Below are 230,686 nucleotides of genomic sequence, written 5' to 3'. Positions count from 1 at the left end.
ACCCTCCGCTTCGCGCGGATCGACATCCGGCCGGGAGGAGGCTTCCACTCGTGCATCCACAACCCGCAGTTCGGCGACTGCTGGACCATCGGTGTCTATCGCGAGGTCGTGCGGCCGGAGCGGATCGCGTTCACCATGCGCATCGCTGACGCGAACGGGAATCCCGCCTCGTCCGAGAGCCAGGGCCACGATCGGGACTGGCCGGAGGAGACGCTCGTGTCGATCACCTTCACCGAGCGAAACGGGCGGACGCTCGTGAGGCTCGAGCAGAACGTGAGCGAGGCGCTCGCTCGCCGGACCGGCGCGCACCCGAGCTGGCTCCAGATGCTGGACGCGCTCGGCGAAGAGCTGGCGAGGGGCGCGAAGAGACCCGGCCAGAACACCGTTCAGGTTGATCTTGCGGCAATTTCGGGCGCTCCGACGGAAGGCTCGACGGTGTCGCCGGATCATGATTGCTAGCAGACACGAACCGCTTGAAGACACGCGAAGCAGCGAGGCCGCCATGACGACGCCGATCCTCTACGCCCACCCCTTCTCATCCTACTCCCAGAAGGCCTTCATCGCCTTCTACGAAAAGGACGTCCCTTTCGAGCTGCGTGTGCTGGAGCCTTCCAATCCGCAGGCCGGCGCGGAGCTGGCGGCGATCTGGCCGCTCGGCAAGTTCCCCGTGCTCAGGGTCGGCGACCTCAGCCTGTGGGAGGCGACCATCGTGGTCGAGTGGCTCGACCAGGCTCATCCGGACCCTGCCCGCCTGATCCCGCCCGATCCGACCGCCGCGCTCCAGGTGCGGAAATTCGACCGCATCTTCGACAACTACGTCATGAATACGATGCAGGTGATCGTGAACAACCGCATCCGCGAGATGCAGTCCAACCCGCGCGACGAGTACGGGGAGGTTCTGGCCCGCGCCACCCTGGACAAGGTCTACGCCTGGCTCGACGGTGAGCTCGCCGGCCGCACCTGGGCGACAGGCGAGGCCTTCACCCTCGCCGACTGCGCCGCCGCCCCGTCGCTGTTCTACGCCGACTGGGTCCACCCCTTCGACGGCCACCCGAACCTCCGCGCCTACTACCGCCGCCTGCGTGAGCGCCCGTCCGTCGATCGCGCTGTGGAGGGCGGCCGACCCTACCGCCACTACTTCCCGGGCGGCGCGCCGACCGATCGCGACTAGAATACCTATCACGTTGCTCAGGCGAGAAATGAACCGCCAAGGCGCCACAAGACGCCATAAGAACAACAAAATACCTTGGCGTCTCATGGCGCCTTGGCGTTCAAAATTCTGCGCTTTTCAGGCAGTTTCACCCCGTTTGTCCCTCTAGACGGCGCCTGGCGCTTCAGCCCGCGGAAGGGTCGTCGAGGTTCTCGACCACCCTTCGCAACGTCGCCATCAGCGCGGCGCGCTCCCGCTCGCTCACGCCCGACATCGCGCGCTCGACCACCCGCTGCATCGCGCTCATCACCGCGGGAAGGCGGGCCTTGGCCTTGGCCGTGAGCGACACCCGACGTGCGCGGCCGTCGACAGGGTCGGGCGCGCGCACGATCAGCCCGTCGCGCTCCATCCGGCCGAGGAGCGCCGCCATCGTCGGCTGCTCGACGTGGGCGCGCTCGAGGAGATCCCTTTGCAGGAGAGGACCGTTCTCCTCGAGGGCGATGATCACCGGGAGGTAGGCCATCCCGAACCCGAGAGGGCGGAGCTGCTCCTCGAAATGGCGCATGATCAACCGCGAGGCGTGGTTGACCCAGAAGGTGGGCACGGACTCGGGCGCCCACGCGGGGCCTCCCTTGACTTTCATAGCATGCGATATACATGGGTGATGTTCCGAAGGCAACAGCAACCCGAACCCCGGAAGACCGCATGTCATCCACGACCAGCGCCTACTTCGACCGCGCCTATCGCCGCCCCCTCACCCTGTGGGGAGATATTCGGATCCCTCCTGAGATCGCCGCGCTCGTGCGCCGAGGAGCGCCGAACGGCGTGCTCGATCTCGGGTGCGGCGTCGGCCGCTTCTCGCGCTACGTCGCCCAGCAGGGGCTCCGCGTCACCGGCGTCGATTTCTCCCCGGTCGCCATCGCCAAGGCGCGCGCCCGCGTGGCCGCGGACGAGGTCCGGCCGGACTTCCTCGTCGGCGACGTGACGAAGCTGGACGCGCTCACCGGCCCCTTCGATCTGTCGTTCGACGTCGGCTGCTTCCATTGCCTCGACGCGACCCAGCAGGGCCTCTATGTATCGGAGATCTCCCGCCTCCTCGCGCCGGGCGGCACCCACCTGATCTGGGCGCTGGACGCGGCGCCGGCCGGCATCCCGCTCGACGCCGCCGCCGTGGAGACGACGTTCGCTCCTCGCTTCGAGCTGCGCGACGCCAGGGCGAGCCGCCGGCGCGTGATCAGATCGCACTGGTACTGGCTGGTCCGTTCGGCGGAGTAGCTCGCGTCGCCCGGATACATAGCACGCTATTGATGGAAAGACTCCCGGGATCACCGTCATCACCAGCGTCCAGCGACGTTCACGCGAGGGCGGGCGCAGCGACGCTTGACAGCCCAGGACGACCGTCCTACGAGATCGACTCTCCGCGGCTGCGACAGCGGCCATCCGGCGAGGCGACGCTGTGAGCAACCCGACGACGCGCGCTCAGATCGTTCGAGTCGACGAGCGGCTCGGGTTCCTGCGAGGCGACGCGCCATGAGCGCCGCGACGATCGTGGGGCCCGACGGCCGAGCGCGTTGCCGCTGGTCCGGCGCAGCGCCGGAGTTCATCGACTATCACGATCAGGAGTGGGGGTTTCCTGTCGGCGACGATCGCCGCCTGTTCGAGAAGCTGAGCCTCGAGGGCTTCCAGTCCGGGTTGAGCTGGCGCACCATCCTCGCCAAGCGTGAGAGCTTCCGCGCGGTGTTCCACGGCTTCGACTTCGACAAGGTCGCTCGCTTCACCGGGCGGGACGTCGAGCGGCTCCTCGGAGACGCGCGGATCATCCGCCACCGCGGCAAGATCGAGGCCGTCATCCACAACGCGCGATGCGCCAGAGAGCTCGTCGAGCGAGAGGGCTCGCTGGCGGCGTTCCTCTGGCGCTACGAGCCCCGAGCGGAGCGGCTCGCGCCCCCGCAGACCGTATCGACCTCGCCGGAGTCGGTCGCCCTCTCGAAGGACCTGAAGAAGCTCGGCTGGAAGTTCGTCGGCCCCACGACGGTGTACGCGTTCATGCAGGCGATGGGGCTGGTGAACGATCACGTCGAGGGCTGCGTCATCCGAGGAGAAGTCGAGCGCTCGCGCGAGAGATTCAAGCGTCCCCGACGCTGACGGCTCGAGCAGCGGCTAGCCCGCGCGCGTAGTGACTCGGAGGCTGGCCCACGTGTCGGCTGAACGCCGTGCTGAAGGTGCTCGCCGAGCCGTAGCCGACGCGCTCGGCGACCTCGGCGATCCCGAGGTCGTGGCGGCGGAGCAGATCCCTCGCGACGGCCATGCGCAGAGCGAGCAGGTATTCCATCGGCGGCAGGCCGACGGTGCGGGTGAAGCGCTCGAAGAACGTCGAGCGCGAGAGCGCCGCCGTCTTCGCGAGCTCGGCCATCGTCCACGAGCGCGAGAGCTGGCCGTGCATGTGTCGTATCGCCGGCGCGAGCCGCGCATCGGCCAGCCCGCGCAGGAGCCCGGGAGGCGCGTCGTCACCTGAGGTCGACCGCAGCGCCTCGATGAGCATCACCTCCACGAGCCGCGTGAGCACGAGGTCGCGACCCGCCTTCTGCTCGTTCGACTCCTCGCCGACGAGCCGCACAAGCACCGAGAGCCGCTCGACGCCGCGCACGTGCACGAGCGCCGGCAGCAGCGACACCATGAGGGCCGCGTCCGGCGTGTCGAAGACGAAATAGCCGCCGAGCAGCCGCGCGTCGGGGCGTCCGCCGCGCGTGCCGTGGCGGACTTCGCCCGTCGGCGCGGGCGCGATCTTGGGGTCGATGCGCTCTGGCTTCACCGGATCGAAGCCCGACAGCGTGAAGCCCGGCGTCGCCGGCAGGAGCACGAAATCACCTGCCTCCAGCGTGACGGCGCGCTGACCGTCGACAGCGAGACGGCAGCTGCCCTCGAGCACGGCAGAGAAGCTCGGTTGGCCGAAATCCGAGTAGCGAACACCCCAGCGGCCGGCTCCGCTGATGACCTTCGAGAACACGGCGCGCGGCTGGAGCAGCGCGATGATTTCGGAGAAAGGGTCGCTCACGTCCGGACTCTAGCAAACGAAATACGGACTGTACATCATAGATCGTCCGACGTGCCGCGACTACTTTACCCTCATCAACGCCGCGCGCGCCGCGGCAGAGGGGTCGATATGAAGGCGACGGTTGGATTTCATGGCGAGTCTCGCGGGGAGGTGATGCGATGAAGACGGTGCTCATCACGGGTTGTTCTTCTGGCTATGGCCTCGAGACGGCGCGCCATTTCCACGCGCAGGGGTGGAACGTGGTCGCGACCATGCGCACGCCGCGCGAGGGCGTCCTGAGCCGCTCGGACCGGCTGCGCGTGGTCGCGCTCGATGTGACGAAGCCCGAGAGCATCGCGGCCGCGCTCGAGGCGAGCGGGCCCATCGACGTGCTCGTCAACAACGCGGGTATCGGGCTCATGGGCGCCTTCGAGGTCACGCCGATGACCACGGTGCGCGACGTGTTCGAGACCAACACCTTCGGCGTGATGGCGATGACGCAGGCCGTGCTGCCCCAGCTCCGCGCGCGCAGGTCGGGGGTGATCGTGAACGTGACCTCGAGCGCGACGCTGGCGCCCATGCCGCTGGTGGCCGTGTACACGGCGAGCAAGGTGGCCATCGAAGGGTTCACCGCGTCGCTCGCGTTCGAGCTCGAGGAGTTCAATGTGCGCGTGAAGCTCGTCGAGCCGGGCTATGGCCCGAGCACGAGCTTCACGAGCAACGGGGGGGCCCGCATGCAGGGGCTGATCCCCGAGGCGTACGCGCCCTTCGCACAGCGCATCTTCGCCTCTCTCGGGCAGCCGTCCGCGGTGACGAGGGAGTCCGACGTGGCCGAGGTCGTGTGGCGCGCCGCGAACGACGCGACGGGGAAGCTCCGTTTTCCGGCCGGCCCCGACGCGCTGGCGCTGGCTCGATCGACATAGGCACCGTCGACGGGACGCGGGGGATCGTCGCGCGCCGCGACCGGAGCGCCCTCGTCGCGCGCTCCTGCTCGCCCGCGGCGCTCTCTGCTCGAGCGCTGTTCATGTGCCCATCCCCCCACCGTCATGGCCGCGGTGCGAGCCAGCGCGCAGCGTGCTGACGGTCCCGGCGCCCAGCGTCAGCAGGGCGCCGATACCGAGGCCGATGCGCGGCGCGGCGTCGAGCGGCGTGAGCGTGAAGAGCAAGGTCATGACGACAGCGCCCGCCGTCTGGCCGGCCAGCCGCGCGGTGCCCTGCATGCCGCCCGCGGCGGCGCTCCGCGCGCGCGGCGCCGCGAGGAACATGTTGCGGTTGTTCGGCACCTGGAACAGGCCAAAGCCGGCGCCGCAGAGCGCCACGAACGGCACCAGCGCCAGCGCGCTGCCGTGCGCCGGCATCAGCGCGAGCGCAGCGAGCCCCAGCGCGAGACACACCGCGCCCGTCGCGCACAGCCAGGCCGTGGAGATGCGGTTGGCGAGCCGGCCCGCGACGGGCGCCACGATGGCCACGCTCAGCGGCCAGGGCGTGATCAGCAGTCCGGTGGTCAGGGCCTCTTGGCCGAAGCCGTGCCGCAGATAGAAGGGCAGCGCGACAAGCGCCGAGGCCTGTCCCGCGAAGCACGCGACCGACGCGATCACGGAGATGCGAAACGAACGGCTGCGCAGCAGGTCGAGCGGCACCAGGGGCGCCTCCTTCGGCAGCTCGCGGCGGAGCAACAGCGCCGCGCTCAGGACGGACGCGGCAAGCAAGCCGGCCCCGAGCGCTGGCTTTACCGGCAGCTGCTCCGCGCCCGCGATCAGCGCGCCGAAGGCGCCCGCGTTCAGCGCCATGCTTGTCGCGTCCAGCGCTCGCGCCGCGCCGGGGACGTCGGGGAGGCCGCGCGTGGCGAGAAGCACCGCCACGCCGAGCGGAAGATTGACGGCGAACAGCCAGGGCCAGCTCGCGCTGGAGAGCAGCACGGCGCCGACCGTGGGCGCTGCGGCAGAGGACAGCGCCACGGCGAGCGCGTTCCAGCCGATGGCGGCTGCCAGCTGCGCCTGCGGAACCACGAAGCGCAGCAGCGCCACCCCGAGCGCCATCACGGCGGCGCCCCCGAGCCCCTGCAAAAAGCGCGCAGCGACCAGCCAGTGGAGCGATGGTGCCAGCGCACACAGCAACGACGCGCCCGTGAACAGCCCGACGCCCGCCGTGAACACGGCGCGATAGCCCAGGCGCTCGCCCAGCGCGGCGCACGGCAACAGCGCCATCACCAGCCCGAGCTGGTAGGCGCTGACGACGCGCACCGACACGGCGGGCGTCACCTGGAACGCGTGCGCCAGCACGGGCAGCGCCACGTTGGCGATGCCTGCGGAGAGCACAACGAGCACCATGGCCGCGAGCACGCACGCAATCGCCTCCGCGCGCGCCGGGCCGCGCACACTGGAAGCCGCCTGATCGGGCGCCTCGCTCGGCAGGGGCGCACCCGCGATCGAGGTGCGCAGCGCCATCATGTTCCCACCGTCCAGACGCCGTGGCGCTCGACAAAGCGGGTCACGCGCCGCGCGACCTGATCTTCCTGTTTGAGATCGCGCTCGGTGAAACGGAACAGCAGCGCCGGGCCGGCAACGCTGCGCGTGTCGTGAATGTCCCCCGGCAAGAACAGCTGCGCCTGCCCGGCGCGCAACAGCGTCTCGTCACGCTTGACCAGCTGGACGCCGGCTCCGGTCTCGACGCGAGCGTAGGTCGACATCGCGATCTCTCCGCGCTGAAGGGCGTAGATCACCCAGCTGCGACCGTGGTCGTGCGGCGGGCGGTAGAGCCCGGCCTGCTCGGTGTGGGCCTGAAGCACGAAGCCGTCCTTCGCATCCCGGTAGAGCTCCCTGGACGCGGGCGCCTCCTCGTGCAGCGCCGCGAGCCAGGGCTCGGAGGCGTGCGCCTTCGCCAGCTGTTCCAGGTGATGGCGACAGCTGGCGACCAGCTCACTGCTGAGCGGTCCCCAGCTGGCGCGGGTGCGATGGATGAACAGTTCAAGGGCGTTCTCGGTCATGGGTGGCCTCCGGCTCGGCTCGAATCGACGTGATCCGCGCTTCGACGTCCAAGCTAGGACGCCGCCACGGATTGCGGAACGCGCAACGGATGCAATATACCTTTGCGTTTGACGCGATGGTTCACCCAGACCTCTGCTAGCCTGGTGGCATGGCGCTGCCCGACCTGAACCTGCTCGTGACGCTCGACGTGCTGCTCACGGAAGGCAGCGTCACCGGCGCGGCCCGACGCCTGCGCCTGAGCCCCTCGGCGATGAGCCGTGCGCTCGCGCGCCTGCGGGAGACCCTGGGCGACCCGCTGCTGGTGCGCGCTGGGCGCGGCCTGGTGCCGACTCCGCGCGCGCTGGAGCTGCGCGAGCGCGTGAGCCACCTTGTGCAGGGCGTCGAGGCCGTCCTGCGCCCTGCCGAGAAGCTCGACCTGAAGCGCCTGGCGCGCACCTTCACGCTGCGCACCAGCGAGGGCTTCGTCGAGAGCTTCGGTCCAGCCTTGATCGAGCGCACCGGCGCCCAGGCGCCAGGCGTCCGGCTGCGCTTCGTGGCCAAGCCCGACAAGGACAGCGGGCCGCTGCGCTCTGGTGCGGTCGACCTGGAGACGGGCGTCGTCGACGAAGACACAAGCCCCGAGCTGCGCACCCAGGCGCTGTTCCGCGACCGCTTCATCGGCGTCGTGCGCAGCGACCACCCCATCAGCCGGGCGAAGATCACGCCCGCGAGCTACGCCGCCGGACGCCACGTCGTGTTCTCACGGCGCGGCGTAGCCAAGGGGCGCATCGACGAGAACCTGGCCGCGCTCGGTCTGGCGCGCGAGGTGGTGACCATCGTCGGCGGGTTCGCGACTGCGATCGCCCTGGCGCGCGCGACCGATCTGATCGCCACCGTTCCGGAGCACCACACAAGGAGCCTGCGAGACGGCCTGTTCAGCTTCGCGCTGCCCTTCGCTGCGCCGGAGATCACCGTCTCGTTGCTGTGGCACCCCAGGCTGGACGCAGACCCCGCTCACCGCTGGTTGCGCGACAGCGTGCGGGAGGTCGTGGCAGGCGGGGAAGAGGCGGTGGCGCGGAACGGGCGTGATGGGCAGCGCCGCGAGCCACGGAAGAGGCGAAGGGGCTAATGCCGCCCCTCAGTCTCGACGATCCGTTTCGCCCGGCTCGTGCGTCAGGCCGGGCGTGAGCGAAGAACGAACGCAGCCGAGGCCCGGGTTCGGGGGGCTCCAGCTCAGCCAGGGCCTCCCTGCCGAGTCCGCGCTGGTCAGCGTTCGATCCGGTACCGAAGCCACACCACGCCGCCTTCGAACACCTGGCTGTGCGTCAACTCGATACCTCGCACCGGCGCGCGCTGTCCGTCTTCCTCGCGAGCCGCATCGAACAGGCACGGAGCGCCGGGTGCCCCGTCGACGGAAGGACACACGAGGAGGCTCACCTCATCGACGACGCCGGCTCGAAGGAGGATGCCATTGGTGACCCCGCCCCCCTCGAGCAGCAGTCGCTTCACGCCGAGCTCGCGGTTCAGCGCTTCGAGCGCGAGGTGGATGTCCAGCTCGGTCTCGCCAGCGAAGAGGTAAGACACGCCGTCGGCGCGCAGCCCCGCGAGGTGCGCGTCGGAGACTTGCTCGGTGAGGATGACCACGATGGGATCTCCGCCGATGTCAGAGCGCCCCCACGCGATCTTCCCGCGGGCGTCGATCACGACGGCGAAGGCCTTCGCGTCGCGCCGCGCAAGCCAGGGCTCACGCGGAAACGTCTCGTTCGTGTGTGCCGCGTAGGCGTCTTTCTTGGCGAACTCCTGTCCCGTGATCCGTCCGACGATCCACGCGTCGCCGCCGAGCTCTTCGTGCAGGCGGTCGTAGAACGGCGCCGGATTCTGACGTTCCGGGCGCCATCGGCTGGGCAGCGTTCGACCATCGATGCTCGTGGACATATGAACGATGACGTAGGGCTTCACTGAGCGTCCTCCCTCGCGACGAAGTTGTCCGCACCGCTGGACAGTCGGCCTTACCGCTGTGGCGCGGCGGCCAAGCTGGCGGTGTCGATGACGAAGCGATACTTGACGTCGCCCTTGAGCATGCGCTCGTACGCCTGCTCGATCCGCTGGATCGGAATCACCTCGATGTCGGAGACGATCCCCTTCTCCGCGCAGAAATCGAGCATCTCCTGCGTCTCGGCGATGCCGCCGATCGTCGACCCGGCGATCGTCCTGCGCTTGAGCACGAGGTTGAAGACGTTGGGCGACGGGTGGGCGTCCTTCGGCACGCCCACGAGCACCAGGGCGCCGTCCCGCCTGAGCAGCCTCGTGAAGGCGTCGAGGTCATGGCTCACCGCGACCGTGTTCAAGATCATGTCGAAGCTGTCGGCGTGGCGGTCCATCTCGTTCGCGTTGCGCGACACAACGACCTCGTCCGCGCCGAGGGCCTTGGCGTCTTGCCGCTTCGACTCTGACGTCGTGAACGCGACGGTATGCGCGCCCATCGCGTGGGCGAGCTTGACGCCCATGTGGCCGAGCCCGCCGATGCCCACCACGCCGATCTTCTTGCCGGGCCCGGCGTTCCAGTGCCGAAGCGGCGAATAGGTGGTGATGCCGGCGCAGAGCAGCGGGGCCACGGCCGCCAGCTGATCCTCGCGATGGGTGATCTTCACCACGTGCTTGTCGTTGACGACGATCCGCTGGGAGTAGCCGCCCAGCGTGTGCCCGGGGGCGTCCGGGGTCGGAGAGTTGTAGGTGAGCGTCATGCCCCTCTCGCAGTACTGCTCGAGGTGTTCGGCGCAGGACGCGCAGCGACCGCAGCTGTCGACGATGCAACCGACGCCGACCAGCTCGCCCTTCTTGAAGCGAGATACCTGGGCCCCCACGGCGGACACCCGCCCCACGATCTCGTGCCCAGGAACGCACGGATAAAGCGTGCCCGCCCATTCACCTCGGACGGTGTGCAAGTCGGAGTGGCAGACGCCGCAGTAGGCGATGTCGATCTGCACATCGTGGTCGCCTGGGGCGCGACGAAAGATGTCGAGCGCCTCGAGCGGCTTGTCGGCGGCATGGGCACCAAAGGCTTTCACGGTCATCTTGGACTCCTGGAAGAGCTTGAGCTCACGGAAGAGGTAGGAGCGGCCCTGCTCGCTCGTTGGCTGCCGGGCCACGTGCGGCACTATAATGCGCTCGGCGTCGAGGGTGAACCAGTGCACCGAACGGGCTGAAGTCACAATAAATTCGCCAATTTATGAGCCGGCGTGCACAGCAGCAGCGTGCCTGTCCATCGACGCACCGGGGGTGTACGATCGCGCCCCGACGTGCGAAGCGCGCCGCAAGAGCTCGTGGTTCGTGGCGCCGAGCACGAGGCTGTCGGACGTTGCCGCGATCCCGCGAGCGCTTCCGTCGTACGGGAGGGGTGTCCTATTCGCCCTCGTGGCGCGATGCCATCGTGGGAGCGATGACCTCGCCATCGAGGTGCTCGGGGATCAGGTGGGAGAAGTCGTCGTCCGTGGTGAGCAGCGTCGCGCCGGCAGCCTTGGCGCAGGCCGCGATCCACAGATCGTTCTTTCCCATGTTGCGGGCGCCGTCCGGATGGCGCTGCGAGACCAGGTCGAGCTGCACGTACGCCTCGAGGACGGCTGGATGATTGATGTCCACGACTACCAGGCTGCCGAGCGCATTCGAGAGCGCCTGGAGCTTGGCGTCGCCCCAGGCGTTGCGCAGCGCGAGCGCGCGCACCTCGCCGAGGCTGACCACGGACACGAGCGGACGTTGCGCAGCGGACCGCAGACCGAAGCGCTCGTCGATGTACCGACCCAGCGCGTTACCGCGCACCAGCGGGAGAATCACGCTCGTGTCGAGCAGGTAGATCCGCTGGCTCACCGGATCGCCTCGAGCGCGCCGAGCAGCTCCTCGTCGGTCTCGTCCCCCGGCCATGTGCCGAAGAACGCCGACACGCCAGTGGCCTCGTCCTGCGGCACCCAGGAGGCCACGGGCTTCCTGGCTGTGGCTTTTGGCGCGCTCTCGAACACGGCGTCACCAGCGCGCGCGGGGCCGAGATACTCGACGTCGATGACCAGGAGCTTGCCGGACGGACGGAACTGGGCCATGCCCGAAACCACCACCCGCGAGCCGAACAGGGTCTTGAGCTGCTCGTTGTCGCGGGCGTCGAGCCGGGCAGCCACGGCAGTGCCATCAGCCAGCGTGAGCATGACGTCCGACTTCGTCGCGGAGATCGTGTCCAGCGTGCCGGTCACACGCACGGCCTTGGGATCCGGGGTCTCGTCGCGAAGGAGCTCGATCTTGCCCACGTCGTCGCGTCGCACGACGAGGGGCGCGTCGAGCCCAGCGACGCCTTCGAGCTGTACGCCATGAAAGCCGTCACGCGCAGCCCGAGCGAACCGGACGCAGGTGTCGAGCAGCGCGCGGTCGGCGAGCACGCGATCTCGGTCGCCCTTCACGACGCTCGCGAGCACCCCCGCGAAGATGTCCACGGCCGAGCTGCTCGTCTCGATCAGCCGCTGCGCCTCGACGAACAGCGAGACTCGATGCGCGCCTCCAAAGCGCTCGGGCGCCACGTCGGCCAGCGTCGGAGCCTCGAGCGCCACGACGGCGGAACCAGCGGTCAGCCCCGTGATTTCCACGCGACAAGCCACATCGAGCCACACGGGTCGCGGCCCCTTGCGCGTGCTCTCGCCCTCGACGACGAAGCGCGTCGCCTGGCGGGCACCCTCGAGCAGCGCGCCGACCGTCTCGAGAAGCACGTCTGCCGGAACGCGAAGCTCGCCGCGCGTCCCTCCCAGCAGCGTCATGGTGTGCTTCTTCATCGCGGCCTCCCTCTCTATCTTCCGGTGTGCGGGCGCGACCGGCAAGGAGAGGAGGAGGAGCTGTGAACCCCAGAGCGCGGAGCCGTTCACCGTGAACTCAAGAGCACCGCTCGGTCTCGGCTCTCCGTGGGCCGAACCTTGTGGCTCGTCACGCGCCCCGTCTTGCTCTGAGCGCTCTCCTGGGTTCCGCGTGCGCGCTGCGTGATCTGCGGAAAAAACAAAGAGGCCTTGCCAGGTTTTCTGGCAAGGCCCCTTGTCGGCCTGGCGCCCAGACCGGGTCGCCTCGGCGAAATAGCTCCAGCTGCTGGACTCGAACCAGCGACCCGGCGGTTAACAGCCGCCTGCTCTACCAACTGAGCTAAGCTGGAATGCGTTGGAGACGGGCGCGAGGATAGTCGGCGAGGCCTTCCCGTCAAGCGAATCCGCACCGCCGCTGAAGTTTACGTGACGCCCCGGTGTGGTCGCCCGCTCCGCGCGAGATTGCCCGCCCGGCGTGCTTCTGCGACAACGCCGCCGTGCAGCGCGCCGCCGTGCCCTTCCCGCCGCCGCCGGACGCTCCGGCGCCCTCGGATCCCCCGCACTCCGCCCCGGATCCCTCGCGAACCGCCGCGGACCCTACGCAGGCCGCCCCGGCGCCTGCCGCTTCCTCTCCCTCCCCTTCCGCCCCGACCGCCCCCTCCCCCTCCGCCGCCCGCTCCGCCGGCCGCGGCGGCCTCGCCATCGCCGGCGCCAAGGTCTCCTTCATCCTGTTCGGCTTCGTCCAGCAGCTCATCCTCCCCCGCCTGCTCGGCACCGACGGCTACGGCGCGGTCTCCGTCGTCCTCGCGGGCGTCGGCGTCGTCAACAACGTCATCGTCGCGACGGGCATCCAGGGCGTCTCGCGCGCCGTCTCCAGCGTCGCGGAAGAGGACGTCGCCGCCGCCTTCCGCCGCACGCTCGCCCTGCACGCCGTCCTCGCCGTCGTCGTCTCCGCCGGCTTCGCGCTCCTCGCCGGCGCCATCGCCGACTTCTCCGAGGCCCCGCACGTCGCCGGCCCGCTGCGCCTCGCCGCCGCCGTCGTGCTCCTCTACGGCCTCTACGCCCCGCTCGTCGGCGCGCTCAACGGCCAGCGGCGCTTCCTCACGCAGGCCGCCTTCGACGTCGGCTACGGCGCGCTCCGCACCGCGAGCATCGCCGGCTTTGCCTTCCTCTTCCTCCGCGCCGGCCAGAGCGGCGTCCTCGGCGCGATCACCGGCTTCGTCGCCGCCGCCACCGTCATCGTCCCCCTCGCGCTCACCAGGACCGGCCTCGGCCGCCGCGGCAGCGCCGGCCCCTCGATCCGCCAGCACGCCGCCTTCCTCCTGCCGCTCGCCGTCTCGCAGACGTTCCTGAACCTCCTGCTCCAGACCGACTTCTTCCTCCTCCGCCGCTTCCTCGGGCAGGCAACGAGCGGGCTCGCGCTCGGCGCCAACGCCGCGGACGACCTCATCGGCGTCTACCGCGGCGCGCAGCTCTTCGCGTTCCTGCCGTACCAGCTGCTCCTCTCGGTCACGTTCATCCTCTTCCCGATGCTCGCCCGCGCGCACGCCGAGAACGACCGCGCCGCCGTCCGCCGCTACGCCATGACCGGCGTCCGCCTCTCGTTCCTGCTCACCGGGCTCCTCTGCGCCCCGATCTCGGGCCTCGCCCCGCACGTCCTGCGCTTCGCCTTCCCTGTCGAGATCTGGAGCCGCGGCGGCGACACGCTCCGCGTCCTCTCCCTCGGCATGGGCGCGTTCGCCGTCCTGGGCGTCGCCTCGGCCGCGCTCACCAGCCTGCACCGGGAGCGCGCGGCCGCCGCCCTCACCGCCGCCACCGTCCTCCTCGTCGCCACCGGCTGCTCGATCGCCGTCCCGCGCGCCGCGTTCGGCCCCGACATGCTCGTGCGCTCCGCCGTCGCCACGTCGCTCGCGCTCGCTACCGCCGCGGTCGCCGGCGGCGTCCTGCTCCACCGCGCCGCCGGCGGCTTCGTCCCCGCCCGCACGGCGCTCCGCGTCGGCGCCGCGCTGCTCGCCGCGATCGCCGTGGGCACGCAGCTCCCGTGGCTCGGCAAGATCGCCGTGCTCGGCGAGGCGATCCTCGTCGCCCTCGTGTACGTCGCCGTGCTCGTCGCCACGCGCGAGGTCGGCCGCGAGGATCTCGCCGCCCTCAAGCAGGCGTTCGGGCGCGGCGCACGGCGCGCCTAGAGCGACAAACGGGCTGAAACCACGAGAAAAAGCGGGAATTTCACAGGGAGGCGAGGAGGCGGGGAGCGAGAGACAGCAAGCGGGAGAAATTCATTTTTTCTTCCTCCCCGCCTCCTCGCCTCCCTGTGAAAATTCTCCGGGTTTCAACATGATTGGTGCTCTAGCTCCGCCCGCCCGCGTCCGTCCCGACGCGCGCCCTGCGCGCCCGCCTACAGCCGCCTCGACGCCCTCTTGACCGTCAGCCGGCGATCTCGCATACGGCCTCTCCCCCCAGCCCGGCCAGCGCCGCGCCCGCTCGAAGGCCGAGCGGAGCCCCACGGCGCGCCGGGCACGCACAGGCAGGCGAAGACGTGGCCCCTCAATTCATCTTCACGATGCAGGATGTCCGGAAGGTGCACCCCCCGAACAAGGAGGTGCTGAAGGGCCTGTGGCTCTCCTTCTACCCGGGCGCGAAGATCGGCGTCCTCGGCTCGAACGGCGCCGGCAAGAGCACCCTGCTGCGCATCATGGCGGGCGTCGACAAGGAGTACCTCGGCGAAGCGAAGCCCGCCGACGGCATCCGCATCGGCTACCTCGCCCAGGAGCCGCAGCTCGAGGCCGGCAAGACCGTGCAGGAGCACGTCGAGATGGCGGTCCACGACGTCCGCTCCCTCGTCCAGCGCTTCGAGGAGATCGGCGCGAAGCTCGGCGAGTCGCCCCCCGACATGGAGGCGCTCCTCGAGGAGTACGCCGCCCTCCAGGACAAGATCGAGGCCGCGAACGGCTGGGAGATCGACCGCGTCGTCGAGCGCGCCATGGACGCCCTCCGGCTGCCGCCGCCCGACGCCGACGTCACCAAGCTCTCCGGCGGCGAGCGCCGGCGCGTCGCCCTCTGCCGGCTCCTCCTCGAGAAGCCGGACATCCTGCTGCTCGACGAGCCGACCAACCACCTCGACGCCGAGAGCGTCGCCTGGCTCGAGCGCTTCCTCCACGACTACCCCGGCACCGTCGTCGCGGTCACCCACGACCGGTACTTCCTCGACAACGTCGCCGGCTGGATCCTCGAGCTCGACCGCGGCGCCGGCATCCCGTACGAGGGCAACTACACCGGCTGGCTCGAGCAGAAGAAGAAGCGCCTCGAGCTCGAGCAGAAGCAGGAGAGCGCGCGCAAGCGCACCCTGGAGCGCGAGCTCGAGTGGGTCCGCCTGGCCCCGCGCGCCCGCCAGGCCAAGAGCAAGGCCCGCCTCGCCGCCTACGAGACGCTGCTCGCCGAGGACAAGTCGAAGAAGGTCGAGGAGAACGAGATCCACATCCCCGCCGGCCAGCGGCTCGGGAACGTGGTCGTCGAGGCCGAGCACCTCCGCAAGGGCTTCGGCGATCGCGTCCTCATCGACGACCTCAGCTTCTCGCTCCCGCGCGGCGGCATCGTCGGCATCATCGGGCCGAACGGCGCCGGCAAGACCACGCTCTTCCGCATGATCATGGGCCTCGAGAAGCCCGACGGCGGCGCGCTCAAGCTCGGCGAGACCGTGGAGCTCGCGTACGTCGACCAGTCGCGCGACGCGCTCAACCCGAACAACAACGTCTGGCAGGAGATCTCCGGCGGCGAGGATCGCCTCCTCGTCGGCAAGCGCGAGGTCAACTCGCGCGCGTACGTCGCGAGCTTCAACTTCGCCGGCAGCGACCAGCAGAAGAAGGTCCGCGATCTCTCCGGCGGCGAGCGCAACCGCCTCCACCTCGCCAAGCTGCTCCGCCGCGGCGGCAACGTCCTCCTGCTCGACGAGCCCACCAACGACCTCGACGTCGACACGCTCCGCTCGCTCGAGGAGGCGCTGCTCAACTTCGCCGGCTGCGCCGTGGTCATCAGCCACGATCGCTGGTTCCTCGACCGGATCGCGACCCACATCCTCGCCTTCGAGGGCGACAGCAAGGTCGTCTGGTTCGAGGGCAACTACGCCGACTACGAGGCCGACCTGAAGCGCCGCCTCGGCGCCGACGCGGCCGAGCCCCGCAAGCTCCGCTACCGCAAGCTCACCGCGGGCTGACCCGGCCTGCCTCGCACGCCGCCCTGCACGGCGCCCCCGCGGCGTTCCACCCTGGAGCACGATTCCGGTCGGGTGCGACGCGCACGCACCGGTATTTTCCTCGCACAGGATCACCCCACCCACGTAAGCGTCCGACCGCTCTTCAGCTAAGCTGCGCCCGATGCACGGCACGAGGAGAAAGGGCTCCCCGCCGAGCGCCCGCAGGGACTGGGGGCGCCTCGCCGTGCGCTTTTTGTGCGTCGTGTTCGCGGTGATCGGCGCGATCCCGCTCGCGCTCGGCCTCCTCGTGCGCACCGAGACGGTGCGGGCCTGGGCGGCGCGCGAGACGGCCGCGCTGCTCGAGCGCGAGCTCGGCATCACGGCCCGCTACGACGTGCGCGTCCAGGCCTGGCCCCTCATGGTCGGCCTGAACCGGCTCGTCGTCGACTCCTCGGACGGCGGCGCGCCGTTCCTCGAGCTCGAGCGCGTGGCCATCCGCCCGCGCCTGTTCTCGCTGCTCGCGGGGCACATCGACGCCGGGGACGTCGAGATCATCGGCCCCCGCGTCCGCGCGGTGGTGAAGGACGGGGAGCTCCGGAACCTCACCCTCCCGAGCACCGGCGGGGGCGGCGGGGGGGGCCTCGGCCGCGCGCCGCTCTCCTCGGTGGCCATCACCGACGCGCGGCTCGACCTGACGATCGACAACGTTCGCGTCCAGGCCACCGAGGTCGACGTCGACGTCTCCGCCGAGCCGTCGGACGCGTTCGAGATCGCGATGCGCTCCGGCCTCGTCTCGGTCGTCCGCACGCACCCCGCGCCCGGCCGCGAGGCCGAGGAGGACAGCGTCGACGAGGACGTCGTCTGCCGCTTCGACACGCGCGTCCGCGTCGAGCCGGGCCGCGCGCTCGTCCGCCGGCTGATCCTGGAGGGCGCCGCCGACTTCGACCCGGATCCCGGCACCGCGCCGTCCTGCGCGCTCCAGGACGGCGACTGGCGCCGGGTGGAGCTCGAGCTCGGCGCCCTCCGCGCCGTCGGCCTCGGCGACGGCATGCCCCACCGGATCGAGGGCCGCGTGCGGGCGCGCCTCCCCGTGCCGATCGTGCACCGCTTCCTGAGCCTGCCGCCCGCGTCCGGCTCGGTCTCGCTCGACGTCGACGCGGAGTACGACGCGGCGTCCGCGCCGCTCGGCCTGGCGCTCCCCCGCGTCAAGGGCACGCTCCTGCTCGACCGGCCGGGCCTCGACGGCAGGGTCTTCGTCACGCGCCTCGCGGGCAGGGTCTCGACGACCCCGGACGCCGTGCAGCTCTCCGACGCCGACGTCGCCTGGGCCGACGGCACCCTGAAGATCTCGAGCGCGGAGATCAAGCCGTTCGAGAAGGGCGTGCCGCTCCAGGCCGGGCCGATCGACCTCGCCAACATCGAGCTGCCCGGCCTGCTCCGCGACCTCGCGGTCCACCCGCAGGCGCACGTCGCGTGGACGCTGCGCGAGGGGAGGTTCGATCGCTTCGGCGGCACGCTGTCCCCGCTCTCCCTCGAGGGCCCGCTCGCCGTGCAGACGCACGGCTTCGAGATCTTCGATCACCCGACGAAGGACCCTGCCCGCAAGCGCCTGATGGGCGTCAAGGAGGGCACGGTCCGCGGCTCCTTCCAGGTGCGGCCGAACGCCGTCGTGCTCTCGGGCTTCTCGGTCGACACGCCGAGCTCGCACCTCAGGGCCACCGTCTCGCTCGGCTTCAACGACCAGCTCGGGGTCGAGGTCCACCCGGGCTCGCGCGTGGACCTCGCCGAGGTCTCCCCGCTCGCGGCGCTCGAGCTCGCCGGCGTCGCCACGCTGAAGGCCGCGATGCACGGCTCGTACGCGCGCCCGTTGCTCACAGGCGAGGTCGGCATCGAGAAGTTCGTGTTCGGCGGCTTCCCCATCGGCGACCTCGAGCCCTCGCCGGTCGCGTTCGAGCCGCTCGCCCTGACGCTCGAGAACGCGCGGGTCCGGCACGGGGCGAGCCGCGTCCGGATCCCGTCGATCAAGGTCGATTTCGATCCGGCCGGCAACCTGCCCAAGGGCCGTCCGCTCGACAGCTCGTCGGGGATCGTCGTCGTGGACGCGACCGTCGACACGCGCGAGGCGCCGCACCTCGCCGCGCGCGACCTCCTCGAGGTGCTCCGCCTCGACAAGGATCCGCGGTTCGCCGCCTACAAGGCGACCGCCAGCGGGACGGCCCGCGCCCGCTTCGCGCTCGGCGGCCCCGAGGACCGCTGCGGCGGCGGCTACCTCGCCGTGAACGCGGGCATGCGGCTCACCGGCATCGAGCTGCTCGACGAGCGCTTCGACGAGGGCGAGGTCGACCTCGACATGATCTGGGACGACCAGGCCGCCGGCGCCGACGGCATGCGGCTCGACGTCCGCTCGGCGTCGCTGCGCAAGGGCACGGGCTCCGTGCTGGCGAGCGCCTCCGTGGCGCACGGCGGCGCGCTGAAGGGGAGCGTCATCGCGAGCGGCCTCCCGCTCTCGCGGATCGACGGGCTCGGGGCGGCGGCCTCGCAGTTCGACGGCTCGGTGTCGGTCGTCGCCAGCCTGGGCGGCACCGTGAGCAGGCTCTCCGGCTTCGCGGACGTCCACGTCTCGCGCGTGGGCATCCGCCGCACGCACGCGAGCCTGCCGCCCTCGCGGGTCGAGCTCACGATCGTGCCGAACGACAAGGCGCCGAAGATCCTCGGCAGGACGCCGATCTGCGGCAACCCCCAGGGCGCGCCGTTCGACCCGGCGGAGTACGACCGCGACCTCCCCGACGGATCCATCGTCGCGAACGGCGCGCTGTTCGGCGGGCAGGTCGCGCTGAAGGGGCTCCGCGTCACGCGCCAGCGGCGCAAGATCGTGGACGGGGACGTGCGCATGGACGCGCTCGACCTGGGCACGCTCGCGAACGTGATCCCGGGCGCCGCGCTCGCGGTAGCGCCGAAGGGCACGATGACCGGGTCGCTCGACATCGAGCGGCTCCCCCTGGCCGATTTCCGGCAGGCGGCGCTCACGCTCACGGTCGACGCGCTCAAGCTCGAGCGGGAGGGCCAGGGGGTCCACCTCACGAGCCCGAGCGGCCCGATCCGCCTCGCGGGCAACACGCTGAAGGTGCCGGAGCTCCACCTCGAGGCGCACACCGCCTCGCGCCTGTCCGCCGCGTTCACGGCGTCCGGCGAGGTCAAGCGGGTGTTCACGGCGCCGGACCTCGACGTGGCGATCCGGGTCAGCCCGACCAACCTGTCGCGGCTCAGCGCCGACATCCCGCAGATCCGGCGCGCGCGGGGCACGGTGCAGGCCGAGGTCCATGTGGCCGGGCCGCTCCAGGGGCTGAGCTACACGGGCTCGGCGACGCTCAAGGAGGGAGAGCTCGACGTGGTCGGCCTGCCGGTGTCGCTCGACGACATCGACGTGGAGATCGCGATCGGCGGCGACCAGGTGCGCCTCACCCGGGCCAGCGCGCGGGTCGGCACGGGCACGGTGAGCGCGGTGGGGCACATGCCGGTGCGCGGCCTGACCCTCGGCACGGCGCAGGCCTCCATCGTGGCGACCGGCGTGAAGCTGCCGGTCGCGGAGGGGGTGAACCTCACCGCGAACGCCAACCTGACGGCGAGCTTCCGGCCCGGCGTCGAGGACGACGCGTCGGGGGAGAAGAACCTGCCGCGGGTCGAGGGGAAGATCACGCTCACGTCCTTCAGCTACACGCGCCCCATCCTGATGAGCATGGACCTCGGCGATCTCACGGGGCGCCAGCGGACGGCGGTGCAGACCTACGACCCCGCCGACGACGTTGTCCGGTTCGACGTCACCGTCGCCTCGCCCAACCCGCTCCGCTTCTCGAACGATCTGGCCGACATGCGGCTCGAGGTCTCGCAGCCCGGGCTCGCGCTCTCGGGCACGAACCAGCGCTTCGGCGCGCGCGGCACGCTGCGCATCCTGCCCGACTCGAAGCTCATGCTGCGGAGCACCGAGTTCGAGGTTCGGGACGGCTACGTCCGCTTCGACGATCCGTTCCGCATCGCGCCCAAGGTCGACGTGCGCGCCGAGAGCGAGTACCGCCGCTACACGTCGACGAGCACCGCCGCGGCGGACGCGACGTCGGGCGCGGAGCCCGCGGCGCCGACGGCCGCGGCCGCGGGCAGCAGCGCGAACTCCAGCGGGCTCTGGCGCATCAAGCTGCACGCCCAGGGCGACGCCGACAACCTCCAGCTCAACCTGACGAGCGATCCGCCGCTCAGCCAGGAGGACATCGTCCTGCTGCTGACGCTCGGCATGACGCGCGCCGAGCTCAACCAGGGCGCCGTGTCGTCGCTCGGCGAGACCATGGGCCTCGAGGCGCTCTCGTCGCTGACGGGCGCCGACAAGGCGGTGAAGACGATGGTCCCCCTCATCGACGAGTTCCGCTTCGGCACCGGCTACTCGTCCAAGAACGGCGCCCCGGAGCCGACGGTGACGATCGGCAAGCGCATCACGGACGCGGTGCGCGCCAACGTGACGACGGGGCTCTCGCAGGGCAGCCAGGTGCGCGCGGGCGTCGAGGTGAAGCTCAGCGACCGGATGAGCCTCCAGGGGTCGTACGACAACTCGAGCGACGCCTCGAGCTCGCCGCTCGGCAACGTGGGCGCCGACCTGAGGTGGCGGCTCGAGTTCGAGTGACGCTCGAGCCGCGGATCGAGCTCGAACGACGCTCGCGCGGCGCTCGCTCCGCGGCCGTCAGGTGGCCGCGGCGAGCGCCGCGTCGAGGGCGCCGTACCGGTCGTCGCGGCCGGAGACCCACTGCTTGTGGCCCATGAGCTCGAAGATGCGCCGGTGCTTCGGGTTCTTCCAGGTCATGCCGAGCAGCGCGCGCTGGAACGCCTCGGCCTTCGCCTCGGGCAGCGCCGGCAGCGCGTCGAACATCGCGAAATCGTAGGCCGGCGTGGTCCAGAGGACGTCGACCCGGCGGAGGTCGATGTGGCCGTTCGCCTGCTCGGCGAGCCACACCGCGTCCCCGACCGCCGCCGCCTGCGCCTTGCCCTCGTGCAGCGCCGCGAGCGCCTGGACCTCGCTCGTCGCGGTGTCGCCGTGCTTGCCGACGTCCACCTCGAACGGCATGAGCTGGATCTTCTCCACAGCCACCCCCGCCTGCCGGAGGAAGTGGAGCGGCAGGATGCGCGCGTGCGCCGAGTCGACGCTCCCGACCGCGAGCGCCTTGCCCTCCAGGTCGCTGAGCGCCCCGACGGCGGCGTCGCGGCGGACGAGCAGCTTGCTGTGGAAGTCGCGATCGATCTCGCGCATCGCCAGCGAGCGGGACCGCCCCTCGGTCTGCCGCTTCACCCGCACGTGCGCGACGGCGCTGTTCCAGGCCACGTCGATGTGCCCGCGGATCAGCGACTCGACCTGGCGCTCGTAGGTAGAGAACAGCGCGAAATCAATCAGGATTCCATGTTCGCGGAAGTGCTCGCGCAGGCTCTCCCACAGCGTCACCACCTTGGCGTCATGCGCCACGGCGCCGACGAGCATCGCCAGGTCCTTCATCCGGTGCCTCGCACGGGCGGCGACGCTAGCACGAGCTTCGCCCGCCGGGAGCCCCGCGTCTCGCACATCGCCGCCTCGCGGGCGGCCTCTTGCCCATCCAGCGCCCAACCGGGCTACGCTGCGTCCGTCGTGCACGCCGGCGCGGGTTCATTTCAGTTTCGTCCCCCGGCGCTCCGCGCCTGATGGCTCGCTTCCGTTCCACCCTCATTCCCCTTCTGCTCGGCCTTTTGCCGCTCGGCGCGCTCGCCGTCCCGGCGCACGCCGCCCCGACGTCCGCACGTCCGGCTCAGGCCAACCTCAACCCCGGTCAGCCCAACCTCAACCCCGGTCAGCCCAACCTCAACCCCGGTCAGGCCAGCGTCGCCCCTGTCGACGCTGTCAACCCTTCGGCACGGGCCGTGCCCTCGGGCGAGGCCGGCACGCAGGCCACCGACGTGCCGTCGCTCGGCCAGCCGCTGGCCCTCGGAGAGCTCGTCGGCAAGCCGATCGTCCGCATCGATGTCACGGCGCAGGGCGATCGATGGCAGATCGTCTCGCCGGTCACGAGCGTCGACCTCGGCGAGCCGCTCAGCCCCGACGCCGCGCGCCGCGCCATGCGCGAGCTGCTCGCCTCCGGCAACTTCGCCCGCGCGTCGGCCGAGGCGTACCTCGTGCCGGACGGCGCCGCGCTCCGGATCGTCGTCGTCCCCCGCAGGAGCATCGCCACCATCCAGATCACCGGCGGCGCGCTCGACCGGCAGGACACCCTCGAGGCCGCCGGCATCGCCGAGGGCGGCGAGATCACCGCGGCCACGCTGGCCGAGATCAGCCCCCGCATCCGCGCGTTCTACGCGCTTCACGGCTACCCCGCGACCGCCGTCACGATCCGCGCCGTCGACACCGACGAGCCCTCCCAGGTCGTCCTCGCCCTCGACATCGAGGCCGGCGCTCCGCGCGTGGTCTCCGAGCGCGTCTTCGTCGTGGCGCCGCGCGCGGACCGGGAGCTCGGCTCGCTCAAGCAGAGCTACGGCCTCGGCGTCGGCGCCCGCGTCGACGAGCCCGCCCTCGCCGTGGCCGACCGCGAGATGGCCGAGCTGCTCCGCCGGAGCGGCTTTCACGAGGCCGAGGTCTCCCACCGCGTGCTCGCGGTCGGCCCGCACAACTACCTCTACGTCTACCTCGAGCCCGGCGCGCGCATCGTCCCGGTCTTCGACGGCAACCGCGCCTTCGACGACGACGCCCTTGAGGCCGCGCTCCATCTCGGCGAGACGACCGAGACGAAGACGAACGATCTCACCGATCGGCTCCGCGCGTTCTACGTCGCGCGCGGCTTCCTCGACGCCGAGGTCACCCCCTCGCTGGGCGGCAAGCCCGACGATGCGGTCCGTTACCTGACCTTCACCGTCCGCGAGCACGACCAGGTGCGGGTCACGAAGCGCGTCTTCCCTTGCCTCACGGGCGACCTCGGCCCGGACGACCTCGGCCGCGAGATCGAGAGCTTCCTCGAGGAGGACCTGCCCGGCGCCGACGCCTTCTCGATGCCCGACCCGCGAGGCATCTCGGACCTCTTCGGCCCGACCCGCGGCGCCGGCGGCCGGGCTCGGCCCGTCGAGCTCATCCCCTCGATGACGTACGCGCAGGAGACCTACGAGCGCGCCCTCAAGCACCTCCGCGATCTCTACTTCAGCAAGGGCTACCTGAACGCGGTCGTCGGCCCTGTCTCCGTGCTCCGCGCCACCTGCTCGCGCCGCTCCCCGCCGGGCGCCTGCGTCCCCGAGCCGGTCGCCGAGCGCGTCACGGCCCAGTGCCTCACCGACGCGCAAGGGCTCCCCCTCCCCGAGCCGCCCGTCCCCGCCGCCCTCACGTGCCGCCCCGACGCCGCCCGGCACATCGCGTGCGCCCCCGAGGTGACGCTCCGCATTCCGGTCCATCCCGGCCCGCAGACCCAGCTCTACGATCTCGCCTTCGAGGGGAACAAGGGCTTCTGCGGCCAGACCGGCCTGAGCGAGCGCGACCGCGCCCTCTGCGCCGAGGCGCGGCCGTTCAGCGAGCGCTGGCTCAGCGACCTCGCCGATCTGAAGGTCGGACAGCCCCTCTCGACGCTGGCCCTCGACGCCGCGCGGCTGCGCATCATGGATGCTTACCGCGACCTGGGCTACGCGTTCGCCGAGGTCCGCACGGCCATCGAGCCCTCGCCCGACCGCACGCGCGCCCGCGCGCGCTTCATCGTCTCGGAGCGAGATCGGGTGTTCGTCACCGGCATCGTCGTCAAGGGCGCCGTCCGGACCGACGAGCAGCTGATCCTCCGCCGCGTGCTGCTCCGCGAGGGCGCGCCGTTCCGCCAGTCGCAGGCCCGCCTGAGCGAGGAGCGCATCGCCACGCTCGGCCCCTTCTCCAGCGTGTCGATCTCGCTCGAGGATCCCGAAGTCCCGCAGAAGAACAAGCGGGTCGTCATCCACGTGGTCGAGCAGCTGCCGCAGTACCTCAACCCGCAGATCGGGTTCTCGACCGGCGAGGGCGCGCGCCTCGCCTTCGAGTACGGACACCGCAACATCGGCGGCCTCGCCATCGGCCTCACGATGGGCGTCCAGCTCAGCTACCTGTTCGAGTTCATGATCGTGGACAAGGCGGCGAGCCGCCACTACGAGGAGCTCCAGGTCGACGACCAGCTGGAGCGCCGCATCGCGGTCTCGGTCGCGCTCCCGGACATCGGCCTCGGTCCGCTCGTCAGCATGTCGCTCGCGGGCATCCACGTGCGCGACAACCAGCTGGATTTCGGCGTCACGAAGACGGCGATCATCCCCGCGATCACCTACCGCCCGCGGCGCGCCGTGACGACGCAGCTCGCCCTGTCGACCGAGCTGAACAAAGTCGGATTCTTCCCGGGCGCGGTCGGCGCCGACAAGCGGGATATCCTCGATCAGCTGCGCATGCCCGAGGGCGACACGATCGCCCTGGCGCAGCGGCTCGACGCGTCCTGGGACACGCGGGATACCCCCTTCGCCGCGACCCGGGGCTTCCTCCTCTCCGGCGGCGTCGAGCACGTCGACGCCTTCAACGCCTTCGCCTCGGTCCGGACCCAATCGAGCTTCCCCGAGAGCCACTTTCTGCGATTCACGGGCCGTGTGTCGGGGTATATCCCCCTCGCGCCGCGGTCGCGGCTCACCCTCGCCCTGAGCCTGTCCGGAGGGTATATTCAGCCGCTCGTGGCCCAGAGCGGGACGTACCCGGATCGCCTGTTCTTCCTCGGCGGCGTCGACTCGCTCCGTTCCCATCTGGCCGAGTCGCTCTATCCTGAGGACGGGCTCGAGGAGGCGAAAAAGGCGCTGGGCGGGGACGCGAAGGTCTCGACCGACGATATCCCGCGCGGCGGGACGGTGATGGTGAACCCCCGCGCCGAGCTGCGCATTCCGCTGACCGACCTGCTCCAGCTCGGGCTCTTCCTCGACGCGGGCAACCTCTGGATCAGGGCGAAGAACGTCAACCTCGATCCGCGGCTCTTGCGTTACGGGATCGGCGCCGGCCTGCGGGTGAACACGCCCATCGGTCCCCTCGCCTTCGACTACGGCTTCAACCTGGATCCGCGCGACGAGCTGGACGAGATCGACGGTGCACTCCACTTCTCCGTAGGGCTCTTTTGACAGGCCGCGTCGCGCGCGAGGCGGCTCCCAACCGCATGATGATAACGAGGCTCCCCTGATGAACCGTTCACTCCGGATATGTGCTCTGCTCGCCCTGACATCGACCCTCACGATCGCCGGCTGCGGCGACGACGAGAGCGCCGCGCCGAGCAGCGCGGCGAGCACGTCCGGCTCCGGCGGGTCCGGCGGGCAAGGCGGGCACGGTGCGGCCGGCGGATCGGCGGGCAGCGGCGGAGAGGGCGGGCAAGGCGGCTCGGCTGGCGGCGATGCCACTGGCGGCGGCGGAGCGGGCGGGCAAGGCGGCGCGACGAGCAGCGCCTCGGCTGGCGGCGATGCCGCAGGCGGCGGCGGAGCGGACGGGCAAGGCGGCGCGACGAGCAGCGCCTCGACGGGCGGCGGCGATGCCGGCGGCGGCGGCGCCTCGACGAGCAGCGCCTCGACGAGCAGCGCTTCGACGAGCAGCGCCTCGACGAGCAGCGCTTCGACGGGCGGCGGCGATGCCGGCGGCGGCGGCTCGACGAGCAGCGCCTCGACGAGCAGCGCCTCGACGGGCGGCGGCGATGCCGCAGGCGGCGGCTCGGTGAGCAGCGCCTCGACGGGCGGCGGCGACGCCGCAGGCGGCGGCTCGGTGAGCAGCGCGTCGACGGGCGGCGGCGGCGCCGCAGGCGGCGGTGGAGAGGGCGGGGCGGCGGAGTGCGGCGACCTGCGGTGTGACGCCAGCGAGACGTGCGATTCGTGCGCCACCGACTGCGGCGTGTGCCCTCCGATCCCGCCGGTCTGCGGTGACGGCGTGTGCGAGCCCGGCAGGGAGAACTGTCAGGCGTGCGCCACCGACTGCGGCGCGTGCCCGCCGGCCGAGTGCAGCCACGACCTCTGCGAGGAAGGCGCTCCCCTGCTCATGGGCTGCGACCCGTGCGTGACCGAGCTGTGCGCGGAGGACCCGGCGTGCTGCATGAGCAACTGGGACACCCACTGCGTCGCCGGCCTCACCGCCGCCTGCGGGCGGGCCTGCGGGTGCGCCCACGACCTCTGCGAGATGGGCGAGCCGCTCGACCCGTCCTGCAACAGCTGCGTCGAGACCGTATGCGGGGAGGACGGAGACAGCTTCTGCTGCACGATCGGGTGGGACGAGAGCTGCATCGCGCTCTCGGAGATACTCTGCGACGCCACGTGCCTGTGAGCTCGGCTCGCCGCCCGAAAGGCGAGCCACGCATGGCGCTGTAGCGACGGCGCTCCGCCGTGAACCCGACCGGCTCGACGGGTGGAACGACATCGTCCCATGCCGCCGGGCCGCGCGCCGACGCCGCACGATCGGCGTCGGCGCCCCTGGCGAGCCCCCGGTTGCCCTCTCGGACGGCGGCCGGTCGACTCGCGGCCTCGGACCGCCGCCGGCCCCGCGCTCAGCGCGCCGTCGCCGCCTTCATCTCGCGCACGAAGCTCGCGACGGCGCGCGCGGCGGCCTCGGGATCACCGACGTTCGCCGAGACCCGCTGGACGACCGCGGACCCGCTGACCACGCCGAACGCCCCGGCGGCGAGGGCGTCGCGCACGTGCTCGGGCTTCGAGATGCCGAACCCCAGGATCGCGGGCGGCGCACCGAACCGGCGCAGCGTCTCGAAGAGCGCCCCGTGGCCGAGGCGCAGCTGCTCGTCCGCCCCCGTCACGCCCTTGCGCGTGACGCAGTAGGTGTACGCGTCGCACCGCTCCGCGAGCCGCTGCAGCGTGGCCTCCGAGGCGTTGAGCGGCGCGATCAGCACCGGCGCCACCCCCACGGCGCGCGCCGCCGCCACGTACGGATCCGACTCCTTCACCGGCACGTCGGCGACGAGCACGCTGTCGACCCCGGCCGCGGCCACCGACGCGTAGAAGCCCGCCAGATCGCGGTGCTTCACGAGGTTCGCGTACGTCAGGATGCCGATCGGCACCTCCGGCGCCTCCGCCCGGAAGCGCGCCAGGAGCTCGATGCAGTCGGACGGCCTCACGCCGGCCTCGAGCGCCCGCACGGCGGCGGCCTGGACCGTCGGGCCGTCCGCGATCGGATCCGAGAACGGGATCCCGACCTCGATCGCGTCTGCGCCGCCCTCCACCGCCGCGCGCAGCAGCCGCGCGCTCGTGGCGAGGTCGGGATCCCCCAGCATCAGGAAGGGGATGAACGCCCCCTCGCCCCGCTGCCGCAGCCGCTCGAATGCGCGATCGTAGCGCGTCGTCACCGTCTCCCGACTCATGTCGACCTCCCGGGATCGAGCAGCCTCTGCGCCTGCTCCATGTCCTTGTCTCCGCGGCCCGACAGGTTCACGACGAGCACCGCCTCGCGCCCTGCCTGCGCCGCCTCCGCCACCATCTTCAGCGCGTGCGCGATCGCGTGCGCCGACTCGAACGCCGGGATGATCCCCTCGCTCCGCGAGAGCCGCTGGAACGCGTCGAGCGCCTCGTCGTCCGTCGCCGCGACGTACGTCGCTCGGCCCGACGTCATGAGGTGCGCGTGCTCCGGCCCGACGCCGGGGTAGTCGAGCCCCGCCGAGACCGAATGCGTCTCGGCGACCTGCCCCTGCTCGTCCTGGAGGATGTAGGTCTCCGACCCGTGCAGCACCCCCGGGCGGCCCTTGAGGAGCGTCGCCCCGTGCTTGTCGGTCGACAGGCCGTGGCCGGCGGGCTCGACGCCGACGAGCGCCACGTCCTTGTCCGGGATGAACTCGGAGAAGATCCCCATGGCGTTGCTGCCGCCGCCCACGCACGCGACCACCGCGTCGGGCAAGCGCCCCTCGGCCTGCAGGATCTGGGCACGCGCCTCGCGGCCGATCACCCACTGGAAATCGCGCACGATCGTGGGGAACGGGTGAGGCCCGGCGACCGTCCCGATCAGGTAATGCGTGTCCTCGTAGCTCTCGGTCCAGTAGCGCAGCGCCTCGTTGAGGGCGTCCTTCAGCGTCTGCGAGCCCGAGGTCACGGGCACCACCTCGGCCCCCATGAGGCGCATCCGGAAGACGTTGAGCCGCTGCCGCTCGACGTCCTTCGCGCCCATGTAGATGCGCGTCGGCATGCCGAGCAGGGCCCCGATCATGGCGGTCGCGACGCCGTGCTGGCCGGCCCCCGTCTCGGCGATGAGCCGCCGCTTGCCCATGCGCCGCGCGAGCAGCCCCTGGCCGAGCGCCTGGTTCGTCTTGTGCGCGCCGCCGTGGAGCAGGTCCTCGCGCTTGAGGTACAGCTTCACGCGCGGGTCGCCGGTCAGGTTCCGGCACAGGGTGAGCGGCGTCGGGCGCCCCGCGTAGGTCGTCAGCAGCCCGTCGAACTCCGCCGCGAACGACGGATCGCCGCGCGCCTCCAGGTACGCGCGCTCGAGCTGCTCGAGCGCGGGCACGAGGATCTCCGGGACATAGGCGCCGCCAAAGGCGCCGAAGCGGCCGCTTTGCTGCATGGTGATTGCCTCGATCGTCGGTTGTGCGTTGTGGGTCGTGAGAGGTGCCGTCAGGGGGAGGCGCGGTCCGCCGGGGCCGCGGGGTCAATGTCGTGGCGCGACGGGCCGCGCGCGCTGTCGAACAGGCGCACGAGCAGGTCGGCGCACTTCTCGCCGGGCGCGCGCTCGACGCCCGACGCGACGTCGAGCCCCCACGTCCCCACCCGGCGCGCCGCGGCGATGTTGTCCGGGTTCAGCCCGCCCGCGAGCAGGCTCCGGGCGCGCGCCGGGTGGCCGTCGATCGCGCTCCAGGCGAACGTCCGCCCCGTGCCTCCCCGCGCCTCCGCCGTGCGCGTGTCGAAGACCAGCCGATCGGCGCTGCGCTCGACCTCCGCGCCAGCGCCCACCTCGCCGGCCGCGCTGGCTGCCTCCCCGGACGGCGCCATCGGGACCGCCTTCCAGACCTCGCACCCCTCGGGGAGCGCGCGCCGCAGCGCCTCGATGAACGCCGCGTCCTCGTCGCCGTGGAGCTGCACGGCGCGCAGCCCGATCGCCCGCGCCGTATCGGCGACGAAATCCACGGATTGATTGAGGAAAACACCGACGAAGGGCAGCCCCGCGGCTGTGGCGACCACGATCTCGGCCTGCTCGCGCGTCACCCGCCGCGGCGAGGTCTCGGCGAAGACGAGGCCGCCGAAGCGGGCCCCGAGCCGCTCCGCCTCGCGCGCGTCCCCGGGCCGGGTCAGGCCGCAGATCTTCACCCTGCCGGTCACCAGCGCGCGCGCGGCGTCCGCGATGTCGGGGCTGCGCATGAGCGACGTGCCGACGAGGAACCCGTCCACCGAGGGCGCGAGCCGCTCCACGTGGGCGCGCGACTCGACGCCCGACTCGGCGATGACGATCCGATCGCGCGGCACGCGCGGGGCGAGCCGCTCCGAGACGGCGAGATCGACCTTGAGCGACTTGAGATCGCGGTTGTTGATGCCGATCACGGGCGCGGGCAGCGCGAGCGCGCGCTCGAGCTCCGCCTCGTCGTGAACCTCGACGAGGCAGTCCATGCCGAGCGCCTCGGCGGCGCCCAGGCACAGGAGCGCGGTCGCGTCGTCCAGCACCGACAGCATGAGCAGGATCGCGTCCGCGCCGTGCGCCCGCGCCTCGATCACCTGGTAGGGCGTCACGACGAAGTCCTTGCAGAGGATCGGGACGTCCACGACCGCGCGCACGGCCTGGAGGATCTCGAAGCTGCCCTGGAAGAAGGGCTCGTCGGTCAGCACGCTCACCGCGTCGGCGACGCCGTAGTATGCGGCGGCGACGGCGTGCGGGTCGAAATCCGGCCGGATGAGGCCCTCGGACGGGGAGGCCTTCTTGCACTCCAGAACGAACCGCGCGCCCGGCGCGGAGAGCGCGCGCCGGAGGCTCCGCGAGGTGGGCGGCGCGCTCGCCCGAAGGCTGGCGAGCGGGGTCCGCCGCTCGCGCTCCGCCACGTCCGCCCGCTTCCGCGCCACGATGCGCGCGAGCACATTGCCCTGCTCAGCCATGTTTCGCCTCCTTCCGCGCTTCCTGGGCCCCGTCCCGGCTCAGCGCCACGAAGCGCGTGAGCCGCTCCGCCGCGCGCCCGGAGCCCAGCACGTCGAGCGCCAGGGCCGTCCCTTCCCGCAGCCCCTCCGCGCGCCCGGCGATCCAGAGCAGCGCGCCGGCGTTGATCGCGACGGCGTCGCGGTGCGCGGGCGCCCCGCGCCCGGCGAGCAGGTCGCGGAGCCACGCCGCGTTCGCCGCCGGGCCGGCGCCCCGGAGCGCGTCGATCGGCGCCGGCGCGACCCCCGCGTCGGCCGGGTCGATCGTGAGCTCCTCGACGACCCCATCGCGGAGCCGGGCCGCGCGCGTCGGGGCGTGCAGGGCGACCTCGTCGAGCCCCCCGCCGTGGACGACGAGCGCGGCCTGGCACCCGAGCATGCCGAGCGTGCGCGCGGCGTGGGTGACGAGCTCCGGATCGTAGATGCCCATCACCTGGATCGGCGGCGCGCTCGGGTTCACGAGGGGGCCGAGCAGGTTCATGATCGTGCGCACCTTGAGGGCGCGGCGCACGGGCATCGCGTGGCGGAGCCCGGCGTGGTACTGCGGCGCGAAGAGGAAGCAGAAGCCGACCTCGTCGAGGGCGCGGCGCGAGACCTCGGCCGGCGGGTCGAGCCGGGCGCCCAGCGCCTCGAGCGCGTCGGCCGACCCGCACTGGGAGGAGACCGAGCGGTTGCCGTGCTTGGCGACCGGCAGGCCTGCTTCGGCCGCGACGAAGGCGACGGCCGTCGACACGTTGACGGTGGACTGCCCGTCTCCGCCGGTGCCGCAGCAGTCGGCATAGGCATAGGTCGGCCGCGCGAACGGCACCGACATCCCCCGGAGCGCGCGCGCCGCGCCCGCGATCTCGGCGGGGGTCTCGCCCTTCGCCTTGAGCGCGACGAACAGCGCGGAGAGCTCGATCTCCGTCAGCGCACCGGCGATCAGGTCGCGGAACAGCGCCTCGGTCTGCTCCGTGGAGAGGTCCACGCCGGCGCAGAGCGCATCGATGACTGCATGCATCATGGTTCTCTCCTCATGTTCACGGCTGTTCTGGCAGACACTGATCCTCGGGACTCGGGCGTCGCGCCGCGGCGCACTGCATAGCGGACAAAAGCGAAAAGGCCCACCGTTGTTCCGGCGGGCCCTCTTTCTTCTTTCCTTCAGGTCGTCCTCCCCGCAGGGAGGCGCTTTACCCGGGATAAGGGCCCGCCGTGGTACAGCACCAGCGCCACCAGCGCAGCCCTGCCACGCACGAACCCACCTCGACGGCCGAGCACGACGCGCCGCCGAGGACGAAGGCCTCGGAACAGCAGCGAGCGCAGGACGCGGGGAGCGCGCGGGACATGCGGGGAACATAGCTTGCGGGTGCGACGAGCGTCAAGCGGGTTCCGCGCGCCTTGAGCCGCCGCTTCAGCCGCCATGGCCCGAGCTTCCTCGGATCAGCGAACCTCCGAGGCCTCCGCGCTCTCCACCGCCATCCGCGGGCGGCGCCTCCGCTGGAGGGTCCTCGTGCCCTCGCTGGCGGCCAGCGCCGGCATCGCGACGGTGAACAGCGGCCCGAAGGCCGGCGCGGGATACCGGCTCTCGCCGGCGCCTCGGTAGAACCTGAAGGATAGAGAGCACGTTGTCGACGATCTCTGCGCGCTCGGGCCGGCGCCGCATCACGTCCGTCATGTGGCAGACGAGATAAGAGACGTGGAATATTTGTTGGTGCTTGGAAGACCCCTCTGGCGGCAGCTTGCGTCGCGCAAGGAGCGTCGGTCGTCGGTCAGCTGAGGGTCATTTGAGGGTCAACCGAGCACGCGTGACGATTCGCCGTTGACACCAGCACATCGTCTGGCGTCCCCTTACCCTCCATGAGCGCGATGGAGTTCGAGGCGGCGCTGGACGGCGCGCAGCTGCGCCCGATCGGCGTGATCCGGTCCTTGCTCAAAGAGCGCAGCGAGGCGCCCAGACAAGGATCGGAGGGAGCGCCGGATGCCTGGCTCGAGGTGTACCCGTGGGCGGCGGAAGGGCTGCTGGGCCTCGCCGTCGGCGACGAGATCATCGTCATCACGTGGTTTCACCAGGCGCGCCGCGACGTCCTCCGAGTCCACCCGCGGTCCGACGCGCGCAATCCGCTCACGGGCGTCTTCGCGACGCGATCTCCGGACAGGCCGAACCCTCTCGGCCTTCATCCCGCCTTCGTCCGTGCCATCGACGGCGACCGCCTGCGCATCGGGCCCATCGAAGCCGTCGACGGCACACCGGTCGTCGACATCAAGCCGGTCCTGACGTGAGGAACAGGGGTGCGATGATCGCTACCTGGAGATCACGATCCAGGTGAGCTCGTCGATCCCGGAGAGCGGCGCCGTCTTGACGACCGCGCCGTCGGCCACTCCTGCGGCCGGCGCCGAGAGCTTGCCGTCGTACTCGCTCATGGTCCGGAACTTCACGGGTGTTCCAGGCGCCAGGTCCGAGGGGGCCTGGACGCCGACGGGCGAGTCGCTGGTCGTCGCGAACGGGTAGAGCGCGTAGACCGCCACGATCTCCTCCCCGCCGAGATCGGGGAGCGGCGGCACGCGCTCCGGCGGGATCCTCCGGGCCGCGATGTCGTGGAGGGCCTCGCCGAGCGGCGCGGCGAGCGCGGCGCGGCTCACGGTGAGCTGAAGGCCATCGCCGACCTCCAGGACCTGCGGATCGTCGCTGCTCGGACCAAGGACGGCGCCCGCGGGCAGGTGCGGCACGAAGAGCGATCCCGCGTCGACGGTGACCGCGCCGGTGAAGCGCAGCGGGAACATGGTCGTCCCCCGGCGCGGCGTCGTCCCCGCGTCCTCCATCGACTTCACCACGAAGTCGACCGGCGGCTCCGCGTCGCAGACGAAGGTGAAGCGACCATCCGCCCTCGATCGGTCCGAGTAGCAGACCGAGGTATTGCAAAACAGCACGGTGGCTCCGCCGATGGGCTGTCCCGCCTCGTCCGCGAGCACGCCGGTCACGCCTGGACCCGCTGGCGCGCCGCCTGCGCCGGAGCCGCCGCCGCCCGTCGCTGCGCCGCCGGCGTCGCCACCACCGCTGGTCGCTGCGCCGCCGCCTCCGGCGCCGCCGCCCGTCGCTGCGCCGCCTCCGGCGCCGCCGCCCGTCGCTGCGCCGCCGCCGGCGTCCCCCGCCCCGCTGGTCGAGCCGCCGCCTCCGCCGCAAGCGGACGCAATCAGCGCGACGACCAGGAGCAGGGCGCGCCTCATCATTCGGCCAGCGCCTGCTCGATGACCGCCGTCATCGCATCAGGATCATACTCGTGCGTGACATACCGGACGATGCCGTCCTTGCCGACGATCACGTCGACCGGAAACGGGTTGGGGCCGGGGAAATTGGACGTCACGGCGCCGTACGTGCTCGCGGTCTCCTCGAGCCCGACCGGGAAGCTGACCTTGATGTTGTCGCAGTACGCCTGCACCTGGCCGATCTGATCGACCGGCTCCCTCGGGTTGAGGGCCACGACCTGCAGCCCCCGGTCCTTGTATTTGCGCCAGAAGCGCTCCTCGGTGTCCGGCAGGTGGTTGGCGCAGACCGGACAGAAGGTGGCAAAGTAGGTGAGCAGAAGCACGCCCCCTGCCGACTCCTCCGAGGTCCATGTCGTGCCGTCCAGCATCGTGCCCCTGGTCGCGGGCAGGGGCGCGCCGACGCTCACGCCGGGCGCGTTACCGACGAGGTAGGTCTTCCGCACCGGGGCCGCAGGGTCGTCCGAGGCGATGTGGAGATAGCCGATCTCCTGGTCCGCCTCCGAGGCGAGGTACGTCACGTTGAGCTCGATCTTCTCGCCGGGCGCGATCCGCGCCTGGCGCGGCTCGACGCTGAACGCGGAGCCGCTGACCCAGCTGTCCACCAGCGTGAGCGGCGCCGTCCCCTGGTTCGTGACCTCGAGCGGGAGCGTCTTCGTGTCCCCGACCGCGACCGGGCCGAAATCGATCCGCGCAGCGGATTCCGGGAGACGGATGTTGGGGGCGAGGCGGTCCGGCTCGAGGCGGTAAGAATAGGGGTTCTCCCAGGTGCCGATGAACACGTCCTGACCCCGGGCGGCGACGCCGAAGGTGCGCATCGTGGGGAGCTCGCGCTCCGGATCCTCGTACTCGAACGCCCTCGGGATGCGCACTGCCGCGATGAAGGTCGGGGCGGCGGGCGTGGACACGTCGTACACGCGCACGTCGTTCCACGCGGCGACGAAGAGGCGGCGCTCGGAGTAGGCCAGTCGGAGCGGGGTCCCGGGCATCTCGGCGCGACCGACGACGACCGGGCTCGCGAGGTCGGAGATGTCGACGACGGCGACGCCCGCAGAGCCCGCCGCCACATAAGCGAAGTCGCCGTCCACGACGACGCCCTTCGCCTGGCCCCCGGTGGCCACGCGCCCGAGCTCGACCGGCGCCGTCGGGTCCGTCGCGTCGACCGTGACGAGCCCGTCCACGCCGTCGGCGACGAAGACATGGTTGTCGCGCGCCGCGACCCCCCATGCATTGGTGAATCCACCCAGGCTGCCGACCCGCGTGAACCCGACCGCGCTGTCGTAGCGGTAGACGCCGAGGCCATCTCCGTGCAGCCCCACGAAGACGTTGTGGTTCGCGACGTCGACGCCCTCGTAGCTGATCCCCTCCTCCTGCAGGACGGGGAGCTGCACCGGGGCCTCGGGATCGCTGATGTCCCAGCCGCTGAGGAACGCCGGGTTCCGGATGTTGCCGAGGTGCGTGGTGAAGACGAGATCGTCGTCCCACGCCAGGTGCTTGCAGCCGGGCGTGCGGGAATCGCCGGGGATGGTGTGCTTGAGCCCCCCCGCGAGCACCTCCATGTCGGCGGGGTCCTCCGCCTGGATGACGTTGAACGTGTAGCTGCAATTGAGGAGCAAGCTATCGTCGCGGACGCGGACCTCATCCGTGTGGCTCCCCACGTCATGCAAGCTCTGGAGCTGCACCAGCGGGCTCAGGAAATGCCCGGGCTGGAGCGCGGTTGGGACGCATTCTCCGCCGACGTCCTCGGTGCCCTCGCCGCAGACGACACCGGGGCTCGTCGCCGTAGGCACGCACGCGCCGTCGACATCCTCGGTGCCCTCGCCGCAGACGACACCGGGGCTCGGCGCCGAAGGCACGCACACGCCGCCGGCCGCCTTCGTGCCTGGACCGCACGACAGCCCGGTCTCGCTCACCGCATCGTCGCCTCCGCAGGCGGACAAGGCGAGCAAGATCAGCGCGGAGACGGAAGCGCTACGTCGCAGCAGCGTCATGAAGAGCTCCTTGGATGGGATGAAGGACAGGGCGGCTGATGAAGCAAGGGCAGCGTCCGGGCGAGGATACAAGTCGCCGGGGGGGCCTGGGCAAGGAGAACCGGTGTCGCGGCGGCGCCGGCGCACGTCTCCGACGGTGTCCGCCGTTGCGCCGTCCGGACCAGGCGGGGTCGAGGTCGGGGGGCGGCGGCTCGGATGGGAGCCGCCTCCACGAGCCGAGGGCCTGGGCGACCGAGCACGACGCGTCACCGAGGACGAAGGCCTCGGTGACGCGTGCAGCGCGCCGGACACGTGGTAGGGAATCCCGGCAACGTCGTTGGAAGGGTCGTGGTCGCAGGTAGGCCGCGAGAGAGCACGGAAAGGTTCATGTTGAGGATAGCCATTCTTGGAGGCGGGATCGCCGGGCTGGGCGCGGCGATCTCCCTCGCCGGACGGGGGTTCGACGTGGAGGTTTTCGAGAGGCACGCTGCGCCGACGGACATCGGCGCGGGGATCGTCTGCTGGCCAAACGCCTCGTTCGTGCTCCAGGAGCTCGGGCTCCTGGACTCCGTAGCCGGGCTGGCCGGGCGCCCGACCCGGATGCGGAGGGTCTCGTGGACCGGCGAGGAGCTCGGCGCGCTGGACATCCGGAAGCTGGACGAGCTCATGGGGTCGCCGAGCCTCTCGGTGCTGAGGAGAGAGCTCCAGGCGGCGCTGCTGTCCCGCGCCGACGGGCTGGGTGTCCGCGTGCGGTACGGGCACGCCGCCGATCGCATCGAGCCCTCGGCCGCCGGCCCGGCGAGCGTTCACTTCGCGAACGGAGCGACCGTCACGGCGGACGTGATCCTCGGAGCAGACGGGCGGATGAGATCGGTCGCGAGGGCGTTCGTGCACGGCGACAATCGCCCGAGATACCAGGGCTTCGTCAACTGGCTTGGCACATTCGAGAGCGATCGCGCGGTGTTCTCGGAATCGCAGATCGAGGTGATGGACTGCTGGGGTGTCGGCGTGCGCTTCGGCGTCGTGCCCGTATCTCGGTCGAAGGCGTACTGGGCCGGCGCCGCGGCCTGCCCTGAGGCTCGGGGCAAGGAGCCAGCAGATTACCGGGCCGAGCTCCGCGCCCTCTTCCGCGGGTGGCCGAGCCCGATACCGGAATTGATAGAGGAGACGCCCTCCGAGCGCATGAACAAGGTCTACGTCCACGATCACGATCCCATCGACACGTGGCATCGAGACAACGTCTTGCTGATCGGCGACGCCGCGCACGCGGCGCTGCCCACGTCGGGCCAAGGCGCCAGTCAGGCCCTCGAAGACGCGTGGCACCTGGCCGACTGTCTGAGCAGCGCGGCCTCCCTCGAGGAGGCGTTCACCGCCTTCACGAAGCGCCGCCACGCCAAGAACGCCGCGATCAACGCGGGCGCCCGCGACCTCGCGCGCTCGCTGTTCGCGACCGATCCTGCGCTCTGCGAGGCGAGGGATCGCAGGAGCAAGGCGACCGACTACGGGGCCATGGTCCAGGGCATGGCGAGGGGCTGGTCCAGCGGACTGCCGATGAGCGGGCGTCCGGGCGCCGCGTCGGCTCGGCCCCAGGCCTGACGAGCCCGGGAGGGGCGCGGCGCCGGCACGTTCAAATTCCGGCTGCCGGCGCCCCGGGCTCGTCCGCTCCCGCAGGATACTTTGCGGCCCGGTACACCGATGGTAGGCCCCGTTCTCCAGGGCGCACGACCTCGCAGCCAGGCGCGACCGGCCCTCGCGAGGCGCCCGCGCGGCCCTCCCCCCTGCGTGCCCATGATCACCGCCGAACCAGGTCCCCCGCCGCCGCCGAGCGCCGCCGGCTCTCATGACAGCGTCCCGCCGCGATCGCAGAGCGGTCCGCCCGCCCGGCAGAGCGCGCCGCCGGGGCGGTCCCTCCCCCCGCCGGGGCGGTCGGCCCCTCCGCCGCCGCGCCGCAGCGCCTGGACCACCCGCCTCGGTGAGGCCTGCGTGCTCGGCCTCGGCGTCGCCTCGCTCTCCGCCGTGCCGACCGCGCTGCGCACCGCCCGCGCCGGCGCCTCCTTCCTCGACGGGCTCCTCGTCGGCACCGCCGTCCTGCTCCCGCTCGTCACGCTCGCGCTCATCCTCTCGCGCGCCGCCGGCCGCGGCTTCCGCGGCATCGTCGGCGCGGGCGGCGAGCGGCTCGCCGTCCTCCGCGTCGCGCTCTGGATCGGCGTCGCCTTCCCGGTGCTCGCCGCGCTCGCCGCCCTCCTCAAGGCGACGACCCACCACCGAGGCCTCGCCGGCGCGACCTTCGGCGTCCTCGGCCTCGCCGGCGTCGCGGCGGCGGCGCTCGTCACCCAGCGCCTCGTCGCGCTCGGCGATCGCCTCGCCGCCCGCGGCGTGAAGCCGTGGCTGCTCGCCGTCGCCGGCACGGCCATCGGCGTCGTCCCCCTCGTCGCCGCCTTGGCTCCGCTCGCCGCCCACGCGGGCAACACGAGCGGCGACGCCGGGGCCGCCGTGCGCGCCGCCATCGTTGACGGCGCCATCGCGCTCGTGGCGACCGCGCTCGTCTCGAGCGTCGACCTCAGCGCGGCCGTCGGCCGCCTCGCCGGCATCGCGGGCGTCCCGCTCGCCGCCCTGGTCCTCATGACCGCGACCGCCCGGATCGAGTCGTTCCCCCCGCTCGGCCAGGCCGTGCGCGCCGGCGGCGGCCTCGCGGCCACCCTCTTCAGCGCGCTCGAGCAGTGGACCGACCGCGACGGCGACGGGATGGGCTCGCACTTCGGCGGCCTCGACTGCGACGAGGGCGACCCCACCCGGTATCACGGCGCGCGGGAAACGCCGGGCGACGGCATCGATCAGGACTGCAGCGACGGAGCCCACGAGGGCGCCGCCCCCCTGCCCGCCAGGGCCGTCGCGGGCTCGCCTGCCGGCGCCCTCACGACCGCGGCTGCCGGCGCCAAGCCTGCCGCCGCTTCCAGCGCCGCGTCGACCGCTCCTGCCGGCGCCCCGCCGGCCGCTCCCGCCGGCGCCACGACGGCCGCGCACGTGCGCGCCGCGTCGGCGCCTGCCGCGCGCGACGAGGGCGGCGCGGTCATCCCGGCCGTCCTGACGAAGACCATCTCCCCCGCCGGGGCCACGCCTGCCTCCCCCGCGCCCGCCGCCGCGCCGATGCGCCCCGACGTCCTCCTCATCACGCTCGACACGGTCCGCGCCGACCACACGTCGGCCTACGGCTACGGCCGCGACACCAGCCCGCGGCTCGCCGAGCTCGCGGCCCGCGGCGTGCTGTTCGAGCGCGCCTACGCCGCCTCGAGCGAGACGCAGCGGGCCATCTCGCCGCTCGTCACCGGCCGCCGCCTCAACCGGGCGGCGCGCGACCGCCGCGAGTGGCCGACGCTGCTGCCCGAGAACGACACCCTCGCGGAGCGCATGAAGCGCGCCGGCTACCTCACCGCCGCGGTCAGCTCGTTCACGTGGATCAGCCAGGAGCGCGGCTTCGATCAAGGGTTCGACCGCTTCGAGACCGTCTACGGCGACGCCCACCCGGAGCGCGAGGCGACAGGCCACCTCGCGGTCGAGAAGGCCATCGAGCTCCTCGAGGGGTATGCCCAGCGCACCCAGCCGATCTTCCTCTGGCTCCACCTCTTCGACGCCCACGAGCGCTACGTCGCCCACCCCGGCATCCGCTTCGGCTCCGGCAGGACCGCCGCCTACGACGGCGAGATCGCCTACGTCGACCGGCAGCTCGGCGCCCTGCTCGACGCCGTGGCGAGGGGCCCCCGCGCCGGCCGCACGGCGGTCATCGTCCACGGCTCGCAGGGAGAGGGGCTCGGCGAGCACGGCCCCGTCGGGCACGGCGTCGAGCTCTACGAGGAGGCGATCCGCGTCCCCCTCGTCATCGCCCTCCCCGGCGCCGCGCCGGGCCGTTATCCGCATCCCGTGAGCACGGTCGACATCGCGCCCACCGTCCTCGACATCGGCGGCGCGGAGGCCACGGCCGTCGAAGGCGCCTCCCTGACCGCCATCGCCACGGGCGCCGAGCGCGCGCCCCGGGGACCGGTGTTCGCTCGCACGGCCCGCCGCGCCGCGGTCGTCGACGGGCAGCTCAAGCTCCTCGTGATCGAGCGAAAGAAGCGGGCGAAACAAGACCGCCTGCTCCTGTTCGATCTCGGGAGCGATCCCCGCGAGACCCGCGACCTGTCCGCCGAGCGGCGCTTCGAGGCCGACCTCGGGCGGCTCCGCGAAAAGTTGTCTGCCTTCGAGTCTCCCTCGCAGTAGAGTTTACTGCGAGGGATCATGCACAGGTTCGCCCCTTCGACGCGGAAGCCCGCGCCCCCGCGCGCGAGGGCGCTGCGCGCCGCCGTCGCCGTCGGCTTCGCGGTGGCCCTCGCGTCGCTCGCGCTGCTCGTGGTGCGGCTCGCGGATGCGCCGTCCGTGCCGCTGACGCTCGGCGCGGGCGCCATCACGGGCTCGCTGCCGCGGCGCCTCCGGTTCGAGTGGCGCCTCGTGCGCGATCGCCACTGGCAGATCGCCTCGTCGCCTGCCGAGTCGCGCGAGGCCACCGACCAGATCGAGGGCACCCGCGGCGCCTGCCCGACGGGCATGGTCGAGGTCTCCGGCCTCATGAAGCTCGACCCGGCGCCGAAGGCCCAGGGCGACCTGCGCTCCATCGACGAGATGCAGCGGACCACCTGCAAGCACTGGATCAGCAGGGACTACCCCGAGCGGTGCGCGGAGTTCGATCGCGAGAAGTGGCTCTCGATGTCGAAGGACCTCGACACGAAGCCGATGCACTTCTGCATGGATCGCTACGAGTACCCCAACCAGAAGGGCGTCTATCCTTTCATCCTCGTCTCGTTCTACGAGGCGAACGAGCTCTGCGCCGAGGAGGGCAAGCGCCTCTGCGACGAGGCCGAGTGGACCTTCGCCTGCGAGGGCGAGGAGGCGCGCCCCTACCCCTACGGTTACATCCGCGAGCCTGAGGCGTGCGTCGTCGATCAGGCATGGCGCCCGTACATCGAGACCGCGCTGCGCCCGCGGGGCGGCCCCGCGGCCATGGCCGAGATGGACCGGCTCTGGCAGGGCATGGCGTCGGGCGTCCAGCCCCGCTGCCGGAGCCCCTTCGGCGTCTACGACATGACCGGCAACATCGATGAGTGGACCCGTTCCGTCCGCGAGGGCGAGCGCCCCTCCATCCTGAAGGGCGGCTACTGGGGCCCTGTCCGCACGCGCTGCCGCCCCTCGACCCGCTCGCACGACGAGAACCACATGTTCTACCAGCAGGGCTTCCGCTGCTGCGCGGACCACGGCGCCACGATCGGCGTCCCCGCGGAGCGCGCCGTCACCGGCGACCCTGCCGCCGCCCCGCTGCCGCGCGAGCTCCGCTGACGCGCTCGCCGCCGCGCACACGAGCGCGCGGCCGCTCGCGCTCGCCGCGCAGTCGACCGCGCTCGCCGCAGCGCGTATCCTCTGCGCTGATGGACCACCCCCCCGCCGGACAGGGTGCCTCGCCTGGCCCCCGCGACGTGCGCGCCGAGCACGCCGGCACACGCCTCGCTGCCCGGGCGGAGCCGCCGGGCGCCGCGCCGGCCCCGCCGCGCGCGCGCCAGCTCGATCGGCTGACCGGGCTCGTGCTCCTCGCCGCCGCCGCCGTCGTGCTGCTCCCGATGGCGCCTGTCGTGTTTCGGGCGGTCGCCGGCGATCGCTCGCCGGTGCAGAGCGCTGGCCGGTTCGCGCACGTCCTCGACGGGCGTCCCTCGGCGGATCGGGGCGCGCAGATCCACCCTCGCTTCCCGTTCGACGAGGATCCAGGCTCCGACGAGCGGCCATCACCTCACGACGACGGCCCTGCCCTCGATGACGAGGAGGACCCGGGCGCGCCTGGGCGCCTCCAGGCGGGCATCGCCTCGCGCGGCATCACGCTGCTCGACGAGCCGCGGGCGGACGGCGCCCGGGTCGGCTCCATCGCCGCCGGCGAGATCGTGATGATCGTGCGCGAGGCGGGCGCGTGGGCCCTCGTCATGAAGAACGGCGGGGGCGACCTGCTCATGGGCTGGGCCCGCCGGAGCGAGATCGCCATCCGATGAGCGCGCGCTCGCCGGAGTCGCCGCGCGCCTACCGCGGTCGCCTGCTCACCCCGATCCCCGCGTCGCCGGACGGCGCTCAGGTCCGGACCATCGACGACGCGCTGCTCGTGGTCGGCAGCGACGGTCGGATCGCCCAGGCAGCGCCGTTCGCCCCGGGCGCGTTCCGCGGGCCGGTGCTGGACCTGCGGCCTGCGGTGTTGATGCCTGGCTTCATCGACGCGCACGTCCATTTCCCGCAGACGCGCGTCATCGGCAGCGCCAGCGGCCCGCTGCTCGACTGGCTGGAGCGGTCGGTCTTCCCCGAGGAGGCCCGCTTCCGCGACGAGGCCTATGCCACGCGCGTCGCCGGCGAGTTCACGGGTCGGCTGCTCGCGTCGGGCACGACCACCTGCGTCGTCTTCTCCAGCTCGTGCGCCGGCGCGACCGACCGGCTGTTCCGCGCCCTCTTGGCCGCCGGCTTGCGCGGCATCGCCGGCCTCACGCTCATGGACCAGAGCTGCCCGGAGGCGCTCCGCGTCCCTCGCGACGAGGCCATCCCCGCCGCCCGGGATCTCGTGCAGCGCTGGCACGGCGAGGGCGGCGGCCTCCTCGAGTTCGCGATCACCCCCCGCTTTGCCCCGAGCTGCTCCCGTCCCTTGATGGAGGCGGCCGCGCGGCTCGCCCGCGATCACGGCCTCCTCGTGCAGACGCACGTCGCCGAGAACCCGGCCGAGGGCGAGGCCACGTTGCGCGCGCACCCCTGGGCGCGCGACTACGTCGACGTCTACGACCGCGTCGGCCTGCTCACCGGGCGCGCCCTGCTCGCGCATGCCATTCACCTCTCGCCGCGCGAGTGGGACCGCCTCGCGGAGACGGGCTCGTCGGTCGTCCACTGCCCCGACTCGAACTTCTTTTTGGGCAGCGGCCGCATGCGCCTCTCCGACCCGCGCGCGCGCGGGGTCCCTGTCGGGCTGGGCAGCGACGTCGGCGCCGGCCGCAGCTTCGACATGCGCCGCAGCATGTCGAGCGCGTTCGACAACGCCCTCTGCCTCGGCGACCGCCTGACCCCCGCCGATCTCTTCGTCATGGCCACGCAGGGCACCGCCGACGCCGTCGGCCTGGGCCGCGTCGTCGGCAGCCTCGACGTCGGCAAGGAGGCGGACTTCATCGCCGTCCGTTTCCCCGAGCACGTGATCGGCGAGGCCGAGACGCTGAACCACCTCGTCTTCGCGTCCGACGCGACCGTCCAGCGCGCCTTCGTGCGCGGCCGGCCTGTCTACCCCTGACCGGTCCCCCTCTCCTCCTCGGCGGCCTCGTAGACCTCGAGCTCCCAGACGAGGATCTCGAAATCCCGCCGCAGGATGTACCGTGCGCCGTCGTCCCCGCGCACCTTGAAGTAGAGGTGATCGCCCCCGGGCCACCGGTCGAGGATCTCCGTCACCCGCACGCGGCGCTCCCCCAGGGTGACCGTCTCGGGCTCTTCGCTCCCGCCGTGGCCGGCACGGCACGCCACATCGACCCGCATCTGCCTTTCGCGCAGGGTAGCAGGTGCGGGCGCCCGGCTCCCGCGATCCCTCCACGGAGAGGGCTCGCTCGGCCGGACGCCCCGAGGTGGCGGCGCTCCCGGGGCGTCGCGCCCGGGAGCGCCTCCTCGCTCAGTTCGGGTTGACCGAACAGCCGTAGAGCAGCTCCATGCCCGCTGTGTTGTCCTGCGCCGCCATGGCGCACGTGTCCTCGCACAGCTTGATGATCCCCTCCTCGATATAGAAGGACGAGGACGTCCCCGCGCACTCCTCGAGGTTCTTCACCTGCGAGAAGGTCTTCTTCTGCCCGCCGTTGCTCGGCGTGAACTCGATCTGCACCGTCTTCAGGTCGATCGAGTGCCCATCCGGCGCCTTGGGCACCTCGATTTCACACGACAGCTTGGCGCCCGAGATCACGCTGTCTGCGATGGCCTGGAACACCGCATCGTAGGTGGCGTGCTGCTGGATCGGGTATCTCAGCCCGCCGGTCATGACGCTGAGGACCTGATAGGTCGTCCCGGGATCGACCGAGTCTGGCCGGCACTGCTCCCAGGTGGCGGGCGCCTCCGGCGGCCAGGGGGCCGTCGGCGGGGTGTTCTCCTTGATGCCCACGAAGCTGAAGAACTTGTAGTTGCGCGCGTCCTTCGAGCCGAAAAGTTCCGGCGCGATCGCCGTCAGGGCCGCGTCGAAGGCCTCTGCCGATTTGGTGCCGCCGGCGACGTTCTTGTTCGCGGGCTCGTCATCGTCGACGTCGAAGAGCGTGATGTCAGCCCCCTCCTCGAAGAGCGCCTTGTCCGCGCCGAGCGACTTCGTCGTGCAGTTGACGCCGTCATCGGTGATCTCGACGAACACCTTCAGCGAGTCCGTCCGCAGCCACTGCGACCACCCGGGCGACGTGGCCTCTCCCTTGGGCGGGATCGCCCCATTCAGCGTGTCGATCGCCAGACAGAGCGAGTCGAGGCTGCCGATCTCCAGGCTGTACTGGTAGAAGTGCGGCGGGTTGCTGTTCGGGTTCTGCGGGACCGGCGAGCAGCTCCCGCTGCCGAGCGGCGCCTCGATGCAGACCGACTGCTCGACGTCCGAGCTGCCGTGCTTCGAGAGCATGATGACGCGGTAATCGATCTTGCTCGCCGCGATGATCGAGGCGAAGTTCTGGTTGATGTTCCGTTGGACGCTGTTGATCTCGTCCGTCATGCTCCCCGAGTTGTCGATGATGAAGATGATGTCGGCCGGGCGCTGCTGGTAATCGGCCTGCAATCGGGTCGCGATGCACGCCGTGTCCTCGTTGAGCCCCGCGTCCTTGTCCCCGGTCCCTGAGCCGACATCGAACTCACCGCCGTTCCCGAACCCGCTCCCGGACGTCTCGCCGCTGCCGCCGCTGCCGCCGCTGCCGCTGCCGCTCCCAGAGCCGCTGTTGCCGGGGCTCGCCTCACCACCCCCGCCGGAGCACCCGCCGATGGCCGCCGCGGCCGCAAGCAAACCCAGACCAACCAGCCCAACAAGCGTCTTCGTCGAGAGCTTCAAATTGACCTCCAAATCGGGGAACGCGACAATGCGCAGCGACGGATGTTACCAGACTCACGTCCCGATGGACGCGATCGACATGAAATAATCTAGCCCGACAGGAGGTAGACAACCGACCACCGTTGTCGGTCCAGGGACCTTGTCCACGACCATTCGACTCGCCCTCTGGGACAGGCTCACCAAAGGAGCGAGGAGATGGCCGAGGGCGGGTGAATGGGAGCGACGCCCGACGAGGCGGCCCGGGGCAGCCCGGCGAGACCACCCTCGGGCACACGCGGCGAGCGCGGCGCACAGCGATCCTGGCGGCTCCCCTCGTCCGCTCCGCGGCGGGACTCGCACCTTTGCGACGGCGGGGGGCGCTAGACTGCGCTCTTCGAGGCGACGAGTTCGCGCGCCGCCGCGAGCAGGCGCTCGGGCGTGTTCGCCTCGGGCTCTTCGGTGACGAGCTCGACGAGGCGCTCCAGGAGCTCGCCGACGAGCCGGCTCGGCGGAATGCCGAGCTCCTTCATCAATCGATTGCCGTTCACGGCGAGATCCTTGGCGGAGAGCGCCGCGCCGGCCGCGAGCAGCGCGTCCACGCGCTCCCGGAGCCGCCCTATCGTGGCGATGTCCTCGGTCGCCTCGCGCCCCTTGCCGAGCGCGTCGGCGAAGCCGATCTCGTAGAGATCCGGCGCCAGGGCCGGGGTCACCCGGCGGAGCCAGCGGCGCACCGCTGCGTCCGTCCAGGTGTCGTCGTAGCAGATCAGGTGGTGTCGAATGAGCGCCACGATCCGCGCGCGCTCGTCGTTCGAGAAGCGGAGCCGCGTGAGGATCGGGTCGGCCATCTCGGCCCCGACCCGCTCGTGCTCATAGAACGTATAGTCCTTCGTCTTCTCGGAGAACTCGCGCGTCCTCGGCTTCCCGATGTCGTGCATCAGCGCCGCCACGCGGAGGATCGGCTCGGGCTTGCACGCGTCGAGGCAGGCCATCGCGTGCCCCCACACGTCGTAGGCGTGCCATCGGTTCTGCTCGCACCCGACCGACTCGATCATCTCCGGGCAGGTGATCGCCAGCAGCTCCGTCCGGCGCATGATCTCGAACGCCACGCTCGGGCGGCGCGCGCGCATCGCCTTCAGCCACTCGTCGCGCACCCGCTCCGCGCTCACGCAGCGGAACGTCTGGTGCGACCGCGCGGTGCCCATGGCGCGCTCGGTCTCGGGGTCCAGCGTGCCCTCCAGCGTCGCGGCGAAGCGCGCCGCGCGCAGCACCCGCAGCCCGTCCTCGGCGAACCGCGCGCCCGGATCCCCGACCGCGCGGATGATCTTCGCCTCGAGATCGCTCCGCCCGCCGAACGGATCGATGAGGTGCCCGTCCACCGGATCGATCGCGATGGCGTTCATGGTGAAGTCCCGCCGCGCGAGATCGGCGGTGATGTCGTCCACGAACTCGACCCGATCCGGCCGCCTGCCGTCGCTGTAGGTCCCGTCGCCGCGCAGGGTCGTGACCTCGTACGGCACGCCGCGCACGAGGACGGTCACCGTCCCGTGCTGGATCCCGGTCGGGATCACCTTCCGGAACGCGGCCACGACCTCTTCCGGCCGCGCGTCGGTCGCGACGTCCCAGTCCTTGGCGTCCTGCCCGCGGAGCAGGTCGCGCACGCAGCCGCCCACGATCCAGCCGCGCTTGCCGCGCTCGCGGAGGCGGCGACAGATGCCGAGCACGTCCTCGGGGACGGCGTCGATGAGGTGATCGATCGGGGTCACGCCTGCGGCTTATCACGGGCCACGGCGAGCAGGGCCCCCGCCGAGCGCGCGCTCACCTCTTCGGGTGAGCCCAGGGGTCCCGGACATCCGGGTTCTTGGGGGTCCGGGTCGCCGGCACCGCCGGCGGCCGGCCCGCCCCGGGCCTCGCCTTCGGACCGCTCTTCTCGTCGGCCTCGAGCTTCACGAGCTTGCTCGGCTCGGTGCCGTCGAGCACCACCGTGCTCGTCTGGTACCCCTCGGCCCGGATGTCGATCGTGACCGTCTGCCCCTGCTCCACGTCGATGCTCGCCGGCAGCTTCAGCTCCACGCCGTTGCGGTAGCCGACCGCCGTCTCCGGCACCGCGGCCAGCGCGACCGCCATCTTCTGCACCGGCGGCGGCTCGGGGGGCGCCGGCTTGGCGGGCGCCTCGACCGGCGGCTTCTGCGCCTTCTGGGCGTTGTCCCTGGCAGACCCGCTCGCGCCGATGACGAAGATCGCCGTCACGATCCCCACCGCGGCCGCCGCCCCGGCCACCCACACGTAGCGGGGCCAGTGCGAGCGCGGGGGCGACGGCGGCGTCGCGGGGACGATCACCTTCGAGGTCTTGAAGTAATCGTGCGGCACGTTGAAGCCGCCCGAGCGCGCCATCATCTCGGCGACCGCGCCAGGCACGCCCCCGCACTTCACCTGCTCGAGGTCGGCGTGGAGATCGCCCATGGTCTGGTAGCGCGACTCCGGCTTCTTGGAGAGGCACTTCAGGATCACCGCCTCGAGCCCGGGCGGGCAGTCGGGGCCGCCGACGAGCGCGCGGATGGGGACCGGCGCCTTGTACATGTGCTGCGTCAGGATCCCCATGAAGTTGTCGGCGTTGAACGGGAGCTGGCGGCTCACGAGCTCATAGAGCATCACGCCGAGCGAATAGATGTCGGTCCGGTGATCGATGGGCGCCCCCGCGGCCTGCTCCGGGGACATGTAGTGCGGCGTCCCGAACACCGCGCCGGCGCGCGTCAGCTTGGTCGTCGTGCTCGTCGACACCTTCGCGATCCCGAAGTCGAGGATCTTCACGAAGTTCGGATCGCTGCCGCGGGCGACCACGAAGACGTTGTCCGGCTTGAGATCGCGGTGGATGATGCCGGCGTCGTGCGCGGCGGCGAGCCCCGCGGACAGCTGCAGCGCGATGTGGCAGATGCGCTCCATCGGCAGGTCGTTCGGCGAGTCGATGAGCTGCGCCAGGCTCACGCCTTCCAGGTACTCCATGACGAAGTACGTGGAGCCGTCCGGCAGGTCGCCGAAATCGGAGATGTCCACGATGTGCGGGTTGCCGATGCTCGACGCGGAGCGGGCCTCCTGCACGAAGCGCTCGAAGATCTCGCGGTCCCGCGCGAGCTCCGCGCGGAGCACCTTCACCGCGACGCGCTTGTCGATGACCTTGTGGCGGGCGAGGTAGACGAACCCCATCCCGCCCTCGCCGAGCAGCCGCTCGATCTTGTACCGGTGATCGAAGGTCGTCCCGATGTAAGGGTCCTTGGCGCCCGGCGGCCGCCGCTCGCGCGGCTCGACCTCGTCCGGCGGCGGGATCTCCAGGGAAGGCTCCCCTTCGCTGATCGGCACCGGGCTCGTTCGCCCGCTGATCTCGTCGGCGTCCGGCTCGCTCTGCCGCCCGAGCCGCGGGGCCATCTGGCGCAGCGGCGGCGGCGCCCGGAAGCTCGGCGGAGCCCGGAAGCTCGGCGGCACCTCGCTCGCGGGCCCCTCGACCCACCCCGCCCTGGAGGGCCTCGACGAGGGGCGGAGCTCGACCTCCACCGGCACGTCGTCATCGGCGCCGCTCGGCTCCATGGAGGACGGCGCGAACGCGGCCGCGACACCGGACGAGCGAGCCCCGCCAGCCGCGCTCGTGGGGCGCGACGGCGGTGCCTCCTCGAGCGCGCCTTCCTCGGCGTTGAAGACCCTGCTGCGCGCGGTGTGGTGCTCGTTTTTGGTGGCGCTCATGAAAGGCTCGCGGGCAGAAGTGCACGCCACATGCCGGCAGCTGCGACAGGATTGGATTCTAGCAGGCGTTCGGTCCGGGAAGCGAGATCATGCGGACCCCGCGCGCGAAAGGCCGCGGTGAGTGCGCGTCGACCGCGGGTCGGCCCGTCGCCGACCATGGCGGCCCAGCGTGCCGCGCGCGCCGCGTTCTGCTAGGAGGGCACCGCGATGAGCTACCCTATCGAGGTCGCGCTGCGATATCTCGGCTCCAAGAAGCGGGCGTTCATCTCGGTCGGCACCACGTTCGCGATCCTCGGGGTCGCGCTCGGGGTCGCGGCGCTCGCGACCGTGATGAGCGTGACCGGGGGCTTTCAGGCGGAGTTCCGCGAGAAGGTCCTGGGCGTCAACGCGCACGTCCTGGTGATCAAGTACTCGACGGACTTCCGTGAGTACCGCACGATCATGGAGCAGGTCTCCAAGGTCCCCGGCGTCATCGGCGTCGCGCCGTTCAGCATCAACCCCATGATGCTGACGCACGGCGACGCGACGGCGACCGGCGTCCTGGTCAAGGGGGTCGACCCGGCCAGGAGCCTCGGCGTGGGGGCCGAGGGCGCCTCCACGGCCGTGCTCGACCTGCCCCGTCACATCCTCCCGGGCGGCGATCTCGCCGGGCTGCGTCGCCCTGGCTCGAAGCCCGCCGAGCGCGCCGTGCCGTCGTTGCCCGACGTCCCCGTCCTGGAGCCGGACGCGGGGGCGCGGGGCGCGCTCGCGCCGGACGCGCCCGCGCCGGACGCGGGCGCCGAGATCGATCTGCTGAAGGCCTACGAGGCGCGGATCCGCGAGGACGAGCGCGCCGCGGCCGCGCGCGACGCCGCGCTCGCGCCCCCGACGTCGCCCGCGGCCGAGGCCGACGGCGCGCCGGACGCCAGGGACGAGGAGGCCGAGGTCGCGATCGCCGAGGGGGCCCCGCGGGGCGCGATCGAGCCGCAGGGCGGCTATGGGAGCGTCCTCCCCGATGACGACGAGCTGCCGCCCGAGGTCGATCCGGACCCCTGCGCCGACAAGGAGCAGATCGCCAGGATGCCGGGCATCGTGATCGGCGCCGCGCTGGCCAAGAATCTGTCGCTCGAGCTCGGCCAGTGCGTCACGGTCACCTCGCCCACGATCGGCTTCTCGTTCGCGAACGGCGCCATCAAGCCGCCTGTCGCCAAGCGATTCCGGGTCATCGCGATCTTCGAGGCCGGCTTCGAGCAGTACGACACCAAGCTGGCGTACGCCGATCTCTACGAGACGCAGGCGTTCTACGACCAGGGCGACACGGTGACCGGCGTCGAGATGAAGGTCGACGACATCGACAACGCGAGCGGCATCGCGCGCGAGATCAGCAAGCTCCTCGGCAGCGGGCTCTATTACACGATGGACTGGGAGGAGCTGAACCACGGGCTCTTCACGGCGCTGCGCATCCAGCAGATCGGCATGAGCGCGGTGCTGGCGCTCATCATCGTGGTCGCCGCGTTCACGGTGATCGCGACCCTCATCATGGTGGTCCTCGACAAGAAGAAGGAGATCGCGGTCCTCAAGGCGATGGGGGCCACGGACGCCGCCGTCCTGCGCATCTTCCTCTACCAGGGCGGGATCATCGGCGTCGCGGGCACCACGCTGGGCCTCCTGCTCGGCGTGGCCGTGTGCAAGGGGCTCCTTGTGTACGGCTTCCCGCTCGACCCGAAGGTCTATTTCATCTCCCACCTGCCCGTCCAGGCGCGCCCGCAGGAGTTCATCATCACGGGCTGCATCGCCATCCTCATCTGCCTCGCCGCCACGATCGTGCCCAGCCTCTACGCCGCGCGCCTCCGCCCTGCCGAGGGCTTCCGCGCGCAGTGAGCCCCCGCCTCCCCGCGCCCCGGTAGGCCCACCTCGGGCCGGGCGACGCTGAAGGCCTCCCACCCTCGATCCCGACGCGTCGCGCCGGCTACCGCCGAGAGGCGGAGTAGAGCTTCTGCTGCCCGTCCTTGTTGGACGCCAGGTAGAGCGTGCACTCGTCCGGAGAGAGCGACGGGGTCATGACGGCGACGGTCGGGGCCAGGTTCGGCAGCAGCATCCTCGCCGGCTGAGCGTCCACGGGCAGCCCGTCGTCCCCGAGCGCCACATAGAAGCTCCGCAGCACCGACGCCGCCTCGCACTCGCCGCGCGCGCTGTAGGGCGCCTGGAAGAAGAGCAGGCTGCCGTCGGGCGTCACCCACGGGGCGAGGTCGTCTCCCTGCGCCGGGCAGTCGCCTGGCAGGTGGATGTCGAGCGCCTGCACCTCCGCGTCCTCTGCGCGCTTCGTGACGAGCCGGCTCGTGGTCCCGCCGCCCTCCTGGTGCCTGCTCATGAACCAGTACCGGTAGGAGGGCCGAAGCCCGTGGGCGACCGCCACGGAGCGGCTCCCCCCGTCCGGGTTGAGCGCAGGGAGCGCGTTCGCCTGCGTCGCCTCGATCCCATCCGCGACGAGCAGCTGCGGGAGGCTGCCCGGCTCGGTGGGGAGGCGATCGAAGAGCAGCGAGCCCGCAGGGAAGCCTTCGACCGGCGAGGGCGCGTCCAGGGGCAGGAGGAGCGGACCCGACTCCTGGCCCGCATCGTCGACCACGAAGCTCGAGACGGCCTCGCCAGCCGTCCAGGGCCGCCCGGTGGCCGTGGCGATCTTCGTGTCGTCCGATCCGAACTTGGCCGTGTAGACGAGCCGGAGCGTCGCCTCGCCCTCTCCGGCCTCGGCGCGCACGCGCGGGAACGCGGGCATCGCCCCCGCCACCTCGACCTCCGAGAGCGCGCCGAACGACAGCACGCCGCCGCGGGCCGCGCAGGAGACGCACGTCTCGCTGGCCGTGCAGAACTCCCCGTCCTTGCACGCGCCGCACCCGCCCGCGCCGCCCCCGCCCGACGCGGCGGACGACGAAGCCGGGCCCCCGCCTCCCCCGCTGCCCCCGCCCCCATCGCCGCCGGCGCCGCCGGCGCCGCCGGCGCCGCCCTCGCCGCCGCTCGACGACGTGGACGTGGCGTCCGCGCCGGCCGCCGTGAACGGCTCGCCGCAGCCGGCGAGCGCGCACAGCGCGGCGAGCGAGAAGGTTCCGTAGAAGCGAAGCGTGCGCACCCGAGCTGCCTCCTGTCGTGGTCCCGCCGCGCGGAGCCGGCGTGCGCGGTCAAGACGCCTTGTTGTAGTCCGTGTCCTCGAGAAGGATGACGTTCGTCTTCGAGCGGGTCTCGCCGACGCTGGTCACGTAGACCGCGGGCTTGTCCTGAACCGGACAGACCTTCTCGCACGCGCCGCAGCCGATGCACAGCGACGGATCGACGTGCGGACGCTGCACGTGGACCATCTTCATCGGCGGCTCCTTGCCGCTCTCGGCCGCCACCGGCTCGCGCTTCGGGATGTCGACCTCCTCGACCCAGATCGCCTTGGGCGACGTCGGGCAGAACTCCTCGCAGACGATGCACGGCACGCTCATCGACCACGGCAGGCAGCGCCCCTGATCGTAGAACGCGGTGCCGATCGAGATCGGCTTCTGGCCGATGCCCATCTTCTGCTCCTCGGTGATCTTCTGGATCGCTCCGGTCGGGCAGACGTCGCCGCAGAGGACGCAGGAGTGCTCGCAGTACCCGATGCGCGGGATGACGATCGGCGTCCAGAGCCCCTCGATGCCCGCCTCGAAGAACGCGGGGTGGATCGCGTTGTTGGGGCAGACCTTCATGCACTCGGCGCACCGGATGCACCGCTCCAGGAACTCGCGCTCCTCGACCGAGCCCGGCGGCCGGATCACGCGGTGGTCATAGTTCGCGTCGAGCACGTCGGCGATGCGCGCCGTCGGGATGATCACCGCGCCGGCCGCGGCGGTCGCGAGGGCGGTGCGGCGGCCCGTGTCGGGCGTCACGAGGGCGCTCTTCCGGTTCGGCAGGAAGCGGAACTTGATGACGTCCTCGGGGCAGGCGCTCTCGCAGTTGAGGCACATGTGGCACTCGTCCTGCCGCCACTTCACCCCGCCCTGGGGCGAGTCGGCGCCCTGGCAGTGCACGAGGCACAGGTTGCAGTCGGTGCACTTCGCGTGATCCTTCTGCATCCCGAAGAGCGCGAAGCGCGCGAACACGCCGAGGAACGCGCCGAGCGGGCAGAGCACGCGGCACCAGAACCGCGGGATGAACCGGTTCATGAAGAGGATCGCGACGAACAGGATCCCGACGAACCACGTCTGGTGGAAGTAGAACTGCTTCGTCTGCCACACGCTCGCCGCGAGGAAGTCCTGCGTGTGGTCCGCGGCGAGCTGCACCGATCGGCTCCCGGTCCCGGCCGCGGAGCCGGTCACCACGCTGGCGACGTACTGCGCGGCCGGGATGACGGCGAGCCCGATCGCCCGGACCGCCACGCAGATCGGATCGAACAGCCCCCCGATCGCGCTGCCGGCCACGCTCGCCGCGAGGAAGGCGTACATCAGGTAGTACTTCACCCGCTGCCGCGTGTACGTCTTGTTCGCCTCGACGCGCTTGCCGCCCTTGCCGTAGCGCGACGGGAAGATCCACCCGAAGAAATGGTGGAGGGTGCCGAAGGGGCAGATCCAGCCGCAGAACACGCGCCCGAAGACGAGCGTCAGCGCGAGGATCCCGAGCGACCAGAGCAGGCCGCGGTAGACGGTGTGCGTCGAGAGCAGGGTCATCGCGCCGACGAACGGGTCGGCGAGGAGGAAGCCCTCGACGGGGAGCGGCAGGCGCACGCGCGCCTCGGCGGAGGCGAACGAGCCGCGGAAGCCCGTCTGGAACAGGAAGTAGAGGAACAGCCCGAGGCAGCCCGCCTGCACGGCGCGGCGCACCCAGACGAGCACCTGGATCACCTTGCGCGCCGGCAGCCCCGAGCCGGGCCGGCGCTTCGGGGCGGGCCGGACGATCGAGCCGACCTTGCGCGCCATGCGCAACAGCGCGCCCCAGCGGGCCTCCTTCGCGGACGCGGCGGGCGGCGCCGCGCTCGCCTTCGCGGGCGCCGCGCCCGCTCCTGCCGCCGGTTCACGGTGCGCCGGCGCAGCCGGCGTCGGATCGAGGTTTGCCATGAGTACTACACCTCGGCGAGCCGCAGGTTCTGCCAGTGCATCGTGCCCAGGCCCCGCTCGTGGCCCATCTTCAGGTACGGGATCTCCTCCGGCTTGCGGCCGATGAGCTGGCAGCCGTACGCGTCGGCGGCGACCTGGTCGGTCGTCGCGATCACTGTGTGCATGTCCTTCGCGTCGGCGACGTTCCCGCCCTGCGGCCCGTTGCGCATGAGGACGCGGACGGCGTCCACGATGGTGAGCGTCGGCTGGATGAACGTCGCGAGATCGGCGATCGACACGTCGATGTTCTGGTGGAGGCGGTTGCGCCGGCCGCCGAGCGCCCCGTACCAGTTCTTCATCGCCGCGGTGTACCTGGACAGGTTGTGGTGCTTCGCGATCGGGACGTTGATGACCTTGTCCGCGTTGACGAGCGGCGTGTAGACGGGCCAGTCGTCGAGCACCTCGCCCTTCAGGCGCATGCCGCGGAAGCGGTGCGCCGCGGGGATGACGACCTCCGCGCCGACGTCGTAGGCGGCCTTCCAGATGCCGGAGCGCTGGAAGCAGCGGTTCGGCTCGTTGCACGAGGCGTCCGTCACGATGACGGTCTTGGCGCCGGCGTCGTAGGCGAGGCGCACCACCTCGGCCACGACCTTGGGGTTCGTGTTGGCCGCGTGGATCGGCGTGCGATCCCAGCCGATGTTCGGCTTCACGACCACGACGTCCCCGCGCGAGATGAAGCGCCGCATCCCGCCGAGGGCGTCGACCGCCTTCCGGACCAGGGCGGCCGGGTCCGGGGCGCCCCCGGCGAGCAGCTCGGCGCCGGCGCGGGCGACGACGAGCTGCGGCAGGTCGGCAGGAGCGTCGCGGAGCCGGTAGTCCCGCGTCTGCTGGCGCTCGGCTGCGGCGGCGGCGCTGCCGCCGCGGTCCCACCGGGCCGCCGCGAGCCCGCCCGCGCCCCCGAGGACGAGGCCCGCCGCGCTCAACCGACGCAGCATTTCACGTCGAGAAATGTCACCCATGGCCCTCGCCTTCCCTGGACCTACGGATAGCCTCCCCGGGCGATCGCCACAAGCAGAGGTGGCCTGGCGGCAGCGACGTGCGCCGCCTCCCGGCGCTTCCAGCGACGGCGCTCAAGGAGGAGCCGCGGTGGACGTCGCTGGGGCCGCCGGGGTTGCTGGGGCCGCCGGCGCCGGAGCGCCGGGGGCGGGGGAAGCGCCCGTGTTCGCCGGCTGCGGCGCTTGCGGCGCCTGCGGCGGCGCGCCGCTCGCGGCGGGCGACGCGTGCGCAGGCGGCGGGGCGGCGGGCTCGTCCGGCTCGTACGGGTCGGCCTTCAGGCGATCGCGCTCCGCAAAACAGCTGGCGCGCTCCGCGTCGCACGCGGCCCGCAGCTGCGCCGCGTTGGCGAGGTCCGCCGAGCGCTGGTCGGCGAGCGCCCTGGCCTCGTCGCGCTCGGCGGTGACGGCGGCGCGCGCCTTCTCGACCTCGGCGAGCCGCTCGTGTTCGGCCATGGCCGCCTTCTGCGCGGCCGCCGCGCTGTCCTCGCACGTCTTGAGGCGCGCCGCCTGGGTCGCGTGCAGCGCCTGGATCTCGCGGGCGTGCTCCGCCTCCGACGTGGAGCCGCTCTTCTGGAGGGTGGCCAGCGTCGCGTTGAAATCCGCGCGATCCTGCTCGCGGGCGCCGCGGCACGCGATCGCCTCGGACTGGGCGATCTGGTGGCTGGCAACGCAGGTATCGAGCTTGTCGAACGACTCGGCGCCCCGCTGGCGGGCCTGCTCGAGCTCGTTCGCGAGCCGCAGGGTCTCGCGCTTCGAGAAGCCGAGCAGCACGACCGCGCAGCCCACGAGGGTCATCGCGCCGGCCGCGATCCGCGCGCGCAGGTAGGACGTCTTCTGCTTGATCCGCAGCCGCTCCGCGTCGCGCTCCGCCTCGCGCTCCGGCTCGAGCAGCACGTCGAGCTCCTCGGCGAGCTGGGTCATCGACGGCCGCTCGTTCGGATCGATCGCGAGCCATCGCCTGAGCGCGGCCTGGAACATCTCGCGCGGACGCCCGGTGAGGTCTGGCAGCGCGTTGTCGGCGAGCGGCTTGTCGGCGCGGACGTCGTGCGCCTCGGCGAGCTCGGTGCGGCTCTGCGCGGACTCGCCCGGGAAGTCCCTGGGGTTCACGAGCGAGTAGAGCAGGGTCGTGGCGAGCCCGTACGTGTCCATCTTCTCCGAGAGCGGCACGGCGCCGGGGAAGCCGTTCAGCGCCCGGAGCTGCTCGGGCGAGGCGTAGAGCGCGGTGCCGGCACAGAAGGAGGCCTCCCGCTCCGCGGCCACGCCCAGGTCGAGCAGGATGGGGTGGACGCGGCCTGCGAACCTGGCGAGGAAGATGTTGTCGGGCTTGACGTCCTGGTGCCGGAGCCCGGCGGCGTGGAGCGCCTCGAGCCCGCGCGCGACGGCGAGGAAGATGTCGTGCGCCTCGCGCAGGCCGAGGGGGCTGCGCTCGAGCCGCTGGGCGAGGGTCTCGCCCTCGTAGACCGGCATGGTGAGCCACACGTAGTCGGCGTTCATGCCGTGGTCCTTCAGCTGGACGACGTGCGGGTGCCCGACGGTCGCGAGCATGACGAGCTCTCGCTCGACGTTCCGCATCGCGTACAGCGAGCGGGGCATGAGCTTGAGGGCGACCTGGTGCTCGGGGACGTCGATCCGCTGGGCGACGTAGACCTTGCCGAACATGCCCTGCCCAAGGAGGCGCCCGAGGCGGTAGAGCCCGCCGACGATCTGGCCGACCTCGGGGAGGATCGACGGGCCGCGGCTGCTGCTCCTCGCGGGGTCGTCGGTCCCGCCGCGCGACGTGGTGCGCACCAGGCTGGACGGATCCGCCACCGTGACGGCGAACGCGTGGACGATCGTGGTGCGGAGGTTGGGGTCGACGGGCGGCACAGCGATTGCCAGAGTAGCGGAAGCTGCGAGCGCTGAGAAAGAAGCCGGCGGACGGAAGACGGCCGGCGCGGGGCGTTTATTCGCGGAGGCTGGCAGAGGCGCCTGCGGGCTCACGTCCTCTCGCTCGGAGCGTCGCGTCGACGCGGAGGTGCGCCACCGTGGCTATCCCGGCGCTACGGCTCCGGGAGAAAACGGACGTCGAGCGTCGCGCCTACGTGCACGAGTCCACCCGGCTTCCGCTCACTCCAGCGAGAGCTGCGGCGGCCGCCCGCGCAGGGCGCTCCAGACGGCCAGCACAAGGACCTCTCCGCTCTCGCGGTCGACGACGTAGTGGACCAGGTAACGCGATGTCGGGAGTGGAGCGCGGCGAACGCCTTTGATCCGCCGGTGCGCGTGCGGTGCTCCGGCCTCGGGCGCTGTCCTGAGCAGGCTGAGCAGGGCCGCGAGCTCCTCGCGGAACAGGGAAGGAGCGGCAGGTCGGTTCTCGATCCACCATGCGGCCGCTTCCCTCGCCTGGCGGACGGCTTCTCTGGTGAGCCGGATGCGGGCTCGCTTCATTCGCGCGCCGGCTCGAGGCGCGCGATCTCCGCCAGAAACTCGTCCGCATCGACCGTGCCTTCGCGCGCGCTCGCCAGCGACACCTCGAGCACCTCGTCGAGGCGAGCCCGCTCTTCTCCGTCCAGGTCGTCGTTGTCGGCCACCACGAGCTCGATCACGGTCCCCTCGGCAAAGCTCGTCGGCTCGTCGAGGATCAGCCGGCCGCCGTGCACTTTGGCTCGCAGCGCGCTCATGACCGCAGCGTACCATCCGGGGTCCGCCCAGGGAAGCTCAGCGCTTCCGCTGAGCTTCCCTGCGGGCACCGTCGCTCGACGCCTGTGTCTCGGGCTGCGATCGCGCTCTGGATCGCTTGCCGCGGCGAGGCGAGCCCCCTCGCCTGTCGCTCAGCCCTCCAGGGGCATCGCTGGCGCCGCTGGCGAAGGCGTCGCCGGCGCGGGTGCTGCGGGCGAGGGTGCTGCCGTCGCCTTGGCCCGCCGGGCCGCTGCGCGCTTGCGGCGCTCGTACGCGCTCGTCACATCGCGCACGATCTCCGGCTGGCCACGGAACACGAAGCGCGCCGCGTTCCGCACGAGGCCCATGCGCTCGACCAGCAGCGTCGCCAGCTTGTTGCGGAGCAGCAGCGCCTCCTGTGCCTGCCTGGAGATCGCCTCCGCCTGCGCCGGCCGGCTCCGCAGCTCGGCCGCCACGGCGCGCGCCTCGTCGAGGTGAGCCGGCTCGAAGCCGCCGAGCCCGTCGAGCGCGTCGCGGTGCTTCTCCCCGAGCAGCGCGTAGTCGTCCAGCGCGCTCGCCAGGGCGTCGGCCGTGTCGGGATCCTCCGCGTGCGCCGCGTCGATGCGGGCCAGCATCTCGTCCTTCGCGTCGTCCACGCCGTCGTCGAAATAGAAGGTCAGCGTCGCCGAGATCTCCCCCAGCAAGAACTTCCCGCGCTCGCGAGGGCTCTTGTTCTTCTCGACGGTCAGGAGATACCGCGTCTGCGCCTCCTGCGTGGCGCGCTGCAGCGAGAGGATCTCTTCTGCCGTCCTCGGCCCGAGGCGCGCGGCGTCCCCCTTCTTGCCGTCCTTCGGGACCGCCGACTCGAGGCCCAGGCGGGTCACCCGCTTCTGGGCATCGACCTGTGTCTTCCAGTACTTGTCGCAGAACTTCGCCACGTCGACCGCCTCCCCGAGGAGCACGTGCAAGGGCACCGTGATCGCCGGGAGATTGCCGGCGCTCATCTGCTGGACGACGTCCGACCACTGCTCGATATCGCTCTTCTTCTTCGCCATCTCGACCTCCCCTGGGTTGCGGCGCCGGACCCCCTGTCCGGAGCGGCAATCCCGGGCATCCATTCCGGAGAGCCGTGAACCGGGCTCCCCTTCACAAGGACCTCGACGCGTCACTCCCGAGCTCGTGCGCCCCGAGAGGCGCAGGGCCCTTATCGAAGCGCGCGAGGCTCGGGAGCTTCGCGACACGGCCACAGGGATACACGTGGCGTGCCTGGACAGAACGGCTCCAGGGACAGAGGACGATGCGCCGGGGTGTCCCTGGCGCGTCGCCCCCTGTCCCTCGCGGCACGCATGTGGGTCCCTGACGCTTCACCGCACGTCCCTGATACGCAGCCTCCCTGTCCCTTGCAGGAGCACCTCGGCCCGCGCCCGGCGCTTGCCCATGTCCCTGGTTGCGATCTCTGTGTCCCTGGCCGCCGTCTGCCTGTCCCTGGAGGCTTCCCTCGGTCATCGGATCGGTGGGATGGTCGAGGCCGGGAGTTCACTCTCCTGACAACTTGCCGCAAGCGCTGTTGCACGCGACCGGGGTATCGCGCGGCGCGAGGGGCGCGTGCCGTCGGAGGCGCCGTAAGGCGATGCGGGATCACGCAATCCTTTGCGCGAGCGCCGGAAACGGCACGAGGGCCGCGGCATGCATTCGGGCCACGGAGCGGAACGCCCCCGCTGGAGCGAGAAGCTCGCGCGCAGGGGAGCGCGCTGGCCTGGTCGATGCACAAAGGCGCCCGAGATGCGCCACGGTGCACAACGGTGCCACCTGGCGCTGTGAGATCGGGAATCCACGCAAATGTTCGCCAAAGCCGCGCTCGTGCTCGCCGCCCTGGAGCTCGCCGGATGTGCCGTCCTTCGATCGCCGGCGGCGCCGCCCGAGCTCTCCCACGCGCTCTCGGCGATCCGCGCGGCGGAGCGGGAGGGCGCGGGCGCGGACCGGCGCTCGGCGATGCACCTCGCGCTGGCGAAGAGCGAGCTCGCCCAGGCGAGGCGGCGGCTGTCGGTGGGCGACAAGGAAGGAGCCCGCTGGCTGCTGCGGAGGGCCGAGGTCGACGCGGAGCTCTCGACGCTCATGGTGAGGGAGGCGGGGCTCCGCGACGCCGCGGGCCGCACGCTGGACGAGGCGAGCACGCTCGCGGGGCGGGCCGAGTGACGGGCCGCGCGCGCGCCGTGGTCCCGCTCGCGCTGGCGCTCTCGCTCGCCGGCTGCGCTCGGAGCGCGGCCGGGCCGCCTCCCGAGCTCGTCACGGCGCGCGCCGCCGTCGTGCAGGCGCGGGACAACCCGCTCTCCCCGCTCGCGATCGCCGAGCTGAAGCAGGCCGAGCAGGCGCTCGCGATCGCCGAGCGCGAGGAGCGGAGGAGCCCGCGCTCGCCCTCCGCGCGCGACGCCGCCTACGTGGCGCGGCGGAGGGCGCAGTGCTCGCTGCTGTCCTCGCTCGTGCGCGCGAACCAGAGCGCCCTCGAGCGCGCGCGGCAGAGCCAGCGCGCCGCGGAGCAGCGGCGCGCGCGCGCCGGCGACGAGCCTGCCCCCGCGGCGCCCGCCCCTGCCGACGAGGTCGATCTCGACATCGCGCTCGATCGCGCGCGCATGCGGCCCCAGCAGTCCGCCAGGTGATCGCGGCCGCGCTCCTGCGCTGCCGTGCTCGCCGCGGCGCACCCGCGTGACGCCTGATTTGCCGCTGGAATCCGGGCGGATCGGCCCGAGCGCCCCAGCGCGCTGCATACCGCCCAGGGCGTCAGCGCGGCCTCGGCGGAACGATTTCTCCTGGGAGTGGTCAATTTTTGGATCCAAGATGCGCGCGACGCGCCTCCGCCAGCGGCGAAAGCGTCCCGGAGGTCAGCGACGGTCGAAGTTCGATGGGACACCCGTCCCGCGTGCGAGGAGAGCGCGATGAAGGAAGGCGCGAACGTGATACTGGTGCCCGTCGACTTCGAGGCGGCCTCGATGAAGGCCATCGAGCTCGCGAGGGATCTGGGCGCGAGGCTCGGGCACCGGGTCGTGCTGCTGCACGTCTATCAGCTCCCGGTCTACACGTACCCCGGGCTCGAGCCGGCGCTGATGCCCGGGTTCCACGCCGAGGTGAGCGCCGCCGCGTCGCGCGCGGTCCAGCAGCTGTCGGCGCAGACAGGGGGGCTCTCGACGGCGCTGCGCGAGGGCGACCCTGCGACCGAGATCCTCGCCGCCGCCGAGGAGCAGGGGGCGGCGATGATCGTCATGGGCACGCACGGCCGCCGGGGGATCACGCACCTCTTCCTCGGGAGCGTCGCCGAGCAGGTGATCCGGAAGAGCAACATCCCCGTGCTCACGGTGCGCGTGGCCAGCTGATCCTCGGCGGCGCCTCGCGGTAAGCGGACCGGCGCGGCTGCCGGCCGGGGCGCGGCGGGCAGGGCCGCGCTCGACTGGGTTAAGGCGGGCTCGACCGCGCTCGACGCGGGTCAGGGCCCCGGCTTCTGCGTCGCATGCGGCGCGTGGAGTTCCTCGCATGTCGCCCCTGTCTCCGCGCGATCTCGCGCTTCCGCCGAACCTCCTGAGCTTGGCCCGGCTGCCGCTGGCGGCGCTGTTCCCGATCGTGGCCACGCAGCCTGCGCTCGCCCTCACCGTCCTCTGCTGCGCAGGCCTGACGGACGTGCTCGACGGCTGGCTGGCCCGCCGCTCCGGTCAGGTGACGCCCACCGGGGCGATCGTCGACCCGATCGCGGACAAGGTGTTCGCGCTCGCGGTGGTGGGCACGCTCCTCGAGAGCGGCGCGCTCCCTCTCTGGGGCATCCCGGCGCTGCTCGCCCGCGAGCTCCTCGAGCTACCGCTCGCGCTCTGGATCGCGGTGAGCCGCCGCTTCCAGGGCGCGCGCCTGTCGGCGGCGAGCGCCAACATCCCTGGCAAGCTCGCCACGGCGGTGCAGTTCGCGGCGGTCTTCGCCGCGATCGCGCTCCCCTCGGCGCTGACCGCGATGCTCGCCGCGTCGGCGATCGCGGGCGCGGCCGCGGGCGTCTCGTACTGGGCGCGCCAGCTCCGCCGCGTGCCCGGGGCGGCGTAGGCGACGCCCGGAGGCGCTCCTGGTGTAAGGTCGGCCGAAGCGGCGCGTTGAGCGCCTGCCACCGGCTCCATGCTCCGAGGAACCATGCGAAGAACGCTGCCCGTCTGGGCTCTCCTTGCCTCGCTCGCCGGCCCCGCCGCCTGCAGCTCCGCCCCTTCGGCGGCGCGCGACGCCTCCAGCTCGCCGTCGTACGGAGCGGCGCCGGCCCCGGTGGCAGGGATGCCTCCTGGCGTCATGCAGACGACCGGCGCGTCGACGCGCTCGGGGTCGGTGCGCGAGGAGTCGTACGACGCCGAGGTGTCGGCGGCGGGGGATTTCGCCAAGGCTGCGCCGCCGCCGGCGCCCGGCGGCGGCGCTCAGCCCCCGGCGGCGAGGCCGGCGCCGACCGCCGCTACGCCGCAGCCGGCGCCGACCTCGTCCGGCGCCGCACCGCAGGGCGCGCCCCAGGCCGCCGGCGAGGTGAGCGCGGCGCGCGCGCCCCTCCTCGTCTACACGGCGGACATCGCGATGGCGGTGTTCGAGGTGGGCGCGTCGCTCGGCAAGGTCGAGGCGCTCGCGCGGGATCTCGGCGGCTTCCTCGCCCGCCGCGACGATCGAACGATCACGATCCGCATCCCCGCCGCCCGGTTCGACGAGGCGCTGAAGCGCCTGGAGGGGCTCGGCGACATCCTCCAGCGCAACGTGGTCGCCGAGGACGTGACCGAGGAGTTCCTCGATCTCGGCATCCGCATCCGGAACGCGCGTGCCGTGCGCGATCGCCTGGAGAAGCTCCTCGAGAAGGCCGCCAAGGTCGAGGAGTCGATCCAGCTGGAGCGCGAGCTCGCGCGCGTGTCCAGCGAGCTCGAGCGCCTCGAGGGGCGGCTCAAGTTCCTGCGCGATCGGGTCGCGTTCTCGACCCTCACCGTGACCTTCCAGCCGCGCTCGACGGAGACCCTCGCCCCGTCGGGACCGCGGCTCCCCATCGACTGGCTCAACGAGCTCGGCCTCTCGCGGCTCCTCAACCTGTGAACCGGGCCCCTCCGATGAACCACTCCCTCCGCCACGCCTTCGTCCTCCTCGCCTCGCTCGCCGGAGCGGCGGCGCTGATCGGCTGCGGCCGGCCCTTCGTCCCGGCGACCCCGCCGGGGTTCGTCGACCTCGGCGATCGCTACGGCGACGACGAGTACCGCGCGACCACCGCCGAAGGGCTGGTGATCGGGATCCGCGCGTTCGAGAACGATCCGAAGGGCGACCTCGCCTTCTGGTCCCGCGTGATCGAGAAGCGGCTGCGCGAGGGCGGCGGCTACGCGCTGCTCGGCAAGACCGACGTGAAGGCCCGGAACGGCCAGCCGGGCGTCCAGCTGCGCTTCGGGCACGACGAGGGGAAGGAAGCGCACCTTTATTACCTCACCGTCTTCGTCAACGACGATCGCGTCTTCCTCCACGAGGCGGGCGGCGCGAAGGCGCTGGTCGAGCGGCATCAGCAGCAGATCGACTGGGCCATCCGCAACTTCCTTCCGGAGTGACGCGAGCTGCCCGCGTCGGCCACGCGCGCGTCACTGCAGCCCCTGCGCCGCTGCGCTTGCTCGCGGAAGCCCTGTTTGCTACCTGGCGGACGTGCGTTCCCGCCCCATGCCCTGTGACGCGCGGCAGCGCCGGTCGAGCCAGGCGCTGCTCCTCGCCCTCGCGGCCACGCTCGGCAGCGCCGACGCCCTGGCGCACGGCGGAGGAGAGAAGCCGCTCGCCGCCGTGCCCGCGCCGCCCCCCGGCGACGGCGCCAAGGCGGCGCAGATCCTCCGCGAGATCGAGGGCCGCGTCGCGCCCCCGCCCGCAGCCGTCGCCGGCGAGAAGGCCGCCGACGGCGAGAAGGGCGCTGTCGGGGCGCCGCCCGTCGAGCCGATCGCAGCGAGCGGGCCTTCGCCGAGCGCCGCGAGGGTCGTGGCCGAGCCGGTGGCGCAGGCGAAGCGCGCGCTCCAGCGCGCCCAGGGCGCGCGCGCTGCGGGCGACGCGGCGCACGCGCGGCAGCTCGACGCGGTGGCCCTCGAGTGGGCGGAGACGGCGAGGACGCTGCTGCGCGCCGCTGCGGCGGAGGCGACGGCCGTGGAGGCCGCGAAGCGCGCGCGCGAGGTCGAGACGAAGCTCGAGCGGGCGCGCGCGCTGCTCGAAGAGACGCAGGCGCGGCGAGGCCGCGCCGCGGCGGAGCTCGATCGGATCGAGGCCGAGGCGCGCGAGGCGACAAGGACGGCGGCGGACGTCGAAGCGCAGCGGATCGAGGCCGGCAAGAGAGGCGCGACGCCCAAGGAGGCGAGGCCGGCGACGCGGGAGGCCGAGCGGGCCGCCGCCGCGGCGCCAGGCGCCGGGCCCAAGGGCGGCGCCGCCAAGGCGACGGCTCCCGCGGGCCAGGAGGGCAGGCCTTGAGCGCGCGTCGCCTCGCAGGGGTCGCCATCGCGGGGATGCTCCTCGGCGCGTGCGCGCCGATCCCGCGGCCAGCGGTGCTCGATGAGCTCGATCATGTCCGCGCGGGGGCGGTCGCCGCCGAGTCGAAGCGGTACGCGCCGGGCGCGTTCGCGCGGGCGGAGAAGCTCCGCGGCGACGCGCTCGCCGCGCTCGAGAGCGAGGATCGATCCGGGGCGCAGATCCTGGGCGAGCAGGCCATCGCGGCGCACGCGCACGCGCAAGCGCTCTCGCGGGTGGCTCGGGCCGAGGCGGCCGAGACCGAGGCGAAGGCGCAGCGCTCCGCCGGCGAGGCGTCGCTCGCGGGCCTCGAGGCCGAGCAGTCGCGCGTCGCGGCCGAGGTCGACGCGCTCGACATGCGGACCAAGGTCGCCCGTGACGCGCAGCCCGTGGTCCCGTCGGGCAAGGCCGACGCGGATCGCGAGAAGGCGCGCCTCGCCGCAGCGCGCTCGCTCGCGCTCCAGGCCCGCCTGCTGTGCGGCGCGGCGCGCCTCCTGATCGCGCCGGCGCCGCCGGACAGCGCGCAGCCCGCAAGCGCCGGCCCAGCTGGCGCCCAGCCCGCTGCCGCGAGCCCCGCTGGCGCTCAGCCCGTTGCCGCGAGCCCCGCTGGCACCCAGCCCGCGACCGTGAGCCCCGCTGGCGCCCAGCCCGGCAGCGCCGAGCTCGCGGCGCAGCTCGAGGGAGCGACCGCCGCGATCAAGAAGCTCGACGCGGAGCTCGCGGAGGCGAGCGGCTCCACCCGCGCGATCCCGGCGCCGATCGACCAGGCTTCCCGCGCCCGTGCGGGCTGCCTCGCCGCGCTGACGGCCGCGCGCCGCGCCGCCACGCCGGTGACCCGCGCGCCTGGCGCTGGTGATGCGCTCCTCGCAGAGCTGTCGGCCGCAGGCACCTGGTCGCCCGTCCGCGACGATCGCGGCATCGTCGTCACGCTTCGCGGGCTGTTCGCCGGCAACGCCCTCACGAAGGCCGGCGAGGCGCGCCTCCACGACCTTGCGCTGGTCGCCACGGCGCACCCCTCCTTTCCCGTGGCCGTCGTCGTGCACACGGACCGGGAGCTCAGCGCCAGGGAAGAGCCTGCATGGTCGGCGCGGGCCGATGCCGTCGTCCGCGCCCTGGGCCCGGCGCGAGGAACGGCCGCCGCGGGGGCGCCCGCGAGCCCGTCCATCGCGCCGTTCCTCGCGGGATCCGCGTCCCCGGTCGTCGATCCGGGGGGCAGCGAGCGCGCCCGCAACGCCCGGGTCGAGATCATCTTTGTAACCCCGGAAACCCTGTGAGGCGCGATGGTCCCGGCCGCCGGAACTCCGCTCGCCTCGGAGAGTCGTTCTCGATGATGCGCTCTTCCACCTTCGCCCGAAGCGAAAGCAAGCCCGCCGTGCTCGCCTGTGCGCTGGCCGCCGCCCTCGGGAGCGCGTGTCAGGAGGACGGCAAGACGTCCCAGAAGCACGCCGCGGAGCTCTGCGCCAAGCTCGCGCCGCTGGTCGCGGAGGACGTCGGCCAGGTGCGGACCGGCCTCCCCGCGGGCTCGCAGAAGCTCGCTGCGCTGGTGGACACCGACCCGGGCGCGAACCTGCTCGGGCTCCAGAAGGCGATCGCGGGGGCGCGCGCCTCGGTGAAGGAGCTCGAGTTCGCCAAGAGCACCTTCTTCTCTTTCGCCGATCCGAGCGGCACGGTGCTGCGCAGCGAGGCCGATCCGGACATGCTCGCGAACAGGTCCGTCCTGGCCTCGTTCCCCGAGCTCAGGAAGGTGCTGGCGCCGGGCAGCGGCGTCGTCGAGGCGTTCGGGGAGATGCAGGAGATGCGCGGGGTCAGGAACGGCCCCGATCTCCAGTGGGTCGCCGTGCACCCGGTCACGCGGACCGGCGGCGAGCTCCAGGGCCTCTTCGTCACGGGCTGGTCGTTCCGCGCCTACGCGTACCGGCTGCAGGAGGCGGCCAAGCGCGACATCGCCGAGCTCGCCAAGCGCGACGGGTTGAAGTCGACGCCGCTGCTCTACGTCTTCGCGTGGAAGGGCGCGAAGGCGTACGGCGGACCGGTGACGCCCGACGTCAACACCGAGGCGCTCGAGAAGCTGGACCTGCCGGCGAAGACCGCCTCGGGCCCCTGGAGCGGTACGGTGGAGATCGCCGGCCGCACCTTCGGCGCTGCGGCGCAGCGCGCTCCGGAGCTCGCCGCGGACGCCGGCGTCGCCGCGCTCGTCTCGACGCTCTGAGCGCGAGCTCCAGGGCGGCCCCCCGGCCTGCGGCCCGGGTGCTGTGACGGCCGGCGGCGGGCCTGGGGGAGATCTCCTTATCGAGCGCTACCGTGCTAGGCTGCCGAGCTCACCCCCATGCCGGCTTCCATCGATCAGCTTCTCAAGGTTTGCCGCGAGGTGATCGCGCCGCTCGTCCGAGCCGACGGCGGTGAGCTCTACATCGTGGCCGTCGAGCCCGATCACCTGACGCTCCACCTGGCCGGCGCGTGCTCGGGCTGCCCCGGGGCCATGCTCACCGCGCGCGCGGTGATCGAGCCAGCGGTTCTCGCGGTCGCGCCGTCCGCACGGGTCGTCGTGACCAACGGCATGCGTGTCCCCGACGGCGCCTCCCTCGCTTGAGGCGGGCACCCGCTGCGGAGACGGGCCCATCTCGACGTTTTCGGTGCTCAGCGCACTGGAGTGCGCTTGCGCGCCGAAAACGCCGATCTGGGCCCGTCTCCTGTGCGGGTGACCGCCTCAGCTGGACTACCGGGACCGGGAGGGAGAGCTACTTCTTTTTGCCGGGCTTGTCGGCGGAGGGGGGCGGGCCGGGAGGGGGCTCTTCCTTGCGGACGGCGGAGGCGACGGCCGGGTCGATGGCGTTCGTGTCGGCCGGCTTGTTGGGGCGAAGCGACTCGAGGCTGCCAAGCGTCACGAGGTCCTCGTAGGCGAACGCGATCTCGGAGTCGCTCCGCTCGATCGCGCGGAAGCGCGTGGCGGCGTCCTTCCAGTCGACCTCGTTGACGTAGCGGCCCTTGTCCGGAGCAGGCGGCGTCACGCGGCCAGGCACCCCGAACGCCGTCGCGAGCTTGACCACGGCGGACGCATAGTCCTTCCCGCGGGCGGCCTTCTCGCCCAGCGGGTGCTCGTCGATGATCTTCCAGAGCTTGTCCTGGATGAAGAAGAAGTACCGCTTCCCGCTGTCGCGGGTCAGCGTCATCATCGATTCCTTGTTGAGGTAGGTGTACTCGCCCTTGAGCGGCGTCCCGTCGATGCCGGTCGGCAAACTGCCAAAGTCGATGCGGCTGCGGCGGAACGCGCTCTTCTCCTCGGCGAGCTCCGCGTCGAGCGCCCGCATCTTCACGCCGGGCGAGATCGCCTTGTAACGCGGCACGTACGCCTCATCGAGCATCTTGTCGATGACCGCCGCCACCTGCTTGGTGGTCATGCCCCAGGCGATGCCCGGAGGCGTCAGCGCGATCGTCTTCTTCGTCACCGGCGTATCGGCCGGCTTGGCAGGAGCGGCGGCGGGCGCCCCGCTCTTCCCCGGCTTCTGCTGGGCAGCCGCCACGGTCGCACTCGTGATCGCCGTAAGGCCCAGCCCCAGAGCCAGCGCCGCTCCCAGGAGCCTCTTCGCTTTCATGTTCCTCCTCCAGCCGGCGCAGGCCCTGTCCCTGCGCTCTGTGCAATCGCAAAAGCCAGGAAACCCAGCCCGGCAAGCCGGAGAACGCTAGCACCTGCGGTAGGACAGGAGAATAGGTTCTCCGCACCGAGCGGGGTCGACCGCCGTTGGACGATCGCTCGGCCGGATCGATGGAGAGCGAGCGCAAGGCGGATCGCGAATCGGATCGCGACGAGGGCAAAACAGCCTCGGCAGCGCGTGTGGCCGGTGTGTGCCGGGTCCTGACAGGGAACGGCCGACGTGCTACGAGCTCTGGCCCCAAGGATGATCCCTGCCGCCGGTGCTGCACCTTTGCGCCTTGCGCTCGCCGCGCTGGCGGCCCTTGGCCCCGCCGGCGGCTGCGTCGCCGATCACGAGCGCCCCGCGGCGTCCGTCGATCCAGAGGCCGGCCTGCCCGCATGGGAGGGGCGCGCGCGCGAGGTCTTCGACGACAACATCGAGCCTGCCGCCGTGGGCTTCTCGCTGGACGGCCCCTCGCCCAGATCGGACCCGTTCCTCCGCGAGAGGGCGCAGACGGCAGACGTTGTCGCGCGGGTCCGCGTCAACACGGTGACCGTCGACTCGATCGGCGAGCAGAGCACCTACCACCTCGGGATCCAGGTCGGCTACCCTCCGCTGACCACACCCCGGGCGCCGGACCGGACGTTCGAGCTCCACATCCGGCCGCAGAGCCGCGCGTTCGGCGTCGCGAAGGCGATCGACGCGCGGCTCCGCGGGCTCACCTTCATCGCCTTCATCCGGCGCTTCGCCGGCGAGGCTGGCGAGCCGGAGATCCACTGGCACCTTTCACCTGATACAGCGGAGGTCGCCGCGGCCGTCAAGGAGGCCGTCGTCCTCGGGGAGCTGTCTGCGCCGTGAGCAACGTGAGCATCAAGACGGTCAAGGAAGTCGACGCCCTCCGCACAGCCTCGCAGATGGCTGCGGAGACGCTCCTCGGCGTCGGCGAAATGATCCGCGCCGGCATCACCACCGAGGACATCAACACCTTCGTCCACGAGGACACGATCCGCCGCGGCGGCTACCCCGCGCCGCTCAACTACCACGGGTTCCCGAAGAGCGTCTGCACCTCGATCAACGAGGTGGTCTGCCACGGCATCCCGTGCGACCGCGTCCTCGTTCCGGGAGACATCATCAACGTGGACGTCACCACGATCTACAACGGCTTTTACGGTGACACGTCCGCGACCTTCTACATCGGCAAGCCATCGGCCGAGGCGAAGCACGTGACCGAGGTGTCCCGGCGCAGCCTGCAGCTCGGCATCGCCCAGGTCCGGGACGGCGCGCGCCTCGGCGACATCGGGGCCGCCATCCAGGAATTCGCCGAGGGCGAGGGCTGCTCGGTGGTGCGGGCCTTCGTCGGGCACGGCATCGGGCGGCGCTTCCACGAGGCGCCGCAGGTCTCGCACGTGGGCAAGTACGGCAGCGGCGCCCGCCTCCGCGCCGGCATGTGCTTCACGATCGAGCCGATGATCAACCTCGGCACCTACGAGGTCGAGATCCAGGAAGACAAGTGGACCGCGCTGACGGCCGATCGCTCGCTGTCGGCGCAGTTCGAGCACACCATCGTCGTGACGAGGAACGGCTGCGAGGTGCTGACCCGTCGCAGCCGGCCGCTCGCGAACAGCGAGATCTTCGCCGATCCGTTCGCCGTCTCCGCGGCGCGAGCGCTCTGACGCAGAGCGCGCTCGACGCGCTCGACGCGCTCGACGCGCTCGACGTCAATTGCGCGCCGCGCCCGGACCACGCGCGCCGGCCAGCCCCGGCCACGAGGGCCGACGCGGCGGTGAGCTGACGTGGGCCGGATCTGTCGATCAGGACCGAGTTTTGTCGACCGTCCGGCCGGCGATTGGGAGTAGAAGCAGGGGCATGGCCTTGGACGAAGCGTCGCGTGCCCGCATCGCGCCGTATGTGTCGAGCCCGACGGCCGACGTCTTCTCGCTGTCGGGTCTGCCGGAAGAAGTCATCGCCGTCCTGTTCGCGTACTACTCGCGCAGCCGGGACGATCTGCGCACCAACCTGGCGCGCCTGCTCGGCGACGAGGAGCTCGACGTCGCCCCGGAGGCCGACGGCCGGCCGCGCCGGGGCCTCGCGTTCGCGTCGGACAAGGCGCGGAGCTTCCACGAGAAATGGGTCGTGGGCTACGGCCACGCGTCGGTCGCCGAGCACGCCGTCGTGCACCTCGCGATCGAGAACGTCAGCATCGTCGCCTCCAAGGTGATCGAGGACCTGCGGCTCGGCTCGTACACGGAGAAGAGCACGCGCTACGTGGTCTTCGATCAGCACTCGTTCATCGATCTGCCGGAGCTCGACGCCGAGCACGCCGCGAAATACAAGGCGTCCAGCGAGCGGCTCTTCGCGACCTACCTCGACCTCGTCCCCAGGGTGACCGAGCGGCTCGGCGCGCGCTCGCCGAAGCCCGAGAAGATGTCGGACGCGGCCTACAAGGGGGCGCTGCGCGCGCAGGCGTGCGATCTCCTGCGCGGCCTCCTGCCGGCGGGGACGCGGACGAACATCGGCCTCACCGCGAACGCGAGGGCCCTCGAGATCCTGCTCACGAAGATGCTGTCGCACCCGCTCGAGGAGGTGCGCAGGGTCGCCCGCGACATGCACACGGCGGCGCTGGCCGTGACACCGACGCTCGTGAAGTACGCCGCGCCGAACGAGCTCCGGCAGACGCTGCAGGCCACGGTCGCCGCGGCGATGAAGCGGGTCTACACGCCGCCGGAGGAGGGCGTGAGCGCGACGATGGTGATCAACCAGCCCGTCCGGCTGGTGCGCTACGACAAGGACGCGCTGGAGCGCGTCGCGCTCGCGCTCGCGTACGACGGCAGCGATCCGGGCGTGCACGCCTACAACCTGAGCGACGCGCTCCGCCGCGCGACATTGCCGGAGCTCATCGGGATCGCGAAGGCCGCGTGCGAGAAGCGCGGCCCGTACGACGCGCCGCCGCGCGCGTTCGAGGCGTCGAGCATGACCTTCGAGCTGATGCTCGACTACGGCGCGTACCGCGACCTGCAGCGCCACCGGATGCTGACGCCCGCGACGCAGCGGCTCACCTGCAGGCTCGGCTTCGAGACGCCGCAGGCCCTCTCGGAGCTCGGCCACGCCGAGGCGTATCAGGACGCGATGCTCGCCGCGCGCGACGCGTGGAACGCGATGGAGGAGCGCTACCCCCTCGAGTCGCAGTACGCGGTGCCGCTCGGCTTCCGCGTGAGGACCCTCTGGACGCTGAACCTGCGCGAGCTCTTCCACGTCATCGAGCTCCGCTCGGCGAAGCAGGGGCACACGAGCTACCGGCGCATGGCCCAGGGGCTCTACCGCACCGCGATCACGGTGCACCCCTGGCTCAAGGACCTGATCCGCGTCGATCTGAACGACTACGCGCTCGCGCGTAGCTGATCCGCGCCACGCGACCCGCCTCGGGTAGGCCGCCGCAGAGCGGCGGTCCCCCGCCTCGGGTAGGCCGTCGCAGAGCGGCGGTCACCCGCACAGGAGACGGGTCCAGATCGGCGTTTTCGGCGCGCAAGCGCACGAAAGGGAGCTGAGCACCGAAAACGTCGAGATGGACCCGTATCCGAAGCGGGTGACCGCCGCTCAGAGGCGCGCGGCTTCGATGAGCTCCGTCGCGGCCCGGATGGACGCGCCGGTGACCTTCGCCCCCGACAGCATCCGCGCCACCTCGGCGATGCGGTCCTTCTTGTCGACGCGCGTGACCGAGCTCTTGGCGATGCCGCCCGCGTTCTCCTTGGCGACGACGAAGTGAGCGCCGGCGAACGCCGCGATGGGCGCGAGGTGGGTGATGCAGAGCACCTGGTGGTGGCGCGCCACGTCGCCGATCGCGCGCCCGATCTTGTCGGCGACGGCGCCGCCGACGCCGCTGTCGACCTCGTCGAAGACGTAGAGGCCGGCGGGCCCGCACTCCGCGAGCACCCGCTTCAGGGCGAGCAGGGCGCGCGAGAGCTCGCCGCCCGAGGCGATGCGGCGCAGGGGGCGAGGCTCGATCCCCTTGTTGGGCGAGATGAGGAACTCGACGCGGTCGATGCCGTCCTGGCCGAGGCGGGCGCCGTCGACGACCAGCTCGGCGCGGTCGCCGCCGTGCGGCTCGATGTCCACGACGACCCGCGCCCCGCCCATGCCGAGATCGGCGAGCTCCGTGGAGATCGCGGCGCCGAGCTTCTCGCCGGCCTTCCGCCGCTTCGCCGAGAGCTTGCGGGCGCGCTCGGCGGCGACGGCGAGCAAGGCGTCGCGCCGCCGCTCGAGCTCCGCGACGTGGCTCTCGACCCCCGTGAGGCGCTCCAGCTCGGCCGAGAGGCGCGCCCGCGCGGCGAGCACGTCGTCGAGCGTGGGGCCGTGCTGCCGGAGCAGGCCCTCGAGGCGGTACATGCGATCCTCGATCTCGGAGAGGCGATCCGGGTCGGCCTCCGCGCGCTCGGCGTAACGGGCGATCTGGCGGGCCGCCTCGCTGAGCTCCGTCCAGCAGCCGTCGACCGCGCGGGCGACATCGTCGAGCGCAGGATCGATCTCCGCCGCGGCCCGGAGCTCCGAGGCGAGGCGCGCGAGGTCGTCGCACATCGCGTCGTCCCCTTGATCGAGGCGGGACGCTGCGCGCCGCGTGATGTCGTGCAGGCGGCCCGCGTGGCGGAGCCGGTTGCGCTCGGCCGCGAGATCGGCGAGCTCGCCGGGGCGCGGCGACAGCGCGTCGATGGCCTGGAGCTGGAAGGAGAGGAACGCCTCGCGCTCGCCGCGGCCGCGCTCGAGCTCGCGGGCGGCCCTGAGCTCGGCGGTGAGCGCCTCGAGCGCGCTGACGTCCGCCGCGAGCTCGCTGCGCGCAGGCACGAGGCGGCCGAAGCGATCGAGGTAGCCGAGGTGCGTCGACGGATCGGTCAGCGCCACGCTCTCGTGCTGCGAGGCGACGTCGGCGAGCTCCGGGGCGAGCGCCTGGAGCTCGCCCGCGGTGCAGAGGCGGCCGTTCAGGTAGGCGCGCGAGCGGCCGGTCGCCTGGACCACGCGGCGGACCACGAGCTCGCCCTCGCTCGCGATGCCTGCGGCGTCGAGCATCGCCATCGCGCGATCGGAGCCGCGCACGTCGAAGAGCGCCTCGATCTCGGCCTCGTCCGCGCCGGGGCGGACCTGCTCGGCGCTCGCGCGGCCGCCGAGGACCAGCGAGAGCGCGCCCACGACGATGGACTTGCCCGCGCCCGTCTCGCCGGTGAGCACGTTGAACCCAGGTTCGAGCCGGAGCTCGAGGGCGTCCATCAGGATGAAGTTCTTGACCCGAAGCGCGACCAGCACAGCGGCGGGAGGATAGAAAGCTTTCGACCCGTCGTCAGCGGATCTTCACCTGCTTCATGACGGTGACCGGAATTCCTTCGAAAGGCGGCACCGCGACGTCGCGGAATGCAGCGGCGATGCACCCGGCGGTGGCGGTCCCGACCAGGTCGCCCCCCTCCACGCGCGCCGACATGGCCTTCCCCGTGGGCGCGAAGGTGACGGCCACGCGAGCCGTGCCGGTGAGGCCCTCGCCGGTGCAGCCGGCGGCGGCCGCCGCCGCGGACGCGAGGACGCTGGACGCCGCGCTCTGATCGAAGCGCGCTGGCTCGTCCTTCGCGGGAAGGAGCGGCGCGCCCGGCGGCGGCTGCTTGCCCGTCGGCTTGGCGCGCTCGGGCTCGCTCGGCGCCGTGGCCCGGGCAGGGCGCTCGGAACCATCACGCTTCTCGCTGGCTCGCGGCGCGGAGGTCGCCGCCGGCGCAGCGGTGGCCGCTGGCGCGGCGCTCGCCGCCGGCGCGGCGGTCGCCGCCGGCGCGGTGGTCGCCGCTGGTGCGGCGGCGGTCGCTGCTGGCGCGGCGGTGGGCTCGGGTGCCGCCCCAGGAGCAGCCCCTGCCTGCACGGGCTGCGGGGGTGCAGCTGGCTCGCCGGCCGGACCGGCGGAGGCGGCCAGCGCCTGCTCCGCAGGGCCGGGAGCGGCGGACGGCGGATCCGCGGCCGGCTCGTCATCCAGAGACGGCTCCCGGTCGGCGGTCTGGCCAGCGGGAGCCGTCGCGGCCATCGACGGATGCGGCGCCGCTTCGAGCGCGCCACTGCTGCCTGCGGGGGCGTTCTGGGTCGCCACGGCGCTGGACGAGCGGCCGTGAGCCTGCGCGAGGTAGAGCGCAGCGCCGAACACGATGAAGACGACGGTCACCCAGCCGGCGAGCGCCAGGTTCTGGCGCGATGCCGGCGTCGAGAGGGCGCGCAGCTTCTCGGACACGAGGGAGCCGGCCGTGATCGAGGTGCGCACCGGCGTCTCTTCCCCGGACGACGTGTGTCCCTCGACGGCAGGGAGCTCGGGCTCGACGGGCTGCGAGGGGAACGAGGGGTCCAAGCTCCGCCCAGCGGCGGCGTCGTCGAACAGCCCGCCGTTGATGCTCAGGATCTCGTCATCGGCCCGGTCGTCGTTGCGGCGCGCTTCGCCCTCCGCGCCGGGCGGCGGCGCCATGCTGCGCAGATCGATCAGGCCCGAGGTCTCCTTGCGCTCGGCGCGCCCGCGAGGCTCGGCCTGGCTGTGCCAGTCGCCCGCCGCGTGGGCGGTCGACCGCGGAGAGAGGTTCGTGAGCGCGAGGGGCTCGTGCGACGGCCGCTCGTCGCTCCCCTGATCCCGCTGCCCTCCCGCGGCGCCCTGCGCCTCGGCCGCCTTGGACCTGGCGCGGTCTCGCCGCTGCTCCTCGGCGGCGCGCGGCGAGCTCGCGGCCGGCGACGGGGCGAGCGAACCCAGCAAGGCGAGGTCCGCTGGAGAGGCGTCGGCGGGCTGCGCGGCGCTCGGGCCGGACCGGGCGCGCCGCGCGGACGGCATGGGCTGCGGGGCGAGCGCCGCCATGGCCTGCACGTCCTGGAGCCGGAGCTCGGGCGACGAGCGGTGCGACGACGGCCGGCCCTCGTCGATGGACAGCGGCGCCGACGGTATCTCGGAGAGCGGCGCCGGCGGCATCTCCGACGGCGGCGCGATGGGCCGCGAGGAGCCGCCAGCGCGCGGGACAGCGGCGGTCCGCGGACGCGCGAGCGCCGCCGTGACGCGCTGCTCGCGCCGCGCAGGCGGTCGCGCCGGGACCGGCGTGCGCGGGGTCGCGCGGGGTGCGGCGGCGGGCTCGAGCGGAGGCGCGGGCTGGCTCGCGCGCTCCTCCTCGATGGCGTGCGAGCCGAACGAGAGCGAGGGCGGCTCGATCCCCGGGGAGAGCATCTGCGCGAGGTCCTGGATCGAGACGGGATCCGAGTCCGCGGGAGGGAGCGCGGACGGGCTCCGGCCGGCCGGCGCCGCCACGGCGCGGGGCGCGTCGTCCCAGGAGAGGCCGGCGAACGTGCGATGCCGCGCCGGGACCTCGCGCCGGCCCAGCCCGCCGTCCGGCGTCACGACGGCGTGCTCGAGCGAGGCCTCGGCCGCCGCGTCGAACGCATCCAGCGGGTGCGCCCTCGGGCTGGACTCGGGCGCGGCGTCCAGCTCCTGCTGGGCGATCCGCTCCGCGAGCGTGAGCCCTCGCCTGCGCGCGGCCGGCGCCGGCGCTGCGCGCCGCTCCGTGTCGCCCGCGGTCTCCAGCCGGCGCTGGATGTCAGCGCCCGGGAGCGTCGTCTCGGCGTCCAGCACATCGCTCGACAGCCCGGCCCCCGTCTCCGAGCGGCGCCCGGAGGAAGGCTTCACGCGCTCGGGCTCGCTCGATGGCTCCCGCCGGTCGCGTCCGTTCGCGGAGCTCGGAACGCCCGAGGGGGAAGACCGTGGCTCACCCCTTTCGGACGCGGACTGCTTGCTCTTCGCGCGACACGTCTTGCAGACAAACGGCAAGGACGGACGCATCTCGCGTCCTACACCGATCTCCACGTAGGTCCTGCAGAGAGAGCAGGCGAGTTGCACCTTGAGAAGAGAATCGCGCAGCTCGCCAGCACGCGCAATCTTCTTCACAGGTGACCAGGGCGGTCGTCCTCGGGCCCGCCCGCTCCGCCCGGCTCGGGGGCCGCGGGATTCCGCCGGATCCCGCTGGATTTGCCTAGGCGGAGGGCTCGCCGGCGAGCGCGGGCAGGGGCGCGGGCGGGCGCACCCAGCGTTGCTCCAACCACTCCAGCGAGACCGGCGCGCTCCGCAGCGCCGCGTCGACGGCCCGCGCGACCGGATCGGGGGCGGGGGCGGACCCGGAGGCGCGGGTCGACAGGATCCAGTTCGACAGCTCGTAGTGGTGGAGGAGCGGCGCGAACCGGTGGGCGTCGAAGCCGGCGAGGATCTCCGCGGCGCGGCTCAGGCGATCGCAGCGCACGAGCGCCGTGGTGACGTCGAACAGCAGGGCGCGGAGGTCCTCGAAGGCGCGCTCCGGGTCCGCGGACACGCCCTCCAGGAGCGCCTCGAACCCGGCGTCGGAGAGGCCGGCCGCCTCGGCCGCCTCGGCCATCGCGGGCACCTGCGTGGCCAGGAAGTCGGAGCTGGGAGCGTGCCCAAGGAGGCGCCCGACGAGGTACAGATCGAACGCGCTGGCGATGGCCTCGGCGAGCAGGAGCGACTCCGCGCTGGGCGGAGCGCCGCCGCCCGCGGCCGTGAGCGCGCGGTGGGCGAGGTGGTGCCACGCGACGTGCGCGACGACGTCGGCGGCGAGGTGATCGCCGGCGATCAGGTCGCCTTGCTCGCTCTGGCTCCAGAACGTCAGGTTCAAGAAGACGACGCGATCCCAGCTCGCATCGCCCTCGGGCACGCGAAAGCGGTACCCGTCGCGCCGGAGTGCCTGCTTCAGATCGTCGTAGAGCGCGACGTGGCGGAAGGAGCGCTCGTCGTCGATGGTCAGCTCGTCCAGGGTCAAGGTTCGCAGCTTCACGCGGCGGACATTAGACCCGGAACGTTTCGTCAGCCACAGCGGAGGCCCGGCGAGGACGGCCCCGGCGGAGGCCCGGAAGAACCGGGCGGCGTCGCGTGTTTTGGGCCGAGGGCGGGGTTTTCCCGACCAGGGCCGCAAGTTCTCGCCCCTGGCCGGGTGTTGCAAGCGCCGCCGGCTTAGGCATGATGCGCCCGTTCCTGCGCCAGCCGAGGAGGCACACCGAATGATTTCCGTCAGGTCTCTCTGTTCTATCGCGCTCGTGCTCGTCGCCAGCGGTGCTGCCGGCTGCAAGGAGGACCCGCCTCCTCCCCAGCCGGAGCCGGCAAGCTCCGCGGCGGCGAACGCGAACAAGGGAAAGGCGAGCCTGCGGACGCCCGTGTCGCCGATGGCGAAGGTCGACCCGCAGTCGATGAAGGAGTACCGCGTCGACGTCTGCTACTTCGGGACGCTCTCGCTGAAGCAGGCCCGCGACGCGTACCTCGCGAGCCTCGGCAAGGACGAGCCCAGCGAGAAGAAGATCCCGAGCTTCGGCAACGACGATCAGGCGAAGGCCGGAGACGCCGCGAAGGGCCCGCTCCCCGCGAAGGCGCCCGGCGCCGCCGCCGCGCCGAAGACGACAGGCCTGCCCGGCACCGCCGCGGCGCCGGGAGGCACCGGCGCCCCCGTCGCCAAGGGCCCGACGGCGCCGCCCGGCAAGGTGGATGAGCGCCGGCCGATCAACTTCAGCGCGCGCGCGCCGCACGAGCGCAACGCGCGCGCCTGCACCGTCGCCCTCAGCCTCAAGGAGCCGGCCATGGCGGACGTCGACGCCGCGCTCGCGGAGTACGCGCCGTTCGCGACGGAGCTGGCGAAGAACATCGCCGCGGCGGCCAACTACTACCAGCGCGAGGAGTACAAGAAGGACAGCTTCGCGAAGGGCAAGGAGCTCCACGCGAAGCTCGTCGCCGACTTCCAGAAGCTCGACGCGCACTCCGACAAGCTCGGCCTCGCGGTGTCCGCGTGGCACTCGTCCCACCTGCCCGACCTCGCGAAGGCGGAGGAGGGACAGAAGGAGGCGATCACGGCGCTCGAGGACGCGCGCGCGCTCATGCTGATCCTCGCCAGCAAGAACGTCGATCCCGCGGCGGAGAAGACCGCGCTCCAGAAGCTGGAGGCGTCCGCGGCCGCGCTCAAGGAGTACGGCTCGACCCACCAGACCGACCCGTGGGCCAAGATCATGGAGCCCGCGGTCGCCGGCTTCATCCGCGACGTGAAGGCGGCGGAGCCCAAGCTGACGGACAAGGGGATCACCTCCCCTGCCCTGTTCCTGCCGGTCGTCACGAGCTTCGTGTCGGTGATCGAGGGGAAGCACCGCGCGCTCTCCCGCTCGCTCATGGCGAAGAGCCAGGCGGCGACGCGCGAGGCCACCGGGGCCGTGCAGCCTGCCGCGCCGGCCGCGCCGGCCGCGCCGGCCGCCCCTGAGCCCGAGAAGGAGTGACGCGCCCGGGCGCGCTCCCCGCGAGGGGGGCGCGCTCCTCCCACGAGGGAGGCACGGGCCGATCGCGCAGCGCCTCCGCCGGAGGCGCGGGCGCGATCAGAACGGGCGGCCTGTGCGGCGGGCGATCGCGAGGCGGTAGAGGGCCTCGTACTGCCGCGCGGCTTGCGCCCAGCCGAAGTTCTTCTTCATCGCCCGCAGCTGCATCGACCGGAAGTAGGCCGGGTCGGCGCGGTAGAGGTGCACCGCCCACGCGACGGTGTTCCCGAGCGCGCTCGACGACATCTCCTCGAACTTGAAGCCGGTGACGTTGTTCTCGACCGTGTCGTCGAGGCCGCCGACCGCGCGCACGACCGGCAGCGTCCCGTAGCGCTGGCTGTACATCTGGTTCAGCCCGCAGGGCTCGTAGCGCGACGGCATCAGGAAGAGGTCGGCGCCCGCCTCGATGCGGTGGGCGAGCCCCTCGTTCATGCCGACGTAGACGCGGAAGCGGTCGCTCGCGCCGGAGATCCGCGAGAAGAGGTCCTCCGCCCAGCGCTCGCCGGAGCCCAGGACGATGAGCTGGACGTCGAGCGAGAGGATGTGATCGAGCGCGCCCGCGAGGATGTCGATCCCCTTCTGGGTCGCCAGGCGGCTGATGAGCCCGAGGAGCGGGACGTCGGGGCGCTCCTCGAGCCCCATCTCTCGCTGGAGCGCCGCCTTGCAGAGGCGCTTGTTGCCGAGATCCTCGGCGGAGAACGGCGCCGCGATGTGGGGATCGGTCGCGGGGTTCCAGATGGAATCGTCGATGCCGTTGAGGATCCCGATCACGTCGGTGCCGCGATCCCGCAGCACGCCGTCGAGCCCCTCCCCGCCCTCCCACGTCTGGATCTCCTGCGCGTACCTGGGGGAGACCGTGGAGACGAGCGTGGCGTTGTAGATGCCGCCCTTGAGCAGGTTGATGCTGTCGTACGCCTCCAGGCAGAACCTGTGGAACTGATCCCACCCGAGCCCGGTCGTGGGGAGCTGTCCCTTGTTGAACCAGCCCTGGTAGCCGAGGTTGTGGATGGTCAGCACGGACGCGGCGCGCGCGAGCGGCGACCGGTGCTCGAGGACGTTGAGGTAGAGCGGGACGAGCGCCGACTGCCAGTCGTGGACGTGGACGATGTCCGGCCAGAACTCGAGCGCGTGGCAGAGCTGCAGCGCGCCGCGCGACAGGAGCGCGTAGCGGGCGAGGTTGTCGCCGAACTCGCCGTGCGGGTCGCCGTAGATGCCGTCGCGATCGTAGAGCACGTCGTGCTCGAGCAGGTACACGCGGGGCGCAGGCGCGCCGGGCGTCCCGGGATCGAGGCGCGTCTCCCAGACGGCGGTCCACGCCTCGCCGCCGCCGAGGGGCACGCCGAGCGAGAGCGGTAGCCGGTGCGGCACGAAGCGCTCCGCCGGAGGCTCGCCGTCTCCGCCTCGGGCCGCGTCGGCCACCGGAGCGGCGTCGGCCGCCGGGACGGCGTCGGCCGCCGGGACGGCATCGGCCGCCGGGGCGGCGCCGGCCGATGGAACCGCGTCAGCCGCTGAGGCGGCGAGCCCGTTACCGGCGGCCGCAGCGGCGACGGCCGGCGCCGCGACGGCCTCGCTGCCCGCGGGCCGCTGCTCGGCGAGCGCGATCTGGCGGGCGAGGTAGCGCTTGGCGACACGGTACGCCGGCATCACGACGCGCACGTCGTGACCGGCCGCGGCGAGCGCGATCGGCAGCGCGCCCGCCACGTCGGCTAGACCACCTGTCTTGCTGAAGGGAACGCACTCGGACACCACGAAGAGAATTTTGAGGCGCGGCATGGACATGGGGAGGAGGGGGAGCGCGCCCCCGACTCAAGGCGAGCGCGTCGCGTTCCTTCTACCAGCTTCGCGCGCGATCTTGACCACGCGATCGACAGAGCGCGCGAGACCGAGCGCCGACGTGTCCACCGCGAAGTCGGCCTGCTCATAGAGCGCGCGCCGCGCCTGGAAGAGCGCCCGGAGCTCCTTCATGGCGTCGGCCCGGTTGGCCATGGGGCGCGCGTCCCCCTGCTCGACCACGCGGCGCCAGTGGTCCTCGGGTGTCGCCCGGAGCCACACCGTCACCGCACAGCGCCTCAGCCGCTCGAAGGTCGCCGGATCGGTCACCAGGCCGCCGCCCGTGGCCACGATCCCGTGGGCGCGCGTGCCTTCGAGCCGCGCGAGCTCCTCGCGCTCCAGCCGCCGGTAGTAGGCGTTTCCGTGGATCTCGAACAGGGCGGCGAGGCTCATCCCCGCGCGCGAGGCCACGAGGCCGTCGAGCTCGAGGAAGGGCACGCCGAGCCGCGCCGCGGCGCGGCCGCCGATCGTGGTCTTGCCGGCCCCGCGCAGGCCGAGCAGCGCGACGAGGGGCGCGCCCGCCCCTCCCCCCGCCTCGCCGGCCGACCGGCCGCGCGGCGGCGCCTCCTCGCCGAGCTCGCCGGCCGAGAGCAGCGCGGCGGCCGAGGTGCCCAGCGCGCGGCCGATGTCCTCGAGCCGCACCACGGAAACGTTCGCCCGCCCGCTCTCGAGCAGCACCAGGAAGCGCTCGCTCACGCCGGCGAGCCCGGCGAGCTCACGCAAGGTGAGCGCGAGCTCCGTCCGCCGCAGCCGGAGCCGACCGCCGAGGCGCGCGAGGATCGGCGGCGCGCCGTCCGCGCCGTCCGCGGCGCCCGCCGCGCCGGCCTCCGGCCCCTGACCTGCCCGCGCCCTGCGCGATGTCTGACGGGACGCCATCTCGTCGATGCACTATATTTCATGAAAGCCGGACCAACAAGAACTATACTGCTTGACTGAACCCCGGCGCGGTGGTGGGCTCGTCGGGTATGGAAGCGACCACCTCTCCTCCTTCCGCGGCGCCGGCGCCGCAGACCAGGGCCCGGGAAGACGGCTCGTCCGGCGAGGACGCGCCCCTCCGCTTCGAGACGGAGCCAGGTCGTTACAGGCACTGGAAGCTCTCGTTCGAGGGGGCGATCGCGCGCGTGGCGATGGACGTCGACGAGGACGCGGCGGCGCGGCCCGGCTACCAGCTGAAGCTCAACAGCTACGACATCGCGGTCGACATCGAGCTCGCCGACATCGTGCAGCGGCTGCGCTTCGAGCACCCCGAGGTGAAGGCGGTCGTCGTGACGAGCGCGCAGCCGCGGATCTTCTGCGCGGGCGCGAACATCTACATGCTCGGGTCGTCGACGCACGCGTTCAAGGTCAACTTCTGCAAGTTCACGAACGAGACGCGCCTCGCGCTCGAGGAGGCGTGCTCCGAGAGCGGGCAGCGCTACCTCGCGGCGCTGAACGGCGTCGCCTCGGGCGGCGGCTACGAGCTCGCGCTGGCGTGCGAGGAGATCTTCCTCTCCGACGACGGGAGCAGCGCCGTCTCGTTCCCGGAGACGCCGCTGCTCGCCGTGCTCCCGGGGACCGGGGGGCTCACGCGGCTCGTGGACAAGCGCAAGGTGCGGCGCGACCTCGCGGACGTGTTCTCGACGCTGGCCGAGGGGGTGCGCGGCAAGCGCGCGGAGCAGTGGGGCCTCGTCGATCGCTCGATCCCGAAGAGCCGCTTCGAGCAGGCGGTGGCCCAGCGCGCCGCCGAGCTCGCGGCGGCGACGCCGGACAGGGCGGGGCCCGGGGTGAGGCTCCCGCCGCTCGAGGCGCGGCGCGCCACGGCGGGCGACGTGTCCACCTGCGACTACCGCCACGTGTCGATGAGGGTCGACCGCGCCGCGAGGACCGCGGAGATCCGCGTGCTCGGGCCGGACGGCGAAGGGCGCGAGGTGTCGACGGACGCCGCGGGGATGCGCCGGGCGGGCGCGGACCTGTGGGCGCTCCGCGCATTCCGCGAGCTCGACGACGCGCTGCTCGACCTCCGCTTCAACCACCCGACGGTGGGCCTCGTGCTCCTGCGGACGTCCGGCTCTCCCGCCGCGGTGCGGGCCGCGGACGAGGCGCTGTGGGCGAGCCGCGACGACTGGTTCGTGAAGGAGGTGCTGCTCCACATGCGGCGCGTGCTCAAGCGGCTCGACCTCACGGCGCGCAGCGTGTTCGCGCTGATCGAGCCAGGCTCCTGCTTCGCGGGGAGCTTATTCGAGCTCGCCCTCGCGGCGGACCGCTCCTACATGCTGGACGGCGGAGGAGACGCGGGGCAGGCAGGGGCGCCCGCGTCGCCCGCGTCAATTGCGCTGAGCTCGCTGAACTTCGGGCCGCTCGTCATGTCGAACGGCCTGACGCGGCTCGCGTCGCGCTTCCTCGGCGCGCCGGAGCGCGTGGCAGCGCTGAAGGAGAGGACGGGCCTCCTGTCCGCCGAGGAGGCGCTGGAGGAGGGCCTCTGCACCTTCGCTCCGGACGCGATGGACTGGGACGACGAGGTGCGGCTCGCGATCGAGGAGCGGGTGAGCCTGTCGCCCGACGCGCTCACCGGGATGGAGGCGAGCCTGCGCTTCTGCGGGCCGGAGACGATGGAGACGAAGATCTTCTCGCGGCTGTCGGCCTGGCAGAACTGGATCTTCCAGCGCCCCAACGCGGTGGGCCAGCGGGGCGCGCTGACGGTGTACGGGCGGCCAGAGCGCCCCGAATTCGACTGGAGGCGTACATGAGCGCGGTGGTCAACTCGGAGAGGATCCCGAACAACGTCGACCTCGGGTCGGACAGGAAGCTGCAGCGCGCGCTCGAGGCGTGGCAGCCGAAGTTCCTGGACTGGTGGCGGGAGACGGGGCCCGAGGGCTTTCAGGCAGACGACATCTACCTGCGCACGGCGATCAGCGTCGACCACGAGGGGTGGGCGCATTTCGACTACGTGAAGATGCCGGAGTACCGCTGGGGCATCTTCCTCGCGGATCGGGTGGCGGACCGGACGATCGGCTTCGGCGACCACCTGGGCGAGCCGGCGTGGCAAGAGGTGCCGGGGGAGCTCCGGAACATGCTGCGGCGGCTGGTGGTGACGCAGGGAGACACGGAGCCCGCGAGCGTGGAGCAGCAGCGGCTGCTCGGCCAGAGCTGCCCGAGCGTCTACGACCTGCGGAACCTGTTCCAGGTGAACGTCGAGGAGGGGCGGCACCTCTGGGCGATGGTGTACCTCCTGCACAGCCACTTCGGCCGCGACGGCCGGGAGGAGGCGGAGGCGCTCCTGGAGCGGCGCAGCGGCGACCCGGACAAGCCGAGGATCCTGGGCGCCTTCAACGAGCCGTGCACGAACTGGCTCTCGTTCTTCATGTTCACCTACTTCACGGATCGCGACGGCAAGTACCAGCTGCTCGCGCTCGCGGAGAGCGGCTTCGATCCGCTGTCGCGCACGACGCGCTTCATGCTGACCGAGGAGGCGCACCACATGTTCGTCGGCGAGACGGGCCTGCTCCGCATCGTCGAGCGCACCTGCGAGCTGATGAAGCGCAACAGGAACGAGGATGCGCGCGCCGAGGGCGGCATCGATCTGCCGACGATGCAGAAGTACCTGAACCTCTGGTACTCGCTGTCGCTGGACCTCTTCGGCGGGGAGATCTCGTCGAACGCGGCGTCGTTCTTCGCCTCGAGCGTGAAGGGCCGCGCGAAGGAGGCGTCGTACGACGACCACCGGGCGCTCGACGGCGTGTACGTGATCGACGTGCCGCAGGCGCCCGCCGCCGGGGGCGGCGCGGTGACCGGCTGGCGGCGTGAGGAGGTGCCGCTGAGGAACGCGATGAACGAGGTGCTGCGCGACGAGTACGTGGCCGACTCGCAGCGCGGGATCGACAAGATGAACCGGGTGATCGAGGCGTCGGGCGTGTCGTTCAGGCTGAGCCTGCCGAGCCGGCGCTTCCATCGGAGCTCGGGGATCTACGCGGGGCTCCACTTCGACGTCGACGGCAACCCGCTCTCGAAGGAGGAGTGGGAGCGCCGGCGCGACGCGTGGGTGCCGACCGCGAGCGACGAGGCCTACGTGAAGAGCCTGATGGAGAAGCCGGTGTTCGATCCGAAGCAGATGGCGAACTGGATCGCGGCGCCGGCGAAGGGGCTCAAGGGCAAGCCCGTCGACTTCGAGTACGTGCGGCGCGGCTAGGGCGCGCCCGCGTCAGGGGGAGGGGCGCCCGCGTCAGGGGGAGGGGCGCCCCCGCCTGCGGGCGCCTTCTTCGGCGGGTCGCCGTGCTCGGTGGCGAGCTTCTTCACGAGCCCGTCGAGGAGCACCTGCTCGTGGTACTGCGGCATCGCCGGGAGCTGCACGGCGACGTGCACCCCGGCGCGGCCGTCCACGACCTCGATCGCCCCCTGCGTCGCCCTGCCGCCGCTCTCCGGGCTCCGGTACTCGAAGAGCAGGTAACCATTGGAGACGTCCTTCTCGACGATCTTGAAGCCGAGATCGACGCGCACGAGGCGCAGCGCCGTGCCGAAGGTCTGCTCGAAGGTGTAAGGCGACTCATAGGCGACGCTGGCGCTGGCGTGCCGCTCGCCGAGGCCGCTCGCCACGGGGACGGCGAGCGCGATGAGGACGACGAGCGCGATCGACGGGAGGCGGCGCATGACCGCGGCGTAGAGGGGCTGGCGAGGGCGGGCCAAGTTCCTTGCTGCCGAGCGAGCGGCTATGCTGGCGTCTACCTCGATGGACCGACCCTACGTCGAGCAGCTCCGCATCCAGGGCTACGGCTGCGTCCAGGACGCGACGCTGGAGCTGACGCCGCTGCATGCGCTCATCGGGCCCAACGACAGCGGCAAGAGCACGGTGCTGCGGGCGCTCCGCACGCTCTCCTCCGTCCTCGAGCGGGCGCTCGGTGCGCCGTCGCCGGACACGCTCGGGCGCGCCGGCCCCACGAGCAAGGCCTCGGGCGGCGCCGTGTTCGAGGTGTCGGCGGCGAGCACGACGTGGCGCGTGGAGCTCGACGCCGGGGGGCGGGTCCGGTCGATGTCGTTCCCCAGGGACCTCGAGCCCCCCTCCCTGCTCGACGACGCAGACGGGGACGACGACGCGGGCGGCGGGCCCAGCCCCGAGCGCCCTGCCATGGACATCGTCCAGGCGCTGCGCGGGGCCCAGATGCTCCGCCTCGATCCCGACGCGTTGCGGGCCCCGCACCCGCTCATCCCCGACGGGCACCCGCTCTGCTTCGCCGACGAGCGCGGCACCGGCCTGCCGGCCGTCTACGACGCCGTCATCAGCCGCGACCTGTCGGCGTACGTCGATCTGAACGAGGAGCTCACCCGCCTGTTCCCCAGCGTGAAGAGCCTCCACCTCGCCAACCCGAGCTCCACGTCGAAGGCCATCGGCGTGAAGCTCGAGGGCGGCGCCGTCGTGCCGGCGTCGCTGATGAGCGAGGGCATGCTGTACTACCTCGCCTTCGCGGCGCTGCCGCACCTCGATCCGACGCCCCTGCTCCTCGTCGAGGAGCCCGAGCACGGGCTGCACCCCGCGCGCATCGCCGACGTGATGCGCGCGCTGCGCCTCGTCTCCGAGAAGACCCAGGTCCTCCTCGCGACGCACAGCCCGCTCGTCGTGAACGAGCTGCAGCCGGAGGAGGTCACGGTCGTCACCCGCGCGGGCGAGCACGGAATGAGGGCCACGCGCATCCTTGAGACGCCGGGCTTCGAGGATCGGGCGAGGGTGTACGCGCTGGGGGAGCTCTGGCTGAGCTACGCCAACGGCGGTGACGAGGCGCCGCTCCTCGGAGGAGGGCCGCGGCCGTGATGAAGGCGCCCGAGCGGATCCGGGTCTTCCTTGTCGGCGAGGGCGAGAGCGAGCTGGGCAGCCGCGCCGGGGCGCCCGCCTACCAGTCGGACAAGCACCCCGGCGTGCTCTTCACGCTGCTCTCGCGCGTCCAGCCGAGCGGATGGGTCGTCGGCGGCGCCCGCGAGTGGAAGAGCATCCGGAAGTACCAGGCGCGCGGCGCGGCCCACGAGGACACGCACCACGTGCTGGGCGCGGCGCTCGACGCGCAGGAGGCGGGGTGCGAGATCCTCGCGTTCGCCCGCGACATCGACCGCGATCCGGCGCGCCGCGAGGCGATCGCGGAGGGCATCCGGCGCGTCTCGTCGGCCCTGTCCTCGCCGCCCGACGTGATCGGCGGCGTGGCCGCGCCGGCGCTCGGAGGCTGGATCCTCGCGCTGCTCGGCGAGAAGGCGACCGAGGAGATGTCGCCCCTCAGGGCGCAGGCGATGCTCGCGGCGAAGGGCATGATGCCGGGCGACGGCGCCGCCATGGTGCGCGTGACGGAGGACGCCGACCTCGACGCGGTCCCCCCGGACGCCACGTCGCTCGGCGAGTGGCTCGCGCGCGCGCGCGCCGTGCTGCCGCGGCGGGCAGGCCGCGGCGTGAGGTGAGCGCTAGCGCTCTCTCGATGGAACAGCCGTGGTCGGAAGGGGCTACCCCAGAAGTCGAGGCGCGCGAGCTGCTTCGGCAGCGACCTTGCCTAGCGCGCGACCGGCGCGCGCGGAGGCCGGCCTGCCGCGTCAGCGGCGGCGGCATTGCGGCGGCGCGGAGAGCGCGGCCCTCGCCGCCTCGCGCAGGCCGTGCGGCGTGTCCTTGTCGAGGAGCGGCTTGAGGCGCGCGGGCAGATCCGCAGGGTGCACCGACCCGAGCGCCGCGAGCGCCGCCGAGCCGAGCCGCTGATCGTGCTCGCCGATCGGCGACTTCGCGCGGTGCGCGAGCCGCGTCCACAGGTCGACCGAGCTCGCGTCGCACATCGCTCCGAGCGCGAGGATCGCCCGCGCGCGCACCTCGACGTCCTCCTCCTTGTCCTCCGCCCGGTCGCGCACGGCCTCGATGTGCGCGGTCGCGCGGTGCGCGCCGAGGCCGTCGAGCGCGTGCCGGCGCACCTCGGGCGAGCTGTCGGCGAGCGCCCCGACGAGCGCCCGGTCGCCCGCCGTCGTCGCCGGCATCGCGCCGATCGCGAGCGCAGCGCCGCCCCGGATGAACGTCCACGGGTCCGAGGTGAGCCGCGCCGCGAGCGCCTCGCCCGCGCCAGCAGGCAGCTTCGCGCCGGCAGAGGCCGCGCGCGCGAGCGCCACGATCGCCGCCTCGCGCACGCGCGCGTCCGGATCGGAGGCCGCCGCGAGCAGGTCCGGCGCGAGCGCCGGCACGTCCGCCGCGACCTCGGCCGCGCGGAGGCGCACGTGCGCGTCCGCGTCCTTCCGGAGCGACGCTCGGAGGTACGCCTCCGCCGGCGCCTCGCCCACGCGCGCGAGCGCCGCGGCCGGCGCTTGCAGCAGGTAGCGCCGATTGAAGGGAGCGCCGCCCGCCGAAGCGAGCGCCTGGAACGCCGCGCCGCCGCCCTTCACCCGCCCGAGCGCGGGCCCGAGCGCGCGCAACAGATCGAGCTGCGCGTCCTCCGGCCGGGCGCGGAGCCGCTCGAGCTGCACCTCCTCCTCGACCACGGAAGCGGCCCGCTCGCTCCGCGCCGCGAGCGCGAGCGCGGCGCGGAGCTCCCTCCGCGCCGCGCCGCGCGCCCCGGCGAGGGCGTCGAGCAGCGCCGGGATCGCCTCGGCCGGCGCAACGAGCGCGAGCTCCCGGGCCGCCGCCACCCTGGCCGCGGGCGCGCCCGCCTTCACGATCTCCGCGAGCGCCGGCGCGGCCGCGCGCCCGCAACGGCGGATGCGATCGCGCGCGTGGTGGAGCTCCGGATCCGGCTCTGGCGGCGCGGCGCGAGGGGCGCGCCCCGGCGCCGATGCCAACCCGGACGCGCGCCCCGCGGATGCCGCGCCGGGTGCGAGCTGCGCCGCCGACGCCGCGCCGGACGCCAGCCGCGCGGTGAGGAACGGGATCTGCACCGCGCATGGCGCCGTGTCGATCACGCCCCGGGCGAGCTGCCTGCCCGCGGGGTCGAGCCTGTCATAGCCGGCGATCGCCGCCTCGACCGCCTCCGGTCCTCCGCGCGCGAGCAGCGCCGCCGCCGCCCTGGATCGCTCGCCGCCGCCCGCGAGCGCGCCCACGAGCGCCGCCGGGTTCTGCCCGTCGAACGCCGTGCGCGCCGTGACCTCGGCGATCGTGACCCGCACCTCCGGAGCGGAGGGCGCGCCGCGGCCCCCGGCCCCCGCCGGCGCGTACGCGTCGTCGAGCACGACGGCGATGCACGAGGCCTTGATCTCCTCGGGGAGCTTCACCTCGTAGCCGGCGGACTCCTTGAGCCACGCGTCCTCGGGCAGGCTCACCTGGAAGAGCCTATCGGGCGTCGCCACGAAGAGCGTGCGCGGCGCGGCGCCGCCCTCGACGCCGTCGGACGGCTTGATACGCAGGCCGAGGCCCGTGATCCCGACCTCGTCCGCCGACGAGAACGACACGAACTCGCCCCGGCCCGCGCCCACCTTGCCCTCGGACCACGCGGTCTTCGGGTCGCCGTCGGCGATCTCCGCGAAGCGCTTGCCGACCGCGCTCGACGCGGCGGTCGGGCGCAGCAGCCGGAAGGTAGCCGCCGGCGCGTCGGCGTCGCGGCGCTCGGCGACCACCTTGCCCGCGGCGCGCCGCTCCTCCGCCGGGAGGTTCTGGAAGCTGGCCCCCTTCAGGAGCATCATCGTCCGGGGATCGACCTCGCTCGCGCCGACAAGCGCCGGCCGCCCGCAGAGGGTCACGTCGTCTCGCAGCTGCCCGACGAGCACGCGGTTGCCGCTGCCGAGCGGCTCCACGACCACGGCGTCGCTCCGCCCCTCGCCGTGCTCCCCGGTCGCGACGCCGGTCCAGCCGCTCCAGAGCACCAGCGGCTCCGTCCCCTTCCCCGCGAGCGGCGCCGCGAGCAGCATCACCCAGCTGCCGCCCGCGCCTTCCGGCGCGCCGGCGCCCGCCGGCTTTCCTGCGGCCGGCACCTCGATCTTGGCGAGGTGCTTGCCGTCGGCCAGGGTGACCGGCACGACGCGCGCGCCGCCGAGCAGCGGCGCCACCTCGGAAGGCACGGCGAGGACCTTGCCGCCGTCGGGCGCGCACGCCGCCGCGGCTGGACAGGCGCGGGCAGTGACCCCGCCCGCATCGATGCGGACAGCGAGCGCCTGCTGGCCCGCCGCGTGAGGGAGCACCACGGGCGCGACCTGCGCGGCGGCGCTGCCACCGACGGCGGCGGAGGCTGCGATCAGCCCGGCCGCGGCGCCAAGGCGAGGCCGCCGGAAACGAAACGGCGATCTGGACATGCGCGCCATCCTAATCGCCCGGCGCGGCGAGACCCCTCGAGAGTTGACGCCTCGAGCACAGCGCCGCGCACGCCCGGACCGGCGCTGCGGCGCGTCGTCCGGGCGTGCCCGCCCCGCCCAGCGGGCCCGCGCGCCCTCGCTACTTCGGCGTCTCCGAGGCGGGGATCCAGAAGCCGCCCTCGTCCGGCGGCGTCATCCCGAGCGCCTTCGGGAGCACGTTGGTCCAGCCTGCCACCGTCTCGAGCAGGTAGATCTCCGCGCCGGCCTCGATCTCGCCGATCGGCCTCTCCTTCTCGTCGCGCCGCGCGCGCACCGGGATGGCCCTCGTCGCCTTCACGATCGGCGGCGCCTTGTCGAGCGCGAGCTGCGCGCCGGCCACCGCGGTCGTCGGCGGGATGTACTGGTCCATCATCTCGCCCTTCTTCAGCGGCTCGAGATCCTTGAGGCGCGCCCAGGCGTCGATCGTGAGGTCGCCCCGCGACATGATGTGGACGAAGCCGGGCTTCGCCTCGGTGCTCCAGAAGAGCTGGGCCGCCCCCTCCAGCATCTTCAGCGTGAAGATCACGTCGCCGCCAGCGCGATCGAAGAGCTCGATCGTCGACGTCTTCATCAGGTAGCCGCGCGCGCTGCCGGGGATCTCCATCTTCATGGAGGCGCCGCGCTGCAGCGCGAAGGCGTCGCAGGGCGCCGAGGCCTTCGCCGTCTGCCCCTCGGACCCGGAGATCAAGAGCTCCGCGCGCAGCGAATCACCCGTGGCCGCGACGAGCTTCACCTTCTGCGCGCTCGAGATCCACACGTGCCCGGCGATCACCGGGATGTCGCGCGTCGTGAACACCGCGACGTCCGAGGGCGGGATATAACCGTCGATCCGCAGCGCAGGCGAGCTGTCCGACGTGCTCAGCCGCGCGCGGCCCGCCGCCGGATCCGCCGGGATCGCGCTCAGCGTCATCGGGACCAGCGCGCCGGTGAAGCTCGCGACCGCCCGCCCGCCGCTCGGCGCGTCATGCAGCCGGGCGCCCTTGGCCACCGGCGCCGTCCCCTTCAGCTTGCACGCCGGCCCCGACACCGCCTGCCCGACCGTCGCGGTCGCCTGTGCGGCCGCCCCCGTCACCTGCGCGGCCGAGACCACCACCTGGGCGGGCTCTGCCCTCGCCTCGGAGACGGCCGGCGCGCCCGGGAGCCCCGCGCAGAGCACCCCCCCAAGAGCCAGAAGACCGAGTCCCAGAACGTTGCTTCTCATCCACTTCCTCCGACACAGGCCGGCAGCCCGGCTCGCGCGGCGAGCCCGAGCGCGGTCTCCACCTGTCGAGTCTCCCTGGAACCGCCGGCCTGCTCTGCGCGGCGGCGCACTGCAGGGCCGCCCGGCACGCCGAGCCGCCCCTGCCGTTGGTCGGATCATCCTAGCGGATCATTCAGGCCTCGCCCGAGAAAGGTCCTCCACCGCAGCGCTTCGAGCGTTTCGGGTGTATGGAGCAGGGCGCCCGACGCGGCACGCGCCGGGTCGCCCGGCTGGACGGTACCTGCCTCCCCGGGAAGCCACGCCATGCACGGATTCGATCTCGCCTTCGCCTCCCCCCGCAAGCTCCCCCGCGCCCGCGATCTGCGCGGCAACGTCGCCGTCCTCGATATCGCCTTCGCCTCGGAGGCGGGGGGCAAGAGCTTCGAGACGGTCACTCTCCCCCTCATCCAGGACCTCGGGCCGCGGCTCGCCGCGTGGGTCGATCACCACGACAGCGCCCACCACGCGCGCTTCGCCGGCGATCCCCGCTTCGTCCTGTCGACCAAGGCCGAGCACGGCGCCTGCCCCGAGATGATCACGCCGGAGCTCGTCGCCCGCGCCGGGCGCGTCGACACCCTCGTCTGCCACGTCGACTTCGACGGCCTCGCCAGCGGCGCGAAGTGGATGCGCGGCGGCGTCGAGCCCTACCCCGGCTGCGACGACGACGCCCGCGCCATCGACACCCGCATCGGCGTCCCGGGCCCGGCCGCCACCCGCATGGACCGCGCGCTCCGCGCCCGCCCCCGCGATCAGGCCCTCTTCGGCCTCATCGTCAGGCACCTCGCGTCAGGCCTCTCCGACCCGTCGCTCTGGACCCCCATCGACCAGGCCGGCGCCGAGCTCGCCACCATGGAAGCCGAGACCCGCCGGATCGCGCTCCGCTACGAGCGCGTCGAGCCGGGCCTCGTCCTCGTCGACGCCTCCCAGCGGGGCGGGGCCTACGACAAGACCCTGCTCCTCCTCATCGGACAGGAGCGCGCGCCCATCTCCGTCGTCGTCGACAACGACAGCATCACCTTCGCCGCCCGGTTCGACAGCGGGGTGAACTTCCTCGAGACCTTCAAGATCTCCGGAGGGATGCCGACCCGCATCTCCCTCCAGCGCTCCCGGCTCCAGGAGGCGCTCGTGGCCCTCGGGGTCAAGCCGACCGACGCAAGCCGGCTCGCCGCGACCCCCTGACCCCCTCCTCACCGCGATCCCGCCGACATCGTTGACGCTGTCGGCCTCGGCTGCTACGGGGCATTGCAGATCTGCAATTTGCAATTCTGCAATGAACGTCTGAGCCGAGGCGTCACGTCTGCGCCGAGCGCGAGGGGGTATGGCAGCGACAAACTTGTCTTCGACGGCGAGCAGCGGTGTCGACGAGCTCCTGTTCCGGAACGACTCCGTCTCGCTCTGTCTCCTGGTCAATCGACGGCACCGGACGCTCCGCATCGTCGACTTCCGCGCGGGGCCTACGCCGTCCAAGCGGAGCTTCGTCCTGTCGACCGCCAAGCGCGAGGGGGTCGAGAAGATCTTCACGCTGGTCGAGCGCGACGAGGTGCCGACGTGGATCCGCCTCGGGTTCACGCGGGAGGGGTCGATCCCCGGCTTCTACAAGCGCAGCGACGCCTGGATCCTCGGGGCGGTCGTGTCCGAGATGACGTCGCGGCTGCGCGCGAGCGGCGACGGCGAGGAGGGCGGCGAGGGCGACGACGTCGCGGCCTCGCCGGCGGTCCTGCTCGCGGAGCGCACGATCGCCCGCGCGCGGCGGCTGCTCCGGGAGGCCGAGGCGCGGCCGCTGCCCGCGATCAAGATCGCGCCCGCGAGCGGCGCCGAGCTGCGGCGCGCGGCCTCGGCCGCGCAGCGGGCAGGGCGGGCGCTGACGGGCTTCGAGCCGTTCGGGCGCGACGCGGTGCGGACGGGCTACGTGCTGTCCGCGCGGGGCGGCTTCACGCTGCACGCCGCGTGGGAGATGCAGTCGTGCTTCGGCAACTCGTTCCTGGAGCTCCTGAGCTCGCCGCGCCACGAGTCGGAGCGGCTCGCCACGACAGCCGCCATCGGCGCGCTCTGCGACCGCCTCGTCGAGGAGAAGGCCGTGAGCACGTTCACCTTCGCCCCTGCGGACGACCAGGAGCTGTGCGCCGCCCTCCTCGCGAACGGCTTCCGCCGCTCGGCCGTGCTGGCGCGGCACCTCGTCGTCGGCCGCGCCCGCAAGGACGCCATCCTCTGGGCGAAGAAGCTCGTCGCGCCCGAGGCCTGAGCCGCCGGCCCCGCGGGGCCAGAGCTACGGCGCGATCGTGACCTCGTAAGCCTCGATGACGGTGTTGGCGAGCATCTCGTCCGCCATCTTCTTCAGCCGCTGCTCGAGGTCGGGCGCGCTGCCGAGCGAGGCCCCAGGTTGCGCGGGATGCGCACCGCCGGGTCCTCGAGGTCGGGGACGAACGCCGCCCCGGTGATCCGCTCGAACGCCTCGATGTAGCGGCGGGACGCCTCGATCCGGATCTCGTCCGGGATCGAGGGGATCGGCCCGTCGCCCTGGAAGCCGCGCGCGGCGAGCCAGCGGCGCACGTACTCCTTGTCGAAGGACTCCGGGTCCTCGCCGGCCGAGAAGCGCTCGCCGTAGGACGAGGCGAACCAGAAGCGGGACGAGTCGGGGGTGTGGATCTCGTCGATGACGACGATGTTCCCGTCCCGGTCCTTGCCGAACTCGTACTTGGTGTCGACGAGGATGAGCCCCTGCTCCGCGCACGCGCGGGCGCCGTGATCGAAGAGCGCGAGGGCCATCTCGGCGGCGGCGTCGAAGTCGCGCGGCGCGATGGTGCCGAGGGCGAGGATCTCCTCGCGCGAGGCGGAGAGATCGTGCCCGCCCTTCGGCGCCTTGGTGCTCGGCGTCAGGATGGGCTGTGGCAGGCGCTCGTTCTTCCGCAGGCCGTCGGGGAGCCGGTGGCCGCAGAAGACGCGCTCGCCGCGCGCGTAGTGCGTCCAGATGCTTGTCGAGGTCACGCCCGTCACGTAGGCGCGCACCACCATCTCGACCGGCAGGGGCACACACTCGATCGCCTCGAGGACGTTCGGGTCGGGCTGGGAGATCATGTGGTTCGGCGCGACGCTCCGCGTGCGCTCGAACCAGAAGGCGGACAGCCGGTTCAGCACCTGGCCCTTCAGCGGCAGCGTGCCGAGCACGCGATCGAAGGCGCTGATGCGGTCGGTGACGACGAGCAGGCGGCGGCCGTCCGGCGTCGTGTAGCAGTCCCGCACCTTGCCCTCGTAGCGGGCGAAGGGGCCCGCGAGCGAGGTGCGCTCGAGCACCCTGCCGAGCGCGGTGCGCAGATCGTCCTCGGTGACCATGGGGCGCGGCTTACCCGGGCTCGCGGGCCGAGTCGACAGGTTTCGCAGGCGCCGGCCGAGTTCCCTCCCCCGCGCCCGCCCTGGAGCCCCGTTGGTCTCCGGCCGGGGGGGTGGTAATAGGGCCGCCCATGGCAAACCGAAGAAAGATCGCCCTTATCGGCGCCGGCAACATCGGCGGGGAGCTCGCGGCCCTCATCGCGCGCAAGGAGCTCGGGGACGTCGTGCTGTTCGACATCCCCCAGAAGACGGACTTCGCGAAAGGCAAGGCGCTCGACCTCGAGCAGAACGGCGCCGTCCTGGGCTACGACGCCTCGATCAAGGGCACCTCGAGCTGGGCGGACTGTGCAGGGGCCGACGTCCTCATCGTCACCGCCGGCATCCCGCGCAAGCCGGGCCAGAGCCGTGACGACCTGGTCGCGACGAACCTGCCGATCATCCGCAGCGTGGCCGACGGCGCGAAGGAGCACTGCCCGAACGCGCTGGTGATCGTCATCTCGAACCCGATCGACGCGATGGTCTACGAGTTCAAGCGCCGCACCGGCTTCCCGCGCGAGCGCGTGCTCGGCATGGCGGGCGTGCTCGACAGCGCGCGCTTCCAGCTGTTCCTGGCGCGCGAGGCGAACGTCTCCGTGAAGGACGTGCGCGCGATGGTCCTCGGCGGCCACGGCGACGACATGGTGCCCATCCCGTCGGCGTGCACGATCAACGGCGTGCGCGCGACCGAGCTCATCAGCAAGGAGAAGCTCGACGCCCTCATCGCGAGGACCCGCAAGGGCGGCGGCGAGATCGTCCAGCTCATGGGGACGAGCGCCTACTACGCGCCCGCCTCGAGCGCCGTCGCGATGGCGGAGAGCTACCTGCTCGACCAGAAGCGGCTGCTCCCCGTCGCGGCCTACCTGGACGGCGAGTACGGGTACAAGGACATCTTCATGGGCGTGCCGGTCATCCTCGGCGGCAAGGGCATCGAGAAGATCGTCGAGCTGCCGCTGACCGCAGAAGAGAAGGAGATGCTCGCGAAGAGCGCGAAGAGCGTGCAGGGCATCACCGACGTGGTGAAGGCCTCGAGCTAGCGCCGGACGCGCGGCGCGCCGCGCGCCACGAAGAGCACGCGCGCCAGCAGCGGAACGCGCGCCAGCAGCGAGAGGGAGAGGAGAGAGCGAAGGGCTCTCCCTCTCCCTCGGCGTTTCAGCGGTTCACATCACACCGCCGTAGAGGCCATCCAGCACGGCCGTCAGCTCGCGCCGAGGATCGCGGGCGAGCTCGCCGGGGCTCGCGCCGCCCGCCGGCATCTCGGTGGCCGCGTCGCCGTCCCCCGCAGCGATGTCGCTGATGCGCTGGCAGATCAGGTTCATCATCTGCCAGCCCTCGGTGAGCGCGCCCCGCAGCGGGCCGAGGTCGAGGCCGGGGAAGCCCTTCAGAAGGCTGTGCCCGAGCTTGAAGTGCTCGGCGTCCACCTCGGCGTGCGTCGCGAAGTAGTCCGAGTCGGGGAAGATCTGCTGGGCCGCCGTGAGCAGCACGTCGGCGCAGCGCTCGATGACGAAGTGGACGAGGACCGTCCGCTCCTCGGTGGACGCCGAGCCCATCCGCTCGATGAACCAGGACGACGCCGCGGCGATACCGCGGTCCCAGGACGGCGAGCTCCGCGGATCGTGCATCCGGGAGAGCCTCCGGTTGTGCCCGACCTCGTCGGCGAGGTGGCGCTCGGCGATCGCGATGGCCCCAGGGTGCGACTCGAAGACGACCCTGGCGCACAGGACCTTCTGGAACGCGTTCGACCAGATCTGGAGCGCGCCGAGCATCCGCCGCTTCACGTCGTCCCGGAGGGCGCGCTCGGACCGGATGAGCTGCATCAAGGGGCTGCCCGCGAACTCCCGCGCGTGGACCTCGTTCTCCTCGACGAGGAGATCCACCGGGGACACGGCGCGATCCGGGGCCCCCTCCTCCGCGCTGTCCTCCCGTCCGAGCGCCGCGCACAGACACCGCGTGTCCCAGCGAGCCTCGCTTTCATCGAACTCCTCGAAATGGACGGATAGAGCGGAGAGCCCGTCCGGCGCGCCGCCCACGAGCCCCTGCAGCCCGCCGGGAGGGACCATCACGACGTCTCCCGCCCGAACGCCCCGGCGCGAGTCCCCGATGACCTCGCCTGCGCCTTCTGTGATGACGAGCATGCCTTTGCCGGGAAGCGAACGAGGCTTGAGCGGCTGACCTTCGAGGAGGCGGATCCATCTCAAGGAGAGGCGGCAAGCTTCCGGCAGGTAAGCCGAGAGCTCCGAGTGTTTCCGGATATCCTTGAATAGCCCCAGCAGGGTGCGCTCATCCGCCTTGAGAGGCTCGATCGCGAGGATGTCGGCTGTGTTGACTACGCGCATCTACACGGTCCTCCGGGTCGACATGATGGTGTGTCGACTCTGCACGGCTTGATCGCTTGTGTCTAGATCACACTCGGGCATGAAGGCGAATCCTACGGGCCTGAAAAGGAAGAACTCCTGCAGTTCTTTTCATTCACATTTCCCGCTCCCCGCGCCGCTGCTTCTCAGCATCTCTGCTTTCCTGATCGTCTGTTTCTCTGCGCCTCTGCTTCCCTGCCTCTTTGCGTCCATGATTCCATGATTCCGTGCTTCCGCGCTTCCGTGCTTCTCTGATTCCCTTGCTTCCCCGCTTACGTGTTCGCACGCAGCGGAGGCGCCTGCGCGCCTGTGGTCGGCGGGGGGCGCGGCCAGCGCGAGCGGACGACGCACGAAGCCCGGGACGGCCATGCGTTGTGGCAGGATGCGTGCATGAGCCAGCCGCAGCTCGTACCCGTCGTCCGCCGCGCCACCGAGGCGGACCTGCCCGTGATCGTCCATCTCTTCTCGATCCCGGACGAGGGCAACGCGAAGACGGACCACCCCGGCCCGCCGCTCGATCCGCGCTACGGCGAGGCGCTCGCCGCCATCGCGGAAGATCCGAACAACGCGCTGCTGGTCGCGGAGGTCGAGGGGCGCGTCGCCGGCGCGTTCCACCTGACCATCATCCAGTACGTGGCGAACCGCGGAGCACGCGTGGCGCAGATCGAGAACGTCATCGTGGACCCGGGCCTGCGGGGCCGCGGGATCGGCGAGGCGATGATGCGATGGGCCATCGACGAGGCGCGGCGGCGGGGGTGCTTCCGGGTGCAGCTCACCTCGAACAAGGCGCGGCTGCGCGCGCACCGCTTCTACGAGCGGCTCGGCTTCGTGGCGAGCCACGAGGGGATGAAGCTGAAGCTGTAGGCACGAGCCGCCGCGCGGCGGGCAGGATCGCCATGGCCCGAGAGGCGCCGCCTCAGCGGCCGCTCACGAGGAGCGGCTCCCCCTCGGCCCCGAGCAGCGACAGCGGGAAGACCTGCGCTCCGGCCAGCACGTCGCCGCAATAGAGCTCCACGTCGGGGCCGCGCAGCGGCAAGGCCGCGATCTCCTCCAGCGTGACCCAGCGCGCCTCGAGCGAGTGCTCGTCCGGCTGGCTCTTCGGGGGCGTGGCGTCCCGAGGGCGCGCGAGGAAGATCACCCGGAAGCGCGCCTGCAGGGGGCCCGGGCTGTGCTCGATGCGCAGGATGCCCTCCAGCTCCACCGGCACGCCGGTTTCCTCCAGCGCCTCGCGCCGCGCCGCCTCCGCGAACGTCTCCCCCGGCTCGACGCGGCCCGCCGGCAGATACCAGCGCTGGTCGTGCTTGCGCTCGTGCACGAGGAGGAACCGGCTCCGGTGCCTCACCAGCACCACAGCGATGCACCAGGTCGGGATGGCCGTGCGCGACATGATCGAACCTGCGACAGCTTATCCGGGGGCGCCGTTCGCCAGAAGGGGGGACGCGCGGACCGCCCCGGCGCCGCGCCAGCCGGAGCTGCAGGCCCGGGGGGCTCGCTCGGCACCGCGAACGCGGCGATGGTGAGCGCCGCCATGAGGGCGCCGAACACGAGGAGCCCCATGAACAAGGCGATCCCGGCGTGCAGCGCCACGGTGGCGACGACCCAGGGCAGCCGCGTGCGGCGCGGCCAGATCAGGAAGCCATAGCCGATCTCCACGAGCAGCACCGTCCACCCGGCGACCGCCGCGAGCCAGGGGGCGTGGGCGAGCCACGAGAGGTCGAACTGCCGGTATTCCGGCAACATGACCGAACGCCAGATCGCCTCGCCGTCCCACCACGGCTCGCCCGCGGCCTTTCCCAGCCCGCTGACCAGGTAAGCGAACGAGAGATGCAGCTGCACCACGCGCAGCCCAAGCCGGGCCGCCGGCGTGGGCCCTCCCTGCACGCGCCCGAGCCGGCGATCCATCGAGAAGGCGGCCTCCGAGGGCACCCAGAGGAGATAGAAGAGAAAGATGCTGGCGAAGCTGTCCACGCCATAGACGGTGGAGCTCGCCGTCGTCACCAGCATCAGGTGGGTGAGCCACGCCAGGAAGGCCGCGGCCCTTGTGCACCAACCGACCAGGAGCGCGGCAAGGGCAACGACGTAGATCACCCCCGTGCCCAGGATGACCGGATCCTCCCCGATCCCGAGCGGGGCGAGCAGCTCCACCGCCCAGCCGATGCGAGGCAGCTCGGTCCTCGCGAACACGTCGCGCAGAGGCCCCTGGAGGATCCCGGACCGCCCGTAGAGCTCGAAGAGCGCGGGCGCGACGAGCGCCGCTTGAAGCAAGAGCACGGCCGCGAGCCCGATGCGGAGGGCCGCGAGCGGCGCCGCCGAGGCCGGCGCCAGCGCGAAGCGCTCGATCGAGCGGAGGACGCGCGCAGGCTCGCTGCCTTCGGCCGGCTCGCGGACGCAGCTCGAAGGGTCCTTCACCGCGCACCCCCGCTCGCCTCTCGAGAGGTCCGGAGCCTCGAGCGGATCATGAACTTCGCCTCGTACTGCAGGTTCCAGCTGGACCTCTTCCCCTCCCGGTACTCCCGCATCGACGGCAGATCGTACGTCTCGAGTCGGACGAGGACGCTCTCGGCCGCGGGGTGTCTCGCCAGCACCTTGCCCGCCCACGAGGCGGCGATCGAGCGCTGGATCGTCGGGTCCTCCACGTTCAAGAAAGGCGTGATGAGGTTCAGGATCCGGATCTCCGTCTCGCGGCTGGCGCCCGACTCGAGGGCGTCGGTGATGGTCGCGCCGCCGGCGTCCGAGACGTGAAAGCTGGCCCTCGGCAGCGGGGTGATGCTGTCAGCAAAGAAGGCATAGCCGCTCTCGGCCCCGGAGAGCGCGCCGTAATACGCGAGCGCCCGCGCCAGCCAACCGTCTCCCTCGGGATAGATCTGGAGAGCCCCCGTGACGACGAGGCCTAGATGGCCCACGACGGCGACCAGGGCCGCGGCGTGGCTCCGGCTGTTCCGTTTTCCCTCCATGCAGCTCCCTCCGGTAGCGCCCGCTCGCGATCCTGACCGACGAGAGCGAGGCGGGATGGGGGCCGCTCGTCCCGCGCTCTCCTGCCTCGCGGCGCCGCCATGCCAGCGCCCCCAGCGCTTCGTCCTGCCCCCGTCAGGCGTCCGCCGGCCGAGGGTGCGAGGCCCCCATCGGACCGCCACAGGCCATGTCACCGTCAGTACCCGTACCAGAGACCATGCCAATGACCGTGCCAAGGACGATGCCAGTACCCGTGCCAATGACCATGCCAGTACCCGTGCCAATGACCATGCCAGTACCCGTGCCAATGACCATGCCAGTACCCGTGCCAATGGCCATGCCAGTGCCCGTGCCAGGGCCTGTACCAGTGACCATACCAGGGCCACTGGCGTGCAGGACGAGCGTCGGGTGCATCCGCTGCTACGGGAGCTCGTGTTTCCGCGACGAGGACGAGCTCCTCGACGGGCGTCGTGGTTGCGGCCGAGGCGAGCTGCGCTACCCCGAGGCATGCGAGCATCGCGGCCAGCATGCCGATGATGTTGATGCGCTTCATGTTCATCCCCCCGTGCGACGGCTGCTCATGATGAGCGCCGAACATGGCCGTGCGTCCCCGACGTCCATGCAAGCCGCACGCCCCGGCCGCATCCAGCGGACGGCTGTCGCTTCCCCTCTCGCGGGGTGACAATCACGATAAAGGTCCCCATCGGCCGAGTATCCCGTCGGCGCACTACGCGAGGTGTGACGAGAGAGGGAGAGAGCGGATCATGCAAGACAACCGGATCTCTCACGGTGCAAGCGCGCAATGAGGGCACACAGCGTCCTGCCCCGAACCACGCAGAGCTGATCGAGCAGAGGCCGCGACCTGCCGCTCGAGGGTCACCGCCACGCGGCGCTCTCGGAGCACCCAGAGCACCCGGGCGCTCCGGCCCGTCGCGACGCCGATCGTGAGCGCACGCGCCTTGCCCGGCGCGTGCGCCGCTCGAGCCCCCGAGGGCGCGCGGCCCGACGCCGGCCGGAGACGACAGATCCTGCGCTGTTCCTGCGCTATTCCTGCGCTATTCCTGCGCTATTCCTGCGCTATTCCTGCCAAAGAACGCCGAGCTCGATCTCCACGGCGTCGAACGGCGCCGCGCGCACGGTGACGTCACCCTCCCACGCCCCCACGCGCACGAACCGCCCACCGTCGATGCGGTAGACCTCCAGGAGCCGGAGCCGCGGGTCGATCAGCCAGTAGTGCGCCACGAGCTCGCGCGCATAGATCTCCATCTTGTCGCGGCGATCGAGCGCCTCGGTGGACGGCGAGATCACCTCGCACACCCAGTCGGGCGCGAGGAAGATCGCCGCGTTCCGCATCGGGATCTGCGGCATCCGGTCGCGGCGCCACGCGGCGATGTCGGGGATCACGATGTCCGGATCGGTGCCGAGGTGCAGCTCGGGCTCGACAAGCAGCGCCCACCGGCCAGGCCCCTTGATGCCGCGGCGAAATGGCAGGTAAAGCTCCCCCGCGAGCACCGACGTCACGTTGCGGGAGAACACGGAAGGGCGCGGCGTCGCGTGGAGGACGCCGTTCAGGACCTCCGCCACCTGGTTCGGCGGCGTGTCAAGCACATCCTGGTACGTGGCGCGACGGGCGCAGTCGGACATGGTCGGATGTTAGCATGCACGCCGCGCGCGGCGGCTCGCCCGGCGAAATTCCGTGAGCAGCCCCCCTCCGATCGCCGCGGGTTCGTTGTAGATTCCGCCGCCATGAGCGAAGCAGCCCCCTCCCCCACGCAACGCCCCCGTCCGCTCGTCCTCTGCATCCTCGATGGATTCGGCGAGCGCGAAGAAAAGGACCAGAACGCGATCGCCCTCGCGGCGATGCCGAACCTCGAGGCGATCAAGCGCGACTCCGAGAAGACGCTGATCGGGACGAGCGGCCCGGACGTCGGGCTCCCGGTGGGGCAGATGGGCAACAGCGAGGTCGGCCACCTGAACTTCGGCGCGGGGAGGATCGCGCTGATGGACATCTCGCGCATCGACGTCGCGATCGCCGAGAACAAGCTCGGCTCGAACGAGATCATCGACCGGACGTTCCGCGTCGCGCAGGACCGCAAGTGCCGGGTGCACCTCTTCGGGCTCGTCTCCGACGGCGGCGTCCACTCGTCGCTCGACCACTTCCTCGCGCTGATCAAGCTCGCGAAGTTCCACGAGGTGCCCCTCGTCCTGCACGCGTTCCTCGACGGCCGCGACACGCCGCCGAAGAGCGCGTGGGGCTACGTCGAGAAGATCGAGGAGGCGCTCCAGGGCATCGGCGTCATCGGCACCATCTCGGGCCGGTACTACGCCATGGACCGCGACAAGCGCTGGGACCGCGTCATGAAGGCCTACACCGCGATCGTGCGCGGCGAGGCGCCGCGGGCCGACACGGCGTTCGACGCGATCCAGCAGTCGTACGCGGCCGGGAAGACGGACGAGTTCGTCGAGCCCGTCCGCATCGGCGACTACAGCGGCATCAAGGGCGACTTCGTGGCCGACTTCGCCTCGCAGGAGCCCCGCTGGGAGTGGCAGGGAGAGGAGGTCGGCCTCTCCGTCAACTTCAGGCCCGACCGCATGCGCGAGATCTCGGCGATGCTCACGCGGCGGAACCTGCCGGCCGAGGTGCTGGAGCTCCTCTCGGACCGGGGCAAGCCGGTCTTCGCCTTCCAGGAGCACTGTTACAGCGGCATGACCGAGTACGACGCGGCGCTGAAGCTGCCGGTCGCGTTCCCGAAGGACGAGGTGACCGAGTCGTTCCCCGAGATGATCGCCCGCGCCGGGCTCACGCAGCTCCGGTGCGCGGAGACCGAGAAGTATGCGCACGTCACGTACTTCTTCAACGGCGGCCGCGAGGAGACGTTCCCGGGCGAGGACAGGAAGCTCGTGCCCTCGCCGCGCGACGTCGCCACCTACGACAAGAAGCCGGAGATGAGCGCGGCGGGCGTCGCGAGCGAGGTCGTGGCCGCGATCAAGAGCGGCAAGTACGACTTCATCCTCGTGAACTTCGCGAACCCGGACATGGTCGGGCACACCGGCATCCTCGAGGCCGCCATCCACGCCAACGAGGCGGTCGACAAGGGGCTCGGCGCCATCGGGGACGCCGTGCGCGAGGCCGGCGGCGCGCTGATCATCACCGCGGACCACGGCAACTGCGAGCAGATGAAGGACGAGCACGGCAACCCGCACACCGCCCACACGCTCAACCCGGTGCCGCTCTACTACCTGAACAAGAACGACCCCGGCGTCGTGCTCCGGTCCGGCGGCCGCATCTGCGACGTGGCGCCGACGATGCTCGAGATCCTCGGCCTCCCGCAGCCCGCGGCGATGACGGGGCGCACGCTCCGCGTCCGACAGCGGTAAGTGGGCGCCGACCAGAGGCAGCTCGGCCCGTACATCCTGCGCGAGGCCGTCTCGTCGCGGGCGCTCACCGTGACGTACCGGGCCGAGCACGCGGGGCTCGGCCGGGCGGCGCTGATCAAGACGCTCAAGCCCACGGTGTCGGCCGCGAGCGCGTTCGCGGCCGGCCTCGAGCGCGAGGCGAAGATCCTCGCGCGCATCCGGCACCCGAACATCATCGACATCCACGACTTCCAGCGCGACGAGGACCGGATATGGCTCGTGCTGGAGCCGCTCTCGGGGCCGACCCTCGCGGCCCTGTGCGCGCGTGCCGGCCGCCTCGACGAGGGCGCCGCAGCGGCCATCGCGCTGGAGATCGCGCGCGGCCTCGGGCACGCGCACGAGCGGGGCGTCGTGCACCGCGAGCTGCGCCCCGAGCGCGTCATCGTCACGCCCGCGGGCGGCGTGAAGATCCTCGAGTTCGCGGCGGCGTCCGACGGCCGGCAACCCTCGCTGCCGGAGCCGTTCGAGGGCAGCGACACGTTCGCGCGGCCCGACTACATGGCGCCCGAGCAGATCCTCGGGGCGGAGCCCGGGTCTCAGGCGGACGTGTTCGCGCTGGGCGTGGTGCTGTTCGAGATGCTCACCGGGGTGCGCCCGTTCGACGAGCCGAAGGGGGGGCCGGAGGAAGCAAGCCGTGCTTCAAATCACGCGTCGAACCGCGCATCGGCCGCGCCCGGCGCGCCGCGCGAGCGCGAGGAGGACCGGTGGGCCGAGGGCAGGGCCGTCGCGCACCGGATCCGCAACGCGCCGCCGCAGCCGCTGCGGGGGCTCGTGCCCGACGTGTCGCGCGGCCTGGAGCGCGTGGTGCTCCGGTGCCTCGAGAAAGAGCCGGAGCAGCGCTACGACAACGGCCGCGCCGTCGCGGACGCCCTGGCCGAGGAGCTCGCGGAGCGCGGTCATCCGCAGCCGCGCGCGCTCATCGCGAGCGCCCTCGCGGCGGCCAAGCTCGGCGGCGACGAGCTGCCGCCCGCGCAGGCGCCTTCCGCGCGCGCCGCCGCAGCGCAGCGCAGCGCGCCGTCGCTCGCGCCCGACGTGGGCCGGCTCGTCGGCATCTTCGCGCTGGTCGTCGCGGGCGGCGCGCTCATCGAGCTCAGCCTCCGCCAGCACGACGCCGCGGAGCCGCCCAGCGCCGAGGTCCGGCAGCCCGGCGAGCGCTCGGAGGAGCGCGGCTACCTGAAGGTCCTCGCCAGGCCGTGGGCGGAGGTCGTCATCGACGGGGAGCTCATCGACGTGACGCCGATGGCGCGGGCGATCCCGCTCCAGGCCGGACGGCACTACGTCACGTTCCGGCACCCGAACGCGCCCGAGGAGAAGCGCACGATCACCGTCTCCGAGGGGCAGACGGTCACGCTCGACGTGAGCATGCGGATCGATCGCAGCGCGATCGACGCGGGCGCGCCGCCGGTGGAGGACAGGGACGCGTCGCCCTGACCGCGGCGCCGGCCACGCCTACACGGCGCCGCCGGCTGTCCCCGCGCCGTTCGTGCCGCAGGCGCCCGCCGCGTCTCCCTCGCCGCTCGCGCCGCCCGCGGAGACCGCAACGCCGTCGCCGCCCTCGCCGCCCGCGCGGCGGCGGAGCGCCTCGAGCGCGAGAAGCGGCCGCTCCCGCTTCTCGTTCAGCTCGCCGAGGCACTGGCCGCTGCCGCGCTCGAGCGCGCGGCAGCAGTCGGGCCGCACCTCGTAGATCGAGCACAGGAAGCGGCCGCGCTCCGCGTCCAGCGTGAGCGCGGCGCAGCGGCCGTCCTCGATGCGCATGTAGCAGCGGTTGCCGATGAAGCGCGTGAGCCCTCGCGCGCGATCGTCCATGCGATCGTGGTCGCAGCCGAAGACCCGGACGTACTCCGGCAGGGTCGAGAAGCAGCAGGTGCCGCACGCGGTGCACTCGGGGACGGCCGCGTCTCCCTCGCCGCTCGCGCCGCCCGCGCGCGCCCCGCCCGTCGCGGCCCGCGCGCCCTTGCGCGTCAGAGCCGGACCTCGACGTGCGTCCCGCGCTTCAGATCGTCGAGCCACTTCTGCTTGGCCTTCGTCATGATCTCCGCCTGCAGCCGCTGGAAGACCTCCGGGCGAGCCGCCTCGAGCGTCGTGAAGCGGGACGGCTGGCGGCTCAGGAGCTTCATGACCACGAACGCGTCGCCCGCGCGCATCGGCGCGGTCACGCCGCCCGGCTCGATCGCCATCAGCGCGGCCTCGAGCTCCGGGGCCATCACCTCGCGCTGGCCGGTCGCCGCGGCCTGCGTCCCCTGCGGCGCGCGGACCCCGAGGTCGCCGCCCTCCTCGCGGGTCGCTGTGTCGTCCGAGAACTGCCGCGCGAGCGCCGCGAAATCCTCGCCGCCGCGCGCGCGCTCCGCGAGCGCCGCGGCGAGCGCGCGGCGCTCCTCGACCGCCTCGGCGCTCGAGCCGGGCAGGACGCGCAGGACGATCCACGCCGGGTGGTAGTCGCGCCGCCGGCGCTCCTCGCGCACCAGCCGATCGAAGGCGGACCGCACGTCCTGCTCGGTGATGCGCACCCGGCCCTTCACCCGGAGCTGCAGCATCTTCCCCTCGAGGATCTGCCGGCGGATCTCGTCGCGGTACTCCTGATCGGTGAGCCCCGAGCTCGCCCGCGCCATCCGGAACAGCTCCTCGACCGTCACTTGCTCCGCCGCCGCGATGTTCCGGAAGGCGTTCTCGATCTCCTCGGAGGTCACGCGGATATTGGCCTTCTCGGCGGCCTGCCCCTCGAGCTCCTCGTCCACCATCTTCTGGAGGAGATCGCGGAAGACCTGCGACTCGGCCGCCGCCTGCTGCGCGCCCGGCGGGACCCGGGCCTGGATCTGCAGCAGGAAGGGGCGAGCCCGCTGCCGCAGATCCGAGAGCAGGATGGCGCGATCGCCGATGACGGCGACGATCCGCTCGCTCACGACCGCGTGGGCGAGCGGCGAGGCGAAGGCGGCGGCGGCGACGAGCCCGGCGAGCGCGAGGCGGAGCGGAACACGCATCGCGCGCCTCTACCACTGGGCCCCAGGCGGTTCCACGCGTTTCCGGCCCCGCGCGCCCCGGACTCAGCCGGAGCCGGGGTACACCGTCCGACGGGACGCGCGCTCGCGGACGGCCTCGCGCGCGAGCGCGTCGGCGCGCTCGTTGAGCAGCACGCCCGCGTGCCCCGGCACATACACGAGGCGCGCGCGCGGCCGCGCGGCGAGCGCCTCGCGCAGCGAGGCGATGAGCTCGGCGTTCGCCTTCGCCTTCCACCCCTTCTGGAGCACGCCGATCGAGTACTGGCTGTCCGTGTGGATGACGATGGGCCGCCCCGGCTCCTCCACCTCCTCGAGCGAGCGGAGGATCGCCGTCAGCTCGGCGATGTTGTTGGTCGCGGTGCCGAGGAACTCGCTGCGCTCGATCCGCCGGCCGCCGTCGATAATCACCACGCCGAGCCCCGCGGGCCCCGGGTTCCCCGAGCACGCCCCGTCCGCGTAGACGATGACGGCCCCTTCCGGGACGGGCGCCGCGCCGGACTCCCCCCGCGCCGGCGCCTTGCGCTGCGCGCGCCCGGCCGGCGCCGGGGCGGCCGCGCCCCCCTCGGGCTGCTCGCCGGCGCGCGCCTTCACGACCGCTTCCGCAGGCCCACAGGTCTCGTCGGGCAAGACCTTCGGGTCGACCACGGTCAGGTTCTCGGCGCGCGCCTTGTATCTGCGGCCGTCGTGCGGCTTGTAGCGGATCTCGACGCCACCGCCCTCCTCCGCGACAAAGGCGCCGGCGGCGTCGGCGCGAGCATAGACCGTTTGACCTCGAAGCGATGCGCGGACCCAGGGCACGGGCGCACCCTCGCATGGATCGAAGGCCGCCGGTACGGGAGACCACGCCAGGCGAGCGCGGCCGATCGGGCCGGCCGGGCGCGGCCGCGCCTGCCCTCGTCGCAGCCCTCGCGGCGCGCTCGGCGGGCGGCCCGCGCGCGGCGGCGCCGCCCTGCGATCACGGCTCGATGCAGAGCGCGAGGGACCACGCGGTCAGCGTGCCGGAGTCGGACCCGGCGTCGTCCCCGACCCGGAGCGTCCACGTGCCGTTCGCCGGCCCCGAGAGGAAGGCCGCGAACGACGCCTCCGGGCGGAAGCAGCCGCGGAACGGCGCCATCGCTCCCGTGACCGCGGTCGCGCAGCCCATGTCGAAGACGGTCTTCCGGTAGTTGTCGCCGGAGCCGCCATTGTCGCTCGACACATCGACCGTCGTACCCGACGGAGAGGTGAGCGAGATATCGAGATCTCCGTCGAACGAATGGGCGATATCGAGCTCGAGCGTCACGCGCCGGATCGTGCCCCTCGAGACGATCGGGAGGACGCTGGCAGCGACAGCGCGATCCGTGACGGTCTTGGGTATGTCCATGGACGACTGCACCCACAGCACCTGCCCGGGCGAGCACGCGCCGACGGCATTGTCGCATCCGAGCGCGCAGTCCGGGTCGGCGCAGTCCGTCTCGCGATCGAGGTCGTCGTCCTCCGCGTCGCCGCAGTTGCGCTCCTTCGAGTACGAGCACACGCTCGGCGTGCCCCGGCAGGTGTACCTGGCTTCCACGACGCAGCCCGCGCTGCAGCCGTCACCGCTCGACGTGTTGGCGTCGTCGCAGCCCTCGACGCCGTCCCGCACGAAGCCGTCGCCGCACCTCGCGGCGCGACAGGTGATGGGGCAGGCGTCGGTGCTGCTCGTGTTTCCGTCGTCGCACTCCTCGCCGGCCTGGATCGCGCCGTCGCCGCAGCCCTCGAGGAGGCACCCTGGGCTGCACCCGTCGCCCGCGTTCCGGTTCCCGTCGTCACACGCCTCGACGCCGGCGCGGACGAACCCGTCGCCGCACACGGCGCGCGCGCAGCTCGTGGGGCAGGCGTCGGTGCTGTTCGCGTTGCCGTCATCGCACGCCTCGACGCCCGCGCGGACGAACCCGTCCCCGCACGAGGCGGCGACGCACGTGGTGAGGCACGCGTCCGTGTTGCTCGTATTGCCGTCATCACACGCCTCGGCGGCGGTGTTGACCACGCCGTCGCCGCAGACCGGCGCGGCGCAGGTGCCTGCCGAGCTGCACACGTGGCTCAGGCAGTCGCGCCCGAGGGCGCAGCGCATGCCGGCGGCGCACCCGACGCACGCGGGGCCGCCGCAGTCGATGTCGGTCTCCGCGCCGTTCCGGGCGACGTCGGTGCACGACGGGAGGCACGTCGTCCCTGAACAGCGGCCGCCCAGGCAGTCGCCGTCCGCGGCGCACGCCTTGCCGGTGGCGCAAGGCGAGCACGCCGGTCCGCCGCAGTCGACGTCGGTCTCCGCCCCGTTCGTCGCGCCATCGGTGCACGACGACGCGCGGCACCTGCCGTCCTCGCAGATCCCGCTCCGGCAGTCCGCGCCGGTGAGGCAGGCCTCGAGATCCGCGCACGGCACGCAATCCGAGCCGCCGCAGTCGACGCCGGTCTCGGCGCCGTTCGTCGCGCCATCGCCGCAATCGGGCGCGACACAGCGGTTCTCGACGCAGACGTTGCTCAGGCAATCGCCGGCGACGAGGCACTCGACACAGGCGCCGTTCCCATCGCAATAGCGCGCTCCGGTCGCGTCGGGTCCGCTGCACTCCGTCGTCGCCGGCGCCGGAAGGTTCTTCGGCGCCCCGGCGACGCAGACGTCGGCCGAGCACGGGTCTCCGTCGGAGAAGGCGTCTTGGTCGTCATCGAGCTCGATCACGGCGCCATGCCCATCGCAAACGCGCGCCTTGCAGTCGCCCAGGACCTGCTCGCCCACGGGCTTTCCCCGCGGCGCGGCGTCGAGGCCGCACCGGCCTCCTTCGCAGGTGCGCCGCTGACACGCGCCGTCGACGCCGGGACAGTCCGCGGCCGTGGCGCAAGGCGCTCCGTCCCCCCCGGCCCCGCCCGCGCCGTCCTCGCCGCCTCCGCCGCTCCCACCGCGCCCGCCGTCGCCGGCCTCCGGCCCCGGCGCCTGCCGGGGACGATCGCAGTCGACCGCGGTCAACGCAGCAGCGATGACGAGCGGCGACAGGGCCTTCGTGAACGGAGCGCTTCTGAAGGGGTCCGCTCGCACTGACACCTCGATTCCTCCGCTTCCGGCGGGAACGGCGACGTCCCTTCAAGGCTCGATTCGAGCCCGACGGACGCGCAGGCGGTCGATCATCGTCGCTCTAGACTGATATGGAATCGAGAGGACGCCAGCAGCCAAACGGATCGGGAGAGCCCCTATTTCGACGCGCGGCGCTCGAAGCGCGCCGGGTCCTCGGCCACGCCCATGACGGCGGACAGCTCGCCGTCAGGTATGCGGCCCAGCCGCCGCATGAGCTTTAGCGTCGACCAGGAGACGAGGCGCCCGCGAGCACGACCGGGCGCGGGCGCACTGCACGCCACATGCCGGTGTGAGGCGGCCCTCTCACTGCCGGGCATCGCGCCCGGCAGATGCTTGACATCTCCAGGCCGTTCTGGATTTCATTCCTTCTTCTGCATCCGTTCGGGATACCACCTTGCTCCTCCGAGCCGCGCTGGATTTGACTCTCCCTCGAGCTGTCACCGCTGGCGGAACCCATGTGCGCTCTCCTGCCCACCACCGGCCTCGATCCACGCAGGCGTAGGCGATGCAACCACTGCTGAGCACCTCGCTCCGCCCTGTATGGAGCAATCTACGCGCGACCCGAGCCTCGGTACGCAAAGCCCTCGCGAAGTACCCGAGCGCGCTCGTGGACGCGGCAGAGATGGTGGCCTGCGAGCTGCTGGAGAACGCCATCAAGTACGGCGAGGAAGTCCCCGCAGCGCGCGCCATTCGCTTCACGCTCAGCATGACCGAGGACAGGATCGAACTCGTCACGACCAACGGCTGCACCGATCGCGGCTCGGTCAATCGACTGCTCTGCCGGATAGAGTCCCTGCGCAGCGCCCCGGACAAGACGGAGCTCTACATCGAGCAGCTCCACGAGCTGCTCGCCAGCCCGCGCGACGGCGCCAACGTAGGCATCTACAGGATCGCGATGGAAGGCGGCTTTGCGCTCGACGCGACGTACGCAGACGAGACGGTCACCGTGACAGCCACCAGGAGAATCCATGACCGAGTCGACATTTGAGCGCGACGGGCTGAAAGTACGCATCTCGGTGGCCGCGGACTCGTCGCGAATCGAGTGGTCGGGCGTCAGCGACATCCGCAGCCCCGCCATGTTCCTCAATCCTCTCTTCGAGGACTGGACCGGGAAGACCAAGAACACGGTCGTCACGGTGGATCTGACCAGGCTCGAGTACATGAACTCGGCCACGGTGAAGCCCCTGGTGGATCTGATAAAACTGCTGGATCAGACCAGCCTCGGCGTGGTCGTCGTCTTCCGCGACAACGACTGGCAGCGAGCGCACCGCAACTGCATGTCGGCGCTGGCGCGCACCCTGAAGAAGACAAAGGTGCAATGATCTGGGGTGACCAGACCATCAGCGCGCGCAGCCCAGCTCCTGGAACGAGACCGATCCCCATGAATCCACCATGAGCACCTTGCCCGACCGGTACACCCTGAACGCGAAGGTGCGCGAGACCCAGAGCTCCGAGGTTTACCGCGGCTACCGCACGATCGACGGGGCATCGGTGCTGGTCAAGCTGCTCAGGAGCGAGCGGCCGACGGCGCTCGAGCTGGCGCGCCTCCGCCATGAATATGACGTGTTGACGTGGCTCGACACGCCCGAGGTCGTCAAGGCCATCGGGCTGGAGCGGCACGGGCACGGCCTCGCCCTGGTCATGGAGGACGCGGGCGACGCGTCCGTCGACAAGCTGATCCGATCGGGCCGCCTGGATCTGCCGCGCTCGCTCGAGCTGGCGCTGGCCATGGCGCGAACGCTCGCGGCGGTCCACCGCAGGCACGTCATTCACAAGGACATCAAGCCTCATCACTTCTTCGTCACGGACGGCCCGAGCTCGCTCGTGCTCGTCGACTTCGGGATCGCGACGCGCCTCTCCCAGAAGGTCGACGCGCTCTCGGGGGTCACGCAGCTGGAAGGCACGCTGGCATACATCGCGCCCGAGCAGACGGGGCGGATGAACCGGAGCGTGGACTTTCGAGCCGATCTGTATTCGCTCGGGGTCACCCTGTACGAGCTCTTCACCGGCGCGCTGCCCTTCGACGCCAGCGATCCGCTGGAGCTGGTGCACAGCCACATCGCTCGCAGCCCCCGGGCGCCCGTGGCATCCAGGCCGGACCTGCCGCCGGTCCTGTCGGACGTGATCCTCAAGCTGCTCAGCAATACCGTGGAGCAGCGCTACCAGACCGCAGCTGGATTGCAGCACGATCTGCAGCGCATTCTGGATCAGGTGAAGCGGGCTGGCGCGGCGGAGGTCTTCGGTCTGGGCCAGCGCGACAGATCCGATGAGCTCTCGATCCCCGAGAAGCTCTATGGCCGGGAGCGCGACCTCGATGCGCTTTTGGAGGGCTTCGGCCGCGCCAAGCAGGGCAGGAGCGAGCTCGTCCTCCTGTCCGGACAGGCGGGCGTCGGGAAATCCGCGCTCGTCGAGGAGCTGCACCAGCACATCCTCGGCCGGGCGTACTTCGGCGCAGGAAAGTTCGACTCCCTGGCGCGGAGCGTCCCCTACGGCCCGATCGCCCACGCTTGCCGTGCTCTCGTCCGGTCCGTGCTCGCGGAGCCCCCGGGCGTGCTCGAGCAGCGGCGGCGTGAAATCCTCGAGGCGGTCGGCCCGAACGCGGGTCTCCTCACCGATCTGATCCCCGAGCTGAAGCACGTCGTCGGCGAGCACCCCCCCGTGCCAGCGCTGGGGCCGACCGAGTCGCAGCGCCGCTTCGAACATGTCTTCTTGAGCTTTCTAGGTGCGCTGGCGGCTGAAGAGCACCCGCTGGTGCTCTTCCTGGATGACCTGCAGTGGGCGGACGCCAGCTCGACCCGCCTCTTGCAGCACGTGCTGACGGCCGCCGGCGCGCGCCACGTGCTCGTGATCGGAGCTTACCGGGAGCTCGAGATCGACGCCGCGCACCCGCTGTCTCTGTTGCTCCAGGAGCTGCGCCAGGCCGGCGTCCGGAGGCGTGAGATCACGCTCGGCCCGCTCGGCCAGCCGCACATCGCGCACCTCCTCAGCGACACGCTCGGGTGCGGCTTCGAGGCGGTGAGCGGGCTCAGCGCTGCCTTGTTCGAGAAGACCCGCGGAAACCCCTTCTTCCTCGCGCAGTTCTTGACCGCGCTGCACCGAGACGGCCTGCTGCGCTTCGACCACGCGGACCTCGCCTGGAGGTGGGACACGGCGCGGGTGTGGGAACGGCTGGCGACGGACAACGTGATCGATTTCATGGTGTCCGAGCTGCGGCGATTGCCGCAGTCGAGCCAGGACGTGCTGCGCTTCGCCGCGTGCGTGGGGCATAACTTCGACATGGCCACGCTGGCCGTCGTGTCTCAGCGCTCCCACAGCGACGTGGCGGACCACCTCTGGGAGGCGCTGCGCCAAGGGTTCATCGCCTCGCTGGACGGCAAATACCGCTACAGGGCCGAGGCTCATCACGACGCGACCGGGAGGGGCGACGGCGCGCTCGACGCCGCGTTCCGCTTCTCGCACGATCGCGTCCAGCAGGCGGCCTACTCGCTGTTCGGCCCGGAGGAGCGGGACGCCATCCACCTGCGCGTCGGTCGGCTGCTGCGGGAGCGCGGCGGCGCAGATCCGGGCGATCGTGAGCTGTTCGCGATCGTGGATCACTTGAACCGCGGCGCGCGCCTGATCGTCGAGCCGGCCGAGCGGCGCGGGCTCGCGCGCTTGAATTTGAACGCCGGCCGCAAGGCGCGCGCTCGCGCGGCGCCCGACGCGGCGGCGCACTACCTGAGGGCGGCGCTCGACGTGCTCGGGGAGACGGGGTGGATTGAAGAGTACGAGGTCGTCTGCGCCGCTCACCTGACCATGGCGGAGTGCGAGTACCTGACCGGGAACCTCGACTCCGCGTTCGGGCTGCTCCAGGTCGTGGAGCGGAACGCGCGGTCGGTGGTGGATCGGGTCATGGGGCGCAACCTCGAGGTGCTCCTGCTCACCAACACGGGCAGGCTCGACGTCGCGTGCACGAAGGGCATCGACGCGCTGAGGCTCCTGGATCTGGAGTTGCCTCCTCTAGAAGACAAGGCGGCTCTCGGCGCGGCGATCGGCGCCGAGTTCGGAGCGTATCAATCTGCGATAGCGGAGTCGGAGATCGAGTCTCTGGAGACGGTGTCGGTGATGAGCGACGCCCGCGAGCTCGCGGTGCTCCACACCCTGGCCACCAGCATTCCGGCAGCGTTCCAGGCCGTTCCAGAGCTTCATTTCCTGCTCGTGCTCAAGGGAGTCCAGCTGCTCCGTCGGGGCACGGCGCCGCTCGCGGGCTTCTTCTATGCGCAGTACGCGATCGTCCACCTCGCCATCACGGGCAGCCGGGAGCACGCGTTTCGCTTCGGCCGGCTGGGCCTGGAGCTAGCGACCCGCGGCGGCAGTCCGGCCAGCAAGGGCCAGGTTCATTTCCTGTTCGGGGTCTTCATCGCCCACTGGCGTCAACACATATCGCACAGCCTGGAGGTGTTGCGGTCAGGGCTGAGGATCAGCCTCGAGATGGGCGACCAGATCTACGCGTCTTACTGCGCTGCGTTCATCCTGTACTATCGCATGTATGCCGGCGAGAGCTTGCACGACCTGGAGGACAGCCTCTCGACCGCCCGCGACCTCGCGGACAGGACGGGTGACGTCGTCAACCAGGGCATCTGCAAGGTCGCCCAACAGGCCATCCGGGCGCTGACTGGCCAGACTCGACACCCCGCAACCCTGGAGAGCGCGGATTTCGACGAGAGCGCCTTCATGGCCTCTGCGCCGCTGCCGACGCTGGCGATTTACGGGGTCGCGAAGACGACCGCCCAGTATCTCGCTGGCCGCTTCCGGGATGCCCTGGCCACCAGCGACAGCTGCAAGCTGGTCCCTGGCTTCTTCTATCACGCCGAGCACGTCTTCTATCGGGCGCTGATCCTGGCCGAGCTGACCCGCACGGCGGCTCCGGAAGAGCGCGCCGGACTCCTGGATCGCCTGCGTGCCGACGCTGCCACGCTCGAAGCCTGGGCGCTGTCCTCGCCCGCCAACTTCGCGCACCGCGCCGCGCTGGCGCAGGCGGAGCTCTCGCGGATCGAGCGGCGCACCGAAGGCGCGCTGGATCTGTACGATCGCGCGATAGCCCTCGCCCAGGAGCACGGCTTCGCGCACGCCGAGGCCATTGGCAACGAGCTGGCTGGCCGATTTCACCTGGACGAGCGCAGGAGCAAGGTAGCGGGCGCCTACCTGGCCGAAGCGATCTACGTGTACCAGCGCTGGGGTGGGACGTGCAAGGTCGAGGAGCTGAAGTCGAAATACGCTCACGTGCTCCGGAGCAGCGCGGCGCGCGCATCCCCCCTCAATCCAGCAGACGAAACGGCAGCGAGCCTGCCAAGGACGACAAGCCAGACGACCGGCCAGACCTCCAGCACGCTTCGTCCAGGCGAGAGCCTCGACCTCACGGCGGCCATCCGCGCGACCGAGGCGATCTCCACGGAGCTCGTCATCGATCGGCTGCTCGAGCGGCTGATGCGGACGCTGCTCGAGAACGCCGGAGCCCAGCGGGGGTGCTTGATCCTCGATCGCGCCGGGGTGCTCACCCTGGAGGCGAGCATGACCATCGATCCCGATACGATAAAGCTCGACGCCCGTGCGCTGCGGGGCGGCTCGGAGGTCCCGGAGTCGCTCGTGCGCTACGTGGCGCGCACGGGCGAGCTGACCGTCCTCACGGACGCGCACCGTGACATGCGCTTCGCCTCTGACCGGTACTTCACGCAGGCTCGGCCCAAGTCGGTGATGTGCGCTCCGATGCTCCAGGGCGGAAAGGTCACCGGCGTCCTGTACCTGGAGAACCGCATCACCGCGGAGGCGTTCAGCCCTGCGCGGTGCGGGCTCTTGCAATTTCTCGCGACGCAAGCCGCCGTGTCCCTCGAGAACGCGATGCTCTACGGGCGGCTGGAGGCCGCATCGCAGGAGCTCCGGCGGGCGAACGAGAACCTCGAAGCGCTCGTCGCCGAGCGCACCGCCGAGCTCAGGCGCCTGGTCGCGGAGCTGTGGAGCGAGATGGATCTCGCGCGCAAGATACAGACAGTGCTCCTTCCGCAGCAAAGTCGTCTGAAGGACTACGACATGGCCGCCCTGATGACGCCGGCCGAGAGCGTCGGCGGCGACTACTACGACGTGGTCCAGACGGCCGGGAGCAGCTGGGTCCTCATCGGCGATGTATCCGGCCATGGGATCACCGCCGGCCTGACGATGATGATGGTCCAGACCGCCGTACGGACCATCCTGACGACGTCACCGCGCGACGGCGAGCCTCTCACCCCTGCAGTCGTGCTGAGCCGGGCGAACCGCGCGGTCCGGGAGAACCTGCTCCGCGTGAGCCCCGATCAGTACATGACGATCGTCGCGCTGGAGCTCGGCCGCGGCGCGGTCCGCTACGCAGGCCTCCACCTGGACATCTTGATCCACAGGGCGCTCTCCAACACGGTGGAGCTCGTCGAGACCAGCGGGATGTGGATCGGGATCGAGGACGACATCACCGCGCTGCTCCGGGACGACGTGATAGAGATCGGCGCCGGAGACACGATGCTGCTGTACACCGATGGGCTCACGGAGTCTGTCACCCCCGCAGGCGGAATGCTGGAGACCCAGGGGCTGGCAGAGCGGTTCCACGCGCTCGCGGCGCAAGGGTTGTCGCCGAGCACCATCGTGAAGGGCCTCGTGGGCCCCATGGCGGGGCAGCGGCTTCGTGATGACGTCACCGTGATGGTGCTCCGCTACTCTCCGGCCGAACGGCCGGCGGCTGCGAACTAGGGCTCAGAAGCCCGCTGCGAGCTGCGCATACAGCGCCGCGTACTCCGCCATGATCGTCCCGCTCGCATAGCGGTGCACGGCGCGCCGGCGCGCCGCCTCGCCGAGCTGCGCCCGCAGGGAAGGGTCGTCGCGCAGGGAGCGGAGCGCACCCCGCAGCGCCTCCTCGTCTCTCGGCGCCACCAGGAGGGCCACCCGACCGCCCTCGCCCTGGATCACCTCCGGCACTGCGCCGACCGGCGTGACGACGCAGGGCAGGCCGCTGGCCATCGCCTCCAGCAACGCGTTGGGCAGGCCCTCGCCATGGCTCGGTAGACAGAAGACGTCCGCGCCGCGGTAGACCGCGGGCATCGCGTCTTCGGGCATCTCGCCGAGCAGGCTCAGGCGGCCCTGCCGCTCGAGCTCCGCGAGCACCTCGTCGAGGCGGCGGGACGGGCCGGCAGCGCCGCCTGCGTCGCGAGGCCCCACCAGCGCGAGGGTCAGGCCCTCGACCGCCAGCACGGCCCGCGCGAGCTCGAGGACCCCCTTCTGCGGCGTGACGAGCCCCGCGAAGAGCACCCGCAGCGGCTGGCCGGGCGAGCGCGGCGCGGCTGCGGGGTGGAAGCCGTCGGTATCGACCGGGTTGGCGATCCGGACGACATGGCTCCCTGGAACCAAGGCCTGCACGTAACACCGCAGCTCCTCCGAGAGCGTGATGACGGCTGCAGCGCGGCCCAGCACGGCGCGCACGGCCTGCCGAGCCGGCCACGGCAGGGCCCGATGCCAGGCGATGATCTGCGGTGACAAGCGCAGGTGGAGCACGGCGGGCACACCCGCGCGACGACACAGCTCCACCGCGAGGCCGTCGCGCGCGGTCGCCCAGAACAGGGTGGTGCACAGATGGACGACATCCGGCCGGCGTCGCGCGAGCAGCCGGTGAAGCGCAGCCAGCGCTTCGCCCGCGCGGACCACGCGCGCGGGGCGAAGCCTGCTCGTCGGATCGATCGAGGCGCCTCGTGGCGAGGTGTCGATGACGTCCGCCTCGATGCCCGCCGCTGCCGCCGCGTCGAGGTAATTGCGCATCCACCGCGTGATTCCGCCGGCGGGCGGCGGGAGGGGGCCCCAGAGCGCGACGCGCATGTCCCTAGAAGCGCGCCTCGGCCTCGATCTGGTCCCAGCGCTCGCGGAACCACGCCACGGTGCGCGCGAGCCCCTCGCGCAGGCCCGTGCGCGCCTCGAAGCCCAGGACGCGACGGGCCTTGTCGGTGGACGCGACCCGACGGCGCTGCGTATCCCACGCTCGGCGCGCGACGAACCGGACGCCGGCGCGGTTGCCCGTCATTTCATTGATGGCTTTCGCGACGTCGATGATGGCGATCTCCTCGCCAGACGCCAGGTTGAACGCCTCGCCCGAGGCGGCCGGCGCGGCGCCCGCCCGGAGAAACCCATCGACGATGTCGCCCACGTAGGTGAACGAGCGGGTCTCCTCTCCCGTCCCGGTGATCGGCAGCGGCTCGCCGCGCAGGGCCCAGTAGACGAAGTTGGGGATCACATTGCGGTATCGGCCAGGGACCTCGCCCGGACCATACGAGTTGAAGGGGCGCACCCGCACGGTGCTCAGCCCTTCGTGGCCGGCCGAATGATCGCAAAAGTAATTGCAATAGAGCTCGCCGAGCAGCTTGGTCGCCTGGTAAGGCGTGTGGACATCGAGCGCGAGGTGCTCCTCGTGGACGGGCCGCGGCGGGTCGCTGCCGTAGGGCGCGCACCCGGACGAGGCGAAGACGACGCGCTGGGCCCCGCTGCGCTGCGCGTGCTGCAGCACCCGCAAGGTGCCGAGGCCGTTGACCTCGAGATCGCGCTCCGGGTTGTCCACCGAGTTCTGGTTCGCGAACAGCGCGGCGAGGTGGAAGACATGCGAGGGCTGCTCCCGGAACACCGCCGCGAGCAAGCCGTCATCGACGACGCTCCCCTCCACGAAGCGCACGTTGCGCCGCGCCGGGATGCCCCAGCGGGATGAGGAAGAGAGGTCGTCCACCACGATCACCTCCGCGCCCGCGTCGGCCAGGGCCGCCGTGAGCGAGCCGCCGATCGCGCCCGCCCCTCCGGTCACGATGATCCTCCGGTCCTTGTAACCTTGCATGGTGCCCACCGTTGTGTCTGTCGCCTCGCCCATGAGACGTTGCTCACCGCAATGCGCCGGTGCATTGCGTGCTTCGATATCCCCAGCCCTGCGCCGGTGCCCGAGGGCGCCGGCGTCTCCATGACGACGCTTCACCGCGCTGCGCGCGCGAAGATCTCCTCATAACGACGCACGAGCGGCTCGCGCGTGAACCAGCGAAGGAAATAGAGCCGGCCGGCCTCCCCCATCGCGCGCCGCGCCTCCGGCGTCATGCCGTGCAACCGCCGCACGGCGTCCGCAAGCGCCGCCGGGTTCTCGGGCTCGCAGGCAAGCCCCGCCCCGCTGCTGCGCACCAGATCCGCCGGATCCCCGCCCGCCGCGACGAGCACCGGCCTGGCGGCGGCCATGTAGGCCGGGATCTTCGAGGGGATCGTGATCTCGAAGCGCGGATCGCGCCGGAGGTGCGAGAGCGCCACGTCGGCCAGCGCGAAGAAATGCGGCATGCGCTCGTGGGGTTGCTGGCCGATGAAGACGACGTTCGAGAGGGCCCGCGCCGCAGCCTCGCGCCGCAGCCTGGGCGCGTCGTTCCCGTCCCCGACCATCACGAACCGCACGTCGGTGAGGTCGCGCAGCCGATCGGCGGCGTCGAGCACGCTGGAGAGGGCCTGGGCAGGGCCCATGTTGCCGGCGAAGAGGACGACGAACCGCCCTGACAACCCGTGCTCCGCCGCGAGCTGCGGGTCGGGCTCCACCGGCCTGTATATCCGATCGTCGGCCCAGTTCGGGATCAGGTGCACCTTGTCTGTCGAGACGCCTCTGTGGGAGAGCTCGCGCTCGAGCCCCGGGCTGATGACGGTGATCGCCGCGGCGCGCCGGAAGAGGGCGCGGTTCACGCGATCGATGCCAGCGAACACGAGCCTGTTATCGAGCATGCCCGAGGCTGCAGCGGTCTCGGGCCAAAGATCCTGGACCTCATAGACCCACGGTATCCGGCGGAGCGCGGCGAGCCAGGAGGCGGCGATGGCGTGGCTCGGTGGGGGATTGTGGACCCAGGCGACGTCCGCCGGCCCGGAGAGGGCGGCCCCGAGCAGCGCTGTCGAGGCGGCGAAGCTCGCGTAGTTGAGCGTCCGCCGGACGCGCGATCGGCTGTGATCCGGGTAGCTCGGGAGGCGTATCACCCTGGCGCCGCTCGCGTGCTCCACGTCCCAGAGGCGCTGTCGGTAGCCCGGGTAGGTGCGGCCATGCGGGTAGTTCGGGAACGCGGTCACCACCGTCACCTGGTGCCCGCGCTCGGCCAGCGCCTCTGCGAGCAGATGGGGGCGCGCGACCGGCTCGGGGTGATACCACTGCGACAGGAGGAGAATCTTCACTACCCGCGCTTCGATGCACCGGACGTCGCGGGCATTCATGGAATTCACGGAGGCGGCGCCGAAACGTCGCGCCGGGGTACGACGGGCGGCGCTCGCCTCGATGGGATGGGCGGCCATCACGCCTCGACAGCATCGCGGGGGCCCGACGATCCTGGACCGCTGGCCGTCCCCCACGGCGACGCGAGCCCGCGCCCGGCGCGGATGCCCGATCCGCAGCCTACTTGCGACCGCACGGCGGCGCGTCCGGACGGCCGCCACCTTCGGTCGGACGGAAGGGCAAGCGTGCGCTCAGGCCCTGCCCGACGCCGCCTCTGGAGGGGCTTGAACCTGGCGATGATTCCAACGTTCGCCACAACGCTGGGGCCGGTCGTCCTCGAGCGCAGTGAGCCACACGATTGACGCCCGGTTCCCTGTCAGTTATTTCCGTGCGCGCTGGTCCGAAATACGCTCTCGGAGGGGTTGATCATGTCGAAGAACATCCTGGCGAAAGCCGGCGCGTTGCTCCTCGTCGCCGCCTCCGGCACGCTGATGGTCCCGGCCTGCACCATCCACCTCAGGCAAGGAGGCGAGGGCGGAGCCGAGGACACCGAGCCCGCACCCGACGACCCGCTGCCCACGCCCGACGACCCGCTGCCCGCACCCGACGACCCGCTGCCCACGCCCGCGGGCGGCGGCGCAGGGGGGAGCGGCGGATTCACGCCCGAGGAGCAAGAAGCGATCGAGGCCGCGCGAAGGGCGGACCCGGTAGAGCTCGCGCTCACCCAAGCGAAAACCGGGTACGCGGCGTACGCCCTCAGCGGGCTGACGGAATCCCAGATCGTCGATCCTGAAGCCATCGACGAAGAAACGCTGCTGCGCCTCATCGAGGAGAACGCGCCGCTCGCCTGGGAGCTGGCGGAGCAATGGATTGCCTCGCTGGATCCGACGACGCTCTCGTACGGGTACCCGGTCAACGTCGCATGCATGGACCCGCCGTTCTTGTGCAACTCCAACGTCGCATGCGACTTCGCAAAGGTCTGCATCCTCGACGCCTGCGGAGACGGCAAGTGCAAGCCATGCCCGGATACGTGGGGTCTCGGAAACCTCATCACCAGCGGATGGTGCACCTACACCTGCTACGTAGGGAACGACGGCGATATCGTCGGCGCGGCGATCACGTTTCGCCCCAGGATCGGCAGCCACCTCGTCCCATGGGTCAAGCTCTGCAGGGCGAACTAGGAAGGTGGAAGGTCTGGCCATGGATGAGTCGACCGGAGCGCAGGCGCAGTCCAAAGAATGGGCTCAGTGCATGGTGCAGATGGTGAACTGCGCGGGCGCGCTCGCCGCGCCGCGGGTGGCGCAAAGCCTCGGTGCCTCGCCGAGCCGGGAGGAGTTCCTCGGGCTCCTCGATCGGTTCATCGCGCTGAACGGTGAGGAATCGCGGGTGACGATCGGGGACGGGAAGCCGATCCATGAGGTCACGGCGCACGTGCGGACGCTCCGCGCCCTGTGCGAGACGTGGACGCCGTCGCCCGAGGTCCCGGCCGCGATCCGGCAAGCCGCGCGGAGCCTACTCGCCGCGTTCGGCTTCCCCGAGCCGCCCGAGGGCTGGGACGAGCTGGAAGCCCCGCCGGAGGTGCTGCCCGAGCCCGAGAACCCGGACTCACGCCCGCCGCCTACCGAAGCGGAGCTGGCGGCGCGACCGCACCCGTTTGCGTTCGGCGTGGCCATCGGGTGGTGCCAGTATCTCGGGTCACCCAGGATGGTGGCGAAGATCCCGCCCGCGGATCTCCGGTTCCCCGCGGTCGGTCACCTCGACAACATGCTGGCTTTGTTCCGGACCGCCCGCAGCAAGAACGCCGAAGGGCGCGCCTATTTTGCCACGCTGATTCAACGTCTTGAGACCTTGCGCGCGCTCTGCGAGGCGTGGGACGGCGCCGAGGCGCCGCCCGCGCGCGCGCAAGAGGTGGCGCGCGCGGTACACATGCAGCTCCAGCACAAGAGCGATCCACGCGAGTACGACGAGTTCGAGGAAGACGTCGACCCGGTCTACTTGACGATCCCCAAGGTGCGGAGCGAGTAGGTACCGGAGGATACCCGGCGAGCCCAGGAGAGCGGCGCCCGTCGAGCAAATCTCCGCCGCGTCGAACGGATTGCCTCCGGCACCGACCTCCACGTAGTTTACCCGGCTGGGTCGCGCGCCGGTCGACGGCGCGCGACCTTGTCAAGGAGGTCGGTTCATGCCCAAGCAACCTGTGCAAGACCCCACGGACGTCGATCAGCTCTCGGCCGCCCAGATCGAGGAGCGCGTCGAGAAGACGCTCCAGCACATCGAGGCCATCCAGGCGCTCTGGCCTGGTCTGGAGCGGCTCGAGGAGGGCCGGCGCACGCGTAGCGTCGGCCGCAGCCTCGGCGTGCTGGGGCCTCCGCTCGCCAAGCTGTTCGCGCTCTTGCGCCCCAAGGACGGCAAGGACAGCCCGCTCGCGAGATCGTTCCACGTGCTCGGTGACCAGGACGACGGCGATGACCCCGAGCGGTTCGAGGTGGAGCTGCTCGAGCGGCGCCTGAAGCGCGCCCTGGCCCAGCAGAAGGTCGCCGACGCGCTCGAGGACCTGGCACGCCACCTCGACGACGACGTCCTCGCCACCGCCGAGACCGTCATCGGCCCCGGCCTCGCCGCGCTCGACCTGGCGCGCACGATCGCCCGCCAGAACGCGACCTTCCGCGCCATCCTGGCGCCGGTCCTCGACGACTTCCGCGCCATGACCAAGCAGGCGCGCAAGGGGAAGAAGCCCGAGGCGTCGAAGGCTGAGCCTGAGCCACCCAAGGCCGAGGCGCCCAGGCCCGAGCCGTTCTGAGGGCGCCGCGGGCTTGCCCGGGCGGGCCCCCACCGCCGTCGGGCCAGGTGTCTGCCGCGGCTCCGGCGGGGGCCATCCCCCGCGACGCTGCCAGCGCATCAACCGTCGTAGCGCGCCGATGTGAATGGAAGACCGCCCGACTGAAGCGTCCTGCTGCGCGCCTGAACCCAGCTATTCAGCAGAACGAAGCGTCCCTACGGCAATGGCGTCCTCGCCAGACGTCGTGCTGCCATCGTGGTTCCAGCTGATGCCGCCCTTGCCCGGCGGACCGAGCTCGTAGGTGACGCCCTCGAGCGTGAGCCGGTCCTCGTCGACGTAGGCGTCGCCGCCGCGCCCGGGGCCGCCGTAGCCGCCCTCGCCTCCGTAGCCGCCGTCGCCCCCCCGGGGAGGACCAACCCAATCTTTGGGAAGAACTTCGTCAGGACCTCTCGCGTCTGCTGGGTAGTCCAGAATTCGAACTCGGCGACGATCTGGAGCGCGTCGCGGAGGCCGCCGAGTACCGCTGTAGCGTCGGCAGCTTCTTGGGCATCCTGGTACTGCCGCAGGGTCCGTTGCGCCGCTTCCAGCTCAGCGTTGAGCTTGGCGGTCGTGGGGGACGTTCGAGTTCAAGCGCAAGCCCTCGTGCAGCTCAACGATCCGTCGGTTCCCGCCGATCGCCGCGAGCTCGCCAACTTCTCGGAGGTCAAAGGCCATGAGCAGGCGGCGAGACATCGAGGCGCGCGTCCATCCAGCGCGAGCAAACGTCGACCTCAGTCATGCCCACCGTTGGCAAGGCGGCTGACGGTGCTGACCCCGACGAACTCGTCGCCCCTCCTGCTCGACACCCGTGACCCGATCGCACGCGAGATGACGGCGGCGATCCCTGGAGCGCTCGTCCGACCTCAACCTCGACATCGAGGAAGCCCGCGTTTTCGCACGCGGGCAGATCCCGACGGGGTTCGCTGTTCTCTCGGTACGTGCCGTCGAGGCTCTCCTCCGTGACACGCATCCGATGGTCGCCAGCGCCGTCGCGCGCCCCCCCACGGCGAGGAGCCGTCCACGTCATCGTCGTCGTGGGCTCGAACGGCGTCAGGCTGCTCCACCAGCCCGCCATGCCCGTAGCGTCGGGCGGATCCGCCTAGCGGATCGAGTCCAGGAGCGGCTGCGCGGTGATTTCTTCGCAAGCTCCGCGCCACATGGGGTACCTTCGGCGGCCGAATGTCCCGGAACTTGTCGCGCAACCCGTTGCATCGGCGCGCCCTTCTCGGGCAGGAGCCGCAGGTCGCTCGGCGGCGGGGGGAGGCGCTCGGGTGAAGCTGGAGCAGCTCCAGAAGGGGGCACGGGTCTGGGGGCTCGCCGTCGACGGCATCGCCACGGTGAGGTCGATCGAGTTCCACGGCTCGAACACGGCCGAGCTCATCTTCGCCGATGCGCGCGGGGCTCTTCACACGCGCATCGTCTCCCGCGACGACGAACCGTCGCTCGAACTTGTCGAAGGCACACGGCCTTGGTCCTTCGACGCTGATGGCAACCTGTTCCGGCTCGTCTCCGAGGCGCGGAGGATCGAGCTGGCGTGGCTCTTCGACCCGTACGTCGCGATCACCTCGTCGACGATCGAACCACTGCCCCATCAGATCAGCGCCGTGTACGAGGAGATGCTGCCGCGACAGCCGATGCGCTTCCTCCTCGCCGACGATCCGGGCGCCGGCAAGACCATCATGGCCGGGCTCCTCATCAAGGAACTGATGATCCGGGGGGACCTCGAACGCTGCCTCATCATCTCGCCCGGAAGCCTGACGGAGCAGTGGCAGGACGAGCTGGCGGAGAAGTTCAGTCTGGAGTTCGAGATACTCACGCGTGACATGATCGCCGCCGCACGGACGGCGAATCCGTTCGAGTCGAAGAACCTCCTCATCGCGCGGCTCGATCAACTTAGCCGCAATGTCGACGTTAAGGAGCGGCTCAAGGTCGCCCCCGAGTGGGACCTCGTCGTCTGCGACGAGGCCCACCGGATGAGCGGGCACGTCTTCGGCGACGAGATCAAGTACACGAAGCGCTACCAGCTCGGCGAGGTCGTCGGCCAGCACACGCGGAACCTCCTGCTGATGACGGCGACGCCGCACAATGGGAACGACGAGGACTTCCACATCTTCCTTGCCCTCCTCGACGGCGACCGGTTCGCGGGCAGGTTCCGGGAAGGAGAGCACACGGGCGATCCGTCCGACTTGATGCGGCGCCTCGTGAAGGAGGACCTCCTGCGCTTCGACGGCTCGAAGCTCTTCCCCGAGCGCAAGTCGTACACCGCGCAGTACGAGCTGTCGTCCGAGGAGGCCCACCTCTACGCCGAGGTCACCGAGTACGTCCGGACGGAGATGAACCGCGCCGAGCGTTTCGGTGACAAGGAGGCATCCCGAAAGGTCAACATCGGCTTCGCCCTCATGACCCTCCAGCGGCGGCTCGCCTCATCGCCGGAGGCGATCTTCAGGTCGATCCAACGACGCCGTGAGCGGCTTGAAGCTCGGCTCCGCGACGAGAAGCTCGTGCTCCGGGGGAAGAAGGCAGGCGGTTTGCTCTCGGGCGACGGAGGCCCGCAGCTCAACGAGGAGGACATCGACGAGCTTTACGACGAAGCGCCGCAGGACGAGCGCGAGGACGTCGAGCAGAAGGTCATCGACCACGCGACGGCCGCGCGCACGGTCGAGGAGCTACAGGCGGAGATCGTCCGGCTCAAGGACCTCGAACAGCTCGCTAAGAACGCCCATTCGTCGGGCGAGGACACGAAATGGCAGGAGTTGAGCCGCATCCTCGATGACCCGCTGATGCTCGACGAGCAGGGGCACCGGCGGAAGCTCGTCGTCTTCACCGAATTCAAGGACACGTTGATGTACCTCGCGCGGCGGATCCGCACGCGGCTCGGCCGGCCCGAGGCCGTGGTCGAGATCCACGGCGGGGTCACCCGTGATGATCGACGTCGCGTCGTCGAGGCGTTCATGAACGATCCGACGGTGCTCGTCCTCGTCGCCAACGACGCGGCGGGCGAAGGCGTGAACCTCCAGCGCGCCCACCTGATGGTGAACTACGACCTCCCGTGGAACCCGAACCGCCTCGAACAGCGCTTCGGCCGCATCCACCGCATCGGCCAGCGCGAGGTCTGCCACCTTTGGAACCTCGTCGCGAAGGAGACGCGCGAGGGCGACGTGTACATTCGCCTCTTGACCAAGCTGGAGGCCGAACGCGACGCCCTCGGGGGGAAGGTCTTCGACGTCCTCGGGCAGCTCTTCGACAAGAAGCCGCTTCGAGAGCTGCTTATGGAGGCGATCCGCTACGGTGCCGACCCGGCGCGGAAGGCCGAGCTGCTCCGCCAGACCGACGGCGCCGTCGACCACCAGCACATTCTCACGGTCATGGAGCGCCGCGCCCTCGTTCTCAACGAGATGGACATCTCGAAGGTGATGTCGATCCGCGAGGACATGGAGCGGGCGTACGCCCGTCGCCTGCAGCCGCACTTCATCCAGAGCCTCTTCGCGGAGGCGTTTCGCAGGTTGGGTGGGACGATGCACCGCCGCGAAGAGGGGCGCTTCGAGATCACCCACGTGCCCGTGAAGATCCGGGAGCGGGATCGACTCGTTGGCACGGGCGCTCCCGTGCAGGCTCGGTACGAGCGCGTGACATTCGACAAGAAGCACGTCGACGAGCAGCCGCGTGCGCACCTGATATGTCCCGGCAGTCCGCTCCTTGAGGCCACGATCTCCTGCACGCTCGACGAGCACGTCGACGTCCTCAAGCGAGGGACGGTCCTTGTCGACGACGCAGATGGAGGCGTCGTGCCCCGTCTCCTGTTCACGTTGGAGCACGCGGTCCAAGACGGGCGCAAGGGGCGGCATGGCACATACAACGTTGTCTCGCAGAGGTTGGAGTTCGTCGAAGCGATGCCAGACGGCATCTTCCGTCATGCCGGCGCCGCGCCGTACCTCGACTACCGGGGCGCGTCGGAGGCCGAGCGAACGGCGCTCGCCAGCGAGATCGAGACGGCTTGGCTCAAGCAGGACTGGGAAGCGCTGGTCATGAGCTTCGCCATCCAGAACATCGCGCCCCGGCACCTCGAAGACGTGAAGCGCCACCGGCTACCACTCATCGCGAAGGTCGAGGCGGAGGTGAAGTCTCGTCTGATGAAGGAGATCCGGTTCTGGGATGCGCGATCCGAGGAACTGCGAGTGAAGGAACGCGCGGGGAAGAAGACCAAGTTGCCCGCGCAGGTCGCCGAAGAGCGCGCGAATCGCCTTGGTGATCGGTTGAAGACCCGGATGGCGCAGCTCCAAGCGGAGCGCGCGTTCATGGTACAGCCCCCGCTCTTGAAGGGTGGGGCTCTCGTCGTGCCGCGAGGTCTTCTGGCCAAGCTCGGGATCGGAGGGGGACCGGCCAAGCCGATCGAGACCGACGCTGATCGCGAGCTGACGGAGCGCCTCGCCATGGAGGCGGTCATGGCCGCCGAACGTGCGCTCGGACGCGAGCCCCGCGACGTGCACCTCGAACCCGGCCTCGGCTACGACATCGAGTCGAAGGACCTCCGGACAGGAAACCTGTTCTTCATCGAGGTCAAGGGACGCCTCGCTGGTAGCGAAGACGTCTGCCTTCAGCGCAGTCAGATCCTCTGCGCGCTTAACGCGCCGGACCGCTTCCGGCTCGCCGTCGTCCTCATCGAGAACGGCGTCGCTCGATCACCTCTCTACGTGACCCACTTCGACTTCGGGCAGCCCGGCTTCGCCCAGACGAACGCCACTTACGCGCTGTCTCAGATCCTCGCCGCCGGAGGCCCCCCGCGATGAGAACGACGTACAGGAAGAAGCTCATCGAGGTCGCGCTGCCGCTAGAGGCGATCAACGCTGCCTCGGCTCGCGAGAAGTCGATCCGACACGGGCATCCCTCGACCCTCCACCTGTGGTGGGCTCGTCGTCCGCTGGCAGCTGCACGAGCCGTGCTGTTCGCGCAGCTCGTCGATGACCCGTCGTCGTGGCCAGAGCTGTTCCCCACCGAGGAAACTCAGAACCACGAGCGGCAGCGCCTCTTCCGGCTGATCGAAGACCTCGTCCAGTGGGAGAATTCGAGCGACGAGGAGATCATCAACGCGGCACGCCTCGAAATCGCTCGGAGCCATGCGCGCTCGTCGAACTCGCCGAAGGCCAAGGCTGTCTTGAAGGAGGGCGTGAAGCCGAGCGTCGTGAACGAGTATCTCGCGACCGAGCTGCCGCCCGTTCATGACCCGTTCGCTGGCGGAGGCTCGATACCGCTCGAAGCGCAGCGCCTTGGGCTCCGTGCCATTGCCAGTGACCTCAATCCCGTCGCCGTGATGATCAACAAGGCGCTAATCGAGATCCCACCGAAGTTCGCAGGCATTGCACCGGTGAATCCCGAAGCTCGGGCGAATGGCAAGCTCCGCACATGGCGGGGAGCCGAAGGACTCGCAGAAGACGTCCGTTACTACGGAGCTTGGATGCGCGAGCAGGCCAAGAAGCAGATTGGCCACTTGTATCCCGACGCGCAGCTTCCAAAGGAGCATGGCGGTGGTAAGGCGAAGGTGATCGCATGGATCTGGGCGCGAACCGTGGCCTGTCCCAACCCAGCGTGCGGCGTTCACGCGCCTCTGCTCAAGTCCTTTAGGCTCTCGGGCAAGGGCGACGGTGTCGTCGCGACTCTGAGTCGCTCCCCGCGACGCATCATGTTCCGGATTGACGGCAAGTCGTCCCCTGAAGGCGGAACCGTTGACCGCCGAGGCGCGAAGTGCATTGCCTGCGGCGCGACCATCCCGCTCGATCACGTGCGTGCCGAGGCGAGTGCTGGACGGATGGGCGCTCAGCTTGTCGCTCAGGTGGTCGAGGGGGCCAAGAAGCGGGTGTATCTCGCGCCAGACGAGCGCGCCGAGCAGGCGGCGCTGTGCGCTAAGGAAACGTATTGGGAGCCCAATGCGGACCTTCCGCACGAGGCCCTCGGCTTCCGAGTCCAGCGCTATGGGATGCGGAGCTACGGCGCCCTCTTCTCTAAGCGCCAACTCGTGGCGCTCTCGTGCTTCTCACGCCTAACCGGAGAGGTCGCCCGTGAGGCACGGGCCGCAGGCGCATCCGAGGAGTATGCACGGGCCCTTGCCACGTATCTCGCTTTCGCGGTGGATAAGGCTGCGAACTACTGGTCGACACTCTGCTCGTGGTACGTGAACAAGGAGATCATGGTGAGCACGTTCGGCTTGCCGACGCTCTCAATGGTCTGGGACTACGCGGAGGCGAATCCGTTCAGCGACTCGTCAGGCAATTGGCTCGTCGGAGTCGCTCAGGCAGCCGAAGCGCTGGAGGGGCTCGTCCTCAGCGTGACCCCCGGCGTGGCTCGCCAAGCAGACGTCAGCCAAGCGTTCGCAGCCGGCGATGTCGCGATCGTTCAGAGTGATCCGCCATACTACGACAACATCGGCTACGCCAACCTTTCGGACTTCTTCTACGTGTGGCTCAGGCGCTCCCTCTCCTCATTCTGGGGCGACGTGTTCCATACAGTGCTTACGCCGAAGACCGACGAGCTGATCGCTGAACCGGGGCGATTCAACGGCGACAGGGAGGCTGCCACGAGGTTCTTCGAGAACGGGCTGCAGCGGGCGTTCACGGTGCTTCGCCAGCACGCGACGAGCGACTGCCCTATCGCGATCTACTACGCCTTCAAGCAGCAGGAAGTGGAGAGCGATGATACCTCCTCAACCGGTGCGGCAGTCGCGTCTTCCGGCTGGGACAAGATGCTGTCCGCTCTGCTGGGAGCTGGGTTTCAGGTTGATGGCACGTGGCCGGTCCGTACCGAGCAGCCGGGTGGACTTCGCGAGGCCCGGCGCAATGCGCTCGCGTCCTCAATCGTCCTTGTTTGCCGGTCGCGTCCCCAAGAAGGAGCTTCGACGACGCGAGGCGAGTTCCGTCGGATGCTCCGCAAGGAGCTTCCGGATGCTCTGAAGAAGCTTCAGCAGGGCAATATCGCTCCCGTCGACGTCGCGCAGGCGTCGATCGGTCCGGGCATGGCGATCTTCTCACGGCACAAAGCGGTACTCGAAGCCGATGGTTCTCCGATGACCGTCCGGGCGGCGCTCCAGCTCATCAACGAGGTCCTCGACGAGTACCTCGCGTCCGGTGAAGGTGACTTCGACGCCGACACGCGCTTTGCGATCACCTGGTACGAGCAGCACGGGTGGGCAGCCGGTTCGTTCGGCGAAGCCGAGACGCTCGCGAAGGCGAGGAACGTCTCGGTCAGCGGCGTCGTCGAAGCGGGTATCTGTCACAGCGCTGCGGGCAAGGTGCGGATACTCAAGCGGCCGGAGATGCGCCCGCTCGACTACGACCCCACGAAGGACGAGCGCCCAACCATCTGGGAGTTCACCCAGCACATGATCCGGGTCCTCGAAGACGAGGGCGAGGAGGCGGCAGCGCGGCTGCTGAAGAAGCTTGGGTCGGCGGCGGATGCGACGCGCGAGCTCGCGTACCGCCTCTACAACACGTGCGAGCGCAAGAAATGGTCGGAGGACGCGCGCGCATACAACGGTCTGATCCTCGCATGGCCGGAGCTGGAGAAGCTCTCGGCCACCCTGGGCGACGGGCCGCTCCCCGCTGCGCCGAGCGAGGGCGGGAAGAAGGCGGCAAAGACCAAGAAGGCACCCAAGGCGCAAACTCGCCTCTTCCAAGGAGATGACGACGCATGATGTCGACTCGCGATCGTGTGCGGAAGGCGCTCGACCACGTGCGGGAGGGCCTTAGGCCCTTTGTCGAACGCGAGATGCGCTCGAAGCTCGGGACGAAGTGGCAGGACGAGGCGCGATACCGTCTGAGCTTGCAGACGGGCCGGGACGGTTCGCCGAACTGGGATACGCAGGCGCTCCTCAAAGCGATCGGCCACGAGTTCTGGAACGACGTCTTCAAGTCGTCACTACAGCAGGTGGACAGGAACTATGCCATTGAATTGAAGGACGTTCGCAACAAGCACGCGCATGACGAGGCGTTCACGAACGACGACGCCTACCGCTCGATCGACACGGCGCAGCGGCTCCTCGAAGCGATCCACGCGAGCGCGCAGGCGGAGGAGTGCGGCAAGTTGAAGCGCGAGCTACAACAGGTCGTCCTCGCGGAGCATAAGTCGATCGAGGCAACGAGCCCGCTCGCGATCGAGATGGCGACGAAAGCCGGGCTCAAACCCTGGCGCGAGATCGTCACGCCCCATCGCGACGTGGCCTCCGGCCGGTACATGCAGGCGGAGTTCGCAGCCGATCTTGCGCAGGTCCATCGCGGCGAGGGGAGTGAGGAGTACCGCGAGCCTGTTGAGTTCTTCCGCCGAACCTACCTGACGGCCGGCCTTAAGGACCTCCTGGTCGGCGCTCTTCAGAGAATCGCGGGGACGGGCGGAGATCCCGTCGTCGAGCTTCAGACGAACTTCGGCGGCGGCAAGACCCACTCGATGCTGGCGCTCTTCCACCTCTTCGGTGCTCCAAAGGGGAAGCTCCCCGGCGTCGATGAGGTCCTCGCCGAGGCGAAGCTTAAAGATTTGCCGAGAGCCCGTCGCGCCGTTCTCGTCGGCACGGCGCTCTCTCCGAGCGAGGAGAGCAAGAAGCCGGACGGGGTCGTCGTCAGGACAATTTGGGGCGAGCTTGCCTGGCAGCTCGGTAACGCGGCCGGCGGGAAGGGCAAAGAGGCGTACAAGCTCGTCGCCGAGTCGGACGCGAAGGCGACGAGCCCCGGCTCGAAGGTGCTCGTCGACTTGTTCCGCAAGTACGGCCCCGCCCTCGTCCTCATCGACGAATGGGTCGCCTACGCGCGGCAGGTCGTCGGAAAGCGGGATCTTCCGTCGGGTGACTTCGAGGCGCAGACGTCGTTCGCCCAGGCGCTCACCGAGGCGGCGAAGGCAGCCGAGAAGACGCTGGTAGTGGCGTCCATCCCGGCATCGAAGATCGAGATCGGCGGCGAGAACGGGGAGCTTGCGTTGGAGACGCTGAAGAACGTCTTCACGCGCGTCGGCAAGCCCTGGCGACCTGCAAGCGCCGACGAGGGTTTCGAGATCGTTCGGCGCCGCCTCTTCGAGCCCATCGAGGGGAAGGAGAACATCACGGCTCGCGAGGCCGTCGTCCGGGCGTTCGTGAAGATGTACAAGGACTCGGCGGACGACTTCCCGCTCGGCTGCGGGGAGAAGGCGTACGAGCGGGACCTCACGAACGCCTACCCGATCCACCCGGAGCTGTTCCGGCGCCTTTACGACGACTGGTCGACGCTGGACAAATTCCAGCGGACCCGTGGCGTCCTGCGTCTGCTCGCCAAGGTGGTGCATCGCCTCTGGGAGAGCCAGGACGCGAGCCTGATGATCATGCCGTCGAGCGTTCCGATCTACGACGGCGCCGTTCGCTCCGAACTGACCCGCTACCTCCCCGACGTCTGGGAGCCGATCATCTCGCAGGACGTCGACGGCGAGCACTCGCTGCCACTCGAACTCGATCGCGCGTCCCCGAACCTCGGGAAGGTCTCGGCCTGCCGTCGGGTCGCGCGCACCCTCTACATGGGAACCGCGCCCGGCGCCGACCACAAGAACCCCGGCATCGACGATCGGCGCGTGCGACTCGGCTGTGTACAGCCAGGCGAAGCCATCGCGACGTTCGGCGACGCCCTTCGCCGGATCAGCGACCGCGCGAAGTACATACACCAGGACGGCAACCGCTACTGGATCTCGACGAAGGCAAACCTGAACCGGCTCGCCGAGGACCGGGCGAGCACAAACCTTCGCGATCCGGAGACGCTCTATGCCGAGATCGTCTCCCGCATCCAGCGTGACGCGAAGAAGCGCGGCCTCTTCGCCGCCGTCCACACATGCCCGGAAACGAGCGCCGACGTTGCCGACGAGTCGTCGGCCCGTTTGGTGATCCTCTCGCCGAAGCAGCCCCATAAAAAGGGCCAGACCGGCAAGGACGATGCGAGTGCGGCCGTCGCGACCGCCAGGTCTATCTTGGAGAGCAAGGGCACCGGGCCGAGGCTCGAACGGAACTGCCTCCTCTTCCTCGCTCCCGACTTGAAGGACCTCGACGGCGTCCTCAACGCCGCCGCCCACTACCTCGCGTGGAAGTCGATCCAGAACGAAGCGACGCCCCTCAACCTCGACAAGTTCCAGGAGAACCAGGTCGCGACCAAGGTGAAGGAGTTCGACAGCACGATCGACGTTCGTCTCCAGGCCACCTACGCATGGGGGCTCGCTCCGCGGCAGGCGGACCCGACGTCCGAGATCGAGTGGGAGGACTTCAAGGTCCGCGAGGGCGGCTCGCTCGCCGAGCGCGCAAGCGCCTGCTTCGAGAAAGAGTGGGTGCTCCGCACCAAGTTGAACGGAGTCGAGCTACGCGGTCTGCTCGACAAGCACCTGTGGGCCGAACGAGACCACGTCACGGTGGGCCAACTTGCCGAGTGGTTTGCTCGCTACCTCTATCTGCCGCGCATTACGAACCGAGCCGTCCTGGAGACCGCCGTGCAAGATGGCGCCTCGGTAATTGCGGCGGACGACACGTTCGCGGTCGCCGCGGCGTTCGACGAGGGGAAGAAGCGGTACAGCGGGCTGCGCGTCGCCGAGGGAGCCGTCGCCGTCGTCGATCGCACGACGCTGGTGGTGAAGCCGGCCGTCGCCCGCGCTCAACGGGAGCGAGAGCAAGGCCCCTCCGCGACAGGAGGCCGGCATGACAGCGGGCAGGCGCCCGAGCCTGGAGACGGAGCGCCGCTCTCTCCGAAGATGCCGGTTCCACCGGCGCCGAAGCTGCCGCCGAATGCCTTCGTGGGATCCGTGAAGATCGATCCGACGCGGGTCGTGAAGGACGCCGGTCGCGTCGTTGTCGAGGTCCTAGAGCACCTGTCGACCCTCCCCGACGCGGAGGTCGAGGTGACACTGGAGATGCGAGTCCGCGTGCCCGAAGGGATCAAGGAGGCCGCCGTTCGCACCGTGAGCGAGAACACGAAGACACTGAAGTTTCAAACCGCCGCGTTCGAGCGGGAGTAGCCGATGCCGTTTCGCCCTCTCCCGGAACCTGACGGCCTGCCGTCGGGCGAGCAAGGCCGAATCGGCCCATCTTCTCACGGCGCAATCGGCTGGGCTGCCATCACGTGAGGCGATGCCGTCGCGGCGGCCCCGCCGAGCAGTCCCAAGGCCACGGCGACGAGCCAGCACAGCCATTGTGAGCGAGACCAGACCGGACGCCGCTGCACGCGTCCAACCCGGGCGATCGCGTAGTGTACCGCCACTGCCACCAGCGCAGCCGCCACGGCTCGACCTCCGACACCTCGCAGGGTGAACGCCCCACCCGTCGCGGACACCAGTGCGTCACAGGCGAATGCAAACCCAAACGCGCTCAACAGCAGCCCGAGGTCCAAGCCCCGACTACTGTCGGGCAGCGGTTCCAGGACACCTCGCCGACGAGCTTCGAGGACCCCGGCGAGAACACGCCCATCGGCCTCCCGGTTTCGCCACGCCACGACAACGTAGTGCGATACCGCGACCGCGGCGGCTGCGATACCTATCGATAGCATTGCAGCGTACACGATGACGATGTTCAACTTCGCCTCCTAACAGTTGGTGATGATGGCGTCGATGCTCAGGATTTCTGCTGCTCCGGCACCGATCGCGCCACCGATGACGCGTGCCTTCTCTGCGAAAGTGGTCGCACCGACCAGCAATCTGGCTGCCTCGCGCACCCCACCGACAGCAATCACGAACTGACGGAGCTTCACGACCTTCGCCACAGGAACCGCCACGCTGACAACCACAACCGTGATTGCCGCTGCGCACTTCGTCACCTTCCGAGCGTTGCTATCTCGCTCAAGAGATGCGCCGGTGCTCCTGGTGGAAGCAGCATCCGTGCTCTCCTCGGCGACCACGCTTTCCATCCGCGACTCACCCTCCCGGATTTCTGCATGTGCGGTTGCAGGCAACGCTACGAGCGCCAACGCAAGGTACCACGAACGTCGAACAACGCACTTCTTCGCCATGATCGCCCTCTGTCGCATGACCGTATTTGCCTCGAAAGCAGGCGCACGCACTCGAGAAGATAGTGCGGACCGAGCAGACGTCGACAGTCGACTCACGGGCTGCTGGACATCGTCGCCATCGCCAGCCTCGGCGCGACCTGCGGGTCGGAGGGCTGAGACGACTCTGTCGTTTCGGTGAGCGCAAGCACGGTTGGCTGGAGGCGCTCCTGGACTTCCGGCAGGCATCCCGCACGCTGATCAAGGAGAGCGCGCTCGCCAGGTCGTTCCACGTGCTCGGGAACCAGGACGACGGCGACGATCCCGAGCGGGTCGAGGTGCGCTGCTCGAGCGGCGGCTGAAGCGTGCCCAGGCTCAGCAGAAGGGCGCCGATGCGCTCGAGGACCTGGCGCGCCACCTCGACGATGACGTCCTCGCCGCCGCCGAGCTGGTCATCGCCCCGGGCCTCGCCGCGCTCGACCTGGCGCGCACGATCGCCCGCCAGAACGCGAGCTTCCGCGCGATCCTGGCGCCGGTCCTCGACCGACTTCCGGGCGATGACCAAGCACGCGCGCAAGGGGAAGAAGCCCGAGGCGCCGAAGGCTGAGCAGGCGCCCGAGCCGATCTGATAGCGCCGCGGGCTTGCCCAGGCGGCCCCCGCCGTCCAGATCTAGCACATGGCAATGGCCCGGCGGGTGAGGCGTCCTCCCACGCCGGCGCTGCCGTCCGTTGACCCCAGACCGACGTTCCTTCACTGCCCCGCGAGGTATCCGGCGATACCTTGGCAGGTATCCGGCGATACCCGGCGAGGTATCGCCGGATGCCTCGCCAGGCAGCATCCGGTACGCCGCCAGGCATCCGCCGCGCACCCTCACCGTACTCCTGGCTATCAGTGCGGCGGCGAACGCCGTCTCGTCAGTACTCGACGTCCTGCTTGAAGATGAGCTCCGAGGACGGCGACTCGGGATTCGCGGTCTTCTCGAGACTGATGACGAGCTCGAACCGGGTGAGCGGCACGCTCACGTCCTTGAGCTTGCCGGTGCGGGCATCGGGGTCGAAGTTGAGCGCGCCGATCCGCTGCCAGGGCGAGTCGCTGTCCGGGCGCGCCCAGACGACGTAGGCGGTGCTGCTCGAGTCGAGGCGATCGGGCGGCGGGAGGTCCTTCGCGTTGATGTCGAGGCGGGTCATGGCCGCGTCGAAATTGACGTCGGCGATGATCACGGCGTCCGCGCCCGGCGCCTTCCCCATGCCCTGCGGCGTGTAGCGCAGCGGGCCGCCGCAGCCCGCCATCAGCGCGCACGCAAACGCCACGACAGCGAGCCGCAGCACCCTGGAAACATGTCCTCTCATCTCGGTAGCTCCTCCTTCGTCCCTCTGCTGCGGGCGAAGACGCCTCGCGAACCGCCAGCACCGGCCGGCGGCCGAAACAGCCGCGGCATCATAGCCGCTTTCGGCCACGCCGACGGCGCTCGACGCAGCAGGAGGCGGCCTGGCCCGCCGGACGTGCTCGACACGCCGCCGCCTCGCGCGTCCCGCCGCCTCGCGCGTCCCGCCGCCTCGCGCGTCCCGCCGCCTCGCGCGCCCGGCCGGCGAGGCGCCGTCCGCGAGGCAGTCCAGGCCCCCAGCGTCGGGGAACGGTGCGGATCGGACGGATCGCATGGCGGAGCGCCGCCCATAGACTAAAGTCTCGAAATCGAGATGGATTTGGCACACACACGGCTCGGAGCGCGGGGCGACCGCTGGTCGACCGGGCGCGGAGTCCTCGATATTCGAACGCCCGCATCCGACGTCGTGACGAGGCGCCTCGAGGGGTACGCGTCGCTCGATCTCATCGAGCCGGCGATCAGGCACCTGGAGACCCTCGTCGAGGCGGGCGTGCACCCGGTCGTGTTCGACGATTTCGAGCTCGGCACCGGCTATGACAGCGACGTCCGGGCCAGGCTCACGGCGTGGCACCTGCGGAACCCCGGCAAGCTGAGGGAGGTCCATATCCTCGTGCGGCCGGGGCTCGTCGCCATGGGCGTCACGGTCGCCAACCTCGCCACGGGCGGCCGCTTCAACGTGTACACCGACCGCTCCGCGTTCGAATGGGCGCTCGCTGGCGTGCTGACGACGAGGATCACGGCGGGGCCCGCCTCGTCGGTTCGCGCGCCGTCCCCGCGCTGACGAGCGCCCCCGGGGCGCGCGGATAGGCGGATCGCGCGCCCTCGACCCGAGCTCAGGGGTGCTGCACGGCCCCGTTCGCCGGAGCACCCCTGGCGCCGAGCGTGATCTCGCTCATCCGCTCCGGGTGCTTTCCTTCGATGCCATCGTAGTGATGGCGGATCGCCGCCATGTCGGCCTCGATGTCGCCCGTCGGGTGGAACACGTGGAGGATCCCGCCTCGCTTCCGGGGAAAGTCGAGGTATCCGAGGAGGATCGGGACGCCGGCGCCGAGCGCGACGTAGTAGAAGCCCGTCTTCCAGCGCTTCGTGCGCGAGCGCGTGCCCTCGGGCGCGATGACCAGGATGAGCTCGTCGCGCTCCTTCAGCACGTCGACCACGGCCGCGACGAGGTTGTTCCTGTCGCGGCGGTCGACGGGGACGCCGCCAAGCCACTTGAAGAAGAAGCCGAACGGCGGCTCGAAGAGGGTGTGCTTGCCGAGCCAGGAGAACTCGAGGTCGAGCACGTAGCTGACCGCGAGCGTGAACGGGAAATCCCAGTTCGAGGTGTGGGGCGCCGCGATGATCACCGCCTTCGACGGGAGCTCCGTGATGCCGTCCACGCGCCAGCCGAACACAGACAACCAGGTGCGGCCGACGAACCGGCGAATGGCGCGGCGCGCGGCGAAAAAGCGTGGAGCGGGTGCGTTCGGCATGGAGGACCTCGACGGTAAGCAGCCGGAGGTTCGTCGCTGCCCGGGTGGAAGTCACGTCACCTTTCCGTCATCCCGCGCCGCGGCTCGCGCGCATGAGAAGCATGGCGCGGTGAGCGTGTCGCGCGCCGCGTCGCGCGCGGTGTCGCGCCCAGAGCCACCGCCGGAGAGCGCGGCCGCGTGTCGCGCTCGCCGCGACGTCCGATCAGCACCGCTCGATCAACGCCGTTCGATCAACGCCGTTCGATTCCGTGCGGCTTGCCCTCGCCGTAGCCCGCCAGCGTCTGCACCCCGATGGCGGCCTTGTCGTGGAGCTCGTCCAGGTTCGCCGCGCCGGCGTAGGTGCACGCCGACTGCACGCCGGTGATCATCTCGATCAGGATGGCGCCGACGCTCTCGCGCCCCTCGTGGATGTAGATCCGTGACGTCGAGATGCCCTCGCGGAAGAAGGCCTTCTTGGCGCGCTCGAACGCGTCGAGGTCGGCGGTGCGCTCGCTGACCGCGCGGGCGCTCGCCATGCCGTAGTTCTCCTTGTAGAGCAGCCCGTCGCGGTCCTCCATGACGTCGCCTGGGCTCTCGTACGTGCCGGCGAGCGTCGTCCCGACCATGACACGCGAGGCGCCGGCGGCGAGGTAGAGCGCCACGTCGCGCGGGTGACGGACGCCGCCGTCGGCCCAGACGCGCTTGCCGTGGCGGCGCGCCTCGCGGGCGCACGCGAGCACCGAGGAGAACGTCGGCCGGCCGGCGCCGGTCTGCATGCGCGTCGTGCACATCGCGCCGGGGCCGACGTTCACCTTCACGATGCCGGCGCCCGCCTCGATGAGAGCCCGCGTGCCCTCCGCCGTGCAGACGTTGCCGGCCACGAGCGGGACGGCGTCGCCGACGGCGCTCCGCACCGCGCGGATCGCCTCGATCATCCGGCGCTGGTGGCCGTGCGCGGTGTCGAGCACGATCGCGGAGACGCCGATCTCGATCAGGCGCGCGGCGCTCTGGGCCGCCTGCGCGGAGATCCCGATCGCCGCCGCGACCATGAGCTCGCCGCCGCCGTCGAGCGTCGGCTTCAGCAGCTCGAGGCGAACGGCGTCGTCGCGCGTCAGCACGCCGTGGAGCCGCCCGTCCCCGTCGAGCACGGGGACCGCCTTCACGCGGGCGTCCTCCATCAGCAGGAAGGCGGTCCGGTTCGGCGTGCCGACCGGGATGGTGATGAGGCGCGACGACATGAGCGCGGACGCGGGCGTGTACTGGTCCCGGTCGCGCAGGTCGGCGTGGGTGACGATGCCGATCGGCCGCCGCTCGTCGTCGACCACGACCACCATGTCGTGCGATCGCTTGCGGATGATGCCGTGCACGTCGCGGAGCGTCGCCCGCGGGGAGACCGAGAGGGGCGTGTCGTAACGCGGGTCGGCGCGCTTGATGTGGCGGACGATGCGCTCGACGGTGTCGAGATCCATGTCCTGCGGGAGCACGCCGAGGCCGCCGAAGCGGGCCATCGTCTCCGCCATCCGCTTGCCGGTGACCGCGTTCATGTTCGCCGAGACGATCGGGTGCGAGCCGCCAGGGAAGTCCGCCGGGCGCAGGTCGGTCTCCAGGCGGGAGCCGCCAGCGAAGTAGCCGGGGGTCAGGAACACGTCTTCGAGGGCGAGCTCCAGGCTCTCGTCATGCTCGGGGTGGAGAAAGCGCATGCACAGCTCCGAGGAAGGGGGATGGCGCCGCGAAGGCGGCGCGGCGCGCGCCAGTCTAGTGCCTGACGGTTGGGCGGGGTCGACGCTGGTTGCGCGACGGGCGCCCTCCCCGCCGGCCTACCGCTTTCAAGGGGGCTGGCGGGCGGGATGGGCGGAGGGCGAGTCGGCGATGACGCGGTCCAGGATCGCGGCGATGCTGGCCGCGGCCGCCTCGGACGACAGCTCGGCGGGCGGAGGCGCCGGGACCGGAAGCGCGCCCGTCTCCCGGAAGCGCGCGAGGTGGCGCGCGAGCGCGGCGGCGATGCCGTCGGCGTCGTCCGGCGCGACGCGCGCGTTGTCGCTCCGGTACGAGAGGAGCTCTTCGACCTCGCGGTTCGCGGTCACGCTGACGACGGGCATCCCCGACGCGGCGTAGTCGTAGGTCTTGGCCGAGACGCGAAGCACGACATGGGGGCTGAGCATCGCGAGCAGGACGTGCGCCCGCCTGAGCTCGCCGAGCACGTCGCGCTGCGGGACCGGGGGGAGCGCCTCGATGTACGGCGTGAGCCCCATGCGCTCGAAGCAGGCGCGATCGTGATCGGATATCCGGCCGATCTGCCGGAGAACGACGTCGTCGGGCGCGAGCCGCTCGCGATCGATGAACCGCCGCAGCGCGGCGCCTATCTGGTCGGCAGAGGCCTCCTCGCGGATCGTGCCGAGGTGGAGCACGACGAAGCGGCGGGGCGGCTCGGGCGCGGGCGCGGGCGCGTACAGCGCGAGATCGAAGTGGTTGCGCACGAACGAGGACTTCGACGTGAGCTCGGGGAAGCGCGCGCGGTAGGCCTCGAGCGCGGCCCGCGTGTTGAAGATCACGTGGTCGGCGCCCTCGAGCCAGCGGCGCTCCAGGCGCGGGACGATGGCGCGCCGGGCCCGCTCGGCCAGGCCCGACGGCGGCCCGTTCCCCGTCTCGTGCAGCGAGTACGGGTCGCGCATGTCGAGGACGAGCGGCACGCCGAGCGCCCGCTTCACGTGGAGGCCGACCGGGCAGGCCGAGTACGGGCCGGCGCTCACCACGACGGCCCGCGCGCCGGTGCGGCGGGCCAGGGCCACCGCCGCGCGCGCCCCGCGCGGGGCGTGCGCGATCCAGCGGTCGGTGATCGCCTGGAACGGGCGGAGCCCGACGAGCGGCCCCGCGCGCCCCGCGGGGAGCGGCGCCCGCGCGCGGAGGGCGCGCAGCGCGGCGCCCACGGCGAGGACGGCCGGATCGAGGTACTCGTCGAAGACCTCGACCTCGGGCGGCAGCGCGGCGAGCAGCCCGTCGTCGCGCGGATCCTCGGGGAAGGTCCCCGACAGGACGGCGGGGCGGAAGCCGTGGCGCGGCAGGTGCCGCGCGAGCTTCACCCAGCGGAAGGCGCCGACGCTCGTCTGGGGAGCGAAGGCGGGGGAGATCAGCAGGAAGGGGTGCACGATCGATCCTCTCGCGGGCAAGCTGGCGTCCACGACGTCAGCCCTCGCTGCGCACCCCGCGCTCGAGCAGGTCCGCGTAGAGCGCGAACAGCGCGTCGAAGTGCTCGTCGCTCGTGGGCAGCCGCTCCCCCGCGGCCCGCGCCGCCGCGACGCGCTCCTCCCGCGGGCGCGCGAGCACCCGCTCGATGGCGGCGGCCACCTCGCCGGGCGAGGCGCGCGGCGCGTACACCTCGGCGGCGCCGGGCTGCACGAAATCCAGCGCGGCGCCGGCGGCCGGGACGACGAGCGGCAGGCCCGAGCACAGCGCCTCGCCTAGCACGAAGCCGAACGTCTCCGCGGCGCCCCCGTGGACGAAGACGTCGGCGCTGGCGTGCAGCGCCGCGTAGGTGGCGCGGTCCTTGGCGAAGCCGAGGAAGGTCACCTGCGGCAGGGCGGCCGCGCGGCGCTCGAGCCGCGCCCGCTCGGGCCCGTCGCCCAGCACCGCGAGCGCGACCGGGCGCCGCGCGGCGAGCTCTCGCACCGCGTCGATCACGAGCGCGACCCGCTTCTCGACGGCGAGCCGGCACGCGACGAGCAGCAGCGCGGCCGACGGCTCGTCCGCGAACCGGCCGAGCAGGCTGCGGCGCAGCGCCGCGTCCGCGCGGGAGGGGCCGAAGTCGCCGCGCTTCACGCCGAAGGTGACGCGGTGGACGCGCTCGCAGCCGTGGCTGCGGAGCTGCTCCGCGATGAACGTCCCGGGGGCGATCGTCGCGTCGAACCGCCGCGACAGCGCGCGCGGCCAGGCGAACAGCGCGCCCTCGAGCGCCCGGGCGACCGCGCGCGGGCGCACCCGGTCGAGCAGCGGCGCCGCGTAGGTGCTGATCTGATCCGAGTGGTACACGAATGTGCGGAGCGGGACCTCGCGGGCGCTCGCCGCGACGAGCGCGGCCGTGTACGGCGCGCTCGCCTGGACCACGTCCGGCGCCTCGCGGCGGATGATCGCCCGCGCCGCGCCGAGCCGGAGGAGCGCGTGGTAGGTCGGGTCGTACGGCATCGGCGGGCCCGCCACCCGCACGATGCGGCCCCGCTCGAGCGGCACGACCTCGTCGCGCGGCCCGGGCGCCACGACGACGATCTCGTGGCCGCGCCGGCTCCCCTGGCGCACGAGCTCCTCCAGGTACGACCGCACGCCGCCCCCGCGGGACGAAAAGAACTCCGCGACGTCGAGGATCTTCACGAGTGGTTGCTCCCGCGCAGGAGGAGGCCGCCCTTCCACGAGCGCCGCATCCGCGCAGAGCGGTTCATGACGTGGAGCAGCGCCGGGAGGAACAGGAGCGCGCACGCCACGCACGCGATCTCGCCGCTGACCGCGACCCAGCCGAACGAGTTCAGCGCCTGGTTGTCGGCGAAGATGAGCGACCCGTAGCCCAGCACGGTCGTGTAGCTGCAGAGGGCCACGGGGCCGGACGAGCGCTTGAGCGCGAGCGACACGTCGCCGCCGAGCAGCCGCGCGCGATCGAAGACGTTGAACGGGTACTCGCAGCCGATGCCGAACGTGATCGGGAGCGCGATGAAGTTCAGGAAGTTGATCTTGACGTCGTGTATCGCCATCGCGGTGGCCGTCCCGAGCACGCCGAGCACGAGGGCCAGGAGCACCGCGAGCGCGCCCGCGATGCTGCCCGTCGCGAGCACCACGACGGCCGTGACCGCGAGGAGCGAGGCCGCCGTCGCCAGCGGGCCGTCGCGTTCCATCGACCGGATCATCTCGGCGAAGACCGTCGGCCTGCTCGCCGTGACGACGTGGGTCCCGTCAGGGAGGACCACGTTGCCGGTCGTGTCGGCCATCCGCAGGAGGTTCCTGCCGTTCGAGAACGAGACGTTGTTCTTGTACTTCACGTAGAACACCGTCCCCACGACGCCGTTGTTCTCCTCGAACCTGCGGCGGATGAGGTCGGGCAGGTCCTTGGGGCCGATGACGCGCAGCGACTCCGGCGGCTTCATGGCGAGGACGCGCTCGCGCTCCTCGGGGCGCAGCGCCTTCAGCACCCGCGGGGTCAGCCGGCCCCGGATGCGCTCCAGGATCTCGATCTTCCGCTGCTGCTCCTCGGCCGTGCCGGGGAGGGCGTCGGCGATCGTCGCGACGTCGGCCACGAGCTGGCCCTGCGGATCCTTCGCGTCGTTCGCCAGGATCTGCGCCTTGATGGCCGGCACCTGCTCGGGGGTGTCCGCGAGCATCATCGCGCCGGCGACGTTCATCTTCCCGCCGAAGACCTCGGACGCCTTGAGCGACCAGCTCCCCGCGCCCTTCTCCCGCGAGCTCTTCGAGCCGAGGCGCGCGAAGTTGTACTCCCAGGGGTCCCGGATGTACGCGGGGAGCTTCCACGCCGCGAGCGCGACGATGACCGGCGCGACCGCGAGGAACGCGAACGGCCACCGCGACGTCACGCGCGAGAGCGCCCGCGCGCCGGGCCCGGAGGTGCCCTCGTCCGAGACGCGCGGCGCCGGATCGCGCATCCAGCGCGGGAGCCTCGCCTGGATGCGCTCGATCGCGACGAGCGTCGCGGGCACGAGCGGCACGATGGACGCCCACACCATGAACATCCCGACGAAGCCGATCGTGCCGAACTGGCTGAAGCCGCGGAAGTGCGTGATCGTGAGCGATCCGTAGGCGATGGCCGCCACGCTGGCCCCGACGAGCTCGGCGCGGAACGCGTTGATGACCGCCTCGCGCCGCGCCTCGTCCGCGGGCATGCCGCGCGCGCGGAAATCGCGGTACCTCGACAGGAGCACGATCGGGTAATTGACCCCGTTGCCGACGATGATCGCCCCGAGGAAGGCGCCGACCGTGTTGACGTAGCCGTAGGTCAGGGTCGCGAACGCGTACCCCGCGCTGGCGCCGAGGGCCGTGGGGAGCATGATCACCACGAGCGACCAGGGCGAGCGGTAGTAGATCATCACCCCGCCGACGATCAGCACGAGCGCGATGACGGTGGCCCACACCGCCTCGCTCACGAGCGACTTCTGCTCGGCGATGGCGTTCGGGATGTCGCCCGCGTACCCGACCTGCATGGCCGGGTGGAACGCCGCAGGATCGAGGCGCGAGACGAGCGCGGTCACCTGGTCGAGGAGCTCCGCCGCGCGGCGATCGCCCATCCCGGCGCTGCGCGAGACGATGCGGAGCGCGACCATGCGCCCGTCGGGCGTGGCGAAGTAGCCGCTCGGGAACTCGTCGATCTTCTTCAGGCGCCGCTGGAGCTCCTGCCACGTCTCGTCGAGCGACAGCCCCTTCTTCGCTGGCGCCGGCGCCGCCGCCGCGCCCGCCTCACTCCCAGATGCCCCGCCAGCCTCCAGATCCTCGATGAGGCCGCTCCGCAGCGCGAGCTCCAGCTCGATCGCCTCGTCCGCCGCCTCGAGCTCGCGGACGCTCGCGTAGAGCCACTTGTTCGCGTCGAAGAAGCTGCGGACCTCCTTCGTGCCGGACTCCACGTAGCGGATGAGCCCCGGCGGCCCGCACGCCGCCCGGCAGGCGTCGTCGCCGCACGCCGCGGCGCAGGCCGCGCGCTTCCGGAGCGGCTCGTTCAGCTGCTCCGCGAGCGCGTCGATGAACCGCTCGTTCGCGCCGCGATCCGGCGACTCGGCGATGACGATGAGCTGCGCTCCGCCGTCCACGCGCCGGGCCTGACGCTCGTAGGCCTGGAACGCCGGGCTGTCGCGCGGCAAGAGCTCCCGGAGCTCCGTGCGCAGCTCGAGCCGCGACGCGTACCCCCATAGCCCTGCCATGGAGAGGAGGGCGAGCGCGATGACGAGCCAGGGACGGCGCCCGCTGAAATCGACGAGCGCACCGATCATCCTGAGGAGCATTCGAAGGACACCTCGAAACCGGGAACACCTCGAAGCGGCCGCGTGCGGGCCGGCTTCGGGCCGGTCTTACCACGCGCGCTAGGCGCAGAAGGACGGCTGGATGCCCTTGGGCCGCGGCGCCGCCGCGGGGCGCAGGTGGCCGAACGCGAAGAGGCCGCCGGTGAAGCCCATCCAGGTGCGGAAGTGCCGGAAAGTCTCCAGCCACTGGAGCGCCTTCGGCCCGTCGACGAGCGGGCGCAGGTTGGATTGCCGCGCGTGCTCGCGCGCGTTCGCGAACGCGTTCGCGAGCATCCGCTGCACGACGAGGGGCGAGGACCGCTCGCGCGCCCGCTGCGCGGCCGCGCTCCCGAGCCGCGCGGCGGCGAGCGGGTCGCGCGCGAGCGCGATCACGGCCTTGCCGAACGCGGCGTTCGCGCTCTCCTCGGCGATCGGCCCGCGGCCCGGGTCGATCAGCAGGCCGTTGTGGCCGCTCTGGATCTGCGAGCTCACGCCCATGCCGTCGGCGAACGCGACCGTCGGGGAGCCGCACCACAGCGCCTCGCTGAGCACGTTTCCGAACGTCTCGCTCAGCGAGGAGTGCAGGAAGAGGTTCGCGTGCCGGTAGTAGTCCGAGATCTGGCTGTACGGCACCTCGCCCGTGAAGATGACCCGGCGCGCGACGCCCAGCTCGCGCGCGAGCGCCGCGTACGCCGCGCTGTCCGGCCCGTCGCCGACGAGCGTGAGCGTCGCCTGCGGCTCGTGCGGGGCGATGTGCTCGGCGAAGATGCGGATCAGCCGGTGCTGCGACTTCTCCCGGGTGTGGCGGCCCGCGCAGACGAGGCGCGGGCCGCGCGTGTCGAGCCCGCGCTCCTCGAGCAGCTGCACGTACGGGTCGGGGCCGAGCGGGCGCTCGAACACGTCCTCGGGGACCATCCGCGGGATGACGTGGATCGGCACCGTCACGCCCCGTTCGCGCCAGTAATCGCGCAGGCCCTCGCTCAGCACGACGAGGCCGTCTCCCTGGTTGTACAGGTCCACGAACAGCCGCTCCATCGGCGCGCGGAGCGTCTTGTGGAGCACCGTGTGGACCGCGCCGATCCGGGAGACCCGCTCCGGCAGGAGCACGTCGTACGCAGCCGCGAGGTGCGTCGTGTTCACGCAGAGCAGCGGGACGCCACGCATCTTGCGCAGCCAGATGCCGAACTCGATGAGCAGCGTCGTGGTCTGCGCAAAGCAGATGTCAAAATCCCACCGCATCGGATCGAGCACCGAGGATCCCACGGGGATCGGCAGGTGCACCCCCGGGTAGGTGCGCAGCGGCAGGCTCGGCAAGGCGACGGTCCCGGGAGGGACCTCATCGGCCGAGGCATCCGGATCCCGAGGTCCGATCAGTGTTGCCTGGTGACCACAGGTGTTGAGCGCGCGATACAGGGCGCGCGTCTGGAAGACCGCGCCGTTCGCGTAAGGAATGCGCGTGAAATCGCTGAGGATGGCGACCTTGAGCGGCCGCCCGTTGGCGCCGGAGAGGGCAGCGAAGGGATTCTCTGGAATGGCCGCTTGTGCCCTGACGGAGGCGTGCCCTCCCCGCGCGGGTCCCGTCGACGGCGTGTGGCGCGCCGGCGCGATCGCCTCGTGCGGCGCGCGATCGCTCCGGTGGTCGCTGAGCGGCAGAATTGCATCCATCGTCATCTTCGTTGCTCCTGGAGAAGCGGCGCGAACCGTGGTCGATGGCCGACCGAGGCGCGCAGCGTGACGGGCGGTAGGGCGTTCGTGTCGCGCCTGCGACAGCTGTGTCGCGCTGCGGCCGCGAGCGCGGCCTGTTGCTCGGCACAGCAGCCGTTCCTCGTCGGCCGATCGGCCTGTCGGCGGTGGGCGTAATTAGCAAACCCTATGCCGCTTGTGTTGACTTCGGCCATGGCGCGAGGTGCGAACGTCGCGATGCACCTCATCGCGAGGCGCCCGCGCACGCCTCGTCCAGCAAAGCGAGCACGGCGGAAGGCGCGCTCGGCAGCGCGCGCTCCAGGTCGACGCGAGCGAAGTCGGCGGCGCGGCAGCGATCGAAGAAGCGCCCCACGACGGCCGGCGAGAGCGCCGCGAGCGAGCTCGCGACGGCGACGCCGGCCCGCTCGGCGAGCAGCGCGTTGAGCGTCTGCTCGTTGTGGCGGTCGTCGTAGAGCGCGAGCACGGGCTTGCCGGCGAGCACGCACTCGGCGAGGACGTTGCTGCCGGCGGTGGTCACGACCGCCGACGCGCCCTCGAGGTGAGCGAGGAACGCGCCCGGATCGAAGGGGCGCGCCTCGACGCCGGGCACGTCGAGGCCCGCGTCGCCGAACGCGACCACGCGCCGGCCGTCGCGCGCGACGAGCTCGAGCACCCGGCGCGCGTCGCACTCGCTGAAGTAGCAGACGACGGCCCCGGGCTCGCCGGCGCGCGCGGGGGCGAGCCGGCGCTCGGGCCGCGCGACGAGGGTGCCCGGCGTCTCCGGCTCGATCGGCAGGAAGTGGACGGCGACCGCGCGGCGCGCCCGGCTGGAGGCCCAGGTCGTGCGCCGGCACGCGAGCACCCGCAGCCTCGGCAGCCCCTCGGGCAGGCGGCAGCGCGAGAAGACGAGATCGTGGCCGAGCGCGACGGCGGGGATGCCGAGCGCGCGCGCGGCGAGCAGCGACGGGACGTCGCCGTCGCTCACGATGGCGTCGGGCCGGAAGCCCGCCTGCTCGACGATCTCCTTCGCCAGGCGGCGCGGGAGCTCGATCACGCCCGCGAGCCCGCGGTGGATCGGCCGCACGAGGCGGTGCTCCGGGAGCGCGCCGAGCAGGTCCGCCGCCTGGCCGCCGCCGTAGATCCGGAGCTCGTGGCCGCGCTCGCGGAGGGCTCCCAGGATCGGGAGTGCGCGGCTCGCGTGCCCGCGCCCGCGCCCGTGGACGTAGTAGCCGATCTTGGCCACGGGTCGTCAGCGCACCGGCGCGCCGCGGCCGCGCGCGCGCGAGAGGACAGGTCCCGGGATCGCGCGCGGGCCCGTTGCCGCCCGCACGGGGGCCGCGCCGGCGAGCACGCCATTGCGGACAGCGATGATCACGAGCGCGCGTCTCTGCTCCATCCCATTTCCCCGCGGATCGCCGCCGAGATCGCCGCGATTGCGGGGGTCTCGGAGCGAGCGCGGAGCGCGTCTACAACGGACGCCCCGCCGGCGGAACCCCGGAGGCGCGCTCGCCGCGCCCGGACGGCGCTCGCGTGGTGCGTACGACGTGGGCAACGCGTACGACGTGTGCGATGCGCGCGATGCGCGCCACACGTACGTTGCGTGCGACACGTGCGTTGCGTCATTTCTCACTCCTCCAGGCAGGCGACGCGCGCTTTGACTCCGCGCCAGCGCAGGGCTCCAATGGCCTGCGATACGGCCTACGCCGCACCATGACCGCCTCGAGCAGCTTCCATTCGACGGGATCCCAGGGACCTCGAGGCGCCAGCTCGGCGGACGAGCGCCGCGCGATGGCGCGGGGCCTCCCCACGGCGCTCGTGACCTGGCCCACGTTCGCGGCGCTCGACGTCTTCGTGGTGCTCGCGGTGTTTCCGAGCGCCTCGGTCGCCCGGCTGCTGCTCTACCGGCTGCTCGGCGAGGTCATCCTGCTCTGGCTGTACCTCCTCGCCCGGCGCGAGCAGACCTCGGCAGAGCTCCTCGACGCGGCGCACGTCTTCGCGGTCTGGAGCACGGGGGGGCTCATCTCCGTGATGGCGCTGGAGTTCGGGGATCTGACCTGGAACTACATGCACGGGCTGTCGATCGTGATGCTCGTCGACGCGACGATCCTGCCGACGCACTTCTCGCGGTCGCTCCGGATGACGATCCCGGTGGCGCTCAGCTTCCCCATCATCATGGGCGCGGGGGCGTCCCTCGACCCGGCGCTCGCGGCGCAGTGGACGTCGCCTCGGTCGCTCGTGATCTTCGCCTGCAACTACATCTTCGTGCTCGCCACCGCGATCCTGGTGTCGGCGGCGAGCCACGGCCTCTGGTCGGCGCGCCAGCAGGTCTACGAGGCCCGCAAGCTCGGCCGCTACCGGCTCGTGGCGCCGGTCGGTCGGGGCGGGCAGAACGAGGTGTGGCTCGCCTGGGACGAGTCGCTCCGCCGCGACGTGGCGCTGAAGCTGCTCCGCAGCGAGAGCAAGTCCGAGGGCGACGTGCGCAGCTTCGAGCGCGAGGCGCGCGCGACGAGCCGGCTCACGTCGCCGCACACGATCCGGATCTTCGATTTCGGCGCGAGCAGCGACGGCATCTTCTACATCGCGATGGAGCACCTGGCCGGCGCCGACCTGGCCACCTTGGTGCGCGATCACGGCCCGATGCCGCCCTCCCGGGTCGTCCACTTCGCGCGGCAGGCCTGCCTCTCGCTCGCGGAGGCGCACGACGCGGGCGTCATCCACCGCGACATCAAGCCCCACAACCTCTACATCACGCGCGTGGGCGACGATCAGGACGTGCTCAAGGTGCTCGACTTCGGGATCGCGAAGCAGGTGAGCCTGGAGGGAGACGCGAGCATGACGGACGTCGGCGTCATCAAGGGAACGCCGACGTACATGTCCCCGGAGATGATCTCGGCCGGCGCCGTGGACGCCCGGAGCGACATCTACTCGCTCGGGGTCACGCTCTATTACCTGCTGACGGGCGTGGCCCCCTTCGACGGCCGGACCTTCGGCAAGCTCGTCTACTCGCACCTGACGATGCCGCCGATCCCGCCGTCGCTGCGCGCGCCCTGGCCGCTGTCGTCGGAGCTGGAAGACGTGGTGATGCGGTGCCTCGCCAAGCGACCAGGCGACCGTTACCAGAGCGCGCGCGAGCTGCTCGCGGCGCTCGACGCATGCGAGCCGACGCCGTCGTGGACGCCGGACGACGCAAGGAGCTTCTGGACGGCGCGCGCCGCGATGCCGCGCGCCGAGCCGCCGCCCCCGGATCCCGGCCCCACCGTGCGCCTGCGGCCAGAAAAGGCCGTACCCGTGGCCTGAGGCGGGGCCGGGGCGAGCGGCCAGCGCAGGGCCTGCGCGGCCCTTCAGGCCTGGCTCACCCCGAGCTGCGCGCCGTCGGGGAACCGCCGCGAGGGGGGCGGCGCCCATCGCACGGACGCAGGGGGTTGCGCGTCCGCCTGGAGCGCGGGGCGTTTGTCGATCACGGGCACGCGCAGCGGCGCAGCCGCGAGCGCCGGCGAGCGCCGCTCGCTCCGCGCCAGGACGAGCGTGTCGTGGAGAGCTCGAGCGCTCTCGTCCCACCCCTTGCACCCGGAGAGCGCCGAGATCCGCTCGGGATCGTAGGGCGCGTGCGCCGCGCGCGCCATGGCGCCGGCCAGGGCGGGGAGATCGCCGGGCGAGACGAGCTCGCCGAGCTCGGGGCGGCTGATCACGTCGGGGATGCCCCCGACCCGCGTCGCGACCACCCGGCGGCCCGACGCGAGCGACTCGATCACGACGTTGGGCGTGCCCTCGTGATGGCTCGGCAGGACCAGCGCATCGCAAGCGGCGACCCAGCGCGCCACCTCGTCGTGCGGCAGGCGACCGGTCATCAGGACGCGCCCGCCGAGCCGCTCCGCCGCGGACCTGCAGGCCTGCTCGTCCGCGCCGCTCCCGACCAGCGCGAGGTCGATGTCGGGGTGCGCGGCGGCGATGCGCTCGAACGCGGCGATCGCGTCGAGCGCGCCCTTGTCCCGGAGAAGGTGGCCGACGTAGAGCAGCAGCCGGCGCTCCGCGGGGCGGCCCAGGGCGGCGCGGGCCTCGCGCCGGTCGCGGGGGTGGAACATGCCGCGATCGACGCCGTTCATGACGACATCGATGCGGTCGCGCGGGACGCCGAGCGCGTGGACCCCCTCGGCCAGCTGCTTGCTCACGGCGACGACGCGGGTCGCGCGCTGGAGACCCCACTCGAGCGAAGGCCTGACCGCCGGTTGCCCCGAGAGCACGTCGACGTCCGAGCCGTGCACCTTGACGACCGCCGGGACGCCGAGCAGCTCCGCGAGGCACACCGCGGCGAATCCGTCCGGATAGGCGAACGAGCCGACGATGACGTCCGGCGCCGGGCGGTGGCGCGCCAGCTCGAAGAGCATGGACGCCGCATAGAGCGGGCCATTGAGGTAGGGCGCCACCTTGGGCACGTAGAGGAATCGCGGGTGGCGTACCGGCAATCCCTCGATCACGTCCTCGCGAGGCGCGTCCGCGGACATCGACCACCGAGAAAACCTGGAAGCCAAGGGAAACCAGGGGATCGTCGCAAAGATGTCGATGTCACAATACCTCGAGAGCGCGGAAAACTGCCGCCGGTTGAACGGCGCCTGTACCGGGTTTGTCGCGTTCGGAAAGATCTTGGTGATAAGCAGGACGCGCATACCTCTGCTCCTTCGGACTGGCCCGCTCGGCTCGACGGAAATCCTCCGATCAGGGGAGCATCTCGCCGCGCGGTCGAGCGATGTCGAGCAGAGAACATGCCACTCCGAGAAAGCTGGAAACGGGGCGAGAAATGGGAGTAACGCGCCCAGGCGAGCAATGAGAGAACAGCCACGCTGCCCCAGCGAGGCAAATTGCCACGGGCTGTAGGTGACCTCGGCAGAAAAGGTGGGCAAATGGCGCCCAGCGCCGCCGAGCGCGACATTTGCAACGAGAACGGTATTTATAAAGAGAGCTTCGCGACGAACGCGTCGCCCTGGCCTGCGCTCGAGAGCAATCCTTGACCGAAGTTGATGGCGCCGTAGAAACGGCCGGCGATCAGCACGCTCGCGCCTGAGCCTGCCGCCACGTCGAGGCCGACCTGCGTCTGGACGTCGCCGAACAGCTTGCTGAACACGTGGCCGCCGGAGGCGCCGAGCTTGACAAGATAGACATCGGTCTTTCCTCGGCTCGTCAGCGGCCCTCCGCCGAAGTCCGCCGAGCCGAACAGCGGCCCCGCGAGCAGGAGATTGCCGGCGGAGTCCACCGCGACGCTCGCGCGCGCCCCGGTCTCGAAATCGGTGAGCAGCTGGTCCTCGGCGTCGCCGAAGCGCCGGCTCATGAGGTGCGCTCCGGCGCCGGAGAACCTGGCGACGAACAGATCCCGCCCGCCGGCGCTCACCAGCGGATCGCCGCCGAGGTCGATGGTCGACGCGAACGTGCCCGTGAGCGCCACGTCGCCGGTCGCCTGGTGGACCGCGACGTCGTGCGCCTCGTCGGCCTCGGCGCCGCCGAACCGGGCGCTCCAGACGTGGTCGCCGGAAGGACGGAGCTTGGCGAGGAAGATGTCGGAGAGGCCGGCGCTCTCGAGCGGCGCGCCGCCGAGATCGATGGATCCCTCGAAATAACCCGCGACGAGCAGGTTGCCGTCGGCGTCGGCCGCGATCCCATGGGCGTAGTCGTCGCCTTCGCCGCCGGCGCGCACGGCGAGGAGCGTCCGGCCATCCTCCGAGGCGAGGCGCAGCACGAAGGCGTCGCGCTGGCCCGCGCTCGTGAGCTCGCCGGCGCCGAAGTCGACGGTGCCGTTGTAGCCGCCCGCCACGAGGACGTTGCCCGCCGCGTCGACGGCGATGCGGTCGCAGCGCTCCGCGCCGGATCCGCCGAAGATCTTGCTCCAGATGTGCTCGCCGTCGCCGCCCAGCTTGACGACGAAGACATCGTCGCTCCCGTGCGACGCGAGCTCCCCGCCGCCGAGATCGACGCGGCCGAAGGCGCGGCCCGCCACGATCACGCTGCCCGCCGCGTCGACCGCGAGCGCCATCGCGAACTGGTTGCCCTCGCCCGGGAACACCTTGCTCCAGAGGTGCGTGCCGAACCCGTCGAACTTCGCCACGAAGGCGTCCGTGCCGATGGCGGTGAGCGGGCCGCCGCCGAAATCGACGGTCCCCTCCAGCTGGCCGGCCACGATCACGTTGCCGTCCGCGTCGAACGCGACGGATCGGGCGTACTGGCCGCTCGCGTCGCCGAAGCCGCGGCTCCACACGTCCTCGCAGGCGGGCGTCGCGCCGTCGCAGTCCTCGTCCTCGGGCGTGTCGCACGCGTCGAACGCGGGCACGACCTCCCCCATGCACGGGCCCCACGACGTGCCCTCGGCGTTGCAGACGCGCGTGCCGGCCGCGCAGCGCCCGACGCCGCTCGTCCCCTCCGGGCCCGTGTAACACGCCTCCTGCGCGCCGGGCGCGCATACGCACCCGGGGCAGCCGCAGTCGAGGCCGCTGCACGAGGCCGGCGTGAGCTCCGCGATCCAGGCGGCGACACACGCGATCTCCTCGGACGAGTACGGGGCCCCGCCGAGCGGCATACGCGCGCCGCACGAGGGCGCGTCGGTGAGCCGCACGTAGAGCGCGCTCTCCTCCGGCCGGTCCGGGTCGGCGAGCACGCCGGCGCAGCTCGTGGCCTGGCGGCCGGCGACGCGATCGCCGACGCCGAGCGTGACGAGGTCGAGGCCAGCCGCGGGCTCGCCCGGTCCGTGGCAGTTCGCGCCGCCGCACCGCTCGGCGAACACCGCGGGCACGTCGGCGCACGCGGGCTGCGGGCCGCCGTCCCGCCGGCCGAACCGCTCCTGGTCGTCGATCGTCCCCGGACACCCCGCGAGCAGCGACAAGGCCGGCGCGACGAGCGCCGCCGCCGTGAAGCGCCCACGGCGACGGTCAGACACGGCGCGCGCCGCGCGCGCCGAGCGCACCTCACTCCCCATAATAAGCCACCCCCAGGTGAACGCTGAAGAGCTGATCGAGCGCACCGCCCGCGATGTACGTGTCCTCTGGCTCGGAGTCGAAGTCGTAGAAGAACCGCGCGTACGACGCGCCGGCGCGCGCCTCGAGCCCCGGCGCGAGCGGGGCGGCGACCGCGATCCGGAAATCGACGCCTCCGGCGCTCGGCGCGCGAAAATGAGACGCGAGGGCCCCCATCGAGAGGGGCGCCTGAACCCCTCCCCCGGCCTCCAGCGCGACCGGGCCGACTGGCAATCGCCCGTCCACGCCGACGCGCAAGGCGAGGTACGACACCGACGCGGCGTCGCGCGACGCGTCGCCCGTCGACTCGATATCGAAGTCGGTCCAGCGGAGTCCGCCGCCCGCGAACAGGACCGGCCCGTCCTGCCCGGCGAGGCGGTAACGGCCCCGGAGGCCGGCGTGGAGCCGGCTCCACGAGGTCGACACGCTCGCTCCCCCGGCGCCCTCCGAGTCGAGGCCGAGCGCGCGAGCGTACGAGAGCTCGACACCGAGGTCGCGGAGCACCGGGACGGCGCTTCGCGCGAACGGGTACAGCTCGCCCCGGAGGGACGGCATGGGCACGCCCAGCACCTCGTAGGTGCGGAGGTTGTCGGAGAGCAGATCGCTATAGGACAGCGTACGACCTGCGATCTCGAGATCGACACCCGCGCTGAAGAGCGCGGTCCCCGCGGCGGGCGGCCGGACGCCCTCATCGCGCGGAGGGCGATCGGCGCTGGACGCCGCGCCGGGATCGGCGAGCGCGGAGCCTGGCGCCGACAACGCCAGGAGCGCCGACAGCGTCGAGAGCGCCGCGCCGAGCAGCGCGGCCGCAGAAGAGCGGCGCGCGCGGCGCCGCGACCCCCGAGGAGAGACAGGACAGGCGAGCGTTCGCCTTTGCATTGGGCGCGAGCATAGTCGCTCCGCACACCGCAGGTCGAGCCGCCTTCGAAGGCCGGAGTCCGCGGCAACGCCGTAAGACACGCGCGCACGGGATGATCACATCGGCCCCGTGCTCCCACTTGATTCGGCCGCTCCGAGCGCGGCTCCTATCCGGGAGCGACGGTTTGCCATACGCTGCCTCGAGGATGGCGAGTTGGCGCGCCGCGCACACGGCCGCGCCGCGCACGCTGCACGGAGGGGAGCGCACCGTCCCGTGCTCGCGCTCGCGCTCGTCGAAGAGGCACCATGGCTGAACCAAGAGCTCTCCGCTGGCCCATCGGCCTGCTCCTCCTCGCCTCCTGCACAGGGCAGTTCGGCGATCTCCCCGCGAACGACGAGGGCGGCGAGGCGACGACCCCGCTCTGCGCCTCGATCGAGCCAGGCGAGTCGCCGCTCCGCCGCATGACACGGGTGGAGTACGACAATACGATACTTGATCTCCTCGGCGACGACAGCCGCCCTGCGAGGGCCTTCGTGCCCGAGGAGGAGTCGCTCGGCTTCAACAACCAGGCGGCGGCGCTCGTGGTGAGCCCGCTGCTCGCGGAGCAGTACATGACCGCCGCCGAGGGCATCGCGACGCGCGCGGCGGGCAAGCTGATCGGCGAGGCGCCCGCGTGCCGTGAGGCCGCGGCGGGCGCCGCGTGCCGCGGCGAGATCGCGGCGCTCATCGCGTCGCTCGGCAAGCGGGCGTTCCGCCGGCCCCTCGCCGAGGACGAGATCGCCGAGCTCGCGGCGCTCTTCGACCGCGGGCTCGGCCTCGGGGACACGCCCGACGACGCGTCGACCGGCCTCTCGCTCGTCGTCCAGGCGATGCTCCAGTCGCCGCACTTCCTCTACCGCGTCGAGCTCGGCATGCCGGATCCGGTGGAGAGCGACGTCGTGCCGCTGACCTCGTACGAGATCGCCTCGCGGCTCTCGTACCTGCTCTGGGGCACGATGCCCGACGACGCGCTCTTCGCGGCCGCCGAGAAGGGGACGCTCGGCACCGCCGCGGAGATCGAGGCGCAGGCGCGGCGCATGCTGGGCGATCCGCGGGCGCGCGAGGCCGTGAAGAACTTCCACCGCCAGTGGCTCGGGCTCTCGAAGATCGACGAGATCGCCGCGGGCGGGAGGGACCCGGAGCTCTACCCCGAGTACCGGGACGAGCTCCTGCCGCTGTTCCAGGCCGAGACCGAGGCGTTCCTGGATCACGCGATCTTCGAGGAGGACGCGAGCGTGAGCACGCTGTTCACGGCGTCGTATTCTATGATGAACCGGGAGCTCGCCGAGCTCTACGGCATCAAGGGAGGCCCGAAGGGCGAGGCGTTCGAGCGGGTGGAGCTCGATCCGTCGCAGCGGGCCGGCTTCCTGACGCACGCCGGGCTGCTCTCGCTCTACGCGAAGCCGAACCGGTCCTCGCCGGTCCACCGCGGCCGGTTCGTGCGCCAGAGCCTGCTCTGCCAGATCCCGCCGCCGCCGCCGGACGTGGTCCCGGAGCCGCCGATGGTCGACCGGACGAAGACGACGCGCGAGCAGTTCTCGCAGCACGTGTCCGACCCGGGCTGCAGGAGCTGCCACACGCTGCTCGACCCGATCGGGTTCGGCTTCGAGCACTACGACGCGCTCGGCCGCTGGCGGGACGCCGAGAACGGCATCCCTGTCGACGCCAGCGGCGAGCTCACGCAGACCGACACCGACGGGCCGTTCGACGGCGCGGTCGAGCTCGCGCACCGGCTCGCGGAGAGCGAGCAGGTGCGCGCGTGCGTCGTGAAGCAGTGGTTCCGCTTCGGCTACGGCCGCGCCGAGCAGCGCGAGGACGCGTGCAGCCTCTCGCAGGCGACGGAGGCGTTCGAGGCGTCCCGCTACAACATCAGGGCGCTTCTCGTGGCGCTCACCCAGACCGACGCGTTCCGCTACCGGCGCGAGATCGATGTGGGAGGCGACGTGGGAGACGACGCAAGGGGCGCCTCGGAGAGCGCCCCGGAAGGAGAGCCGTGATGAAGCCGTTCCGACTCAGCCGCCGCGCCGTGCTCAGGGGCCTCGGCGGCGCGGCGCTCACGCTGCCGTTCCTCGAGGCGATGGGCTGCTCGAAGCGGCTCGCGCCGGCGTCGGAGCAGACGGGGCGAGCCGCGTTCGGGGTCGAGTTCCCGAAGCGGTTCATCGTGCTCTACACGCCGAACGGCACCGTCCCGCCGGACTTCTGGCCGTCGTCCTCGACGTTCCAGAACGGCGAGGAGCTGTCGCCCATCCTCGCGCCGCTCAAGGATCACAACAGGGATCTGCTGGTGCTCGGCAACGTGAGCGCGCTGTCGGCGCTGACGGGGCCGGGCGACGCGCACCAGAAGGGCACGGGGCAGTGCCTGACGGCGCGCGCGATGCAGGAGGGCGACTTCCCGGGCGACGCCGGGCTGTCGTGCGGCTGGGCCGACGGCATCTCGGTCGACCAGGAGATCGCGAACCACATCGGCACGAAGACCAAGTTCCTCTCGCTCGAGCTCGGCGTGCTCGTCTACGGGGCGACCGTGGGCGCGCGCCTCGCGTACCGCGGGCCGGCGCAGCCGCTGCCGCCGGAGAACAGCCCGTACGCCGCGTTCGACAGGCTCTTCTCCGACCTGTCGGTCGCGCCCGCGGACGCGATGCGGAAGACCGAGCAGCGCAGGGCGGTGCTCGGCAAGGTGGCCTCGGACTACGACCGGCTGCGCAAGCGGCTGGGCGCCGCGGATCGGCTGAAGCTCGACGGGCACCTCGCGTCGGTGGAGGACATCGCGTCGCGCCTCGATCGCGGCTCGGCGCCGGCCTCCCCGGCGTGCGTCGCGCCGACGCTGACGCCGGATCTCGACGTCGACAAGGTCGCCAGCATGCCGGAGCTCTGCCGGCTCCAGCTGGATCTCATCGCGATGTCCCTCGCCTGCGATCTGACGCGGGTCGCGAGCCTGCACTTCACGAACTCCGCGACGACCAAGGTGCTGAGCTTCCTCGGGCCGGACATCACCGAGGGCCACCACCCGATGGCGCACAACGGCTACGCCGATCAGGTGAACCGCGGGCGGCTCACCAGGATCAGCCGCTTCTACGCCGAGCAGCTCGCGTACCTGATCGCCAAACTGAAGAGCATGCCGGAGGGCGACGGCACGGTCTTCGACAACACGGTGATCTTCTGGACCAACGAGCACGCGGACGGCAATCACCTGCGCAAGAACATCCCTTATGTCGTCGCCGGGAGCGCGGGAGGCCACTTCAAGACGGGCCGATACGTCGTCCAGAAGAAGGAGGTCGCGCACAACGATCTGCTCCTGTCGCTGCTCCATGCGATGGGCGTCGAGGCCGACACGTTCGGCGACCCGGACTACTGCACAGGACCGCTTGTGGGGGTGTGACGAGCCGAGGGGCACGACGGCTATGCCGACCCGGCGAACCGACACCGGCGCACGAAGCTCAGCCGCTCCTGCGCCGAACACGAGCTCCGCCCCGCCGCCTCCAGCCCAGCGCCACGGACCACGACAGGCCCCCTACCAGCGGCCTCCGAACCCGGTAGGACGGGGCGCTCCCATGGATTGCTCGGCCGTCCCCACCTGCGCGGCATCGGGATCGTGCGCGAGGAGGAGGCCGGCCGACAGGACCGCCGCGACGACCGCCCCGGCGCCGGCGATCCATACCCACGGCGGCGTCCCGCCGTGCTTCTCGGCCGGCACCAGGCCGACGCTGACGCTGCTCAGCGCCTCGTCCCGAATCAGGATCCGGGCCTGGTAGGGCACCTTCCCCGGCGCCGTCACCCTCACCACGTGGCGGCCGCTCGGCACGATGCCCTCCCACTGCCCTTCGCCCAGGAACTCGCCGTCGAGCGCAAGGCGATCGCCCGGAGAGGCAAGGATGGAGAGCCTGCCGCCGTTCATCGGCCGCGCCAGCCGGACGTCGAGCGCCAGCTGGGCGCCAGGGGCCACGCTCTCCACGCGGAGATGCTCCTTGAACCCCGGCTTGAAGACACGGATTCGCCTCGTGCCGGCGTCGACGATCACCTTGCCCGGGAGCGGCGTCTTCCCGATCGGCTGGCCGTCGATCGTCACCTCCGCGTCCCGCTCGCTCACGGCGATGTCCAGGTGACCGACGAGGGCGCGAGCGTTCCGCTCGACCTCGGCGATCGTCGCCCAGTCTTCCGGAAGCAGGACGCCGCGGTCCTCCTGCTTCAACCTCTCCACGAGCGCGAGGAGCTGGCTGTACCGGTGCATCTTCGACGTGCAGGCGATCATGTTCCAGAGGAGGCGCGCGTCCTTCGAGCTCTCGTACGCGCTCTGGAACTCGAGGAAGGCGTTGGCGAAGTCGCCGTTGCGGAAGAGCGCCTTGCCGGACTCGTAATCGGCCCTGGCCTCACCGCTCAGCCGCTCGGCGACGGGGGCAGCAGGGGCCACGCTCGGCGCGGGGGCGGTCGGCGCGGGCGCGGTCGGCACGGGGGCGGTCGGCGCAGGAGCCTCCGCCGGCGCGGGCTGGGGTGGCTGCGCGGCCGCGCCGCCGGCCGTGGTCAACACCACGATGGCGACTGCTGGCGCGAGCCCCGTCGCCGGGCGGCGCGAACGCACCGGCGCCTCGCCTGCATCCGGCTGGAATGCGATATACCGCCGGTCGGAGGCCGGAGATTCCTGTCTCATTGGATAGGTAGTTCCAAGGGATTCGTCCCTCCGGGCGCCGACGGCGCCTTCGGCGTTGCCGACGCGCTCGTCGCCGGGGGCGCGCGCCGGCCCTGAAGCGCCGACCCGGAGGGCGCCGCATCGGTGGCCGGCGCGACGACCGGGGAGACAGACGGCTGCTGCGGCGGCAAAGCATCACGGACCGCCGGCGGCTCCGGCGCGATCAGCGGGTCCGCGCCCCGCGCCCCGGTGTCCTGCCTCGCGCGCCCCGACACCGGTTCGTCCCGAGAGGCCGCCGCGGTCTGCAGCGCCGTCGCCTCCGGCGCTCTGCCGGGCAACGCCACCGCGCCCCAGAGGGCGAGCGCGAGCACGGCGATCACGACCGCCCCGAGCGCCACCCCGAGGACCCTGCGCGACCCAGGCTGCGCGGGCGTTCGCGTGAGCCCGCGCGTGGTGGGCAGGAGGCTCGCCATCGTGCCGGACAGAGCGCTCGGAGGGCCGCTGGCCGGCACGGCCCGCGGCGCCGGCACGGAACCGGTCGTCGGCGGCACCGATTGCGTCCCTGCCCCGAGGATCCGCGCGGCGCGCTCCGCGCGCTCTTGCCCGCCCACCGGCGCGAAGGGGACCAGCGCGCGCGCCAGCTCGGCCACGGTCTGCGGCCGCCGGGCCGGATCCTTCTGGAGGCAGTGGAGGATCGCGGCCTCGAGCGCCGGCGGGATGTCGCTCCTGAGCGCGGTGGGCGGGATGGGCTCGGCGCTCGCGACCTGGAGCACGAGCTCGGCGAGCGCCGGGGCATCGAACGGCGGCTGCCCCACCAGGAGGCGGTAGAGGAGCGCGCCGAGCGCCCACACGTCGGAGCGGGCGTCGACCGAGCGCGACGACCGCATCTGCTCCGGGGACATGTAGATGGGCGAGCCGAGCATCTCCCGCGTCTGCGTCAACGACGCGCCGACGCCCTCGGTGCTGCCCGGCACCTCCTTCGAGACCCCGAAGTCGAGGACCTTGATGAGCGTCGCCCCGCCGGGCGTCGTCGTGAGGAAGAGGTTCGCCGGCTTGAGATCGCGGTGCACGATGCCCGCGGCGTGCGCCTCGGCCATCGCCAGGCAGGCCTGCATGACGTAGTCGACAGCGTCCACGACGCTGAGCGTGCCGCGGGCGCGGAGCACATCGGAGAGATCTTGGCCCTCCAGATACTCCATCACGATGTACGGGATGCCCGAGCCGAGCTCGCCGACGTCGAACACCCGCACGATGTGCTCGCCCTTGAGGCGAACCACCGCGCGCGCCTCGCGGAGAAACCGCTGCACGAGCGCCGCGCTCTCCGTGCTGAGAAGGAGCTTGATCGCGACACGCTGCGGAAGGAACAGGTGGCTGGCGGCGACCACAATGCCCATGCCGCCTCGGCCCACGACGCGATCGACCCGGTACTTGCCGGCGATCACGTCTCCTTCGACGACAGGTGGCTTCATGAGAGCTCCGCGCTTCACGCCCGGCCACGGGGCGCGCTGCCATCCGAGCCTGCTGTGGTCGATGGTAGCACAGGTGCCCCCCGGCCGGTCCATCGACGGAGGCTTGCCCTCGTCTGCGATCGCCGGCCAGAGGGCGATACGATACCACGATGAAGCGCTCACCTCGATGCATCTCAGTGGCGGTAGGCTCGCTCGCGCTGCTCGTCCAAAGCGCGTGCGGCGGCGCGGTGGTCATGGACGGCGGAGGAGACGGGGCTGGCGGCGCGGGCAGCACCAGCGGCCAGGGCAGCACCAGCGGCCAGGGCAGCCCGGACGACCCGGATGGCCCGGTCTCGACGACGAGCTCGGTCGCGCCGTCGCCGACGACCTCGGGCGGCGGTGGGCGCCGGGTGAGCGCGATCGTCTTCGGCGACTCGACCGTGACCCTCCGGATCGCCACCCTGGCCCTGTCCTGCAGCGATCCCGACGCGAACCCCACGTACGAGCCCTGCAGCGACTGGTGGGACCTGGAGCTCCGCATGCCCGAGTCGATGCTCGCCGTGGGCGAGGTGGACACGGCGAGCGGAGATCTCACGATCTTCGGGACGTCCTCTCGCGCGGACTGCAGCAGCACGGGGGCCGTCAGCGGCGGCGGCAACACGGGATTCGGCAGGCTCACCATCACGGCGATCGACCCGACCTCGGTCGCCTTCGAGCTCTCCGACGTGGGCACCTTTTTCGTCGACGCGGACCCGAACGGCCGCTACGTCGCGGCACGGTGCGCCGCGCGGTAGCACCGCGCCGACCGAAGAAGAATTTACGGCGATTGGACGGGCTGCTCGGGCTGCCGGTGCCACTGGAGGCGCGTGCGAGCAAGCTTGAGCGCTCCGTCTCGAAAGGTCGCCTCCGCGGCCCGCGCTCGTGACACGTCAGAGCGGACGTCGGCGACAGAGGATTGGCGTAATTTTACAGTAGCGCCCAGATCCTGACCTGGACATCGCCTCCCAAACGGGATCCTGGAGAGATCGCCACCTGGGCGCTGGTCAAAAAACGACGGTTTGGACGGGTCGCCACCTCCGCGCCGCCTCCAAAACGACCCTTCCGCCAGATCGCCACCTCCGCGCCGCCTCCAAAACGACCTTTCCGCCAGATCGCCTCCTTCACGCCGCCTTCAAAACGACCCTTCCGCCAGGTCGCCTCCTCCGCGCCGCCTCCAAAACGACCTTTCCGCCAGATCTCCACCTTCACGCCGCCTTCAAAACGACCCTTCCGCCAGGTCGCCACCTCCGCGCCGCCTCCAAAACGACCCTTGGCAGGGTTCTTCACTCCAGCACGATGCTCACGCTCTTCGTGCCCTCGTATCCGTCGCCGCGCACGGTCACCGCGAGCTCCAGCTTCTGACCTTCGAGGGCCTCGCGGTCCCACGCGAAAGGGTGGTAGAGCGCGCCGTCCGAGACCAGGAAAGAGCCGGTCTTGATGAACTGGATGTTGAACTGCGCGGCGGCGATCCCCTCGGGATCGTCGGCGAGCGGGCCCTCGAACGCGTTCGCGAGGCGCACCACATGGCACGTCTCCTCCGCGTCGCCGGGCAGACCCTCCACCTGGACCCAGGGCGTGATCATCATCGAGCCCTGATTGCCGAGGATCAGCTTCACGCTGGAGCCGTCGGCGTAGGGCACGAACGTCCCGGACGACGCGTCGCCGATGTCGACGGCGCGGGTCTCGGTGAAGTCCTCGCCGAACAGCGTGGGACAATCGCTGGCTTCTGCGGGGATCGACCGCTCACGGTCGACAGGGCCACACCCGGAGAGGGACGCGAGAAAAGAGAAGGCGGACGGTAACAGGCAGGATCGCATTGCGCGCGCAGAGCTCCGAACAAAGCCGGGACGAGCCGGACAGGAGAGACGCCGGCTCGCAGAGGCGCGAGGGCGAGGGCGAGCTGTAGCACGCCGGGTCCGGAACAACCTCGGCGAGCAAAGCGCGTCCGAGTGGCACGCACGCTGCTATCGGCTCGCGGCGATGCTGAACTCATCACGGCGAAACGCCGGCGGCCCCGCGGATGCTCTGACGTTGATGTCACGGTCACGGCGATCTGTGTCGCCTCGATTCGCGCTCCTCCGCCACCCCCTCTTCCTTGGCGCCCTGGCGCTCCTGGTGGTCAACGACCACCTCCTGAAAGGCGCCGGGCTCTTGCCTGGCGCCCTCACTGGCAAGCTCAGCGACCTCGCCGGCCTCGTGGTCGCCCCCGTCCTCGCAGCCGCGCTCGTGGGCGCGCGCACGTCGCGCGGGCGAGCGCTGGCGTTCGCCGCGGTGGCCGCGCCGTTCGCGGCGATCAAGCTGTCGGCCGCAGCCGCGCAGCTCCTCGTGGGGCTCGTCGGCCTCGCGGGGATCAGGTGGCGTATCTGGCAAGATCCGACGGACCTGGCCGCGCTCGTGGTCCTCGTCCCGGCATGGCGCCTCTCGGCGCGCGCCGCTTCCAGCCCGGAGCTCCCCGCCCGGAGCGCCGAGGAAGGCTCGCGCACCGCCTGGGTGCTCGAGCGCGCGATCCTGGGGGCGGCCGCCTTCGCCTGTGTCGCGACCGGCACCCCCGCACCCGCCGGCTATTCCACGGACGCCTATCTCATCAATGTCACGCCCGGGACCGTGGACGTTCGCGTGCGCTGGGTGGACGCGTCGCTCGATTGCGCCGCCGTCACCTCCGGCGATCCGACACGCATGTTCGGGCCGAGCGCGTTCAACCTCGGGATCACGTATCGGCTGGACCCGCAGGACACGCTCCCGCTCAACCGGACCGAGGCCCACCTCGCCGCAGGCAACTTCGAGGATACGGCGCCCACCTCGGATGGGCGTTGCGAGGTGGTGCTGCTCGAGACGGATGGACTGCGGCCTGTGATGGCATGGTGGTCCGACCTGCAAACCGTCACGATTCCGCAGAACGTGAGCGACAACAGCGATTTCTGGGAGGACACGGAGACGGTGGCGGGGCGCGTCGCGCTGAAGCCGCAGTCGGTGGTGGCGCCCGGACAGGTGAAGACGGGCGCGCTGCAGACGAACGTCGGGCCCTCGGTGTGCGCTGGCGCGCCTCAATCGTCCTTCCAGTGGGCCGCCCCCTGGCCGAAGCCGGTGGTCGGCGAGATCGCGAACATCGATGCATTGTCGGACGGCTGCATCGAATTGGCCATGATCTATCCGAGGCTCGGCCCCGGTGATGGCGCGGGCGGCGTGGGAACCGGCGGCGCGGGTGCGGGCGGAGCCGGCGCCGGCGGCGCTGACGGCGCGGGTGCGGGCGCTGGCGGAGCCGACGTCGGTGGCGCTGACGGCGCTGGCGCTGGCGGAGCCGACGTCGGTGGCGCTGACGACGCGGGTTCTGGCGGCACCGGCGGCGAGGGTGGAATGGGCACCGGCGGCGAGGGCGGCGGCGAGCCGGACCCGAGCTTCACCCCTCGGACTTACTATCTGTGCATTCCGATCGAAGACTTCCCGTTCTCGGCGGGCGAAGCGGTGCAATGGTCCGACGAGGGCGACCACCTCGAGGTCTCGGCCGTCGACTCGACGAAGCGGATCGAGGTCTATCACAACGTCGTCGACCTCCAGATCGCAGGCCTCGCTGCCTCGATCGAGGCGACCGGGTGCGAGGGCGACCGGCTGGACTGCGGCGCCTACGTCACCGACGCGGTGGTGGCGGTGCAGAGCGGCGGCGCGAAGACCCTGCTGAGCCCTGGAGACGCCCTCGAAGGGCCGAATTTCCGCGTGCGGGTGGGCCGCGCCGAGCGCGTGCTCGCCGGGCGTGACGAGTGCGACGCGGGCTACCAGACGCCCAACGCGTCCGCGGACCTGTTGATTGCTTACGAATGAGGAGGAGTCACATGCTGTCGAAGAGGAAGCTGATCTCACTCGGTCTCTGCGCCGCCGCCGTCGGTTGCTCCACCCAGAGCGACGACGGCGCGGGCAGCGAAGCCCCCACAGGCTCGGTCAACGTGGCCCAGGGCGGGGCGCAGGACATCTCCCAGTTCCGCGCGATCGTGAAGGCGGGGAAGGTGCCCACGCTCGACACGCTGGACCCCGTCGGGTTCTTCGCCGAGCACGCGATCGACCTGCCCGACGCCGACTGCGGCAAGGACGTCTGCGTTCACCCGTTCCTCGCGGTGGCGCCGCGCTTCAACGGGGGCAACTGGACAATGGCCTTCGTCGCGATGAACACCGCGGTCGACCCCTCGACGCTGGAGAGGCCGCCGGTTCACCTGGCGATCGCCGTCGAGAGCAGCAGCTTCGCCGGCATCGATGAGGACGCGCTCGACGCGGGGATGGGAGGGCTGCTCGCCAGCCTGCGTCCCGAGGACCGCGTCAGCGTCATCCGCTATGGCGAGAGGGTCGAGCGCCGCGCCTTCCTCGCAGCGCCGGGGTCGGCGGAGCTCACGAGCCTCGTCGCCGACGAGCGCCTCGGCGACGGCACCGGCGAGCTCGTCGGCCTGTACGAGGGGATCGCCGCCGCCGAGAACGCGTTCGAGGAGGGCGACGCGGCCGGCTTCGAGGGCGCGCACCGCGTGCTCCTGCTGACGAGCGGGCACGCGACGAGCGGTATCACGGACCCCGACCGCATCCTCGGTCTCGGCGAGGCGCTTGTGGAGAACGGCACGGCGTTCGGCGTGATCGGCGTGGGCGAGCGCTTCCTGGTGAGGATCCCGTCGGCGCTGGGCTCGATGGGCGCGGGCACGTACGCGTACGCGCTGACCGCGGGCGACCTCGGCGGTCTGCTCTCGGAGGAGGGGAAGACCACGCTCTTCCCGCTGGCGACGGCCTTCAGCCTGGAGGTGACCCCGTCCGCCGGCTACAAGGTGGGGCGCATCTACGGGACGAAGCGGGCGACCGCCAGCTCCACGGGAGCGACCCTGGAGATGCCGGCGCTGTTCATCGGCCAGCGCGACGGCGCGACCGACGTGGGCGGCAGCCGCCGCGGCGGCGGTGGTGGTCTGTTCGTGGAGCTCCTCGCCGACGCCTCCCTCGCCGACGACATCGGGCCGGACAAGGCCGCCTTCCAGGTGACGGCAGGCTGGACGTCGGCGAAGGACGGAGCCGGGCAGAACGTCGACACCACGCTGCTCAACGCGCTGCCTCCCGGGCAGAACCCCGACTCGAGGTGGTGGAACATCTCCGACGGCGGCTCGGGCAAGCCGTACATGATGCTGAACATGTACCTGGCGCTGCGCGGCGCGCTCGACTTCTACCAGGCGGGCGACTGCCGGCGCTCGCTCGGGGTCATCGAGATGATGAAGGCGCCGATCGCGGCGTGGCTCGGGAAGTACCCGGACACGGACATCCAGGACGACAACAACCTGATGTTGACGTTGCGACAGAACATCGAGGATGCCTGTCGTGAATCGCAGTCGTCCACGGAGCCCACGCCGCCCCTCGACTTCGACGGCGGCTGCGGCTGGCTGTGACCGCCGCCTTCGCCCTCTGAACGCCACCCGGCGGCGGCGCAGGTCGGACAGGCGGTCACGGAGCGCCGACGTGCATCACGGGTGCCCGATACCAGCGATCGCCCGGAGCGCCTGAACCGTGTTGTCGAGGTGCCCCCTGGCCTGGATGAGGTGGCTGATCGTCCTTCGGATCTCGCGCACTGCCGGGCGGAAGATATAGAGCCCCTCGAGGAAGAGGACCCCCAGCGTCACACACAGCAGGATCAGCTCGACGAGCCGGAGCCGCTCGATCCGCGCGGTCGCCTCATGGGCATACTGAGAGACGACCCGGTCCATCCCGATCAGGAAGCCCGGCTCCGCCGCCAGGATCGCCGCGACGATCGGCTGGATGGCGGCCGCCTCCACCGGCTTTTCACCGCCGGCGCCGACCGCGGCGAGGAGATCCTTCGCGTCCCGGAGCATGCTCTGGTGCAATGGCTCTATCGCCTGGAACATACGGGTCACCTCCGGCGTGTTCTTCCCAGGCAATCCCATCCCGGGATCGCCGTGCTGGAGCGCGCGATGCGACCGCTCCCAGAGCGCCATCGCCTGCGCCAGCTCGTCGGCGCGGCCCTTGCGCTCGGCGGGGTCGGTCGTCACCTGGAACGTCAGCGCGGCCTTGCTGAGCCGCTGGCTGAGCATTCGCTGGCGTCCGGCCACGTTGACGATGTGCGCGTCGCTCGTCTGCTGGTTCAACGCGTGCTGCACGAGGAGCTGCGCCACGACCGACAAGAGCGCCACGGCGCCGAGCGCGCTGACGTACAGGCGCGTCAACCGGCGGGTCGGTGCCAGGAGCTCGGAGGAAACCTGCGCCATTGTTCTCCCTCCATGGGCGAGGAGGGAGACATTAGCCGAGCGTCGGAACGAACATGTATCGCTCATGTTTCCGGAGATTGCGTTGCGCGCGCGGCTCCGCGCTCCGCCATTTCAGGCGGACGCATTCAAAAAAGCTGAGATCTCATGACCGCTCCATGGTAAGACTCGCACGAGAGCGCTCCTCGCGAGGCCCCTTTGCGCTGGCCTTACAGTGGCGTCCATGGAACCAGGAGAATGTCTCATGCAAGAGCGTACCGCGTCGGCCGCGGGCGGCGCGCCGCCGAGCACGGCCGGAAACGCACCTGAGCTCTTGCCGAAACAGTTCGGCAAATACACGCTCCTGTCGAAGCTCTCGTCAGGGGGCATGGCGGAGATCTTCCTCGCGCTCCATCGCTCGTCCTTCGGCTTCGAGAAGCTCGTCGTGATCAAGCGCATCCTGCCCTCGATGAACCAGGATCCGTCGTTGATCGACATGCTGCTCCACGAGGCGCGCGTCGCGGCGACGCTCTCGCATCCCAACGTCGTCCAGACGTTCGACGCCGGGCAGGTGGACAGGACGTATTTCATCGCGATGGAGCACATCCACGGCGAGGACGTCGGCTCGATCGTGCGCGAGGCGGCGGAGCGCGAACCGGGAGGGATCCCGCTCGAGCACGCGCTCAGCGTCATCCTCGGCGTCTGCGCGGGGCTCGCGTACATCCACGACAAGCGCGGCCTCGACGGTACGCCGCTCGGCATCGTGCACAGGGACATCTCACCGCGCAATGTGGTCGTGAGCTACACGGGCGACGTGAAGATCGTCGACTTCGGCATCGCGCGGAGCGGGCTCGGCGACGTCGAGGAGCAGAAAGAGAACGTGCTGATGGGCAAGTTCGCCTACATGGCCCCGGAGCACGTGGCGGGGGATCGCATCGACCATCGCGCGGACATCTTCGCCGCCGGCGTGGTCCTGTTCGAGATGACGACGGGCAAACGGCTGTTCAAGGGCGGTACCCAGATGCGGACGCTCCTCCAGATCCACGGGTCGGAGTATCCCCTCCCGAGCTCCATCAAGCCCGGCTACCCGAAGGGGCTGGAGAAGATCGTCCTGCGCGCGCTCGAGAAGCGGCGCGAGGATCGCTACCAGTCTGCCCGCGAGATGCACGCGGCGATCGAGGAGCTCATCCGCGGCGAGCGCATCCCCGTCTCGCCGATGGGCCTCACGGCATGGATGGAGTCGCTCTTCCAGGACAAGCTCGCTCGGCACAAGGAGGCGCTCCTCGGCGTCAGGCAGCTCATCGACGTGATCGCGGCGCAGCAGCAGCGCTGGTCGCTGGAGATGAGCGGCGGCGCGACCGTCTCGCAGAGCGGCGTCCCGACGAGCACGAGCCCGACGACCTTGAGCAGCCCGCCGCCGCTCGCGGGCAAGGGAGGTGTTGCGGCGCTCATCCCGGCCGCCAGCGCGCTCGCGCTCGTGCCTGGGTTCCTCTACATGCAGGGCCAGCTCTCGGAGCGGCACGCCGAGTTCATGACGATGGTCCACGACGCCCAGGCGAGCCGTCAGGAGCCGCCCGCGCCGGTCGAGGCGAAGGGCTCGCTGGAGATCACGAGCAAGCCCGAGGGCTGCGCCATCTGGGTGAACGGCGAGCGTCACCCCGTCGCCACGCCGGCCAAGCTCCGCGAGCTTCCGCTCGGGCGTGAGCTCCACATCAAGCTCACCAAAGACGGATACAAGCCGTACCGCACGGCCGTGAAGCTGAGCGATGAGGTGCGCTTCAAGGAGGTCGTGGCCGATCTCGACAGGCTCACGGCGACGGTGGTGCTCTGGGTCGATCCGCCGGCCAGCGTCTTCGTCGACGGGAAGCTCTGGAAGGGCAATCGCACGAGGATCGAGGGGCTCACGGTGGGTGAGGGACACCGATTCGTGCTGTCCGCTCCTGGGCATGCGCCCAAGACGCTGATGGTCAACGTGGAGCCGGGAGAGATGAAGACGCTGAGCGTCCGGCTGCCGAAGCTCGGCGCGCAGGCGCCGGTGGAGGAGCGCGCCGAGGGCGCGCAGTGACGCCGCGCGCCGCGCGGCTCCCTCGTCAGGCCGGGGTCACGGCCTGCTCGCCCGGATCAGCGCGCAGGAACGCCAGCGCCGCGCGGGCGAACGGCTCCTTCCACTCCCCGAAGATGGGGCCGTGTCCGCCGTTCGGCAGGAGCCACAGGCAGGAGCGCGGGATGGCGCGGTACATCTCCAGGGCGATCTCGGCCGGGTAGAGGGGATCGCGGTCGCCGCTCACGATCATCGTGCGCGCCGTGATGGTCGACAGGTGGGGGGGCGTGAAGCTCATGTCGTCGTGGCTGGCCGCGAAGCGGCGCGGCTGATTCCACAGCGCTCGGATCTGCGCGTCGCCGAGCGCGTGGCGGCTCCTCATGTCCCGCCATTCCTCCTCCGAGCGGCCCTCGTCGGAGACGAGGCGCATGATCGCCCTGGCCTGCTCGGGGAAGTATGGTGTCGCGGACACGAGGACCATCGACTCCACGCGGTCCGGCTGCTGCGTGGCCAGGTGCAGGAGGCACTTGGCGCCGAAGCTGAGGCCGATGGCCCGGAACGCCTTCACCCCGAGGTGATCGAGGAGGGCGAAGACGTCGGAGGCGCACTGACGGATGGTCAGGGAGCCCGCCGGGTTGGTCGAGCGGCCGTGGCCGCGCAGATCGGGGGCGATGACCGTGTGTCCACTCCCGAGCTCCGCGGGGTCGAACACGTGAGCCCAGTCGCCGCTCGCCCCGGTGAAGCCGTGGAGCAGCACGAGCGGCGGCCCTTCGCCGCGAAGCTCGTAGTACATCTCGATGTCGTTGATGGGCGCGGTGCGCCCGGTGGCCGTCGCTGTCGCCATTCGCTCCTCCGATCGCTCGACCGCGGCCGATCCGCGGCCGATCACACGCGATCTGTAAGCGACGCTCTTCGCTCTTGATAGCTGTGCCCTTTTCGCATAGAATGCCAGTCGGTCGGTGAGGGGACGGTCCGACCGGCGTATCGGGCAGAGTGTACTGAACACACGCTCAGAGTTCGCGGTCCTGGTGACAACGCGTGTTCGTCAGCCGCCGACGAAATGGCGCAGGAACTCGTCCGCCTCGTGGAGGATGCGCGGGATCGAGGCGACGAGCTCGTGGCCGTCATCCACCTCGATGAGCCGGACATGCCGCTTCCCCGCGGCGAACGTCCGCGAGAGCTCGATGTCCACCACGTCATCGCTCCGGCCGTGGACGATCAGCGTCGGTACCCGCACGTCCGGCCAGCCGCCCGAGCGGTCATCGACCTCGGCCGCGTCGACGGCGAAGCCGAAGTCCACCCGGGCTCGCTTCTTCTCCGCGTAGTCGTCGACCTCGAGCCACCCCCGCTCCTTCCACGCCTGGAAGCCCTCCTCGCCGAGCCGCTGCCGCCATCGCTCCATGATCCGGAACGCCGGCGCGAGCAGCACCAGCGCGCACACCCGCGCGTCCTCCTCGGCGACGCGGCACGCGGTGAGGCCACCGAGGCTCGATCCCATCACCACGGCCCGCTCGCGCTCTCCGCCGAGCGCTTGCTTCACGGCGTCGATCATCGCGCTGAGGCGCAGACGCTCGAGCGAGGGTATCCGCAGGTTGAGCCGCTCGACGGCGACCCCGCGCCGCCCGAAGTGCGCGGCGACCTGGACGCCCTTGGTCGAGCTCGGGCCCGAGGCGAAGCCGTGCAGGTAGAGCCAGCGCGGGCCGGCGGCGGAGGGCGGCGTCTTCATGGTCATGCAGGCGGGGAGCCTACTCCCTCCACCGCTGCGCGACGATGCGGTATGACGCGCCGGAGAGACGCCATGATCCGCCCCGCCACCGCCGCCGACATTCCCACCATCGCCCGCCTCATCCGGATGCTCGCCGAGTACGAGCGGCTCGCGCACGAGGTCACCTTCGAGGAGAGAGAGCTCGAAGCGCACCTCTTCGGCCCGAGGCCGGCAGCCGAGGTCGTCCTTGCCGAAGCGGAGGGGACCCCGGTGGGATTCGCGCTCTTCTTCCAGAGCTTCTCCACCTTCCTCGGCAAGCCCGGGATCTACCTCGAGGACCTCTTCGTGCTCCCCGAGCACCGCGGAGCGGGCCACGGCAAGGCCTTGCTCGTGCACCTCGCGAAGCTCGCGGTGGAGCGCGGCTGCGGGCGCTTCGAGTGGTCCGTGCTCGACTGGAACGAGCCGGCGCTCGGCTTTTACCGGAAGCTCGGCGCCAAGCCCATGGACGAGTGGACCGTCCACCGCGTCACCGGCGAGGCGCTCGCCCGGCTCGCGCAGGGCTGACGCGCTCGCGGCCTGCGTTGCTCGTGGCGGCGCAGCGGAGCACCACCGGCTGCTGCTGGAGCAGCAGCGACCGCGATCCCTCCGCCCGCTTGCGGCCTGATCGCGCCTGGCGCGCGCCGCTCCGGCGGCCGCCGCGCGCGCGGGGACCTTGGTACGGATGTTGCGGTTCATGGCGAATCGCCCGTCGCACACGCCGGGTGTGCCGGCAACGGCGGCGCGGCTCCTGGACTCGGTCGCGACATGCCCTAGTGCTCATCATACATGAGCGAGAGTCCACATAGCCCCAACAGGGCCGCCGCAGGCGCCGAGATGTCTTCCAACAACCTCACCGGGCTCGGCGTGCTGCGCCACCGGAGCTTCGCGTTCTACCTCGCGGCGAGGCTGCTCTCCGCGGTCGCGGTGCAGATGCAGAGCGTCGCGATCGGCTGGCAGGTCTACGCGCTGACCGGCGATGTCTTCGATCTGGGCCTCATCGGCCTCGCGCAGTTCGCGCCCTTCTTCGCGCTGATCCTCTTCGCCGGCCAGGCGGCGGATCGGTTCGACCGGCGCCGCATCATCACGCTCGGCCTCGGCGTGGAGCTGGTCTGCTCCCTCCTGCTGCTCGCGTTCACGGTGTCTGGCCTGACCGTGGTGTGGCCCGTGTTCGCGGTGCTCGTGCTGTTCGGCAGCGCGCGCGCCTTCATGATGCCGGCGCAGCAGGCGATCCTGATGAACCTGGTGCCGCAGGAGAGCTTCAGCAAGGCAGTCGCGCTCAGCTCATCGAGCTTCCATGTCGCGGTCATCGTCGGGCCGACGCTCGGCGGGCTCCTCTACCTCGCCGGGTCGAAGGTCGTGTACTCGATCGTCGGGGCGCTGCTCCTCGTCTCTCTCGCGCTCATGAGCCTCGTGCGCGCGGCCCAGCAGGCGAGGCGCGCCGAGCCGACGTCGTGGAGCGCGGTGCTGGAGGGGCTGCGCTTCGTCTGGTCGAAGCCGGCGGTGCTCGGCGCGATCTCGCTCGACCTGTTCGCGGTGCTGTTCGGCGGCGCGGTCGCGCTCCTGCCCGCGTATGCGCGCGACGTGCTCCACGCCGGCCCGACCGGCCTCGGCCTGCTCCGCACGGCGCCGGCCGCGGGCGCCGCGATCACCGCCGGCGTCCTCGCCTTCCGGCCGATCACGCGCCAGGTGGGCCGCTGGATGTTCGGCGGCGTCGCCGTGTTCGGGCTCGCCACCATCGGCCTCGGGCAGACCCGGAGCTTCACCGTCGCGCTCATCGCCCTGTTCCTCGTCGGCGCAGGCGACATGGTGAGCGTCTATATCCGTCACATCCTCGTGCAGTTCGAGACGCCGGACTCCATCCGAGGGCGGGTGAGCGCCGTCAACGCGGTGTTCATCGGCGCCTCCAACGAGCTCGGCGAGTTCGAGTCCGGCCTCACCGCCAGCTGGCTCGGCCTGCTCCCGGCCATCCTCCTCGGCGGCAGCGCCACCGTCGTGGTCGCCGCGCTGTGGGCCCTCGGCTTCCCCGTGCTCAGCCGCATGGACCGCTTCCCGCACGCGAAGCGAGATCCCGAGGAGAGCGCGGACGGCGGCGGAACGGCCGAGGCCGCCGCGACGACGTGAGGAGCTGCCCGGCGCCTCGCCGCGCGACGCCGTCCTCGGGAGCCGCGCTGCTCGTCGTCGAGGGACGGCCTCAGGCCAACACGGCGAGCAGCTGCGCAATGAGGATCTTGCCGATCATCGCCAGCGGATACACAAGCGCGTACGCGACGTACGTCTCCTCGGAGCGCTGGGACAGCTCGAAGGCCGCCGCCAGCGTGGCCGGCTGGGTCTGCAGGCCGCTCGCGCCTCCGAGCGCCGCCACGACGCCCGCCCCGCCCCAGCGCCGCATCAGGGCCAACGCCAGCGCGCTGGTCGTCACGGTGACGCAGGCGCCGATCGCGAGGATGGCCAGGCCCTCCCGGTTCATCAACCCCGCGAGCTTGCCCCCCGCGTTCACGCCGACCCCCGCCAGGAACAGGAGCAGTCCTATCTCTCGCAGGCTCAGGTTCGCCTCGTAAGGCAGCACCCACATCAGCTTGCCGGTCCGCCCCAGGCGACCGAAGATCAGCGCGGCCACGAGCGGCCCTCCGGCGGTCCCCAGCGTAACGGACGTCCCGAAGAGAGGGATGGGCACCCGCGCCAACAGCAGGCCGACGCAGAGGCCCACCGCCAACGCGACGTAATCGACATCGATCTCGCGCTCCGAGTCGCCGAGGAAGCGGCTGAGCTCGCCCAGGCGCTCGACGGGCGCCACGACGCGAAGGCGGTCCCCCAGCTCCAGGCGGAGCTCGTCGGAGGGGATCAAGTCGAGGTCGGCCCGGCGCAGGCGCGTCACCTGGGCGTTGAAACGGCGCGCGAGGTCGAGCTCCCCCAGCGTGAGCCCGACGAGCTCGCGCTTCGAGACCAGGACCCGGCGCATGTCGACTCTGTCGCGGCGCAGCTCCAGACGCTCGCTCGAGACCCTCCCGAAGAACTCGATGGCGGATTGAATCGACGGAAGGGTGCCGACCACCGTGATCACGTCACCCGCGTGAAGCACCGTATACTTGTTCGGGACCGAGTCGACCTCACCACGCCGAAGGCGGGAGACAACGACGCCGAACTCGTCGCGCACGCGCAGCTCCCTGATCGAATGTCCCAGCACGCGGGGGTTCGTGACCTCGACGCTCCTCGACTCGATCGCGACGCGCGACGCGGCTTGCCGCGCGACCTCGCGGGCGAGCTCGTCGCGGCGCCGCTTCGCGAAGCCACGTCCGAGCAGGAGCGCCCCCAGCACGCCCGCCGGGTAGGTCAGCGAGTAGGCGAGCGCGGGGATCGCCTCGAGCGCGGTGCCGGAGAGCCGGCTGCTGACGGCGCCGAGCGCCGGTGTATTGGTCAGGGCCCCGCAGAACAGGCCGGCGATCTGCGCGCGGTTCAACCCGAAGAGCCAGCCTGCGACACACGCGAGCAGCGCCCCCCAGGCGAGCGCCGCGGCGCACGCCAGGTTCATCCCCAAACCGCGGCTGCGCCACGCGGCGAAGAAGCCGGGACCGCTGGTGAGGCCGACACAGTACACGAACAGCAGCAGGCCGAGCTCCTTGATCTGCGGCGCCAGCTCCAGCTCTCCCAGAGGGTGCAGCCAGGCGCTGAGCCCCAAACCCGCGAACAGGACGCCGGCCGTCCCGAGCCGCAAGCCGCGATATTCCAGCCGCCCAAGCATCAGCCCGAGCAGGATGACGGCGAAGAGCAGGAGAAGCTCTTCTCTCGCAAGAAGCTCGTACAGGCCGGTCATGGTGTTCCTCTACATGTCGAACAGCTGCTCATGCAGGCGGACCTCCTCCGCCGCCGCGCCGCGCGAGATGCCCATCAGATCGTAGAACGCATCGATCGAACTCCCGCTGCGACCTGACTCGACACAGACCAGTACTCAAGAACTCAATGCCGCCAGGCTAGACATTCGAGACGTCACGCTCCAACCAGATGCATCACGCGTACCGGAGAGGCGATGCCCCGCGTCGCCTCCCCCCGCGCTCGCGCGCGGTGCTTTTGCTGCGCTGAGCGCGCAGAATCCGCGCCGGTTCATTCGACCCACGCAGCGCGCGCGATCGCCCAGGAACGCCCGCTCCACCGACGCCGCCGCGACCCCCTCGGTCCTACCGGCGCGAAGGACGGCGAGCCGAGGTCCACGCGGGCACGCCCGCGCCGCGCCGCGCGCGAGGCGAGATCGCGGCGAGCGCGCGGGCCGGGCCGCTCGACCCAGGGCGGCCCCCTCCCCTGCCCGACGCCACGATGAGGTCGCGCCGGATTGTCGCGCTCCGCGGCGTCCCCTACCCTGGCGAGCGTCTGTCGGGGGCAGCGCACGTCGGGAGGTTTTCGGATGGATTCGGAGGAGCAGTCCTCAGCCGGTGAGTTCGAGTTCGATATCGGGGTGTTCAACCTGGATGAACGCGGCCTGGACGCGCAGCCCTTCGGGATCATCCGGCTGGATCGCGAGGGCACGGTGCTCTCCTACAACCTCTACGAGGAACGTCAGGCGCGCCGGAATCGTCAGGACGTCATAGGAAAGAACTTCTTCACCGACATCGCCCCCTGCAGCCGGGTGAAGAAGTTCCACGGGCGCTTTCTGGACGGGGTCGAGCGGCGCGAGCTCAAAGCCACCTTCGGCTTCGTGTTCCACTTCCCTCACAAGACACGGCACGTCGACGTCTCGCTGTTCTACAGGGCGGCCCCGCGACAGCAGGACGATGCGGTCTGGGTGTTCATCCGCGGTTGACCGGCGTTGACCGAGCCGGCGTCGCGCCGCCGGCTGGCGCTACTCCGAGCGGAGGGCCTCGATCGGGTCGAGCCGCGAGGCGCGCCAGGCCGGGTAGAAGCCGAAGACCACGCCGATCGTGACCGAGAGGCCGAGGCCGAGGAAGAGCGACCAGGGCTCGACCTGGAACGCCCAGCGGCCGACCACCTGCGCGAGCAGCGCGCCGGCGAGCCAGGAGAGGGCCAGCCCCGAGAGCACGCCGAGCACGCCGCCGAGCAGCGAGACGGCCGCCGCCTCGCACAGGAACTGCAGCAGGATCGCGCGCGGCGAGGCCCCGACCGCGCGGCGGATGCCGATCTCCCGCGTCCGCTCGGTCACGGTCACCAGCATGATGTTCATGATGTTGATGCCCCCCACGATCAGCGCGACCACGCCGGTGCTGAGCAGCAGCATCTTGATGATGTCGATGACGAGCTGCTCCTGGCCGTGGCTGTCCTTGTCCTCGATCCTGAAGTTCTTGACCCCGTGGTGGCGGCGCTGGAGCGTCGCGTCGATGACGCCGCGGAGCGCGGCGAGCGGCGTCCGGACGGTGACGAGCGGATCCTGCCGGACGTACAGGCGGTCGGTCTTGTGCGACGGCGCGTAGAGCGCGTCGTAGGTGGTCTGCGGGACGAGGACCTTGCGGTTCCAGATGTTCGTGTCGTCCGTGGAGCCGAGGATCGGCCGGTCCTGGAGCACGCCGACGACCGTCCACACGTGCCCGTCGGCCGTCATGTGGAGGGGCTCGGCCTGCGCGGCCCGCGCCGGAGGGCCGCCGAAGAGCTCGGCCCAGACCTCGTGGCCGACGACGCACACGCGCCGCCGGGCCGTGAGATCCGCCTCGACGAGGAAGCGGCCCGCCGCGAGCTCCAGGTCGTAGAGGGCCGGTGCCGCCGGCACGGCGCTGACGAGGGAGATCCGCTTCTTCTTGCCGCCGGCGCGGGCCTCGGTCGGGCGCACCGACTCGCTCAGGGCGGAGGCGCCGCCGAGGGCGCGCGACGCGGCGAGCGCGCTGGCGTCGTCCCGCGAGAGATCGCGCCGGGTGCGGCGCCGGTCGCCGACGCTCACCTCCGCGGGGTGGACCTGGATGAGGTCGGCCTCCACGGCCTGCTGGCCTGCCCGGAGGAGCGCCTCCTCGCCGCCCGCGAGGAGCGAGGCGAGCAGTACGATCGAGCCGGTGCCGATGATGATGCCGAGCAGCGTGAGCGCAGCCCGGGTCCGGTCGGCGACCACGGCGCGCGTCGAGTGGAGGAGATCGTCGAGCCTCATCGCCGCATCGCCGCCACGGGGTCGAGCCGGCCCGCGCGCTGGGCAGGCAGCCACCCGAAGACAACGCCCACGCCGGAGGAGACGAGCAGCGCCGCGACGACGGCCGGCGTGGAGACCGCGCCGACCCAGCTCGGCGTGAAGCGGAGGATGATCGACGAGGCGAGCTCGGCCGCGGCGGCGCCGCCGACGACCCCGAGCAGGCCGCCGAAGCCCGAGAGCAGCGCCGCCTCGGCCAGGAACTGCGCGCTGATGTCGCGCGGCGACGCGCCGAGCGCCTTGCGGATGCCGATCTCGCGCACGCGCTCGGACACGCTCACGAGCATCATGTTCATCACGCCCACGCCGCCGATGAGCAGCGCGACGCCCGCGATGAGGCCGACGATCGCCTTCATCGTGGCGAACACGGCCTCGAATTTCTGCATGATGCTGCTGAAATCGAGGAGGGTGAAGTCGTCGACGCCGTGGTGGCGGTCGACGAGGAGCGCGTTGATGATGCGCTTCACCGGGTCGTTGTTGCGGACGTCGTCGGTCTTGATGACGAGCAGCGCCGAGGTGCCCACCGCCTTCTCGACGTCCGCCGCCGTGTCGAACGGGGCGACGAGCAGGTCGACCCAGCTGAAGCCGAAGTTCACGCCCATCCGATCGGCGTCGGCGAGCACGCCGATGACCCGGCAGCGCAGGGTCCCGACCGTCACCCACCGGCCGATCGGGTCGCCGCGCCAGAGCCGCGCCGCGAGCTTCGGGCCGGCGACGCAGACCCGGGCCCGGCGGCGATCCTCCTCGTCGGAGAACGTCCGGCCGCGCGCGACGTGCATCCGGAAGGCGTCGAGGAAGCCGCTGTCGGCCGCGACGAAGTCGGTGCGATCCTCCTTGCCCTCGTCGGAGGTGACGTCGCGCGAGCCGAGCATGGCGTACATCGTGTGCTCGGCGACGTGGGGGACGCCGCGCGCGAGCCGATCGCGATCCCGGCGGGTGAAGCCGGTGACGTACATGGTCTTCTTCCGCTCGGCGCGCTCCGGCGCCTTCGGGGCGACGAGGATGAGCCGCGCCCCGCCGAGCTGCTCGATGCCGCGGCCCAGCGTGAGCAGGCCGCCCTCCGCGAGCGAGGTCATGAGCACGATGGCGAAGGCGCCCAGGGTGATGCTGAGCACGGTCAGGAGCGACCGCAGCTTGTGCGCCGAGAGGGCCTTCGCGGCGATCGCGAGGTAGGCGGACCACCTCACATCTTCGTCTCGTTCGCTGCCGCCGAGGGCGGGTTGATGAGCACACGGGCCCCCTCCGGGACGCCGTTCACGATCTCGACGTCGCGATCGTTGCGCGCGCCGAGCGCGACCTCGACCTTCTCGGTCGTCTGCTTGCCGTCGGGGCCGTCGACCACGCGCGTGACGAGCTGCTTGCCCCCCTCGTCGGCGACGGCCTCGATGGGCAGCGAGACAACGCCCGGCCGGCTGTCGAGCCGGATGCGCACGTCGGCGGTCATGCCGGGCTTGATGAGGCCGTCGATCTGGGTGAGCTCGGCCTCGACCGGGAAGACGTCGACCTCGCGGCCCTCGAGCTTCACCGAGGCGGGCGCGATCTTGGTGACCCTGGCCGCGTACGTCTTGCCGGGGAGCGCGTCGAGCGTCAGCGTCGCCGTCTGGCCGAGCGCGACCTTGGCCACGTCGATCTGGTTGAGGTCGACCTTCACCACGAGCGTCGAGAGATCGGCCACGGTGAGCAGCGCCTTTCCGTTGAAGGTCGACTGCACCCCCGGCGTGACGACCTCGCCGGGCTCGATGTTGCGCTGGATGACGGTGCCGTCGAGGGGCGAGGAGATCTTCGTGTACCGGAGCTGGTCCCTGGCGGCGCTGAGCGCGACCTCGGCGAGCCGGATGGCGACGGTCTTCTCGGTGAGGTCGTGCTTGGCCACGTCGAGCTCCTGCGCGGGGACGACGCTGGCCTCGACGCCGGCGGTCCGCTGCGCGACGACGCGCTTGGCGAAGCCCGCGGCGGCCCTGGCCCGGGCGAGCTCGGCCTCGGCGCGAGCGACCTCGCGCTCGTAGTCGGTCGGGTCGAGCACGAGCAGCAGCTGGTCCTTCTGGACCCGGGCGCCCTCGTCCGCGAGCACCTGGGCGACCTGGCCCGCGACCTTCGACTTGAGCTCGACCTGCTCGCGGGCCTCGATGCGCCCGGTCTCGAGGATCTCGACGGCGAGGTCGCCGCGCTTCGCGGTCACGACGAGCGCGGGGTCGATGGGCGCGGGGCCGGAGCCGGCCTTCGCGAGGACGACGGCCCCGCCCCCGGCGAGCGCCAGCGCCCCGACGAGCCACGGCCAGAGGCGCCGCCGACGCCGGGCGCTCACGAGAGGCCTCCGGGAGGCGACGACGCTGGTCCAGGAACCGATGACGTTGGTCCAGGAACCGATGATGTTGGTCCAGGAACCGACGACGTTGGTCCAGGAACCGGCGGCGAGACGTCCACGCGACGGCCGCGAGGGCCGGTGTCCTCGACGATGGCGCCGTCCCTGAAGGTGACGACGCGGGTGGCGTAGTCGGCGATCGAGCGGTCGTGGGTGACGACGACGACCGTCATCCCCTGCGCGTGCAGCGCGCAGAAGAGCTCCATGACCTGCCGGGTGGTGGCGGAGTCGAGCGCGCCGGTCGGCTCGTCCGCAAGGAGGAGCGGCGGCTCGTTGACGATCGCGCGGGCGATCGCCACGCGCTGCTGCTGGCCGCCGGACAGCTGGTTCGGCAGGTGGTGCGCCCGGTCGTCGAGGCCGACGCGCGCGAGCGCCCGCGCGGCCCGCGCCCGCCGGTCGGTCGGTCGGACGCCGGCGTAGACCATGGGCAGCTCGACGTTCGCGAGGGCGGTGTCGCGCGGAAGGAGGTTGAACGACTGGAAGACGAACCCGATCTTGCGGTTGCGGAGCTGGGCCAGCTCGACCTCGTCGAGCTCCTCGACCGGCTCGTCGTCGAGGAGGTAACGGCCGCCGGTGGGGCGGTCCAGCGTGCCGATGACGTTCAGGGTCGTCGATTTGCCCGACCCCGAGGCGCCCATGATGGCGACCATCTCGCCCCGCGAGAGCTCCAGCGACACGCCGCGGAGCGCCTGCACCTCCACCTCGCCCATCCAGTAGACCTTGGTGATCGCGTCGAGCTTCACGAGTGCAGACATGAGGGTCCTCGGCGGTGGCCTGCGCGCCGTCCACGGGGACGGCCGCGGCGCGCGCGAGCCCGGTTCACCTGACCCACGCGTGACGCACCAGGGTGCGCCGCGCTCGTCGCTCCGGCCATCACGCTGCGAAGGCCGGCGAGCGCGCTGAGGCGTAGGCGAAGCGCAGCAACAAGGCAACCGCAGCGCAGGAGCGCGGCGGTCGCGCGCCGAGGCCACGACGAGCGCGGTGTTGGCTGCGCTACAGCCCGGACGTTTCGACGAGCGCCAGGATCACGGCCCCGACGCCGTACGAGAGGTCGTCGCGGAGCTCGACCGCCGCGTAATCCTCGATCTTTCCCACCGTCGTGGGCCCCGAGGTTCCGGTCACGATCGGCCGCCCGGAGCCGTCCTCCTCGATGCGCGAGCGCACGCCCGCCATGGCGCGGTCGATGGCGGGGCGCACCGAGGCGTCGAGGAAGCCGTGGCGCAGCCCGCGCGCGAGCCCGACGGCGAAGAGGGCCGTCGCGCTCGTCTCCAGGTAGATCTCCCCCGGGCGGTTCATGACGGTCCACCACAGGCCGCTGTCCTGGTCCTGCGCGTCCAGGACCGCCGCGACCTGCCGCTCGAGCGCCCCGGCCACGGCGTCGTCGCGCTCCCCGCGCGCCGCGCGCACGCGGAGGTACTCGTAGCCGGCCGCCGTGACCCAGGCGTTGCCGCGCGCCCAGTACACGTCCGGATCCTGCGGCGCCGGCCAGTCGTACGCGTGCCGGAAGAGCCCGGGCTCGTCCTGGAGGAGCGTCGCGAAGATCTGGAATTGATTCGAGAATTCGTCGAGCGGGCGCGCCTCGCCCGAGCGCTCGCCCGCGCGGACGAGCACGTTGCCGAACATGAACAGCGAGTCGATCCAGAGGGTGGGCTCGAACAGCGGCGAAACGCCGAGGTGGCTGATGCCGCCCTGCTCCGTCCGGCGGGCTTCCTCGTAGAGGTAGCGGAGCACGTCGTCGACCACCTTCGCATAGGGGGCCGCGCACGTTTCCTCGTGGAGCTCGAGCGCGGCGAGCGCCGGCGGGCAGCGATCGCTCGTCGTGATCTCGTAGCCGTACTCGAGGTGGTGGTCGATGTAGCGCCGGTAGTAGTCCCGGTAGGGGGAGCGCTGCGTGACGCGGTACAGCTCGACCAGCGAGAGCATGACCGTGCCCTCGCCCCAGTCCCACGGGAGCGCCTCCGCCGGGTGCTCGGCGATCCAGCGGTCGGCGATGGCGCGCGCCAGCGCGATGCTCTCGGAGTCGGGCGCGCGCTCGCGCGCAAACGCGTCGTCCGCCGACGGTAACGTCGGCGTGCACTCCGCCCCGGAGCTGGCCGGCTGCCCGGCGCTCGGGTCCCCCGTGCACCCTCCGGCCGCGGCGGCGCTCGCCGCGACGGCGACGAGCACCGCGCGGAGGCGCGACGACCAGCGCGATATGGGAGTGCGAGCGCTCGGCTGCATCTGGTCGTGGCCGTGAACGTGGTCGTGAACGTGGTCGTGAACGTGGTCGTGGTCGTGGTCGTGGTCGTGGTCGTGAACGTGGTCGTGGTCGTGAACGTGGTCGTGGCCGTCGTCGTGAACCGAGGGATCGGCAGAACGTGCACGTCCACGATCTTGTCGTCGACGACCACGACCACGACCACGACCACGTTCACGTCCACGTTTAGGTCCACGTTCGCGACGGGGCATCTCACTCCTCCACGGCGATGCCGCGCGCGTCGGGCGAGGTGACCCGGGGTTTCCCATCGAGGACCACCCTCGTGCCCCGAGCCATCAGCGCGAACGGCCGCTCGCCCTCGATCCGCAGCACGACGAGCTCGGCGTCGGTCTCGAGGACCTGCCCCCCGGGCAGCTCCAGCGCCTCCGGGGCTCCCTTGCCCCGCAGCACCGCCACGTCGGTCCCGCCGTCGCTCTCGATCTGCCACGCGACGACGCCGGGCTCCGCCGCGATCGGCGCCGCCTGGAGCGGCGCGTCGGGGCCCGCGTCCACGCCGACCTTGTAGGGCAGGAGCACCGCCAGGAACCCCGGCGCCTCGGCCTCCACCGTCGCGTCGATGACGGCGTGGTCGGCGGCCTTGCGGTCCTCCTCGAACTCGTGGACGTGGGGCACCGTGAGCGGAGTGTACGGCGGCTCCACGACCGCGAGCCCCGGCGACGTCGACTGCACGCGCGCCTCGACGCCCGCCCGCGCCCGCTCCCATCGGCCGCCGTCGGGGAGCAGCTCGAAGGTGCCGCCGGACGTGAGCCCCGCGTAGCCGTGCAGCCGCCACGCGTGCTTGCGGGCCGCCGGGTGCGACGTCGAGAGGCGGTCGCCGACCACGAAGTAGCGGCCGTCGACGAAGGCCACGGATCGCTCGACGTGCGTGTCCTGGTAGTCCTGGTGCGCCTCCGCATAATCGACGGCGTCGCCGTCGTGGGTGTTCCGGAGGAAGGCGTCCGCGTCGCCGAAGTCGTCGAAGAGCCCCTTGTCGGGCGCGGATCGGCCGTCGATGAGGATCACGTTGTGCGACGGCGACTGGCTGGTCTTGGCGTTGTCGAGCGAATCGGGCTTGTAGTAGCCCGCGTCGATCAACAGGTACTCCCCGTAGGCCGCGAGGGAGAACGACGTGCCGTCCACGTGGTCGTGGATCGCCTTGCGCGCCGAGCCGTGCTCCGCGAGGAGCAGGAGCCAGCGCGCTTCGTCGCTCCAGTCCGAGCGGAACACCGCGTTGCCGGCGTCGGGGAAGAAGCGCGTGAGGAAGCGCGGCGCCTCGGGAGCCACGGCGTCGTCGAGGTAGAGCAGATGATGGGCGATGAGGTCGCTGCCGAACTCCATGGCCTGGGGGTCGCCGCGGTTCTGCTCCCAGTCCCAGAGGTACTCCCCACCTCCGCCGAAGGAGGTGAGCAGCGGGCCCCCGTTGAACGGGGTGAAGACGCCGTCGTCGACCGGGGGCCGGGTGCCCCAGGGGAGGCGCAGCGAGAGCGACCAGTCGACGGCCTTGGTGAAGAGCCCGCCGCGCAGCGGGACCTCCAGCGCGCCCTGCTCGCCCTCGACGCAGTCATGTCCGGCCCACGGGTCCTGGTCGGAGCGGGTGCGGCAGTCGCGCGTGAAGGCGACTTCGCCCTCGAGCGCGTTGTCGAGGGCGATGAAGAACGCCGCCGTGGGCCCCCAGGCGAAGCCGGAGTAATACGGGCCTTCGGACGCCCCGCCGTCGGGCTGCACGTACTGGCCTTCCGGGCCCCAGAGGTAGTCGAGCTCCGAGATCGACCAGTTCCACCAGGTCGAGGCCGCCGGGTGCTCGGGGAACGCGAGCGCCACATAACCGATCGCGTCGGCGGTCCGGATCGGATGGTTGTTCTGCGCCGGGCGCAGCAGGAGATCTCGATAGAAATCCTGCTCCAGGTATTTGGCAAAAAACTGACCGGTGATGTCGGTGATCTTACTCTCGGCCTGGGCGGACTCCTCGGCGGGGAACCACGGCGTGGCGCTCAGGAGGTCCCACGCGTTCGTGTACCCCATGAGGACCTTCGCCATCCGGATGTTCATGTCGAGGACCGTGTTCGTGTCCCAGTTGGTCTCCAGGCGGCGCAGGAACTCGCGCGCCTTGTCGGCCGCCGCCCGGTCCTCGAACGCCCAGGCGAGGAGGGCATTCGCCTGCGCCGTCGAGGCGTTGTTGCCGTTCGTCTTGTAGTCCCATGAAGCGGGGTCGGGCTCCTCCTCGTAGGGACGGTCGGCGCGGCGCTTCAGGGTGGCGAGGATCGAGGCGTAGGGCTCGCGATCGACCCGCGAGCGCAGCAGATCGCGGTGCTCCGGGCGCGCGAGGAGCCGAGGATGGACGCCGGTGTCCCGCGGCTCGCTCGGCCCGGGGGCGTCCGTGCCGCACGCCGCGACGGCGAGCGCGACGCACGCGAGCGCCGGAGCGAGGGTGTGAAGAGAGAGAGGAAAGCCGCGAGAACGTGATTTCATGGAAGGATGGGGCGAGGGCTCGGAGGGACGAGCTGGTGCGTGAGGCGCAGCGTATCAGCTCATCACGGCCTCGAGCCGCCCGAGTTCTTGCTGCCGTGGGGGCGATCACCACGTGCCCGCGATGGGCAGTCTCGGCAGCCGACGACACACCGGAGGATCCGACCACAGCGGAGAGAACAACCCTGGCGACAAGCGATCGCGACAACAATGCGGGAGAGGAGGAGCCTTCTGTGAGGCCGCCTGGTCAGCGCCGCAGGCGCCACAGGGAGCGTGTCCTGCGAGCTGAGCAGCGCCTGTTGCGGTGGCCTGGCGCGGGCTGCGTCGAGCGCGCCCGCGGCCATCTCCGCGTGAGGGGGTGCGCGCGCAGGGTGGTGCGATCCTGCGCGAACGTCTGGCTGCTGTCGCGGAACGCGACGGGCGGGGCGGAGCGACCGCGCCGCTCGCGCAGAGCCCTCGACACAGGGGCTTCCCGCTGCGCGGTCTCCCGCTTGCATTGCCCGGCCCCGGTGGGGGGAGTCGAGGAGGTTCGATATGGCGACCGAGCAGAAGCAGGGACCGGGAGCGCAGGGGCAGCAGGGCGCCGGCCTACAGGAGGGCCGCAGCGAGAGCAGCGTGGTCCCCGACAAGGACTACAACCTGGTCAGCGTGCTCTACCATGTGCTCAAGGGCGCGGAGACCCACTCACAGTACATCCAGGATGCGAAGAAGCAGGGTGATCAAGAGCTCGCCTCCTTCTTCAGCGAGGTCCGGCAGGAGGAGCTGCGGCTCGCGGAGCGCGCGAAGCAGCTCCTCGGACAGCGGCTGAGCGGCGGGCGCCCGGGCCAGGGAGGAGCCCGCGCGAGCGCGTAGTACCGACGCCGCCCCTTCGGCCTGCGCGGTTACTGGAGGGTCGGCGCGGTCCACTTCATCCACTTGGCCAGATCGGCCGTCGCCCCGTCGCCCTTGAGCAGGTTGGTGTCCGCGGTGCCGCCGCCGACGAGGAACTTCTTCACGTACGCCTCGAGGGCCGCCCTCTGCGAGGAGGGGAACGCGCAGTGGGAATGGCCGGTGGTCTGCCAGTAGCCCATCTTGTCCTGCACCCCGAGCCCCTTCCAGATCTGCTGGGCGATGGACCCCGCCGTGAAGGTGCTGTTGATGCCGAGCCAGTCGATCCTGTTGTCGATGACGAGCAGGGCGCGCGGCGCGACGAGCCCCATGACCATGTGATGATCGAACGGCAACGACGTCACCCGGTTGCCGAAGGTCGAGCCGAAGTTCGCGCGGAACCACGGCTGCTCGTTGGCCGCGTTGGACAGCGTCTGCACGTTCTCCCCGGCGCTCGCGCCCGCCTGAGAGACGCGCCAGCTCGCCGAGCCCCCGGCGCCCGACTCCTGGGGGATCGTCAGCACGATGCGCTCGTCGAACGCGCCCACCGTGAGGGCCCCCTTGCCGTTGCGCGAGCAACCCGTCACGGCGATGCGCTTCGGGTCGATGTTGGCGCCCGGGGTCTTCTCCAGAGCGTCGATGATCCGGCTCACGCCCCAGGCCCACGCGATCATCGAGCTGGCCGAGTGGTTGCTGCCGTAGAGGTTGTAGAACGTACCCGTCCCGCGCGAGCCGGCGCCGCTCTGGGCGCCCATCGCGTTGTTGTCGAAGGTCGCCATCGCGACGCCGTTCTGGCTGAACACGGTGTTGTCCAGATTCGAACCGCCGATGCCGATGACGAGCGGGATCGGACCGGCAGGCGCCCCGGCAGGCCGGCTGATGTTGATGGAGAAGGAGGCGCTCTTCCCTGCGTCGTTGACGTTGACCGTCAGCTTGTTCGCCGAGAACTGCCCCGTGACATTGTCCTTGGACACCACGGGCTTCGATCCGGACTCATACGTCTCGACCTGCGACTTGATCTCCGCGCGCCGGCACGCCCACTCCGACTTCTTCGTGATGCGTGAGCCGCTCAAGCTCAGGAACGGATCGTGATGCGTGTCGAACACCGGGAGAGACGAGGCGGCAGGCAACGTCGGCTTGGGGCAGCTCGCGCCGCTGTCTTCGACCGCGCCCGTGCTCCCTCCGGCACCGCCTGAGCCGCCCGAGCCGCCGGAGCCGCCCGCACCGGAGCCGCCCGCACCGCCGGAGCCCCCTGCCCCGCCCGAGCCGCCTGCCCCCGAGCTGCTGCTCGACGAGGAGCTGCTGCTCGACGACGAGCTCGCGCTGCTGCTCGACGACGAGCTGCTGCTCGACGACGAGCTGCTGCTCGACGACGAGCTGCTGCTCGACGACGAGCTCGCGCTGCTGCTCGACGAGGAGGACGCGCCCGTGCCGACCGTCCCTCCGCTGCCGGTGACCGACGCGACAGCGGGCCGCCCGCTGCCGTTTGCGCAGAACCCCCACGCCGTCGAGCCGTTCTGCGCGATCGCTCCGTTGTGGCTCACGTTCGTGGCGGTGAACTGCCCGCTCGACTGCGTGACGTTCACATTCCACGAATTGGCCAGGGTCGCGCCGTTGAGCCTGACGCCCACGTTCCAGCCGGTGGTGGCCGGGGAGCGGGACTTGTTCTTCACGGTCACGTTCGCGCAGTAGCCGCTCCCCCAGTCCGACTGAATCGCGATATCCGCCGACACCGAGCCGTCGGCGCTGTCCAGTGCGCCGTCCAGCGTGTCGAGCTCCTCTTCGTCGATGGGCTCGACGGCACACGCAAGCAGACCGAACGCGAACGCAGCCGAGATGTAGCCAAGCAAGTGAGTGGTACGCATAAGGTTCTCCGTGATCGAAAAAGCTGAGTCGCGGGCTTCTGCTCAAGGTGGATACATGCACCGATGAGACGCCTGCGAACCCTCGTTCTATTGGTAGAGCTCAATATTCCCGGCCAGCGTGCGCCTGATCATGAACGCCTCGCGGACCTTGCCGATCCCATGCATGGCAACCACGGTGCTCGTCGGACAGCTACTCACATGCGGATACCCCGCGGTGGGGCGGGGCACCATGAGAAAGCAAGAGCGACTCGGAAACGCAGCTGCAAGGAGCGAGCGCTCCGGGCAGCGATCTCCCCCTGCGTCGGTCCTCCGGATCGTGCCGTCGTCGCTCAGGCTGCCTGGGCGAGCGCCATCGTCGAACTACGCCGTTCCGAGGTTGGGCGTCACGCCGGCTTGCGCCCCGACACCAGATAGAACGTCACCCCGCGCGCCCCGTCGAGCGTGCGTGCGAGCGCGGCCTGCTTCCCCGCGCGCGCCTCCTGCATGGCGATCGCCCACAGCCGCTCGAACTGCGCCGGATCGCCGCCGCCGGCCAGATACCAGGCGTGGGCTTGATCGCGGGTGCCGCCCGTTCCGAGCCAGATGCCGCCGTCGATCCACGCCAGCACCTGGCATAGCTCCGCGCGCTCCGCGGGCGTCTCGTACGGCGGGATCAGCGCGGCGCACTTGTCCGACTGGCACACCTGGAGATCGCCGAGCCCTGCCTCTCGGAGCAGCCCTGGCAGCCGCTCGCCCACGGAGCTGTCCCCCTGTCCCAGCGCGCGCTTGCCGTCCTGGCAGATGGCCTCGAGCTCGAGCAGCGCGAGCCGGTCGGCGCGCGACAGGCCGGGCGCGGTGACCAGGGCGGTGGCCTTCTCGGCGAAGTTGTTCGGCTCGACCGCCAGCAGGAGGCCGCCGGGGCGCAGGACGCGGCGCATCTCGCGCAGCACCCGCAGCGGGTCGGCGACGTGCATCAGGACCGTCTGGCACGTGGCGAGGTCGACGCTCGCGTCGGGCAGCGGGAGGGCCTCGGCGAGGCCCTCCCGGTACGACGTGCGCGCCGCGACCCCGCACGCCTCGGCCTCGGCGGCGGCGCGCGCGACGAACGACGGTTCACGATCGACGCCCACCAGGGTGGCATCGCCGTGCAGCACGGGCAGGAGGGTGCGACCCCAGTGCCCTACGCCGCAGCCGACGTCGACCGCCGCGCGCACCTCGTCGAGCCGGAGCCGGCGGGCGATGAGCTCGACGAAATCGCGGTTCCACCAGGTGTCGCGCCAGTCACCGTCGAAGCCGACGAGCCAGCTGTAGTCATTGGCATCGAAGGCGGGCGGCGGCGGAGGAGCCGAGGGATCAGCGGCGCTGGACACCACGATGGCATAACACAGCCACCGCGCGGCCCGGCGCCGATCCACGATGCGGCGCCACGCCGGGCCTCTGGAAGCGAGCCCGGCCGGCGGCGGTCACTCGAGCGTCGGCGCCGTCCACTTCATCCACCTGGCCGGATCGGCCCTCGCCCCGTCGCGCCTGAGCACGTCGGTGTCGGAGATACTGGACCGCAGCGCGATCGGGTGAGCATTCCCAGGGGAAGGCGCCTCGATCACGGGGATTGGCCGCTTCAGCCCGCATTTCTGACGGTTTTTGCCCTGGCCCCGCCCAGATGCAGGAGCGCTGAACACTTCGCGCACGACCGTACAAGGAGCGACCTCTGACGAGGTGGGGCAGGCATGGCGGAGCCGCGGTGCTCTGCGGTCTTTCACGGCGCGTTTAGCCCTTGACGGGCGTCGAGATTCACCCTCGAGATCGGTGAACCGGTTTGCTCACTCTATTTCCCAAGCCACCTTCCATGGAAAGGCTGATTCAGATGGCGCCTCCTTCGGAAAACAAGATGTCACGTTGCGCGGGTCGACCGCCCACCAGACGGCCTCACTCGATGAAGATCCTGAGGGTACCGCTCCTCGTCGTCGGGCTCTTGAGCGCGGCGCTCACGGGCGCCTGCTCCTCGAGCGGCACCGATGAGCCGAACGAGGTGACGGGCAGCGGCGGCTCCAGCTCGTCGGGGAGCCCCAGCGGGGTCACCGGCACGGGCGGCGCGAACGGCAGCGCGAACAGCGGTACGGGCGGCGGCGCCTCGGTCGGCCAGGGTGGCGTGGACACGGGCGCATCGACCGGGAGCACGGGCGGCATGCCGGGCTCCGACGAGGAGTACCCCGTGCCGAACGCCCTGCCGGACGAGACGGGCGCAGACCTCTGGCTCAGGTACGCGAAGGTGCCGATTCCGGGGCGCCTCGCGGAGTATCAGGCGGCCTTCAAGCGCGTGGTCAAGTCGGGGACCGGCGCGAGCCTCGACGTCGCCCAGGCCGAGCTCGTCAAAGGGCTGAGCGGATTGACGGGCGGAGCCGTCGAGACCGGCGCGGCCGTCGAGGGACCGGGCGCCGTGGTGATCGGGACGGCCACCTCGGACGCGATCAAGGGCCTGCCGCTCGCATCGCGCCTCGGAGCCCTGGGCCCCGAGGGCTACCTCGTCGAGGCCGCCGACGTCGGGGGCCAGCCGGTGATCGCCGTGGCAGGCAACACCGATGTGGGCGTGCTCTATGGCACCTTCGCGCTCCTCCGGCACGTCCAGAGCCACAGCTCCCTCGACAAGCTGTCGCTCACCGGCTCTCCGAAGATCGGCCACCGCATCCTGAACCACTGGGACAACCTCGATCGCAGCGTGGAGCGCGGCTACGCGGGCCGATCCATCTGGGACTGGAGCGCGCTGCCCGGCACGATCTCTCCCCGTTACAAGGACTACGCGAGGGCCAACGCCTCCATCGGTATCAACGGGACGGTGCTGACGAACGTGAACGCCAACGCGCAGGTCCTGACGCCCTCGTACCTCACGAAGGTCAAGGCGCTCGCCGACGTCTTCCGCCCTTATGGCATCAAGGTCTACCTCACGGCCCGCTTCAGCGCGCCGGTCGAGATCGGCAACCTGAGCACGGCCGATCCGACCAACTCCAGCGTCAAGCAATGGTGGACGAACAAGGTCAACGAGATCTACCAGCAGATCCCCGACTTCGGGGGTTTCCTTGTGAAGGCCAACTCCGAGGGGCAGCCGGGGCCGCAAGATTACGGTCGGACCCACGCCGACGGCGCCAACATGCTCGCCGACGCCCTCGCGCCGCATGACGGCATCGTGATATGGCGCGCCTTCGTCTACTCGGACACCAGCCCTCCGGACCGCATCAAGCAGGCCTACGAGGAGTTCAAGCCTCTGGACGGCAAATTCAAGAGCAACGTCCTCGTGCAGGCCAAGAACGGCCCGCTCGATTTCCAGCCCCGGGAGCCGTTCCATCCGCTGTTCGGGGCCATGCCGAAGACGCCCCTCGCCCTCGAGCTCCAGATCACGAAGGAGTACCTCGGCGAGGACACGCACCTCGCCTACCTCGGCCCGCTCTACGAGGAGGTCCTCAAGGCGGACACCTACGCGGCGGGCGAGGGCTCGACCGTGGCGCGGGTCATCGACGGCACCCTCCACAAGTATACGACCACCGCGATCTCGGGCGTCGCCAACGTGGGTGACGACGCGAACTGGACTGGATCACAGATGAACCAGGCGAACTGGTACGTGTTCGGGCGCCTGGCGTGGAACCCGGACCTCTCCTCGGAGGCCATCGCAGAGGAGTGGGTCCGGCAGACCTTCTCGAACGACCCCGTCGTCGTCGAGCCGGTCGTTCAGATCATGATGGAGTCCCGCAAGGCGCTCGTCGACTACATGACGCCCCTCGGCCTCGTCCACATCATGGGCAACGACCATCACTACGGGCCGGGGCCGTGGCTGAACAGCCTGAGCCGCGCCGAGTGGAACCCGGTCTACTATCACAAGGCGGACGCGAACAGCATCGGCTTCAACCGCACCTCGTCGGGCAGCAACGCTGTCGCCCAGTACGCTGCGCAGGTAGGACAGAAGTTCGGGAGCCGGGACACGGTGCCGGACGATCTCCTGCTCTTCTTCCACCGCGTCGGCTGGCAAGACAAGGCGAAGTCGGGGAGGACGGTCTGGGAGGAGCTCGTCCATCGTTACAGCCAGGGCGTCGATGAGGTGGGGGTGATGCGAGAGACATGGAAGTCCGTCGAGGGCCGTATCGATGGCAAGCGCTTCGGTGACGTGAGCGACTTCCTCCAGATCCAGCACTACGAGGCGCGCTGGTGGCGCGACGCGTGCCTCGCCTACTTCGGCTCGGTGTCGAAGCTCCAGGTCCCGAGCGGCTACGCTCCCCTGGCGAACACGCTGAGCTTCTACCAGGGGCTCCGCTGCCCATCCGACGTCAAGAAGCCCCGCTGCTCGCAGGTCTATACCGGGAATCCGTCCCCGGCCATTCTCCAGTGAGAGCGCAGTGAGCGCGGCGGGCCGGCTCGATCTGGCCCGCCGCCTGCCAGCGATCTTCACGCCCCTGCCCCTGTCGAGCGCACAGCATCCTCCGGATCTCGCTGGCTCCGCGATCGGAAGCGGGGTGCAGGTTCGTGTGATAAGGGCTCAGACGCCAGGCAGGCGAGTGAGGCGTACGACGGTACGCCGCAGCGAGCCGAACGACGCGGCTGAGCCCTTAGCGCACGAACCTGCACCCCGCTGTAGTCCGGTCGTAATATCGGAGTCATCGCATGACCTCGTCGTGGTCGGCGATCGACGTGAGCGCACGCGCGCTGTTACCGTCCCGCTGGCTCATCCATCAGAGAACGGCGCGATGCGCGTTGGCTGCCAAGGCTGTCAGGAGGTGCCTTATGACGCTGGCTTCGAGTCGAGCATTGTTGTTGTTGATGGCGGGGTGCGCCTCGGCCTGCAGCGCGCCTGGACCGCAGGCGGCGGGGAATGGTCGTGCCGAGCGGCCCGCGGCGCGCGCGCTCCGGCCGAGCGGCGCGGCGCCGGTCGAGCTGGAGCGGATCGTGAGCAGGGCGCGGGCGAGGTTTCGATCCACGCGACGAGGGCTCTCCGCCGAGGGCGCCGCCCATCGGATCGACGTCGAGGGCGGCGCGGCGCGGATCCGCGCGAAGCCCTCGGCGAGGGCGGCACGCAGGGGGCGAGCGAGGCAGCTCCAGGCGCTCGTCGAGGCGCGCTCCGCCGCCGAGCTTTCGGCGCGACGCCGCGCGCTCCGCGGGCCTCCCCTCGAGGGCGCGCCCGGCGAGCTCCGGCCAGGAGGCGCGCTCACGCTGACGACGCGATCGATCGCCCGCGCCGGCTACGAGTGCGTGGACGGCGAGGGCCGCGCGCGCATCGCGGCGGACGGCGGCGCGGAGCGCGCGTTCGCGACCTGCAGCGAGCTATGGAAGAACCACGAGGCGAACGCCGAGCAGGCGTTCCGGTTCCCCGAGCGGCCCGGGGGGCGCGGCGATCTCGTCGTGCGCGTGAGCGCCCGGCTCGGCGCCGCGGACGCCGCGCCGTCGGTCGCGAGCGACGCCCGCGGCCTCGTCCTCGGCGACGCGCCGGGGCAGCGGTTCGTGTACGGCCACGGCGCGTGGATCGACGCGTCGGGCCGCCGCGCGCCGGTGCCCGCCCGCTGGGCGGACGGCCACATCGAGCTGCGCGTGCCCGCCTCGGTCGTCGAGGAGAGCGGCTATCCGGCGCTGCTCGATCCCGAGGTGGGCCCGGAGATCGGGACGGAGCCGCCCGTGTCCGTCCAGCAAGACGTCGGGGTCAATCCGGAGATCGCGACCGACGGGACGAGCTACGTCGTCGTCTTCGAGGATCTGTCGCGCATCCGCGCGGTCCGCGTCGGCGCGCACGGGGACGTGCTCGATCTCGACTGGCTGGATCTGGGCGAGGCGTCCGCCGGGCAGTACCTGCCCAGCGTGGCGTACGGAGCAGGCCGCTACCTCGTCGCCTGGAGCCAGTACGGCGACGACGACCGGATCACCATCCGCGGCCGCGTGATGCGACCCGACGGCGCGCTCGAAGGGTCAGCGAGCTTCGCGATCTCGACGGCGGACGAGGGCGTGTATCCCTCGGTCGAATGGAACGGGGAGCGCTTCGTGGCCGCCTGGCTCAGCCTCGCCGACGATGGGGCCGACGACGTCCGCGCGACCCTGATCGACCCGAGCGGCAGCGCCGTTCCCGGCGCCGAGCGCGTCCTCTCCACGAGCGGCCGCGCGTCGCGCCCGGCGGTCGGCGCCGGCGCGGACGTCTCCGTCGTGGCCTGGGACGAGGACGTCGCCGGCGGCGGCGCGCGCGCCATCCGCGCGGCGCGGGTGACCAGCGACGGGACGGCGCTCGACGCCGGCGGCGTTCCGATCTCGGAGGGCCCGGACAACGCGCGGCTGGTCGCGCTCGCGTCCGGCGGGACGAGCTTCCTGGCCACGTGGGTCCGGGACGATCCCACGAGCACGATCCGGGGCGCGGTGCTGCGCGCAGACGGCACGCTCACGGCAAGGGACTTCCCGATCTCGCGGCCGAGCCCGGGCACAGGGGCCCCCGCCGCGGCGTTCGACGGCAGCAGCTATCTCGTGGCGTGGGCCGACGAGCGGGACGGTCGCGCGATGTACGGGGCCCGCGTCTCGGCCGACGGCGTCGTGCAGGGGACCGACGACGTGAGGCTCGCGGACGGGTCGCCTGGCTCCGTCTGGGATTCCGACCGGAGCTCGCTCGCGTGGAACGGCTCGCGCTTCCTGCTCGCGTTCCACGGCCAGGGCATCGAGGGCAGCCTGATCGGCCCGGATCTCGCGCTGGCCGCGGGCCGGCTCGGGCTCAGCCCCCTGCCGAGCAGGCAAGGTACCCCGCGCGTGGTCTGGACCGGCGAGAGCTACCTCGTCGCCTGGACCGACGAGCCGGACCTGGACGGGGAGCGGACGACCGCGCGCGCGGTGCGCGTGAGCGCGGCGGGCGAGGTTGTCACCCCGGTCGGGATCGAGCTCGCGAGCAGCGCCTTCGCGATCGACCTGGCCTCGAACGGCGAGGGCGCGTCGGAGCTCACCTGGAGCGCGATCGGCGCCGGCGGGGATCACCTGCGGCGGGTGTCGGGCGACGGCGCGCTCGGGGAGAGCATCGATATCTCGTCGCTCCACCTGTCGGCGACATCGTCGGTCGCCGGCAACGGCGACGGTTATCTGGTGACCTTCGTGGAGAGGACCGCGGAGGAGCCCTTCGTGTACACCGCGTCGGGCCGTCTGCTCGACGCTTCGGGGAGCGCTGGCCCGGTGTTCCCCATCGTGCCCTCGGTCGGGGCGGAGTCACGCGCGATGCCGCTCCACGCCGGGCAGGACTACCTGGTGGCCTGCTGGAATGCGGGCCTGCGTCTCGTCCCCGTGAGCCGCAAGGGAGACGTCGGGGAGAGCTTCCTGCTGTCGAGCGCATCGGCCGCCATCGCCGGGGCGACGGACGGCACGGACACGCTCGTTGTCTGGACGGAGTCCGCCGATGGCTGGCCGGAGGGCGGTGATGGGCCGGTGCACGGTCGAATCTACGGCACGGGCGGCTGGCGGGGCGAAGCGTTCCTGATCTCGCCGACCAGCGCTGGTGACGCGGCGGCCGTGGCCTGGGACGGCGCGAGCTACCAGGTGGTGTGGGAAGAGGCGGAGACGCACCGGCTCCGGATCCGCGCCGTGGCCCCCGATGGGACGCTGGGCGTGGAGGCGCTGCTCGTCGATGACGATTGCAATGCGCCGATGCTGGCCCGCGGCGAGGATGGCCGGTTCCTCCTGAGCTATTACAAGCTCGGCCCTGCTGCGCGCACGCGGCGCGTCGTCTCGCGGCTGCTCAGCTGGGAGCCCTCGCCCGGACCCGGCGCAGGCGGCGGCGCGGGTGGAAGCGGCGGCTCCGGGCTCGGTACGGGCGGAGGCGGCAGTGTGGAGCCGGGCGCGGGCGGAAATGGCGGTATGGATCCGGGGGTGGGCGCAAACGGCGGCCCGGAGCCGGGCGCGGGCGGAAACGGCGGCGCAGAGCCGGGCGCGGGTGGCCGAGCAGCGAACGGCGGGGGCGGCGGCACCTCCAGCGTTGCCGCCGACAGCAGCAGAAATGACGGGACCGACGACACAAGCAGCGACGCACAATGCAGCGTTCACCGCGCTGGCGGCAGGTCCGCGTACCTCGAGCTCATCGTCACCCTGTTGGGCCTCGCCCTCATCACGCGACGCCGCGGCGCCAGGTGGTCCTCCCCCGCCTGCGCGGCCGCGCGCAGCTGCTCGTCGGGCATCGTGCCCCAGAACAGGTACGAGAGCCGCATTGCCATCCCGTCGCCCTTTACCGGGCGAGCGCGATGGCGAACGGCGCGAGCCCTCGCCTTCGCAGCACGGAGGGGACGAGCAAGGCGACCGCCTCGGGGCCGCGAGCGGTCTCGATGTCTCCGAGATCTTCGATCCAGTCGGACGGCCAGCCCAGATCGCCGAGCAACCGTCCGACGACCGCCTTCGCGCCCTCGTCGTTGCCGGAGAGGAACGCGGTCGGGGCGGCGCGCAGGCTCGTGGGATCCGCCATGACGGTGAACAGCATGGTGTTCAGCGTCTTGACCACGGCCGTCTCGGGCAGCGCAGCCTGCAGGCGCTCGGCGACGCTGCCGTTCGGGTAAAGCAGGCTGCCAGGAAGGCCGTCTCGGCCGCGCAGCGTCGCGTTGGAGACGTCGACGAGGATCTTTCCCTTCAGCGCGTCGCGGAGGGCGCCGAGCCGCTCCACGCTCGTGTCCCCCGGAGTGGCGTTGATGACGATCGCGGCCAGGCGCGCGGTCTCCGCATGATCCCTGAGCTCGACGCGCGCCCCCGACCATTTCACAGCGGCTTGCGCCGGGTCTCTGGCGCCGATCGTGACGGCGTGCCCGGCGCCAGCGAGCTTGTTGGCGAGGACGGTGGCGACGCGGCCCGAGCCGAGGATTCCAATGTTTCCCATGACGTGATCCATGTTCAGCCCCCTCCCCTCATCGGATGGTCGACAGGACGAAGGCCGCGCCGGCGTGGAGCCCGGGCGCCGCGGCCAGGAAGTCCTCGCTGGCCAGGCTCCAGCGCTCCCCGCGTGTGTCCGTGACCACGCCCCCGGCCTCCTCGACGAGCAGCGCCCCCGCGAGGAGCCCGGAGCGGATCTGGCTGTACTGCCAGAAGACGTCCATCCGGCCGGCCGCCACCTGAATGAGCTGGAGGGTGGCCGGGACCGAGACGCGCAGGACGAGCGCGCTCCGGAGCATCGCGGTGACGGACATGCCAATCCGCCGGTACGTCTCCTCGTCCTCGCCCGGCCTCGCCTGGCCGGTCCCGACGAAGGCAGCGCCGAGCTCCGTCTTCGCCGACGCTCGAATTCTCCTGGTCCCGAGGGTCGCGCCGGCGCCCTTCCGGGCGGTGTACGTGTCGCCGGTCAAGGGCAGGTGCACCGCTGTCAGGACCGGCTCGTTGTCGCGGACGAGGGTCGCCGTGACGCACCAGTCCACCATCCCGTGAACGTGGTTGATGTTCCCCTCGACGGTGTCGGTGACCCACCACTCCCCTGGCGGGAGGGGCCCGCACTCGAGCTCGTCCTCGACCCACCGGGCCTCCGGGCGAGCGCGCGACAACGGCTCGCGAAGCGCGTCGAGGGAGACCGCATCGTTGGCGCCGAGCGCGGCGAAGATGTCCTCTCGGCTCCTCGGGCGCGGCTCTGTCGAGAAGCGACCGACGAGCCGCTCGCCTGCCACGGAGAGCGCCGCGACGACCGCGGGCAGCAGGGACTCGTCCTCCGCGCGGCCCGCGCCCCGGCCTCGCCACATCGCATCGTTGTTCATCTGCTCGGAATGATCCGAATGAATCGACATGAATCCTCCTCGGGCGAGCGGCTCGCGCGTGCTCGTGAACCGCTGAACCGCTGAACCACCGCGCGGAGGAATAAACCCTGGACGACTCATGCCGTCCAATGCATAGTTGATATGAGGAAGAATTACCTCCATGCATATCGACCTGAACCTGTTGCCGGCGCTGGACGCGTTGCTCGAGGAGAGGAGCGTCAGCGCTGCGGCGGCCCGCTTGCATCTGTCCCAGCCCGCGATGAGCCGGACGCTGGGGCGCATCCGGGACGCCACGGGGGACCCGATCCTGGTGCGCGCCGGCCGGACGATGGCGCTCACGCCCCGCGCGCTGGCCCTGCGACAGGAGGTCCAGGCCATCGTCCAGCGAGCGCACGCGGTGTTCGCGCCCGAGCGGGAGCTCGACCTGGCGAGGCTCGAGCGGACCTTCACCGTCCGCTGCCACGACGCCCTCACGACGGCGCTCGGCGCGCGGCTCTTGCGAGCTGCGCAGGAGCAGGCCCCTCTCGTGAAGGTCCGGCTCCTGGCCGAGCCCGCGGGAGATACGGACGACCTGCGCCAAGGGCGCGTGGATCTCGAGATCGGCTCGACGGAGCCCGCGCTCCCCGAGATCCGCGGGGAGCTCGTCGGCGAAGATCGCGTCGTCGTCGCCCTCCGCCGGGCTCACCCGCTCGCGCGCGGCCGGCTCACCGCCAGGCGCTACGCCGAGGCGCTCCACGTCATCGTCTCGCGCCGTGGCCGCCTGCGCGATCCGATCGACGACGCGCTCGAGGCCCTGGGGCTGCGGCGGCGCGTCGTCGCGGCGGCTCCCACGTGCGCGGCGGCCATCCATTTCGCCCACGAGAGCGATCTCGTCGTCGCGCTGCCGGCGCGCGTCTGCGGTCCCATCGTGCGGGCGCTGGGCCTCGGCACCCGTCCGCTGCCGCTCGACGCGCCGGAGCTCAGGATCGTTCAGCTGTGGCACCAGCGCTGCGAGGGCGACAAGGCGCATGCATGGCTGCGCGGACACACGCGCGAGATCCTCCGAGCGATCTGTCGTGGAGAGGCGTGATCGAGGAGAAGCGTGCCAGTCGGCCGGCGCTCACGGGCATGGCGCCGACCAGCCTGGCGAGCGCGCTCCGCCGCCGCAGCTCCGGCCGGCGCGGCCCTCAACCCCTCCTCCGGCGGCGCGGGGCCTTCCCGGCCGCCGCCGGCGCCCCGGCGCCGTGGCCGCAGCGCCCGAGCTCCTCCCAGAGCGCCTGCGCGACGACGCCGTGCGGGCGGTCGCGGCGGCGGATCACGAAGAGCTCCATGGTGTCGGCCACGAACTCGGGGACCTGCAGCGCCACGAGCTCACCCGCCGCCAGCGCGCCGGCGGCCACGTGCTCGGGCAGCCCGCCCCAGCCCATGCCCGCGAGGATGACCTCCTTCTTCGCCGCGACGTCGGTGACCGTCCAGCGCAGGCCGCCCTCCAGCACGTTCAGGGACGGCGAGGCGCTCCCCCGCGCGCTGTCGCGCAGGATGATCTGCGCGTGCGCCCGCAGCAGCGCGGGCGGGATCGGCGCGCCGCAGGTGGCCAACGGGTGATCGAAGCGCGCCACAGGGATCACCCGCACATCGCAGAAGCGCGCCGTCTCCACCGCTGAGCCGTCGATCCCGAGCTTCGTGGCGACCGCGAGATCGGCGCGGTCCTCGCGCAGCGCGTCGGCGGCGCCCGCCAGCCGCTCGGTGCCGAGCTCGATGCGCACCAGGGGATAACGCGCCTGCAGCCCCCGGAAGATGTCCATGATGGGGCCGAGCGGCGTCACCGCTTCGACGGCGAGCCGCACGATCGGCTCCGCCTTGCCCGAGAGGCGCATGCCGAAGCTGCGCAGCGCCTCGGTGCCCTCGATGACGGCCGCGGCGCGCTCGTGGAACAGGCGGCCGGCGTCGGTGAGCGTGGCGCGGTACTCCCGGCGATCGAACAGCTCGACCCCCAGCTCGCGCTCGAGGTTGCGCACCAGCTTGCTCACGGCCGGCTGGGACTTGTGCAGCCGCGCGGACGCGGCGCTGAACGTGCCCTCGCCCGCGACGGCGAGGAAGGCGACGAGCTGATCGTAGGTCATGGCGGTGCCCCGCAGGATCAGAACCTGGAGTTATGAAGTTGATAGAAACATACCACTTTCTCGGTTCGAGGGGTGGTCCTAGGTTGTCGGTGCGAAAGGAGCGACACTCCATGTCCACCAGAATCGATCGCGTCATCATCACGGGCGCCAGCAGCGGTATCGGTCTCGACCTCGCAAGGCGCTTCCTGGCCGAGGGATCGAGCGTCGTCATGAACGGCCGCGACCCGGAGAAGCTCGAGCAGGCGCGGCGGAGCCTCGACGGCGGGGCGCGCGTCGTCGCCGTGCCGGGCCACGTCGGTGACCGCGCCACGGCGCGGGCCGTCGCCGCGGCCGCGCTCGAGCGGTTCGGCGGCGTCGACGTGCTGATCAACAACGCCGGGATCTTCGGCGTGAAGCCGTTCCTCGAGAGCACGGAGGAGGACCTGGAGCGGTTCTTCACCACCAACGTGAAAGGGACGTTCCTGATGACGCAGGCGGCGGTGCCGCTGATGATCGAGGGCGGCGGGGGCTCGATCATCAATGTCGGCACGGTGCTCGTGCAGCAGGCCATGGCGCGGATGCCGGCCGCGGCCGCCATGGCCAGCAAGGGCGGCGTCCACGCGCTCACCGTCTCGCTGGCCGCCGAGCTCGCCGCCCACAACATCCGCGTGAACACGCTGGCGCCCGGCGTCATCCGCACGCCGCTCATCGGCGAAGACGCGGACTCGCTGGCCTCGATCCACCCGCTGCAGCGCGTCGGCGAGGTGCGGGATACGACGGAAGCGGCGCTGTTCCTGGCCAGGGCCGGCTTCGTGACAGGCACGACGCTCGACGTCGATGGAGGCTATTCCCATGGGCGCTGACGGCCGGCAGCACGTGCTCCTGATGGGGCTCCAGCTGGCGGACGAGACGTCCTACGCCCGCTACCGCGCCGGCATGATGCCGATCCTGCTGTCCCACGGCGGCGCGTTCGGCCACGATTTCGTCGTGGCGCGCGTGCTGAAGGGGGATGAGCGGATCAACCGCGTCTTCACCCTCCTGTTCCCCGACCGCGCGGCGCAGGAGCGGTTCTTCGCCGACCCGCACTACCGCGCCGTGCGCGCCGAGCTCTTCGAGCCGGCGGTCGCGGCGGTCTTCGTCCTCGGCGAGCTCGAAGCGACGGCGCGGTGAGCGCCAGCGCGGTCTGACACGCCCGCTCGATCGCGGCTGGTCTCAAGGCGTGTAGACGACGTCGCCGTCGTTGAAATAGCCGCCGGGGATCGAGACGCCGACCGCGCCGTAGTAGTTCACGTCGACGTAGTCGACGCCCGCGCCCGGGCTGCCGTAGTCGATGAGCACGAAGCGGTTCGCCGCGGCGAACGTGCCGCCCGAGCTCCAGCACGTGCCATAACCGTCGAAGTTCCAGCTCGCGCCGCTCACGACGTTGGGGCGGAAGCGCAGGTAGCGGCAGGTGACGGGGTCTTCACCAGGTTTGTGGATGACGATCGTGAAATGCCCCCTGAGCGAGCCGTCGGCCTGCTGGCTCACCGAGCCCATGAAGCTGCCGTAATCGCGCACGCCCCAGCCGGAGAGCGTCGGCAGCGGCCCGGCAGCCGCAGGGGACGCGAACGCGGTGACGGCCAGGCCGGCGGCCATCGTGAGCGACATGACGAGGGAGCGGGTGTGGGTCGTGTTCGTGGGCAGCATCGTATCTCCTTGATTGTTTCAGCGAGCCTCGCGCGGCGTCTTTCGTGCCGAGACCAGGCGGACACTCGCATGAGCCGTACCAGGGCCAACGAGGGGAGCGGGGGGAGCGGGAGAGGTTGCTTCAGCCGAGATCCTGGCAGCTGCTCGGCGCCAGGGACGCGGGCTGGAGGGGCGCGCCTCCATGTCCGGTGGTGCCCCGCGGCACCACCGGGGGCGCACGAGCCGCGGTGCCTTGGTGAGAGGGGCGTCACAATCAGGCTTCGCTCTGACAAGCAGGCTTCGCTCTGACAAGCAGGCTTCGCTCCGACAAGCAGGCTTCGTTATGTTCGCGCTGCACGACACGTGCGGTGCTCCTCGCGGAGCCGAGAGCATCCGTGATATGCGGGTTCACCATGCCCCTCCCCAAGCACCCCCGCGTCGTCATCACGGGCGCGGCCTCGGGCCTCGGCCGAGCGCTCGCCCTCGAGCTCGCGAGTCGTCGCGCGAAGCTGCTCCTCGCCGACCTCAACGACGAAGGCTCCCAGGAGACCGCGCGCCTCGTCGCCAGCGCCGGAGGCGAGGCGCACACGGTCCGCTGCGACGTGAGCCGGAGCGACGACGTGGCGGAGCTCGTGGGCGAGGCGGATCGCGCCCTCGGCGGCGTCGATCTCGTCGTGAACAACGCAGGCGTGTGCGCGGGCGGGCAGGTCGGCGAGATCCCCCTCTCGGACTGGGCGTGGATCCTGGGCGTCAACCTCTGGGGCGACAGCATCAGGTCACCGGTTTCGGGGAGCGGAGACAGGCTTTGAGGTGAGAGAGTACTCAGAATCCTTCAAAAGAAGAATCGTCCAACGGCTCCTCGTCCCAGGAGGACCTACGGCGGTGGCGCTGTCGGCTGAGACGGGGGTGCATCAGACGACGCTCTCGCGCTGGCTTCGCGATGCTCGTAGCCTCGCGGCCATGTCCGACGACGCTCGCCGCTCCGCGCCGCCCCCCCTGCCGCCAATCGCCGTCCCGGGGACTGGACCCCGGAGCAGAAGCTGCGCGCCGTGATGGAGGCGGCCCCGTGAGCCGCTCGTCGTCGTGCTCGACGAGCGTAGTCAAGCGCGAAGCGCGCGTCGGCTCGCGGTGGCCGGTACCTTCCAGGAAGGAGACGGCGCCGACCCCGAAAGCGCGCGCGCGATACCCGCCCGAAGCGTCGACAGCGTCGTCATCGCCTGGAGATCCACGCCGAGCTCCACCATCGTCCGCGCCACCTCGGGTCGTATGCCGGTGAACAGCGGCTCGGTGCCGAGCAGACGCAGCGCGTTCGCCACCGACACGAGCGCGCCCACGACGTCCGTGTCCACGTACCGCATCCCGGTGATGTCCAGGATCAGCGCCCGCGCGCCGGTCTGCTGCGCTCCCGCGAGCGCCACCTCCATGATCTGCGCCGCCCGCTCCGCCTCCACCGTGCCGATGATCGGCATCACCAGCACGTCCTCGCTGATCGGCATCAGCGGCGCCATGAGCTCCAGGAGTCGGGCCTTCTGCGCCTCCACCACCTGCTCCCGGAGCGCGGCGCGCTCCGCCTCGCCGCGCGTCCGGTCTTCGAGCTCGCGCGCGAGCTCGGCGTTCGAGAGCTCGAGCTCGCGTGTCCGCTGCTCGACTTCCTGCTCGAGCCGGGCGTTCGCGAGGCGGGCTTCCTCGTTCGCCTCCTGGATTCGCTCGAGAAGCAGCGCATTCTCGATGGTGATCGATGCCTGCGACGAGAGGAGCCCGAGGAGCTCCACCCGCACCGCGGTGAACACCCCCGCGGTCGCGTTGTTCTCGAGATACAGCATCCCCGCCGTGCGCCCCTGGCTGCTCACCGGCATGCAGAGGATCGAGCGCGTTCTCCGCTTCGCGAGGTACGGGTCCGACGCGAAGCGCGAGTCGCCCGGTGCGTCGTCGAGCACCAGCGCCTCGCGCGTGCGCCATGCGTAGAGCACCGCCTGCTGCGCGAGCTCCGGCTCGTCCTCGAGCCGCCGCCTCTGCCCCACCTCGATCGACTCGGGCGAGGCCTGGAAGGCCGCTTCGACGAAGAGCCGGTCGTCACGCGAGAGGAGCAGGATGCCTCGCTCCGCCCCCGAGTTCTCGAGCACGATCTGCATGAGGCGGCTCACCACCCCGGAGAGCACGACCTCGCCTGCGATCATCTGCACCGCGCGCAGCACGAGCGCGGCGTCGCGCAGGCTCCCCACCGTCGTCCGACCGAGGAGCGTCGTCTGGGACGTCGCCGACTCCGGCGTGCCGCTCTGCGAGCTGGCGTCGCGCTTGCTGATACGCGCGGAGAGGCTGGGGAACTCGAAGAGAAGCGCCTCGGCCTTGGCTGTCGCGCCCCAGTGCAAGTAACCACGGAAGGCGTCGGAGAGGTACCCCTGGGCGGCGCGTTCGCGGCCGAGGGAGAGCAGGTACCGGCCGCACCGCTCGTTCGCGATCGCCTCCTCCTGCGCGTACTCGTTCTCGCGCGCCAGCTCGACGGCGTGGTCGTACTGCTCCATCGCCTCCCAGCGCTCGCCCCGCAGCACGCAGAGCTCCGCGTCGAGGAGCGCGACCTTGTGCTGGAAGTTGCTCGGACAGCTCCGGGCGAGCGCCTCGAGCTGGACCCTCAGCGGCATGATGGCGGCCTCGTGCTCCTTCCGCGCCTCGCGATCCGCGGCCTCGCGCGCGAGCCCAGCCCGCGCCAAGGCCTCGAGGAAGGCCGCGTTCACCGGCCAGTAGATGCCCTTCACGTCCTCGGCGAACCGCGCCGCGTCCGCAGCCGCCTCGAGCGCGGCTTCGTGCTCGCCGTAGAGCACGTGCAGGAAGAGCAGGTATACATGCTTGTAATAGAAGGCGATCGCGTGCTCCTTCTCGTTGAGCGTCGCGAGCGCCTCGCTGAGCACCACGCCGTCGCTGTCCAGGCTCGTCCGGCCCCGGGTTTGTCCGGTCAGACAGGCGACGAGCTGCCGCGACACGGTGACGGCCGCGATCGCGACCGGGTCCTTCGTTCGTCGCGCCAGGACGGCGGACCGGTCGGCCTCGGCCTTGACCTCCTCGAGCGGAACGCCCGCGCCGATGAGCCACTGCAGCAGGCAGTAGCCCAGGTTGATGGCGAGGTAGAGGTTGTCCCCGGCCTCCAGCGCGGCGTCTCGCGACCGTATCGCATGATCGACCGCGTTGCGGAGCGGCTCGCACACGTAGAGCGCGGTGGCCCACGTGACGTGCACGCGCGCGGCGATGGTCGGGCTCTTCCATCGCTCACACAGCGAGACCGCGACCCGGCCGAACGCGTGCCCCTCGGCGTGCCGCCCCATCATCACGCATAGGATGAGGCTGTAGCCTGCGTACGGAAGCGCGCTGGTCTCGGACTGGCCACGCGCGAGCGAGCGGCGCACTTGCTCGACGATCACCAGCCCGAACAGCGCCTTGCTCACGAAGTACACGGGCAGCCAGATCTCCGCCATCAGCGTGAAGATCTGCCGATCCTCCGGATCCTCGGTCACCGGAGCGTGGGCGAGCGCCTCGATGGAGCGGCCCGCGAGCAATCGATCCACGTCCCCCACGCCTTCCATGAAGGCCGCCTGCTGCGCAGCCGGATCCTCGGGCATCGTCACGCCGAGCTCCGCGAGCCCTGAGAGCCCCGCGCGCACCGCCTCGGCAAACCGACCCCGCGTGGTCAGGGCCCGGGCTCGGACGCTGTGCACGCTCGCGCGCTCGGTCGCGCTCTCCGCCCGCGCGAGCGCGGTGGCCGTGAGCGCCTCCTCCTCCTCGAACGCGCCGATGAGGTATTCGGCCTCGGCCCCCTCCAGCCAGAGCGCGAAGCACGCCTTGTGATCGCGCGAAAACCCCTTCTCCGACGCGAGCGCCCGGCCCGCCGCGAAGAGGCTCGCCGCCGCCTCGAAGGCCGTGGCGGCCATGGCCCGCCGGCCGGCGCGCAGATCGAGCCGTGCGACGTCCATGCGCTCGGTCTCATCCGTGATTTCCCGCGCGCCCAGGTTCAGGTGGCGCACGACCTCGAGCAGGTCCTCGTCCGGCACCTGCCCGCTCACATCCGGGGCGCCGCCGGACAAGCCGGCTGTGCCCCGGGCACCGCTGACATCCGGGGCGCCGCCGGGCAAGCCGGCTGTGCCCCGGGCACCGCTGACATCCGGGGCGCCGCCGGGCAAGCCGGCTGTGCCCCGGGCACCGCTGACATCCGGGGCGCCGCCGGGCAAGCCGGCTGTGCCCCGGACCCCCCCGCCCCGCGCCACGAGCAGCCGACCGATGGCGAGGTGCACCGCCGGCCGCTCCGCCTCGGGCACGAGCGCGTAGCAGGCCTCCTTCACGCGGTCGTGCAGGAAGCGGTACGGGACCGCGACGTCCATCGGCTCGAGCGCGTCCCCGGCCCCTTCGAGGAGCCGGTAGTTGCCGCCGAGCGGCTGGACCAGCCCCTCGCGCAGCGCCTCCCGCAGATCCGCGGCGACGGCCCCGGGCGATTTCTCGACGATCGTCGCGAGCGTGCGGAGCTCGAACGACGGGCCGATGCACGACGCGCACATCAGGGCGCGTCGCGTCGCGGGCGCGAGCCGCTCGACCTTGCGCGCCATCAGCGCGAGCACGTTGTCGGTGACTATCGCGCCCTTGACGCGCGTGAGGTCCCAGACGAACCCGCGCGCCTCGGGGTCGAAGCGGAGCTGCCCGTCGCTCTCGAGCTCACGCAAGAACTGGCCGAGGAAGAGCGGATTCGAGTGCGTCTTGTCCCGGATCAGGGCCGCGAGCGGCTCGGCTCGCTCGCGGTCCGCGTGCAGCGCCTCGGCCACGATCGCCGTCACCGCCGCGGGCGGCAGCGGCCCCAGCGTGAGCTTGATTGGCTCGATCCCCGCCTCGCGCAGCGTGCCTATCGTCGCGGTGAGCGGGTGCGCGGCGTCCACCTCCTCGTCGCGGTAGGCGCCGACCACGCACAGGTGGTGCGCATCCATATCCATGAGCAGGCGGCCGAGCAGGTCGAGCGACGCCAGGTCCGCCCACTGCAGGTCGTCGAAGAACACGACCAGCGGGGCGTCCTCACGCGAAAAGACGGACAGGAAGCGCCGGATCAGGAGCGCCAGGCGGTTCTTCGCCTCGCTCGCACTGGTCGCCGGCAGCTCCGGCTGCGGCCCGATCACGAGCTCGAGATCCGGGCAGAGGTCGGTCACGACCCGCCCGTACTGGCCGAGCGCGGCCTGGATGGCGTGCTTCTTCGCCAGGAGGGTGTCGGGCGGCTCGGCCAACGCTTGCCGCACGAGCGCGCGGATCACCTGCGAGAAGGCCGAGAGCGGCATGCTCCTCGCCATCGCGTCGAATTTGCCGGGGGCGAAGTACGCTTCGCGCGCCTCCGTCGCACAGAGCTCGCGCACGAGCGCCGACTTGCCGATGCCGGGCGGGCCCATCACGAGCGAAAGGGTGGCCGCGCCGGATCGCGCTCGATCGAGCGCGGCCTTGAGCGCGCCGAGCTCGGCCTCGCGACCCACGAGCCGATCGGGCAACACGACGTCCTCCACCAGGTCGTCCCGACCCAGCGGGAACGGCTCCACGGTCCCGCTCGCATCGAGCCGCCGCTGGCACTCTTCCAGATCCGAAAGGAGGCCCCTCGCGCTCTGGTAGCGATCTTCCGGGGCCTTCGCCAGCAGCCTCATCACGACGTCGGACAGGCCGCGCGGCACGTCCTTGACGACCGCGTGCGGCGGCGCCGGCACCCGCGTCAGGTGCGCGTGAATCGCCTCCGTCGCGTCCGCGGCCTGGAACGGCGTGGCCCCGGTCAGCATGTGGTAGATCGTCACGCCGAGCGCATACAGATCCGAGCGCCGGTCGACAGGTCGATTCATCCGACCCGTCTGCTCCGGCGCGATGTACGCAGGCGTCCCCTCCAGCCCCTCCATCGCCGAAGCCTCCTGCGTCTCCTGGGCCAGGCGGGCGGCGATGCCGAAATCGATCAGGCGCGGCGAGAGCGTCCCCTCGTCGATCATCACGTTGCGCGGCTTGATGTCCTTGTGGATGATATGACGCCGGTGGAGCGCGTCGAGCGTGCCCACGAGCGGCGCCACGATGCGCAGCGTCGTCTTCGCCTCGAGCCGCCCGCGCCTCGCGATCAAATCGGCGAGGCTTGTCGGGCCGAGGTCCTCGAGCACGAGCGCGAGGCCGCGGCCATGCGGGAGGAGGTCGAGCGCCCGCGGCACGCCCGACATGGAGAGATCGCCCAAGATCGCGTGCTCTCGCCGGAGCCGGGCGAGCTGGCGGAAGGTAGGGTAATCGCTCTGTGTGAGCTTAACGGCGACGGGCGCGCCGTCGCCTCGACGACGACCTCGATACAGAGCCGTTTCGATCCCTTGGTGGACGAGGACGTCCAGCGTGACCCCTGAAACCTCCATGGATTCCCCACTCCTGAAGGACATGTCGAGGTCGTATCCGGGATTGGGGAGAAATACCACGGTTCTTATGGTGGACCAGCCCACAGAACAGCGATTCTTGACGATCGGGATTGCAATCCGTTTGCCGAGCGGGCGGGCCGCGCAGCGGGCTGAGGCGATCTCAGCGCGTACTGGCCCGCTGTCACCTTTGATGCTTGTTCCGATGCGTCGCCTCCCCGTGTCGGATACTTCATCCGATACGCCACGTCGCCGCTCCTCGAGATCCGTCCGACCTCGATCGGGGCGCCGTAGTGATCGACGTGAATCGTGAACAGCCGCACGGAGCCCTGGATCTCCGTGGGACCGGGCACAAGTCGAGCGGTCGGATCCACCACGACAAGCGCGCTGCGCGCAAGCTCGCTGAGCTCGGCTCTTCACCAGCTCTTTGCCGAAGACGGACCTGGATGGAAATCCGCGCGTCTCGGGGGCCGCTCCCGATATGGGCGCTTACGAGATCCGCGGAGGAAGAAGGGGGGGGTGAATGACCTCGCTGGGGTGCGAGGCTCGCCCCGGGGTCGTGCACGCGCCGTAGCGGCACCGCGAACATACGAACACCGAAGGCTCTCGCGCGGCGCGCGCCACGCCTAGGGCGTGTGTGCAAACACGCGCAACCACAGGCGGACAGATGGTCTGCGAGGCGTGGGCGCTGCAGGGCTCCGGCGCGCCGCTCGCCGTCTACGTGCTCCACGCGGTCAAGCTCGCCCTCTATGCCGGCGCCTGGGTCCTGTTCTGCAGCACCTCGCCGAGCCTCGGCGGCCTCTCGACGATCGGCGACTGGTGGCTGCACCCGCTCGCGTTCCAGAAGGCGATCCTGTGGAGCATGCTGTTCGAGGGCCTGGGCTTCGGCTGCGGGTTCGGTCCGCTCAGCGGACGCTACGCCCCGCCCGTCGGCGGCGCCCTCCACTTCCTCCGCCCCGGCACCACGAAGCTCGCGCTGTTCGCGCGCGCGCCGCTCCTCGGCGGCACGCGGCGCACCCCGCTCGACGTCGCGCTCTACCTCGCGCTGCTCGCCCTGCTCGTGCGCGCGCTGCTCGCCCCCGCGCCCGGCGCCTCGCACCTCGTGCCGATCGCCGCGCTCGTGCCGGTCCTCGCCGTCGCCGATCGCACCATCTTCCTCGCGCTGCGCGCCGAACACTACTGGACCACCGTCGTCGTGTTCGCGGCCACCGCCGACTGGATCGGCGGCGCAAAGGCGGTCCAGCTCGCGCTCTGGCTCTGGGCCGGCGTCTCGAAGCTCAACCACCACTTCCCGACCGTCGTGTGCGTGATGACGAGCAATAGCCCGTTCGCCCGCTTCGCATGGCTGCGGCGGCGCATGTACGTCCGCTATCCGGACGACCTGCGCCCGTCGCGGCTCGCGATCGCGATGAGCCACGCCGGCACCGCGCTCGAGCTCGGCGTGCCCATCGTGCTCGCGCGCTCGACCGGCCAGACGACGATCGCCGTCGGCATCGCGATGGCGCTCGCGCTCCACGCCTTCATCACGAGCAATGTGCCGATGGGCGCGCCGATCGAGTGGAACCTGATGGTGGTCTACGGCGTGTTCGCGCTGTTCTGGGCCCACCCCGGCGCGTACCCGTTCGACGTCGGCCCGCCGCTGCTCGGCGCGCTCCTCGCGATCATGCTCGTCGCTGTTCCGCTCCTCGGCAACATCGCGCCAGGGCGGATCTCGTTCCTGCTCGCGATGCGGTACTACGCCGGAAACTGGCCCTATAGCGTGTGGCTGTTCCGCGGCGACAGCTACCGCAAGCTCGACCGGCTCGTGAAGGCCGCGCCGTGGATCTACGACCAGCTCGGCCGGTTCTACGACCACGCCACGTCGGTCGGCCTCGTCGGCAAGGTGCTCGCGTTCCGCCTCATGCACCTCCAGGGCCGCGCGCTGCCGGTCCTGGTGCCGAAGGCGATCGAGGGCCCGCTCCACGAGTACGAGTACCTCGACGGCGAGCTCGTCGGCGGCCTCGCGCTCGGCTGGAACTTCGGCGACGGCCACCTGCACCGCGATGGCTTGCTGCGCGCGATCCAGCACCAGTGCGGCTTCGCCCCAGGCGAGCTGCGCTGCATATTCGTCGAAAGCCAGCCGCTCGGCGGCGCGAAGATGGCGTATCAGATCCACGACGCTGCCTCCGGCCTGCTCGACGCCGGCGAGCTCGACGCGCGCGAGCTGCGTGGGCGCCAGCCGTGGGCGGGCCCGTGACCGACGTGGACGCCGTCGTCGTCGGTCCGCGCAGCTGATTGCGATCCTACGGGCTCGACTAGCTTTCACCCCTATCTGGCCAAGAGGCTGCGACTGATCACTGGAGGCCGCAGTCCATCCATGAGGAGGTCCAACAGGCGACTGGCAAGAGCTCCTCGCTGGGGCTTGGGGGCCACCGTGAAGATGCCAATGAGACTCGCGGCGATGTCTTCGGCGGTGACGTCTCGGCGGAGGTCACCCACCGCGCGGCCGGCGTCGAGCATCGTGGTGATGGCCGCGAGCAGCTCGATTCGGGTCTGGTCGTGGGCGATCTCGCCTGTCTCGATCATCGCCAGCAGCGTGTCGAGCATGCCGTTCTTGGTCGCGATCCAGTCGCCGAACAGGTCCATCCAGCGCCGCATCGCCGCGGCCGGCGGCAGTCGGTCGAGCAGCTCGCGGGCGCCGGTCGTCAGCCGCACGACCTGGCTCCGGTAGACCGCATCGACCAGCGACTCTCTGGTGGGGAAGTGCCGGTAGAGCGTGGCGATGCCGACCCCGGCCTCGCGGGCGATCGCACGCATCGACGGCTCGGTGTCAGCCGACGCGAACACGCGGGTCGCCACCGCGAGCAACTGATCGCGGTTGCGGGCTGCGTCCGCCCGTGGTGCGCGGCTCTCCGCCTCCGTCAAAACGGAGCGCGCTCCGTTTTTTGTGTTGCGGTCATCCATGGAAACGGAGCATAGTCCGTTTCAGTGCGTTCCGTCGTTCCAAGGGGACAGGGGACAGGAGAGCATGCAGAAACTGAGCGATCAGCTGTCGACGAGCGGGAGCCGGGCGGTCCGGCTCGATTCCTTCGGCGGCCCCGAAGTCCTGGAGATCCGTGAGGTTCCAGCTCCGCAGGCCGGACCGGGACAGGTCCGTGTTCGGGTCACCGCGGCCGGGCTGAACCCGATGGACTGGTTCATGACCGCTGATGCGGACACCGCCGTCCGGTTCGGCTTGAGCCTGCCGGCCGGGTTCGGGACCGACTACGCGGGAGTCGTCGACCAGGTCGGTGACGGGGTGACCGGCTTCGCACCTGGCGACCGGGTGTTCGGCGGCGCCCTGTCCCGCGCGGTCGCCGACTTCGTGGTGGTCGACCCGACCGGGGGCATCGCGGCGAACGAGGCCCATCACACCCCCGACGGCGTCGACGACCGCACCGCCGCCACCCTCACGATCGCCGGACGCACGGCGTCCGCCGCCCTGGCCGTTGTCGAACTTGGGCCGGACGACACCGTGTTGATCGGCGGCGCGGCGGGCGGAGTCGGGGTATTCGTCGTCCAGATGGCCCGGATCGCAGGGGCGCGCGTGATCGGGACGGGATCGGCGACATCGGCCGATTTCCTGCGCGCTCTCGGAGCCGAGCCGGTCGCCTACGGCGACGGCCTGGCGGACCGGGTCCGTGCCCTCGCTCCCCGCGGTATCACCGCTGCGATCGACCTTCATGGAACGGAGACGGCGCACGCCGCAAGAGCGCTCGGCGTCCCTGACACGCGCATCACGACCATCGCCGCCCAGGTCGACGGGATCACACCAACCAACGGCGCCAACGCCGCCCCCGGCGCCCTGGAAAAGCTCGCTCGCCTGATTGCGACCGGCCGACTCCGGGTACCCATTGCCGCAAGCTTCCCGGTCGAGCAAATCCGCGCCGCGGTCGAGCTCCAGGCCGGCCGGCACGTGAAGGGCAAGGTCGTCATCGACCTCTAGGAAAACGGCCTGCTCCTCTCACCCGTCGCCTCGGCCGCGCTGCGTCGCCATTGCGCGCTCGCAGCGGCCCCAGGCGCTCGCAGCGGCCCCAGGCGCTCGCAGCGGCCCCAGGCGCGCTCGCAGCGGCCCCAGGCGGCACCGGGGCTGCGCAGAAGCGGATCGTCTTGGCGAAATCATCGCCGGGCCCGATCGCTCTGTTCCAGCATTCGTGGAGCGGCGGGGCGGCGATGCCCCACTGGCCCTCGACGCGCCCGGTCCCCGCGCAATCATCGAAGCCGAGGAACTTGATGCGGGAACTCTCGGTCTCGTCCGCGTTCGCGGTTCTGGGGTACCCGGCCATGTTCGATCGCCCGAGGAGGAAGACGTGAAACACGGGCTCGGCCGGGCCTCCGCCGCTGCTCCTGCCTCAGCATGACGACCTGGTCCTGGACAGCGCCTCGGAGACAAATGTGAACGTTCACAAATCGACCGTCAACTCGAAACGACCGCCCTCGCGCTCCGAGGGCAGACAGGTCTCCTCCCGGAGCGCCGCGTCGAGAAGGACGGGCATCGGGCCGCGGTCACGCAGGCGCCGTAGCGCCGCAACACCGGCGCGCGGCGGCGCGACCTCGAGCTGGCGATGCGGTCGCCACGCGCCGCGCCGCGCGCCAGCCGCCGATGCGCCGATCGGCTTCGAGCTCGTCGATGGGGCCGGCGATGATCGCGGTAAGGCGTCCGCCCCTCTAGCCGCAATACCGGTCAGTCAAGGCGGCCGCTGGCGGCCGGCGCCCGCGCAAGTGCGCGAAATTACTGGGCGCCACCGGTCCGCGAAGCGCTCAACTGACCGGCATTGCCTCTAGCCGCGGCGCTCCGGAGGAGCCCGCCAGCCTCCTGATCCCTCGGGATCGAGGCACTTACAGACCCGTCGTTTGGCATTGACGGTAGCCATGTGATCGTTCACATTCCCGCCGAAGGGTATCCCTGTTGCTGCGACTTGCTCGGGTCGCCATGCGTACCGAGGCATTCGTCGTCTGATCGATTTTTTGCACCAGCTCTGTTCGCTCGGTCGTCGCGGAAGCGATCGCTGAACGATGGGGATTGGCATCGGGCCGAGGGGGCTCCACCAGAGAACACGGCATACCGCGCTTGTTCGGCGGCTGTCGTGACATCTCGAGTGCTGTTCACCGGAGATGATTCTTCAAAGATCCGGCTGTGCTGGCGACGTGGCCGGATCACGACGCCTCGCGGTGTCTGTCTCGTTCTGCGCGATGACGGGGCACCTGATCCATCGGTTTCCTTTGCCCCCGTTCCTGGTGACGCTCGCGGGCACGTTCTTCGCCCGCGGCGCGGCGTTCCTCGTCAGCACGCAGCCCATCGGCATCGATCACATGGTTGATTCACCAACTCCGAAGAGCGGTCTGAGCAGCGCTTGATCGCGATGGTGCGACGGCTGCTGAGTGGACAAAGAGGAGACCTCGTCGCTGTGTGGCGCGGCGCAGTCTCGCTTTGAGCTTCCTGGATACAACGCATCCGAGATCTGAAAGGATCTATCATGAGCAAGAGAATCCTGCAGTGCCGGCGCTCGCTCTCGGGCGTCACCGCGTTGACCGTTTCGCTCCTGTTTGGAGCCCTCGCTCCAGGGGTGGCGTCCGCCGCGGACCCCGTCGAGAAGCTGCAGGAGTTCGAGCTGGACGAGGTGAGCGTGACCGACGCGTACTACCAGAACATCTCTTCGAAAGAGATCGCGTACATCATGAGCCTCGACCCCAACCGACTTCTGGCGGGCTTCAAGGCGGTGTCGCAAGGAAAGGACCCTGGGAATTCGCCCGGCCTCACTCTCTACGGCGGGTGGGAGGGTGGCTGGAGCCTTCTGCGCGGGCACACGATAGGCCACTACATGTCCGCCATGGCGCAAGCGTACAAACAGCTGAACGGCTCCGACGCGGAGCGAAGCGCCGCCATCGCGCAGAAGATCGACCACACGATCAGCCAGTTGAAATCATTTCAAGACGCGAGTCCCAAAGGATACCTGTTCGCGTCGCCGGAGACGCACTTCGACGTCGTCGAGGGGAAGGCCAGCGGCTCCAGCTGGGCGCCATGGTACACGATGCACAAGATCATCGCGGGCCTCATCGACGTCTACAAGTTCGAAGGAAATGCGACAGCCCTCGAAATCGCGAGCAAGCTGGGGGACTGGACGTACAATCGCAGCTCAACCTGGAACGCGGACCTTCGAAAGAAGGTCCTGGGCGTCGAGTACGGCGGCATGAACGACTGCCTGTACGATCTGTACAGGCTGACGAACAAAGCCAATCACCTGGCGGCAGCCCACATCTTCGACGAGGACTCGCTCTTCACTCCGATTTCTCAAGGCAACAACATCCTGCCAGGCAAGCACGCCAATACGCAGATCCCCAAGTTCATCGGTGCCCTGAACCGCTATCGGACGCTGGGCGAAGCGGAGAACTTCTACTACTCCGCGGCAGAAAAGTTCTGGACCATCGTGCTGAGGGATCACACCTATGTCACCGGTGGGAATAGCCAGCTCGAGCACTTTCACGAGCCCGGGAAGCTGGACGCGCAACGGGACAATGTCAACAACGAGACGTGCAACGCGTACAACATGCTGAAGCTCTCGAGAGGGCTCTTCAAAGCCACGGGGGACGTCAAGTACGCCGACTACTACGAGCAGACCCATCTCAACGAAATCATGTCTGCCGTCAATCCGACGAACGGAATGACGACCTACTTCAAGCCGATGGGAACAGGGTACTTCAAGGTGTTCGGCAAACCGGAGGACACTTTCTGGTGCTGCAACGGAACCGGCATGGAGAACTACACCAAGCTCAATGACAGCTTGTACTTCCATGACGACACGGATCTGTACGTCAACATGTTCCTCAGCTCGACGTTGTCCTGGTCCGCGCGGGGTCTGTCGTTGAAACAGACCTCGAATTTCCCGCTCTCCGACAAGGCGGTTTTCGAGATTACCGCTGCCCCGGCCGATGCGGTCACGATCAACTTCAGAAAGCCCTCCTGGGTTGCTCGGTGCCAGCCCGTGACGATCACGGTCAACGGTCAGGCATGCGACGCGACGGAGGCGAACGGCTACCTCACGGTAGGTCGCACCTGGAAGCCCGGAGACAAGGTGGAGCTCACGCTGCCAATGGAGGTGAAGGTGTCGAGGCTCCCCGACAACCCCAACGCGGTGGCGTTCGTCTACGGACCGGTCGTCTTGAGCGCCGGCCTCGGGACGGAGAGGATGCTGTCGGAGCCCCAGTGGGCATCCGAGAAGGCTACCATTCCGGCTGGTGTCGTCATCAAAGACACCATCGGCATCAACAACGGCATCACGATCAACGAGTGGATCGCCGACATCGCGAACAACTTGGTTCAAACCCCGGGCAAGGCGGAATTCACGCTGCGGAACACAGATTCCAATAGCACGTTGACGTTCACTCCGCACTATCAGCGGTACGCAGACAGGTACGGCATCTACTTCCGTCTCACGGGGACGGCGGGCCAAAACATCCCGGACACCGGCGAATGCTCGCCCCCTCCTGGAGCTGGCACGCTGTGCGATAGCGTCTCGTCTTCGGATAGCGTCGGATCGGCTGGCAGCGGTTCGACCGCCAGCAGCTCGACCGGCAGCGGCTCGACCGGCAGCGGCTCGACCGGCAGCGGCTCGACCGGCAGCGGTGCGACTGGCAACGGTGCGACGGGCGGCGCGTCCGAGGGCAGCTCCGGTGGATCGGGGGGCGCGGATGGTGGCACCACGGACCAGGGCAGTTCGGGTTGTTCCTGCAGTGTCGGTCGTGATTCGTCGGAACGCTGGGACTTCGCCGCGCTGCTCGGCCTTGGCCTGGTCGCGTGGCGCCGGGGGAGACGTCGTGAGGCGCCGCAGGGGTCGCGGAGCTCTGATGCGCGATAAGCCTCCACATCTGCTCCGGCAGCGAGTCGACGCGAGCGGCGGGCTCGACGTTCGGCCCAAGCTTGCTCACCCCTCCGGTGCCACCGGCAGCCCGAGCAGCCGGCCGATCGCTTCGTGAACGACCCGGGCAGCCACCTCATCCCCGAGGCGACGGCGTGGCTCAGGGTGCTGGCGAGCCAGGCGATCACGGCCGCCCGAAGCGACGGCTCGGTCACGGCGAGCTCCCCAAGCCCAGAGCTCGCGCAGGCCCGCGTGCCCGGCCCGCTGGACGAGCTTTGGAGGCGCCGACGCGGCGCCTCCGCGCTCTCGTTCGTGTGGCCGCGGCTCGAGCCGGTGATCATCGCCGGGTAGCGGTCGAGGTCGCCACGCGCCGAGGCGTGAGCCATGAACGCGGCGGGCAGAGGATTTCAAATCTGCCGCACCTGGCGCCGCGCCCAACGGGGTGGGCTTCTGGTAGCCTCCGCCGCGCCGCCGACCGACCGGCGGAAACGAACGGAGAAAGAGACACCACCATGGCCATCGTTCTTTACCACCACCCGTTTTCGCGCGCCGCCAACACTGTGTGGATGCTCGAGGAAGTCGGCGTCGAGTACGAGCTCAAGTTCGTCGACATCATGGCCGGCGACCAGAAGAAGGAGGACGTCACGAAGCTCAATCCGATGGGCAAGCTGCCCTTGCTCGTCGACGGCGGCACCGTCGTCACCGAATCCGCGGCGATCGGCCTCTATCTCGCGGATCGTTATGCCCCGGGCCGCCTCGCGCCGAAGCTCGACGACGCGGCGCGCGGCACCTATTTTCGCTGGTCGCTCTTCGCCCCCTCGGTCATCGAGCCCGGCTCGATGGCCAAGGCCGGCAACTGGGAGTTCCGCGCCGGCTCCGCCGGTTGGGGCAACTACGACGACATGCTCGCGACGATGGAATCGGCCATCGCTGGCCGTGACTTCGTCCTCGGCAAGGAGTTCTCGATGGCCGACGTCATCTTCGGCGGCACCATCGCGTACATGCTCGACTTCAAGATGCTCGAGCCGCGCCCGAGCTTCACCGGATACGCCGAGCGGGTCAAAGCCCGCCCGGCGTACGCGAAGAGCGAGGCGCGCAACAAAGCCGTGATGGACGAGCGCGGCCTCAAGATGCCTGGGGCTTAGAGCGCGCTAGAGGATTGAAGCGGAGCCCCTCGGCGAGCGCCGTAGGAGCGCCGCGTCCTCTCCTGCGCTGTGCGCTACGGCGACGTGGTAAGAGAGCCTATGCGCTGCGCGCATTACCCACTTCGTGATCGATCGCGGTATCGGCATCGTAGAGCTGGCGCGCGCCGTGGAGGCGCGCGGCTTCGACTCGCGCTACCTCCCCGAGCACACCCACATCCCGGCGAGCCGACGCACGCCTCACCCCGCCGGTGGCGAGCTCCCCGACGACTACAGGCGCACGCTCGATCCCTTCGTCGCGCTCTCGGCGGCGGCCGCCGTGACCTCGCGCATCCGCCTCGGCACCGGCATCTGCCTCGTCGCCCGGCGCGACCCGATCGTCACGGCGAAGGAGGTCGCCACGCTCGATCTCGTCTCGGGCGGTCGCTTCGGCTTCGGCATCGGCGTCGGCTGGAACGAGGACGAGGCGATTAACCACGGCGTCGACTTCCGCCGCCGCCGAGCGCTGTGGAGCGACGAGGTCGCCTCCTTCGAGGGCGAGCTCGTCCACCTCCCGACGCGGCGCTCGAGCTTCCTCCTTCGTTGCGAAGGGGGGAGAGGGAACCGGCGCTGCGCCGACGATCACGCTGGCGTTGATCGGGCGCTTGCGCTACGGACGGTCATGTTTCCGGCGAGCCCCTGGCCTTGCACAGGTCTGGAGAGTGATGCAGACGCAAAGCGTCGATTTGAGCCTTGCGCTATATGAAGGTGATATATGCGTTTTCGGCGACATGGAACAGATGTTACGGCTGTGACGATTCACATATCGAGCACCGAAGGGAACTCTTCGGCCAGCCTCGGGATCGCCGATGTTCCACGCCCGGATGGTGTTCCCAGAATAACGAGCAGTGATCCTGATGTAATTAGCGTCGACGGCACACCTCGCATACGCGCCGTTGGCAATTTTTCGTTTTACCTCAAAGCCCTTGCTACAACATCAGGTAGCGGCCCTGTAACGGTGACTGTGGAGACACGGTCCGGAATCCAGGCGACACTGAGGGTTGTGGTCGACGCTGCGATAGAATTGCCGGATCCTGCCACTGAAGCTGGAGCTGTCGCCAGACTGTTGATGTCGGAGGCCCGCGGTCCTTCCCACGCAGACTACCTGGCAGCAGACACATTGGACAGTATGGGGTGGATGCAACGGGTTCTGGAGAATCGATTGGCGAGCGATCCTTCTCAGTTCGGGGCGCCCGGGGCGAGAAATTTGATCGACATCATTCGCGCCGCCAATCAGTTTGATGGGTTCTCCGATTATCCGAACCACGATCAGGGGGTTCGTCGTCGGCTGCAGCAGATGGTCAATATCGCGAACAACGACAACGATCGAATGCAGTCGGATTTTCGAAATTTTATACAGAATGCGATTGATGTGGCTCGGTTGCGGGTCGCCATCCGGGACCCAAGTTCAACAGGCTTGTTCGGGTGGAGAGCCGCAGGGACTGGAAGCCCAGGGCCCAGATTCGCGAGATTTCGTACGTTGGCTGGGAACACGTTCTTTACGTTGCGGCCATGATTGAAGCCTTATGAACTGAGATTCTTGCCTGCATGCATGGGCGCACTCCGGCGGTGGCCAGTAGCGAGCCGCGCCAGGAAGCAGGGGCATGGTGCAGTTGCATGTAGCGCTGTCGAGGCATCGATGTGCCGTCTCGCATCGGATGGTGGGGCAACGGCGGCGCCGGCAACCGTGGCAGCGGCGGCGGCAACGACGTCGGCGGCCCGCGCGCGCCCCCCGCGAGCGTGTACGTGGCGCCCGACGACCACGGCGACGCGTGCTCGTGCTCCGCGAGCGGTCGGCGCCGACGTGGTCGGCCGCGAGACCGTTGAGCACCACCACCCGATCGTGCGCCTCGTCGTAGGCCCCGCCCTGCATGAACAGGCAGCTGTTGGCGTCGGCCACGTGGCTCCAATCGCGGCGGGTCAAGGGCCAAGGTGAGCGAAGCGACGTCGTCTCGTCGGGTTTGCGGCCGCGTGGAGCAGCCGATGACCGCGAGGACGGCGAACGCAGCAGAAGCACGCAGTCACGCAGGAAATATTCAGTGCCGATGCAACCCTGAGCGGAACCGATACCGGGAGATTCGAGCGTCTCTCACCCTGTAAGACTGGAGCTTTCCTGCAAGGTCGCCGCACCATCGGGCGCCTCGGAGCGCAAGGGCGGGCTGATCCGTGGTAGGGCGAGCCCCGGGAGGCGCGTCGCGAGACGCTATACGGCGTCACCGAGCGCCTTGCGGCGCACAACAATGCTTTTCCAGTACGGTGGTCGCCGCGTGGACGCTGGGGGAGCGTGCTGGAGCATCGGTCGGCTCGCCGAGCGCGCAGAGGAAGCGGACGATGTTCCGGGGCTCAGTGACCATGGCGGCACGGTTTCCGCATCGGCCGCGGCAACATGACACGCTGGCAGTACGATTGTGGTCGGGCAGTCCGGCGCCCACCCCTCTTAACGCGGCGCTCCGAAGGAGCCCTGCCAGCCATGTCCTGCCTCGGGCCCGAAGATCCCCGAGGGCCGGTCGATTGGAATTGACACCGGCAATGTGAGCGTTCACATTCCAGTCGAGGGTCATCCTTTTGTTTCGGTCTGCTCGGGTCCTCCTGAGTACCGAGCTCTTCGTCAATCTGATCCATTTGATCGATTTTTACACCGATCCTGTTCGCTGGGTCGTCGCGGAAGCGATTGCTGATCGATGGTGCTCGACGTTTTGCCAAGAGCGATCCAATCCAGGGAGGCGGATCCCGTAAGGAACGCTCTGTCACCTGAGGTGAGCGTGGCGAGTCGCCCTTGATACGCTCGAAACGTTTTGTTTCCTTTTCACCTGATTCCGGCACGTAGGAGACCTGTGATGCAAGTTCAAACGTTCAGCCGACTCGCCTTTTGTGTCACCCTTGCGAGTTGGGTCGCGATTTCGTGCGCCTCCGCCGAGTCCGACTCGAACAACGACGGAGGGGGCGGAGCGACGGCGACCGGTTCCGTCAGTAGCACGAGCGGTAGCAGCGTTGCGACCTCTAGCGGCAGCACGAGCAGCAGCACGAGCGGCAGCGGCGTTGCGACCTCCAGCAGCACCACCGCGGCCGGGACTGGCGGTGACAACAGCGGCGGGAGTGGCGGGGCTGAGCCGACCGGCAGCGGCGGTACCGGCACGGGCGGCTGGCCCGAAGGAGCCATTCCCCTGGGGAACGCGCCTGTGAAAAGCGCGGGGTGCGGCAAGGCAACCACGCTGACGAGCAAGGAGTATACGATCTCGAGTTCGGGCCAAAATCGCGTGTACTACGTCGATATGCCCCGCAACTACGACATGAACAAGCCCTACCGGCTGTTCTACACCTCGCATTGGATCGGCAGCCGCTACCAAGACGTCAAGGGGCAAGACTTCTACTTTCTCAAACCGCAGCTGGAGGCCGACGGAGAGCAAGCCATCTTCGTGGCCCCCTCCTCGGACGGTGCAACGTGGCAGGAGAAGGACCACGCGCTGTTCGACGACATCATGGCGCTCATGAATGAAAGTGTCTGCTACGACACGACCCGCGTGTTCGCGACCGGCTTCAGCTTCGGAGGGATGATCACCTATTCGCTGTCGACGAACCATCAAGCGGAGATCCGTGCGGCCGTGGGCATCGCCCCGGCCAACTACAACATCTGGTTGCCTGAAAAGACACATAAGCCCATTGCTTGGATGCACACGACGGGCATGAGCGACGGGACTTGCCCCTGGGTGAACAACGAAGGTCAAAAGAAAGGGTCCAAGTTCATCGCCCTCGAAAAAGCCGAAGACAACGGCTGCACGATCCCGAACAACATCCCGACTTCAAACGGCGCGTACAGCTGCTTCGATTTCCAGGATTGCGATCCGGAACATCCGACGCGGGTGTGCACCTTCGGCGGCGGGCACACGAACATCGACGGCAATCCGAACTGGATTCCCATCGAGTCGTGGAAGTTCTTCAAGCAGTTCTGACCGACGTCCTCGGCGCGGACGGGACCCTCGCCCGCGCGTAGCGCCGCGCTCGCGGCGCCTCGACATGGCGCCCTTCCCCCCATGGCTTTCAGGGATTGAACGTCGCGACGAAGATGTCGGAGCCGCCGGCGTGGTGGATGGGGCCGGTCCCGAAGTCGACCGCCGCGCTCGCAGCCCCTGTGAGGGCGATCACGCCGCTCGGCGAGATCGTGATGCCATGTGCGCTGGCGCCGAAGCCGAGGGTCCAGAGCTCGGCGCCGCTCGGGTCGAGCTTGGCGAGCCCGTCTCCGGCGACGACGATGTTACCAGCGGAGTCGAGCGCGAGCGCGTCGCCGAAGGGGATCGAGTCGCTGAACACGTGGGCACCCGCGGCGTCCAGCTTGAGGAGCACGGGGCCGGCGGGAAGCACGCCGCCGCCGAGATCGACGGTCCCGTCCGTGGTGCCGGCCACGAAGACCTCGTCAGCCGCATTGACGGCCACCGACCAGTCCGCCTTCCACGCGCCGCCAGGGGGGATCGACGGATCCGGCGCGAACGGGCGGCTCCAGAGCACGGCGCCGGTCGGGTCGAACTTGCTGACCGTGAGATACCCTGCGTCGGCCTGCGGTGCGGTCACGGTCAGCGCGTTGCCCGCGCTGTCGATCGCGAGATCAGCGTGGTATTCCAGGGAAGTGAAATAGTGCTCCTCGCCGGGAGGGGGCGTGATCCTGTGTTTCCAGAGGACATCGCCGCCAGGGCTGAGCTTCGACAGGTAGGCACCGTTCGCCCAAAGGTCGACGTAGACCAGGTAGGTGTTGCCGAGCGCATCGACGGCGATACGCTCGGGAACGCTGTAGCTTTCGATCGCGTCCGACGTGTAGATGGGCGCTTGACTCCAGATGCCCTTGCCATCGCGGTCGAGCTTGACCACGAAGCCTACGGTATTGTAGTCCAGATCGAGGGGGGAGAGGCACTGGTTCAACACCCTGGCGACGCCACCCGAGTATGTGCCGGCGAGCAGGAGGTCGCCGTTGCCATCGACGGCCATGACGAGCGGGTGGCCGCTGGGCAGGCGTTCGCTCCAGAGCGGCGCGCCCGATGGATCGAGCTTGAGCAGGAAGTGGCTTCCGGGCGGGGAGGTCAGAGGGCCCGCGCCGAAGTCGACGGTTCCTGTGAAGGTGCCGGCGACATAGTAGTTGCCTGCGGCATCGCTCGCGATGTTCAGGCCCTGGTCGGCGCCGGTGCTGCCGAACCCGCGCGCCCACGACAGCATGGGGCAATGGGGGTCGCCGTCGCAGTTCTCGTCCTCCGGCGTGGAGCAGAACTCGTCGGCAGGCGTCACCTCGCCCACGCAGGCGCCGAAGCCAAGGCCGTTGGGCCGGCAGGTCTGCGTCCCCGCAGCGCAAGGTCCGACGCCCCTGGTCCCGGCAGGGCCGGAGTAGCACGCGATGACCGAGCCCGGCACGCACGTCTCGGACGGGTCTCCGCCGCCGCCGGCGCCCTCGCTGCCGCCGCTGCCTCCTCCCTCACCGCTGTCGCCGCTCGCCGGCGGATTGAACGTGGCAGCATAGATATCCCAGCCTTCTGTATACTCGATCGGGCCGGTCCCGAAGTCCGCAGGGCCACTCGCAACGCCGGTGACGGCGACCGCGCCGTTCGGGGAGATGGCTATGTCCGCTACTGAGGCCGCGAAGTCGCGCGTCCAGAGCTCGGTGCCGCTCGGGTCGAGCATCGTGAGCCCACGCCCGCCGAGGAAGATGTTGTCCGCGGGGTCGATCGCGATGTCGCCGATGTGGCGGACGGGCTGGGTGAACACCTCCTCGCCGTCCTGATCCAGCTTGATGAGAACCCCCTCGGCCAACACGAGGATCTCTCCCGCCGAGTTGACCGCCACCTTGCCACGGAAGGCGTAGTCGTCCAATCTCCGGGACCAGAGCAAATCTCCATCCGGAGAGAGCTTTGAGACGTACGTGTAGAGGACAAGGTAGTCGCCATCGACACCTGCTTTATTCACTGTCACCACGTTGCCGGCGCTGTCGAGCGCGAGGTTCATGTGGAAGCTCGGGCTGCCCGGAGTGCTACGCCTCCAGAGGACATTGCCCATCGCGTCCAGCTTCACCACCGCTGTCGCGTCCTCCAACCCGATGGCGAGGTACGCGTCGCCGAGAGCATCGATGGCCACCTTCGTCGCCCAGGTAGGATGCGAAGGCCAGAAGCTGAATCCATCGCTCCAGATGTGATTGCCGTCGGGGTCGAGCTTGGCCACGAATTGCGCGGAACGATCGGGCGGAGCCGGCAGGGCGCACCCGCCGAAGCCGAGGTCCATGCCAATGCCAGTGAAGTCGTCCTCGTAGTTGCCGGCGATCAGGACGTTGCCGTTTCCGTCGATGGCCAGGGCATCTCCTGTCTCGCGCAAGGGGGTGCCGAAGCGCTTGCTCCAGAGCGGCGCGCCCGAGGGGTCGAGCTTGAGGAGGAAGATGTCGCTGCCACCGGCGCTGGTCAGAGGGCCGGCGCCGAAGTCGACCGTTCCTTTGAAGGCGCCGAGGATGTAGTAATTCCCCATGGCGTCGACGTCGATTGTCGATGTGGGAGTGGTGGGCTCGATGCCGAACCCGCGCGCCCAGGCGGCCGGTTGCGGGCAACGGGGGTCGCCGTCGCAGCTCTCGTCCTGCGGCGTGGCGCAGACCTCCGCAGCAGGGGTGATCTCACCCGTGCAGGGCCCGTAGCCGAAGCCGTCAGGACGACAGGTCTGCGTCCCGGCCGTACAGCGCCCGACGCCGTTGGTCCCCTCGGGGCCGGAGTAGCACGCGACGATGGATCCCGGCACGCATGTTGCCGGCGAGCCGCTGCTCCCGGTCGAGGTGCTCTCGTCGCCGCCGCCGTGGCCTGCGGAGCCGCCGCTGCCCGTGGCAGCGGAGCCGCCGCCGCCGTGGCCTGCGGAGCCGCCGCTGCCCGTGGCAGCGGAGCCGCCGCCGCCGTGGCCTGCGGAGCCGCCGCTGCCCGTGGCAGCGGAGCCGCCGCCGTGGCCTGCGGAGCCGCCGCCGTGGCCTGCGGAGCCGCCGCTGCCCGTGGCAGCGGAGCCGCCGCCGCCGTGGCTTGCGGAGCCGCCGCCGTCTCCTGTGCTTGCGGAGCTGTACCCGCCGGCGCCCGCGGCGCCGCCGCTGCTGCTGCTGCCGGGCGCGCTCGGACCGCATTCATTCGTGGGGCCGAAGGCGGCGAGGAGCAGGGCGGCGGAGGCACGCCGGTGAAGCCCGGAAGTCGAACCGATGGACTCGAACGGTCTTGCCATGCCGCCTCTGATGCTCGAGGCAGACGCCGCATTCATGCCGCGAGCGAGCGACGACGCGCGTCCGGGGGGCCGAGGGATAAGGAGACGCAGCCACAGCGCCGTCTCCCGCGCGTGATTCGTGGCCACGCCACGCCTCGAACGACGCGATCATTGTTCTAGAAATGGTCGAGGACCCGATCACGAAGCAACCCCAAGTTGCTCTTTGTCCGCGCCCCGCGCCCGACCGAGCCGGCTCGTCCGGCGGACACCGATTCGGTCAATCGAAGTTCACGATGTAGTTCTCCCAGTTCTCACCGACCGAGAACAACTTGAAGGTCACCTGCCGTCTCGGGGGCTCTTTGCACTCCGGCCACCTTTCGTAATCGACGATCACGAACCGGCCTGCCTGCACGCACAGGCCGCGCATGTTGACCTGGAAGTCCCCGCCGGTGGCAGGCCAGTGCTTCGTCCCATCCGCGCGCTCGGCGAAGTAGCCGTAGTCCGTGGAAGCGTAGAGCTGTTCGCTGGATACGACCTTGCACTGCCCGGGCGCGATGGACCACCACCCGCGCGTCACCCACGGATTGGGGGCCGAGCTCAGGTTGATCCGCATGGCGAACGCCGCATTGACGGGCCGGTCGGAGCGGTTGCAGAACTTGATGTTGGCGAACGTCGGCGACGCGTACGCCGTCGAGAGGCCGATGAGCGCCGCAGTGATGAAGAGCCTTTTCATGATCATCGAGTCCTTCCTCGTGGGTCGATGTCCCGAATGGGCACGAAGCCGCCCCGTTCAGGGGTGGAAGGCCACGGCGCAGAGCTCGGCGACTACACGGCATTCCGCGGCGTGCCCGGCGGCGTAGCGGCGGCACTGCTCCCGCGCGCGGCTTCGACCAACCCCGAGCGCCGCGGAGACACCGGCGCCGCCGGGCTCGCTCTGGCTCTTCCACCATGCGCCCCAGGTGCCATGGTCGTCGATGGCCAGCGCGCCGCAGGCGTTCTGAAAGGCCGCTGCGATGAAGCAGTCCTTCGCGGGCGACCCGCGGTTGCAATCGGCGAGGGCCAGCCGGCCGGCCTCATCGCTCGACGTCCAGGACTGGGCGGTGGCGGCGCGGTTGCTGGTCGTGGAGTAGGCGATGGCGCCGAAAGAGTCGTTTGCCGCGGTCGCGGGCCAGACAGCGAGGATCACCGCGGTGGTGCAGAGAAAGTGAACACTGGGTTGAATGACGCGCACGATGGATCGGTCTCAGGCACCGTACATGCCAGCGTGGCGCAGACAATACTACACAGCCCGGTGAACTCGTTGGATCTGCTGGTCTTTGTAGGCGGATCGGTGGATCCGTACTTTTGTGGTTTGTGTCGATTGCTGGTCGTTGGCGGGGAACTCTTGACAGAAGCTCCGGTCGATGGGCGGTCGGGGGCGCCCAAAGGGGCGCGGCGGACGCACAGCCGGAGGTGTCGCGCCGCGTCTTGCCTGGGTGACACGGCGCGGCTGCCTCATGGGGACACCGCCGGACATCCCCGGATCAAGCCGCACCCCTTCGGACCAGCGCCCGCAGGCGCGGCGAGAGGGCGCGGCCCGAGAAGAAGAGGTCGCGGAACCAGCGCTGCGCCGGGTCGTCGTCGTGGCGCTGCGACCACACGGCGACGACCTGGGCGGCGGGCAGCTCGAAGGGGGGCGCGAACACCCGAAGCCCGAAGAGCTCGCGGGCGCGCTGGGCGACGCTGCTCGCGATCGTGCAGAGGAGGTCGGAGCTGCGCACGGCGAGGGGCGCGGACATGAAGTGAGGCAGGCGCAGGGCCACCCGCCTGGTCTTGCCGAGGCGGGCCAGGGCGCGGTCGACGGCGCCGTCGCGGTGGCCCTCGACGCTGACGAGGACGTGGCCGAGGGCGACATAGGTGTCGAGATCGAGGCGGCGCTTGATCGCCGGGTGGCCTTTGCGGGCCATGACGGCGAAGGGTTCCTGGTAGAGCGGGGCGCGGCGGAGGCCGGCGGCCGGCACCGGCTGCGAGGCGCCGAACAGGGCCAGATCGATGTCGCCGCGGACCAGCGCGGGGGTGACGTCAGGGGAGAAGCGCTCGATCTCCAGGCGGACGAAGGGGGCGTGTTCGCCCAGGTGGTCGAGCACGTCGGGCAGCGTCGTGAGCTCGAAGTAGTCGACGGTGGCGACGCGGAAGGTGCGCGCCGAGGTGCGCGGATCGAAGGGCTCGGGGGAAGCGAGGGCGCGGCGGAGGTGCTCGAAGGCGGCGGGCAGGGCCGCGCGGAGCTGGAGCGCGCGCGGCGTGGGGGTGAGACCGCGGCCGAGGGGGACGAGGAGGGGATCGCCGAAGAGCTCGCGCAGGCGCGCGAGGGAGTGGCTCATCGCCGACTGGCTGACGTGGGCGCGGCGCGCCGCGGCGCTGACGCTGCCCTCGACGAGCAGCGCCTCGAGGGCGGGGAGGAGGTTCAGGTTGATGGTCCGTATATCGATCTCGCTCATGCCTGGCATGAGATACATCCCATTTTCCTCATGGGTCCAGCGACGCATGCTGGGCGGCCTATGAGAGCATGCGACGCCGAGGTCATGGTGACGGGGGGTACGGGATTCATCGGGCGCTGGCTGCTGGCCGAGCTGACCCGGACGAAGTCCGTGGCAGCGCCGGTGCGCCGGGCGCGGCAGCGGGCCGCCGAGCTTTCCGCGTTCGTCGACGCGCACGGCGGCGATTCGCGGCGGCTCCTGGTGGTCGAGGGCGACGTCGAGGCGGCGTCGCTCGGTCTGTCCGAGCGCTTCGATCAGGTGCGCGACGTCTATCACCTGGCGGCGCGCTTCGCCTTCGGGCTCGGCGTGCAGGAGGCGCGGCGCTGCAATGTCGAGGGCTCGCTGCACGCGGCCGAGTGGGCGCTCGGGCGGCCCCACCTGCGGCGCTTCGTCTACCTCGGCGGCTACCGCATGATGCACGCGAGCGCCCGGCCGGGCGCGGAGAGCGTGCTGACGCAGCGAGCGTGGGACCGGCTCTACCGCCAGCACGGCGCGTACGAGGGGTCGAAGCACGAGTCGTTCCTCGCCGTGCGCCGCTTCGCGGCCGAGCGCGGGCTGCGCTGGACGGCCGTGCATCCGAGCAGCGTCATCGGCGACTCGCCCACCGGCGAGACCACGCAGCTCACGGGCGTCGGCGAGATGGTCGAGCAGCTCTGGCGGGGCCGCCTGCCGGCCCTGGCCGGCAGCGAGCGCACCTTCCTGCCGCTGGTGACGGTCGACTACCTGGCGCGCTTCCTGGCGAGCGTGCCCGAGCGCCCGGAGACCGCGGAACAGGACCTCTGCGTCCTCGACCAGGCGACTCCGCGGCTGCCCGCGCTGGTCCGCGGCATCGCCGCCCACCTGAGGCGCAGCCCCCCGGCGTGGGTGCTGCCCCTCGGCCTGGTGCGCCTGTTGCCGGAGGCGCTCACCGGGGTGACGCGAGAGAGCCTGTCGTTCCTCGCCGAGGATGCGTATGACACGAGCGCGGCCGACGCCCACGCCCGCGCGGTCGGTCTGGTGATGCCGCCGATCCACACCAGCGTGGAGCGCTGGTGCGACTACCTGGTGGCGACGCGCTTCGGCGCCGCACCCGGGAATGCGCTTGGCCGCCGGCCGGCGTCCTCCGTCGCCTGATCCGCGATCGGGGCCGCCCCATGGCCAGCGACGACTCAGGGCATCGGGTACACGAGCGACAGCCCGGCGACGCACATCTCGTCGAACGTGCTCCCCTCGCCGTAGGCCACGTCGATCGTCGAGATCATATTCGCCTCCTTGAGCGCCTTGACCACGTATGGGTTCTCCGTCGAGTTATTGTACGTGCACCGGATCTGGAGCACATCGCCCGGCTCGAGCGTCGGGAGCATCTCGATGGGCGCGTCGTATGAATACGAGCGCTGCCAGGAGAACTCCCACTTCGGCGCGTGCGCCAGGCACTCCTCCTTGGGTTGATCGGGTGAGCCGTTCGCCCGCGTGACCGTCACCTTCTCGTCGAAGCCCAGGTAGTGCATGTGCAGAAAGTCGCCATAGATGCGCGTGCCCGGCGGGAACGGCATCTCTTGCGCTGCGGGCGAGTCCGGGGCCGGGATCGTGAGCTGCTCCGTCTCGACGTGGCTCTTGCTGTCCGCGGGGATCAGGAACTCGACGCCGTTCTTGTCGCCCGGACCCGGCAGCAGCCCGAAGCCAAGCTGGCCGACCGGATCATCGAAGTTGCCGATCAGGTGGTACAGGAAGCCGTACTTCGGCTTCTCCTTGGTGAGCCTGAGCTGGATGCGCGTCAGGTCCGGGTCGGCCGTCGTGCCGGCGGGGTGGTAGTGGATCTGCATCATGAGGAGCGACCCCTTCGGGATCAGCTGGCCCACCCCCTCGGGGAGATCGACCGGGTCGGCGCCGGGAGCCCAGGCTGTGAGCATCTGGAGCGATCCAATCTCGACGCCATTCGGGACCTCGCCAGCGCCACACGGAAAGCTTCCGTCGGGGCCCGCCAGGCTCGCGGACTTCCCCTCCGGATCGATGGAGATTATCCCATGGTGAACGACCTTGTGGTTGCCGGGCACCATCTGTAAACCATTGAGGTACTGGTCCTCGGTGAGCCCGGGATCGATCATGAAGCAGCGGAACTCGTCCTGCTCACCGGAGGTGACGTAGGGCTCGTTCGGATGAACCTCGAGGGTCATGCCCGGCAGGCCGGGGCTCTTCGGCGCGAACGCGGCGGGCGCGTCCTTCGGATCACCCTTGGGGGTGCCGGCCTTGCTCCAGGCCTCCAGCGTGCTGATCTCCTCGTCGGAGAGGCGGATGTCGCCCTTCCACGCGTGACGGGTCGAGCACTCGTCCGTGTCACGCACGGCGAAGGGCGGCATCGTGCCCGCCTTGGTCGTCTGGACCATGAGCGCCGCGACAGCCCTGGCGTCGTCGTACGCGGTAAGGCTGAAGGGCGCGATATTGCCCGCGGAGTGGCAGCCCATGCAGCTCCTCTGCAGGATGGGCTCGACGTCTTTGTGGAAGGTGGGGCTGCTCCCGGTAACCTGGGGCTCCGTGGGCTCGTCGCCCCCGGAGCAGCCGGTGAACGAGGCGACGCCTGGCAGGGCGAGGGCGAGGGTGAGGGCGAGGGCGGACTGCGAGGCTCGGGCGACGGAGCGCGAACGTATTGAAGCAGGCATGAGACCTCCGGGCAGCCGGATCCTTCACGAGCGGAGGGTCCGGGCGCTTGGCAAGGAGTCACGTTTTGTTCGACGGCGTTTCATATATGTGTAACATGCATATAATCGCCCCCGCCGAAGCGTCAAGGAAATTTGTGCAAAATACACGGATCACAAAAGAGAAGCTCCGCGAGCTCCACGGAGCCACGGTCGATCTGATCGCGCCCGTGAATCAGCCGCAGCGCGATCAGGCGCTGCTCGCGGAGGCGGGCATCTCCCTGGATCGAGCCCTCTTTCCGCTGCTGGTGGGGATCGAGCGCTTCGGGCCGGCTGGCCTCCTCGGCGACCCGGGGGACCAAGGTAAGATTCAGACAGCTCGGCGCGGGGGCGGTCCGGCGCGGGCCGCGGTGGCGTCTGCGTGTCATGCTGGCCCAGACACGGCGCCAAGGCACGCTCCCTCTTGCCGGTCGTGCCCTGGCCCATGCTGCCGCGAAAGGAGCTACGAACCCTACCTCGCTTGACGACGTGCTGTTCCGGCCACCGCGTCGCGCGACGACACCGCCGGGGTGGCTCGCTTCCATCCTATCAAGGAGCGTTCATGCGACTGTCATTCTCTTCGGCACACTGCGTCCTCGCCTTGGTCACCGGGCTCACGGGCATGCTCGGGTGCTCGGACGACCCTGGTTCCGGCAGCAGCGCGCCCGACACGGGCGCGCCCGACGGCAGCCCGCCCCCCTCCGCGACGTTCGGTCCACTCGGCGATCGGCCGGATCTGCCCGTCGACGGGCGGCTCACCATCGGCGGCCTGCTCTCTGCGGTCGATGTCGTCCAGGACAGGGACGGTAGGCCCCATATCTATGCCGAAAACCTCGTGGACGCGATGCGCGTCGAAGGGTATCTGACGGCGCGCGACCGCGCGCTTCAGCTCGAGATCTTGCGGCGCACCGCCGAGGGGAGGCTCGCAGAGCTCTTCGGCGACCTCGATCCTTCCACCATCGATCAGGACATCGCTCTCCGCCATGTCGGGCTCGGTCGGATCGCCAGGGCCCAGTACGACGCGCTCCCCGAGGGGGAGCTCCGCCAGATGCTCGACGCGTACGCGGACGGGGTGACCCAGGTGTTCAGGAAGATCCGCTCCGGGGACATCCGCCTCCCCGAAGGCGCGACGGGGATACCCGCCAAGGCGTTCACCGACTGGAGCAGCGTCGACTCGCTCGTGATCAGCCGCTTCCAGAGCTACCTCCTGTCGTTCGACGCCGAGCTGGACATCACCATGCAACAGCTCTTCGACGCCGCCCGGACGACGTTCGCGTCGAGCAGCGCCGATCCGCTCGCGCAGAAGCGCGCCGGCTTCGAGCGGGACTTTTTGAGGTTCGCCCCCTCCGAGCCCGCGGTGACCAGCAGCGGCTACCCCGCCTCCCCGGCGCGGGAGAAGGCGCAGAAGGCGGAGGACAAGGCGGCGAAGAGAGCGCCTCGCGCGCGACGACCGGGCCGCGCCGCGCCGGGCCGCGCGAAGCTCATTTCGTCGCTGACCGGCTACCTGAGCGCGGTCCAGCGCGCCAGGAGCAAGGTCGCCCCGGAGGGCTTCGGCTCGAACAACTGGGCCATCCACGCGAGCCGGAGCGCGACGGGGCACGCGCTCGTGGCCAGCGATCCCCACCTGTCGCTGAGCGCGCCGGCCGTCTGGTATGCCGTCTCGATCCATGTCACCGCGCCCGAGGGCAAAAACGCGAGCCGCGATGTTCACGTCGGGGGCGTCACCTTCCCCGGGATTCCGGGGATCATCCTGGGCCACAACGAGCACGTCGGGTGGGGAGCGACGGTCGCGATGTACGATGTCACCGATGTCTATGCCGAGAAGCTCACGCCCGACGGCAAGGCCGTGCTCTTCAAGGGCAATCCAGTGCCCCTCCAGACGGTCGAGGAGGTCATCGCGATCGCTGGCAGGGAGCCCTATACCTACCGTGTCCCGATCGTGCCCCATCACGGCCCGCTCCTGCCGACCATCGTCGAGCACGCGGTGGTGGATCCGGACCCGGCCGTGGGGGCGCTCAGCGTCCGCTGGACGGGGCTCGGGCCGACGAAGGAGCTGGAGGCCATCTTCGGCCTGCTGCGCGCTCGCTCGGTCGATGACGCGCAGGAGTCGCTCTCGAAGTTCAGCGTCGGCGCGCAGAACTGGGTGATGGGCGACACAGCGGGCGACATCCTCTGGACGACGCACGCGGCGATCCCGACGCGATCTCCTGAGGCGTTCGCCTGGGACGCGGCCACCTATACGGGCGTCCTGCCGTGCATGGTGCTCCCCGGCGACGGGACCGCGGAGTGGACCGGGACGCTCCCCGAGCACCTCATCCCCCGGGCAAAGAACCCGCCGGCGGGATACATCGCCACGGCGAACAACGACCCCATCGGGGACTCCCTGGACAACGATCCATCGAACGGCGCGCTCCCCGACGGTACCCCCATGTACCTGGGTTGCAGCTTCGACATCGGGTTTCGCGAGGGCCGCATCCAGGAGCGGATCGACGCCCACGAGGGACCTCTGTCGCCGGAGGATTGCGCGGCGATCCAGGGCGACATCAAGTCGGCGCTCGGCGCGAGGCTCGTGCCTCACCTCCTCCGCGCCATGGACCGCGCCGAGGAGGAGCGCGCGACGCCCGGTACTCACCCCGATCTGACCGCGATCGTCGCGGACGCCGCATACGACCCGCAGCGCCTCGCCGCCCTGCGGGCGCTCCTCGACGGCTGGGGCAAGGAGGCGGACTACAAGGCGGCCGCCGGCATCGATCTCGATACCGCCATGCCGCTCGCGGACGAGGGCGATGGCCCCGGCGCGCTCGACGCCCGCGCCTCGGAGGCGACCTTGGTCTTCAACCTCTGGCTCGTCCGGGTGGTGCGCCGGGTGCTGGGCGACGAGCTCGGCCAGGTGGGCTTCTCGTCGTTCTCCCGGGAGCTCTCGGCGAAGGCGCTCCTCCATCTGTTCTCCGCCGATCGGGAGCAGCTCGCCACCTTCGATCCGGCCGTGCAGGACAGCGCGCTGTGGGACGACATGGGCACGCCAGCGGTCGAGTCCAGGGACGAGCGCGTGCTGCGCGCCCTGCTCGACGCCCTCGCCTGGCTCGATCGACAGGGCGGCTCCGGGGCTGCGGCGCCCCGCTGGGGCGCCTTTCACACGGTCACCTTCGACGCGCTCGTCCCGTTCTTCAGCAGCCTCAGCATCCCTCCGCCGAGCGATCCCCTCTGGAGCGGCGGCTTTCCGCGCGGCGGCGACGAGTTCGCGGTGGACTCCTCGGATTACCGCCTCTCGTGGGCGCTCGACGAGTCACCGGATTTCCGGTACGTCCACGGCCCGTCGCAACGGCTCGTCGTGGAGCTCGACCCGGCGGGGCCGAAGGCGTGGAACGCCCTTCCCGGAGGCAATGTCTGGGACGCCGAGAGCCCACATTTCCGCGATCAGGCGGAGCTCTGGCGAAAGAACCAGACGCACCTGGTGCCGTTCCTGCTCCCCGACGTGATCCAGGCGAAGGAGTCGCGCACGGTGGTCGCGGCGCCGTAGCCGGCGCGTCCTCCCAGGGCCCACCCCGGGTCGGCATCTGTCACGTAACGATCCGAGCACGCGATCGAGGCGAGGCCTGGGGTGTCCCTCCCCGGGCACGGTCTGCCCGCCTCGCCCCATCGTTGACGAAGGTCACGGCGAGCGGCGCTCCAGCGGCCCTGGCCAGCCGCGACCCGGGTAGCTACCCCTCGGCGCAGCGCTCGATCAGGACTGCGAGCGGCTTCTTGCTTGCGGCGTAGCGGTGCCGCCAACGAAGCGCGCGACCTCCATCGCGTCGCGGGAGCCGCCGCCCAGCCAGCCAATGCGGGGTCAGGCAAATAAAGATCGTTGGCTGGCATGGATAACCAAGTCACGCTGGGTGCTCACCAACATTTCTGCGGATTTCGTCTACATCCATACATCCAAGCGAGCGAACGACCGCTTCTCTACACCTTACTTCACATCGGCGGGCGAGCTGATCACGTCAGCTCTGCATCGAAATTTGCAACCTTGATGTGAAGAACGACCGAAGTATGCGACCTAATTGGGCGGTCGTTTGATCTTCGAAAGTGTTTCGTCTTGACCGGACGTATCGATCCGAGAATAAGTCGTTGTACGAGAGCGCCGGTATCCGCACCCTCTGGTGCTGGATGGTCTGCACCGATGGTTCGCGGCGCGAAGGCATGCAGCGGGAGGCTCCTCTTCTGCCCCCTGGTGCCTTCGCCCGTCACGGTCCTGTCCACCACAGCGGTTCGACGACGCCGGGGGAGAAAGAGCCATGCATTCGATTTCTCGAGGCTTCGGGTCGCGGTCGTTTGCCGCCGGGGAGCTCATCGCCGCGCTCGTGGCGATGTCGATCGTCGAGCGCCGCTCGATAAGGACGTGACTGCGGAGGGGCCGCCCAGGCCCCGATTCGAAGTCAGTCGCTGAACGGGTAACCCCACAGACGAAGCAAGTCTGCGACGGGGCACGTGTGTGCCTTCAGTCAAAGGAGACTCAATGCGTAAAATCAGCCGCTTCCTTGCCTTGACCTTCTTGGCCGGAATCTCCGGCGTGCTCGGCTGCCTGGGCGGCCCCGATTCGGACGAACCGGCTGAACTGGCCGAAGAAGACGTGGGCGCGAGCGAGGAAATGCTGGTAGCGCGCCCCGCCGCGCGGCTCATTTTGACCGACTCCGTCATCGCGCGCCTGAAGGCGCGCGCCGCGGCCGGCGACGCCGCGTGGACGGCGTTGAAGAAGCGCTGCGACGATTACACGACCGGCACGATGCACCCGCCGAGCGGCAGTACCTACCCGGGCTACCCGAACGTCGGGCAAGGCTATCAAGGTGACGAGTATCCCCCGGTCGTGCGCGCGCTGGGCATCTGCTATCGCGTGACGACCGACACGGCCGCGCAGGCCCGCTACGGTGAGGCCGGCGTTCGCCTGCTGGAGGCCATGAGCACCCCGGTCGCGTCCGGGGGGCAGAAGCCGTCGACGGACCAGGGTTACGGCATCCGAAACTACGTGGTCGGTATGGCGTTCGGCTA

Annotated in this window: 173 protein-coding genes, 1 tRNA gene and 2 pseudogenes (2 of these 176 only partly in view); 84 read left to right on the top strand and 92 right to left on the bottom strand. The window is 70.9% G+C overall.

Going from position 1 to position 230,686, the window contains the following annotated elements:
• A protein-coding gene (locus WMF14_RS06465) for an SRPBCC family protein (RefSeq protein ID WP_437799295.1) crosses the window boundary here: on the top strand, positions 1–459 show its 3' portion. 132 nt of this gene lie to the left of the window's left edge; only the last 459 of its 591 coding nucleotides appear in the window; its start codon lies beyond the left edge, outside the window; the stop codon is at positions 457–459.
• Positions 460–502: 43 nt separating this feature from the next.
• On the top strand, positions 503–1,171 hold the full coding sequence (locus tag WMF14_RS06460) for a glutathione S-transferase family protein (RefSeq protein WP_437799294.1): 669 nt from the start codon (positions 503–505) through the stop codon (positions 1,169–1,171).
• A 163-nt stretch (positions 1,172–1,334) separates the two neighbouring features.
• Here WMF14_RS06460 and WMF14_RS06455 read toward each other — a convergent pair whose 3' ends face one another.
• On the bottom strand, positions 1,335–1,793 hold the full coding sequence (locus WMF14_RS06455) for a MarR family winged helix-turn-helix transcriptional regulator (RefSeq protein WP_437799293.1): 459 nt from the start codon (positions 1,791–1,793) through the stop codon (positions 1,335–1,337).
• 62 nt (positions 1,794–1,855) lie between these two features.
• Between WMF14_RS06455 and WMF14_RS06450 the strand changes: the two genes are divergently transcribed.
• A complete protein-coding gene (locus WMF14_RS06450; RefSeq protein WP_437799292.1) occupies positions 1,856–2,425 on the top strand; it encodes a class I SAM-dependent methyltransferase in 570 nt (189 codons plus the stop codon).
• Between the two features lie 255 nt (positions 2,426–2,680).
• Entirely contained in the window at positions 2,681–3,295 is a 615-nt protein-coding gene (locus tag WMF14_RS06445) for a DNA-3-methyladenine glycosylase I (protein WP_437799291.1), read from the top strand.
• On the opposite strand, the gene WMF14_RS06440 is transcribed toward WMF14_RS06445, so the two are convergent.
• Complete coding sequence (locus WMF14_RS06440) at positions 3,276–4,205, bottom strand: cupin domain-containing protein (protein WP_437799290.1); 930 nt, start codon at positions 4,203–4,205, stop codon at positions 3,276–3,278. The two genes, WMF14_RS06445 and WMF14_RS06440, sit on opposite strands and share 20 nt — an antisense overlap.
• Before the next feature lie 158 nt (positions 4,206–4,363).
• On the opposite strand from WMF14_RS06440, the gene WMF14_RS06435 reads away from it, so the two are divergent.
• On the top strand, positions 4,364–5,107 hold the full coding sequence (locus WMF14_RS06435) for an SDR family oxidoreductase (protein ID WP_437799289.1): 744 nt from the start codon (positions 4,364–4,366) through the stop codon (positions 5,105–5,107).
• Positions 5,108–5,206: 99 nt separating this feature from the next.
• Here WMF14_RS06435 and WMF14_RS06430 read toward each other — a convergent pair whose 3' ends face one another.
• A complete protein-coding gene (locus WMF14_RS06430; protein ID WP_437799288.1) occupies positions 5,207–6,634 on the bottom strand; it encodes an MFS transporter in 1,428 nt (475 codons plus the stop codon).
• Positions 6,631–7,170 (bottom strand): hypothetical protein, encoded by a 540-nt coding sequence (locus WMF14_RS06425; protein WP_437799287.1) that lies wholly within the window; start codon positions 7,168–7,170, stop codon positions 6,631–6,633. The genes WMF14_RS06430 and WMF14_RS06425 overlap by 4 nt, the downstream gene beginning before the upstream one ends.
• Positions 7,171–7,319: 149 nt before the next feature.
• Between WMF14_RS06425 and WMF14_RS06420 the strand changes: the two genes are divergently transcribed.
• On the top strand, positions 7,320–8,279 hold the full coding sequence (locus tag WMF14_RS06420) for a LysR family transcriptional regulator (protein WP_437799286.1): 960 nt from the start codon (positions 7,320–7,322) through the stop codon (positions 8,277–8,279).
• 137 nt (positions 8,280–8,416) lie between these two features.
• On the opposite strand, the gene WMF14_RS06415 is transcribed toward WMF14_RS06420, so the two are convergent.
• From WMF14_RS06415 to WMF14_RS06395, 5 genes are all read right to left on the bottom strand, one after another.
• A complete protein-coding gene (locus WMF14_RS06415) occupies positions 8,417–9,109 on the bottom strand; it encodes a dihydrofolate reductase family protein (protein WP_437799285.1) in 693 nt (230 codons plus the stop codon).
• A gap of 50 nt (positions 9,110–9,159) precedes the next feature.
• The gene (locus WMF14_RS06410; protein WP_437804153.1) at positions 9,160–10,224 is read right to left on the bottom strand and encodes an NAD(P)-dependent alcohol dehydrogenase; all 1,065 of its coding nucleotides are present in this window, start codon (positions 10,222–10,224) and stop codon (positions 9,160–9,162) included.
• Between the two features lie 328 nt (positions 10,225–10,552).
• Complete coding sequence (locus tag WMF14_RS06405) at positions 10,553–11,014, bottom strand: PIN domain-containing protein (RefSeq protein WP_437799284.1); 462 nt, start codon at positions 11,012–11,014, stop codon at positions 10,553–10,555.
• Positions 11,011–11,958, bottom strand: coding sequence for a hypothetical protein (locus WMF14_RS06400; protein WP_437799283.1), 948 nt, complete (start codon positions 11,956–11,958; stop codon positions 11,011–11,013). Before WMF14_RS06400 ends, WMF14_RS06405 begins: the two co-directional genes overlap by 4 nt.
• Before the next feature lie 295 nt (positions 11,959–12,253).
• Positions 12,254–12,326 (bottom strand) — tRNA-Asn (locus tag WMF14_RS06395).
• Positions 12,327–12,413: 87 nt separating this feature from the next.
• Here WMF14_RS06395 and WMF14_RS06390 point away from each other — a divergent pair.
• The 3 genes from WMF14_RS06390 to WMF14_RS06380 all read left to right on the top strand — a co-directional run bounded on the left by WMF14_RS06390 (position 12,414) and on the right by WMF14_RS06380 (position 20,834).
• Positions 12,414–14,162 (top strand): lipopolysaccharide biosynthesis protein, encoded by a 1,749-nt coding sequence (locus WMF14_RS06390; RefSeq protein ID WP_437799282.1) that lies wholly within the window; start codon positions 12,414–12,416, stop codon positions 14,160–14,162.
• Positions 14,163–14,512: 350 nt separating this feature from the next.
• Positions 14,513–16,186, top strand: a complete 1,674-nt coding sequence (ettA, locus tag WMF14_RS06385) for an energy-dependent translational throttle protein EttA (protein ID WP_437550177.1) — start codon at positions 14,513–14,515, stop codon at positions 16,184–16,186.
• A 160-nt stretch (positions 16,187–16,346) separates the two neighbouring features.
• Positions 16,347–20,834: a translocation/assembly module TamB domain-containing protein gene (locus tag WMF14_RS06380; protein ID WP_437799281.1), complete on the top strand. Its 4,488-nt coding sequence runs from the start codon at positions 16,347–16,349 to the stop codon at positions 20,832–20,834.
• Positions 20,835–20,891: 57 nt separating this feature from the next.
• On the opposite strand, the gene WMF14_RS06375 is transcribed toward WMF14_RS06380, so the two are convergent.
• Positions 20,892–21,695 (bottom strand): phosphate/phosphite/phosphonate ABC transporter substrate-binding protein, encoded by an 804-nt coding sequence (locus WMF14_RS06375; protein WP_272100702.1) that lies wholly within the window; start codon positions 21,693–21,695, stop codon positions 20,892–20,894.
• 182 nt (positions 21,696–21,877) lie between these two features.
• On the opposite strand from WMF14_RS06375, the gene WMF14_RS06370 reads away from it, so the two are divergent.
• Positions 21,878–25,315 (top strand): POTRA domain-containing protein, encoded by a 3,438-nt coding sequence (locus tag WMF14_RS06370; protein ID WP_437799280.1) that lies wholly within the window; start codon positions 21,878–21,880, stop codon positions 25,313–25,315.
• A 58-nt stretch (positions 25,316–25,373) separates the two neighbouring features.
• On the top strand, positions 25,374–26,495 hold the full coding sequence (locus WMF14_RS06365) for a hypothetical protein (RefSeq protein ID WP_437799279.1): 1,122 nt from the start codon (positions 25,374–25,376) through the stop codon (positions 26,493–26,495).
• Positions 26,496–26,715: 220 nt separating this feature from the next.
• On the opposite strand, the gene trpA is transcribed toward WMF14_RS06365, so the two are convergent.
• Genes trpA through trpD form a run of 4 tightly spaced genes read right to left on the bottom strand, consistent with a single transcriptional unit; the run spans position 26,716 to position 31,283 of the window.
• Entirely contained in the window at positions 26,716–27,540 is an 825-nt protein-coding gene (trpA, locus tag WMF14_RS06360; RefSeq protein ID WP_437799278.1) for a tryptophan synthase subunit alpha, read from the bottom strand.
• On the bottom strand, positions 27,537–28,730 hold the full coding sequence (gene trpB, locus WMF14_RS06355) for a tryptophan synthase subunit beta (protein WP_272100695.1): 1,194 nt from the start codon (positions 28,728–28,730) through the stop codon (positions 27,537–27,539). The genes trpA and trpB overlap by 4 nt, the downstream gene beginning before the upstream one ends.
• Positions 28,731–28,780: 50 nt before the next feature.
• Positions 28,781–30,247, bottom strand: a complete 1,467-nt coding sequence (gene trpCF / locus WMF14_RS06350) for a bifunctional indole-3-glycerol-phosphate synthase TrpC/phosphoribosylanthranilate isomerase TrpF (protein WP_437799277.1) — start codon at positions 30,245–30,247, stop codon at positions 28,781–28,783.
• On the bottom strand, positions 30,240–31,283 hold the full coding sequence (gene trpD, locus WMF14_RS06345; protein WP_437804151.1) for an anthranilate phosphoribosyltransferase: 1,044 nt from the start codon (positions 31,281–31,283) through the stop codon (positions 30,240–30,242). Before trpD ends, trpCF begins: the two co-directional genes overlap by 8 nt.
• 399 nt (positions 31,284–31,682) lie before the next feature.
• Between trpD and WMF14_RS06340 the strand changes: the two genes are divergently transcribed.
• On the top strand, positions 31,683–31,865 hold the full coding sequence (locus tag WMF14_RS06340; RefSeq protein WP_437799276.1) for a hypothetical protein: 183 nt from the start codon (positions 31,683–31,685) through the stop codon (positions 31,863–31,865).
• A 254-nt stretch (positions 31,866–32,119) separates the two neighbouring features.
• Positions 32,120–32,542: a tRNA (N6-threonylcarbamoyladenosine(37)-N6)-methyltransferase TrmO gene (gene tsaA, locus WMF14_RS06335; RefSeq protein ID WP_437799275.1), complete on the top strand. Its 423-nt coding sequence runs from the start codon at positions 32,120–32,122 to the stop codon at positions 32,540–32,542.
• 21 nt (positions 32,543–32,563) lie between these two features.
• On the opposite strand, the gene WMF14_RS06330 is transcribed toward tsaA, so the two are convergent.
• Positions 32,564–33,490, bottom strand: a complete 927-nt coding sequence (locus tag WMF14_RS06330; RefSeq protein ID WP_437799274.1) for a hypothetical protein — start codon at positions 33,488–33,490, stop codon at positions 32,564–32,566.
• Positions 33,487–35,514: a redoxin domain-containing protein gene (locus WMF14_RS06325; RefSeq protein WP_437799273.1), complete on the bottom strand. Its 2,028-nt coding sequence runs from the start codon at positions 35,512–35,514 to the stop codon at positions 33,487–33,489. The genes WMF14_RS06330 and WMF14_RS06325 overlap by 4 nt, the downstream gene beginning before the upstream one ends.
• 366 nt (positions 35,515–35,880) lie before the next feature.
• Here WMF14_RS06325 and WMF14_RS06320 point away from each other — a divergent pair, with 366 nt between their 5' ends.
• The 5 genes from WMF14_RS06320 (at position 35,881) to WMF14_RS06300 (ending at position 42,823) form a co-directional block, all read left to right on the top strand.
• Positions 35,881–37,089: an FAD-dependent monooxygenase gene (locus tag WMF14_RS06320; protein WP_437799272.1), complete on the top strand. Its 1,209-nt coding sequence runs from the start codon at positions 35,881–35,883 to the stop codon at positions 37,087–37,089.
• Positions 37,090–37,476: 387 nt separating this feature from the next.
• A complete protein-coding gene (locus WMF14_RS06315) occupies positions 37,477–39,750 on the top strand; it encodes a sulfatase-like hydrolase/transferase (protein WP_437799271.1) in 2,274 nt (757 codons plus the stop codon).
• An 18-nt stretch (positions 39,751–39,768) separates the two neighbouring features.
• Entirely contained in the window at positions 39,769–40,860 is a 1,092-nt protein-coding gene (locus WMF14_RS06310; protein WP_437799270.1) for a formylglycine-generating enzyme family protein, read from the top strand.
• An 89-nt stretch (positions 40,861–40,949) separates the two neighbouring features.
• Positions 40,950–41,558 carry an SH3 domain-containing protein gene (locus WMF14_RS06305; RefSeq protein ID WP_437799269.1) on the top strand — a complete coding sequence of 203 codons (609 nt, stop codon included), beginning with the start codon at positions 40,950–40,952 and terminating at the stop codon, positions 41,556–41,558.
• Positions 41,555–42,823: a guanine deaminase gene (locus tag WMF14_RS06300; protein ID WP_437799268.1), complete on the top strand. Its 1,269-nt coding sequence runs from the start codon at positions 41,555–41,557 to the stop codon at positions 42,821–42,823. Before WMF14_RS06305 ends, WMF14_RS06300 begins: the two co-directional genes overlap by 4 nt.
• On the opposite strand, the gene WMF14_RS06295 is transcribed toward WMF14_RS06300, so the two are convergent.
• From WMF14_RS06295 to WMF14_RS06280, 4 genes are all read right to left on the bottom strand, one after another.
• On the bottom strand, positions 42,814–43,062 hold the full coding sequence (locus WMF14_RS06295) for a hypothetical protein (RefSeq protein WP_272100653.1): 249 nt from the start codon (positions 43,060–43,062) through the stop codon (positions 42,814–42,816). The two genes, WMF14_RS06300 and WMF14_RS06295, sit on opposite strands and share 10 nt — an antisense overlap.
• 130 nt (positions 43,063–43,192) lie before the next feature.
• Positions 43,193–44,584: a hypothetical protein gene (locus WMF14_RS06290; RefSeq protein WP_437799267.1), complete on the bottom strand. Its 1,392-nt coding sequence runs from the start codon at positions 44,582–44,584 to the stop codon at positions 43,193–43,195.
• 359 nt (positions 44,585–44,943) lie between these two features.
• A complete protein-coding gene (locus tag WMF14_RS06285) occupies positions 44,944–46,326 on the bottom strand; it encodes a CCA tRNA nucleotidyltransferase (RefSeq protein WP_437799266.1) in 1,383 nt (460 codons plus the stop codon).
• A 52-nt stretch (positions 46,327–46,378) separates the two neighbouring features.
• Complete coding sequence (locus WMF14_RS06280) at positions 46,379–48,295, bottom strand: serine/threonine-protein kinase (protein ID WP_272100647.1); 1,917 nt, start codon at positions 48,293–48,295, stop codon at positions 46,379–46,381.
• 207 nt (positions 48,296–48,502) lie between these two features.
• On the opposite strand from WMF14_RS06280, the gene WMF14_RS06275 reads away from it, so the two are divergent.
• Entirely contained in the window at positions 48,503–50,155 is a 1,653-nt protein-coding gene (locus WMF14_RS06275) for an ABC transporter permease (RefSeq protein ID WP_437799265.1), read from the top strand.
• Between the two features lie 88 nt (positions 50,156–50,243).
• Here the strand turns inward: WMF14_RS06275 and WMF14_RS06270 are convergent, their stop codons facing one another.
• From WMF14_RS06270 to WMF14_RS06240, 7 genes are all read right to left on the bottom strand, one after another.
• Positions 50,244–51,401: a hypothetical protein gene (locus WMF14_RS06270; RefSeq protein WP_437799264.1), complete on the bottom strand. Its 1,158-nt coding sequence runs from the start codon at positions 51,399–51,401 to the stop codon at positions 50,244–50,246.
• A gap of 49 nt (positions 51,402–51,450) precedes the next feature.
• Positions 51,451–53,343, bottom strand: coding sequence for a 4Fe-4S binding protein (locus tag WMF14_RS06265; RefSeq protein WP_437799263.1), 1,893 nt, complete (start codon positions 53,341–53,343; stop codon positions 51,451–51,453).
• A 5-nt stretch (positions 53,344–53,348) separates the two neighbouring features.
• Entirely contained in the window at positions 53,349–54,341 is a 993-nt protein-coding gene (locus tag WMF14_RS06260; RefSeq protein ID WP_437799262.1) for a DUF362 domain-containing protein, read from the bottom strand.
• Positions 54,342–54,452: 111 nt separating this feature from the next.
• Positions 54,453–56,243, bottom strand: coding sequence for a serine/threonine protein kinase (locus WMF14_RS06255; RefSeq protein WP_437799261.1), 1,791 nt, complete (start codon positions 56,241–56,243; stop codon positions 54,453–54,455).
• Positions 56,244–56,483: 240 nt separating this feature from the next.
• A complete protein-coding gene (locus WMF14_RS06250; RefSeq protein WP_437799260.1) occupies positions 56,484–56,801 on the bottom strand; it encodes a type II toxin-antitoxin system RelE/ParE family toxin in 318 nt (105 codons plus the stop codon).
• Positions 56,798–57,034 (bottom strand): hypothetical protein, encoded by a 237-nt coding sequence (locus WMF14_RS06245; RefSeq protein WP_437799259.1) that lies wholly within the window; start codon positions 57,032–57,034, stop codon positions 56,798–56,800. The genes WMF14_RS06250 and WMF14_RS06245 overlap by 4 nt, the downstream gene beginning before the upstream one ends.
• A 150-nt stretch (positions 57,035–57,184) precedes the next feature.
• On the bottom strand, positions 57,185–58,066 hold the full coding sequence (locus WMF14_RS06240; RefSeq protein WP_437799258.1) for a hypothetical protein: 882 nt from the start codon (positions 58,064–58,066) through the stop codon (positions 57,185–57,187).
• Positions 58,067–58,850: 784 nt separating this feature from the next.
• On the opposite strand from WMF14_RS06240, the gene WMF14_RS06235 reads away from it, so the two are divergent.
• The 10 genes from WMF14_RS06235 (at position 58,851) to WMF14_RS06190 (ending at position 66,111) form a co-directional block, all read left to right on the top strand.
• Complete coding sequence (locus WMF14_RS06235) at positions 58,851–59,207, top strand: DUF4398 domain-containing protein (protein ID WP_437327862.1); 357 nt, start codon at positions 58,851–58,853, stop codon at positions 59,205–59,207.
• Positions 59,204–59,668 carry a hypothetical protein gene (locus tag WMF14_RS06230; protein ID WP_437799257.1) on the top strand — a complete coding sequence of 155 codons (465 nt, stop codon included), beginning with the start codon at positions 59,204–59,206 and terminating at the stop codon, positions 59,666–59,668. Before WMF14_RS06235 ends, WMF14_RS06230 begins: the two co-directional genes overlap by 4 nt.
• Positions 59,669–59,944: 276 nt before the next feature.
• Positions 59,945–60,379, top strand: a complete 435-nt coding sequence (locus WMF14_RS06225; RefSeq protein ID WP_437327860.1) for a universal stress protein — start codon at positions 59,945–59,947, stop codon at positions 60,377–60,379.
• A gap of 157 nt (positions 60,380–60,536) precedes the next feature.
• Positions 60,537–61,088 (top strand): CDP-alcohol phosphatidyltransferase family protein, encoded by a 552-nt coding sequence (locus tag WMF14_RS06220; protein WP_437327859.1) that lies wholly within the window; start codon positions 60,537–60,539, stop codon positions 61,086–61,088.
• A gap of 84 nt (positions 61,089–61,172) precedes the next feature.
• A complete protein-coding gene (locus WMF14_RS06215; RefSeq protein ID WP_437799256.1) occupies positions 61,173–62,096 on the top strand; it encodes a DUF4349 domain-containing protein in 924 nt (307 codons plus the stop codon).
• A gap of 14 nt (positions 62,097–62,110) precedes the next feature.
• Positions 62,111–62,593, top strand: coding sequence for a serine/threonine protein kinase (locus tag WMF14_RS06210; RefSeq protein ID WP_437327857.1), 483 nt, complete (start codon positions 62,111–62,113; stop codon positions 62,591–62,593).
• Between the two features lie 106 nt (positions 62,594–62,699).
• A complete protein-coding gene (locus WMF14_RS06205; RefSeq protein WP_437799255.1) occupies positions 62,700–63,485 on the top strand; it encodes a hypothetical protein in 786 nt (261 codons plus the stop codon).
• On the top strand, positions 63,482–64,795 hold the full coding sequence (locus tag WMF14_RS06200; protein WP_437799254.1) for a hypothetical protein: 1,314 nt from the start codon (positions 63,482–63,484) through the stop codon (positions 64,793–64,795). The genes WMF14_RS06205 and WMF14_RS06200 overlap by 4 nt, the downstream gene beginning before the upstream one ends.
• A gap of 98 nt (positions 64,796–64,893) precedes the next feature.
• Positions 64,894–65,730: a hypothetical protein gene (locus WMF14_RS06195; RefSeq protein WP_437799252.1), complete on the top strand. Its 837-nt coding sequence runs from the start codon at positions 64,894–64,896 to the stop codon at positions 65,728–65,730.
• Positions 65,731–65,847: 117 nt separating this feature from the next.
• Positions 65,848–66,111 carry a NifU family protein gene (locus WMF14_RS06190; RefSeq protein ID WP_272100611.1) on the top strand — a complete coding sequence of 88 codons (264 nt, stop codon included), beginning with the start codon at positions 65,848–65,850 and terminating at the stop codon, positions 66,109–66,111.
• A 148-nt stretch (positions 66,112–66,259) separates the two neighbouring features.
• On the opposite strand, the gene WMF14_RS06185 is transcribed toward WMF14_RS06190, so the two are convergent.
• The gene (locus tag WMF14_RS06185) at positions 66,260–67,114 is read right to left on the bottom strand and encodes a hypothetical protein (RefSeq protein ID WP_437799251.1); all 855 of its coding nucleotides are present in this window, start codon (positions 67,112–67,114) and stop codon (positions 66,260–66,262) included.
• 303 nt (positions 67,115–67,417) lie between these two features.
• Between WMF14_RS06185 and WMF14_RS06180 the strand changes: the two genes are divergently transcribed.
• The 3 genes from WMF14_RS06180 (at position 67,418) to WMF14_RS06170 (ending at position 70,552) form a co-directional block, all read left to right on the top strand.
• Complete coding sequence (locus WMF14_RS06180; RefSeq protein WP_437799250.1) at positions 67,418–68,011, top strand: cobalamin ABC transporter substrate-binding protein; 594 nt, start codon at positions 67,418–67,420, stop codon at positions 68,009–68,011.
• A complete protein-coding gene (gene map / locus WMF14_RS06175; RefSeq protein WP_272100605.1) occupies positions 68,008–68,826 on the top strand; it encodes a type I methionyl aminopeptidase in 819 nt (272 codons plus the stop codon). Before WMF14_RS06180 ends, map begins: the two co-directional genes overlap by 4 nt.
• 193 nt (positions 68,827–69,019) lie before the next feature.
• Positions 69,020–70,552, top strand: coding sequence for an FAD-dependent thymidylate synthase (locus tag WMF14_RS06170; RefSeq protein ID WP_437799249.1), 1,533 nt, complete (start codon positions 69,020–69,022; stop codon positions 70,550–70,552).
• A 195-nt stretch (positions 70,553–70,747) separates the two neighbouring features.
• Here the strand turns inward: WMF14_RS06170 and recN are convergent, their stop codons facing one another.
• The 3 genes from recN to WMF14_RS06155 all read right to left on the bottom strand — a co-directional run bounded on the left by recN (position 70,748) and on the right by WMF14_RS06155 (position 75,978).
• Entirely contained in the window at positions 70,748–72,445 is a 1,698-nt protein-coding gene (recN, locus tag WMF14_RS06165; RefSeq protein ID WP_437799248.1) for a DNA repair protein RecN, read from the bottom strand.
• A 34-nt stretch (positions 72,446–72,479) separates the two neighbouring features.
• Positions 72,480–74,822 carry a hypothetical protein gene (locus WMF14_RS06160; RefSeq protein ID WP_437799247.1) on the bottom strand — a complete coding sequence of 781 codons (2,343 nt, stop codon included), beginning with the start codon at positions 74,820–74,822 and terminating at the stop codon, positions 72,480–72,482.
• A 343-nt stretch (positions 74,823–75,165) separates the two neighbouring features.
• Positions 75,166–75,978: a hypothetical protein gene (locus WMF14_RS06155; protein ID WP_437799246.1), complete on the bottom strand. Its 813-nt coding sequence runs from the start codon at positions 75,976–75,978 to the stop codon at positions 75,166–75,168.
• A 223-nt stretch (positions 75,979–76,201) separates the two neighbouring features.
• On the opposite strand from WMF14_RS06155, the gene WMF14_RS06150 reads away from it, so the two are divergent.
• A complete protein-coding gene (locus tag WMF14_RS06150; RefSeq protein WP_437799244.1) occupies positions 76,202–77,455 on the top strand; it encodes a DUF3829 domain-containing protein in 1,254 nt (417 codons plus the stop codon).
• A gap of 96 nt (positions 77,456–77,551) precedes the next feature.
• On the opposite strand, the gene WMF14_RS06145 is transcribed toward WMF14_RS06150, so the two are convergent.
• Together WMF14_RS06145 and WMF14_RS06140 are read right to left on the bottom strand one after the other, a co-directional pair.
• Entirely contained in the window at positions 77,552–79,264 is a 1,713-nt protein-coding gene (locus WMF14_RS06145; protein ID WP_437799243.1) for a glycogen synthase, read from the bottom strand.
• Positions 79,265–79,297: 33 nt separating this feature from the next.
• A complete protein-coding gene (locus tag WMF14_RS06140; protein ID WP_437799242.1) occupies positions 79,298–80,197 on the bottom strand; it encodes a shikimate kinase in 900 nt (299 codons plus the stop codon).
• 89 nt (positions 80,198–80,286) lie between these two features.
• On the opposite strand from WMF14_RS06140, the gene boxC reads away from it, so the two are divergent.
• Positions 80,287–82,047, top strand: a complete 1,761-nt coding sequence (boxC, locus tag WMF14_RS06135; RefSeq protein ID WP_272100588.1) for a 2,3-epoxybenzoyl-CoA dihydrolase — start codon at positions 80,287–80,289, stop codon at positions 82,045–82,047.
• Entirely contained in the window at positions 82,044–83,486 is a 1,443-nt protein-coding gene (gene boxB / locus WMF14_RS06130) for a benzoyl-CoA 2,3-epoxidase subunit BoxB (protein ID WP_437799241.1), read from the top strand. The genes boxC and boxB overlap by 4 nt, the downstream gene beginning before the upstream one ends.
• On the opposite strand, the gene WMF14_RS06125 is transcribed toward boxB, so the two are convergent.
• Positions 83,483–83,980 carry a hypothetical protein gene (locus WMF14_RS06125; protein ID WP_437799240.1) on the bottom strand — a complete coding sequence of 166 codons (498 nt, stop codon included), beginning with the start codon at positions 83,978–83,980 and terminating at the stop codon, positions 83,483–83,485. The two genes, boxB and WMF14_RS06125, sit on opposite strands and share 4 nt — an antisense overlap.
• Positions 83,981–84,023: 43 nt before the next feature.
• Between WMF14_RS06125 and WMF14_RS06120 the strand changes: the two genes are divergently transcribed.
• A complete protein-coding gene (locus tag WMF14_RS06120) occupies positions 84,024–85,100 on the top strand; it encodes an AAA family ATPase (protein ID WP_437799239.1) in 1,077 nt (358 codons plus the stop codon).
• The gene (locus WMF14_RS06115; RefSeq protein WP_437331084.1) at positions 85,100–85,732 is read left to right on the top strand and encodes a hypothetical protein; all 633 of its coding nucleotides are present in this window, start codon (positions 85,100–85,102) and stop codon (positions 85,730–85,732) included. The genes WMF14_RS06120 and WMF14_RS06115 overlap by 1 nt, the downstream gene beginning before the upstream one ends.
• 129 nt (positions 85,733–85,861) lie before the next feature.
• Here WMF14_RS06115 and WMF14_RS06110 read toward each other — a convergent pair whose 3' ends face one another.
• Positions 85,862–88,525, bottom strand: coding sequence for a HEAT repeat domain-containing protein (locus WMF14_RS06110; RefSeq protein WP_437799238.1), 2,664 nt, complete (start codon positions 88,523–88,525; stop codon positions 85,862–85,864).
• A 139-nt stretch (positions 88,526–88,664) separates the two neighbouring features.
• Positions 88,665–89,765 (bottom strand): hypothetical protein, encoded by a 1,101-nt coding sequence (locus WMF14_RS06105; RefSeq protein ID WP_437799237.1) that lies wholly within the window; start codon positions 89,763–89,765, stop codon positions 88,665–88,667.
• A gap of 303 nt (positions 89,766–90,068) precedes the next feature.
• Here WMF14_RS06105 and WMF14_RS06100 point away from each other — a divergent pair, with 303 nt between their 5' ends.
• Both WMF14_RS06100 and WMF14_RS06095 read left to right on the top strand, forming a co-directional pair.
• A complete protein-coding gene (locus WMF14_RS06100; protein WP_272100578.1) occupies positions 90,069–90,983 on the top strand; it encodes a hypothetical protein in 915 nt (304 codons plus the stop codon).
• Between the two features lie 139 nt (positions 90,984–91,122).
• Positions 91,123–92,046: a hypothetical protein gene (locus WMF14_RS06095; RefSeq protein ID WP_437799236.1), complete on the top strand. Its 924-nt coding sequence runs from the start codon at positions 91,123–91,125 to the stop codon at positions 92,044–92,046.
• A gap of 92 nt (positions 92,047–92,138) precedes the next feature.
• Here WMF14_RS06095 and WMF14_RS06090 read toward each other — a convergent pair whose 3' ends face one another.
• A complete protein-coding gene (locus WMF14_RS06090; protein WP_437799235.1) occupies positions 92,139–93,134 on the bottom strand; it encodes a phosphoribosylaminoimidazolesuccinocarboxamide synthase in 996 nt (331 codons plus the stop codon).
• A gap of 128 nt (positions 93,135–93,262) precedes the next feature.
• Here WMF14_RS06090 and mdh point away from each other — a divergent pair, with 128 nt between their 5' ends.
• Positions 93,263–94,204, top strand: coding sequence for a malate dehydrogenase (gene mdh, locus WMF14_RS06085; RefSeq protein WP_012233684.1), 942 nt, complete (start codon positions 93,263–93,265; stop codon positions 94,202–94,204).
• Between the two features lie 123 nt (positions 94,205–94,327).
• On the opposite strand, the gene WMF14_RS06080 is transcribed toward mdh, so the two are convergent.
• Positions 94,328–95,503, bottom strand: coding sequence for a hypothetical protein (locus tag WMF14_RS06080; protein WP_437799234.1), 1,176 nt, complete (start codon positions 95,501–95,503; stop codon positions 94,328–94,330).
• Positions 95,504–95,911: 408 nt separating this feature from the next.
• Here WMF14_RS06080 and WMF14_RS06075 point away from each other — a divergent pair, with 408 nt between their 5' ends.
• Positions 95,912–96,385: an N-acetyltransferase family protein gene (locus WMF14_RS06075; protein ID WP_437799233.1), complete on the top strand. Its 474-nt coding sequence runs from the start codon at positions 95,912–95,914 to the stop codon at positions 96,383–96,385.
• Between the two features lie 52 nt (positions 96,386–96,437).
• Here WMF14_RS06075 and WMF14_RS06070 read toward each other — a convergent pair whose 3' ends face one another.
• The 4 genes from WMF14_RS06070 to WMF14_RS06055 form a co-directional block, all read right to left on the bottom strand.
• Positions 96,438–96,908 (bottom strand): NUDIX domain-containing protein, encoded by a 471-nt coding sequence (locus WMF14_RS06070; RefSeq protein ID WP_437799232.1) that lies wholly within the window; start codon positions 96,906–96,908, stop codon positions 96,438–96,440.
• Positions 96,860–97,930, bottom strand: coding sequence for an HTTM domain-containing protein (locus WMF14_RS06065; protein WP_437799231.1), 1,071 nt, complete (start codon positions 97,928–97,930; stop codon positions 96,860–96,862). Before WMF14_RS06065 ends, WMF14_RS06070 begins: the two co-directional genes overlap by 49 nt.
• On the bottom strand, positions 97,927–98,475 hold the full coding sequence (locus WMF14_RS06060; protein WP_437799230.1) for a hypothetical protein: 549 nt from the start codon (positions 98,473–98,475) through the stop codon (positions 97,927–97,929). The genes WMF14_RS06065 and WMF14_RS06060 overlap by 4 nt, the downstream gene beginning before the upstream one ends.
• Positions 98,476–99,550: 1,075 nt before the next feature.
• Positions 99,551–100,117 (bottom strand): Uma2 family endonuclease, encoded by a 567-nt coding sequence (locus WMF14_RS06055; RefSeq protein ID WP_272100559.1) that lies wholly within the window; start codon positions 100,115–100,117, stop codon positions 99,551–99,553.
• Positions 100,118–100,219: 102 nt separating this feature from the next.
• Here WMF14_RS06055 and gpmI point away from each other — a divergent pair, with 102 nt between their 5' ends.
• Together gpmI and WMF14_RS06045 are read left to right on the top strand one after the other, a co-directional pair.
• Positions 100,220–101,851 (top strand): 2,3-bisphosphoglycerate-independent phosphoglycerate mutase, encoded by a 1,632-nt coding sequence (gene gpmI / locus WMF14_RS06050; protein ID WP_272100557.1) that lies wholly within the window; start codon positions 100,220–100,222, stop codon positions 101,849–101,851.
• Positions 101,852–103,321 (top strand): serine/threonine protein kinase, encoded by a 1,470-nt coding sequence (locus tag WMF14_RS06045; RefSeq protein ID WP_437799229.1) that lies wholly within the window; start codon positions 101,852–101,854, stop codon positions 103,319–103,321.
• An 18-nt stretch (positions 103,322–103,339) separates the two neighbouring features.
• Here WMF14_RS06045 and WMF14_RS06040 read toward each other — a convergent pair whose 3' ends face one another.
• From WMF14_RS06040 to WMF14_RS06025, 4 genes are all read right to left on the bottom strand, one after another.
• Entirely contained in the window at positions 103,340–103,900 is a 561-nt protein-coding gene (locus tag WMF14_RS06040; RefSeq protein ID WP_437799228.1) for a YkgJ family cysteine cluster protein, read from the bottom strand.
• A complete protein-coding gene (locus tag WMF14_RS06035) occupies positions 103,852–104,868 on the bottom strand; it encodes a peptidylprolyl isomerase (protein ID WP_272100551.1) in 1,017 nt (338 codons plus the stop codon). The genes WMF14_RS06040 and WMF14_RS06035 overlap by 49 nt, the downstream gene beginning before the upstream one ends.
• A gap of 63 nt (positions 104,869–104,931) precedes the next feature.
• A complete protein-coding gene (locus WMF14_RS06030) occupies positions 104,932–105,684 on the bottom strand; it encodes a ribonuclease HI (RefSeq protein ID WP_272100549.1) in 753 nt (250 codons plus the stop codon).
• Between the two features lie 157 nt (positions 105,685–105,841).
• Positions 105,842–107,941, bottom strand: coding sequence for a DUF4215 domain-containing protein (locus WMF14_RS06025; protein WP_437799227.1), 2,100 nt, complete (start codon positions 107,939–107,941; stop codon positions 105,842–105,844).
• A 637-nt stretch (positions 107,942–108,578) separates the two neighbouring features.
• On the opposite strand from WMF14_RS06025, the gene WMF14_RS06020 reads away from it, so the two are divergent.
• The 3 genes from WMF14_RS06020 to WMF14_RS06010 all read left to right on the top strand — a co-directional run bounded on the left by WMF14_RS06020 (position 108,579) and on the right by WMF14_RS06010 (position 114,724).
• Complete coding sequence (locus WMF14_RS06020) at positions 108,579–108,959, top strand: hypothetical protein (RefSeq protein ID WP_437799226.1); 381 nt, start codon at positions 108,579–108,581, stop codon at positions 108,957–108,959.
• Positions 108,940–109,293 carry a hypothetical protein gene (locus tag WMF14_RS06015; RefSeq protein WP_272100544.1) on the top strand — a complete coding sequence of 118 codons (354 nt, stop codon included), beginning with the start codon at positions 108,940–108,942 and terminating at the stop codon, positions 109,291–109,293. Before WMF14_RS06020 ends, WMF14_RS06015 begins: the two co-directional genes overlap by 20 nt.
• Positions 109,294–109,363: 70 nt before the next feature.
• Positions 109,364–114,724 (top strand): AAA family ATPase, encoded by a 5,361-nt coding sequence (locus tag WMF14_RS06010; protein WP_437799225.1) that lies wholly within the window; start codon positions 109,364–109,366, stop codon positions 114,722–114,724.
• A 3-nt stretch (positions 114,725–114,727) separates the two neighbouring features.
• Here the strand turns inward: WMF14_RS06010 and WMF14_RS06005 are convergent, their stop codons facing one another.
• From WMF14_RS06005 to WMF14_RS05995, 3 genes are all read right to left on the bottom strand, one after another.
• Complete coding sequence (locus tag WMF14_RS06005) at positions 114,728–115,840, bottom strand: glycosyltransferase family 4 protein (protein WP_437799224.1); 1,113 nt, start codon at positions 115,838–115,840, stop codon at positions 114,728–114,730.
• A gap of 4 nt (positions 115,841–115,844) precedes the next feature.
• Positions 115,845–116,840 carry an NAD-dependent epimerase/dehydratase family protein gene (locus tag WMF14_RS06000; protein ID WP_437799223.1) on the bottom strand — a complete coding sequence of 332 codons (996 nt, stop codon included), beginning with the start codon at positions 116,838–116,840 and terminating at the stop codon, positions 115,845–115,847.
• Positions 116,841–116,971: 131 nt separating this feature from the next.
• Complete coding sequence (locus tag WMF14_RS05995) at positions 116,972–118,189, bottom strand: glycosyltransferase family 4 protein (protein ID WP_437799222.1); 1,218 nt, start codon at positions 118,187–118,189, stop codon at positions 116,972–116,974.
• Positions 118,190–118,654: 465 nt separating this feature from the next.
• Here WMF14_RS05995 and WMF14_RS05990 point away from each other — a divergent pair, with 465 nt between their 5' ends.
• The 6 genes from WMF14_RS05990 to WMF14_RS05965 all read left to right on the top strand — a co-directional run bounded on the left by WMF14_RS05990 (position 118,655) and on the right by WMF14_RS05965 (position 132,039).
• Positions 118,655–119,407 (top strand): hypothetical protein, encoded by a 753-nt coding sequence (locus tag WMF14_RS05990; RefSeq protein WP_437799221.1) that lies wholly within the window; start codon positions 118,655–118,657, stop codon positions 119,405–119,407.
• A gap of 19 nt (positions 119,408–119,426) precedes the next feature.
• A complete protein-coding gene (locus WMF14_RS05985) occupies positions 119,427–120,251 on the top strand; it encodes a hypothetical protein (protein WP_437799220.1) in 825 nt (274 codons plus the stop codon).
• A gap of 157 nt (positions 120,252–120,408) precedes the next feature.
• On the top strand, positions 120,409–121,026 hold the full coding sequence (locus WMF14_RS05980) for a hypothetical protein (protein ID WP_437799219.1): 618 nt from the start codon (positions 120,409–120,411) through the stop codon (positions 121,024–121,026).
• Positions 121,027–122,315: 1,289 nt separating this feature from the next.
• Positions 122,316–125,831 carry a helicase-related protein gene (locus WMF14_RS05975; RefSeq protein ID WP_437799218.1) on the top strand — a complete coding sequence of 1,172 codons (3,516 nt, stop codon included), beginning with the start codon at positions 122,316–122,318 and terminating at the stop codon, positions 125,829–125,831.
• Positions 125,828–128,725 (top strand): DUF1156 domain-containing protein, encoded by a 2,898-nt coding sequence (locus WMF14_RS05970; protein ID WP_437799217.1) that lies wholly within the window; start codon positions 125,828–125,830, stop codon positions 128,723–128,725. Before WMF14_RS05975 ends, WMF14_RS05970 begins: the two co-directional genes overlap by 4 nt.
• A complete protein-coding gene (locus WMF14_RS05965) occupies positions 128,722–132,039 on the top strand; it encodes a Swt1 family HEPN domain-containing protein (RefSeq protein WP_437799216.1) in 3,318 nt (1,105 codons plus the stop codon). Before WMF14_RS05970 ends, WMF14_RS05965 begins: the two co-directional genes overlap by 4 nt.
• A 74-nt stretch (positions 132,040–132,113) precedes the next feature.
• Here WMF14_RS05965 and WMF14_RS05960 read toward each other — a convergent pair whose 3' ends face one another.
• The 3 genes from WMF14_RS05960 to WMF14_RS05950 form a co-directional block, all read right to left on the bottom strand.
• A complete protein-coding gene (locus WMF14_RS05960; RefSeq protein ID WP_437799215.1) occupies positions 132,114–132,593 on the bottom strand; it encodes a hypothetical protein in 480 nt (159 codons plus the stop codon).
• A 9-nt stretch (positions 132,594–132,602) separates the two neighbouring features.
• On the bottom strand, positions 132,603–133,025 hold the full coding sequence (locus tag WMF14_RS05955; protein WP_437799214.1) for a hypothetical protein: 423 nt from the start codon (positions 133,023–133,025) through the stop codon (positions 132,603–132,605).
• Positions 133,026–133,916: 891 nt separating this feature from the next.
• A complete protein-coding gene (locus tag WMF14_RS05950) occupies positions 133,917–134,351 on the bottom strand; it encodes a hypothetical protein (RefSeq protein ID WP_437799213.1) in 435 nt (144 codons plus the stop codon).
• Positions 134,352–134,792: 441 nt separating this feature from the next.
• Here WMF14_RS05950 and WMF14_RS05945 point away from each other — a divergent pair, with 441 nt between their 5' ends.
• Positions 134,793–135,167 (top strand): hypothetical protein, encoded by a 375-nt coding sequence (locus WMF14_RS05945; RefSeq protein WP_437799212.1) that lies wholly within the window; start codon positions 134,793–134,795, stop codon positions 135,165–135,167.
• Positions 135,168–135,219: 52 nt separating this feature from the next.
• Here WMF14_RS05945 and WMF14_RS05940 read toward each other — a convergent pair whose 3' ends face one another.
• The 8 genes from WMF14_RS05940 to WMF14_RS05905 all read right to left on the bottom strand — a co-directional run bounded on the left by WMF14_RS05940 (position 135,220) and on the right by WMF14_RS05905 (position 145,899).
• On the bottom strand, positions 135,220–135,858 hold the full coding sequence (locus WMF14_RS05940) for a lysophospholipid acyltransferase family protein (RefSeq protein WP_437799211.1): 639 nt from the start codon (positions 135,856–135,858) through the stop codon (positions 135,220–135,222).
• Positions 135,859–136,088: 230 nt separating this feature from the next.
• Positions 136,089–137,537 carry a GuaB1 family IMP dehydrogenase-related protein gene (locus WMF14_RS05935; protein WP_437799210.1) on the bottom strand — a complete coding sequence of 483 codons (1,449 nt, stop codon included), beginning with the start codon at positions 137,535–137,537 and terminating at the stop codon, positions 136,089–136,091.
• Between the two features lie 126 nt (positions 137,538–137,663).
• On the bottom strand, positions 137,664–138,983 hold the full coding sequence (locus WMF14_RS05930) for a glycosyltransferase (RefSeq protein WP_437799209.1): 1,320 nt from the start codon (positions 138,981–138,983) through the stop codon (positions 137,664–137,666).
• A gap of 37 nt (positions 138,984–139,020) precedes the next feature.
• Positions 139,021–140,199 (bottom strand): glycosyltransferase family 4 protein, encoded by a 1,179-nt coding sequence (locus WMF14_RS05925; protein ID WP_437532904.1) that lies wholly within the window; start codon positions 140,197–140,199, stop codon positions 139,021–139,023.
• Positions 140,196–142,811: an efflux RND transporter permease subunit gene (locus WMF14_RS05920; protein ID WP_437799208.1), complete on the bottom strand. Its 2,616-nt coding sequence runs from the start codon at positions 142,809–142,811 to the stop codon at positions 140,196–140,198. Before WMF14_RS05920 ends, WMF14_RS05925 begins: the two co-directional genes overlap by 4 nt.
• Positions 142,812–142,901: 90 nt before the next feature.
• Positions 142,902–144,491, bottom strand: a complete 1,590-nt coding sequence (locus tag WMF14_RS05915) for a glycosyltransferase (protein ID WP_437799207.1) — start codon at positions 144,489–144,491, stop codon at positions 142,902–142,904.
• A gap of 256 nt (positions 144,492–144,747) precedes the next feature.
• A complete protein-coding gene (locus tag WMF14_RS05910; protein ID WP_437799206.1) occupies positions 144,748–145,746 on the bottom strand; it encodes a glycosyltransferase family protein in 999 nt (332 codons plus the stop codon).
• A 6-nt stretch (positions 145,747–145,752) separates the two neighbouring features.
• Positions 145,753–145,899 (bottom strand): hypothetical protein, encoded by a 147-nt coding sequence (locus WMF14_RS05905; protein ID WP_272100519.1) that lies wholly within the window; start codon positions 145,897–145,899, stop codon positions 145,753–145,755.
• A 392-nt stretch (positions 145,900–146,291) separates the two neighbouring features.
• On the opposite strand from WMF14_RS05905, the gene WMF14_RS05900 reads away from it, so the two are divergent.
• Entirely contained in the window at positions 146,292–147,800 is a 1,509-nt protein-coding gene (locus WMF14_RS05900) for a serine/threonine-protein kinase (protein ID WP_437799205.1), read from the top strand.
• 44 nt (positions 147,801–147,844) lie between these two features.
• On the opposite strand, the gene WMF14_RS05895 is transcribed toward WMF14_RS05900, so the two are convergent.
• The 3 genes from WMF14_RS05895 to WMF14_RS05885 all read right to left on the bottom strand — a co-directional run bounded on the left by WMF14_RS05895 (position 147,845) and on the right by WMF14_RS05885 (position 152,377).
• Positions 147,845–149,005 (bottom strand): glycosyltransferase family 4 protein, encoded by a 1,161-nt coding sequence (locus WMF14_RS05895; protein ID WP_437799204.1) that lies wholly within the window; start codon positions 149,003–149,005, stop codon positions 147,845–147,847.
• A gap of 443 nt (positions 149,006–149,448) precedes the next feature.
• Complete coding sequence (locus WMF14_RS05890; protein ID WP_437799203.1) at positions 149,449–151,422, bottom strand: nucleotide-binding protein; 1,974 nt, start codon at positions 151,420–151,422, stop codon at positions 149,449–149,451.
• A 28-nt stretch (positions 151,423–151,450) separates the two neighbouring features.
• The gene (locus WMF14_RS05885; protein ID WP_437799202.1) at positions 151,451–152,377 is read right to left on the bottom strand and encodes a hypothetical protein; all 927 of its coding nucleotides are present in this window, start codon (positions 152,375–152,377) and stop codon (positions 151,451–151,453) included.
• Positions 152,378–152,662: 285 nt separating this feature from the next.
• Here WMF14_RS05885 and WMF14_RS05880 point away from each other — a divergent pair, with 285 nt between their 5' ends.
• A complete protein-coding gene (locus WMF14_RS05880; protein ID WP_437799201.1) occupies positions 152,663–154,393 on the top strand; it encodes a DUF1592 domain-containing protein in 1,731 nt (576 codons plus the stop codon).
• A complete protein-coding gene (locus WMF14_RS05875) occupies positions 154,393–155,772 on the top strand; it encodes a DUF1552 domain-containing protein (RefSeq protein ID WP_437799200.1) in 1,380 nt (459 codons plus the stop codon). The genes WMF14_RS05880 and WMF14_RS05875 overlap by 1 nt, the downstream gene beginning before the upstream one ends.
• Positions 155,773–155,904: 132 nt before the next feature.
• Here WMF14_RS05875 and WMF14_RS05870 read toward each other — a convergent pair whose 3' ends face one another.
• Positions 155,905–156,921, bottom strand: coding sequence for a PEGA domain-containing protein (locus tag WMF14_RS05870; protein ID WP_437799199.1), 1,017 nt, complete (start codon positions 156,919–156,921; stop codon positions 155,905–155,907).
• A gap of 113 nt (positions 156,922–157,034) precedes the next feature.
• Positions 157,035–158,486, bottom strand: coding sequence for a protein kinase domain-containing protein (locus tag WMF14_RS05865; protein WP_437799198.1), 1,452 nt, complete (start codon positions 158,484–158,486; stop codon positions 157,035–157,037).
• A 176-nt stretch (positions 158,487–158,662) separates the two neighbouring features.
• On the opposite strand from WMF14_RS05865, the gene WMF14_RS05860 reads away from it, so the two are divergent.
• Positions 158,663–159,259, top strand: coding sequence for a hypothetical protein (locus WMF14_RS05860; protein WP_437799197.1), 597 nt, complete (start codon positions 158,663–158,665; stop codon positions 159,257–159,259).
• A gap of 172 nt (positions 159,260–159,431) precedes the next feature.
• On the opposite strand, the gene WMF14_RS05855 is transcribed toward WMF14_RS05860, so the two are convergent.
• Positions 159,432–159,791 (bottom strand): hypothetical protein, encoded by a 360-nt coding sequence (locus tag WMF14_RS05855; protein ID WP_437799196.1) that lies wholly within the window; start codon positions 159,789–159,791, stop codon positions 159,432–159,434.
• Entirely contained in the window at positions 159,788–160,321 is a 534-nt protein-coding gene (locus WMF14_RS05850; RefSeq protein ID WP_437799195.1) for a hypothetical protein, read from the bottom strand. The genes WMF14_RS05855 and WMF14_RS05850 overlap by 4 nt, the downstream gene beginning before the upstream one ends.
• 238 nt (positions 160,322–160,559) lie before the next feature.
• Between WMF14_RS05850 and WMF14_RS05845 the strand changes: the two genes are divergently transcribed.
• Positions 160,560–162,320 (top strand): hypothetical protein, encoded by a 1,761-nt coding sequence (locus WMF14_RS05845; protein ID WP_437799194.1) that lies wholly within the window; start codon positions 160,560–160,562, stop codon positions 162,318–162,320.
• Positions 162,321–162,331: 11 nt separating this feature from the next.
• Positions 162,332–163,906 (top strand): hypothetical protein, encoded by a 1,575-nt coding sequence (locus WMF14_RS05840; protein ID WP_437799193.1) that lies wholly within the window; start codon positions 162,332–162,334, stop codon positions 163,904–163,906.
• A 75-nt stretch (positions 163,907–163,981) separates the two neighbouring features.
• On the opposite strand, the gene WMF14_RS05835 is transcribed toward WMF14_RS05840, so the two are convergent.
• A complete protein-coding gene (locus tag WMF14_RS05835; RefSeq protein WP_437799192.1) occupies positions 163,982–164,740 on the bottom strand; it encodes a type IV pili methyl-accepting chemotaxis transducer N-terminal domain-containing protein in 759 nt (252 codons plus the stop codon).
• Between the two features lie 241 nt (positions 164,741–164,981).
• Here WMF14_RS05835 and WMF14_RS05830 point away from each other — a divergent pair, with 241 nt between their 5' ends.
• Positions 164,982–166,781 (top strand): protein kinase domain-containing protein, encoded by a 1,800-nt coding sequence (locus WMF14_RS05830; RefSeq protein WP_437799191.1) that lies wholly within the window; start codon positions 164,982–164,984, stop codon positions 166,779–166,781.
• Between the two features lie 25 nt (positions 166,782–166,806).
• Here the strand turns inward: WMF14_RS05830 and WMF14_RS05825 are convergent, their stop codons facing one another.
• Together WMF14_RS05825 and WMF14_RS05820 are read right to left on the bottom strand one after the other, a co-directional pair.
• Positions 166,807–167,601, bottom strand: a complete 795-nt coding sequence (locus WMF14_RS05825) for an alpha/beta fold hydrolase (RefSeq protein ID WP_437799190.1) — start codon at positions 167,599–167,601, stop codon at positions 166,807–166,809.
• Between the two features lie 201 nt (positions 167,602–167,802).
• On the bottom strand, positions 167,803–168,489 hold the full coding sequence (locus WMF14_RS05820; RefSeq protein ID WP_437799189.1) for a YqiA/YcfP family alpha/beta fold hydrolase: 687 nt from the start codon (positions 168,487–168,489) through the stop codon (positions 167,803–167,805).
• A gap of 45 nt (positions 168,490–168,534) precedes the next feature.
• Here WMF14_RS05820 and WMF14_RS05815 point away from each other — a divergent pair, with 45 nt between their 5' ends.
• Complete coding sequence (locus WMF14_RS05815; protein ID WP_272100485.1) at positions 168,535–169,026, top strand: GNAT family N-acetyltransferase; 492 nt, start codon at positions 168,535–168,537, stop codon at positions 169,024–169,026.
• 309 nt (positions 169,027–169,335) lie between these two features.
• Positions 169,336–170,622, top strand: coding sequence for an MFS transporter (locus WMF14_RS05810; RefSeq protein WP_437799188.1), 1,287 nt, complete (start codon positions 169,336–169,338; stop codon positions 170,620–170,622).
• 70 nt (positions 170,623–170,692) lie between these two features.
• Here the strand turns inward: WMF14_RS05810 and WMF14_RS05805 are convergent, their stop codons facing one another.
• Complete coding sequence (locus tag WMF14_RS05805) at positions 170,693–172,312, bottom strand: aspartate:alanine exchanger family transporter (RefSeq protein ID WP_437799187.1); 1,620 nt, start codon at positions 172,310–172,312, stop codon at positions 170,693–170,695.
• A 585-nt stretch (positions 172,313–172,897) separates the two neighbouring features.
• Here WMF14_RS05805 and WMF14_RS05800 point away from each other — a divergent pair.
• Complete coding sequence (locus tag WMF14_RS05800) at positions 172,898–173,293, top strand: PAS domain-containing protein (protein ID WP_272100481.1); 396 nt, start codon at positions 172,898–172,900, stop codon at positions 173,291–173,293.
• 39 nt (positions 173,294–173,332) lie between these two features.
• Here the strand turns inward: WMF14_RS05800 and WMF14_RS05795 are convergent, their stop codons facing one another.
• From WMF14_RS05795 to WMF14_RS05775, 5 genes are all read right to left on the bottom strand, one after another.
• Positions 173,333–174,580 carry an ABC transporter permease gene (locus WMF14_RS05795; RefSeq protein ID WP_272100477.1) on the bottom strand — a complete coding sequence of 416 codons (1,248 nt, stop codon included), beginning with the start codon at positions 174,578–174,580 and terminating at the stop codon, positions 173,333–173,335.
• Positions 174,577–175,803: an ABC transporter permease gene (locus tag WMF14_RS05790; protein ID WP_272100475.1), complete on the bottom strand. Its 1,227-nt coding sequence runs from the start codon at positions 175,801–175,803 to the stop codon at positions 174,577–174,579. Before WMF14_RS05790 ends, WMF14_RS05795 begins: the two co-directional genes overlap by 4 nt.
• Positions 175,800–176,921: an efflux RND transporter periplasmic adaptor subunit gene (locus WMF14_RS05785; RefSeq protein WP_272100474.1), complete on the bottom strand. Its 1,122-nt coding sequence runs from the start codon at positions 176,919–176,921 to the stop codon at positions 175,800–175,802. The genes WMF14_RS05790 and WMF14_RS05785 overlap by 4 nt, the downstream gene beginning before the upstream one ends.
• On the bottom strand, positions 176,918–177,733 hold the full coding sequence (locus WMF14_RS05780; RefSeq protein ID WP_437799186.1) for an ABC transporter ATP-binding protein: 816 nt from the start codon (positions 177,731–177,733) through the stop codon (positions 176,918–176,920). The genes WMF14_RS05785 and WMF14_RS05780 overlap by 4 nt, the downstream gene beginning before the upstream one ends.
• Positions 177,734–177,971: 238 nt before the next feature.
• Positions 177,972–179,198, bottom strand: coding sequence for a glycoside hydrolase family 88/105 protein (locus tag WMF14_RS05775; protein ID WP_437799185.1), 1,227 nt, complete (start codon positions 179,196–179,198; stop codon positions 177,972–177,974).
• 6 nt (positions 179,199–179,204) lie between these two features.
• Between WMF14_RS05775 and WMF14_RS05770 the strand changes: the two genes are divergently transcribed.
• Positions 179,205–179,468 carry a hypothetical protein gene (locus WMF14_RS05770; protein WP_437799184.1) on the top strand — a complete coding sequence of 88 codons (264 nt, stop codon included), beginning with the start codon at positions 179,205–179,207 and terminating at the stop codon, positions 179,466–179,468.
• Here the strand turns inward: WMF14_RS05770 and WMF14_RS05765 are convergent.
• Positions 179,428–181,683 (bottom strand): heparinase II/III domain-containing protein, encoded by a 2,256-nt coding sequence (locus WMF14_RS05765; protein ID WP_437799183.1) that lies wholly within the window; start codon positions 181,681–181,683, stop codon positions 179,428–179,430. The two genes, WMF14_RS05770 and WMF14_RS05765, sit on opposite strands and share 41 nt — an antisense overlap.
• A 531-nt stretch (positions 181,684–182,214) precedes the next feature.
• Here WMF14_RS05765 and WMF14_RS05760 point away from each other — a divergent pair.
• Complete coding sequence (locus tag WMF14_RS05760; protein WP_437799182.1) at positions 182,215–182,532, top strand: hypothetical protein; 318 nt, start codon at positions 182,215–182,217, stop codon at positions 182,530–182,532.
• A gap of 29 nt (positions 182,533–182,561) precedes the next feature.
• Here the strand turns inward: WMF14_RS05760 and WMF14_RS05755 are convergent, their stop codons facing one another.
• The 3 genes and pseudogenes from WMF14_RS05755 to WMF14_RS05745 form a co-directional block, all read right to left on the bottom strand.
• The gene (locus WMF14_RS05755; RefSeq protein ID WP_437804148.1) at positions 182,562–183,620 is read right to left on the bottom strand and encodes a glucuronyl esterase domain-containing protein; all 1,059 of its coding nucleotides are present in this window, start codon (positions 183,618–183,620) and stop codon (positions 182,562–182,564) included.
• A 435-nt stretch (positions 183,621–184,055) separates the two neighbouring features.
• A pseudogene (locus WMF14_RS05750) lies at positions 184,056–184,412 on the bottom strand (cellulose binding domain-containing protein); the annotation flags it as partial.
• Positions 184,413–184,795: 383 nt separating this feature from the next.
• Positions 184,796–185,806 (bottom strand): class I SAM-dependent methyltransferase, encoded by a 1,011-nt coding sequence (locus tag WMF14_RS05745; protein ID WP_437799181.1) that lies wholly within the window; start codon positions 185,804–185,806, stop codon positions 184,796–184,798.
• Positions 185,807–186,324: 518 nt separating this feature from the next.
• On the opposite strand from WMF14_RS05745, the gene WMF14_RS05740 reads away from it, so the two are divergent.
• Complete coding sequence (locus tag WMF14_RS05740; protein WP_437799180.1) at positions 186,325–188,766, top strand: alpha-glucuronidase family glycosyl hydrolase; 2,442 nt, start codon at positions 186,325–186,327, stop codon at positions 188,764–188,766.
• A gap of 3,658 nt (positions 188,767–192,424) precedes the next feature.
• Here WMF14_RS05740 and WMF14_RS05735 read toward each other — a convergent pair.
• The 3 genes from WMF14_RS05735 to WMF14_RS05725 are packed head-to-tail and all read right to left on the bottom strand — an operon-like array spanning position 192,425 to position 194,137.
• Positions 192,425–192,559 (bottom strand): hypothetical protein, encoded by a 135-nt coding sequence (locus WMF14_RS05735; protein ID WP_437804146.1) that lies wholly within the window; start codon positions 192,557–192,559, stop codon positions 192,425–192,427.
• 47 nt (positions 192,560–192,606) lie between these two features.
• A complete protein-coding gene (locus WMF14_RS05730; protein ID WP_437799179.1) occupies positions 192,607–193,245 on the bottom strand; it encodes an NADPH-dependent F420 reductase in 639 nt (212 codons plus the stop codon).
• A gap of 28 nt (positions 193,246–193,273) precedes the next feature.
• Entirely contained in the window at positions 193,274–194,137 is an 864-nt protein-coding gene (locus WMF14_RS05725) for an inositol monophosphatase family protein (RefSeq protein ID WP_437799178.1), read from the bottom strand.
• Between the two features lie 130 nt (positions 194,138–194,267).
• On the opposite strand from WMF14_RS05725, the gene WMF14_RS05720 reads away from it, so the two are divergent.
• The gene (locus WMF14_RS05720; RefSeq protein WP_437799177.1) at positions 194,268–195,176 is read left to right on the top strand and encodes a LysR family transcriptional regulator; all 909 of its coding nucleotides are present in this window, start codon (positions 194,268–194,270) and stop codon (positions 195,174–195,176) included.
• A gap of 97 nt (positions 195,177–195,273) precedes the next feature.
• Here the strand turns inward: WMF14_RS05720 and WMF14_RS05715 are convergent, their stop codons facing one another.
• A complete protein-coding gene (locus tag WMF14_RS05715; RefSeq protein WP_437799176.1) occupies positions 195,274–196,209 on the bottom strand; it encodes a LysR family transcriptional regulator in 936 nt (311 codons plus the stop codon).
• Between the two features lie 110 nt (positions 196,210–196,319).
• On the opposite strand from WMF14_RS05715, the gene WMF14_RS05710 reads away from it, so the two are divergent.
• Positions 196,320–197,051 carry an SDR family NAD(P)-dependent oxidoreductase gene (locus tag WMF14_RS05710; protein ID WP_437799175.1) on the top strand — a complete coding sequence of 244 codons (732 nt, stop codon included), beginning with the start codon at positions 196,320–196,322 and terminating at the stop codon, positions 197,049–197,051.
• Entirely contained in the window at positions 197,041–197,358 is a 318-nt protein-coding gene (locus WMF14_RS05705; protein WP_437799174.1) for a DUF1330 domain-containing protein, read from the top strand. The genes WMF14_RS05710 and WMF14_RS05705 overlap by 11 nt, the downstream gene beginning before the upstream one ends.
• Positions 197,359–197,400: 42 nt before the next feature.
• Here the strand turns inward: WMF14_RS05705 and WMF14_RS05700 are convergent, their stop codons facing one another.
• Positions 197,401–197,874: a hypothetical protein gene (locus tag WMF14_RS05700; RefSeq protein ID WP_437799173.1), complete on the bottom strand. Its 474-nt coding sequence runs from the start codon at positions 197,872–197,874 to the stop codon at positions 197,401–197,403.
• Between the two features lie 392 nt (positions 197,875–198,266).
• Between WMF14_RS05700 and WMF14_RS05695 the strand changes: the two genes are divergently transcribed.
• Both WMF14_RS05695 and WMF14_RS05690 read left to right on the top strand, forming a co-directional pair.
• Positions 198,267–198,662: an SDR family NAD(P)-dependent oxidoreductase gene (locus tag WMF14_RS05695; RefSeq protein ID WP_437799172.1), complete on the top strand. Its 396-nt coding sequence runs from the start codon at positions 198,267–198,269 to the stop codon at positions 198,660–198,662.
• A gap of 1 nt (position 198,663) precedes the next feature.
• Positions 198,664–198,906, top strand: a complete 243-nt coding sequence (locus tag WMF14_RS05690) for a transposase (RefSeq protein ID WP_437799171.1) — start codon at positions 198,664–198,666, stop codon at positions 198,904–198,906.
• A gap of 47 nt (positions 198,907–198,953) precedes the next feature.
• Here the strand turns inward: WMF14_RS05690 and WMF14_RS05685 are convergent, their stop codons facing one another.
• The gene (locus WMF14_RS05685) at positions 198,954–204,242 is read right to left on the bottom strand and encodes an AAA family ATPase (RefSeq protein ID WP_437799170.1); all 5,289 of its coding nucleotides are present in this window, start codon (positions 204,240–204,242) and stop codon (positions 198,954–198,956) included.
• Positions 204,243–204,666: 424 nt separating this feature from the next.
• Between WMF14_RS05685 and WMF14_RS05680 the strand changes: the two genes are divergently transcribed.
• On the top strand, positions 204,667–204,762 hold the full coding sequence (locus WMF14_RS05680) for a choice-of-anchor Q domain-containing protein (RefSeq protein ID WP_437799169.1): 96 nt from the start codon (positions 204,667–204,669) through the stop codon (positions 204,760–204,762).
• A gap of 144 nt (positions 204,763–204,906) precedes the next feature.
• Positions 204,907–206,475, top strand: coding sequence for a DUF3556 domain-containing protein (locus WMF14_RS05675; protein ID WP_437799168.1), 1,569 nt, complete (start codon positions 204,907–204,909; stop codon positions 206,473–206,475).
• A gap of 71 nt (positions 206,476–206,546) precedes the next feature.
• Here the strand turns inward: WMF14_RS05675 and WMF14_RS05670 are convergent, their stop codons facing one another.
• Positions 206,547–207,143: a TetR/AcrR family transcriptional regulator gene (locus WMF14_RS05670; RefSeq protein ID WP_437804145.1), complete on the bottom strand. Its 597-nt coding sequence runs from the start codon at positions 207,141–207,143 to the stop codon at positions 206,547–206,549.
• Positions 207,144–207,246: 103 nt separating this feature from the next.
• Here WMF14_RS05670 and WMF14_RS05665 point away from each other — a divergent pair, with 103 nt between their 5' ends.
• The 7 genes from WMF14_RS05665 (at position 207,247) to WMF14_RS05635 (ending at position 217,244) form a co-directional block, all read left to right on the top strand.
• A complete protein-coding gene (locus WMF14_RS05665) occupies positions 207,247–208,203 on the top strand; it encodes an NADP-dependent oxidoreductase (protein WP_437799167.1) in 957 nt (318 codons plus the stop codon).
• Between the two features lie 1,202 nt (positions 208,204–209,405).
• Complete coding sequence (locus WMF14_RS05660; protein ID WP_437799166.1) at positions 209,406–209,615, top strand: hypothetical protein; 210 nt, start codon at positions 209,406–209,408, stop codon at positions 209,613–209,615.
• Between the two features lie 119 nt (positions 209,616–209,734).
• Entirely contained in the window at positions 209,735–212,113 is a 2,379-nt protein-coding gene (locus tag WMF14_RS05655; protein ID WP_437799165.1) for a beta-L-arabinofuranosidase domain-containing protein, read from the top strand.
• 114 nt (positions 212,114–212,227) lie between these two features.
• Positions 212,228–212,464, top strand: coding sequence for a hypothetical protein (locus tag WMF14_RS05650; RefSeq protein ID WP_437799164.1), 237 nt, complete (start codon positions 212,228–212,230; stop codon positions 212,462–212,464).
• Between the two features lie 161 nt (positions 212,465–212,625).
• Entirely contained in the window at positions 212,626–213,258 is a 633-nt protein-coding gene (locus WMF14_RS05645) for a glutathione S-transferase family protein (RefSeq protein WP_437799163.1), read from the top strand.
• Between the two features lie 124 nt (positions 213,259–213,382).
• Positions 213,383–214,000: an LLM class flavin-dependent oxidoreductase gene (locus WMF14_RS05640; protein WP_437799162.1), complete on the top strand. Its 618-nt coding sequence runs from the start codon at positions 213,383–213,385 to the stop codon at positions 213,998–214,000.
• A gap of 2,131 nt (positions 214,001–216,131) precedes the next feature.
• Positions 216,132–217,244, top strand: a complete 1,113-nt coding sequence (locus WMF14_RS05635) for an alpha/beta hydrolase family esterase (protein ID WP_437799161.1) — start codon at positions 216,132–216,134, stop codon at positions 217,242–217,244.
• Positions 217,245–217,332: 88 nt separating this feature from the next.
• On the opposite strand, the gene WMF14_RS05630 is transcribed toward WMF14_RS05635, so the two are convergent.
• From WMF14_RS05630 to WMF14_RS05615, 4 genes are all read right to left on the bottom strand, one after another.
• Positions 217,333–220,512 carry a hypothetical protein gene (locus WMF14_RS05630; protein ID WP_437799160.1) on the bottom strand — a complete coding sequence of 1,060 codons (3,180 nt, stop codon included), beginning with the start codon at positions 220,510–220,512 and terminating at the stop codon, positions 217,333–217,335.
• 256 nt (positions 220,513–220,768) lie between these two features.
• Positions 220,769–221,230 (bottom strand): DUF1036 domain-containing protein, encoded by a 462-nt coding sequence (locus WMF14_RS05625; protein ID WP_437799159.1) that lies wholly within the window; start codon positions 221,228–221,230, stop codon positions 220,769–220,771.
• Between the two features lie 51 nt (positions 221,231–221,281).
• A complete protein-coding gene (locus WMF14_RS05620) occupies positions 221,282–221,722 on the bottom strand; it encodes a DUF4189 domain-containing protein (RefSeq protein ID WP_437799158.1) in 441 nt (146 codons plus the stop codon).
• 292 nt (positions 221,723–222,014) lie between these two features.
• Positions 222,015–222,968 carry a LysR family transcriptional regulator gene (locus WMF14_RS05615; protein WP_437799157.1) on the bottom strand — a complete coding sequence of 318 codons (954 nt, stop codon included), beginning with the start codon at positions 222,966–222,968 and terminating at the stop codon, positions 222,015–222,017.
• Between the two features lie 60 nt (positions 222,969–223,028).
• On the opposite strand from WMF14_RS05615, the gene WMF14_RS05610 reads away from it, so the two are divergent.
• Positions 223,029–224,120 carry an SDR family oxidoreductase gene (locus WMF14_RS05610; RefSeq protein ID WP_437799156.1) on the top strand — a complete coding sequence of 364 codons (1,092 nt, stop codon included), beginning with the start codon at positions 223,029–223,031 and terminating at the stop codon, positions 224,118–224,120.
• A 35-nt stretch (positions 224,121–224,155) separates the two neighbouring features.
• Here the strand turns inward: WMF14_RS05610 and WMF14_RS05605 are convergent, their stop codons facing one another.
• Complete coding sequence (locus WMF14_RS05605) at positions 224,156–225,643, bottom strand: hypothetical protein (RefSeq protein ID WP_437799155.1); 1,488 nt, start codon at positions 225,641–225,643, stop codon at positions 224,156–224,158.
• A gap of 95 nt (positions 225,644–225,738) precedes the next feature.
• On the opposite strand from WMF14_RS05605, the pseudogene WMF14_RS05600 reads away from it, so the two are divergent.
• The 3 genes and pseudogenes from WMF14_RS05600 to WMF14_RS05590 all read left to right on the top strand — a co-directional run.
• Positions 225,739–225,963, top strand: a pseudogene (locus WMF14_RS05600) (MarR family transcriptional regulator); the annotation flags it as partial.
• 257 nt (positions 225,964–226,220) lie between these two features.
• On the top strand, positions 226,221–229,178 hold the full coding sequence (locus tag WMF14_RS05595) for a penicillin acylase family protein (RefSeq protein ID WP_437799154.1): 2,958 nt from the start codon (positions 226,221–226,223) through the stop codon (positions 229,176–229,178).
• Positions 229,179–230,132: 954 nt separating this feature from the next.
• Positions 230,133–230,686, top strand: partial view of a DNRLRE domain-containing protein gene (locus tag WMF14_RS05590; protein WP_437799153.1) — the beginning only. Its footprint extends 2,464 nt past the window's final position; 554 of the gene's 3,018 nt are visible here — the first part of the coding sequence; its start codon is at positions 230,133–230,135; its stop codon lies off the right edge, out of view.

The organism is Sorangium sp. So ce693, assembly GCF_051521375.1.
Lineage (GTDB): Bacteria > Myxococcota_A > Polyangia > Polyangiales > Polyangiaceae > Sorangium > Sorangium atrum.
Note: the sequence above shows the minus strand (reverse complement) of the source record. Positions and strands in the feature narration are given on the sequence as shown.

Excerpts from the sequence above, each read along its gene's own strand:
- WMF14_RS05715 (WP_437799176.1), bottom strand. The coding sequence starts at position 196,209 with ATGACCTACGATCAGCTCGTCGCCTTCCTCGCCGTCGCGGGCGAGGGC.
- WMF14_RS06185 (WP_437799251.1), bottom strand. The coding sequence starts at position 67,114 with ATGAAAGCGAAGAGGCTCCTGGGAGCGGCGCTGGCTCTGGGGCTGGGC.
- WMF14_RS06170 (WP_437799249.1), top strand. The coding sequence starts at position 69,020 with ATGGCCTTGGACGAAGCGTCGCGTGCCCGCATCGCGCCGTATGTGTCG.
- WMF14_RS06080 (WP_437799234.1), bottom strand. The coding sequence starts at position 95,503 with ATGCGCGTAGTCAACACAGCCGACATCCTCGCGATCGAGCCTCTCAAG.
- WMF14_RS06060 (WP_437799230.1), bottom strand. The coding sequence starts at position 98,475 with ATGGAGGGAAAACGGAACAGCCGGAGCCACGCCGCGGCCCTGGTCGCC.
- WMF14_RS06070 (WP_437799232.1), bottom strand. The coding sequence starts at position 96,908 with ATGTCGCGCACGGCCATCCCGACCTGGTGCATCGCTGTGGTGCTGGTG.
- WMF14_RS05630 (WP_437799160.1), bottom strand. The coding sequence starts at position 220,512 with ATGGCAAGACCGTTCGAGTCCATCGGTTCGACTTCCGGGCTTCACCGG.
- WMF14_RS05665 (WP_437799167.1), top strand. The coding sequence starts at position 207,247 with ATGCAGAAACTGAGCGATCAGCTGTCGACGAGCGGGAGCCGGGCGGTC.
- WMF14_RS05720 (WP_437799177.1), top strand. The coding sequence starts at position 194,268 with ATGCATATCGACCTGAACCTGTTGCCGGCGCTGGACGCGTTGCTCGAG.
- WMF14_RS06455 (WP_437799293.1), bottom strand. The coding sequence starts at position 1,793 with ATGAAAGTCAAGGGAGGCCCCGCGTGGGCGCCCGAGTCCGTGCCCACC.
- WMF14_RS05895 (WP_437799204.1), bottom strand. The coding sequence starts at position 149,005 with ATGTCCGCGGACGCGCCTCGCGAGGACGTGATCGAGGGATTGCCGGTA.
- WMF14_RS05965 (WP_437799216.1), top strand. The coding sequence starts at position 128,722 with ATGATGTCGACTCGCGATCGTGTGCGGAAGGCGCTCGACCACGTGCGG.
- WMF14_RS05615 (WP_437799157.1), bottom strand. The coding sequence starts at position 222,968 with ATGAGCGAGATCGATATACGGACCATCAACCTGAACCTCCTCCCCGCC.
- WMF14_RS05985 (WP_437799220.1), top strand. The coding sequence starts at position 119,427 with ATGGATGAGTCGACCGGAGCGCAGGCGCAGTCCAAAGAATGGGCTCAG.
- WMF14_RS05625 (WP_437799159.1), bottom strand. The coding sequence starts at position 221,230 with ATGATCATGAAAAGGCTCTTCATCACTGCGGCGCTCATCGGCCTCTCG.
- boxB (WP_437799241.1), top strand. The coding sequence starts at position 82,044 with ATGAGCGCGGTGGTCAACTCGGAGAGGATCCCGAACAACGTCGACCTC.
- WMF14_RS06235 (WP_437327862.1), top strand. The coding sequence starts at position 58,851 with ATGTTCGCCAAAGCCGCGCTCGTGCTCGCCGCCCTGGAGCTCGCCGGA.
- WMF14_RS06190 (WP_272100611.1), top strand. The coding sequence starts at position 65,848 with ATGCCGGCTTCCATCGATCAGCTTCTCAAGGTTTGCCGCGAGGTGATC.
- WMF14_RS05875 (WP_437799200.1), top strand. The coding sequence starts at position 154,393 with ATGAAGCCGTTCCGACTCAGCCGCCGCGCCGTGCTCAGGGGCCTCGGC.
- WMF14_RS05840 (WP_437799193.1), top strand. The coding sequence starts at position 162,332 with ATGCTGTCGAAGAGGAAGCTGATCTCACTCGGTCTCTGCGCCGCCGCC.
- WMF14_RS06305 (WP_437799269.1), top strand. The coding sequence starts at position 40,950 with ATGGACCACCCCCCCGCCGGACAGGGTGCCTCGCCTGGCCCCCGCGAC.
- WMF14_RS06245 (WP_437799259.1), bottom strand. The coding sequence starts at position 57,034 with ATGAGCGCGCTGCGAGCCAAAGTGCACGGCGGCCGGCTGATCCTCGAC.
- WMF14_RS05830 (WP_437799191.1), top strand. The coding sequence starts at position 164,982 with ATGCAAGAGCGTACCGCGTCGGCCGCGGGCGGCGCGCCGCCGAGCACG.
- WMF14_RS06410 (WP_437804153.1), bottom strand. The coding sequence starts at position 10,224 with ATGACCGTGAAAGCCTTTGGTGCCCATGCCGCCGACAAGCCGCTCGAG.
- WMF14_RS06090 (WP_437799235.1), bottom strand. The coding sequence starts at position 93,134 with ATGGTCACCGAGGACGATCTGCGCACCGCGCTCGGCAGGGTGCTCGAG.
- WMF14_RS06435 (WP_437799289.1), top strand. The coding sequence starts at position 4,364 with ATGAAGACGGTGCTCATCACGGGTTGTTCTTCTGGCTATGGCCTCGAG.
- WMF14_RS06420 (WP_437799286.1), top strand. The coding sequence starts at position 7,320 with ATGGCGCTGCCCGACCTGAACCTGCTCGTGACGCTCGACGTGCTGCTC.
- WMF14_RS06370 (WP_437799280.1), top strand. The coding sequence starts at position 21,878 with ATGGCTCGCTTCCGTTCCACCCTCATTCCCCTTCTGCTCGGCCTTTTG.
- WMF14_RS05865 (WP_437799198.1), bottom strand. The coding sequence starts at position 158,486 with ATGAAGCCACCTGTCGTCGAAGGAGACGTGATCGCCGGCAAGTACCGG.
- WMF14_RS05795 (WP_272100477.1), bottom strand. The coding sequence starts at position 174,580 with ATGAGGCTCGACGATCTCCTCCACTCGACGCGCGCCGTGGTCGCCGAC.
- WMF14_RS06400 (WP_437799283.1), bottom strand. The coding sequence starts at position 11,958 with ATGAAGAAGCACACCATGACGCTGCTGGGAGGGACGCGCGGCGAGCTT.
- WMF14_RS05695 (WP_437799172.1), top strand. The coding sequence starts at position 198,267 with ATGCCCCTCCCCAAGCACCCCCGCGTCGTCATCACGGGCGCGGCCTCG.
- WMF14_RS05935 (WP_437799210.1), bottom strand. The coding sequence starts at position 137,537 with ATGCGCTTTCTCCACCCCGAGCATGACGAGAGCCTGGAGCTCGCCCTC.
- WMF14_RS05825 (WP_437799190.1), bottom strand. The coding sequence starts at position 167,601 with ATGGCGACAGCGACGGCCACCGGGCGCACCGCGCCCATCAACGACATC.
- WMF14_RS05760 (WP_437799182.1), top strand. The coding sequence starts at position 182,215 with ATGGCGACCGAGCAGAAGCAGGGACCGGGAGCGCAGGGGCAGCAGGGC.
- trpD (WP_437804151.1), bottom strand. The coding sequence starts at position 31,283 with ATGCATGCAGTCATCGATGCGCTCTGCGCCGGCGTGGACCTCTCCACG.
- WMF14_RS05725 (WP_437799178.1), bottom strand. The coding sequence starts at position 194,137 with ATGTCGATTCATTCGGATCATTCCGAGCAGATGAACAACGATGCGATG.
- WMF14_RS06075 (WP_437799233.1), top strand. The coding sequence starts at position 95,912 with ATGAGCCAGCCGCAGCTCGTACCCGTCGTCCGCCGCGCCACCGAGGCG.
- WMF14_RS06220 (WP_437327859.1), top strand. The coding sequence starts at position 60,537 with ATGTCGCCCCTGTCTCCGCGCGATCTCGCGCTTCCGCCGAACCTCCTG.
- WMF14_RS06280 (WP_272100647.1), bottom strand. The coding sequence starts at position 48,295 with ATGAGCGCCACCAAAAACGAGCACCACACCGCGCGCAGCAGGGTCTTC.
- trpA (WP_437799278.1), bottom strand. The coding sequence starts at position 27,540 with ATGAGTCGGGAGACGGTGACGACGCGCTACGATCGCGCATTCGAGCGG.
- WMF14_RS06310 (WP_437799270.1), top strand. The coding sequence starts at position 39,769 with ATGCACAGGTTCGCCCCTTCGACGCGGAAGCCCGCGCCCCCGCGCGCG.
- WMF14_RS05700 (WP_437799173.1), bottom strand. The coding sequence starts at position 197,874 with ATGCTGCCCACGAACACGACCCACACCCGCTCCCTCGTCATGTCGCTC.
- WMF14_RS05805 (WP_437799187.1), bottom strand. The coding sequence starts at position 172,312 with ATGACCGGCCTGTACGAGCTTCTTGCGAGAGAAGAGCTTCTCCTGCTC.
- WMF14_RS06460 (WP_437799294.1), top strand. The coding sequence starts at position 503 with ATGACGACGCCGATCCTCTACGCCCACCCCTTCTCATCCTACTCCCAG.
- WMF14_RS05815 (WP_272100485.1), top strand. The coding sequence starts at position 168,535 with ATGACGCGCCGGAGAGACGCCATGATCCGCCCCGCCACCGCCGCCGAC.
- WMF14_RS06000 (WP_437799223.1), bottom strand. The coding sequence starts at position 116,840 with ATGCAAGGTTACAAGGACCGGAGGATCATCGTGACCGGAGGGGCGGGC.
- WMF14_RS05685 (WP_437799170.1), bottom strand. The coding sequence starts at position 204,242 with ATGGAGGTTTCAGGGGTCACGCTGGACGTCCTCGTCCACCAAGGGATC.
- WMF14_RS05915 (WP_437799207.1), bottom strand. The coding sequence starts at position 144,491 with ATGACGATGGATGCAATTCTGCCGCTCAGCGACCACCGGAGCGATCGC.
- WMF14_RS06100 (WP_272100578.1), top strand. The coding sequence starts at position 90,069 with ATGCACGGATTCGATCTCGCCTTCGCCTCCCCCCGCAAGCTCCCCCGC.
- WMF14_RS06095 (WP_437799236.1), top strand. The coding sequence starts at position 91,123 with ATGGCAGCGACAAACTTGTCTTCGACGGCGAGCAGCGGTGTCGACGAG.
- WMF14_RS06340 (WP_437799276.1), top strand. The coding sequence starts at position 31,683 with ATGGCCCGAGCTTCCTCGGATCAGCGAACCTCCGAGGCCTCCGCGCTC.
- WMF14_RS05780 (WP_437799186.1), bottom strand. The coding sequence starts at position 177,733 with ATGTCTGCACTCGTGAAGCTCGACGCGATCACCAAGGTCTACTGGATG.
- WMF14_RS06035 (WP_272100551.1), bottom strand. The coding sequence starts at position 104,868 with ATGCGTGTTCCGCTCCGCCTCGCGCTCGCCGGGCTCGTCGCCGCCGCC.
- WMF14_RS05595 (WP_437799154.1), top strand. The coding sequence starts at position 226,221 with ATGCGACTGTCATTCTCTTCGGCACACTGCGTCCTCGCCTTGGTCACC.
- WMF14_RS06450 (WP_437799292.1), top strand. The coding sequence starts at position 1,856 with ATGTCATCCACGACCAGCGCCTACTTCGACCGCGCCTATCGCCGCCCC.
- WMF14_RS05835 (WP_437799192.1), bottom strand. The coding sequence starts at position 164,740 with ATGGCGCAGGTTTCCTCCGAGCTCCTGGCACCGACCCGCCGGTTGACG.
- WMF14_RS05635 (WP_437799161.1), top strand. The coding sequence starts at position 216,132 with ATGCAAGTTCAAACGTTCAGCCGACTCGCCTTTTGTGTCACCCTTGCG.
- WMF14_RS06005 (WP_437799224.1), bottom strand. The coding sequence starts at position 115,840 with ATGCGCGTCGCGCTCTGGGGCCCCCTCCCGCCGCCCGCCGGCGGAATC.
- mdh (WP_012233684.1), top strand. The coding sequence starts at position 93,263 with ATGGCAAACCGAAGAAAGATCGCCCTTATCGGCGCCGGCAACATCGGC.
- WMF14_RS06140 (WP_437799242.1), bottom strand. The coding sequence starts at position 80,197 with ATGGCGTCCCGTCAGACATCGCGCAGGGCGCGGGCAGGTCAGGGGCCG.
- WMF14_RS06110 (WP_437799238.1), bottom strand. The coding sequence starts at position 88,525 with ATGTCCAGATCGCCGTTTCGTTTCCGGCGGCCTCGCCTTGGCGCCGCG.
- WMF14_RS05900 (WP_437799205.1), top strand. The coding sequence starts at position 146,292 with ATGGCGCGGGGCCTCCCCACGGCGCTCGTGACCTGGCCCACGTTCGCG.
- WMF14_RS05645 (WP_437799163.1), top strand. The coding sequence starts at position 212,626 with ATGGCCATCGTTCTTTACCACCACCCGTTTTCGCGCGCCGCCAACACT.
- WMF14_RS06445 (WP_437799291.1), top strand. The coding sequence starts at position 2,681 with ATGAGCGCCGCGACGATCGTGGGGCCCGACGGCCGAGCGCGTTGCCGC.
- WMF14_RS05980 (WP_437799219.1), top strand. The coding sequence starts at position 120,409 with ATGCCCAAGCAACCTGTGCAAGACCCCACGGACGTCGATCAGCTCTCG.
- WMF14_RS05710 (WP_437799175.1), top strand. The coding sequence starts at position 196,320 with ATGTCCACCAGAATCGATCGCGTCATCATCACGGGCGCCAGCAGCGGT.
- WMF14_RS05950 (WP_437799213.1), bottom strand. The coding sequence starts at position 134,351 with ATGAGAGGACATGTTTCCAGGGTGCTGCGGCTCGCTGTCGTGGCGTTT.
- WMF14_RS06015 (WP_272100544.1), top strand. The coding sequence starts at position 108,940 with ATGACCGAGTCGACATTTGAGCGCGACGGGCTGAAAGTACGCATCTCG.
- WMF14_RS06225 (WP_437327860.1), top strand. The coding sequence starts at position 59,945 with ATGAAGGAAGGCGCGAACGTGATACTGGTGCCCGTCGACTTCGAGGCG.
- WMF14_RS05735 (WP_437804146.1), bottom strand. The coding sequence starts at position 192,559 with ATGCCCGACGAGCAGCTGCGCGCGGCCGCGCAGGCGGGGGAGGACCAC.
- WMF14_RS06330 (WP_437799274.1), bottom strand. The coding sequence starts at position 33,490 with ATGATGAGGCGCGCCCTGCTCCTGGTCGTCGCGCTGATTGCGTCCGCT.
- trpCF (WP_437799277.1), bottom strand. The coding sequence starts at position 30,247 with ATGGCTGAGCAGGGCAATGTGCTCGCGCGCATCGTGGCGCGGAAGCGG.
- WMF14_RS05605 (WP_437799155.1), bottom strand. The coding sequence starts at position 225,643 with ATGCCTGCTTCAATACGTTCGCGCTCCGTCGCCCGAGCCTCGCAGTCC.
- WMF14_RS05940 (WP_437799211.1), bottom strand. The coding sequence starts at position 135,858 with ATGCCGAACGCACCCGCTCCACGCTTTTTCGCCGCGCGCCGCGCCATT.
- WMF14_RS05675 (WP_437799168.1), top strand. The coding sequence starts at position 204,907 with ATGGTCTGCGAGGCGTGGGCGCTGCAGGGCTCCGGCGCGCCGCTCGCC.
- WMF14_RS06375 (WP_272100702.1), bottom strand. The coding sequence starts at position 21,695 with ATGAAGGACCTGGCGATGCTCGTCGGCGCCGTGGCGCATGACGCCAAG.
- WMF14_RS06275 (WP_437799265.1), top strand. The coding sequence starts at position 48,503 with ATGAGCTACCCTATCGAGGTCGCGCTGCGATATCTCGGCTCCAAGAAG.
- WMF14_RS06010 (WP_437799225.1), top strand. The coding sequence starts at position 109,364 with ATGAGCACCTTGCCCGACCGGTACACCCTGAACGCGAAGGTGCGCGAG.
- WMF14_RS05610 (WP_437799156.1), top strand. The coding sequence starts at position 223,029 with ATGAGAGCATGCGACGCCGAGGTCATGGTGACGGGGGGTACGGGATTC.
- WMF14_RS05990 (WP_437799221.1), top strand. The coding sequence starts at position 118,655 with ATGTCGAAGAACATCCTGGCGAAAGCCGGCGCGTTGCTCCTCGTCGCC.
- WMF14_RS06295 (WP_272100653.1), bottom strand. The coding sequence starts at position 43,062 with ATGCGGGTCGATGTGGCGTGCCGTGCCGGCCACGGCGGGAGCGAAGAG.
- WMF14_RS05810 (WP_437799188.1), top strand. The coding sequence starts at position 169,336 with ATGTCTTCCAACAACCTCACCGGGCTCGGCGTGCTGCGCCACCGGAGC.
- tsaA (WP_437799275.1), top strand. The coding sequence starts at position 32,120 with ATGAGCGCGATGGAGTTCGAGGCGGCGCTGGACGGCGCGCAGCTGCGC.
- WMF14_RS06430 (WP_437799288.1), bottom strand. The coding sequence starts at position 6,634 with ATGATGGCGCTGCGCACCTCGATCGCGGGTGCGCCCCTGCCGAGCGAG.
- WMF14_RS06365 (WP_437799279.1), top strand. The coding sequence starts at position 25,374 with ATGAACCGTTCACTCCGGATATGTGCTCTGCTCGCCCTGACATCGACC.
- WMF14_RS06325 (WP_437799273.1), bottom strand. The coding sequence starts at position 35,514 with ATGACGCTGCTGCGACGTAGCGCTTCCGTCTCCGCGCTGATCTTGCTC.
- WMF14_RS05740 (WP_437799180.1), top strand. The coding sequence starts at position 186,325 with ATGAAGATCCTGAGGGTACCGCTCCTCGTCGTCGGGCTCTTGAGCGCG.
- WMF14_RS05970 (WP_437799217.1), top strand. The coding sequence starts at position 125,828 with ATGAGAACGACGTACAGGAAGAAGCTCATCGAGGTCGCGCTGCCGCTA.
- WMF14_RS05955 (WP_437799214.1), bottom strand. The coding sequence starts at position 133,025 with ATGGCGAAGAAGTGCGTTGTTCGACGTTCGTGGTACCTTGCGTTGGCG.
- WMF14_RS05850 (WP_437799195.1), bottom strand. The coding sequence starts at position 160,321 with ATGCGATCCTGCCTGTTACCGTCCGCCTTCTCTTTTCTCGCGTCCCTC.
- trpB (WP_272100695.1), bottom strand. The coding sequence starts at position 28,730 with ATGCAGCAAAGCGGCCGCTTCGGCGCCTTTGGCGGCGCCTATGTCCCG.
- WMF14_RS06215 (WP_437799256.1), top strand. The coding sequence starts at position 61,173 with ATGCGAAGAACGCTGCCCGTCTGGGCTCTCCTTGCCTCGCTCGCCGGC.
- WMF14_RS05775 (WP_437799185.1), bottom strand. The coding sequence starts at position 179,198 with ATGCAGCCGAGCGCTCGCACTCCCATATCGCGCTGGTCGTCGCGCCTC.
- WMF14_RS05905 (WP_272100519.1), bottom strand. The coding sequence starts at position 145,899 with ATGGAGCAGAGACGCGCGCTCGTGATCATCGCTGTCCGCAATGGCGTG.
- WMF14_RS06300 (WP_437799268.1), top strand. The coding sequence starts at position 41,555 with ATGAGCGCGCGCTCGCCGGAGTCGCCGCGCGCCTACCGCGGTCGCCTG.
- WMF14_RS06210 (WP_437327857.1), top strand. The coding sequence starts at position 62,111 with ATGAACCACTCCCTCCGCCACGCCTTCGTCCTCCTCGCCTCGCTCGCC.
- gpmI (WP_272100557.1), top strand. The coding sequence starts at position 100,220 with ATGAGCGAAGCAGCCCCCTCCCCCACGCAACGCCCCCGTCCGCTCGTC.
- WMF14_RS06380 (WP_437799281.1), top strand. The coding sequence starts at position 16,347 with ATGCACGGCACGAGGAGAAAGGGCTCCCCGCCGAGCGCCCGCAGGGAC.
- WMF14_RS05705 (WP_437799174.1), top strand. The coding sequence starts at position 197,041 with ATGGGCGCTGACGGCCGGCAGCACGTGCTCCTGATGGGGCTCCAGCTG.
- WMF14_RS06150 (WP_437799244.1), top strand. The coding sequence starts at position 76,202 with ATGATTTCCGTCAGGTCTCTCTGTTCTATCGCGCTCGTGCTCGTCGCC.
- WMF14_RS05820 (WP_437799189.1), bottom strand. The coding sequence starts at position 168,489 with ATGACCATGAAGACGCCGCCCTCCGCCGCCGGCCCGCGCTGGCTCTAC.
- WMF14_RS06260 (WP_437799262.1), bottom strand. The coding sequence starts at position 54,341 with ATGGGTGACATTTCTCGACGTGAAATGCTGCGTCGGTTGAGCGCGGCG.
- WMF14_RS06265 (WP_437799263.1), bottom strand. The coding sequence starts at position 53,343 with ATGGCAAACCTCGATCCGACGCCGGCTGCGCCGGCGCACCGTGAACCG.
- WMF14_RS06180 (WP_437799250.1), top strand. The coding sequence starts at position 67,418 with ATGATCCCTGCCGCCGGTGCTGCACCTTTGCGCCTTGCGCTCGCCGCG.
- WMF14_RS06105 (WP_437799237.1), bottom strand. The coding sequence starts at position 89,765 with ATGAGAAGCAACGTTCTGGGACTCGGTCTTCTGGCTCTTGGGGGGGTG.
- WMF14_RS06240 (WP_437799258.1), bottom strand. The coding sequence starts at position 58,066 with ATGGCGAAGAAGAAGAGCGATATCGAGCAGTGGTCGGACGTCGTCCAG.
- WMF14_RS05765 (WP_437799183.1), bottom strand. The coding sequence starts at position 181,683 with ATGAAATCACGTTCTCGCGGCTTTCCTCTCTCTCTTCACACCCTCGCT.
- boxC (WP_272100588.1), top strand. The coding sequence starts at position 80,287 with ATGGAAGCGACCACCTCTCCTCCTTCCGCGGCGCCGGCGCCGCAGACC.
- WMF14_RS05880 (WP_437799201.1), top strand. The coding sequence starts at position 152,663 with ATGGCTGAACCAAGAGCTCTCCGCTGGCCCATCGGCCTGCTCCTCCTC.
- WMF14_RS06115 (WP_437331084.1), top strand. The coding sequence starts at position 85,100 with ATGAAGGCGCCCGAGCGGATCCGGGTCTTCCTTGTCGGCGAGGGCGAG.
- WMF14_RS05800 (WP_272100481.1), top strand. The coding sequence starts at position 172,898 with ATGGATTCGGAGGAGCAGTCCTCAGCCGGTGAGTTCGAGTTCGATATC.
- WMF14_RS06145 (WP_437799243.1), bottom strand. The coding sequence starts at position 79,264 with ATGCCGCGCCTCAAAATTCTCTTCGTGGTGTCCGAGTGCGTTCCCTTC.
- WMF14_RS06055 (WP_272100559.1), bottom strand. The coding sequence starts at position 100,117 with ATGTCCGACTGCGCCCGTCGCGCCACGTACCAGGATGTGCTTGACACG.
- WMF14_RS05655 (WP_437799165.1), top strand. The coding sequence starts at position 209,735 with ATGAGCAAGAGAATCCTGCAGTGCCGGCGCTCGCTCTCGGGCGTCACC.
- WMF14_RS06320 (WP_437799272.1), top strand. The coding sequence starts at position 35,881 with ATGTTGAGGATAGCCATTCTTGGAGGCGGGATCGCCGGGCTGGGCGCG.
- WMF14_RS05885 (WP_437799202.1), bottom strand. The coding sequence starts at position 152,377 with ATGCAAAGGCGAACGCTCGCCTGTCCTGTCTCTCCTCGGGGGTCGCGG.
- WMF14_RS05730 (WP_437799179.1), bottom strand. The coding sequence starts at position 193,245 with ATGGGAAACATTGGAATCCTCGGCTCGGGCCGCGTCGCCACCGTCCTC.
- WMF14_RS06205 (WP_437799255.1), top strand. The coding sequence starts at position 62,700 with ATGCCCTGTGACGCGCGGCAGCGCCGGTCGAGCCAGGCGCTGCTCCTC.
- WMF14_RS06120 (WP_437799239.1), top strand. The coding sequence starts at position 84,024 with ATGGACCGACCCTACGTCGAGCAGCTCCGCATCCAGGGCTACGGCTGC.
- WMF14_RS06250 (WP_437799260.1), bottom strand. The coding sequence starts at position 56,801 with ATGAAGCGAGCCCGCATCCGGCTCACCAGAGAAGCCGTCCGCCAGGCG.
- WMF14_RS06425 (WP_437799287.1), bottom strand. The coding sequence starts at position 7,170 with ATGACCGAGAACGCCCTTGAACTGTTCATCCATCGCACCCGCGCCAGC.
- WMF14_RS05920 (WP_437799208.1), bottom strand. The coding sequence starts at position 142,811 with ATGATCGGTGCGCTCGTCGATTTCAGCGGGCGCCGTCCCTGGCTCGTC.